Source organism: Sorangium sp. So ce1504 (assembly GCF_051521635.1).
In the GTDB taxonomy this organism is placed as follows: Bacteria; Myxococcota_A; Polyangia; order Polyangiales; family Polyangiaceae; genus Sorangium; species Sorangium cellulosum_B.
Genome location: NZ_CP150365.1, coordinates 7403279 through 7633964, shown reverse-complemented (window position 1 = coordinate 7633964; position 230686 = coordinate 7403279). Strand labels below are relative to the sequence as shown.

The following is a 230686-nucleotide window of genomic DNA, read 5'->3' as shown; positions in this document are numbered from 1 at the left end:
AGATATCCTCGCGGATCCGCTCGTCCGAGCGCTTGTACCCCTTGGGCGGGCGACCACGCGAGCCGCCGAGCCCGCCGCCCTGTCGAACGGTCTGGAGGAAGCTGCGGCCGCCTGGGGCCTGTCCGCCGGATCCCTGTCCGCCGTAGGGCTGAGGGGAAGGGCCTTGATCGCCGCCGAAGGACGACTCGTGGCCTTCGTACCCGCGTTGCTGTCCTGGCCGCTCGTTCCAGCCGCGCTCGTCGTCGGCCCACTGCCGGAGGCCGCCGCGGGCTCCGTATCCTTCGTGCTGGACTCCGCCCGGGCCTCCCTGGCGACCGAAGCCGCCCTGGCCGCCACCAGATCCACCCTGGCCACCGAATCCACCCTGGCCTCCGAGGCCGCCCTCACTGCCCTGGCCGCCGCCGAAGCGGCCCTGTCCGCCGAAGCCGCCCTGGCCAACCTGGCCGCCGAATCCACCCTGGCCACCGAAGTGGCCCTGACCGGCGCCATAACCGCCCTGGCTGCCGCCGAAGCCACCCTGTCCGCCGAAGTGGCCCTGTCCGCCGAAGCCACCCTGTTCGCCCAAGCGGCCCTGTCCGCCGAAGCGGCCCTGTCCGCCCTCATCGCCATAGACGCCCTGGCCACCGGCGAATCCGCCCTGGCCGCGGCCGAATCCCTCTCCGCCGTAGCCGCCGAAGTGGCCCTGTCCACCGAAGCCGCCCTGGCCGCCACCGAGGCCGCCCTGGCCGCCGCCGAATCCGCCCTGGCCGCCGCCGTAACCGCCTTGGCCGCCGCCGAAGCCGCCTTGGCCGCCGTAGCCGCCCTGGCCGCCGCCGAAGTGACCTTGGCCGCCGTGACCGCCCTGGCCGCCACCGAAGCTGCCCTGGCCGCCGCCGAAGCCGCCCTGGCCGCCGCCGTGGCCGCGCCTGGCGTCAAGATCGTCGCGACCTCCTCGCTGGAAGTCATCACGCTGGCCGCCCCAGTCCTTACGCTGGGCGTCCTCGCGCTGCCCCCAGCCGCGATCCTGTCGGCCCTCCCAGGCGCGTTCGCCGCCGTGGCCGCGCCAGCTCGGGTCGCCCTCGCCGCCGCGCTCGCCCTCGTAGCCGCGTCCGACAGACTCTCGCTGATCGGAGCGACCGCGGAGATCATCGTGACCTCCGCGGGAAGGGCGTCGATCGTCTCGCTGGAGGACTTGCTCGTAGTTGCCACGATGCCCGTAACTAGCATCCCCGCTCGCTCCACGCTCGCCACGATATCGCTCATCGCCTCGCTGACCCTGGGTTGGCCCAAACCGCTCGTCGTCGCGCCCCGGCCCATCGTTATGTTCCTCGTCGATCCATCCCTGACGATTCGGCATGACTCCTCCGCCTTTCTTGCGAGTCTTGCGAGAAGAGCGACACGGCAGCGAAACTGGGCCGCTCCTCTCCGGTGATCCAGCCGACGCTCGGTCCACATTTGGGCGACGCACGAGCGTGCGGGAGGACAGCCGTATCGGGCCGCCTGTCGTGCGTGCCTGTCCGGCGCCGCGTGGGCTGAAGATCCAGGGCCCCGACGCCCCGGCGCGATCCCACATCGCAAGGGGTGTTCCAGGACCGCGAGGGCGGTATTTCGCTCCGTTTTCAGGAAGATTTCGCCCCGTCAGGCCCCGCTGCGAGGTGCAATGCGCCCCATGCCGGAGCGACCAAAGCGTCTCACAGAGACGTTGTGCCACAGTGACGACATCATGAATTAGGGCTTCCCCTGAGGGTGACTCGGGAGCCGACGGACGATGTCACATGACTTTCCGTGTTGCGCGGCGGCGTTTCTCACCGAGATGTTGATTTCCGAGCACCCGAGCTCGACCATGGCTCTGCGGATGAGCCCGCCCTGTGGCCCCACGGACGAGCCCGCCTCATCGATTGCCGATGAGCTTCCTCGAACGCCGCACGCTCGCGGGCGCTCCCACGAGAGGCGCGAGAGACGAAGAGCGAGGACCGAAAAGCGGAGCGACGAGGGGCGAGCCGCGACATGAGCCGGGAGAAGAAAGAGCAGGGCGGAAGGCGAAAAATGTGACCATCGCGGCATACCGGCCGGACGCTCGGCAGGCCACGGCGAGATCCGCGGTTCGCGTGTTCGTGTGCGGGCGGGAGCCCGGCCCGCTCCTCACCGAAAATCCATGCGCGCGCCGCGCGGCCGCGATTACCCTCGCGCCTTCCTCGGAGCTCCCATGCCGGCCCAGCGAAGCGTGACGAAATGGCTCGAGCGAGCCCCTGCGCCGGTGTTCACGGCCTTCGCCGTGATCGCCGCGTTCTCGACCTACTTCTGCATGTACGCCTTCCGCAAGCCGTTCGCGGTCGGCTCCTACAAGGGGATGGTCGCGCTGCCGCTGCTGCCCGCGCTCGATCTGAAGAGCCTCTACATCATCGCCCAGGTGCTCGGGTACTGCGCCTCCAAGTTCCTTGGCATCAAGATCGTCTCCGAGATGCCGCCCGAGCGGCGCGCGCTCGCCATCCTCGCGTGCATCGCGGTGAGCGAGGTCGCGCTCGTCCTGTTCGGGCTCGCGCCGGCCCCGTACGCCGCCGCCTTCCTGGTGCTGAACGGCCTGCCCCTCGGCATGGTCTGGGGGCTCGTCTTCGGCTTCCTCGAGGGGCGCCGCGTGAGCGATCTGCTCGGCGCCGGCCTCTGCGCCAGCTTCATCGTCGCGAGCGGCTTCGTAAAGACCGTTGGCAAAATCACGCTCGGCTGGGGGGTCCCGGAGGTGTGGATGCCCGCGGTGACGGGGGCCCTCTTCTTCCCGCCGCTGCTCCTCTCGGTGTGGATGCTCGCGCAGATCCCGCCGCCCTCGGTGGACGACGAGGCGCTCCGGACCCGGCGCGCGCCCATGGACCGCGCCGCGCGGCGCGCGTTCGTCCTCGCGAACGCCGGCGGGCTCGCGACCCTCGTCCTCGGCTACGTCGTCCTCACCGCCTACCGCGATTTCCGGGACAACTTCGCCCGCGAGATCTGGGACGCCCTCGGCTACACCGACCAGCCGGCCATCCTGACGACGGCCGAGATCCCCGTGGCGATCGGCGCGCTCCTCTCGGTCGCGGTGATGATCGGCATCCGCAACAACCGCGCGGCGCTCGTCGCGATCCACGGCGTCATGGTCGCCGGGGCGGCGCTCGCGGGGCTGAGCACCGCGCTCTACCAGGCGGGCGTCATCGGCCCCGTCGCCTGGATGATCAGCGTCGGGCTCGGGCTCTACGTGGGGTACGTCCCGTACAACTGCGTCCTCTTCGACCGGCTCATCGCGGCCGTGGGCTCGGTGGCGACGGCGGGATTCCTGATCACCGCGGCCGACGCCTTCGGCTACCTCGGGAGCGTGGCGCTCCTGCTCTACAAGAGCTTTGGCCAGGCGAAGCGCTCGTGGCTCGAGTTCTTCGTCGGCTTCAGCTACGCGACCGCGTTCGTCTGCGGGGCCCTGTTCGCCGCATCCGCGGCGTACTTCTGGCTGCGCACCCGCGGCCCGTCCGCCGCGGTGCGGCCCGCGGCGCTCGACGCGTGAGCGCGCCACCAGCTGCCGGCCGAGCGGGCGAGCCATGGGGGCCCGTGGCGCGGGCGAGCGTGGGGGGAAGGGCTCAGTTGATCGGCGGGATCTCGGTCTTGCAGCCGACCTGGAGCTGGACTTGCCCGCCCGCCTGGAAGCGGGTGCAGGTCGCGGGGCACATCACGATCTTGGTCGGCGTGCCGCCGGTCGTGGGGTCGACGTCGTAGTACCAGCCGCCGGCGGTCGCGTCGCAGCGCGCCTCGCTGGCCACGTAGAAGATGGTCGACGGGTCGCTGCCCTCCGGCGGCGTGTGCTGCACGTTGAGCGTCCCGTAATCGAGCGTCTGCCCGGCGGACGGCGCCGGGACCTGGTACTCGCACGCGAGGCTCGTCCCGCGGATCTCGCTGAGCGCGTCGAGGAACGCCTGCGTGACGTCGGAGCTCGTGTCGATGAAGTAGGCGGACGTCGTCCCGCCGCCCTCGGCGATGCGGTTCATCGTGGCCTGGGCGCCCACGTCGTCCCCGTTGAAGACGCCGATGACGAAGGTCGAGATGCTCGGCGAGCCGCTCAGCCCCTCGGCCGCGATCTCCGCGATGCCGTCGGCGGACGTGGGATTGCACTCGGTGGGCATCCCGTCGGTGGCGAGCACGGTGACGACCCTGTGGGTCGGGTTCGCCTCGGCGTGGGCCCGGGCCTGGGCGATCGCGCCGGACAGGGCGCCGGCGGTGGGCGTGCCCCCGTCGGGAAATGTCTGGTCGATCGACCCGATGAGCTCGTCGGCCCAGGCGGCGTCGAGCGGCGCGATCGACACGGCGGGCGTCGCGTAGTCCTCGGTGATGCACGAGTAGGGGTGCGCGCAGGTGCTCCGGGACACCCGGTAGCACGTGCCCGCGCGGCCGTCGCAGCGCTCGCCGATCAGATCGCAGATCTCGCGGCTCTGGGAGCACACGCCGATGTCGATGCACTCGTCGCCGTCCGAGCAGTCCGCGTCCTCGACGCAGATCTGGATGCCCGTGGAGGTGGAGAACGAGCTGCGACAGGCCCGGAGCGCGCACGGCCCGCTGTCGCCGCACTGCTCGTGGGTCGTACAGCTCGCGGGCACGTCGGCGTTCATCAGAGGGAAGTACTGGAGCCCGACGCCGAGCCCCTCCGACTGAGGATCGGTGAAGAAGGCCTCGAGCGCGTCGGTCACCGCGCGCCATTTGGTGCCGCCCGTCGCGAGCCGCTCATCCATCGACCCCGACGCGTCGAGCATGATGTAGAGGTCGAGCGGCACGAGCTCCGCCGTCTTCGTCTCCCCCGCGCACGACGCCTCGCCGCCGGCGCCCTCTCCGGCGCCGCTGCTGGGCCCGGTGGTGATCTCTCCAGGCCCGTCGGTGCCATATCCGGTGCTCGTCTCCCCGCCTGTTCCCGGGCCATTCCCCGAGCCATTCCCCGGGCCTGTCCCCGTGCTGGCCCCGGCACCCGCTCCGCCGGCTCCGCCGGCGGAGACCGAGCCATCGGCCCCCCCGCACGCCGCGAAGATCACGCTGATCCCCGTCGCGGCGAGCGCCACCATCGTTGACCGGTTCCTCATGAGAAGAATCGAAACACCCTGGAAGCGCTTTGTCGAGCGCGTTGACTCGAACCCTCTGTCCGCGCTCTGGCTCGGTGTGGGGCGGGGTGAGACGCTTCAGGGGAGGTCAGGCGACAGCTGAGCTCACCGTGTGCTCGCGGGCACAGGATTGCTCCGAAGCACAGGATTGCTCCGGCCCGCAAGGTGCTTTGGAGCACACGTCTGCTCCGGAGCTTAGGGCTCCGCCGTAGCGCATGTGCTTTGGAGTACAGGGGGGCTCCTGCGCGTGGCGCTTTGCCGGAATGCAGGGGTCGGGAGCGCCGGGGGGCTCCGTAGGGCGGCGCGGCGCCGAGCTCAGGGGTGCTTCTTCGGACCGACGAGGCTGCGGAGGACGGCGCGGGCGACCTCGGCCCCCGTCGCGTCGCGCAGGCTCACCGGGATATCGTACTCCCTGCGCTCGCTGGTCTCCGGGAGCGGGCACTCGCAGACGGCACGGATCGTCCCGCGGGCCTTCTTCACGTACTCGATCGAGAGGCCCGCGACGATGAACCGGGCGTCATCGGGCAGCGCGTAGGACAGCGCCGTGTTGCCGGTGAGCTCGGCGAGGTTGACGAGCGCGACGGCGTGCACCGAGCGGAGGTGGTTGCGCAGCCCCGGCCGGTCGCGCATCGACACCTCCGCGCGGCCGCGCTCGAGGACCTCGACCTCGGCGCGGATCGTCCCCGTGTACGGGGCCATCGCGCCGATGAGCCGGCTGAACAGGCGCTTGCCCCCTGGCAGGAGGCTCAGCTTGTCCCAGACGTCGCGGATGGTGTTGCGGCGCGAGCTCGCCGCGATCGATGCGAGAGAGAAGTCGGTGAGCTTCATGCGCTGGATCCGCCGGGCGGGGGCGCCAGCCTGCCTCGAGTCGCGCGCGGACGCACCCGGAATCCCCGGCGAGCCGGTGCGTCCCGGCGCCTCCTCGCGCCGCAACCTGGGCGCAGCACGACTCATTCTCAGCATGAATTGTACTTCAGAATGATATTCGATAGTCGGATGGCTCCGGAGCGCCCTGGCGTCCCCGTTTTCGCGAGGATTCTGCGGCATTTCCGGGCTCCGGACGCCCGTGAGCAGCCGTCCGGGCCCCCCGTCCGTCGCGCGTGGCCTGCTTCGGGCGGCAATCTCCCGTCCGTGCCCGGAACTGGACTTGTGTATGACAAGACCTCGACGTCCGGGCCAAGGTGGCCCACCCGAGAAAGAGCGCGCTTTCGAGCTTCTCTTTCGTGAACAAACCTCCGCGCTCGTAGGGCGCTGGCTGACGGGCCTGGGGGTCCCGCTGCGCGATCGCAAGGACCTCGCGCAGGAGGTCCTGTTCGCGGCGTACCTCAGCTTCAACAAATACAATCCCGAGATCTCCCGGCCCGAGCGCTGGCTGAACAGGATCACGGTCCACACGGCCTCGCACTACCTGCAGCGGGCCCAGCACCGCTACGAAGAGCTCGTGCCCGACGATGAGCTCCCTCCCCTCGTCGACCCCTCCAAGACCTCGGAAGAGCTGCTGATCTCGGATCAGGAGCGGCTCGTCGTGCTGGAGCTCATGCAGCAGCTCGACGCCGACGCGCACTGGATCCTGGTCGGGCACGATCTCCACAGCACCCCGATGGCGGATCTCGCGCAGCAGCGCGGCATCCCGCTGTCCACCGCGTACAAGTGGCGCGCGCGCGCCATCCGCCTGTTCCACGACATCGTCGTGAAGCGCCGGCGCGAGGACCGGAAGAGGGAGGGCTTTCGCCTCGTGTTGCCCCTGGATCTGGCGGCGCTCCTCGCCACCGCGCGGATCTCGCCGCGCGTGCCCGACGACGTCCGGGTCTCGATCCTCCGCGGCGTGCAGGAGTCGGTGGGGGCGCTCAAGGCGGGCAGCGCCGGGAACGCCGCCGGGGGCGTCGGCCAGGCGCTGAGCGACGCCGCGGCGTGGCTCAAGGGCCTCGCGAAGCTCGTCCAGGTGCCGACCCTGGGCGTGGCCGCGCCCGTCGCGGCCACGGCGGCGGCGGCCACGGGGGCGGTATGGCTCGCGCTCCAGGCCCCGGAGCCGCCGCCTCTGCAGGAGGTGAGGCACGTCGTGCCCGCGCTCATCGCCGCCATGCCGCCGCGCCGGCCCGCCGAGCCGCCGGCGCCGCCCGTCGCGCCGCCGGCGGCCCCGGCGCCCGTCGAGGCGCCGCGGTCGAGCCCCCCGGCCCAGCGGCGCGCGCGCGTGCCGCCGCGCGACCGGGGGGAGCGCTCGCCGGCGCCGGTCGCCGCCGAGACGATCGAGAAGCTCAAGATCGAGATCGACGGGCCCGGCAGCAATCACGACATCGCCCTGTTCGACGCGGTCACCGAGGCGCTGCAGGCGCGCGATCCGGACCGGGCGACCGCGGCGCTCCAGCGCTACGAGCGCGAGATGCCGAACACCCTCTTCGCGTCGGAGCGCAAGGTGCTCTGGATCCGGGCGTTCGTGATCGCGAGGCGTTACCCGGAGGCGCGCGCCCTGCTCGAGGAGGTGCGGCTCGATACCGCGATCCAGCGGCAGGCGATCGAGGAGCTGGACATGATCCTGAACCCCCGGTGAGCGGGCGACCGGGCCGCCGCGCGCCCCGCGCCGCGGCGGCTCAGTCGCCGGCGTAGGTGCCGAAGCTCGCCCGGCCGCTCGTGGAGACCTGCGGGGCGGCCTGGCCCACCTGCACGACCGCGGACACGAACGCGGCGGGCTTGAGCCCCTCGTCGGGCCCGGCGTCGTTGGTGATGTACTCGAGCCCGAGCCCCGCCAGGAAGCCGAACGACGTGGTGTTGCCGCCCGAGCCGAGGATGGGGATCGTCGGCGCGACGCCGACGTAGCCGAGGAGGCCGACCCGCCCCTCGCCGAGCGTCTGCACGAAGCCGCCGAGCTGCGCCGCGATCGGGAAGGCCCGGCGCTCCACCGGGTCGTAGCGGTCGATCGCGAGCGCGACGCCGACGGCGCTGAGCACGCTCCGCGTGACGAGGGGCTTCTCCACCCACGGCGCGCGGGTGACCTGCAGCGTCGCCAGCATCGCCGGGACGGTGAGGTACGCGCGGAAGCAGGTCCCCGCGGCCTCGAGCGTCTGGAAGTTGTCCTCGCCGCACAGCGGGACCGAGTGGATCGCCACCGATCCCACGAGGCGCCGGGCGCGCTCCGGCTCGCCGGGCTCGTTCGAGCGCAGCGAGCTCGCGACGCGGCCCGCGTCGGAGACGAGCACCACCTTGCCCTGCGGGCTCAGCGGATCGCTGTAGACGGCCAGCCGGAGCCGCGCGTCCCCGTCGAAGTCCTCCGCGAGCGGCGGGAGCGCGAACTCCGCGCTGCTCGGCGTGACGATCCACGTGCCGTTCTGGAGGAGCTCGATCGGCGTGCCGCTCCGCATCTGATCGGTGCGCGTCAGCGAGACATGGAGCGCGAGCGGCGCCACGAGCCGGTGCTTGGCCTGGCCCGTCAGCCGGATCCGGCAGTTGCCCAGCCGGAGCGGCGCCGGCGAGATGACGACCGCGCCGTGCGCGAGCGGTTGTGGCCCGGGGCGCGATGGATCCACGTCGGGCGCCCGGCGTGGAGGCGGCAGCCCGGCCGGCGGCTGGGCCTGCGCCGGAGGCGGGGCCCGCTCCACCGCGCCGGGCTGCGCCGGCGGACCGGCCTGCGCCGCCGTCGGAGGCCGCCGGCCGGCGCCTGCGCCGCCCTGGAGCTGTCCATTCGCGCGCGCAGGTACCCGGCCCGCCGGCGGGGCAGGGGACGCCGCCCGCGGCCCGGGCGGACGGGCGCTCCCGGGCGGCGGGAGGCTCCCGGCATCCGCGCGGGGCGCGATCGGCGTGGGGCCGCAGTCGACCTTCAGGTCGTCGGCGAGCGGATCGGGGAAGAGGAGCCGCGCCGGGTTCGACTCGACGAGGTTCTCGAGCGGCGGGATGGTGACCCGGTACGTCGCGTTGACGACGTTGGCCGCCGCGGGCGCGTGGAGGTTGAAGGCGGTGACCCGGAGCCAGCCGCCGCCCGGGAAGACGCGGAGGACCTTGCCATCGGGGCGCCCGCAGCCGCCCGAGGCGACCTCGAGGACCGGCACGGTGAACGTGCGCTGGAACGGCTGCACCCGGGCGTTGCCGCAGCTGTCGACGATGGCGAGGTAGTGGAAATCGGCCATCTCCGACTGCTTCGGCCACTGCATGCCCAGCGTGAGCTCGCCCGCGTCGGCCGGCGGCGGCTCGGGCCGGCCGTCGCGGCAGACGTCCACGCGATCGGACGACAGCGGCGATAGCGGCGACAGCGGAGACGGCGCGGCGGGCGCGCCCACGGGAGACCGCGGGGCGTCGGCGACCGGGCGGTAGGCGCAGACGTGCCGGTACGAGCGGCGGCCGAGCAGCACCGGGTCGAAGTCGAGCAGGCGCTGGCCGTCCTCGGTGAGCCGCCCCCACACCGTGAGCGGCAGGGGCAGCGTCGGGGTCTGGAGCTTGATCGAGCGCAGCATCTGGTCGCCGATCGGGCTCTGCCCGGGATCGCCGGTCTGCGCGGCGCAGCCGCCGCCGCTGCACAGCCAGCGGCCGCCGCGGCGCGCGGCCTCGATCGGGACCGGATCGGTGTCGCGGACGCTCATCCAGACGCGGCGCGCGTCCGGGAAGATCTCCGGCCCGCCGGCCGACGAAGCGGCGCTGGCCGTGCCCGCCGGCGCGCGCACGACCTGCAGGCTGCCGCCGAAGTCGGCGGGGACGGCCATCGGCGCCGCGTCGGTCGGGCGCCTCAGGGAGGTGGCCGGCTCCGGCGTCTCCTCGTCCTCGGTCTCCCCGGTGTCCGTCTCGGGATCGTCCTGCGCCGGCGCGGTGGCGGGCGCGGCGATCGCGAGCGCGAGCGCCACGGCCGACAGGAACATGGCGGATCTGCGTGCGCTCACGGCGAGCCTCCCCCTCCGGCGCCCGGCTCAGGCTCCGGCTCAGTCTCCGTTTCGGCGTCCTCTTCCGGCTTTGGCTCCGGCGTGACGGTGATGGGCTCGGAGGAGCACTCCGGGCTCGCGAGCAGGCGGGGCGTCACACGGAGCGTCGTCGTCCCCGGCGCGACAGCGACGCCCTGGATGATCGTCGCCTCGCTGTCCTCGCCGCGCAGGGTCACGGACGCCTCGCCGAGCGCGATCACCTGGTCGTCGCCGACGGTCAGGTCGACGGGGACGGCGATGCGCACGCGCTCGGCGTTGTAGGCGCTCACCTCGAAGAGATCGCCGGGCGTCCCCGCGGCGACGACGCTCCGGAGGGCGCGCACGCGGAGCAGGCGCGGCTCGGGGTCGACGGTGAGCGAGGGGATCGGGTCGAGCGCCTTCTGCCCCGAGCTCACGGCGATCTTCACCTCGCCGCCGAGGTCGCTGAAGCACAGGATGAAGGGCGGGCTCTCCCCGGTCGCGCCGAGCAGCACGCGCAGGCGCGAGGTCCGCTCGAGGCAATCGGGGGTGAGCGAGAGGGCGGCCTCGCTGTGCAGCGACTCGATGATCACCGGCGCGTGCTCCACGACGCCCGGCGCGTCCAGGGGAGGCGACGCGCGGACGCGCGCCTCGCGCGCCCGGATCGCGCCCGGCCGCCAGGTGGCGCCGAGATCGTCCGGCAGGGGGCCGATCGTGCACATGAGGGGGACGTAGGTCGCGAGCACCCGGTCGCTGTCGCCGAGGCCCCCCGCGATGAGCGCGAAGTTGGTGGCGTCCTCCGGCAAGCCCGCGGGGAGGATCGTGATCGGGAGCTCCTCGGTGCGGTCGGCCCACGAGACGACGAGCCGCGCCTCGCCGGACCAGTCGCCCTCCGAGGCGGCGGTGAAGCGGGCGTAGCCCTGGGTTCCGGCGGTGCAGCGGAACGCGCCGTCCTTCACGCCGCACGAGGCCCCGTTTTCCTGGTCGCGTTCCACGGGGTGCAGCGTGAGCGCCTCGCTCGGGACGGCGCGGACCTCGACGTAGCCGCCGTACGCCGGCTCGTTCGCCTCGGTCAGCTTGAGCGAGACCGCGGTCCGCCAGGGGCTCTGGCGGGGCAGCACCGGCTTGCCCGCCTCGTCGAGCGTGTCGGCGGCGAACAGCGGCCCGGCGACGTCGGCACGGAGCTCGACCTGCCCGCTCCCGGCGAGGGGATAACCGCGCTCGATGCAGGCCGAGGCGAGCGAGCCGAGGAGGAGCGCGCCGGCGGCCGCCGCGAGGAGCGGCGCGCTCGGTCGGCGCAGGCGGCGCGGGCGAGCTTTCGCGTGGAGCGCGCGTGGAGCGGCGGGTGCGCGAGGCGCGCGAGGCGCGCGAGGCGCGCGCGGGCAGGAGCGGGGCACGGCCGGCCGGGGCGCGCTCACTTCTGGTAGATCTCGGTGTACTCGGTCCCGAGCGGGTGGCGGTGCCAGGCGTAGGCGCTCTGCGGGAACCCGCTCTCGTCGGTGTAGTCGCAAGGGCCGAGCTCCCACTCGGTGTGCCAGACGCTCGCGCCCGTCGCGGGGTCGACGGACATCCCGTGGGCGGTCACGTCGCTCTCCGGCTCGGCGGGGTCGTGCACGACGCGCGTGGCCTCGTCGAGGTAGCGCTCGAGGACCGCGACGGGGATGCGCGCCACGCGCTTGCCGGGCATCGGGATGAGGAACACGTCGCTCTTGTCATCGGTGCTGGTCATGGAGCTCTCTCCTGGCGAGCAGCGGGGGCGGCTTTCCGGGCCGCGGAGCGCCGGCGCCGTGGCCGCGGGTCGCGCCGGAGCGCGGGCTCTCGCTGGTGCTCGGCGCCATCCCTCCAACGCGGCGCCGAGCATACCTGCTTCCCGCAACGCGAGGGAGCGCTTCGCGCGGCGCGCGTCAGGGAGGCGATGTCTGCAGAGGCGTGCCGGGCGGCAGCTCCTTGACGTCGGTGACGAGCGACGTCGGGTAGCGCTCCCAGTCGACGACGAACGTGAACTCGATCGTGTCGTCGAGCGCCAGGCCATCGAGCGACACCTCTCGGGCGACGCCGAACGGCATCGCCATCGAGGCCATGCCCTTCTTGCGGCCGTCGCGGCTCACGAAGTCGGGGATCGGCTCGTGATGGATGAGCAAGACCCGCTGACCGTCCGGATACGCGATGTTGCGGAGCACGCCCCGGCTGTGATAGCGGGCGCCGTCCTCGCCTCCGCCGCGGCAGGCGAGGAGGGTCATCAGCGGGGCGAGCGCGAGCCTCGCGAGGGCGTATCGCGGCGGCGTCACGGGTGGGCCGGCGGCAGCTGGCTGACCTCGGCGGGCGCGCGGGGCGCGACGCCGATGCCGGGGCGCTTCTCTTGCGGGAGCATCCAGAGGATCTGCTCCAGCATGACGTCGGGGTTCGTCAGGCAGGGGCACGCGGCCCACTGCTGGTGGGCCACGTTCCCGTACAGGACCACGCCGATATGGGACGATGCGCTCCCGTCGATCTCCGGATCGGGGTCGACGAAGCCGAGCTTGCGCCGCACGAGATCGAGATCGCCGGCGCTCCCTGTCAGGAAGAGCCAGCCCGGCTTGACGCCGTGGGCCGCCGCGTACGTGCGCAGCACGTCGGGCGTGTCTTCTTCGGGCTTGAGGGTGAACGAGTACATGAAGACGTCGCGGCCGACCGCGTCCCCGAGCCTGTTTTGCACCCTGCGCAGGTTGGCGGTGGTGCCCGGGCAGATCCCCTCGCAGCGCGCATACATGAAGTTGATGACGACGACCTTGTCCTTGAGGAGGTCGTCATAGAGGCGAACCTCGTTTCCCTCGTGGGTGCGCAGCGTCACGTCGGGAAAGTAGTCGGCGCCGAAGCCGCCCGGGCTGGGCGCGAAGCGCGCCACCGTCCGCGGCTTCGCCGGGAGCCCCTCGCTGGCCATGACGTAGGCCGCCGGGGCGAGCGCGCACAGCGCGTACAGGCCCCAGCGGAGCATCCGGACACGGTTCGACATACGGCGTCTCCGGCTCCGGTCAGGGGATGATGTCCCAGCGGAGCATCATCGCGTGGTCCTCGTGGAGCGTGTTGTGACAGTGCATCACGTAGCGCCCGACATAATCGCGGAACCGCAGGAAGATCTGGATCTCTGAGCCCGTGAGCCGACCCACGTCGATGACGTCCTTCCGCCCGGCGAGGCGCGGCGGCGGCGGCGCGCCGTCGATGCTGAGGATCCGGAACTCTTCGTGGTGAATGTGGAGCGGGTGCGACCACCCGCCCGACGAGTTGTTCAAGGTCCAGATCTCGGCGGTGCCTCGGGTCGGGTTCGCCCGGACGACGTTCGGGTCGTAGAACTGGCCGTTGATGGCCCACGCGCCGTTCGTTCGCTCCAGCTCCCACGTGCGCGTCGCGACGACCTCGCTCAGGATGACAGGCGGCAGCTGGCGCAGGGTGGCGGGCACCTGGCTCGGGTCGGGGGCGTTTCGGTCGACCTCGAAGCGCAGGACGGCATTGCCCTGTCCTGCGGGCAGGATGTCTTCATCCGGCCCGCGCCCGTCGTCCTGGGCCTGGCGGTTCTCGAGGATGATGTTGCTGCCGATTGCCGCGTTCGTGAAATCGATGATGACGTCGACCCGCTCGGCCACGGCGAGCCGCACGCTCTGCGCGGTGATGGGCGCCGGCAGCAGGTTGCCGTCGCTCGAGATGATCGTGAAGTTGGCCCCGTTGCTCAGGTAGAACCGGTAGTAGCGCGACGGCCCGCCGTTGAGCAGGCGGAATCGGTACTTGCGCCGGGCGACCTTGAAGAATGGCTGGATCTTGCCATTGACGAGGAACTTGTCTCCCAGGATGCCGTCGAAGTTGAACATGTCGAAGTAGATCTGGCCGTCCTCGTCGAAGACCCGATCGGTGAACAGGAGCGGCACGTCGTACTCGCCGCTCGGGAGCCGGAGCGCCGTCGGGCTCGTGTCTCCCTCGTCGCCCGAGTCGACGTCGTCGAAGAGCAGATAGAAGCCGGCGAGGCCACGGTAGACGTTCTGCGACGTGAAATCGGCGCGGTGGTCGTGATACCAGAGCGTGCCGAGCGCCTCGCGCGGGTCGCCGAGCGGGAAGTACGCGGGCGTGTCGAAGCCGGCGTACGCGTTGATGTAATGGTGATCCTTGAACAGGCCCGTGGCGTAGAAATCGTTGGGGAAGCCGTCGCTCGGCGGCGCCGTGTGCAGGTTGTGCAGGTGGGTCGAGACCTCGGGCCGGCCGAAGCCCGCGTGCGCCGAGAGCGCCGGCAATTCGTTGTGAAAGCGCACGGAGATCGGCTCGCCATAACGCGCCATGATCGTCTTGCCCGGCAACGTGCCGCCCCAGCCCCACGCCGTGTTCGAGGGCAGCTCAGGGTGGTAGCTGTGCTGGAACACCTGGGCCCGGAGCTCGTACTTCTTCTGGGGCAAGAAGCGGGTCCAGAACGGGTGCGCCGCCCGCGGCGCTTCCCCGGTCACGGCGAGCTCCGCCGGCGCCGGCGTCAAGGTGACGGGGGAGGCAACGGGCGGAACGACCAGCGGCTGAGACCACGGCGTCGTGGGCGGGCTCTCGGGCTCGTCGCTGGCGCGCGCGCTCAGCCCGCTCTTGGTGACCAGGTACCCGCTGCCCGCCATGAGCCCCATCTTGACGAGATCGCGCCGGGTGAGGCCGGCCTGGATGAGCTCCTGTCGGTTCCTCCGGGCGGTGACGGCCAGCTTGCTAGGTTTGTATTTCAGCAGTCGCATCCATTTCTCCTGAGCGGATGACACGAGCGATTCACGCGCTGCCGCAGATCCCGGCCAGGCGCGGCGATGACCGGCCAGGAGCGCGCAACGACGCACGCCCGGCGGCCGAGCGCGTGCTCGCCAGCGTGCGAATGCGATCGCCCCGCCTCCTCGTGATTCGACGCCTTGAAGCGCACGCTTCCTATACCGCCAATCGATGCTCCTGGAGAAGTGTTATTCGCAATGTGATTGCAGATAACATTCAAGTGACACAGGCGTGCGGCGCCGGTGAATGACGCGATGCGTTGCCGTGGGACTTGCGCCGATCCGAAGGAGCGGCTTCGCCCAACCCGGGCTCCGTCGCGGAGACCACGTGAGAGCCCCGGGCGAACATGCCGAGCGGGAGCTCGGGCGCCGCTCTCTCTCCCGAGGACACCTCACGGTGGGACGGAAACCGCCGATGGCGGGGCGTCGGCGCCCCCTGTGGTAAGCTGCCGCCGCCGTGGCCCCTCCCGAGCTCGTCCCGGTCGCGGCCGCCTCATGCTCTCTCCGGATTGCCCGCTCGTTCTTGGTGGCCGTTACCGTCTCCTGAGCGAGATCGGCCGCGGTGGCGCGGGCGTTGTGTACATGGCCGACGACCTCGACGGAGGCGGTCAGGTCGCGGTGAAGGTCCTGCTCCGGACACACGCGGCCGGCACGGCGGCGGCCTCCCGGTTCGAGCGCGAGATCCGGGCCATGCGGCTCCTCGACGCGCCCGGGTTCGTGCGCATGCTCGACGCCGGCTTCGCCCGCGAGCTCGACGATGCCCCCTTCCTGGTGATGGAGCTGCTCCGGGGCCACGACCTGGAGCAGCTCGTCACCACCCAGGGCAGGCGCTCGCCCGGCGAGGTGCAGCGCTGGCTCGGCGAGGTCGCCGAGACCCTCGAGCTCGCCCACGCGCGGGGCCTCTCCCACCGCGATCTCAAGCCCGCGAACCTCTTCCTCGCGATCGGCGACGACGGGCGGGAGCGCGTGAAGATCCTCGACCTCGGTCTGGTCAAGGCGGTCGACCCGGGCGCGCTCGGCGCGTCGGGCGGGATCACCGCCACGGGCACGGCGATCGGCACGCCCATCTACATGGCCCCCGAGCAGGCGCGCGGGCGCTCGGACCAGATCGGCCCCGCGGCGGACGTGTGGGCGATCGGCCTCATCGCCGTCCGCCTCCTGACCGGCGACATCTACTGGACCGCGAACAGCATGGCCGAGCTGATGGCGGCGCTCCTCGTGATGCGGCTCTACCCGCCGTCGACGCGCTGGCGGTGGCTCCCGCCCGCGTTCGACGCGTGGTTCTTGCGGTCGTGCGACCGCGACCCGGCCGGGCGTTTCCCTTCGGTCCGCCAGCAGAGCCTCGCGCTGCGCGCAGCGCTCGAGGGCTCCTCGGCGGCCGCCGAGCCGCCCGGCGCCGGCCTGCCGGCGTCGCCCGGGGGCGGCGTGCCCGCGGACATGCTCAGCACCGACACCATCGAGCTCGCGGGCACGGTCGAGGCCCCGCCCCAGGCGCTCCCCGGCGGCGCGCACCGCGACTCGGACCGCTTCTTGCCGCCGCCCGGCCTCCACGGCACCTCGCCGCCCGGCCTCCACGGCGCTCCGCCGCTCGGCCCCCACGGCACCTTGCCGCCCGGCACCTCGCTGCCGCTCGGCTCCTATGGCACGCCGCCGCTCGGCACCTCGCCGCCGCCGCCCGGCTCCCACAGCACGCCGCCGCTCGGCCTGTTCGGCGCGCCGGAGGCCGAGCGGCCGCGCCACAACCTGCCGGTCCAGCGCACGCCGTTCGTGGGCCGCGCCCGCGAGCGCGCCGAGATCGCCGCGCTCCTGCTCGACCCCGAGGCCGGCCTGCTCACGCTCACCGGCGTCGGCGGCACCGGCAAGACCCGGCTCGCGCTCCAGGTCGCCGAGGAGCTCGTCCCCGTGTTCCCGGGCGGCGTCTGCTTCGTGCCCCTCGCGTCGCTGCGCGAGGCGGCGCTGGTGCCCTCGGCGATCGCGCAGGCGCTCTGCCTCGGCGAGGGCGGCGCGCGGCCGGATCTCGAGCGCGTGGTCCAGTTCCTCCGCGACCGCCGCCTGCTGCTCCTGCTCGACAACCTCGAGCACCTGACGGCCGCGGCGCCGGCGATCGCGCACCTCGCCGCGAGCTGCCCGCACCTCTCGCTCCTCGTGACGAGCCGCGCCGCGCTGAACCTCTCGGGCGAGCGGCGCTACGTCGTGCCGCCGCTGGAGGTGCCGGAGCCGCGCGACGTCACGGTCGACGCCGCGCTGGCGAGCTCGGCGGTGAGCCTGTTCTGCCGCAGGGCCGCCGCGATCAAGCCCGGCTTCCAGCTCGGCCCCGACAACGCCGCGGAGATCGTGGAGATCTGCGCGCGCCTCGACGGCTTGCCGCTCGCGATCGAGCTCGCCGCGTCGCGCCTCCGGGTCCTCACCCCCGCGGCGCTGCTCGCGCGCTTCGGCGACCGCGGGGCCGCCGGGCGCTCCTCCGCGCCCGCGGGCTCGTTCCGCCTGCTCACGGGCGGCGCGCGCGATCTGCCCGAGCGCCAGCAGACCATGCGCGCCGCCATCGACTGGAGCTACGGCCTCCTCGATCCGGAGGAGCAGCTCGCCTTCCGCACGCTCGCCGTGTTCGCGGGCGGCTTCTCGCTGGCCATGGCGGACCAGATGTGCGCCTCCCGCGATCCGGCGCTCGACACGCTCGGGATCCTCGAGTCGCTGATCGACAAGAGCCTCGTGCTCCAGGTCGCGGGCGAGGAGCCGCGGTTCCAGATGCTCACGATCCTCCGCGAGTACGGCCTCGATCGGCTCGCGGAGGAGGGCGCCGCCGAGGCGTGCAACCGGCGCTTCGTCGAGCTGTCGCTGGAGCTCGCCGATCGCGCGGCCGAGGCGCTCGGCGGGACCGAGCAGGCCGCGTGGCTCGCGGCGCTCGATCTCGAGCACGACAACCTCCGCCTCGCCCTGGAGCTCGCGCTCGCGGGCGCCGACGCGGGCGCCGCGGTGCGCCTCGCCGCGGCGCTCTCGCGGTTCTGGTACATCCACGGGCACTACCAGGAGGGCCGCGCGTGGCTCGGCCGGGCGCTCGCGGGCGCCGGGGGCGTCGCGCCCGAGCACGTGGCGTCGGCGCTCCGGGGCGCGGGGAGGCTCGCGCTCCTCCAGTGCGACTACCGCGAGGCGCGCGCGCTGCTCGAGCGGGGCGCGACGCTCTACCGCGAGCTCGGGGACGAGGGCGGGCTCGCGTCGGTGATCCAGATCCTCGGGAGCGTCGCCCGCGAGCAGGGCGACTACGCGCGCGCGCTCACGCTGCACGGCGAGAGCCTCGCGCTGGCCACGCGCCGCGGCGACACGCTCGAGGCGGCGCGCGCGCTCGGCTACTCGGGCTTCGCGGCGTGGCTCTCGGGCGACACCGCGCGCGCGGAGGGCGCGTGCCGCCTCGCCCTGCCGGAGCTCCGCCGCGCGGGCGATCGCGAGGGGACCGCGACGGCGCTGCTCTACCTCGGCTGCGCGGCGTTCTACCGCGGGGAGCTCGGCGAGGCGGTCCGCCTCTGCGAGGAGAGCGAGGGCCTGTCGCGGCAGGTCAAATTCAAGGAGGGGATCGCCTGGACGAGCAACATCCTGGGCCTCATCGCCATCGAGCGCGGCGATCTCGCCCTCGCGGAGCGGCGCCTGCGGGCGAGCCTGCGGCTGCACCGGGAGCTCGGCGATCTCTGGCGCTCCGCGAGCGTGCTGGAGGCGCTGGCGTGCGCGGCGGTGCGGGCGGGGAAGGCGGAGCGCGGCGCGCGCCTGCTCGGCGGCGCCGCGGCGCTCCGCGAGGCCATCGGCACGCCGGTGCCGCCCATCGAGCGGCCGGCGCTCGAGGCGTGCGTCGAGGCCGCGCGCGCGGCGCTGGGGGAGGCGGTCGACGATGCGCGCTTCCTCGAGGGCCGGGGCGCCGGGCTCGACGCGACGATCGCGGCGGCGCTCTCGGAGTGAGCCGGTCCGCGTCGCGTGAGGGGACAGGTCTTCAACATGGGTGAACGGGGCGGATCGAGCAGGATTTCGCGCCCTGGAAACAGTGCGGTTCGCTTCCGTTATCGAGCGCGCTGTGCTCGATGGTGGATATGAAGAGCGCACGATGGGTGTTCGCAGGGTTGATGGGGATGATGTTTGCCTTGCCCGCATGCTCGGATGACACGCAGGAAGGCCCGGGCGGCAGCACCGGAGAGGGCGGCGGGGCGGGGGGATTCGCGGTCACCGGACCGATCACGGGGGAGACGGCTCCAGAGGGCGCCGTGGTGGCCGCCGTCTGGATCGTGAGCTCGTCCAGCCCCGACTACGGCTTCAACTTCGGCGAGGGGAGCCTCTCCGGCGCGACGTTCACCGTCGGCTTCGGGTCGGCGCCGCCGCGCGAGGCGCTCAACAGCAACGGTGTCGGCATGGGCTTCGTCATGCTCCTCGCGCCGGGCACCCAGATGCCCGGGGGCGAGATCGACCCCGACGTGCTCGATACAGCGCTCCTCGGGGTGAGCTCGCGGCACGTCATCGTCTGGCGCGACGACTCCGGCCAGGGGTTCGGCTGGTCCGAGAGCTTCCCGGCCGGGTTCGGCTGCGGCAAGTGCGTCGCGGCGCCGCAGGGCGAGGGGTTCGACTCCTACGAGCCTGTCGACTGCTCTGAAGTGGAAGTCCAGGTCACATCGGACCCGGATTCGCTCGAGTTCTGCAACTGGACCTGACGTCGCGACCTGCTCACCGTGCGCGCTTCGGCGCCGGCAGATCCCACCTCTTCAGGATGCCTCTCGCCCGCGCAGGCGCGGCGTGGCGACTCCGGCCTTTCACCGCGCGCCTGGGCCTTCTCCCGCCGCCCCGCTCCGCCCCGCGGCCCGGCCGAGGCGCTCGGCCAGGCGGCGGAGCTGCTCGATGAGCTCCTCGGGCTCGTGCACCTCGAACTCGAACCCCATGAACCCGAGGTGGAACGCGAGCGCATCGAGGCTCCCGCCGCCGGTGTGGACCACGCAGCGGTCCGGCGAAAGCGCCTCGATGCGCCCCGCCACGCCCGAGAGCCGCTCCGAGACGGCCTGCGCGGGGGCGTGCACGGTCACGCGCGCGCGGATCGGGTAGGCGTCCGTGGAGACCGACCTCGACACGTAGGCGGCCACGTCCTCCGCGGGCAGCGGGCGCGGCTTGAAGCGGCCCGCGGCCTTCGGCCTGCCCTGGATGCGATCGACGCGGAACGTCCGCCAGGCGTCTCGCTGGAGATCGTACGCGAGAAGGTACCAGCGGCGGCTCGTGTGCACGAGCCGGTACGGCTCGACCGCGCGCGTGCTCGCGGCGCCGCTGTGGCTGCTGTAGTCGAAGCGCAGGACCTCGGCGTCGCGGCACGCGTTCGCCATGGCGGCGAGCGCGTCCGCGTCGACGGTGGGGCCGCTGTCGCCCAGCCGCACGCTCACGGCGCCCAGCGCGGTCACCTTGCGCCGGAGCCGCTTGGGGAGCACCTGCTCGAGCTTCCCGAGCGCGCGGACCGACGCCTCCTCCAGCCCCCTTACGGGTCCGGTCGCCGCCGCGCGCAGCCCCACGGCGACGGCGACGGCCTCGTCGTCCTCGAGCGGCAGCGGCGGCAGCTCCTTCCCGGCGCCGAGCTGGTATCCGCCGCCGATGCCGGTGGCCGCGTGGACGGGGTACCCGAGGCTCCGGAGCCTGTCCACGTCGCGCCGGACGCTGCGCTCGGTGATCGCGAGCTCGCGGGCCAGCTCGCCGCCCGTCCAGAAGCGCCGGGATTGCAGCAGCGACAAGAGCTTCAGCAGCCGCGCGGACGTCTGGACCATGTGTCGCCTGTCTCCTTGCGGACCGAATCTGTCCGCAATCCAGTCTAGCTTCCTCTCATCCCGCGGGCGAGGCGTCCGAAGGCGCGTCTCGACGAGCCCTACGGCCCCCGCCCCCCATCCCTGGAGCCACCGCCCATGAGCAACGCCGCTTCCGAGCACACAACGACCACCGCCGGCATCCGGACCTACAAGGGCAGCTGCGTTTGCCGCGCCGTCCGCTTCGAGGCCGACTTCGACCCGAGCGCCGGGACGACGCAGTGCAACTGCACGATCTGCACGAAGACGAGGTGGTGGGGCACCATCGTGAAGCCGAGCGCCTTCCGCCTGCTCGCCGGCGAGGAGGTCCTCGGCGACTATTCGCGGTTCGAGGCCGGCCATGCCCGGTTCTGCAAGACCTGCGGTATCCGCGTCTTCGGGCACGGAAACATCCCGGAGCTCGGCGGGGAGTTCTGCTCCGTGAACCTGAACTGCCTCGACGACGCAGACCTCACGGGCGTCCCGGTGGTGTACCTCGACGGGCGCCACGACACCTGGGCACAGATCGGCGCCACGACGTACGTGAATCCGTTCTCCGCCGCAAAGGTGGCTTGAGCCGGGGCGCGCCGCGGCTCGGCCTCGCCGCTGCGATGGCGACGGCGCTCTCGGCGTGAGCGGCTCTCAGCGCCCCCCGGCGTCGTCGGGGAGCCCGTCGAGCAGCGGGACGAGCACCCTGGCGTCGATCGGCTTGACGAGGTGCAGCCGGAAGCCCGCTGCGTCGCTGCTGCGCTTGTCGCTGTCCTGGCCGTAACCGCTGAGGGCGATCAGGATCGGCGGGGCGTCCTGGAGGCGCGTGTGGAGCTCGCGCCCGAGCGTGTAGCCGTCCATCACGGGCAAGCCGATGTCGAGGATGGCGATCTGGGGCCGGAAGGCGTCCACGAGCGACAGCGCGCGTGACGCGTCGTGAGCGATGCGCACCTCGTGGCCGCTCTTGCTCAACATCTCCGCGATCAGCTCGGCGCCGTCTCGGTTGTCGTCCACGACCAGGACGCGCCGGCGCCGCGTCTGCGGCGGCCGCGATTGAGGCGGGCGAGCCTCGGGCGCCGCCGAGGGCGGGGCCGCCGCCGCTGGAAGATGCACCGTGAACTCGCTGCCTCGACCGACGCCGGCGCTCTTCGCGCTCACGACGCCCCCGTGCATCATCGTCAGCGTTCGCACGAGGGACAGCCCGAGGCCGAGCCCGCCCAGGGCTCGGTCCGAGCCACGTTCCCCTTGCACGAACATCTCGAACACGTGGGGCAGCAGGCTCGAATCGATGCCCTCGCCGTCGTCCCGGACGCGCAGCACGACATCGCCGCCCTCGCGGCGGGCGGTCACCTCGATGTGGCCTCCGGGCGGGGTGTAGCGCGCGGCGTTCGTGAGCAGGTTGTTGACCACCTGGGTGAGGCGGACCTCGTCGCCCTCGATCGGGAGGCCCTCGGTCGGCACCGACAAGGTGAGCTTGTGCCTTCGCTGCGCCAGGAGAGGCTCTGTCGCCTCGACCGCCTGCTCCACGACCCTCGCCAGCTCGAGCCACTTCTTCGAGAGCGTGACCTTGCCGCGCGCCACCCGCGCGACGTCGAGCAGGTCGTCGACGAGCCGTATCAGGTGCTGCGCCTGGCGCGCGATCACCTCGCGTTCGCGCGGCGTCGCGACGTTGCCGCGCAGCTCCATCAGCTGGACCGCCGTGAGGATGGGGGCGAGCGGATTGCGGAGCTCGTGGGACAGGAGCGCCAGAAACTCGTCCTTCTGGCGCGCCACCTCGTGGAGCCGAGCCTCTGTCTCCTTGAGCCGCGTCACGTCGACGAGCGCGCTGATGGCGCCGCGCGGCTCGCCGCTCGGCTCGCGCAGCGTCACCGCCCCGCCGTACAGGTGGATCGAGCGCCCGTCCGGGAACTCGAGCACGATCTCGTGGGGCGTCACCTCGTCGCCGCGCGCCGCCCGCTGGAGGGGCAGCTCCCCCGGGGGCAGGTTCACGCCGTCGACCAGCACCTTGAAGCCGCGGTCGTCTCCCGCGTCGTCTCCCGCGCCCAGGGCCGTCCGTGCCAGGTTCTGCCCCGGATCGCTCCCGAGCAGCGCGTGCAAGGCGCGGTTGCCGTGCAGCTCCTGGCAGCCTGGGTCGCGGGCGACGAGCACCGCGGCCGGGACGGCATCCATCAGCACCGCGAGCTCATCTGCGCGCGCTCGCGCGAGCGCTTCGGCCTCCTTTTGATCATGCATGTCGAACACGGCGGCCACCCATCGCGTGACCTTGCCGTCGTCGCCCCGGATCGGCACCACCCGGCCGAGGTGGAAGCGATAGACACCCGCCCGGGTGCGGAGCCGGTATTCCATCTCGCAGGTGCTCGAGGTGGAGAGGGCCTCGGCGAAGCACCGCTGTACGTGCGCCCGATCGTCGGGGTGCACGGCGGCGAGCGCGCCCTTGTCCCGGAGCGACTCCTCGCGGCCGAGGCCGGTGAGCTCGGTCCATCGATCGTTGACCCAATCCAGGCGTCCCTCGGCGTCGCACGTCCAGATGATCTGAGGCAGCGCGTTGGCGAGCTTCCTGTAGTCCCCTTGATCGCCGTCGTCAGAGCTCATAGTCAGATCGCCTCCGACCAGGACAATCTCGTTCGTCCCGGGCGGCTCGATCGGCGCGCGGACGGGAATGGTAACGCCACTTATCATGTGTAGGGCTTACAGACAATCATTGCATCTTCGATGCTCCCCCCGGCGAAGGCGCGGGCGCGCGGGGGCTCGAATGCGTGCGCGCCGGAGGCGTCGGGTATGCGCACCTTGGGCGGATTCGCCGCGCCCGGCGTGCCAGCGGAGGACGGCGGCGGAGCGACGGACGGCGGCGGAGCGACGAGCCACCGCGAGCTCCGCGGGGCGCACGCGATCGCGACGGATCGCCGCCGCCCTTGGTTACGGGGAGGTCGCTTTGACGACGGCGTTGATGATCGCGTCCAGGTCCACCGCGTTCGCCATCGCCTGGTACCCGGCGTCGTTCGGGTGCAGCTTGTCCGCGTCGTAGGCCGGGAGCAGGCGGCTCGGATCGGCCGGATCGCGCAGGGCCTTGTCGAAGTCGATCACCCCGTCGAAGGCGCCGCTCGTGCGGATCCAGGTGTTCAGCTTCTGCCGCTCCTGCTCCCCCTTGGCGGTGCCGTAGTCGCCCTTGTAGGTGCCGTTCGAGCCGGCGAACGGCACCAGGGTGCCGCCGTAGATCTTGAGCCCGGCGGCGCGGGCAGACTGGATGATCTGCTGGATCGCCGGGATCAGATCCGCGGCCTTGGCGGAGCGGTCGCCGATGTCGTTGATGCCTGCGAGCAAGATGATCGCGCGGGCGCCCGGCTGGGTCAGCACGTCGCGCGCGAGGCGGGCAGGGACGGGGTACCCGAACTGGAGCTGGGGACGGACGGTGAGCAGCTCGTTCCCGATGATCCCGGCGTTCGCCACGGCGAGGGTCGGCCCCTTCCGGCTGGCGAGGCGCTGCGCGAGGTAATCGGGGTAGCGATGGTTGTCGTTCTTGGTCGACAGGTATCCATCCGTGATCGAATCGCCGAGCGTGATCAGGGTGCCGACGACGTCCGGCGAGGCCTTGACGTCGACGCCCGACACGGCCATCCAGCACGAGATCTTCCGTGTGAACTGCTTGTCGGCGCCGTTCCCTGTCTGGTTGCCCGAGGCGAGGAAGTTGTCCTGTGCTGCAAAGTAGTGTTGCGTGATCGGCCCGGTCTTGCCCGGAAGGTAGACGTTCACCGCCAGCGCCTGCAGCGGCTGGACCTTCAGCGCCACGGGGTCGCTCACCGCCTCACCGCCCGCGGCGATGACGATCGAGGTCTGACCTCCGAAGCGCAGCGGCAGTGAGCTCCCCGCGACCGTGGCGGCTCCACCGGCCGAGAGCGCGACCGACGCCGAGCCCACCTTGAGCGGCTCGCTGCCGCCGGCGTTGGAGATGCGCACGCGCACCGAGCTCCCGCCGGCGCTCACGCGGACGATGTTCCGGACCGTCTGGTCGGCGAGGCCGACGTCCGAGGGACAATCCTGCGAGTTGAACGTGCCGCCGGGCGTCGGGCTGCTGTGCCATCCAGCGACCCATCGCCCCTCAGGCGCCTTGTCCGCGGCCAGCGCGGGGCGCCCCGGCGCGCTGGTGATCAGCGCGACCACCGCGGCGACGAGGGAGACCCGCGATGAGCGACCGACCTTCGCTAGCAGCTCGAGCGAGGAGCGCCGGGCGTCGCGGCGCGCTGAGCTGACCCCGTGATGTCTCTGTCTATCTGCCATCGGCTCTCTCCCGGTTGTTGGCGTGGAGCGCGGAAGACCCCCTGGCTCGTCGGTCGCAACGCGCTCGCTTCGCCTGGATCCGCTCGGACTGTGTTGTCGGTTTCGCCATGAGCGCGCCCAGAGGGCGGGCTGCCGGCGCGGAGGAAGGAAATGCAAACGCGTCGGAGGCGTCAAGCCGCGGCGGGCGGCGCGCGGCGGTGCAGAGAGGCCGCCGAGGAATGCGCCCCAGCGCATTTGCGTTGAATTTGCCGTGGCGCGGTGCGGTAATCGCCCGAGGGGCCCCCCGGATGCTCGGGGAACGCGGCTCGCGGGATCACCATGGACAGGGACGCGTGACGGGCGGACGAGACAGCGGCGGGGACCTTCCGGCGGGCGAGAGCGTCCCGCCCGCGCCCGTCGAGGCGAGCGGCCCCGAGGGCGCGCCCGGGGCCGAGCTGCGGTCGGTCGCGGCGGGCGGCGCCACGCTCTGGCTCACGCAGGCGCCCGGGTTCTCGCTGTGGCGCGGCGAGGTGGCCGCGCCGGATCGGCTGCGGATCGAGGGGCGCGACGGCTACCTCCACGAGCTCCGGCTCGAGCCGGTCGGCGCGCTGCGGCTCGGCCGCGTGGAGCACGTGGGCGACGAGCGCAACGAGCTCGTCTACCCCGACGTGGCGTCGCGGCTCGCGGCCTCGCTGCGCCACGACGGCGTGCGCTGGTGGCTGCGCCGCCGCGAGGAGTGCAGCGTGCCCGTGCAGGTCGGCGCGCGGCACCTCGCGCGCGGGGAGGAGTCGCCGCTCGTGCACGGCACCTTCGTCTGCGTCGGCGGCATGCGCGCGACGTTCTTCGACCGCCGCTACGCCGCGCTGTCGGTCCCTGCCGGGGCGGTGGACCCGGCGACGGGCCTGCTCGCGCGCGCCGGGCTGGAGCAGGAGTGCGCGTCGCTGCTCGCGCGGAAGGGCCAGGGCGCGCTCGTCCTGCTGCGGCCGATCGAGGCGGGCGCGCCCTCGCGCGCGGCGGCCGCGCTGGTCGCGGTGCACCGGCTGTGGCCGGATCGGCCGGTCGGCGACGCGGACGGCACGGCGGTGGTGCTCGTGCGGGGCGGCGCCGCGGAGGCGGCCGCCGCGGCCCGGCAGGCCCTGGAGGCCGCGGAGGCGGCGGGGCTCGGGGCGTTCGCGTGCGGTTACTTCACGGTCGCCGGCGAGGCGGACGTCGCCGGCCGCGAGGTCGAGCTCGGCCTGCACGCGATCGCGTCGCTCGCGGCGGAGCGCGAGCGGGGCGCGTCGCTCGCGGCGGAGCGCGAGCGCGGCGCGGCGGGCGTGGACGGCGCGTCCGCCCCCGTGGTGGAGCTCCGCGACGGCGCGGCCAGCGCGCGTTTCGCCGCGCCGTTCGAGGTGATCGAGGCGTCGCGGAGCGGGCGCCGGGCGACGGTCCTGTTCGGCATCGAGGAGCAGAGCGCGCTCGGCGGCGTCGGGCCGCACGTCATCGGGGCGCTCGCGCAGGAGCTCGCGGCGGTCGTCGCGACCCACGCGGGCGCCGCCGCGCTGATCGCGCCGCTCGCGCCCGGCGTGGTCGCCGCGTGTGTGCCCCGCAAGGCGGATCCGGCGGTGATGGCGAGCGCGGTGCAGTGCGACTGGCACGGCCGGCCGCCCATCCTGGACGGGAGGGTCGAGCACGCGCGGACCCTGTCGTGGGAGCTCCTGCACGACGCCGACGCGGGCGCGCGGGCGGCGGAGATCTCGCGCGAGTGCGGCGATCCGCACGGGGTGCTCTCGGCGCTGAGCGGCGGCCTGCCCTATCCCATCGCGGGGCGGGTGCGGGCGGCGATCGGGGCGTCGAGCGCGATCGAGCGGGTGAAGATGCTGTTCGACGTGCTCGAGGGCACGTGGCGCTTCATCGCGACGGTGCTCGTCTCGGCCTTCTTCAGCGGCGGCAGCGCGCCCCCGACCTCGGCGCGCAGCGGCGTCGCGAGCGGGCCGGGCGCGGGCGGGGGGAGCGCGGGCGCGAGCGGTCCGGGCGCGGGCGGGGCGCCTCCCGGGTGGGGCGCGTTGCTCGACTTCCACGGCCGCACGCGCACGCGCGACGGCCTGGCGCTCGGCGCGTGGCGCGAGCTCGCGCGCACGGCCGCGCGGGCGTTCGGCGATCGCGACGATCCGATCGGCTCGATGGCGAGGGAGGTGCTCGACGTCAAGCTGTCGCACAACCAGACGTTCGAGACGCTCTCGAACCTGATGCAGGCCGAGCGCAACCAGTTCGCGCACGGCCACTACACCGAGGCGCGGGCGGCCGCGGATCTGCCCGACTTCGAGCAGATGACGCGCGCGCTCCTGCGGGCGCAGCGGCCGCTCTGCGCGTGGACGCTGGTGACGGTCGAGAAGACGGAGCCGGACCTCTACGGCGATCTCCAGACGGTGGAGTTCATCGATCACACGGGCCCGTACGCGTCCGGGACGCGGCGGCGCATCGGGCTGAACTCCCCTGTTCGCCTGTCGAACGTGGTCTATCTGGCCCGCTTCCGCGAGGGGCTGATGCTGCCGCTCGAGCCGATGGTGCGGCGGCTCGCGCCGGACGACCGGCTCGATCTCTACTGGATGGATCACCTGCCGCGGCCAGGGACGTGCCATATGAGCGCGGTCGTCGCGGGCCGGGCGGTGAAGGCGCCCTGCGATCCGCGGCGCACGCCGCCGCTCCTGCGGGCGATGCTGGAAGTCGCGGGCGGCTGAGGGGTTGAGCGCAGCGCGGTCGCGCAAGCGGGCTTGCTGTCTGCCGTCTCGTCTCCCGTGTGCGTGCTCGCCTCCCCGTCCACCTGCCAGCCGAGGGCGGGTGCAGCGCTAGGCGCGACGAGGAACCCTACTGAAGTAGGGCGACGAGGAACGACGCGATGCGCCCGTCCTCGGCTGCCTGGCGACGGGAGGTTTTAGAGAGGCGCCTCTTACTTCCGCGAGGCTTCGCCCAGCACCACGAAGCCCGGATCCGTACGAATCAAGCGAGCCGCGTTCCCCTGGCGTTCCAGGACGAAATCGTACGATTCTCTCGTCCCATCATCGATGGTGCAGACGGCGCTGCCGGTGCCGTCGTCTTCGACTTCATACGTACACGTGAACGTCTGTCGATCAATGCCCTCTTCGGAGCTGACCGTTCGCCTCCCCAAGGTGATGTTCCCAGTGCCGTCGGCGACGAAGAATCCCACGGACGCTACCGGAGTACCGCCCGCCTCTCCCTGGAGGGAGAACACATAGCGTCCTCGGACATCGGCCTCCGTGAACCCGAACCCCGGATGATCTCTGCCGCGGCCGGCGCTCGCCGTTGACGCGAAGACGAGAGCCCCCGCGACGAGAAGGATGCTCGTGATCGCCAGACGATGAGGTCCCGTCCTCTTCCATGAGTGTTGCTCCACGTTGTTCCTCCTTGTCCGTCCCACCTATTCGCGAACTTCGGAGCGCGCCGCCGTCCTGAGACGCGCATGGTAGCCAAGATTATCCTCGATGCAAGCCAATCCCCGTGCTGACTCTCCCCCTTCCGAGCGGCGGGTGGAGGGCCGATACAGCTCCTCGCACGGTCCGCAGTTCGTCCCTCTCCGTGCAGGTCACTTCGGTTCTCGCCGCATCCCGGGCGACGTCTATCGCGTCCTCCGCGAGAGGTGTGATGAAGCCGTGCGGAGCTTGAGGCCGCGCGCACTCCGGCGGCCTTCCGTCGCAGCACCATCGTCCAGCGGGCCGGCGTGCAAGGCGGATCGGGCGCGGCCCTCACGCGCGCGACGGTATGCATACTCGTCGTCTCATGACGGTGCCCGCAGATTTCATTGCCGCGAACATCAATTGTCTGTAGGCACGTGGTCGGCGATGCGGATTCGATCGTTCAAGCTGAGGTTCGCGGACGTGCATGTGCGCGTCGTGCCAGCGACGGACGCCGCGGGGTGCCCGTTCGCGGGGCCGGGCGTCGATCTGCGCGGTGCTTCTGCGGAGGAGGCGTTTCGCCTGGCTGCCCCGCTGCTGGCGAAGCTCGACGAACTCGAGCCCGGGATCTCGGTGCGCTCGATCGCTGTCGATCTGGAGAAGCCGTGGCTCACTGCGACGCTGCACGCGCAGGGCAGGCCGCGCGTGGTGCGCATCGACGCGGGGCCGACACTCCCGTGGCTCCTCCGCGAGATCGAGGCGGTGGTCGGCTATCTGAGCGATGCTGCGACGCGAGCGCTCGCGGCACGCGAAGGGTGAGGGACGCCTCTGCCCACCCACCACCGCACCGCAGACCACGGATCTCGGAATGCCGACAGCACCGCGCTGTGCTCGGGTGGGCACGATTCTCTCGATCCGCTCCGGAGCTCGACGGCGCCCCGAGGTGCGTTCCGTCGCCCGCCAGCCGCTGCCTCGGCCTGTCGATGCCGCAGCAGCGGCGGTCGTGGTATTCTCCGAGGCAGGCCATGTCAGCCGTAGAATCCGCGGCCCGCCCGCCCGCTGAAGCTCGTCCGATCGCCGCGCCCCGCCAGCGGATGGGGGCCCATGTCTACAGCCGCCCGCCCGAGCCGGTGTACTTCCCCGAGGCCGAAGAAGTGCCCGAGACGAACCGCCACCTGGAGCTCCGCACCGCGCTGTACCTGATCCTCAAGCGCGAGCTCGCGCACACGGCGACCCTCGGCTCCGACCAGTTCGTCTACTGGGACCCGAGGACCTCGAAGAAGCGCCTCGCCCCCGACGCGTTCGTCCGGCTGGGTATGCCTCATCGGACCTTCCGCACCTGGAAGATCTGGCTGCACGGGGCGCCCGACCTCGGGGTCGAGATCGTGAGCGACTCGGACGAGGGCGAGCCCGACTGGGACGAGAAGCTCGAGCGCTACCGCGCCGCGGGCATCCCGGAGGTCGTGCGCTTCGATCCCGAGGATCGAGAGCGACCGATCCGCGTCTGGGACGCCCTGGAGGGCGATCTCGTGGAGCGGGCGTCCGGCGACCCCGATCTGCGCGCTTGCGAGACGCTGGGCCTCTGGTGGACCGTCGTGCAAGACCAGTCGCTCGGCCCGATGCTCCGGCTGGCGCGCGACCGCGAAGGCCACGATCTGCTGCCGACGCCGGACGAGGCCGAGAGCAAGGCGCGCGAGGCCGAGAGCAAGGCGCGCGAGGCCGAGAGCAAGGCGCGCGAAGCGAACGACAAGCTGCAGGCCGAGGTGCAGGCGCTGCGGGCAGAGCTGGCGCAAGCCCGAGGGAAGCGGAAGACGCGGCGACGCTCCCCGGGATGAGGCGCCCGCTCGGCCGGAAGGCGTCCAGGACCATCTCGGAAGCTAGGTGGACTTCGCCGGAAGCGCCGGACCACGTTCCAGCTCGCCGTCCGCACTGCGCCGGAGGTGGCCGTCTGGCTCGGCTTCCGCGACCGGTGAGCCCTGCGGTCACTGGAGGTTCGGAGGCGTCCACGTCATCCACCGGCTCAGGTCGGCCTTCGCCCCGTCGCTCTCGAGCAGGTTGGTGTCGTCGGTGCCTCCCCCGACGAGGAACTTCTTCACGTACGCCTCGAGGATCGCCCTCTGCTGCGCGGGGAACTGGCAGTGCTCATGGCCGCCGAGCTGTGAGTAAGCCATCCTGTCGGGCACGCCTAGCCCCTCCCAGATCGCGTGGGCGATGGCCCCGGCCGTGAAGGTGCTGTCGATGCCGAGCCAATCGATTCGATTGTCGACGACGAGCAGCGCGCGCGGAGCGACGAGACCCATGACCATGTGATGATCGAACGGGAGCGTCGTCACCTTGTTGCCGAAGTTCGCGCCGAAGCTCTCACGGAACCATGGCTGCTCACCGGCCGCATGGGAGAGGGTCTGCACGTTCTCCCCGGCGTCCTTCGCCGCCTGTGAGACGCGCCAGCTCGCCGAGCCGCCGGCGCCCGACTCCTGCGGGATCGTCAGCACGATGCGCTCGTCGAACGCTCCTGCCGTGAGGGCCCCCTTTCCATCCCGCGAACAACCCGTCACGGCGATGCGCTTCGGATCGATGTTGGCCGCGGGGGTCTTCTCCAGCGCGTCGATGATCCGGCTGATGCCCCAGGCCCACGCGATCATCGAGCTGGCCGGGTGGTCCTTGCCGTAGAGGTCATAGAAGATCCCCGTCCCACGCGTGCCGCCGCCGCCCTGCGCGCCCATGTCGTTGTTGTTGAAGAGGGCCGTCGCGACGCCGTTCTGGCTGAACACGCCCGCGTCCAGGGTCACGCTGCCAAAGCCATAGAGACTGATGAGGAGCGGAATCGGAGCGGAGGGCGCCCCGGCAGGCCGGTTGATGTCGATGGAGAAGGAGACGCTCTTCGAGCCTTCGTTGACGCCGACCGTCAGCTTGTTCCCCGAGAACTCCCCCGTCACGTCGTCCTTGGACACCGCGGGCTTCGGTCCGGACTCGTACTCCTCGACCTGCGCCTTGATCTCGGCGCGTCGACATGCCCATTCCGACTTCTTCGTGATGCGCGATCCATCCAGCATCGTGAACGGATCTTGATGCGTTTCGTAGACAGGGAGAGACGCCGCGGCAGGCAACGTCGGCGCGGGGCAGCTCACGCCGCTGTCCTCGACGCCGCCTGGGTCGCCCGTACCGGTGGATCCACTCCCACCCCCTCCCGAGACCGACGAGCTACCGGAAGAGCCCGATCCGCCGCTGTTGTCCCCGCCGGTCGACGTCGTGGTGTCGGAGGGATCATCACCGCAGCCGGGGATCGACACGAACAGCAGAGCCAGAAGAATTTTTCTCATTGTCCTCGATGCCCGAAAGTTGGTTTGGTTCGCGACCGCTCGAATTGCTCAGCGGAGCAGCGCCGAGAGCGTGTCCGGCCGCTCCTGCGCAGGCGTGGTCCGGTTCGCGCGAAGAGCGCATTGGGTCGCGTGGCGCTGTCCGCTGTATGTCGATGTCCATGTGAGCGCTCACAATATCATGCCACTCTCATGCAATAATTGCTGTATCACAAGAGAAGTCGAAATTCTACTCACGCGCCTCGCCCCGGCGCCTTGCAAACCAGCGGATTTGCCGGGCGAAAGCAAACTTGCGCCAAGACGAAAATACGAGAAAACTCGTGATCTGCGACCCGCGACAAGGCATCCTGATGTCTGGGCGATGCTCGATGTGAGAGCCCCCTCGGATGAGGTGAGTTCTATGAACACGTGGGCGAGACGGTTCATCGTTCCTGTGCTGCTCACGGCGAGTTATGCAGCCATGGGCGGTTGCACCGCGATGATAGGCGGCGACGACCCGGAGGCGAGCAGCGGCTCTGGCGACGGGCCTGGGAGCGGCTCTGGCGACGGGCCTGGGAGCGGCTCTGGCAACGGGTCTGGCAGCGGAGACGGCGCCGGAGGGGACGGCTCGGCGGGGGGCGGCCCCGGCGTCGAGCCGACGGTGTGCGTGCCGGGCGTCCCGCGAACGTCGGCGCTGCCGCGTCTGACGAGGGCGCAATACGACAACACGATTCGCGATCTGGTCGGCATCGACAACCAGCCGTCGTCGATGCTCGCGCCGGACGGGGTCGGGAGCGTCGATCAGCGCGCGTGGGACGGGTACAAGACCGCCGCAGCGACGGTCGCGGCGGCGGTGATGGCAGAGCCCAGGGCGCGCGCCAAGACCATCCCGTGCACGCCGGCAGGCGACGGCACCGCGTGCGCGAACCAGCTCATCGATACGCTGGGGCGGCGCGCCTTCCGGCGGCCGCTCACCGAGGAGGAGAGGGGGCTCTTCCAGGCCCTCTACACCCGCCGCCAGGCGCTCACGCCGACCGGCTCGTTCGAGGACGGCGCCCAGCTGATCATCGAAGGGTTCTTGCTCTCGCCCTCCTTCCTGATGCGCGCCGAGATCAACGAGAAACCCGAGGGCGAGTACTTCGTGCTGAACAGCCACGAGGTGGCGTCGCGCCTCTCGTACCTGATCTGGGGAACCATGCCGGACGAGGAGCTGTTCGCCGCGGCAGACGAAGACGCGCTGCAGACGCCGGAGCAGATCCTCGCGCAGGCGCAGCGAATGCTCGCGGATCCCAAGAGCCGCGGGATGGTCAAGGCCTTCCACGAGCTCTACCTTCACATGGGCCCCGGCACGCGCTGGTCGGACATCCAGCGTGATCCGGCCGCTTTCCCGGACTTCAATGCGTCGATGATCCCGCTCCTGTCGGAGGAGACCGATCGCTTCATCGAGCACGTGGTCTTCGATCAGGCCGGGACGTTCCAGGATCTGGTCACCACGCCGGTGGGCTTCGTCAACGCCTCCCTGGCGCCGCTCTATGACCTGGATCCTGCGGAGTTCAACGGCGCGGAGCTCGTGCCGGTCGAGCTCGACCCGACGCAGCGCTCTGGCCTCTTCACCCGCCTGGGCTTCCTGGTGTCGCACTCGGGGTACGACCGGACGTCGCCCATCCTGCGCGGCGCGTTCTTGCAGAAGGAGGTCCTCTGCGCGGACATCCCGCCGCCGCCCCCGATGGTGGAGGGCACGCCGCTGCCCACGGACGCGAGCCTCACGACCAACCGTGCTCGGGTCGACGCGCAGACGGCGGGAGACTCCTGCGCGTTCTGCCATCACACGTACATCAACCCGGCGGGCTTCGCGCTCGAGGCGTACGACGCCGTGGGCGCCTTCCAGCAGACCGAATCGTTCTCGGGCGTGCCCATCGACACACGGGTGGACGTCGGCGTGGGCGAGGACCTCGTGGCGGTCGATGGCCCGGTGGCGCTCTCCGAGGCCATCGCGAGCTCCCCGGCAGCGCACAAGTGCTACGTGCGAAAGTGGGTCTCGTTCGCCTACCAGCGCGAGCTGAACAACGAGGACTCCTGCACCGTGGACGAGCTGACCGCCAAGCTCACCCAGGGCGGCTACACGGTGCTCGACCTCATCGCAGACCTCACACAGAGTCAATCGTTCCGAGTTCGTGCCCTGCAGGCGGAGGTGGAGCCGTGAACCGAAGACTGTTCCTGCGCGGAATTGGTGGCGCGGCGCTCGCCGTCCCCTTCTTGAATTCGCTCGGACGCTCCGCGCGAGCGCAGGAGGCGCCGTCGCCGCGCCGCCTGGTGATCTTCTACACCAACAACGGTTGCCTGACGAACCGGTGGTTCCCGACGGGGATCGAGAACGGGGCCGGGAACGTCACCGCGGCGTCCCTGGAGACGACGCAGGCGGACGGGAAGCCCCGGACCCTCGCCGCGCTCGCGCCCTTCGCGTCGAAGCTGCTCTTCCCGCGTGGGCTCGCGATGCCGCTGAACGGCTTCAACAACAAGGTGGACGGCACGGAATATTTCGATCCCCACGATCAGGGCATGGGCAGCAAGCTGACCTGCGCGCCCCTCGATCCCACCGGGGATCACTGGGCGCTGTCGCACTCGCTCGACCACGAGATCGCGCAGCGCTTCAACCCGGGCACCAACAAGGTCCCGCTCGTGCTCTCCGTCGGCAATGCCTTCACGAACGTCAAGGGCATCGTGTCGTACTCGGCGCCGAAGACGCCGTACGCGCCCGTGACCAACGCGCGCACGGTGTACAGCAGCCTGACCGGGCTCTTCGTGAGCGGCTCCGAGACGGAAGCGGATTATCGCGTGGCTCGCGGCGAGAGCATCATCGATCTGGTCAGCCGCGATCTGAACGCCTACAAGGCCCGCAAGATGAGCGGCGCCGATCGGAAGAAGATCGACGACTGGCTCTCCCTGCTCCGCGAGACCGAGCAGCGGGTCGTCCCCTCTGCTTGCACCGCGGAGTCAGCGACCGCGCTCGGCGTCACGGACGCCGCCCTCACGCAGGCGGGCTACCCGGCTCGCGGCGGCGGCTTCCCCAACAGCGAGACGGTGTACACGCTCGGCAGCGAGATGATGATCCGACTCATCGCTCTCACGATGATGTGCGACAACAACCGCTCCATCGTGCTCCAGTGGCCGGGCTTCGTGACGTTCAAGTGGGACGGCATCGCGCACACCCACGATCATCACGGGCTCTCGCACCGGAACGGGAGCGCCGCTGTCGGCGGCCAGTGCGTGAGCGGCGTCATCGAGCAGATTCACGAGATCGACCGCTGGTACGCGGGGCGGTACGCCAAGCTGGTCAAGACCCTCGACAGCATCGAGGAGGGGGGCGGCACCATGCTCGACAACTCCGCGGTCATGTGGCTGCCCGAGCTCGCCGACGGCAACGCGCACAACAACAACAACCTGCCCATCGTGATCGCCGGCAGCGCGGGCGGTTACCTCAAGCAGGGCGTCTCGGTGAACGTCGCGGGCGGGAAGCTCGAGGCAGGCAACAGCGAAGCCACCTGCTCGAGCGGCACGGAGGGCGAGAACAACAGCGGCAACACAGGCTCGTCGGGCGGAACCGTCCCGCTGAACAAGCTCTACACGACGTTGATCAACGCGCTCGGCGCCGGGACGCCCGACTGGACTCCGGTCGATCGCTTCGGCGTCTCGGATGCGGTCGCGGTTGGCTTCGGTGGCAGCGGCCCGTCGTTCACCACCGACGGCGCAGGCAAGGTCACCGACGGGCCTGGCATCAGCAAGCCGGGGGAGCTCGACGCCATCAAGGCGTGAGGCGACCGAAAGTCGCCGCAGTCCCGGGCCAGCACGTGCACGAGAGCGCCGTCGGCGCTCTCTGACTTTCACGATCGGTCTTGAGCGTGACCGCCCGACCCTCACCTCGCCGGCGGGCGCGCGCGGGCTGGCCCCGAGGACAGCGGCGCGCTCATCCCGGTCGACTGCCCGGCGCGGCGGAGCGCATAGGCGATGCCGCTCTGAAGGGTGCCCATGGTGACGATGGACTTCAGCTCGATGTCCAGGCCCACCATTGCCTGGGCGACCTCGGCGCGCGTGCCGGTGAGCACGGCCTCCGTGCCGAGCAGCCGCAGCGCGTTGGCGGTCCCCACGAGCGTCTGCGCGATCTGGGTATCGATGTGTTTCATCCCGGTGATGTCCAGGATCACGACGCGCGCCTCGTGGCGCTGGGCGCCGTCGAGCGCGACCTCCAGCACCTGAGCTGCCCGCGCGGCGTCCATGGTGCCGATGAGCGGCATCACCATGATATGGTCGGTGATCGGGATGAGCGGCGTCGAGAGCTCTGCCAGCCTCGACTGCTGCGCCTCGAACATCTGCCGCTGCAGCGCGGCCCGCTCCCGCTCCGCCTGCTCGCGCTGCGCGAGCTCGATCTGCAGGCGCTCGTTGCTCGCGCTGAGCTGCGTGTTGGAGCGCTGGAGCTCCTCGGTGCGCTGCGCGACCTCGGCCTCGAGCCGCCGGTTGGCGTTCTGGACCTGCTCCTTCACCTCCCGCATGCCCGAGAGGAGCAGCGCGTTCTCGATGGATATCGCGGCCTGGGACGACAGAAGGCCGAGCAGCTCGACGCGGCTCGCGTTGAACGCCCTGCTCGCGGCGTTGTTCTCCAGGTAAAGGACGCCGTTCATGCGGCTCTGGTGGAGCAGCGGAAGGCACAGGACGGATCGCGTGCCCTGCCCGAGGATGCAGGGATCGTCGGAGAACCTGGCATCGGCGCTGGCGTCGTCGAGCACCAGCGGCTCGCGGGTGCGAGCGACGAACAGCGCCACCTTGTGCGGCAGGTCGGGGCGCGTATCGAGCGGCTCGCTCGGCCCGAGCGCGAGCGTCCCGGGCTCGACCCCGAAGGTCGCCTCGACGAAGAGCCGCCCGTCCCGCTCCAGGACGAGCGCCCCCCGCTGCGCGCCGGAGTTCCCGAGCACGAGCGTCACCAGGCGTTCGATCACCCGCTCGAGCTCCGTCTCGCCGGCGATGCCCTGCACGGCGCGCACGATCAGCGCGGCATCCCGCAGGTTGCCGACCGTCGTCCGGCCGAGGATGGTCCCCGCGTGCGCCGGGCCCGACGTCGCCGAGGGGATGGAAGAGATCGGCACGCTGTCGCTCGAAGAGGGCAGCAGCGCGGCGTGATCGCGCGCGAGCGCGTCCGCCTTGGCCGTCGCTCCCCAGTGCCGGTAGCCGAGGTACGCGTCCGCCATGTACGCGCGCGCCACCTTCGTCCTGCCCTCGTGGAGGTGCAGCTTCGCGCACAGCTCGTTCGCGAGCGCCTCGTCGTGAGGAAACTCGTTCTCCCGGGCCAGGGAGATCGCCCGGTCGTAAAGGCCCATGGCCTCGAGCTGGTCGCCGGCGACGCGCGCCTCCTCGGCCTGGATGAGCAGCAGCAGGTGCTGGAAGTTCATGGGGGCGCTCGCGGCGAGGCCCGCGATCCGCTCCTTGTGGCGGGTGATGGTCTGCGCGCGGCGCTCCGCGTCTTCGGGCGACGCCGCGGCGGGCAGCGCGAGGAACGCCATGCAAGCGTAGAAATGCAGCTTCGTCGGTTGATACAGACCGAGCATGCCGGCGCCGTAGGCCTCGGCGTCCGCGGCGTGCGCCGCGGCCCTCTCGCAGTCGCCGTACAGATAGGGAAGCTGCAGCTTGAGCAGCGCGTAAAAGAAGAGGCCCGCGATCAAGTCCCTCTCTTTGAGGCGCGCGACGAACTCGTCCTCGTCGAAATGGTCGTCGCTCAGGCTGCCCGGGGCCCGCGTCCGCCCCTGCAGGCTCGCGATCGCCTGCCTCATGAGCGTCATCACGGCTGTGCCGCTGACGTCCCCGGTTCGCCGTAACACGACGAGGCCTCGCTCCACCTCCTCGCGTAGCTCCTCGAGCGGATAGCCCGCGGTGAACATGTTGCTGGTCACGCAGTTCCATACGTTGCTGAGATGGGCGAAGTCGCCCGATTCCAGCAGCCCTTGCCGCGCCTGCAGGAAGCGAGAAATCCCGTCGCGCACGTCGTGGAACAGGTGGGAATACGTGGCGAAGACGTAGTTCACCCTGGCGGCCAGGGCGGCGTTCGAGAACTTGTCGCTCAAGGTGATGGCGAGGCGGCCGAACGCGTGGCCGTCCGCGGGGCGCCCCTGCAAGACCGCGAGCAGGAATCCGTACGAGGTGTACGCGAGGGCGGACACGTCCGCGTGGCCGTACCGCAGGGAGATGTTGACCTGCTTGAGGACGAACAGCGGGTAAAGCTCCGGCCTCAGGCAGAAGACCGGCCCCATCATATCGCTGATGAGCTGGACGAGCGCCCTTTGCTCCGGGTTGTCCATCACCGGCGCGTCGATCAGGTCTTCTATGCGCCGGCCCGCCAGGTTCGCGTCCACCTCTGCAAGCTCGGCCCCGACGCGCGCCTGCAGCTCCGCCTCGCTGCTCGGCAGCGTGAAGCCGAGGATGCCGATGCCCTCGCCGCCCAGGCGCACCGCGTCCGCGAGGTTCCCCAGCGTCACGTGGAGCAGCACGCGGAGGCTGTAGATCTGCGCCCGCTCCACGTTCGACCGCGCCAGGGGCATGAGGGACGTGAAGAGCACCTCGGCCCGCTCGGGCGCGCCGCTCAGGTACACGCACTCCGCGTTCTCTCGGCTGAGCGCGAAGCAGAGCTCCTCGTGGCGCGCCCAGCGCGCGTCCCCGAGGAGCTCTAGCCCCGCGCTGAAGTGGTCTGCGGCCGCCCGATAGGCTGTCCTGATCTTGGCCGCCCTGCCCGCCCGCTGGTTGAGCCGGGCCAGGGCCAGCCGCCCGGCCTCGTCGGCGATGCCCCGCGCGCCCAGGTTCAGGTGGCGGACGATCTCGATCAGGTCCTCGTCCGGCGGCGGCTCGCCGGCCCGCGCCCAGAGCAGCCGGCCGATCGCCAGGTGCAGCGCTTCCCTGCGCGAAGGCTCGACAAGCGAGTAGGCCGCGTGGCGCACCCGGTCGTGCAGGAACCGGTACGATACCTTGATCTCCTGGGGGGCCGAGGGCTCGGTGTCCGCGCTCTCGTCGAAGAAGCGATAATCGCTGTCACGCGGCACGATCAGGCCCCCGCGCAGCGCGTCCCACAGGTCGGCGGCCGTCGCGGCGGGCGATTTCTCGTGGACGGCCGCCAGCGTGGTGAGATCGAACGTGTGGCCCAGGCACGCGGCGAGCTTCAGCGCGCGCTGCGTCGCCGGCGGGAGCCGGTGCAGCCTGTCGAGCATGAGGTCGACGACGTTGTCCGCGGCGACCGCCTCCCGGACGCGCGCCACGTCCCATGCCCAGGCCTCCGAGGGCGCGTCGAACCACAGCGCCCCCGCGTCGTGGAGCTCGCCGAGGAGCTGGCCCAGGAAGAACGGGTTGCCCTCGGTCTTCTCGAAGACCAGCGTCGCGAGCGGCGCGACCGCATGCGGCCGCGCGCTCAGCGTGTCGGCGACGATCTGTGTGACCGTCGGCATGTCGAGGGGCTTGAGCGTGAGCTCGGCGATCGCCACGCCCGACTTGCGAAGCTCACCCAGCGTCGCGTGCAGCGGGTGGGCGGCGTCCACCTCGTTGTCCCGATAGGCGCCGATGATCAGGAGATGGTTGCCCTCCACGTCCGTGAGGAGGCGCTCGAGGATCCTGAGCGACGCCGGATCGGCCCACTGCAGATCGTCGAGGAAGAGGGTCAGCGGGTGGGTCGGCGCAGCGAAGACCCGCAGGAAGCGCTGCACCAGGAGATCGAAGCGGTTCCGGGCCTCGGTCGGCCCGAGCTCCGGCACGGCCGGCTGAGGCCCGAGGATCAGCTCGAGCTCCGGGATCAGCTCGATGAGGAGCTGCCCGTTCGCGCCGACCGCGGCGAGCAGCTTGCGTCTCCACTCCTCGACGGCCGCCGCCGACTCCGTCAGGACCTGCCGGATGAGCTCGCGGAACGCCTGCGCCACCGACGCGAGCGAGACGTCCCGGTTGATCGGATCGAACTTTCCCTTCGCGAAATACCCTCCATGACGGGCGATGGGCTTGTGGATCTCGTTCACCAGCGTGGTCTTGCCGACGCCGGAGTAGCCCGAGATGAGCACCAGCCCGGCCGCGCCCCGGCGAGCCCGCTGAAAGGCGGACAGGAGCACGTTCACCTCGTGATCCCGGCCATAGAGCCGCTGGGGAACGCGCAGATCCAGCGGCCGGTCGTGCTGGCCCAGCGGGAACGGATCGGCGCGGCCCGTCGCCTCCCACCGCCGGAGGCACTCCTCCAGGTCGAGCTTGACCCCGCGGGCGCTCTGGTATCGATCCTCCGGCATCTTGGCCAGGAGCTTCACGATCACGTCCGACAGCGCGTGGGGCACCCCCGGCGCGCGCTCGTGCGGCGGCGTCGGCATGCGCGCCATGTGGCTGTGAATGAGCGCGGTGGGATCGCCCTCCTGGAACGGGAGGGCCCCTGTCAGCATCTCGTAGAGCGTGACGCCGAACGAGTAGAGATCGGCGCGCAGATCCACGCTCCGGTTCATGCGGCCAGTCTGCTCAGGGGCGATATACGACAAGGTGCCCTCGAGCGCGTCCGGCGGGAGCGTCTCGGGGGTCTCCCTCGAGAGGCGGGCCGCGATGCCGAAGTCGACGAGCCGCGGGCGCTGCGTCTTCTCGTCGATCAGGATATTGTGCGGCTTGATGTCCTTGTGAATGATCCGGAGTCCGTGGAGCGTGTCGAGGGTGCCCGCGAGCGCGATGGCGGTGCGGAGCGCCGTGCCCACGTCGAGCCTGCGCGCCTTCAGGACGGCGTGCAGCGAGGAGGGGCCGAGGTCCTCCATGATGAGCGCGAGGCCTCTGCCGCACTTCTCGATGGCGTGCGCCCTGACGACGCCGGCCACCTCGCCCGCGTCCCGCAGGATGGCGAACTCGCGCCGCAGCCGCGCGAGATCCCTGGCCGTCGGGAACTCGGACCGAGGCATCTTGACCGCGACCGGCGCGCCGTCCTCGTTCCGGCGGCCGCGGTACAGCACGGTCTCGGAGCCTTCATATACCCTCTCGAACAGCGTATGACCTGACAGATCGATCATTGCAGCAAGACCCCGTATTCCGCGTCAGCCATCCAAAGGAGCGTGACGCCCCCCACACATCGGCTCGAGCATCCGCCGTCCCCCCGTCGGGCAGAGACCCGCCCGCCGGCAGAATACGCGGCAAGGCATGGAAGTCCAGCCTAGCGGCGCTCAGCGCGCTCAGCGCTCCTCGCGACCTCGCGCGGCGTCCTCGGGGCGTCTCCCCGGGGCATTCCGTGCGGGAATGGAGCGAATTGGCGAACTTGGCGCCATGACGGTTTTCGTCCTGAACCGGGGCGACTCCCGCTACAGCGCTGGTGGACTGGTTCGATGCGGTGTCGCTGAAACCGCGGATTCAGAGGTTGGCGGCCGCGAGCACGCCCCGGTACACGTCGTCCACGCCGATCTCGCACCCCACCGACGACAGCGCAGCCCGAGCGCCGGGGCCATAGACCCGGAGCACCCAGCTCCCGTCGGCCTGGCGCGCGAACACCTCGATGCGAGGCGCCTTCTGTGACGCCAGGACGACCTCTCGGATCGACGCCACGGTCTGGTAATGCGCGAACTTGTCGCCGCGATCGTACGCCTCGCTCGAGTCGGAGAGCACCTCGATCACGAGGACCGGGTTCAGGAGGGTGTCGCGCCGCTCGTCCTCGAACTCGGGACGACCGCAGACGACCGAGCCGTCCGGGTAGACGTAGCGATCCGCGGCGGGGATCTTGATGCGCATGTCGGAGTTGAGCGCCACGCATCCGCGCTCGCCCAGCGCGTTGCCGAGCAGTCGGCCGATGTTCGCGGCGATGGCGCTGTGCTCGAACGTGCCGCCAGACATCGCGAAGAGCTCGCCGCCCGCGTACTCGTGCCTCGCCTCCGACGCGCGCTCGAGATCGAGGTATTCTTCCGGCGAGAGCTTCCGTCGCGGCGCCGCTTCTCCCATGTGCGGCAGTGTCGCGCGCCGGGCTTCCGATGTCCACGCGCAGCCGGGCGGACTGCCGCGGCGCCGGGGACTGCGGTGAGCGGGACCGTCCACCTCTCGCCGCGCCGGTGATACCGTCGTCTCGCGATGGACCGCACGCTCGTCGACGAGGGGAGCTCCTCCCGCGATCCGGGCCCGGTGCCCATGCCCGCGGGCGGGCTCGCGCACGCCCCCGGCGACGTGCTCGACCGCCGCTACCGGCTCCGCGTCCGCCTCGGCCGCGGCGGCTTCGGCGACGTGTGGCGCGCCGAGGAGCTCCTGCCCGACGGCGCGCCGTTCCGCGAGGTCGCCCTCAAGCTCCTCGTCTCGGACTTCGCTGACGCCGCCGACTGGGCCGACGAGGCCAAGCTCCTGGCCTCGTTCCGCCACCCGTCGCTCGTCACCATCTACGCCGCCGGCATCCTCCACGGCGCCCCGAAGACCCCGTTCGTCTCGATGGAGCTCCTCGAGGGCCGGAACCTCGCCGACCTGATCCGCTTCCGCCGCCGCATCCCCTGGCGCCGCGTCGTCGCCTGGGCCCGCGACGTCGCCGGCGCGCTCGACGTCATCCACGCGCGCAGCGTCGTCCACCTCGACCTCAAGCCCGCCAACCTGTTCCTCACCCAGGACGGCGCCCTCAAGGTCCTCGACTTCGGCATCTCGCGGCGCGCAGGCGCCCCCGTCTCCCGCGCCCCCGCCGTCGCCGTCGGCGGCGGCCATGACAGCGGCGGCGGCGACCTCGGCACGGCGGCCTTCCTCGCCGAGCGCGACGTCTACGCCTCCACGCGCCGCGCCTTCGCCGGCGCGGACAGCCCCGCCGCCGCGCGCAACGTCATCGGAACACCGGGCTTCATGGCGCCGGAGGTGCTCGAGATGGCCGAGCCGACCGCCGCCACCGACGCCTACGCGCTCGCCGTCTGCATCGCGCAGCTCGCCACCGGGCGCCTCCCGCACGCCGTGCCCGACGAGCCGGACGACTGCTCCGACCCCGCGAGCGTCTCCGCCTGGTGGACCGAGCTCCGCGCCGCGACCCTGCGCGGCACGATGCGCGACCTCGAGCGCGACCCCGCGCGGCTGCCGCGCGGCCTCGTCGCGCTCCTCCAGCGGCTCCTGTCCGTCGATCCAGCGCACCGGCGCGTCGCGCCAGGGAAGCTGACGCAGCTGATCGACGAGGTCTGGGAGCGGCCCCACGGCGTCCCCGAACGTCCGTACAGGGGCCTCGCGCCGCTCTCGTCCACCGACGAGGGGCTCCTGTTCGGGCGCGACGACGACACCGCGCGCCTCGGGCGCGAGCTCGAGTTCGAGCCGTGCGTCGTGCTCCAGGGGCCGCGCGGATCGGGCAAGAGCTCGCTCGCCTCCGCGGGGCTCGTGCCCCACCTCGCGCGCCGCCACGTCGACCAGAAGGACGACTGGATCGAGGCGCGCCTCACCCCGGGCGACCACCCCGACGGCGCCCTCGCCCGCGCGCTCGCCGCCGTCTCGCCGGAGCTCGAGGCCGCGGACCTCGACGCCCTCACCAGGTTCTGCATGGCGTCCCCCGTCGGCGTCGCGCTGATCGTCGACCCCGTCGCGCCCCTCGGCGACGGGCGCCTCGCCGCCCTCGTGGGCGCGCTCGCGACCGGCGAGCCGCGGCGAGGCCTCCGGCTCATCGGCGTGCTCGACGAGGCCGACGACCGCACCGCGGCCCTCCTCGCCACCCCGGCCGGCGAGGGCCTCCGGGCCGCGCTGCGCTACGTGGGGCTGCCCGCCGCCGCCGCCGTGAAGGACCTCGTCGCAGGCCCGGCGAAGCTCGCCGGCGCCGAGGTGCGCGGGCTCGCCCAGGTCGCGGCCGAGGCGCAGCGCGAGCTCCGGAGCGGCGGCGCGGCGCTCTCGTTCATCGCGCTCGCCCTCGCGGCGTGGTGGGAGCGCGCGCGCGACCGGCGCGGCGCGCTGAGCGGCGAGGCCTGGCAGGAGCTCGGCGGCGTGCGCGGCGCCCTCGCGCGGCACGCCGACGCCGCCCTCGCCGCCCTCGCCCCGGAGGACCGCGCGATCGCGGACGAGGCGCTGCTCCGGCTCGGCGCGATGGACGGGTCGCGCGTCCGCTGGGTCGAGGCAGAGCTCGCCGAGGCCGTCGCCGCGCCGCCCGACGATGTCGACCGCGTCCTCGGCGCCCTCGAGCGCGCGCGCCTCCTCGTCCGCCGCGACAGGTCCGTGGAGCTCGCCCACGAGTCGCTCGTCTCGAGCTGGCCGCACGCCGCCGCCACCCGCGCGCTGCACATGGAGCGGCTCATCCTGCTCGAGCGGCTCCGCGAGGCCGCCGACGTGTGGGATCGCTCCGGCGAGAGCCCCGATCTCCTCCTGCGCCGCGACCTGCTCGAGCAGGTGAGCAAGAGCGCGGCCTTCGCTTCGCGGCTGCCGCGGCGCGAGCAGGCGCTCGTGCGCGAGAGCCTCCGGCGCGCCCGCGCCCAGCGCGCCAAGAAGATCGGCGCGGCCCTGGCGCTCGGGCTCACCGTCGCCTCGGCGTTCATGGCCGAGCGGTGGACCGCGGCGCGCCAGGCGCAGACCGAGGCCAAGGCGCGCGAGGCCGAGGAGCGCGCCGAGCTCGCCGAGCTCATCGGCAAGGCGCGCCGCACGGAGGACCCGTACCACCGCGCCGCGTGGATCGCCGCGGCCCTCGCGCGGCGCGCGGATGACGCGGCGCTGCCGCTCGATCTCGCGTCGGCCGCGGTGGGGCTGCCGCGCGCGCGCTTCCTGACCGTCGACGGCGTGGTGGGGTCGGCGCTGCCGTGGGACGATCGGTGGGTCATCGCCGGCGGCCCCGGGGGCTCGTTGCTCGTCGCCGACCTGCGCCCGCCCGACCCGGAGGTCATCGACGACGTGGCGCTCGACGCCGACCCGGAGAGCATCGAGCGCGCCAAATCGCCGCGCGTCCTCGCGCTGCGGCCGCACGACGCCCCGCACGTGGAGCGCGTGCCGTTCGCGTTCGACACGGCGCTCGCGACGCGCTCGGTCACCGGCGAGGTCCGCGTCTTCCGGCTGCGGGAGGGCGGCACCGTCGCGCTGGCCGCGGTCGCGCCGGTGCGCTGCAGCAGCGCCGTCCACGCGGCCGAGGCGGCGCCCGTCCTCGCTTGCTCGACCGACGGCGGGATCGCGCGCTGGGACATGCGGCGCGGCGGCGGCGCCGAGGCGGTCGATCGGCACCCGTTCCGCGGCAACGTGCTCGGCGTCTCGCCCGACGGCGCGCGCGTGGCGGCGGTGCTCGGGCGCAGGGCGCTGCTCTGGGGGCCCGGCGGCGGCGCGGGCGCCGAGATCACCCTGGGCGCGCCCGCCGTGCTCGGTCGCTTCAGCCCGCGCGATCCCGTGATCGCGCTCGTGCAGCAGAGCAGGACGTCGATCTACGCCCTCGACCGGCCCGAGGCGCCGCTCTTCGAGCTCGACACGGATCCGGCGCCCGCGTCGGCGCGCTGGGACGCGGGCGGGCTCGATCTGGGCGTGTGCGGCAGCGGCGGCAGCGCCTGGCACTACCTCCGGAAGGGCGGTCGCGCCGCGGGCGATCCGCCGCCCGAGGGCTCGCCGTGCGAGGCGTCTCCGGGCAAGGGCGCGCCGCGGCCGCTGCGCGCGCGCGGCGAGATGGCCGACATCGCCGAGCGCGACGTCGGCCCGCACGCGCTCCTCGGCGGGTGGCGGCTGCCGGACCGGCGCGTGCTCACGCGCGACCTCGTCCTGTTCAGTCCGGGCGCGCCCGCCGCGGAGCGCCTCCTCGGGTTCGAGGGGCTCGACCCGGAGGGGAGCCCCGAGGTGCGCGGCGCGGCCGCCTCGGCCGCGGCCGCGCTGCGGCGCGGGGGCGTGGTCGCCTTCGAGATCGGCGGCGAGGTGCGCCTGTACGACGAGGGCTCGCGGCGCCGCGCGGCCGCGCGGCGGGGCCACCTGCTGCGCGCCTGCGACGACGGCCGGCTCATGGCGTACCGGCGGGACGAGGGGGTGTGGACGCTGTTCGACGCGACGACCGGCGCGACGGTGGAGGTGGTGCCGAGGGCGCCGGCGCTCGTGCTCGGCGTCGACGCCGCCTGCCGGACGCTGTTCACGCAGGAGCTCGACGGAAACGTCGTCGCGACGTCGCTCCGCGACCTGTCGTCCCGCACGATCGCGGTGACCGACGGCTATGTCTACGAGGCGCGCCCGAGCGCCGCGCGCGGCGACGTCGGCCCCGGGCTATGGCTCGCGTTCAGCTCGGGCGCGCTGGCGCGCATCGACGAGGCGCGGGGCGAGGTGCGGGTCCTCGGGTACGCCACGCCGCGCGCGACCGCGATCGCGGACGGCCCGCTGCCGGGAGACGCGGCCTTCGCGGACGCGACGGGCGTCGTCGTGATCCGCCGCGCCGGCCTCACGGAGCGGGTGCTCGAGGGCGTGAGCGGGGCGGAGTGGGAGGACATCGCCGCCGCGCCCGACGGCAAGACGTTGCTGCTCTCGTCGGCGGACCGGATCGCGGCGCTCGACCTGGAGCGGCACGAGATCGTCGGCGCCATGCCGTCCGACGGCCGCGAGCGGCTCGCGCCGTGGGACGCCGACGGCTCGGTGCTCTCATGGTCCTTCGGCCGCGTGGGCGGGGCGACCGGCCTCGTGGTCCCCCGGGGGCTGCCGCTCGCCCAGCGCGTGGGAGAAGCGGTGTCGAACCTGAGGGCCCAGGGCAAGCGGCTCGTCGCGCGGCCGTGAGGCCGCGCGCCAGTGAAGGAGCGCGGCCGTGAGGCCGCGCGCCAGTGAAGGAGCGCGGCCGTGAGGCCGCGCGCCAGTGAAGGAGCGCGGCCGTGAGGCCGCGCGCCAGTGAAGGAGCGCGGCCGTGAGGCCGCTGCCGACGCGCCAGGTCAAAGCCAAAGCCCGCCGTCGCGCCGTATTGTAGGGTCTGCCCTCACCCGCGCGCTCGCGCGAGAGCAGAAGGCGTTGGCTCCGCTGCGGGAACGACGTAGGCTGTGGCAATCGTGCCCGCGTCCGAACCGAACCTGAATGCATCACTGTTCCTGTGCATCACGTTCTTCCCGAGCGACCGCATGGCGACCGCGGTGCTGCGGCTCGTGTCCAGTTTCTGCGGGATGATCCTGGACGACGCGAATGTGAGCTCGCGGTTCTACATGGCCGCGCACGAGCTCGCCGAGAACATCACCAAGTATTCGACGGGCCCCAGGGTCAGCCTGGAGCTCGCGCTGGAGGAGACCGAGAGCTCCTGTATCCTGAAGATCCGCGCGCGAAACGAGGCCTCTCTCGAACGCCTACGGGAGGTGGAGAGGCGCCTGCTCGAGCTGAAGACGACGAGCGATCCGGTGAAGCACTACGACGAGCTTATCCATGAGACGGCGATGGTAGAAGGGGTGTCGGGGCTCGGCCTCGCGCGGGTGCGCGCGGAGGGCGGGCTCGACGTGGACTACAAGATCGAGGGGAACGAGCTGACGATCATCGCGCACGCGCCGGTTGGGAGATGGAGGGGAGATGAGCAGCTTAAGGGTTGAGTCCGTCGTCACGGACAGCTTCGGGATCGAGCCGACCCTGAGGGAGGACACCCTCAGCGTCAAGCTCACCGGCACGGGCGACATGGCGGCGGCCGCGCCGCTCGGCTCCTATTGCAAGGCCCTCCAGGCGGAGGTGGTGCGCCTCTCCGTGAGTGCCGTGGAGTTCGACGTAAGGTCTCTTTACTTTCTCAACTCAAGCTGCCTGAAGGCGTTCATCAGCTTCATTTGCGGTCTAGCCGCGCAGGGGCTGAAATGCAAGATACAGTTCGTCACGGACGCCAGGCTTGGGTGGCAACGGCGGAGCTTGACGGCGCTGGAGCGCATGTCCCCCGAGCTGGTCTCCATCGCCGACGCTTGAGCAGGAGCCGCAGGGATGAGCAAGAGACGCCGGACGATCGCCCTCCTGATGGACTACGTACGAGGTGAGTACCAGTCCGAGGTGCGTTTCGGCGTCGAGCGTGCCGCCGAGGCGCACGACGTCAACCTCGTCATCGCCTTCGGGGAGACGCTCGCCCTCCCCGGGGCCGCCAGCACGGCCCAGAACAGCATCTATCACCTCATCGGCGCGGAGACGGTCGACGGCATCATCGTCGCCTCGACGACGCTCTGCCACCACGTCGGCATCGAGGGGATGAAGCGGTTCTGCCGGTCCTACGCGCCGCTGCCGATCTGCAGCCTCGGGATGGCGATCGACGGCATCCCGAGCCTCGTGGTCGACAACGGCCTCGGGCTCGATCTCTCGGTCGGACACATCGTCGAAGACCACGGGTGCCAGCGCGTCGCGTACATCGGCGGGCCGCCGAGCAACGAGGAGGCGGAGGTCCGCGCCGACGCCTACCGGAGGGCGCTCGCGGACCGCTCGCTCCGCTTCGACGAGCGCCTCGTCGCGTTCGGCAGCTTCACGATCGACACCGGGCGCGCCGCGATGCGAGAGATCATCGGGCGCGGGGTCGCGTTCGACGCCGTGGTCGCCGCCAACGACAACATGGCGCTCGGGGCCGTCGAGGAGCTCAAGGCGCACGGCCTGAGCGTCCCGAAGGACCTCCCCGTGTGCGGCTTCGACGACGCCGTCATCGCGCGCTTCGCGAAGCCGTCGCTGTCCACCATCCGCCAGCCCATCAAGCGCATCGGCGCGCGCGCCGTGGACATGATCGTGCGCATGATCGAGGGCGAGCCGGTCCCCGAGTACAACCTGTTCCCGGTCGAGCTCACGCTGCGCGAGTCCTGCGGCTGCGGGTACCAGGTGGAGCCCGCGGGCGCGCCCTCGAGCAAGGCGTGGAGCGCGCCGCTCCCGTCCGCTGGCCAGCGGGACGATCTGGAGCGCCTGCTCGAGAAGAGCGTCGCGATCCCCGCCGGATCGCTCGACGGCTGGGCCGGCCTGCTCCTGTCGGCGCTGGAGGAGGAGCTCGAGGGGACCGAGGGCCGCTTCCTGCGCGCGGTCGAGTCGCTCCTCGACGCGGCGGGGCGCGAGGGCGCGATCCTCGAGCACTTCCAGGGCATGATCACGCTCCTGCGCGAGCAGTTCCGCCGGGGCCACGGGGCCCTCCGGGATGCGGTCCTCGACGAGGCGCTCGAGCGGATCTGGCACGCCTCGCGCATCGTCATCGGGAGCGCGTCCGTGCGCGCCGAGGGGCAGCAGCGGCTCAACGTGGAGCTCGCGTCGCTCTACCTGAGCTGGAGCGCGCGGAGCTTCTCGACCTGCCTGAGCCTGCCCATCCTGCGGCGCATGATGGCGTCGGAGCTGCCGCGGATGCAGTTCTCGCGGGTCGCGGTGTCGCTCTATGACACCGCGCACGACCCGCAGCGCACCACCATGAAGGCGCTCTTCCTGATGGAGGACGGGCGCGAGCTGGAGCCGCCGGCGGAGAGCTTCCCGGCGCGCCGCCTCGCGCCCGAAGGGTTCCTGGGAGGCCGGGAGCGCACGAGCATGATCGCGCTCCCGGTCGCGTTCGGCGACGAGGAGAAGTTCGGTGTCGCGGTGCTCAACAGCGGCGCGAACGAGATGGTCTATGACGCCCTCCGCCTCCAGATCGGCTCGGCGGTCAAGGCCGCGGCGCTGCACTGGGAGGTCGTGCGGCAGGTGGAGCTGCGCGAGCGGCTGGAGCAGGAGAAGGTCCGCCAGGAGAGCGTCGTCGCGGCGCGCATCCAGACGACGCTGGTGCCGACGCAGCTCTCGGTCGAAGGCCTCGAGCTCTCCGCCGTCATGAAGCCGGCCGCGGAGGTCGGCGGCGATTACTACGACGTGCTCGCGACGGACGAGGGCGGTTGGCTCGGGATCGGCGACGTCGCGGGGCACGGGCTCGCGGCGGGGCTCGTGATGCTGATGATCCAGAGCATGATCTCGGCCCTGACGCGCAACGACCCGCGCGCCAGCCCCGGGGACATCCTCTCTGCGGTGAATGGGGCGGTGTACGAGAACGTCCGCAGTCGGCTGAAGCGGGACGAGCACGCGACGCTGCTCCTCTTGCGGTACGAGCGGAGCGGGCGGGTGACGTTCGCGGGGGCGCACGACGACATCATCGTGTGCCGCGCGCGCACCCGCCGCTGCGTGTGCATCCCGAGCTCGGGCGTCTGGATCGGCGCGCTGCCCGCCATTGACGCGATGACGCGAGACGCCGAGTTCGTCCTGGAGGACGGGGACGTCCTCGTGCTCTACAGCGACGGCGTGACGGAGGCGCGCAACGCGCACCACGAGCAGTTCGGCCTCGAGCGGCTGTGCTCCACCATCGAGTCCTCCCAGAGCGCGCCCGCCGAGGCGATCCGGGACCGGATCCTCGGCGAGGTCGAGGGCTGGTGCCCGAGCCCCGATGACGACATCACGGTGGTCGTGGCGAGGTACAGCGCGCCTCGATAACTGTAACTGTGGCAACTGTGGCCCGAGGCCGCCCGCTTTCCTACATGAGCGCTATCGTCGGTGTCAGCAGAAGGGATTGGATCCGGGTTGAGAACCACGTACGCTGCGCCAATCGTGTCAGTGTCCGAACCGAGTCCGAACGGGTCACTGTTTCTATGCATCTCGTTCCACCCGAGCGAGCGTATGGCCAACAGCGTGCTTCGGCTGGTGTCCAGCTTCTGCAGCATGGTGCTGGACGACGCCAACGTGAGCTCGCGGTTCTACATGGCCGCGCACGAGCTCGCCGAGAACATCATCAAGTACTCCTCGGGCCCCAAGGTCAGCCTCGAGCTCGCGCTGGAGGAGCGCGAGAGTTCCTGGGTCATGAAGATCTCCGCGCGGAACGAGGCGTCGCCGGAGCGGCTGCGCGAGGTGGAGAGGCGGCTCTTCGAGCTGAAGGCGGCGAGCGATCCTGTGAAGCACTATGACGAACTCATCTGTGAGACGGCGATGGTAGAAGGGGTGTCGGGGCTCGGCCTCGCGCGGGTGCGCGCGGAGGGCGGGCTCGACGTGGACTATACGATCGAGGGCAACGAGCTGACGATCATCGCGCACGCGCCGGTGGGGAGGTGGAGGGTCGATGAGCAGCTTAAGGGTTGAGCCCGTCGTCACGGACAGCTTCGGGATCGAGCCGGCCCTGAGGGAGGACACCCTCATCGTCAAGCTCACCGGCACGGGCGACATGGCGGCTGTCGCGCCGCTCGGTTTGCTCCTCAAGGACCTCCACGCCGAGGCGGCGCGCCTCCGCGTGAGCGCCATCGAGTTCGACGTGAGGGCCCTTTACTTCCTGAACTCGAGCTGCCTGAAAGCGTTCATCAGCTTCATCGCCGGCCTCGCGAGCCAGGGGCCGAAGTGCAAGGTGGAGTTCCTCACCGACGCGAGGCTGGGCTGGCAACGGCGGAGCCTGACGGCCATCGAGCGCATGTCTCCGGAGCTGGTCTCCATCGCCGATACCTGACGCGAGAGCCGCGCGAGATGAGCGAGAAGCGCCGGACGATCGCCTTCCTGATGGACTACGTCGGGGGAGACTACCAGTCCGAGGTGCGCTTCGGCATCGAGCGCGCCGCGGAGGCCCACGACGTCAATCTCGTGATCGCCTTCGGAGAGACGCTCGCGCTGCCCGGCGAGGGGGGGGCGGCCCAGAACAGCGTTTATCAGCTCATCGGCCCGGAGACGGTCGACGGCATCATCGTCGCGTCGGCGACCCTCTGCCATCACATCGGCATCGAGGGGATGCGCGAGTTCTTCCGGGCTTACGCGCCGCTGCCCGTCTTCAGCATCGGGATGGCGATCGACGGTATCCCGAGCCTCATCGTGAACAACGGCCTCGGGATCGAGCTCTCGGTCGGGCACATGATCGACGTCCACGGGCGCCGGAACGTCGCGTACGTCGGCGGACCGGCCAACAACGAGGAGGCCAAGGCGCGCGCCGACGCCTACTGGGGGGCGCTCGCGGCGCGCGGCCTCCCGCTCGACGAGCGCCTCTTCGCGGTGGGCGCGTTCACGATCGACAGCGGCCGCGTCGCGGTACGCGACATCCTGGACCGCGGGGTCGAGGTCGACGCCGTGGTCGCCGCCAACGACAAGATGGCCCTCGGCGTGATCGAGCTGCTCGCGGAGCGGGGGCTCCGCGCCCCGCAGGACATCCTCGTGTCCGGCTTCGACGACGCCTTCATCGCGCGCTTCTCCAAGCCGTCGCTCACCACCGTTCGCCAGCCCATGAAGCGGCTCGGGGCCCAGGCGATGGACACGATGATGCGCATGCTCGACGGCGAGGTCGTAGAGGACGTGGCGCTCCTCGACGTCGAGCTCACGTGCCGTGAGTCGTGCGGCTGCAGGGTCCAGGCGAGCGCCTCGCTCGCGCCGTCGGCCTCGACGCCGCGCGACGGGGCGTCCCTGGTCGCGGCGCGGCGGGAGTCGCTGGAGACCGCGCTCAGGAGGAGCGTGGCCATCCCGACTGGCTCGCTCGATGGCTGGCCTGGCGAGCTCCTGTCGGCGCTGGAGGACGAGCTCGCGGGGCGGGAGGGCCGCTTCCGGCACGCGCTCGAGGCGCTCCTCGACGCGGCGGGGCGCGCGGGCGCGATCCTCGATCACTTCCAGGGCGTGATCGACGTGCTCCGGGAGCGGCTCGGCCGGCCGCCGTCGGGCGGCGGGGGCGTCGCTCTCTACGATGCCCTCGAGCGGCTCTGGCACGTGTCGCGCATGGTCATTTCGAGCGCGTCGATGCGCGTCGAGGGGGAGCGGCGGCTGACCGTGGAGCTCGCGGCGACGTACCTCAGCTGGAGCGCGCGGAGCTTCTCGACGTGCCTGAGCCTGCCCGGCCTGAAGCGCGTGCTCGCGTCGGAGCTGCCGGTCCTCGGGATATCGCGGGCCGCGGTGTCGCTTTATGACGACGCTCCCGAGGCGCAACGAGGTTTCATGAGGTCGCTCTTCCTGATGGAGGACGGCCGCGAGGTGGACCCGCCGGCGGCGAGCTTCCCGGTGCGGCGCTTCGCGCCCGAAGGGTTCCTGGGAGGCCGGGAGCGCACGACGATGATCGCGCTCCCCGTCGCGTTCGGCGACGAGGAGAAGTTTGGTGTCGCGGTGTTCAGCAGCGGCGCGCACGAGCTGATCTACGACGCGCTCCGCCTCCAGATCGGCTCCGCGACCAAGGCCGCAGCGCTGCACCGGGAGATGGTCCGTCAGGTGGAGGCGCGCGAGCGGCTGGAGCAGGAGAGGGTCCGCCAGGAGAGCGTCGTCGCGGCGCGCATCCAGACGACGCTGGTCCCGGAGCGGCTGTCGGTCGCGGGGCTCTCGCTCTGCGCCGTCATGAAGCCGGCCGCCGAGGTGGGCGGCGACTACTACGACGTGCTCGCGACCGCCGACGGCGGCTGGCTCGGGATCGGCGACGTGGCGGGGCACGGGCTCGCGGCGGGGCTCGTGATGCTGATGATCCAGAGCATGGTCTCGGCGCTGACGCGCAGGGACCCGAGGGCGAGCCCAGCCAGGGTGATCTCGGCCATCAACGCGGCGCTGTACGAGAACGTCCGCGGCCGCCTGAAGCGGGACGAGCACGCGACGCTGCTCCTGCTCCGGTACGAGCGGAGCGGGCGGGTGACGTTCGCCGGGGCGCACGACGACATCCTCGTGTGCCGCGCGAAGACGCGCCGCTGCGTGTGCATCCCGAGCTCGGGGGTCTGGATCGGCGCGCTGCCATCCATCAACGACATGACGCGAGACGCCGAGTTCGTCCTGGAGGACGGCGACGTCCTCGTGCTCTACAGCGATGGAGTGACCGAGGCGCGCGACGCCCACCATGAGCAGTTCGGCCTCGAGCGGCTCTGCACCACCATCGAGGCCGTCCAGACCGAATCCGTCGTGGTCATTCGTGACCGGATCCTCGGCGAGGTCGAGGGCTGGTGCCCGAGCCCCGACGACGACATCACGGTCGTCGTGGCGAGGTACCGCGCCCCCCGGCAGCCCTGACGCATCGGTCGAGGCGCGGCCAGCGCGCCCGGCGAAGCGGCGAGCGCGCGGTCGAGACGGACGCCGTGAACAGCGCGCCGGGGCGCTCGCGATCGTTCGCTCGCCTACATGGGCACACGGCCGACCAACGGGGATTGGATCCGGTGCAAGAATTACGTACGCTGCGTGAACCGTGTTAGCTTCCGGACTGAGCCAGGACGCTTCACCGTTCTTGTGCATCACGTTTTTCCCGAGTGAACGGATGGCTAGCGCGGTGTTACGGCTGGTGTCCAGCTTCTGTGGGATGGTGCTGGACGATGAGAGTGCGAGCTCGCGGTTCTACATGGCCGCGCACGAGCTCGTCGAGAACCTCATCAAGTACTCGTCCGGCCCGGAGGTCAGCATCGAGCTCGCGCTGGAGGAGGGCGAGGGCGCGCGGGTCCTCGTGATCCGCGCGCGGAACGAGGCGTCGCCGGAGCGGCTGCGCGAGGTGGAGCGGCGGCTCTCCGCGCTGAGGTCGGCGAGCGATCCTGTGAAGCACTATGACGAACTCATCTGTGAGACGGCGATGGTAGAAGGGGTATCCGGGCTCGGCCTCGCGCGGGTGCGCGCGGAGGGCGGGCTCGACGTGGACCACACGATCGAGGGGAGCAGGCTGACGATCATCGCGCAGGCGCCGGTTGCGGGATGGAGGGGAGATGAGCGGTTTAAGGGTTGAGCCTGTCGTCACGGACAGCTTCGGGATCGAGCCGACCCTGAGGGACGACACCCTCGGCGTCAAGCTCACCGGCACGGGCGACATGGCGGCGGCGGCGCCGCTCGGCCTTTGCCTCAAGGCCCTCCAGGGAGAGGTCATGCGCCTCTCCATCAGCGTGGTGCAGTTCGATATAAGGGCTCTTTACTTTCTCAACTCGAGCTGCCTGAAGGCGTTCATCAGCTTCATCTGCGGGCTCGCGGGCCAGGGGGTGAAGTGCAAGGTGCAGTTCCGCACGGACGCGCGGCTAGGATGGCAAAGACGGAGCCTGGCGGCGCTCGAGCGCATGTCTCCGGAGCTGGTCTCGATCGAGGACACCTGACCGGAGAGCCGCAGGACAAGATGAAGAAGCGCCGGACGATCGCCCTCGTGATGGACTATGTGCGCGGCGAGTACCAATCCGCGCTGCGGATCGGGGTCGAGCGCGCCGCCGAGGCGCACGACGTCAACCTCGTGATCGCCGTCGGGGAGACGCTCTCCGCCCACGGTCCCTCCGAGGCCGCCCAGAACAGCATCTACCGCCTCGTCAGCGCGGAGGCGGTCGACGGCATCGTGGTCGCGTCGGCGACGCTCTGCAATTTCGTCGGCGCCGAGGGGGTGCAGCGCTTCTGCCAGGACTACGCGCCGATGCCCCTGTGCAGCATCGGGATCCCGCTGGAGGGCATCCCGAGCATCCTCGTGGACAACGGCCTCGGGATCGAGATGGCGGCCGGCCACCTGCTCGACGATCACGCGTGCCGGCGCGTCGCGTACATCGGCGGGCCGGTCAACAACGGGGAGGCGAGGATCCGCGCCGACGCGTTCCGCAAGGCGCTGGCCGCGCGCGCGATCCCGTACGACGAGCGCCTCGTCGCGAGCGGCCAGTTCACGATCGACACGGGCCGCACCGCGATGGCCGAGATCCTGGACCGCGGGGTCGAGATCGACGCCGTGGTCGCGGCGAACGACAACATGGCCCTCGGCGCGATCGAGCTCTTGAAGGCGCGGGGCCTCCACGTGCCGAGGGACATCCTGGTGTGCGGCTTCGACGACGTGGGCGTGGCGCGCTACGCGAGGCCGTCCTTGACGACGGTCCGCCAGCCGATCAAGCGGCTCGGGGAGATCGCGCTCGAGACGGTCCTGCGCATGCTCGACGGCGAGGCCGTCCCGGATCGGAGCATGCAGCAGATCGAGCTCACGCGGCGCGAGTCCTGCGGCTGCGCGTACCAGGCGATCGCGATGCGGCCGCTCACGAACCCGCCGCGCCTCGGGGCGATGTCGCTCGGCGGCCGGCGCGACGAGCTGGAGCGGGCGCTCGAGCAGGCCGTGGGTATCCCGGCCGCGTCGCTCGGCGGCTGGGCCGGCGGGCTCGTGTCGGCGCTGGAAGAGGAGCTCGAGGGCCACGAGGGGTGCTTCCTGCACGTGCTGGAGCGCGTCCTCGACACGGCCGGGCGCGAGGGGGTGTTCCTCGATCTGTTCCAGGGCGTGGTGACGCTCCTGCGCGCGCGGCTCCGGCGGCCGGTCGAGGAGGGGGGCGATGCCGCCGTGAACGAGGCCCTGGAGCAGCTGTGGCATGCATGCCGCGTCCTCATCGGGAGCGCGTCCGTGCGCGTCGAGGGGCGGCAGCGCCTCGACGTCGAGGTCGCCTCGATCGACCTGAGCTGGAGCGGGCGGTGGTTCTCGACGTGCCTGAGCTTGCCCCTCTTCCAGCGCATGCTGGCCTCGGAGATGCCCAGGCTGCACTTCACGCGCGCCGCCGTCTCGCTCTACGACGACGCCCAGCGAGCCACCCTGAAGACGCTGTTCCTGATGGAGGACGGCCGCGCAGTGACGCCGCCCACCGAGAGCTTCCCGTCGCGCTCCCTGGCCCCTCCCGGGTTCCTGAGCTCGAGCGAGCGCACGAGCGTCGTCGTGATGCCGCTCACGTTCGGCGACACCGAGTATTTCGGGGTGATGGCGCTGAACAGCGGCATGAACGAGATGGTCTACGACGCGCTGCGGCTCCAGATCGGCTCCGCGGTGAAGACGGTGGCGCTGCACCGGGAGATGGTGCGTCAGGTGGAGCTGCGCGAGCGGCTGGAGCAGGAGAGCGAGCGGCAGGAGACGGCGCTCGCGGCGCGCCTCCAGACGACGCTGGTGCCGGAGCAGCTGCACATCGAGGGGCTGGAGCTCTCCGCGGCCATGACGCCGGCGGCCGAGGTGGGCGGCGACTACTACGACGTCATCGCGACGCCCGAGGGGGGGTGGCTCGGGATCGGCGACGTCGCGGGGCACGGGCTCGCTGCGGGGCTCGTGATGCTGATGATCCAGAGCATGGTGTCGGCGCTGACGAGCAGGGATCCGGGCGCGAGCCCGAGCGAGCTGCTCGCGGCGCTCAACAAGGCGCTCTACAAGAACGTGCGCAGCCGCCTGAAGCGTGACGAGCACGCGACGCTGCTCCTGCTCCGGTACGAGCGGGGCGGGCGGGTGACGTTCGCCGGGGCGCATGACGACATCATCGTGTGCTCGGCGCGCACGCGGCGGTGCGTGTGCATCCCGAGCTCGGGCGTCTGGATCGGCGTGTTGCCCGTCATCGACGAGGTGACACGGGACGCCCAGTTCGTCCTGGAGGACGGGGACGTCCTCGTGCTCTACAGCGACGGGGTGACGGAGTCGCGCAACGCGCACCGCGAGCAGTTCGGGCTGGAGCGGCTCTGCACCGCCATCGAGGCCGTGCAGGCCGCGCCGGTCGAGGCGATCCGCGACAGGATCCTGAGGGAGGTCGAGGGGTGGTGCCCGAGCCCGGACGACGACATCACGGTCGTCGTGGCGCGGTACCGCGCGCCGGCGTAGTAGCGCCCGAGGCTGCCCTTACCGTCGCGTCGCCTCGGCATGACGGCGCTCGATGACGCTGCTGTGGAGGAACGGAGACGTCCTGCCCTCGCCGGCGCTCTTCCGGCGTGGGGCGCTGGACTGGCCTTGCGCGCGGTGCTGGACTCGACTCATCGGCGCGCTGCAGCGGACGCGAGGGCCCGCGCGCCGGGGCCCGGAGGAGATCGCGCCATGGTTTATCCCGACCTGCAGGTTGTCGAGCGCGCCCTCGCCGCCGTCGAGGCGCTGCGGGCGAGCGCCATCGAGCACGAGCTGCGAAACCGGCACCTCGTCGATGCGGTGCACCCGAAGCACCGGGCGGGAGCGACGAACCTGCTGCATTACCTCGCTGTCCGGCAGCAGGACATCCGCGACCTGCAACGGCAGCTCGCCTCGCTCGGGCTGAGCTCGCTGGGGCGCCTGGAGCGCTGTGCGCTGGCCTCCCTCGACGCCGTGCGCGGCGCGCTCGACGCGCTCGCGCGGCGCCCCGAGGTGCGGCCGCCCGGCGAGTCGCCCACCACGTTCGCGTCGGGAGGCGCGCTGCTCGAGGAGCACGCGCGGGCGCTGCTCGGGGAGGGGCGCCAGGGGCGAACGACGCGGGTGATGGTGACGCTGCCCGGGGACGCGCGGAAGGGGGAGCTGAAGCGGCTGCTCGAGGGAGGGATGGACGTCGCGCGGATCAACTGCGCGAAGGAGGACGCGGGCGCGTGGGCCGGGCTCATCGAGCGGCTCCGGGAGGCGGGACGGGAGACCGGGGTGCGGTGCAAGGTCCTCTGCGACATCGCCGGGCCCAACCCGCGCGTGAGCAAGATCGACGGGGATCCGGCGCGCGTCACGCTGTCCGAGCGGGGTGAGCGGCCCTGGCTCTGGCTCTGCAAGGACGTGAAGCGGGCGCGCCCCTCGGCGGGCAGCACCGGCGCGGGGGAGGTGCTCGCGCTCGGGTGCACCATCCCGGAGATCGTCGACGACCTCCGGCCGGGGCACCGGGTGTTCTACGACGACGGGCGGCTCGGCGGCACGGTCAAGCTCGTGACCAAAGGCGCCGCGCTCGTGGAGGTGGATTTCGCGCGCCAGGGCTCCGTGAAGCTGAAGCCTGGAAAGGGCCTGAACTTTCCGGACACCGAGCTCGGGATCCCGTCGCTCACGCCGAAGGATCTCGAGGATCTCGACTTCATCGCGCGCCACGCGGACATGGTGGGGCTCTCGTTCGTTCGGTCTCCTTCCGATGTGGAGCGCCTCCAGGCGGAGCTCGCCGCGCGTGGGGCCGCTCACCTCGGGATCGTCCTCAAGATCGAGACGACACCTGCGTTCGCGCAGTTTCCGAGGCTCCTGCTCACGGCGATGCGCAGCGAGCAGGTGGGGGTGATGCTCGCGCGCGGCGATATGGCCGTCGAGATGGGGTTCATGCGGCTGGCGGAGGTCCAGGAGGAGCTCCTGTGGCTCTGCGAGGCCGGGCTGGTCCCCGCGATCTGGGCGACGCAGGTGCTCGAGAGCCTGAACAAGACCGGCGTGCCGACCCGCGGGGAGGTGACGGACGCGGCGATGAGCTCGCGCGCGGAGTGCGTGATGCTCAACCAGGGCGAGAACATCGTCGCGACGGTCGCGTTCGTGGTCGACGTCCTCCGCCGGATGCAGGAGCACCAGGACAAGAAACGGGCGCTCATGCGATCGCTCGGGGTCTCACGCCTCGACTGAGGCGACCCAACCCCGGTTGACCCGACCCGGGTTGAGGGAGGGCGAGACCCGGGTTGGGCGTCCAGGTTGGGCGCACCGACCCGGGTTCGCTTTCCGCTTTCAGCAGTCGCTTTCCGCTTTCAGCGGTCGGCAGTTGACCCCGGTTGACCCAACCTGGGTGGGTAGCCCCGACCCAACCTACCCAACCTGGGTCGGCGGCCCGGACGACCCAACCCGGGTGGGTAGCCGGGTGGGTAGCCACGGACGACCCAACCCGGATGACCCAACCCGGGTGGGTAGCCCCGGAGCCCCGGGGGGTAGCCCCGAGCCCGGGTCGGCGGTCTGCGGGCGGGGAGCCCGGAGTTGGCAGCCAGCACGCCCGCCGGATCCGCTGACTTAGCAGCCAGCACGCCCGCCGGATCCGCTCCGGCTCAGTCGACCGAAGGCACGGTGGCGTCGACCCGGGTTGGGAGCCCGCGGGCGCCTGCCGGCGCGCGGAACGCTGCGCCCGACAGCTCCCGCCGCATGCAGGTGGCCGCCTCGTCGTAGCGGGGGTCGGACGCACTCCCGATGATCGTCGGCACCACGATATAGCCCTCGGCGTCGACGTTGAACTCCACCCGGATGGCGTCAGGCGGCAGCAGGCTCCCGCCCGGGCCGCGGCAGCGCTGCACGAGGTCCCAGTAGAGCTGCGCCCGCGCCGCCTTCTCGATCGCCGGGCTCGACATGTTGGCCTGCACCATGGGCGCGCCGATCTCGACGCGCGAGCGGGGGGCAGGGGTGGGGGCGGGCGCCGGCTCCGGCGGGAGCGCGGAAGGCGCCGGGAGGCCGGTGCTCGTGCCGATCTTCGCGATGCTCACGCCATCGGCCGGCCTGGGGGCGACCTCCCGCGCGGCGGCGAGGATCTCCTCGAGCGCATCCGGCTCGACGGACCCCACCGCCGGCGCGCTGTCCGTCCGGAGGCGGGCGCCGCGGTCGTCCAGCGACGCGGCGCCGCCGCGCGCCCAGGGGGTGAGCGCCCCGGCGTCGGCCCTCGCCGGCGGCGTGGGCGGCGGGCGCTCGCAGGCCGCGAGCAGCGGGAGCAGGGCCACGAGCGCGGTGCGCACGAGGAGAGGGTCGATCGAATGCGCGTCGCGCGCAACGGCGTCGGCAGTGTACCGTGGCATCGCACGTCGATGCGCGCGCTCCTCGCGATCCTGCGGATCGGTCTTTGCTCGCTGCGCGAGGGGAGCGTGTCGCCCATGTCGTCATCGGGAGGCCTGCGAGGCGCCTCTTCCAGGGCCGCCGCGCGCCTCGCCCTCGTCGTGGCGCTGTCGTCGCTCGCGGGCGCGCTGTCCGGCCTGCTCCCGGCGATCGCCGGCGTGGCCCTCGGCGCCGTCTCCGGGCGCGAGGCGCCGCCCTCGGGCGGCATCGGCGGCGCGCTCGCCCGGCTGCTCGCCGGCGCACCGCCGGCGGCCGTGGTCCTCGCAGCGCTCGGCGCCACGCTCGTGTCCGCCTCCCTGGCGGTGCTCTCGGGCCGGAAGAGCTCGGAGCTCGGCGGCGACCTCACCGCCGCGCTCCGCGTCGCGCTCTTCCGCGCGGCGCTCTACGCCTCGCCTCGCGACGTGGACGCCGCCGGGCGCGCGCTCATCGCGGCGCAGGCGGCGGGGCCCGCGCCGCGGCCGCCGAGCGCCGGGCCCGCGCCGCCCGTCCGGGGCGCGGAGGTCGTGCGGCTCGCGATCGCGCGGGACGCCGGCCTCGTCGCCGATTTCGCGATCGCCGTCGCGACCGGCTTGCCCCAGGCGCTCGCGACGCTCGCGGTCCTGGCCGGGTCGCTGGTCTCGAGCGGCATGGCGCTCGTCCTCGCGGGCGGCGCGGCGCTGTTCGCGGCCTCGCGCCTCGCGGCGGACCGGGCCTCGGGCCGCGTGGCGCGCGCGATGCGGGAGATGCAGCACGCCGACACGGCCGTCTTCGGCGCGGTGGGCGAGGCGCTGGCGGGAGCGGAGGACCTCCGCCTGCTCGGCGCGCGCGCCCAGGCCGAGGGAGAGCTGGCCGGGGCCGCGCGCCGGGTCGCGGACGCGCGCCGCCGCTTCGGCCAGGCGCTCGCCGTCTCCGGCCAGATCAAGGGCACGCTCGCGGCGCTCTCGCCGCTCGTCATCGTCGCCGCGCTCGCGGCCTCTCGCGGGGTCGCCGGCGCGGGCGAGGTCGGAGAGCTCCTGCTCGTGGTGCCGCTGCTGATGGCGCGCCTCGAGGCGCTCGACGCCCTCCGCGCCGGCTTCATCGAGCGCGCCCCCCTGCTGCGCGCGACGCTCGCGCTGCTGCGCTTGCCCGAGCACCCGCCGCGCCCCTCCGGCGGCCTCGCGGTGCAGCTGGACGGCGAGGCGAGGCGCCCCCTGTCGATCGCCTTCGAGGGGGTCACGTTCACGCCGCCGGGCGCGAGCCGCCCCGTCCTCGATGGCGTGTCGCTCTCGATCCCCGCCGGAGCGGTGGTCGGCGTCTGCGGTCGCTCCGGCAGCGGCAAGTCGATGCTCCTGCGCCTGCTCCTGCGCCTCGACGAGCCGTCGTCGGGCGCGATCGCCGTGGGTGGCGTGGATCTGCGGCAGATCCCGCCCGAGGAGCTCCCGCGGCTGTTCGGCGTGGTGGGGCAATCGGCGCGGCTGTTCGAGCGGAGCATCGCGGACAACCTGGCGCTCGGCCTCGAGCCCGCGCCCACGGAGGAGCGCATGCGCGAGGCGCTCCTTCGAGTGGAGCTCGACGAGCTCGCAGGCGCGCCGCCGGCGGAGGGCGAGGCGCGGCCCGCGCGCGGCCTCGCGACGGAGGTGCGCGCCTCACCGCCGAGCCTGTCGGGGGGTGAGGCGCGGCGGCTGCTGCTCGCGCGGGTGCTGCTGCGCCAGCCGCGGGTCTTCGTGCTGGACGAGCCGGAGGCGGGCCTGCCGGGCGCCACCGCCGAGGCGATCCTCCGCACGGCGTGCGAGGTCGCCGCTGGGCGCACGGCCATCGTCGTGACCCACGCGCCGCACCTCCTCAGGTCGACGTTCAACGTGCTGCTCGACGGCGGTCGGGTCGCGGCGGTGGGCACGCACGAATCCCTCCGCGAGAGCTCGCCGCTCTATCGTTCGCTTCTGGCCGAGGCGCTGCAGCGATCCGCGAGGTCGGCGGCGGGCTGACGAAGAGGCGCGCGCGGTTACCCCGCTCGCGCGGAGGTCACGGATCGCAGGGACCGCCTGCCCGCGCGGCCTGGCGGGCGAGATGCTCGGCGTCGACGGCAGCGCCGCGCGCCTCTTCGGGCACGTCCGCCGAGATTCCCAGCGGGCGGCCCGCGAGCCCCCGCGCGAGCCAGACGAGGATGGATACGGCTCCCCAGGCGAGCGCGAAGGCGACGCCTGCGTCGACGATCGCGCGGTAGGGCGGGGGCATCTGCCGCACGAGCAGGATGAGCGCCACGATGCCTGCGACGAGCGCCCACGTCGCGATCAGCCGGCGGCGCGTCGCGTGGAGGAGCGCCATGCAGTAGAGCGGCGCCAGCGCCACGTGGAGGGGCCGCCCGTGCTCGGCGAGGTGGAGCGCGCGCGCGACGACCCGCGGCGAGAAGCGCTGCTGAAAGCCGCGGTACCCCTCGAAGTAGGCGATCGTGACCGTCCAGGCCGCGAGCAGGACCAGCTGGCCCGTCGTGAGCGTGTGCCCCGTCAGGATGCGAGCCGCCGTCGCGCCGAGACGACAGATGGCCTCGACCAGGACGGCCACGACACCAAGGACACCCCACAGGACGACGGCGAGGCGGCGCCGTCCCTCGCGGACGGGCGGGCTCATCGCGCCCGCGCCGGATCGAGGGGCCTCGCGGCCGTGGATCGCGCTCGATCGGCCGCGCGCTCGGACGAACGCTTCGGACGGTGCGCCGGACAGCCGAATCGCCGCATGTCGCTGCATGCTAGGAGAGGAGCTGGGCACGTCAACCGGATCCCACGGGTGTCATGGCGGTTCGCTCCGGCGCGGTCCGGCGGTAGCATCGTCGGCCCATGCCGCTCGCCGACCGCTCCGCGCCGGGTGTCCCGCCCGCCCCGGCGCGGGCCCTCCCGCCCCACCCGCACGCGCTGCGCTCGCCGCTCGCGCCCTTCACGGCGCGCCTCCGCGACCTGCTCTCGACCGTCGAGTCGGCGGCGCTCCTCGGCGCGGTGGAGGCGCGGGTGCGCGGGCTCGGGGAGCACCTGCGCTTCGCGTGCCTCGCGATGCCGTGCTCGGAGGCGCTCGTCGCGCTCGAGATGGAAACGCTCGGGCGGCTCACGGTCCCCGTCGTCGCTGACGTGGTCGGCTTCCGCGCCCCGGGCGCGGAGCTGCCGCCGAGCGGTACCCCGTTCGCGTACCTGCTCGGTGGCGGCGGCGGGCACGCGGTGGAGCTGTCCGACGGCGATCCGATGATCGCGCCGCTCCGGCCGCTCCTGGCCGCCGCGCCGGCGTCCGCGATCTTCGTGCCGATCCGCGTCGGCGCAGCGACCGTGGGCGGCGCCGCGCTGTTCTCGCACGAGGCGCCCCTCGGCGGGCGGGAGCTCGACCTGGCCGAGCGGCTGGCCGAGGTCCTCGCGCTCACCGTGGAGTCGTTCCGCACCGAGCGCGTCGTCTTCGAGCTCTTCGCGCGCGCGATGCCGGACCTGCTCGCGCAGGCGCCAGGCCAGCCGGCGGCGGGGCCGGGCGGGCGCGCAGCCTCGGGCGCGGAACCTCCCATCCCGGAAGGGGCGGCCCCGCCGCCGACCTCGCTCCGCGCCGCGCTGGAGCGGCACATCCACGCGCTGCGCCTCACGCCCGAGTACCGCCGCCGCCTGGAGCTCGCCGCGGTGGTGGGCAGGCTCGCCGAGCGCGGCGAGGCGGAGGCCCGCCTGGCCCTCGACCTCCTTGCGCGGATCGACGCCTACGCGAGCGGCGCCGGCGATGCAGGGGAGCCGGCCTCCGCGGGGGAGGGGAGCTCCGCGTGACCACGGCTTCTCCGGCAGGACCGGGCGGCGAGCCCCACGGCGCGCCACGCCCGGGCGCGCGGAGCGGCGCCGGCGTGCGCGTCGCGCTGATCGACTCCGGCGTCGATGCCTCGCACCCCGCGCTGCGCGCAGCGGTGCTGCGGCACGTCGCCCTGGTCCAGCGCGGCGCTGCCGGTGGCGCGTACGGGGTCGCGCCGTGCGCTCCGGGAGATCTCAGCGGGCACGGGACGGCGTGCGCGGGCATCGTCCACCGCATGGCGCCCGCGGCCGAGATCACGAGCGTCCGTGCGCTCGGCGATGACGGGCGGTGCTCGCGTGACGGGCTCGTCGCCGCGCTGCGCTTCTGCGTCCGCGAGCGATTCTCCGTGGTCAACCTGAGCCTCGGCATCGACATCCCGAAGAACGCGCCGCTCCGCCCGGGCGACTACCGCTCGCTGGTCGAGCTCTACGAGGTCGCGGACGCCGCCTACACCGCGGAGGTCGTGCTCGTGGCCGCCGGCCCGAACGCGGCGGCGTTCCGCACCTATCCAGGGCGCTTCAAGTCGCTGATCGGCGTCGGCAGAGGGGCCTTCCAGGACCCGGAGGCGCTCCGGAGCGAGCTCACGCTCGACCACGAGATCCTCGCGCCCGGTGACGACGTGCTCGCGCCCGCGCCCGGCGGCGGCGAGCGGCGCTGGACCGGTACGTCGTTCGCTGCGCCCCACGTGACCGCGCACGTCGCGCGCATCCGCGCCGCGTGGCCGGAGCTCTCGATCGAGGCGGTGAAGGCGGCGCTGCACGGGCTCGCGCGCGGAGCGCGCGGCGAGGCGGTGGAGGAGCGCGGTGCTCCCGCTTGATCCGATCGACAGCGTGTCGCCGCTGTCGCGGCTGCTGCGGAGCGCGCCGGGCGCAGAGGTCCGCGCCGAGCTCGACCGCGTCGAGGCGCTCCTCGGTGTCGGCCGCGATCCTGCGGCGGCGGTGCTTGATGGCGGGCCGCTCGTCGCGGCGGCGCTCGGCTTCGGGCGCGGCGCGCTCGCGTTGCGTGAGGGGGCGCTGGACGCGGCCGTGCTGCACCTCGAGGGCGCTGTCGCCGCGTTCGACCGAGGAGGGGCCGCCGAGGCCCGGGACCTCGCGCGGTGCGAGGCGGCGCTCGCGCGCTTGCGCCGCGACGTCCGAGCGGCCTGTGCGTCCGCCATCGAGGAGCTCGACGCCATCGCGGCCGCAGGCGATCCCGGACGCCGCGCCGCGGTCGTCGCCGTCCACTACCGCGGTACGGCCGAGCGGCTCCTCGGCGACGCGGCGGCTGCGCAGCGCACGCTGCTGTCGGCGCTGCGCCGCTCGGAGCCGTTCCTCGGCGAGCGCGCGCAGATCCTGAACTCGCTCGGCACGCTCTACGTGACCCTCGGCGCGCACGGCGCGGCCGAGGCGCTGCTCGAGCACGCGGCCGAGCTCCACCGCCGCCGGGGCGACTCCGTGGGCGAGGCGATCGCCTGCGGCCAGCTCGGCGCGGCGGCGCTCGGCCTCGGCGCCCTGGAGCGCGCCCGAGCCCCGCTCCAGCGACAGGAGTGGCTGTGCGCGCGCCTCGGCGACGCGTTCGGCCGCGCGCGCGCGCTCACGTTCCTCTCCGAGCTTGCGCTCGAGCTCGGCCGCGCCGACGACGCCCTCGCGCTCGCGACCTCCGCCCGCGAGATTGCCGAGCACACCGCGCCGCCACTCCGAACCTGGGTCGCTTACGCTTCGAGGGCGATCGGGCGCGCGCGGCGGGATCTCGGCGATCCGGGCGCGGCGGCGGCGCTGGATGAGGCGGGCGCGCTCTTCCGCGCGCTCGGCCTTCCGCTCGGAGAGGCGCTTGCCGCCTGGGATCGCGCCTCGACCGAGGCGCTCGCGCTCGCGGAGCCGGCGGACTGGTTCTCCGCTGCCTGGTCGCTCGGCTCCCTGGGTCTGTCCTCGCGGGTGGCGCAGCTCCTCCGGGAGCGTCTGGAAATCGAGGAATCCGCGCCGCTGCCAGAGAGGGGAGGGCCAACGTCGGACGGCGGGGCCCGCGAGCGGGCGCTTGCCGCGGCGGCGCAGACCTCGCCTCACGTGGCGATGCAGCGCGAGGTCGAGCTCGTTTACGATCGTCCCGACCACCTTGCCGCGATCGCCGCTCGCCGGATGGCGGCTCAGCGCAACCTCGGTCGGCTCGCGGCGTTGACGCTCGCCCGGCCGGGGCTCATCGTCGCCGCGATCGCGGCATCGCCCCTCGGTGCCCGTGGCCGCGCGCTCCCCCCCGAGCGCGCGATGGCGGTCTGCGTGGCCGACCTGCCCGGCCTCACGGTATGGATCTGGCCGGCGGCTGCCACGCCAGCCACCATCGGCAACGATCTAGCCGTGCTGCGCGCGACGCTGAGCGAGCCGCTGCGCGCAGCGCTGGCGTTCGCGCCGGCAGGGCGCGTGCTGTGTCCGCCGTTCGCGGGCGACACTGGCGCGGAGCTCGATGCGGTCGAGCTCGTTGGTCTGATGGCGCTGCCCGCCGTGCTCGCGCCGGGCGAGCTTCGCCTAGATCCGCAGCTCGGCTGGGACGGCGACGCTCGCGCGAGCGTGGAGGCACTGGGATTCGTCGTCACGAACAACCCGTGCCACCCAGGTTGATCCGCGAGCCGCGCGCGCTACCTCACCCAGGTTGTCCCTGCCCTTTTACCCTCGAAGTACCTACATCGTGAGCGCAACATCGGCCATATTGGCGCCGTGAAACGTGCACATCCACCACGTCCCTGCCGGGAATACCACGCTGCGCACGCCGGCACGCCACCGCTCGAGCGCCGCGCGGTACAAGGCGCGAAACCCGCGTACAGTGGCACGAGCCGCGCGCCACGCGTCACCCTGCTTGCGGCCGACAGCAAACGTCGGATTTCCAGCGCGCGACGCCTCGAGGCTCGTGATGCGCTCATGGGGCGAGACCTTGCCGACTTGTTCGGCGCCGAGGAAGCGGCGCCCTCGCTGCTTCACCTCCGCTTGCGCCTGCAATTCTTGCCTCTCGAGCTCGGCGGCGATGGCATGGCGAAAGTCCTCCGCGCTGTCATGCTCGATGGTCGGCGGCAGCGTGAGTGACAGCGTTGCTTCCTCCGGCCACTGTGGATTTTTGGGGTCGAAGTATGCGGCGGGACGCGCCGCGCACAACACGCCCCGGCCGATCTCGCCCACGTTCACCTTGGCGCCCGGCCACTCATGCGCATGCGGGACGAGTCCAGCGGCCACAGGGTTTGCGAGGACATAGGCGATCTTCTCCACGACCGCCGCGTGTGTCAGCAGCCGCACCACGCTCGTGGCCTCATGATCCCATACCGGCCCTTCCCACGCGCGGAGCACCTTCGTGCCGAGCGCGACGATGCGATGGAAGAACTGCAGGAAGCGCGGCAGAACGCCGTTCACGTCGGTCACGACGAGGTGCAGGTGCGTCGACATCGCGCAATGCGCATGGACCTCGATGCCGTAGCGGTGGGTCGAGACCGCGAGGGCGTAGACCAAGAGCTGAGTGATGGCTGCGTCGGGGCGGAAGAGGAGATGCCGGCGCAGGACGCGACGGGTGATCAGGTAGGTTGCGCCGGGCGCGATCTGGCGGGGCTGGCTCATGGTCGGGCAGAATTCCAAGAGCCGTGCCGGCGATCGTGGTGAACGATCTCAAGTACTTACCAAGTACTTACCCATGCCTGCAGGTGGCGGCGCCATGGCGGACCGTGCTCCGTCACCCGGCGGGTCGGGTCAACCTGGGTGGGTCGGGTTTCCCCTTCCGGTCAACCTGGGTTGGGTCCTGGTTGGGTCAGGTCAACCTGGTTGGGTCGCGCCCGCGCGGATCGCCTTGCTGAGCCAGGAGCGCAGCCAGCGATGGCCTGGATCGTCGTGCACGCGCTCGTGCCAGACAGCCGAAGATCGGTCCACGCCGAGCTCGACGGGGGGCCGGGCCGCGCGTAGGCCGAAGGGCGTCGACACCGCCGCGACCGTCGCTGGACACGTCACCACGAGGTCCGAGGCCGCGATCAGGAAAGGCACCGTCACGAAGTGCTGGACCTGCGCGACGATCCGCCGCCGCCGCCCACGAGCTTCCAGCGCGCGATCGACAAGGCTGCCCGGCATGCCGTGCGGAGCGATCAGCACGTGCCCGAGCTCCAGGTAGCGCTCCAGGGTCAGCCGCCGTGACGCTGCGGGGTGGTCCCTGCGCATCAGCGTCACGAATCCCTCCTCCGGCAAGCGCAGCTGTCGTGATGACGGGGGCACGAGGAACTCCGGGACGAACGCCAGATCCGCCGTTCCCCGCTCGAGCCGTCTCGCGAAGTCCGCTTCGGCGCGGTCGACCTGCACCGTGATGTACGGTGCCTCGCGCGCCAGCATGGGCAAGAGCCGCGGCAGCGCAACCGCCTCCAGCAGGTCGTTGCCGAGCAGCACGAAGCGGCGCTCGGACGTCGCTGGGTCGAACGGCGCGCCGGCCTGGACCGCCGCCCGCAAGCTCGCGAGCGCCTGTGCCAGCGGATCGGCGAGCGCCTCGGCGCGCGGCGTGAGGGCCAGCAGCGGCCGCCCCGGAGCGAGCAGCGCATCGCCGAAGAACTCGCGCAGCCGCCCGAGCCGCTGGCTCGCAGCAGACTGCGTGATGCCGAGCCGCTTCGCCGCGCGCGTTACGTGCCGCTCGCGCAGCAGCACGTCAAGCGCGAGCAGGAGATTCAGGTCGTCGGGGAGAGCCTCGAGCATTAGACATACTAATATACAATATTAGAGCGATATCCTGTACTAATCGTTCGTGCCGCCTCAATCTCTGCGCATGGCCGTCGCTCGCGGAGCCCGGTCTGACGTCCTCTGGAGGATGGAGCGCATCATGGAGAGGAAACTCAAGGTCTCGCGGCGGCGCCTGCTGGAAGGCGTCGCGACGCTCGCCGTGGCCGCGGGAGCGGGCTGGTACGCTGCCGGCCGGGGTGTGTTCGACGATCGGACGGGCGAGCCGTTCGCCCCTTGGACCGCGTTCCGCGGGCAGCGCGGCGGCGAGCTCGCCGAGCTCGTGCGCGCGGCGGTGCTCGCCGCGAGCCCGCACAACACGCAACCCTGGCTGTTCGAGGTCCACCCGGATCGCATCGACGTGTTCTCGGACAGGTCTCGATCGCTCGGCACCATGGATCCGTTCCTGCGCGAGATGCACATCGGGCTCGGTTGCGCGATAGAGAACCTGGCGCTCGCGGCGGGTTCGATGGGATGGGCGCCCCGCGTTGAGCTCGAAGCCGGCCCTCTGCCGGGCTCCGACCCGGAGGGATCTCGCGCTCTCGAGCGCGCGGCGCCGCGGGCGATCCGGGTGGCGAGCGTCCGTATCGAGCCAGGCGCAGCGGCGTCCCCGCTCGCGGAGGTCATCGCACGGCGACACACGAACCGCGGCCCGTACAAGGCGCAGCGCGTGCCTGTATCGGCGCTCCAGGAGCTCTCGCGCCTGAGCGAAGCGGGCTCCGATGGTGAGGTCGTCTGGCTGGAGCACCCCGATCAGCGCGAGAGCTTCGCCGCTCACACGCTGCGCGCCACCGAGACCATCGTCCGCGACGCGGCGATGGTGCGGGACAGCGACGCGTGGTTCCGGCTGGCGCCGGAGGCGGTACCGAGCCATAGGGACGGGCTGACCCTCGATGTGATGGGGCTCGGTCCGCTGCTCACCGCGGCGGTCAAGCTGCTGCCGCGCCCGTCGGCGGAACAGATGCACGACGACTGGCTCCGTGTCACCCGCGAGGTCCACCTCGCCGGCGATCCCGCCATCGGCGTCATCGCGGTCCGCGACCGCTATGACCTGGGCGCGACGCTCCGCGCCGGGCGCCTGTGGCAACGCATGCATCTCTGGGCGACCGCGCGCGGCATCGCGATGCACCCGCTGAACCAGGTGCCGGAGGTCATCGACCGGGAGCGTATGCTCGGACGAGCGCCGGCGATGGAGCGCTCGTTCACCGAGGCGCTGGGTCCAGGCGACCGGCAGCTCACCTTCGCGTTCCGGCTGGGCTTTCCGGAGCGAGAGGGCGTGTGCGGCCCGCGCCGCGCCGCGGAGGCGGTGATCCGCGCCGCGTGAGCGCCGCGCCCCGGCTGGCTTGCTGGCCGAGGGCGGCAAACCCTGGACGCCGAGGAACGACCGTCACCGCACGGCGATGCCCTGGGCGCCGCCGCCGGGCGTCAATCCACCCGCCTCCCCGCGTGGGATCAGGCCGCCGTCGCGGCTCACCTGGAATGCCGCGATCGTCCCGGTGCCCGCGTTGAGGGTGTACAGAAACCGGCCGTCGCGCGTCATCGTGAGGTCGATCGGCGCCGTTCCGGTGGGGAACGAGGCGGACACGCCGTCGTCGAGCAGCGTCAGCGCGCCCCGGGCGTCGACCTGGAACCCGGAGAGCGTATTGCTGCCCGTGTTGGCCGTGAAGACATAGCGGCTCCCAGGGGCGCCGGCAATCCAGCAGGTCGCCCGCTGGAAGGTGTCGACCGTGTCGCTGATGACAGCGAGGCTCCCGTCGGGCCCGATTTTATACGAGGACACCACGCTCGTGTCGCCGGTCGCGGGCACGCCGTCGCCGCCGACCTCCGCCACGACGAGATGGCCCCGACGATCGAAGGCGAAGTCGAACGGGACGAGGCCCCTGGAGATCGTCGTGACCGGCGCGTCGCTGGGCAGTCCGCGGCCGCTCATGGGGAACACGTGGAGCTGATTGGACCCCTTGCCCGCCACGACCAGCGCCTCGCCGTCGGGAGAGAAGCCGATCTGACCCGGCGTCGCGCCGAGCGACGGCGGCGTCGTGCCGCCGAGGCCGAGGCCGCGGTTCGATCCGTCGAGCGGGACGAGCTCGCCGCACGGGTTCACTTCAAAGCCGGCGATGTTGCCTTCGCCACCCACGTTGAGGACATAGAGCAGGTCGCCGTGCGAGGTGACGCTCACCGGGAAGTCGCCGCCCGAGTCGACCACGTCGAGCAGCGTCAGGCCGTGCGGGCCGACGCGGAACATCGACACCTCGCTGCTGCCCGCGTTCACGGCGAACAGGAGCTTTCCGTCCTCGCTGAGGACGAGCGAGCCCTGGGATCCGAGCGCGTTGATCGGCCGGGTCGGCGCGCCGAGCCCTCCGGTCGCGTACGTGCCGGCGTGCGAGAGTGAGCCGTCCGCCGCCCGGTCATACGCCATCACGGAGTTGCCGTCTCCGGCGTTGGTCATGACGAAGATCTGGCCGTGCCGGTGGACGCCGCTGCCGTGCGCGATGGCGTCGCCGGGCGCGCCCGCCGCGAAGAGACCGAAGCTCAGGGCCGTGATGCTCATCGTGCTGCGAAACATGAGAAAGCTCCTGGGGAATGGCGCCGCGAACCCAGCGGCGCGGGCTTGTCGGTGCGTCGATCGTCGAGGCGCATCTCCGTCGAGACGACGGGCACGGCGCGCCCCGAGCTCGCGGGCGCGCGGCTCTGCGCGCTCCGTCGGGCGGGTTCATCCGCTGCTACGCGGAAGCCCCTCCGCGGTTTCGCCGCCATCGACCGGTCCGCTCCGGCGCGCCTCAGCCCTTCACCCGGCCGCTGCGGCTGGCTGGATGCGCCGGACGGCCATCATCAGCAGGTAGCGGTCCGGGGCGCCAGGCAGGTAGCGCTCCAGGTGGAGCTCCCCGGGCCGGAAGCCGAGCCCATGCAGCAGGCGGAACACGCGGTGCGCGGCCTTCTCGTCGCGAACGGAGCACTCCAGGGTAGCGAACACCGTCGGCGGCACATCGTGGCGCCGCGCCCCCTGCGGCAGCCGACGCCCAGGTCGGATCCGGAACCCGACCTCTCCATGAAGATGGCCGTCCACGAGGTCCAGCGTGCGGACGTACCCGCTGGTCAGCACCGGAATGCGCCTGCGATCCAGCTCTCGCTTGCGCGCCGTCACGGCAGCGCGAAAGGCCAGCGGGCCCTCCGGCGCCGTCGCCGGGAACCAGACCAGCACCGAGGGCTCCTTCCAGTGCTCGAGGTGTATCGGGATCTGCGTCGACGTCACGCCGCGCAGGTACTGATCGGCGATCTGGAGCGAGAGGAGGCGGGCCGTCATGTCCTGCTGCCACGTCGCGAGCATCGCCTCCCGCGACCGGCCGCTCATGCGCAGGAACTCGCGGATCTCCGCGATGGGGAGCCCCGCCGCGCGCAGGCTGCTGATGAAGCGGGCCTCTTCGACCTGCCCTTCCGCGTACACGCGGTAGCCGTTCGCGCGCCGGCCGGCGGGCAGAAGGAGGCCCCTGCGTTGATAGAAGCGAAGCGCGCTCGGCGATAGCCCGCTGCGGTCCGCGAACTGGGAAATCGTGAGCATGCGGCGGATTTTTCCTTGAGCTTCAACCTGGTTCAAGGTGCAGGGTTCGGGCGTCGTCTCCAAGGAGAAGAGCGCATGAACGTTTCCGTCGTGAGCCAGGGCGAGCTCCGGATGGCCGGCATCAAGGTGGTAGGTCGTCGCAGTGAGCTCAGTCATCGCGTGCCCCTCGCATGGATCGAGCTCGTCGACCGCCTCGATTCCGTTCCCCTCCGGGTCGACCGGAGCGTGCTGTACGGTGCCTTCCCGGAGAGCGATCACCAGAGGGCGAGCAACGACGGCGTCTACACGTACTGGGTGTGCACCGAGGTGAGCGCGGGCGGGGCGCTTCCGGAGGGGTTGCAGCCGCTGGTGATCCCGGCGCGGACCTACGCGATGGCCCGGGTCGAGGGGACCGCGGAGGCCATCGAGGCGACCTACCTGGGGCTGGCGCGCTGGATCGAGGCGCAGGGCAAGCGCGTCGATGCGGGGGCCTGGTGCCTCGAGCGGTACGACGAGCGTCGGCAAAGGGTGACGCCCCCCTACGAGCGGTTCGACTACGAGGTGTGGAAACCGCTGGACGCATGACGCGCTGGACTGACGCGGCGCGCCGGATGGCTCAACCTCGGATGGGATTGCCCCAACCTGGGTCGGGTCGCTGCCCCAACCTGGGTCGGGTCGCTGCCCCAACCTGGGTCGGGTCGCTGCCCCCAACCTGGGTCGGGTCGCTGCCCCAACCTGGGTCGGGTCACTGGGGTCGGGTCGCTGCCCCAACCTGGGTCGGGTCGCTGCCCCAACCTGGGTCAGGTCGCTCCACCCCGGACGGGCGAGCCTGGCATTGCCGCTCGCAGGCGCCGGCTCCGCTTCTTGCGTACCTGAGCAACCGTTCGCTGGGCGCCACGGCACCCGCGCCCTCGGCGGCCCGGATCCAGCGCGAGGTGCCGCGGAAACCGCGCTTCTCCCAGGGCGATGACGCGTGGCATCGCCGATGCTTTGGACGCGATCGCGAAAGTCCATCCACGCTCCAAAGGGAGTTGAACCATGTCCGTCTCGAACGCCCCTCTCACTGGAACCCCCGAAGCTCGCCGGCCCGCCCGCGGCTACGAGCCCGACGCAGGCGCCAGTGTTCGGGACGAGTTCCTCATGCTCGCGTCGCACGAGCTCCTGACGCCGCTGACCTCGCTCAACTTGCAGGTGCAGCGGATGAAGCGGCTGAGCGAGCAACGGGCGGAGGACGGGTCAACGTGGGTCGCCTCGCTCGAGGTCGTCGGCCGGCAGGTCAACCGGCTCACCCGGCTCTGCGATGACATGCTCCAGGCGATCCGGCTCCGATCGGGTCCGCTCGATCCCGAGCGCGAGACCGTCGATCTCGGGGCGCTCGTCCGGGAGGTGATCGCCGAGCTCCCGGTGGAGCTCCGCTCCCCGTCCTCCACGATCTCCATCGACGCGCCGGAGGGCATCGTCGGCCGCTGGGATCGGGAGCAGATGGGACGCCTCGTGTTCCATCTCATCAAGAACGCCATCCAGTTCGGCGCCGGCCGGCCGATATCCATCGAGGTGAAGGCCTGTCCCGGCGGAGCCGAGCTCCTCGTCCGCGATCGAGGCGCGGGCATCGCGGAGGAGGACCAGGCCCGCATCTTCAGGTGCTTCGAGCGCGCGGGCGGCGTTGTGCACTTCGGCGGCCTCGGGCTCGGGCTCTACATCGCGCGCGAGATCGTGCGCGCTCACGGCGGAACCATCGGCGTGGAGAGCTCGCCGGGCTGCGGCTCGACGTTCATGGTCGAGCTCCCCCTCGAGCCCGAGCCCGCCAGTCGCGCCGCCATCTCGCTCGCTCCCTGACACCGTCGCTCCCTGCGACGCCCGCCCACACGCCGTCGCCCTCCCCATCCCCTCGTCGAGCGCGCGCCCACACCGCGAGGCGCCGCGCGTCCCCCACCATCGACGTGAGCTCACCGGTCACGCGCGGCGCGCCCGACGGCCGCCGCCACGCGAGGTCCGCCGCGCGAGGCAGCGCAGGCACGCGCCCGCGCGACTTGTCCGCTCGCCGCGAGATCTCGTGATCTCCGGCCTCGCAGAGGACGCCATCACCCGTCGACGACGGGGCGCGCCCTCCCTGGCACGCAATCCATTGCTCGATCGTGTAGCGGTCCGCGCGCTCATCCCCGCTCGCGCGGCCAGCGCGCCGATATCCCCGTGAATCTGCGTGAGCTCCGCCGGCACGAGGTGTGCTCTGGCTCACGTGAGGGCTAGGGCCAGATAGGCAATCCGCGTTCGACGAATGCTCGAACGAAGCGGCGCCGATCGATCGATGGGGCGTCGTCGTGGCGCCCGCGTCGCAGGGAGAACCATGAAGATCGAAGCGACCAGCGACCTCATCAGCATTGTGCTCGGCACAGGTCACCCCTCCATCGTCTCGGAGGCTGCGAAGAACACCGAGGCTCACGGCGCGCGTCATCCCACGAGCGCGCGACCCGCCGACCTCGCGGAGCTCGGCGGGGAGAGGAAGGCTTGCGGCGGCACCGCCGCCCCTCGCTACCAGAGCGCCGTGACCCAGCCGGCCGCCGGCCTCGCCAAGGCGCCGGAGCTCCTCGCCGCGAAGCAGCGCGTGCTGTCCGGCAGCAGGCTACCTGCGGCCTCGGTCCGCTTCGCCGGGCCTGCCGAGATCGACGTCTTCCTCGGCGAGCTCGATCAGGCGATCCGTCCTTTCGAGGACTGCTTGCGAAAGGCAGGGGCTCGACACAACGACAGGGCCGCCCAGCTCAAGGCCATCATCAAGAAGGCCTCGATCCAGACCAGCAAGACCCGGTTCGAGTGCCCCCGCGACATGGCCGAGTTCGACGCCAGGCTCGAGCGGATCGTGCGGACGGGTGAGCCCATCGTGCTGGCCATGCCGGAGGGCGGCGGCAAGGTGCCAGTACCGCTCAAGACAGGCAGGTTCGGCCGGGGGCCCGATTTCGCGGAGTTCCTCGGTATCAAGATGCGAGCGGCGCTGGCGCGCGTCCTGCGCGAGTTCCACCCTGGCGGCGCCCACGTGGTCGTCGTGCCGGATACGTGCCTTCACACCCGCGACATGGGCTTCTGCGCGGACGAGGTCCGGAGCCACCTCGAGCAGCTCTGGCGCGATCTGCCCCGCCTCGGCGTCCGTGACGAGGTGATCGTCGCCGATACCCTCGCGTACCTGCCCGCGGACTGGGGCAGCGTCGTCGAGCGCAGCGCCGCGGAGGTGGTCGCCTCGATCGCGGAGGATGAAGCGGTGAGGGAGGCGGCCGCCGCCCAGTCGAGATCGCTGATGTTCATCAAGGACTGCGGCCTCTCCGACGAGGACGAAGCGGTGCTGTTCTATGCCGCCGTGGCCGGGCACCCGGACGGGATCCCCACCGGGCTCGCTGCCCAGGCCAGGGCCTTCCAGGCGGCGACGGACGAGGTGACACCCCTCTACATGGCCATCAACCATCATGGCATCCGGGGCCTCGGCCTGATCGAGCGGGTGGTCGACGGGCTCGGCTTCTCGAGCGCCAGCTACCGCGAGCGTCCACGCCAAGCCCGGCTGTCCGCGGCCCGCCCTCAGCGTCTTCCATGCCATGGCCCCGGTCGCCCTCTTGCCGATGCACGCCCTCGGCGTGCGCGTGATCGACGAGACGCCTCGCTGGGGGCTCTCGTTCGATGTCGTCGGGCGGATGCGCGGCTGGCAGGCCGTCTGCGAGGCGACCACGGGGCGCTTCCTGTTCCATGAAACGACGCAGGAAGGTGTGGAGATGGGCGGCGCCTGTGCCGAGCGGGCAGCCGCGTGACAGCGCTGCGGAGGCCGGCGGGGCGCCGGCCTTACCCCCTGTCCAGGAACCGAGGAGGACGCGCGTGCAAGAGTTCGATACGATCGTGGTCGGCGCCGGCATCACCGGCCTCTACTGCAGCTTTCGCCTCGCCCGGCGGGACCCCGGCCGCACCGTCGGGCTCTTCGAAGCCTCGGAGCGGTTCGGGGGCCGGATCGAGACGGTCGACCTCGATGGTTTCCTCGCCGAGTGCGGCCCCATGCGTTTCGAGAAGCGCCGGCAGCGCCTGCTGATGGGGCTGCTCGACGAGCTCGGCCTGAAGACCAGGCCGTTCACCCCTTATGCGGCCGAGCCCGTCCAGGGGCCGCGGTTCTCCCTCGCCCCCGACGAGGCCGGACCCGCTCATCGCCCCCACACGACGCTCGAGCTGATGAAGCTCGGTATCCTGAGGATCTTGAAGGACACCCCGTGGGCGAGCCCCGGTAACCCGGGACGACCCCAGGGACGCGAAGCACCGGGAATGGCTGAGGCGCCTCGCGGAGGACGACTATGCCAGCATGCGCCGCGGCGCCAGGCTGGGAGGCGCCTTCCTCTACGAACAGGGGTTCTGGAACGCGCTGAGCGACGTCCTCAGCCACGGGGCCGTGCTCGCGATCCGGGATCATGGCACGTTCTTCCACCTGATTCCCGAGAACCCCAACGCCATGGACTGGATCGTCTTCTGGCTTCGCGCGCTGTCCAGCGAGGGGGAGGGGGACGCCTCGCTCGTCAGCATCGAAGGCGGCTCCCGGGCGCTACCCCTCGCCCTGGCGCGGGAGCTCGAGCGGCGCCCCGAGCAGGTCGCCATCCACCTTCGCCACGCGCTCACGTCGCTCGCGGCAGCGGAAGGAGGGAAGATCCGCCTGCGGTTCGCCCGCGGCGCGGAGACGGTGGAGGCCGTCGCGAAGCACGTGATCCTCGCCTTGCCCCGCAGCCCCCTGATGCGGCTCGCCGGCTGCTTCTCCCGGGAGATCCAGCGGGATCTCGACGCGGTCTTCGGGTTTCCGCCTCTCAAGTGCTTCCTGGTCACGGACGCGCCGTGGTGGACGGCGCGCACGCCGCCCCTGGGCCATCCGGGACTGGAGCCGGGAGCCCTACGGGGCGGGGGCCCATACCTGGCGGCCAGGCGTCAGGTCCTGGGAGGTCCTCGAGAGGCTGAGGGCGTTCGACCTCCCCGGCAGCGCCGCCCCTGTCGGCAGCGTTCATGTCTGTGGCGAGGCCTACTGCGATTATCAGGGGATCGAGGGCGCGCTCCGCTCGGCCGAGAGCGCGGTCCAGACCGTGCCCTGATCCCGCGCCCTACGGCTCCCGGGGGGACGCGTACCCGAGCCGCTTGATGCCGAGCGTCTTGAGCTTGTGCACAAGCGTGCGCAGCGGCATGCCGAGCGCGCGCGCCGCCTCCGTCTGGTTCCCGCTCGCCTTGCGGAGCGCCTCGACGATCAGCTCGGCCTCGCAGCGCTGCAGCCGCGTCTTCAGGTAGTCCCCGCCCGGGGGCGCGGCGGTGAGCTCTCCGACCTGGTACGGCAGCTCCCCCTCCGCCACCGGCTCCGAGGAGGGCGCCGCCCGGGCGCGCTCCGGCAGATCCTCCTCGGCGATCCACTCGCCCTCGGCGATGACCACGGCCCGCTCGATCGCGTTCCGCAGCTCTCGCGCGTTCCCCGGCCAGGAGTACGCCCGGAGCCGCGCGAGCGACTCGGCGTCGAAGCCGCGGATCGACCGGCCGTTCGCCTGGTTCGCCTGGTCGAGGAAGCGCAGCGCGAGCGGCTCGATGTCCTCCGGGCGCGCCCGGAGCGGCGGGATCGTCATCGTCATCGTGTTCAGGCGGTAGAACAGATCGCTGCGGAACGCGCCCGACGCGCACATCGCCTCGACGTCGCGGTGGGTCGCCGCGACGACGCGCGCGTCGACGTCGATCGGTTTGTTCGAGCCGACGCGGGTCACCTGCCGCGTCTCGAGGACGCGCAGGAGCGCGGCCTGCACCGCGGCCGGCAGCTCGCCGATCTCGTCGAGGAAGACCGTCCCGCCGTCCGCCGCCTCGAACACCCCTCGCTGCTGCTGCCACGCGCCGGTGAACGAGCCGCGCTCGTGGCCGAAGAGCGTGCTCTCGACGAGCTGCTGCGGGATCGCCCCGCAGTTGACGCACACCATCGGCTTGCCGCTCCGCGGGCCGCTGTCGTGGATCGCCCGCGCCACGACCTCCTTGCCCGTCCCCGTCTCGCCCAGCAAGAGGACCGGGATCGACGAGCGCGAGACCCGCTTGACGATCTCGAAGACGCGGCGCATCGCGGGGGCCACGACGACCGGCTCGGCGTGGCAAAGGCCCGGGCTGCTCTTCCAGGTCCCGCCCGGCGCCGAGCGCACCGGCTGCTCCACCGTCGCGCTGCGCACGGCGCTCCAGCACCGATCGAGCAGCTCCTCCGCCACGGTCCCCGCGTCGGGGAACGTCGCGAAGCCCGCGAGCACGACGGGCGACCCGCCCACGGGCGGCGCGGCGAGCGCGCGCGCCACGTCGAGCGCCACCTCGGCCCCGGCCTCGAGCAGCAGCGCCGCCACCACGTCCGAGCTGTAGAGCGCGATCCGGTCCACGGGGCGCAGCAGCGCCCGCACACGCGGGAACAGGTGGCTCACGTGGGCGCTGGGCTGGCGGGCGACCCGGGCCATCACGACGGCGAAGCTCCGCCCGAAGTACCGCGCGCGCTTCACCTCCTCCTCGAGGGCGACGCGGAGCTGCTCGTGGCTCATCAGCCCTGGCAGCTCGTCCTCGGCCGCCGTGATCGAGCGGACGGCGACCACCACCTTGCCGAGGATCACCTCCTCGCCCGGCTTCACCTCGCCTCGCGTGATGCGCTCGCCGCCGAGCCAGGTGCCGTTGGTCGAGCGCAGATCCTCGATGACGACCTTGTCGCCGGACTGGGTGAAGCGGGCGTGCTCGCGCGAGAGGCTGACGTCGCCGATCTGGACCTGCGACGGCGGCGCCCGGCCGATCACGACCGGCACGCCCGGGCTCAGCACGGCGCGCTCGGCGCCGTCGCGGTGGTAGACGAGCAGGGCGACGCGTCGATCGTCCTGCCTGACACCCTGGATCGCATCGATGAAGCTGCTGGACAGCGGCGTTGTCTCCGGGCCGATGTCCGTCTCGCGAATGACTGCCACGCTGCTCACCCCCTTCTCACACGACCTCGCCCCCGGGCTCGCGGGCGGCGCGTCGCGCGCGCTCCCGCGGCGTGCGCCGGCGAGCCCGCCCGCCCGCGCTCCAGGCAGGCGCTCGCTGACGCTGAATTGCGCACCAGCACGGGCGTCTCCGGCGGGCGGCGACGCACCAGCTTGTCCATCAGGGTCCGGTGTTCATGAAGCGCATCCCACGCACCCCGCGCCTCCAACGCGTCCAATGCACCCGCCGCACCTTGCAATTCAAGCACCACCTGGGCGTCGAGCTCGCTGGTGACAAGGAGACGATGTTCCTGATCGGCGAGCGTGAGCGCACCATGCTCCGCGGCCGTGACGTTCACCTCCTGGGGCCGCTCGCCCGGCTCACGCTCGTGTTCGGCTGTCATCACGACGCCCGCCTCGGCGTGCAGCGGGCGCCGACCGAGCTCAATCAGCTCTTCGATCCCCGCGTTCCCGCGCCGGCCCGCGGCTGGGACCGCGCCGACCTGGCCGGAGAGGCCTACCTGTTCCCCGACGACGGGGCCCTGGCGCGGGCGCTCGGCGATTACCCCGCCGTCCGGCGCGACGACCTGCGCGACGACGTGATGTATTTTTGCGACTTTGCGTCTTTGCGTTGAACTCTCTCTCCGGAACCCTGGCCGGATGTCTGACCTGCGGCACCAGATCAGAGGAGATGTCCCGTGCGCGACGGCTATCGCATCCTCGACGCGGATCGTCATGTGATCGAACCGCTCTCTCTGTGGAAGACCCACCTCGAGCCGGAGCTCCGCGCTCACGCCCCGTACCTCGCGTACGCCGGCGACGGCGAGCCCCTGGCCGACCGCGTGGCGCACCTCGGGCCGGAGGGGCTGCTCCGGCTCCCGCCGCAGCCGATGGTGGATGGCCGGCCGGTCCATCACCGGATGAGCGCGCGGACCTGGCGCGCGATCGCCGCCGCCGGCCGCCGGCGGCTCGGGGCGCTCGCGTCGCTCGGGCCGCTCGAGCAGCCGCGAGCGCAGCTCGACGACATGGATCGCGAGGGCATCGACGTGGCGTTCCTCTACCCGACGCTCGCGCTGGCGCTCCTCGGCATGACCCCGCTGGAGCCCGCGCTGGCGAGCGCGCTCGCCAGGGCGTACAATACGTGGTTACGGGGCTTCTGCGATCATGACCCCTCGCGCCTCCGTGGCGTGGCCTTGATGAGCCCGCACGATCCGGCGCAGATGGTGCCCGAGCTCGCGCGCGCGGCCGCGCTCGGCTTCCGCGCCGTCGTGCTCCGGCCGAACCCCGTCGCGGGGCGGACGCTGGGCGACCCTGCTTATGAGGCGTTCTGGGCCGAGTGCGAGCGGCGCTCGATCGCTGTCGCCATCCACGAAGGCACGCACGCCTCCTTGCCGGCGGCCGGCGCCGATCGCTTCCGCAGCCGCTTCGCCCTGCACGCCTGCTCGCACCCGATGGAGCAGATGATGGCCTTGCTCGCGCTGATCGAGGGCGGCGTGCTCGAGCGCCACCCCGGCCTGCGGGTGGCCTTCCTCGAGGCCGGCTGCGGGTGGCTGCCCTACTGGCTCTGGCGCCTCGACGAGATCGAGTACCGGGGCCTGGCCGAGGAGGTCGCGCCGCACGTCCGCCGCGAGCCGTCCGCGTACTTCCGCCGCCAGTGTTTCATCGAGATCGAGCCGGACGAGCCGTGCCTGGAGCAGGCGATCCCATGGCTCGGCGAGGACAGGGCGATCTTCGGGACGGACTTCCCCCACATCGATCACGACGCAGGCATGGTGGAGCGGGCGCTCGCGCTCCACCGCAGGCTCCCCGGAGAGAGCCTCCGCAAGATCCTCTGGGACAACGCCGCCAGCTTCTACGGCATCGACGGATGACTCAGCAAATGATGCAAGACGAGCCGGGGTCGCTCGTGAGCTCGGCCAGCGCGACGGGCTGATCCTCCAGCTCCGGCGCTGGTGGGATACAGAGCGTGATGGCGCCCGCCGAGGGGTCCCAGCCGCTGCGCTGCTCGCAGAGGCGCAGCGCGTCGCCGCCCGGCGAGCCTGGCTCCCGCGCCTCGCGGATGGTGAGGTCGATCCCCGGCGGCAACGCATAGCCGCAGCGAGCCATCAAGTACCCCCGCGGGTCGCTCTTCAACCGATCGCGCTGCGTCGGATCTTCCCAGCAGAGAGCGACGGCGCGCAACCAGGCTCCTTCCAGCCCCGAGAGCCCTTCCTCCATCGCTCCTCGCTCGTGCAGGAGGCGCGCCTCCTCGTCGAGATGCGCGGGAGCGCCGTCGGTTTCCGCGATCCTGGACATGTACTTGGATGATTGATGGGAAAACATGGCCACCTCCAATCGCCGGTGCCGCAGGCCCTGGCATGGGATATGGAGCTCATTGAACCGGCGCCGCGCGCCGTCGAGCCCTTCGCGCATCCAACGCAAACAAACGCAGCTGCAAATGCGCAGAAAGCGACCGAGGTGCCGCCGCGGCAGATCAATCGGTCACTTCCTGGAGCAGCGCTCGCGCCTCGGCAAAATCGGGAAGATCGGCGCACTCCACAGGCCAGTCGGTGATCTCCCTGAGCAGGCGGCGCGCCTCGTCGCGCCGGGCCTGCTGCACGAGCATCCGGCAGAGCGCCAGCGTCGAGCGCAGCTCGAACGTTCGCGCGCCCTGCTCCCGCGCGACAGCGATCGATCGCCGCAAGCACCGCTCGCTCTCCTGATCCGCGTCGGCGCCCAAGGCGTGAAGAGACAGCCCCTTCAGGCGGTAGAGCTCCGCGACGTAGTACACGTCCCCCGACTCCTCGGCGAGCAGCAGGCAGCCCGCGAGCTGCTCCACCGCGGCCTCGTGTTGCCCGCGCTCGGCCTCGAGCTCTGCCACGAGAGAGAGCCAGTACGGCAGGCCGCTCTGCTGGCCGCCGTCCCGGATCGTCTCGATGTGCTGTCTCAGCTGCTCGAGGTCTCGCTGCGTCCAGCAGCGCAGGGCCCAGCAGTGAGCCGTGACCCAGAGCTGATGATGCTCCGTCAGCTGGAGGAGGGAGTCGATCGTCGCGGAGACCTGCTCCCGTTCGCGGGCATAGTGGTAGACGCCGGCCAGGTGGAGCAGCGCCATCCCGAGGCTGTTCAGGTGATCGAGCTCGCGCGCCCACGCCACCGCGGCCTGCCCGTGGGCGAGCGCCTGGGCTGGACAGCCCATCAGGTAGAGCACCACCGCGAGCGTGTACTGGGCCCACACCTTGACATCGACGCCGGAGAAGAATGCGTGCTCCCGATGTGCCTGAGGGTCGTAGAGCGCGATGCCTCCATCGAGCTCTTGGCGGGCCTCTGAGAGCTTTCCTTCGAAAAACGAGCACTGTCCCAGCAGCACCATCGACGAGACCAGCTGCGCGGTGTCCTGCGACCGCCTGGCCAGGTCGAGCCACCGCTCTGCTGTCGCCCGCGCCTCGCGGCGATGGCTCCGCATGTGGTGGTACCAGAACATCGCCCACAGCGTCGGCAGGGTCATCGAGCTCTCCCCGAGCTCGTCGCTCAGCTCCTCGCAGCGGTGGACCGCCGCCTCGAGCTCCCTCGGCATGTACCCGCGCCGGCGTACGAGCGCCAGGATCAGCAGGCTGTTCAGGCGCAGCTCCGCCAGCGCGCGCTCCCGCGCGTCCGCGATCGCCGACAGCCAGCCGAGCGCCTGCGTCACATGGACGATCGCCTCGGTGTCATCGGCGTTCGCGGGCCGCTTCAGCGCGCGCTCCGCCGCGATCTCCGCGTACGCGATCGCCCGCTCCAGCTGCTCGGCCGCCGCGTGGTGGTGCGCGAGCAGGTGGGGCCGCGCCGCGACGATCTCGGGGAAGCGCGCCTCGAGCGTCCGGGCGATGATCGCGTGCACCTTCCGCCGGCTCCGCTTCGAGAGCGACTCGTAGGCCGCGTCCCGGATGAGCACGTGCTTGAACTGGTACGTCGGGTTGTTCAGCCGCCGCTTCCTGTGGATGAGATCCGCGGCCATCAGCCGATCGAGGTCCTCCTGGACCTGCTCCCCGTCGAGCGCGGACACGGCGCAGAGCACCTCCTGGCAGAACTCCCGGCCGAGCGCCGCGGCGATGCGGGCCGTCTCCTTGGCCCTGCCGAGCCGGTCGAGGCGCGCCACCAGGAGGCCCCGCAGCGTCGTGGGGATCGCGAGCGCCGAGAGCGGCTCGGCGAGGCGGTAGTGGTCCCCCTCCTCCACGAGCGCCCCGGACTCGAGCACCATCCGCGTCAGCTCCTCGACGTAGAGCGGGACGCCGTCGGTCCGGTCGACCACCTGCGCCAGCACGGGCCCAGGCAGGGCGCGGCCGCCGGCGAGGCGCGCCACCAGGTGCTCGACGTCCGACCGATCCAGGCGGCTCAGCTGGATCTGGAGCATGCTCGACATCGACCAGGGCGGCGAGAACTCGGGCCGCGCGGTGAAGACCGCCATCAGCCGCGCCGAGGGCACGTCGGCGATCATCACGCCCAGCCACTCGAGGGTCGTCGGATCGGCCCACTGCAGGTCCTCGACCATGAACAGGACGGGCTGCTCCTCGGCCATGTCGAAGAGCATCGTCACGAGCACGTTGAGCGTCCGCTCCTTCTGCCGCGGCGGCGGGTCCATCGGGGCGGCGTAGCGCTCGTCCAGGGGGATCGACAGCAGCGCCGCCAGCAGCGGCACCATCTCCGAAAGGTCGAAGCCGCGGCGCGAGAGGAGCGCCTCGAGCCGGGCGAGCCGGCGCCCCGGCGCGTCGTCCCGGCCCGTCTCGATCAACCGCTCCAGGAGCTCGATCAACGGGTAGAGCGCGCTGCTCCGCTGATCGGGCACGCAGCGGCACTCCAGGCAGCTGTGCCGCTCGCCGCGGAGCCGCCGGACGAGCTCCCCGGTGAGGCGCGACTTGCCGATCCCGGGGCCGCCGGTGACGAGGATGCTCTGCCCGGTGCCCTGCCGGACCTGGCCCCAGCGCTGGAGCAAGAGATCGAGCTCCTGGCTCCTCCCGATCAGCGGCTCGGTGTCGCGACCGGCGATGTCCTGGTCCTGGGCCGGGGGAGGGAGCTCCTGCCCCATGCGGTAGATCGCGAGCGGGCGCGCGACGGGCGAGAGATCGGGCGGCGCCATCGGCTCGAGCGCGAACCGGCTCCGGAGGAGCCTGAAGGCCTCGCCGCTGACCACGATCGTGCCCGGCGCCGCGGCCGCGCTCAGCCGGGCCGCGATCTGCGGTGTCGTCCCGAGGTGCTGCGTGTACCGATGGATCTGGCCGGCGACCACGAGGCCGGTGTGGAGCCCGATCCGGACCTCGAGCGCCACGCCCCGCGCCGCCGTGAGCTGCGCGCTGCGCGCCTCCACGTCCGCCACGACCTCCAGCGCCGCGCGGGCGGCGCGCCGGGCGTCGTCCTCCTGCGCGGAGGGATAGCCGAAGTGCAGCAGGACCTGATCCCCCAGCGCGCCCGCGAAGCGCCCCCGGTGGCGGCGGGCGATCTCGGCGCAGGCGTCCTGTTGCTCGTCGAGCAGGTCGTCGATCTCCTCGACGTCGGTGGTCTTCAGCCCCGGGCCCGAGGCCGTGAAGGTGCAGCAGACGACGGTGAGGGGCCGCCGCTCGCCGTCGGGTCGCTCCAGCGCCGGTGCCTCTGGCCCCGGCAGGGCCGGCGCGTCCACGCGCCGGGGCGTGGCCGGAGACGGCATCGTCTCGGCCGCCGCGTGGTCGCTCGGCAGCGCCCGGGGCTCCCGCGAGGGCGCGTCGAGCGGCGCCGTCTCGCTCGCGACGCGGCGCCACGGGCTCGCGTCCGCCGCGCCTCGGGTCGGGGCCGGGGGCGAGCGCGGCGCTCGCGCGGGCTCGACGAGGTCCTCGCGGCTCAGCGCGTCCACGTCGCAGGCCTCGAGCTCGCGCAGCAGGCTCGAGGCCGTGACGACGCGCGCGGCCATGTCCTTGAGGGTCGCGCGCCGGAGGAGGGCGCCGAGCGGGTGCCCGAGGAGCGCCGGGGGGATCGGGATCGGCTCGGGGCTGGCCTGCCGGAAGAGCACCTCTTGCAGCGACCTGCCGGTGATCGACGGCCTGCCGGTGAGGCACTCGAGGAAGACGAGCCCCCAGGCGTACAGGTCCGAACGCACGCTCACCGGCTGTCCGAGGAGCTGCTCCGGCGCCGCGTAGGCGGGCGTGCAGAGGATCTCGTTGCTCGGGGTGAGCTTGGGATCCACGCCCTCCATGGCCCCGGCGATGACCGCGCCGATGCCGAAGTCGAGCACCAGCGCGTTTCGCCGCGCCCCGGTCGAGACGATCATGATGTTGCTGGGCTTGAGGTCGCGGTGGACGACGTTCTGCCCGTGGGCGCAGCCGAGGGCGTCGAGGACCTGGAGCATCAGGTACCGCGCCTCGCGCGGATCGAGGGCGATCTCTTCGGCCAGCACCTCCGCCAGGTTCTGGCCGGGCACGAACTCGAAGATGATGTAGAGGGTGCCGTCGTCCATCTGTCCGGCGTCGATGAGCCGGACGATGTTGGGGTGGTGGAGCTGCGCGCAGAACCGCGCCTCCTGGTGGAAGCGGGCGCAGCGCCGCGCGACGTCGGCGGACTTGCTGCCCCGGATCGGGTGCATGACCTTGATGGCCACCGTCTGTCCGGTGGCGAGCTGACGCCCCTTGTAGACGTCGGCGAAGCCGCTCTCGCGCAGCGCGGAGACGATCTCGTAGCGCTCCTGGAACACGGCGCCCGTGGCGATGGCGCTGCGGCTCATCCCCTCTCCCTCCGCCGGGCGGCCCGGCGCGACCGGGGGAGCGGGCGTGATCCGGGAAGGGCGGCGCGCTGCGCCGGCCGGCCCGCCTCATCGATGAAGCGTCTGGACAGAGCGGCTGTCGATCTCGTCAGCACAGCTTGTCCACGGCCGACCTCGCTGCTCACGTTGGTTCATATAGGGTGGTACTCCGTCGACGTCCGTCGATGCCGACCGGGTTCCGGCGGATTCGGCGAAGAAACCCCGGAAGACGCTCGCGTCCGGTCGGCTCCGTGGGGATCGGCTTCAGGGATCCGGGCAGGCGTGCGCGGGCGCGACTCGCGCGGGACGGCGGCCGAGCTCCGCCTGCGTGTTCGATTCAGCTACAATCTTCTATCGTGACTGCTGTCGCGGCGACCGAGCAAGTCGCGGTGGAAAGCAGCGAGTTGACCTCTGGCACGGCCGGTGAGAGGGCGGTGACGCGGACTTCGCCGGCGCTCGGCGCGCGCGGGGAGCCGAGAGCGTTCCTTCGGCGGTGAGCGACGATTCAATGCTTTTCAATCCTTTGTGGAAGGAGCACGAAACATGCTGAGGCAACTGGCGACCCACATCGTTCTGCTCGCGCTCGCGGCGGCTGGTCCGGTCGCGTGCGCGGGCTCGGGTGACAGCCCGGCGGACGCCGGCAGCGTCGCCAGCGGGAGCGGCGGCGCCGCGGCTTCCGGCGGACACACCTCGGGAGGCGGCGCGACCGGCGGAGGCGGAGACGGTGGAACGGGCGGCAGCGCCTCGGGGAGCGGCGGCGCGGGCGCGGGCGAAGCGGGCACGGGCGGCGGCGGCGCGGGCGGCGGCGGCGCAGGCGACGGCGGCGCGGGCGCGGGCGAAGCGGGCACGGGCGGCGCGGGCGACGGCGGCGCGGGCGGCGCGGGCGCCGGCTGCCCGGGGACCGGGGGAATCACCTACACGCTCGCGAAGGTCGCCTCGCCGACGGCGGAGCAGCAGTCTGCGTACGACAACATCACGAGCGCGATGGATGAGGCGCTGTCGTACTACAACTGTCACACGAGCATCGAGAAGCGCCTGTCGGTGTCCTACGTGCCGTCGGTCGCGACGGCCGACGGCAACGTCAATGGGTCCATCCGGTTCGGCGCGACGAGCTCCATGAACTACATCACCGCGATGCACGAGATCGGTCACACCGTGGGGGTCGGCAGCCGCGAGTTCGGCGCGCTGGTGGTGGATGGCGTCTTCACGGGCGAGGCGGCGACGCGCCAGCTCAGGGCCATCACGGGCAACGAGAGCGACGTCGTGCACGCGGACACGCAGCACTTCTGGCCGTACGGTCTCAACTACACGACCGAGGTCAAGACGACGGACGATCTCGTGAACCACTGCAAGATCGTGGTCGCCATCCGCGAGGACATCGGGTTCTGACGGAGCGATTCCGCGGGGGCGAACTGTTGCGATCCGTCGGATCGCAAGAGCTCTCGCACCTGACGCATGAAGAGCGCGCCCCCGGCGCAAGCGCGGGCGGCTCAGTACGTGAGCGAGGGCGTCGTGCAGCCCAGGCCGAAGGCGCCGATGGCTCCGCCCTCGACGACGGTCTGAACGAGGTTCGCGACCTGGTCTGCACCGCAGAAGGTGTCCGGGAACTCGCTGCCGCCGTCGCCGCCCACGCCGTCCGGCCACGTGACGGGGCCGAGCTCGACGCGGAGATCGCCGGGAGGTCCCGTCACGAGGAGCGGCGCACAAGCGATGAAGAGGAGATCGAGGTACCTGCCAGACCAACCGCTGAAGCCCACCACCACCTCGTTCTCCGGGCACACCATCTCCCAGGACTCGGTGCCCTCGCTGCCCTGGAAAGGGGTCACGTCGCCGGGCATCATGGTGATGGTGTACGGGCCGTCTCCCGTGAGCTCCAGGTGGCCGCACTGCGCCTGGATCTTGGCATGGATGAGCGACTCCCCCAGCGGTCCCAGGGACCCTCGAAACCCGAGGAGCACCTGGCTCTCCGGGCACCGGTCCATGGCAGGGGTGGCCGTACCGGGGCTGCCGCGCAGCTCGGTATAGGTCTGCTCCACGACGTCGACGCCTGTCGGCGCCGGGCACGGCTCCCCGTCGCACTCGCCGCCGCCGCCGCCCGCGCCGCCCACCTCACCGCCGCCGCCGCCCGCGCCGCCCGCCTCACCGCCGCCGCCGCCCGCCTCACCGCCGCCGCCGCCCGGCCCGCCACCCCCATCGCCAGGCGGGGCGCCGCCTCCTCCGCTCGCGCCCACGCCGTCGAAGGTCAGGCTGCCGATACCCGAGATCGCATTGCATCCGGCGAGGACGAGACCGGAGATCAGCGCGGAGAGGCCGAGCAGATGGCGCGTCACCGAGATCAAGTACTCGATCCGCGGCCGGACCGGTAGCTGGTCGCCCGAACGCCGCTTCGTCCTCGATCGCGGTGGGCTCGGCCGCGACATCAACGCCTGTCGAGCCCCGATGGTCACCCCATGTGCGCGCGCCGGCTCGCACGTCCGAGAATGACGACCGATGGAGCGCTGAAAGGCAACGGATCCGAATAAGGTTCGGTTCGATGATCCGACAGGTCTTCGGGGCCACCCGCTTCAACGCGTCCGGCAGCTTCACTGGTCTCGATTTTTCTCCGGACTCCAGAGCGCTCGTGGCTCTCGTGACCGGCGAGAAGCGCACGAAGGTGCATCGCTTCGCCGTCGACGACGGTCGTGTCCTCGACGAGCAGACCGTGACCGGTCGCTTCACTGGCGTCTTCGCGTTGCCTGACGGCGACCTTCTCCTGTGGGCGCGTGGATCCATCGCGCGCCTCGGCCAGGACGGCGAGCTCTCGTGGAAGCTCGGAGAGAAGGCGACGAGGAAGTTCGCCTTCGCGACCGTGAGCGCCGACGGTGCGATCGTCGCGACCTATGGAGGAGACTCCGTCGCCAACGTCTTCGACGCGCGTACCGGCAAACGACTTCACGACCTGAGCGAGCCCGCAGGCGAGATCTTCGCGTTTGCCTTCTCACCCGACGGAGCGACGTTCGCGACCGGCGGACAGAAGGGCATCGTCCGCGTCTTCGATCGCAAGTCGAAGAAGGAGCTCGCCCAGCGAAAGAGCTCCAAGATCCTCGTACTCGCGTTCTCACCCGAGGGCAGCGTGCTCGCCGGCGGCCACGGACAAGGCGACGTCCACCTCTGGGACGGCGCATCGCTCGAGCCCGTGCGACTCCTGGGCTCCCATCGCTTCCAGGAAGATTATGGCTCGGGCGAGCAGGACGGGGGCCCGGCCGGTTGTCGCTGGCTCGCGTTCCTGGCCGACGGCGAGACGGTGGTCGCGTCGAACGTCGAGCTCTGGGACCGTGCGCGCGGCGTCCGCACCGCGACGCTCTCGCACGACGCCAAGGTGTCGGCCTGCACGTTCGGGTCCGACGACACCTGGGCCGTCTCGGTGTCCGACGCGGTCCGGATCTGGCGGCTCGACGATCCGGAGACACCCGTCCATGCGATCGAGCTGGAGAGCGGTGCGCCCGAGCGCTGCGGCGGCGTCGCCGTCTCGCGCGTCGGATGGATCGCCGTCAGCATCGATCGTGACATCAGCAATCATTCGTCGGACAGCGCGCTCGTCTTCATCGATCCGCGTTCGGGTGAGGTAACGGCTACCCTCTCCCATCCAGACAAGCGCCTCGGGCAGGTCGCGTTCGTCGACGATGTCCGCGCGGTCGTCGTCGACTCCGCGGGCCGTACGAGGATGGCCGACGCCGAGGAGGGCAAATGGCTCGACGAGCCCGAGGCTCCGGAGGACATCGAGTTCCACGGCTTCGAGATCCTCCCGCTCACCGCCTCCGAGGACGGAACCGAGATCGCGTACATCGACGGGCACGGCAACCTCGCCATCCGCGCGATCGAAGGCACGAAGAAGCGTGTCACTCCCTTCGAGCTCGGCTTCACCCCGCTGGCGGAGAAGAAGCCGCAAGGCATGTTCGAGGAGCGCCTCGCCGGGAGTTGCATTCTCTACGCAGGCAGATTCCAGAGCTCGGCGATGGATGTGCGCACGTCGCGCGAGTTCCGCGAAGACATGCTGCTCGAGCTGGGCGGCACGGTCGCGAAGAAGGCGAAGGACGCGACGCACTTCGTCGGCGCGCGTATTCCGTACGTGAAGCACGTCCCGTCGAAGGCGGAGACCGAGATCGACGCGCGCATCGCCAGGGGCGACAAAGTCATCAAGCTGAGCGAGAAGAAGCTCATCGAGATGCTGCTTCCTACGTTCGAAGAGTCGCGCGCGATGCTGCGAGGTGAGGTCAAAGACGGCATCGAGCGCTGGAACCGCTGGCGGTCGCGCTGGCGCACGTCGAGCGGCGGGTTCGTGCAGCTCTCGGGCATCGATCTCACGGGAGCCGACCTGCGCAAGGCAGACCTCATGGTGATCCCGTTCGAAGAGGCGAAGTTCTCGAACGCGCGCCTCGAGGGGGTCGATCTCTACGACTGCGTCTTCCGCCGCGCCGACCTCCGCGGGGCGGATCTCGAGGGCGCTCGCTGCGGCCGCGTCGTCTTCTCGAACGCCGACCTCCGCGAAGCGAAGTTGGCCGGCGCCGAGCTCACCGGCGCCGAGTTCGACGGCGCCGACCTCCGCGGCGCCGACCTCCGCGACGCGGACCTGCAGTACGTGAAGCTCACTGGCGCCAAGCTCGACGGCGCCAAGCTCCCGCAGGCCTCCAAACGCCCGTAGCGGCCTTTACCTCCGGCGGTACACGCCGGTGACGAAGGCGGGCACGACGAGCATTCGTGAGCTCTGGCCGGCGCGCGCCGGCGCGGATCACTCGAGGTACGCGGCCAGGCCGAGCTTCTGATCGCGGACGGCGCCGGCCATGACCTTCGCTATCTGCTCCGCGCCGGAGCGCGAGAAGTGCGTGTGATCATCGCAGAAGAACTCGCCTACGGGGCCGCTGGTCGTCGCGCTCACGTCGCCCCCGGGGACCGGGCAGAAGCCCAGGGCGTCGTAGAGCGCGACGCTGAGCTCGTGCAGGTCGATGACCGGCACGCCGTACTCCTCGCCCGCCTCGTGGGTCGCGGTCACGTAGCCGCCGCGCGTCCCCCGGGCCGTGCTCCCGCTGCAGGAGATCGCGCTCACGGGGGTCACGAACACGGGCTGGGCGCCTCGCTCCTCGGCGGCGCGGGCCATCATCCCGTAGCTCGACTTGAAGGCGTCGAGCCCCACGTGCCGATCGCACGTGCGCGAGCCGTCGTTGATGCCGAACTGGATGAACAGATAATCGCCCCGCTTCATGCCGTCGAGCATCTGGACCCACCTGGCCTGCAGCACGGGCTCGCCGCTCGAGTCGCGCGCGAGCTCGCACTCCCCCGCGCTATCCATGGTGGTCTGCACGTTGTAGAGCCACGTGCGCACGCTGCGGCCGCCGACGGCGCTGTTCACCACGGTGACCCGGTCGTCGAAGAGCGCCGCGAACTGGCCGCCCCAGCCCGCCGGGCAGGGGGTCTGCCCGTTGGCGACCGTGGAGTCCCCCGCGATCCAGATCGTGATGTCCGGCAGCGGCCCCGCGCCGCCCGCGCCGCCGTCGCCCGCGCCGCCGCTGCCGCTCGGCCCACCTGAAGATCCCGCCGAGCCTCCCGAGCCGGCGGGCGCGTCGCCCCCGACCCCTGCGCCGCCCGTGGAGCCGGCCGAGATCGCGGTGCTGCCCGCGCTCGCGCTCGAGCTGCTCCCTTCCGGTTGGGAGCTCCCGCCCGCGCCGCCCGCCCCCCCGCTTCCGCCGGCGCCGCCCGCGGCCGTCTCCGGATCAGGGGAGCAGGCGGCGGTGAGCAGCGCGAGACAGGACACCCGGGCAAGCATCCGGCCGCGCGCGCGCGCGGCCGATCGAACGTTCCAGTCCATGAACATGCCTTTCCTCCAGTCACGACACGAGCATCAGCCCATCCACGCCGGATGGCGCTGGCCCTTCGCCTCCCGGTCCCGCAGGCCGCCAGGGCACGCTCGGTCGAGGTGCCGGGCCGGCACCTCGACCGAGCGCGCACCGCTGCGGGCGCAGGGCGCGCCGCGAGCGGTAAGGCAACGCCGGCGAGGCGAGCGGCGGGGGTGACGGGGGGCGAGCACGGCTCGCGTCACTGTGTCGGGAACGGCTCCCAACCAATCACGGACAGGAGTTTTTTTTTCGGATCTGCGTGCCGGGGTGCGCTCCGGAGCACACCCATCGCAAATGTGAAGCAGTGGCAGAATCGAGGCCGACGCGAGCGCCGGCGCGAGCGCGCCCGCCTGTCCACCCGCCGCACCGACGCCACGCTCGTGGAGAGGAGACCCGCGGCGGTTCGTTCACGACACACGGCGATGTCCGGCGACGGATTGGCCAGTTGGCTGTGCGACCAGGGCAATCACGGTGATGCAGGGCAGGGCAGCGCAGCGCAAGAAGCATGAGGGCGGAAGGTGGACGGAAATCCGTTGAACGGAGATGTGCTGTGAAGGGCATTATTATGCCGTTGACTGACACAAACTTTGTCACGTATGTTTATCAAGGGTGACGCTGGTTGAGGGGTGGCGTCGCACCAGACGTGCAGACGTGTAGACGTGACCGATGACGCGGATCGTCCAGGCGTGCTCTTGTGCGCCCGCGACGCAGCGGTGCGAGGCTCGGGCGCGCGATGGCCCCAGGGAGACGGCGCTTGTGTCAGTGTTTTTAAGCACTCATTCCAAGCTCTCCCACGGTCGAGGCGACGGCGGCGTCGGCGCGATGGTGCAGAGAAGGGTTCGAGTGCTCCTCGCTGGCGGCGACGGGCGAGCCGCGCTGCGCGCGAGGGCCGAGGAGCGAGGATCGGCATGAACAGCTGGGATCCCCTGGGTGCGGCGGAGCAGGCCGCGGTCGCGGACGAGATCCTGTCCGTGCTGCGTCACGACCTGCGCAACCGCTTTGCGATCGTCCGGAATGCGTCGTTCTACATCAAGCGGAAGGTCGCGCGTGACGCGGCCTACGCGGCGGATCCGAGGATCGAGGAGTTCTTCGGGATCATCGACGAGGAGGTGGTCGCGGCGAGCGCGCGGCTCGAGGAGTCGGTCGACGCCGCGAGGCTCTTCACGCGCAGGAGCGTGTGCGTGAGCGCGGCGGGCTGCGTGCGCCGCGCGGCGGCGTGCGCGCGCATCGGCGCGTCCGGGGCCCGCATCGTCCTCTCGGCTCAGGACGGCGACGTCGAGGCGGACCCGATCGAGCTCGCCGTCGCGGTGCGGTGCCTGATCGAGAGCGCCGTGGAGTCGACGCCGGGGGACGGCGTGGTCACGGTTCGGGGCACCTCGAGCGCCGCGCGGTACTGCATCGAGGTCACGGACGCGGCGGCTGTCCCCTGCGAGGCGGACAGCGAGGCGATCCTGCGGCCGTTCTACACGACCAAGCCGGGTCACTCCGGCCTGGGGCTGAACATCGCGAGGCGGGTCGCCCGTCGCTACAGCGGGTCGCTCGCCGTCGAGCCTCGGGCGCACGGCTCGTCGGTCGTCATCGCGCTGCCGCTCGCCGCCGCGCCGGTGCTCCGCGACGCCGGATCGGAGCCGGCGCCGTGAGCGTGAGCGGTCCGCCCGCAGGGCGCGCGCCGGCGGCCCGGGAGCCGGCGGCCGTGCCGTTCGCGCGGCGGGCGCGCCCCCGGGCCTCGCTGGTCTCGCTGGTCTCGCTCCTGCTCGCGTCGACGGCGGCCGCGCCCGCGGAGCCGGAGCGGACGGAGGCAGAGGACGAGGCGGCGCGGCCGCCGATCGAGGAGCTATTCCTTGGCGAGACGGCCTTTCCGCAGGAGGCGCTCGAGCTGCAGATCACGAGCGCGCCGAGGTGGGAACGCGACGGGCGCCAGGTCGGCTTCCGCATCCCGCTGCTGCTGGAGCTCGGGATCACCGATCGTCTGCAGCTCGGGGGAGAGCTCCCCCTGGAGCTCGCGCGCCAGGACAGCGGCGTCGTGGCCGGGCTCGGCTCTGTCGAGCTGGAGGCCCTGTACAACCTCGTCAACGAGCGGGGGCTCGGGCTCGCGCTGTCCGCGGGGCTCGGGGCCGCGCTCCCCGCCGGCGCGCGCGAGCTCGGCGCGCCGGGTTACGCGCTGGAGCCGTTCGTGAGCCTCGACAAGGCGATCGGGCGCGTGCACGTGGGCATCTCCGCGTCGGCCGAGATCCGGCTCCCGGCCGCCGGGAGCGACGCCACGGAGCTCAGCCCCGGCGCCTCGCTGGGCGTGATCCTGCCGCTCGGCGACGTGGTGCCGACCCTCGAGCTCGCCGCCGAGATCGAAGACACGACGTCGCTGCTCCTCGCGCCCGGCGTGCTCTGGCACCCGGCGCCCGGCCTGGAGCTCGGCGCCGCGCTCGAGCTCGGCCTCGCGGGGGAGACGCCCGACGCCGGGCTCATGCTCCTCGTCACGAGGGAGTTCGAGCTCGCGGGCGACGGCGACGACCACGTGAAGCACGCAAGCAGGAGCCGCTCCCCATGAGCATTCGAGCCACACTGGCCGCCATCTTCGGCGTCGCGCTGGCGGCGGTCCTCGTCGCCGGCGGCGCCTTCTACTTCGCCATCGCGGAGATGCTCGTCTTTCAGCGGCGCGCCGAGGCGTCCTACGACGACCTGAAGCTGCACGTCACCCTCGCCAGCAACGCCAGCCGCTACATGAACGAGGCGGTCAAGTCGGTGCTCCACGGCAGCCTCAACGCGGAGCTCACGAGCGCGGCCGAGGCCACGTCGCGCGATCTCGACGCCATCGAGGCGCGCAAGAGGGCGATGATCGCCGACGAGGAGATCAGGGAGAGCGACGAGGAATCGACGGAGGAGATCGAGCACATCGGCCTCATGCGAGCGAGCTTTGCGCGGATCGTCGAAGGCGTGGCGGCCGCGACCCATGTCGAGCGCGAGCGCACGAACGAGCGGCACGAGATGCTCGTGCAGCTCGCCGACCGCGAGTACAAGTCGGAGTTCCTCCCGCACATCAGCGCGGCCGTGCACGACGCGGAGCGCGACGTGGCCAGGATCCTCGACGACGAGCGCCACCTCCGGGCGCGGGTGGCGTTGCTCGGCGCGGCGGCGACCGGCGGCGCGCTGCTCGTCCTCGTCGTGCTGCTCGGGCGGCTCCTCCGCTCGGTGGACCGCGGCTTCAACTCGCTGCTCGACGGCTCCCGGCGGATCGCCCAAGGGGATCTCGGGCTGCGCCTCTCGGTGCTCGATGAGCACGAGTTCGGTCGCATGAGCGCGGCGTTCAACGAGATGGCCTCCAGCCTCCGCGACGCCCAGGAGGCCAGGATGCGCATGGAGAAGCTCGCGGCGGTGGGGCAGCTCGCGGCGAGCGTCGGGCACGACCTGAGGAACCCGCTCGGCGCCGTCCGGAACGCGAACCATTACCTCAAGAAGCGGATTGTAGGGACCGAGCTCGGCGCGGAGCCCCGCGTGGCGCAGTTCCTCTCGATCATCGAGAAAGAGCTCGCGGCGTGCGCCAAGATCATCGACAACCTGCTCGACTTCGCGCGCGAGCGGCGGCCGCGCTTCGCGGCGTGCGCGCTGAGGCCCCTCGTGGACGACGCCATCTCGGTCGTCGAGATCCCGCCGCGCGTGCGCGTCGACAACGACGTACCGGACACGCTCCCTGTCGTGGAGATCGACAAGGACCAGTTCCGGCAGGTGCTCGTGAACCTGATCCAGAACGCGGCCGAGGCGATCCCGGCCGAGCGCGAGGGGCGCGTGCGCATCGCCGCGGAGCGGACGGGCGACGGGGTGACGCTCTCGGTCGTCGACGATGGGACGGGCATCTCCGAGGAGACGCTCGCGCGGATCTTCGAGCCGCTGTTCAGCACCAAGCTGAAGGGGACGGGCCTCGGCCTGGCGATCAGCGCCGGGATCGTGGAGCGGCACGGCGGCAAGATCGAGGCGACGAGCGCGCTCGGCAACGGCACGACCTTCGTCGTGCGGCTGCCGGTGCGCGAGGAGCCGGAGGCCGCGGAGCCAGCGCTGACGCCGACCGGAACTCAGGGCGTATGACGGGGGGACAAGCCATGCAGGTGCAGGAGGCCGCGCAGCGGGGCAAGCGGGTGCTCGTGATCGACGACGAGGAGGGCATGCGCATCACGCTCGCCGCCAGCCTCGAGCTCGAGGGCTACGAGGTGGTGGAGGCGAGGGACGGCATCCACGCGCTCGAGCTCGTCCGGCAGCAGGCGTTCACGCTGGTCATCAGCGACATCCGCATGCCCGGGCTCAACGGCGTCGAGACGTTCCGGGAGCTCAAGAGGATCCAGCCGGAGCTCACCGTCGTGCTGATGACCGCGTTCGCGCTCGAGAGGCTCATCGAGGAGGCGATCGCCGAGGGCGTGTACACGGTGATCCACAAGCCGTTCTCGATGGACCACCTCGCGCGCATCGTCGCTCGCGCGGTGGACTCGCCGGCCGTCCTCGTGGTGGACGACATCCCGAAGGTCGCCGACTCGATCGTGGCGGTGCTCCGGGCCGCGGGGCTGTCGGCCCTCGCCGTCCACGATGGGCGGGCCGCCGTCCAGTACGTCGTCGAGCGAGGCATCGACGTCTGCGTGCTCGATCTCGTCATGCCCGATCAGGACGGCGTGACGACGTGCGCGCAGATGCGGGGGCTGAAGAAGCGCGTCACGGTGATCGCCATGACCGGCCACGCGGTCCCGGAGATGGTCAGCGCGATCATGAGCAAGGGCGGGTACGCGTGCCTGCACAAGCCGTTCGACGCGCGCGAGCTCATCCACACGATCGCCCGCGCGCGCGGGGACGCGGCGCATCGATGACGGCGACGTCGCGCTGGCGTCGGCTCAGGTAGCGCTCGGCCAGCTGGCCAGCTCTGCCGCGCGCAGGTGCTGCTCCGCGGCGCGCGCGGGGTCGTCGCCCCGCGCGAAGTGGTCGGCCAGCACCATCGGATCCTGCTCGCCGGCCTCGAGCAGCCACTCGCCGGCGAGCCGGTGGCCGAGCGCCCGGTCGCGATCCGTCAGCATCGCGTAGGCCCCCTCCCGCAAGAGCGGGTGGCAGAAGGCGATCTCCTCCTCGCCCGCGAACCGGGAGCTCGGCCGGCGCTCGATGATCTCGCGCTCGACCAGCTCGGCCCACGCGTCACGCTCGCTCGTCCCCGACGTCCCGGCGCCGAGCAACGCGCGCACGCCGCCCACCCAGGCGACCTCCCCGAAGACGCTCGCCGCCCGCAGCTGCCGCCGCGCCTCGGGCCCGAGCGCCGCGAGGCGCGCCTCCGCCATGCCCAGCACCGTCTCCGGCAGCGCGCCGCCGCGCCCTTCCGAAAGGGCCCGGATGAGCTCCTCGAGATAGAAGGCGTTGCCACCGGCCCGCTGGATGAGCGCGGAGATCTCCCCGGGCGCGAGCTGCCTGCCCGCGCCGCCGAGCGCGCTTCGCACGAGCTGCTCGGCCGCGCGGGCGGGCAGCTCGCGCAACCGGAGCTCCGAGAGGCCCCGCTCGGCCCAGAGCCTCGGGAAGGCCGCGTGAACCTCGGGCCGGGCGAAGGCGAGCAGCGCGTACGGCCGGTCGCCGAGCTCCCGCAGCGCCCGGTCGAAGATCCCCATCGAGGGCGCGTCCCCCCAGTGGAGATCCTCGAGCACGACGAGCACGGGGCGCGCGGCCGTCACGGCGCGCGCGTAGTCGAGGTACGCGCGCTGGATCCCCTCGGCCATCAGCGCCGGATTGTGCCGCGCGGCCCGCAGCGCCGGCAGGTCCTCGTCGGGGAGGGGGGCGACGCCGAGCAGCTCGCCCAGGAACCCGCCCACCCGTAGCCCTTCCTCGCCCGAGAAGAGCGGCGCGAGGGCCTGCGCGAGCTTCCGTCGCCGCGCGTCGACGGCCTCGCCCGCGGCGATCCCGAGCGCGCCCCGCAGCGACCCGGCGAGCATCGCGAACGCGGCGCCCGTGCCGATGGAGTCGCCGCGGACGACGCTCAGGCTCACGTCGGGGTGGCGCTGGCGCAGCACCTCGACGGCCTCGTGGCGCAGGCGCGATTTGCCCATGCCCGCCGCGGCGGTCACCAGCGCCACCGCGGCGCGCCGCTCGGCGAAGCTCTCGTCGACGAGGTCGAGCAGGTGGCGCAGCTCCCGCTCGCGCCCGACGTGGGGGCTCGGCTTGCCCAGGAGCTTGCGCGGCCCCTCGCCGATCTCGCGCTCCGCCTTGAGCCAGGAGAGCCCGCCCCGCTCCACGACCTCGAAGCGCACGTCGAGCAGCGCGCGCGTCACCGCGTCGATGTGGACCCCCTCGCGCCGGCTCTCCGCGCGGCCGGTCGCGGCGGCCTCGTCGAGCAGGGCGGCCGCCCTGTCCAGCACCTCGCTGAGCGGCGATCGACCCGCCGGCTCGCCCCACCCCGTCACCAGCACGACCGCCGCGCCGGGGAGCTGCGCGCAGATCTCGAGCGCGCAGCGCGCCACGAGCGCCGCCTGGTCGGTCGCGTTGCCCGCGCTCGCCACGAGCGTCACCACGATCTCGTCGCCGAGCTCCTCCACCTGCGCGCTCAGCGGCATCGCCGCGCGGCGCACCACGGCGAGCGTGTTCGGCGGTGACGCGTGCAGATCGAGCGACTCTGTCGACTCGAAGAACGAGGCTTGCGCCGGCCGGACCGCCACCATCGAGACCAGGCGCTTCTCGCCCGTGGTGATGACCGCGCCGGGAAGGGGGGCCGAGGACACCTTGCTCCTCGTCCAGGCGCCGAGCGTGTCCAGGGTGCGCGCCACGGCCGCGCCGTCCTCGGGCCGCGCCGAGGGATCCTTGGCCAGCATCTGCGCGACGAGCTCGTCGAGCGCGTGGGGCACGTCGGGCCGCAGCTCCCTCGCCCTCGGCGGCTCCTCCAGGAGCAGCTTCCACACGAGCGCCATCGGGTGTTGCTTGCGGAACGCCGGCTTCCCGGTGAGGCACTCGTAGAGCACGCATCCGAGCGAGAAGATGTCCGCGCGCGCGTCCAGGCTGTCCCGCTCGCCCCGCGCCTGCTCCGGCGCCATGTAGCCCAGCGTGCCCAGCACCGCCGCCGTCCGCGTCAGCCGCTTCGAGGCGTCCGCCAGCTGCGCGATGCCGAAGTCGAGGAGCTTGACCCGATCGAGCGCGCCTTCGACCAGGAAGAGGTTGCTGGGCTTGATGTCGCGGTGCACGATCCCGCGCGCGTGCGCCGCGCCGAGCGCGTCTGCCACCGTCCTCACGAGGGCGATCGACTCGTCGATGCGCAGCTCCTGCCGCGCCAGCCGATCCGAGAGGCTCTCGCCGGAGAGCCACTCCATCGCGAGGTACAGCTCCCCCGTCGGCGCCATGCCGTGCGTCGCGTACCGCACGATGTGGGGGTGCTCCAGCCGGGAGAGCGTCTCTGCCTCGCGGAGAAAGCGCGCCTGCGCGCGCGCGTCCGCCGCCCTGCGCAGCAGCTTGACGGCGACCACCGTCCCGCTCGAGCGATCGAAGGCCCGGTAAACGGTGCCCATGCCTCCGGATCCGGCGATCTCCGCCAGCTCGAAGCGGCCGTCCAGCAGCCTGCCAGGCAGCATGCGCGTGAAGGATGCACTCTCACTGGAGCGTGAGGCAAGGCGGACGAACGGTGCGAATGTGCCGTGGCACCTGCGCGGGGCGCGATGGCGGACTCGGCCGGCGCGGACGCGCGTCGTGCGCGTCGCCCTGATTCCGAGCTCCGCGAGGATCCTGGCCCGATCTCGCTCCCTCGTTCACGACGCAGCCGGCCTGTCGGGAGGCTGGGTTGTCTCGATGCGTTATGTTTTCGGGTCGGCGCCCGATCCGCGCCGGAGCTGCTCCAGCAAGAGCGGCATCGCGCCGGTGCCGGCCGCGAGGAGGCGCTCGTCGAGCGTGGCCAGGCCGCAGCGGAACTCATAGACCCTGAGGTGCGCCTCGTTGTGGAAGTACCTGAGGTTCAGGCTGGCGCCCGTGGCGGCGTCGATATCCATGGCGACGATGCGGAACCCTGCTTTCAGCTTGGCGATGAGCACCGCGTTGTTGCCAGGGGCGTGCTCGCTGACCACGTAGTCGAAGCCGAGCTCTCGCGTGTAGGCGAGGACCCGGCGGAGGAACTCCCGGTACAGGCCGCGCCGGCGGTAGTCGGGGTGAACGGCCGAGTGCCACATGCGGTAGGTCTCTGCGTCCCTCTGGTGGCCCGAGAACATGGCCACGACCGCCTCGCCGTCGCGCACCGCCCAGAAGTCTGCGAGGCGGTCGGCTCCCTCCGACGCCGTGAGGCGGGCGCGGGCGCGCTCGCCCTCCTCGCCGGACAGCGCCCCGAGGTTGAAGAACACCTCGGGCGGGAAATGGCGGAGCAGCTCGGCTTTGTGCAGCGCCCAGTAGGCCTCGCCGTCGGCGAGGCGCTCGAGCGGGTAGAGGCCTCCGAGCGGCTCGCCGAAGTGCTTCTGTCGAATCGGAACGACCCAGTCCCACGCGGTGCTCATGGATCGAGCCCTATCATGGCGGCTCGCTCCACCCCAAGAAGGCCGTCCGCGGAGGCGCTCAGTCCGTTCAAAGGCCCGATCGCGGCGTGGACCGCGTTGGACAGGAGCCGTTACGAAGCGCTGTCGCCGCGATCGAGGTCGAGCCGCATGGCGCAGCGCTGCGTCGGGTCGAGGCCCTGGCGCGCCTCGTTCTCGAGGATCTCCGCGAGCCGCGGGGACGCCTCGGCCGGCGACAGCTCGCGGAAGCCCATCGAGGCGTAGAACGGCCCGTTCCAGGGGACGGTCCGGAAGGTGGTCAGGGTCATCGCCTTCAGCCTCGCGGCCCGCGCCCACGCGATGACGTGGGCGAGCAGGCGTCGCCCCAGCCCTCGCCCCTGGCGGTCGAGGACGACGTCGAGCTCGCGGATGTGGAGCTCCTCGCCGGCCGCCTCGGCGCCCAGGAACGCGATCGGCTCGCCGGCGCCGTCGTCCATCACCCAGAGCGTCCCGGCCCGGAGCGCGCCGCGCCAGCCCTCCGCCGGCGTCACGTTCGCCAGGGCCTCGACGTCGAGGTCCGTCCCCCGGAACGCGTCGCTCGCCGAGCGCTCGATCTCGGGCAGGTGAGGCAGGTCGGACTCGACGGCAGGTCGGATGAACGTCGATGTCATCGGGGCTGCGCAGGCTAGGCAGCCACGGGCGCCCCCGCAACCTCGGGGCGCGACGGGGCTCCGGGGGAGGGCGACCCCGGGGGGCCGTCGCGCCGCGCGCCGCGGCTGCTCGGGCCGCCGTGGGCGAAAGAGCAGCGTCGATTGAACGTTCCGCGAGCGTCCGGGAACTGAGGTCCATCCAGTCACGCCGCGGCGCCCCCACGGAGGGAGGCCCGAGGCGTGCTCGCAAGGAGCCACAGATGACGCTCGTCTCCTCGGCCCGCGCGGCGCGGAGCTCCGCGCCGCGATCCGCCCGGCGCCGGCTCGTGAAGCCGCTCCTCGGCCTCACGGTCTTCGCGGCGCTCTTCGTCGTGCTCGCGTGGCGGCTCGACAGGCCCTCTGTGGCCGCCGGGCCGCTCGACGCGGCGGCCGGGAACCCGCTCGGCCAGCTCTCCCGCGACGCCGCCGACCGGGCGCCCATCGCCGGCCTGGTCGAGGAGCGACTCCCGGCCGGCTCGTACACCTATGTCGCCGTGCGCACCGGCGAGAACCTCACATGGGCTGTCACCGTCGGCGACGCGCCGCCGCCCGGCACCCCGGTGCAGGTGCGGAGCATGGGCCGCAAGGCGAATTTCCACTCACGCCGCCTCGCGAGGACGTTCCCGGACCTCGTCTTCGGGATCGTCTCGCGCGCTGACTGAGCCTTCCGGCCACGGACAGAGTCCCCGACAACGGACAGAGGAGAGAGGACCATGATCATGACGACATGTGGATTCGACCAGATGCCGAGCGCGACGATCGAGCGCTCCTCGCGCGTGCTCGCCGCCGTCATCGCGGCGCTCGGCGCGATGACGGCGGGGTGCGGCTCCGATTCCGGCGCGAAGGCGGCCGACGCTCCCCTGCCCGAGTGCACGGGGGGCGTGCTCGAAGCCGATCTGGAGATGGACACGCTGAGCGGGCCCGGCGTCGATCCGGCGACCGGGAAGCTCCGGCCGCCTCCGGAGGGGTCGTCGTACGCGGTCAGCGCCACGTACGGGGTGACGCGGCCGGGCGACGCCGTGATGGAGCGATACGTGCCAATCTTCGAGGCAATCCATGCGCAGCTCGCGTCGCAGCCCGGCCTCCTGGCCATCCAGCTGGGCGGGTCGCCCTCCTGCGGCTCCGGGCGCACGCTGGCCGTGTGGGCCTCGACCGAGGCGATGTACGAGTTCGTCATGAGCCCGGCCCACCTCGCCGGGGTCGACGCCGCGGACGAGCTGCTCGAGCCCGGCTATGTAGTCACCCACTGGGAAACCGCCGAGATCGAGGGGATCACCGTCGAAGACTCGGTACGTCGCATCAAGGCGCTCGCCGCCGCGGCGCCATGAGCCGGTGCCGCGGCGGCCACGCGCACCGCGCGCCGAAGGGTCGACCCCGGGCTCAGCGGGCGGCCGCGCGCTGCGCGCTGAGGCGGCTCATCGCGTAGGCGAGCCCGCTCTGGAGCGTGCCTTGCGTGGTGATCCGGCCGAAGTCGATGCCCAGCCCGACCAGCGTCCTGGCGATCTCCGGGCCGATGCCCACCATCACGCTCCGGCAGCCGAGCAGCTCTGCCGCCTGCACGGCGCGCACCAGGTGGCGCGCCACGGCGGAGTCGATCACCGGCACGCCGGTGATGTCGAGGATCACGAACTCCGCGCGCCGCTGCCCGATGGCCGCGAGCAGGCTCTCCAGCGCCTGGGCCGCGCGCCGATCGCTCATCTCGCCGACCAGCGGGATGAGCAGGATCCCCTCCCAGACCTGGATGACCGGCATGGCCACCCGATCGAGCAGCTCCGCCTGCATCTGGATGATCGCGCGCTGCTCCCGGTTCTCGGCCGCCATCCGCTCGGCCTCCATGTGCCGCTGCTTCAGGTCGGTGATGTCCGTGATGAGCCCGCACAGGCCGACCACCTCCCCCTGAGCGTTCTTCATGGGGAACTTGCGCGTCCAGATCGTGCGCGCCACCCCGTCCGAGCCCGTGGCGCTCTCCTCGTTCTCGCTCGGCTCACCCGAGTTGAAGACGACGTCGTCGTAGCTCCAGAAGACCTCGGCCTGCTCCTTCGGCCAGTAGTCCGGGTCGCTGCGGCCTATCAGATCGTCGTAGCGCTGCCCGATCAACCTGCAGAAGCCCGGATTGCAGGCGATCCAGCGATGTTGCCGATCTTTGACGAAGATGGGATCCGGGATGGTGTCGATCACGAGCTGGAGCAGCCCGAAGGTCTTCCAGTCCGAGACGTCGATGCAGCGGAGTGTGAACGCCATTCAGCCAAGCCCATCTCCCCCGACCCCGACCAGCCTCCCTTTATCAGCCATCGTGGATGGCCATGCAAGGGCAGAAATGCGGCGGATCACCGCGGAGACCCGGAGACGTGTGCCCCGCTTCAGGGAGCGCCTGAGTGTCCCTCGCCTTGCTAACTACCGCTACATGACGACGCGAGGGTTCGACGGGAGGCGCGCGGCGGCCGGACAGCTCGCGATCGCGTGGGTGCTCGCGCGGCAGCCGGAGTTCGTCCCGTGATCGGGGCGAAGACCCGTGCGCAGCTCGACGATGCGTTCGCCGCGCTCAAGCGGCCGCTCTCGAGGGACGACCTGGCGTTGCTCGAGGCGCTGGCGGCGATCTCCGCCGATCGCTGCGGCGCGGAGCAGATGCGGCGCCTGGACAGCGAGCGGCGGTGAACCCGCAGCGCGGCTCAGGCGTGACAGCGCGGCGCGGCAGCGACCTCGGCGCGCCGCCCTCCCGGAGGTCCCCCGTGCCGTCGTCGACGAGATCGAGCTCTCCGTCCAGATTCGACCGCGAGGCGTGATCAGTCCGGCACGGTCCGGGAATTCATCGAGGCCGTTCGGCAAGCCTCTTTCCAAAGGAGGCCTCTACAGATAAAACTCGCCACCTCGCCGATCCATTCCCCGCGCTCTGCAAAAGGAAAGATCGAGCGATGGCGCCCGGGGGCAGGTGTCACTGCCCGGCGGGATGCCTTTGTCGAGGCACATTGGACCGCTGGGGGCCCCTGGAGTCCCGTCCTGCATGAGAATCGTCGATATCCGCGCCACCACCGTCACCGTGCCGCTGGAGGCGCCCTTGCGCCACGCCAACGGCTGTCACTGGGGCCGCTTCGTGCGCACGATCGTCGAGATCGAGGCGGATAACGGGCTGATCGGCCTCGGTGAGATGGGCGGCGGCGGCGAGTCGGCCGAGGCCGTGTTCCGGGCGATGAAGGGCTACCTCGTCGGCCACGATCCCGCCCGCCTCGAGGAGATGCGGTTCAAGATCGCGAACCCGACCGCCTCTCTTTACAACAACCGCACCCAGGTCCTCGCCGCGCTGGAGTTCGCGTGCCTCGACCTGCTCGGGCAGGCCTTCGGCGTGCCGGTCCACGATCTCCTCGGCGGCAAGCTGCAGGACGAGGTGCCGTTCGCGTCCTACCTCTTCTTCCGCTACCCGAACGCCGACGGGTCAGGCGAGGTGCGGACGCCAACGCAGCTCGTCGAGCAGGCGAAGGCGCTGAAGAAGACGTACGGGTTCACCTCGCACAAGCTCAAGGGCGGCGTGTTCCACCCGGACTACGAGCTCGAGTGTTACCGCGCGGTCGCCGCCGCCGTGGGCGAGGATCGCGTCCGCTTCGATCCGAACGCGGTCTGGTCGACGGAGCAGGGAATCCGCTTCGGGCAGGCGATCGAGGACCTGAACAACGACTACCTCGAGGACCCCGTCTTCGGCCTCCACGCGATGCGGCGCACCCGCGAGAAGGTGCGGATGCCGCTCGCGACGAACACCGTGGTCGTGGGCTTCGAGCAGCTCGCCGCGAACGTCCTCGACACGGCGGTGGACGTCATCCTGCTCGACACGACGTTCTGGGGCGGCATCCGGCCGTGCGTGAAGGCGGCGGGGATCTGCGAGACGTTCGGCCTCGGCGTCGCCGTCCACTCCTCGGGCGAGCTCGGCGTGCAGCTCGCGACGATGCTGCACCTCGGCGCCGTCATCCCGAACCTCTCGTTCGCCGCCGACGCGCACTATCACCACCTGCGCGACGACGTGATCCAGGGAGGCCCGCTCCCGTACCGGAATGGCCGCATCCGCGTCCCCGCCGGTCCCGGCCTGGGCGTCCGCCTCGATCGCGAGAAGCTCGCTCACTACGCCGAGGAGTACCGCCGGCTGGGCTCCTATCCCTACGACAAGGACCCGCTGCGGCCGGCCTGGTGCGCGACCGTGCCGAACGACCGCTGGGCCGATCCGAAGGACGACCGAACCCCCGAGGTGCCGAGATGACCCTCGCCGAGCGCGTGGCCGCGGCCGTCGACGCCGCGCCCATCATCGATCTTCACACCCACCTCTTCGCGCCCCAGTTCCCCGCGCTGAACCTCTGGGGCGTCGACGAGCTCCTGACGTACCATTACCTCGTCGCCGAGACGCTGCGCGCCGAGCCGAAGGTCACGCCCGAGGCGTTCTTCGCGCTCGACAGGAAGGCGCAGGCCGATCTCGTGTGGGCGTCGCTCTTCGTCCGCCGATCGCCGCTGTCCGAGGCCACCGCGGGCGTGGCGACGGTGCTCGCCGCGTTCGGGCTCGACCCCGCCGCGCCGGATCTGCGCGAGGCCCGCGCCTTCTTTGCCGAGCGCCGGGTCGAGGATCACCTGGAGGACGTGCTGCGGCTCGCGGGCGTGAGCGCGCTCGCGATGACGAACGATCCGACCGACCCGGTGGAGCGCGCGATTTGGGACTCGGGCGCCACGCCCGATCCGCGGTTTTACACCGCGCTGCGCCTCGATCGGCTCATCCACGCGGACGATCTCGCGCCCGAGCTCGAGCGGTGGATCACCCGCATGCGGCCGCGCTACCTGGCGATCTCGGTCAACGAGGTCTCGGCGCCGCCCCGGGCCGTGCTGGACGCGTGCCGCGATCACGGGCTGCCGTTCGCCATGATGATCGGCGTCCGGCGCGCGGTGAACCCCCGCCTCGGCGTGGCCGGCGACGGGGTGAGCACGGTCGACCTGACCCCGCTCGAGCGGCTCGCCGGGGAGAACCCCGACGTGCGCTTCCTCGTCACGACGCTCGCGCGCGAGAACACGCACCCCCTCTGCGTCGTGGCGCGCAAGTTCGCCAACGTCCTGCCGTTCGGCTGCTGGTGGTTCATGAACAACCCGAGCCTCATCGAGGAGACGACGATGATGCGCCTGGAGATGCTCGGGCCGACCTTCGTGCCGCAGCACTCCGACGCGCGCGTCCTCGATCAGCTGATCTACAAGTGGCGCCACTCGCGGCGGTCGATCGCTTCAGCGCTGGCCCGGCGCTACGGGGCGATGCCCGTCCCGCCGACCGACGCGCAGATCGAGCGCGACGCGCGGGCGCTCCTCGGGGGCATCGCGAAGGACTGGCTGGGAGCATGACGAACCGTTTCGACATCTCGGGCCGCACGGCCGTCGTGGTCGGTGGCACCTCCGGTATCGGGCGCGCGATCGCCCTCGGCCTCGCCGAGGCGGGCGCCCACACGGTCGCCACGGGCACCCGCGCGGACCGCGTGCAGGCGGTCGCCGCCGAGATCCGCGGGCGGGGCGTCCGCTCGATCGAGGCGGCGTGCGACGTCAGCGATCGCGCGACGCTCGACGCCCTGCGCGACCGCGTGGTCGAGGCGTTCGGCGGCGTCGACATCCTCGTCAACTGCGCCGGTCGGACCTTCCGGAAGCCCACCGCCGAGGTCGGAGAGGCCGAGTGGGGCAGCCTGCTCGACACGAACGTCACCGGCATGCTGCGCGCCTGCCAGGCCTTCCATGGCCCGTTGAAGGACAGCGGCCGGGGCCGCATCGTCAACATCGCCTCGCTGTCGAGCTTCGTCGCGTTCCACGAGGTCGCGGCCTACGGGGCGTCGAAGGCGGCTGTGCTGGCGCTCACCCGGAGCCTCGGCGCCGAGTGGGCGAAGCACGGTATCCGGACGAACGCGCTCGTGCCGGGCGTGTTCGTGACGGACCTCAACCGCGCCCTCCTCAACGGCACAGGGCGCGGGCAGGAGCTGCTCGCTCGCACGCCCCTCGGCCGCTTCGGCGACACGCAGGAGCTGGTCGGCGCGGCCCTCTTTCTCTGCTCCGACGCGGTGAGCTTCATCACCGGTACGAGCATCACAGTCGACGGTGGATTCCTCGCCTCCGGGGTGAACCAATGACCGCAGCGTCTCCCGTGGCCCCGGCGACCGCCGGCGTCATGTCCCGCACTCGCTGGACCATCTGCGCGCTCCTCTTCTTCGCGACGACGATCAACTACCTCGATCGGCAGCTGTTCTCCCTGCTGATACCGTTCTTCGAGAGCGAGCTGAAGCTCGGGCCGACGGACCTCGCGCTCATCAACGTGAGCTTCCTGCTCTCCTACGGCTTCGGCATGGTGTTCGTCGGTCGCTGGATCGACCGCGTCGGGCCGCGCAAGGGGCTCAGCGCGACGTTCCTGCTCTGGAACATCGCCTCGGCCGGCCACGCCATCGTCGGCAGCTTCGCCGGCTTCGCCGGTATCCGCTTCCTGCTCGGGGTCGGCGAGGCCGGCAACTTCCCGGCCGCCGTCCGCACCGTGGCCGAGTGGTTCCCCAAGAAGGAGAGGGCGCTCGCGACCGGGCTGTTCAACTGCGGCTCCAACGTCGGCGCCATCCTGGCCCCGCTCCTGGCGGTGCGCATCGCGGAGGCATACGGATGGCGGACCTGCTTCCTCATCCTGGGCGGCGTCGGCGTCGTGTGGATCTTCTTCTGGACGCGCCTCTACCGGCGGCCCGAGGAGCACCCGAAGGTATCGCCCGAGGAGCTCGCGCACATCCGCTCCGACGCGAAGGAGGCGACAGAGTCCCTCGGCGTCGGCGAGGTGTTCGGGATGCGGCCCGTCTACGCGGTCGCGGCGGCGAAGTTCTTCACCGACGCGCCGTGGTGGTTCTACCTCACCTGGCTGCCGAAGTTCCTTGTCAGCGAGTTCAACCTGAAGCCGACCTTCATGGCCTACGCCATCCCCGTCGTGTTCCTCGTGGCGGACGGCGGCGCGATCGGCGGCGGCTGGCTGTCCTCCAGGCTCATCGCGAGCGGCCGCTCGGTCGGCGCGGCGCGGAAGCTCGCGATGCTCGCGTGTGCGCTCTCCGCGGTGCCCGTCATGTCCGTCGGGCTCCTCGTCGATGTCCCGAGCGTCGCGGGCATCCCCACGATCTACGTCGCGGTCGCGATCCTGTCGCTCGCCGCGGCAGCGCACCAGGGCTGGAGCAGCAACCTCTACACGCTCGTCTCGGATGCCCTCCCGCGCCCCGCGATGGCCACGGTGGTCGGCGTCATGACCGCGTTCGGCGTCGTCGGCGGCGCGCTCTTCCAGATCTTCGTCGGCTGGGCGCTCACGTCCACGGGCTCGTACGTCCTGCCGTTCCTGCTCGCGGGCACGCTGTACCTCGTCGGCCTGCTGGCGCTGCACCTCATCCTGCCGCGCGTCGAGCCGGTCGCGCCGAAGCGGCGCGTGCCGAGCGCGGCGATCGTCGCTGGCGGCCTGGTGATGCTCGCCAGCATCGCGGGGCTGCAATTCGCCCTCAACCGTCCTGCGTATACCTCTGTCGACCAGTACCGGGCGACGCGGCCGGCCCAGCTGAAAGCGACGGGCGCGCCGGTCGAGGGCCCCGCCGCCCACGTGGGCTGGATGGACGCGCGCTGGTACCTCTGGCCGACGGCCGCGGGGACCAAGGCGGAGCTCGTCAAGTTCGACCGCGATGGGCGACCCATCGTCGAGGGGAAGGGCGCTGCCGCCAAGGGCTACACAGGCCCGTCCGCCGCAGAGGTCGAGTCGTCCCGCGCGCCAGGAGGCGATCGGTAATCACCGCCATCGGCGCGCCTCATCGCGATCTCCGCGATGGCGGTGGCCCCTTGAACCCTGCTTGTCCACCAGCTCTTCCGCCACGCGGCCTGCACCACTGCAAGGTATCCATGTCCTTCACGCTCCGTGATCCTTCCACCTGCCGCTGGGATCTCGTGTCCCTCGGCGAGGTCATGCTGCGCCTCGATCCCGGCGACGGGCGGATCTCCACCGCCCGCAGCTTCCACGCCTGGGAGGGAGGCGGCGAGTACAACGTCGCCCGCGGCCTGCGCCGCTGTTTCCGGCTCAGGTCGGCCATCGTGACCGCCCTCGCGGACAACCCCGTCGGCCGCCTGCTCGAGGATCTCATGATGCAGGGCGGCGTGGATCTCACGCACGTTCGCTGGGCGACGCACGACGGCGTGGGGCGCCTCGTGCGCAACGGCCTGAACTTCACCGAGCGGGGCTTCGGCATTCGCGGGGCGGTCGGCCTCTCGGACCGTGGCCACACGGCCGCGTCTCAGCTGAAGCCCGGCGAGATCGACTGGGATACGATCTTCGGCGCCGAGGGCGCGCGGTGGTTCCACACCGGCGGTATCTTCGCCGCGCTCTCCGAGACCACGCCTTCGGTGGCGAAGGAGGCGATGGAGGCGGCCAGGCGGCACGGCGTCGTCGTCTCCTACGATCTCAACTACCGTCCGTCGCTCTGGAAGTCGATCGGTGGTCAGGCCCGCGCGCAGGAGGTCAATCGAGCGCTCGCGCCGTACGTCGATGTGATGCTGGGCAACGAGGAGGATTTCACGGCTGCCCTGGGCTTCGAGGTCGAGGGCGTCGACGAGGGGCACGCCAACCTGCGCGTCGGCGCGTTCGAGAGCATGATCGAGCGCGTCCTCTCGGTGTTTCCGAACATCCGGGCGGTGGCGACGACGCTCCGCGTGGCGACCTCGGCGACGCGCAACGACTGGAGCGCGGTGCTGTACCAGGGCCGCCAGCTCTACAAGGCGCCCGAGCGCAAGGACCTGGAGATCTTCGATCGCGTGGGCGGCGGCGACTCGTTCGCCTCGGGGCTCATCTACGGCTTCCTGATGGGCAAGGGGCCGCAGTGGGCGGTCGATTGCGGCGCGGCGCACGGGGCGCTCGCGATGACGACGCCCGGCGACACGACGATGGCGACCCTCGACGAGGTGCTCAAGGCGATGAAGATGGGCACCGCCCGGGTGGACCGATGAACAAGCAATCCGTGCTCGAGTGGATCGCGCGCGGGCGCATCGTCCCTGTGGTGCGCGCCGGCTCGGCCGACGAGGCGCTGCAGGCGGTCGAGGCCCTCCTCGAGGGGGGGATCGACGTGCTCGAGATCACGATGACCGTGCCCGGCGCGGTCGAGGTCGTGCGCGAGGTCGCCGCGCGCCACGGCGATCGGGCGCTCGTGGGCGCCGGGACGGTGCTCGACGCCCGCGCCGCCGAGGCGTGCGTCGAGGCCGGGGCGCGCTTCGTGGTCAGCCCCGCGCTCGACGAGGCGACGGTGAGGGCGTGCGTCGCGATGAACGTCGTCCACGCTCCCGGCGCGCTCACGCCCACCGAGGTCGTGGCGGCGCACCGGGCGGGCGGAGATGTCGTGAAGGTGTTCCCCTGCGACGCCCTCGGCGGCGCCTCGTACCTCAAATCGCTCAAGGCGCCTCTGCCCCATATCCCGCTCATGCCCACGGGCGGCGTGACGCTGCAGAACGTGGGCACCTTCTTCGCGGCGGGCGCGGTGGCGGTCGGCGTCGGCGGCAACCTCGTGGATCTCAAGCTCCTGCGCGACGGGCGGCGCGACGAGCTCGTCGCCCGCGCCCGTGCGTTCTGCGACGCGGGCCGCGCATCTTGAGGAAGCGCGCAGGCGGCGCGAACGCCGTTTGCCGCCTCGACCCAGGCTGCTCCGCCGGGGAGACGGCTGCGGCGCCCAAGCCGCGAGCTGCGCGGTGCGACGTGAAACTTCGTTGAACTCACCATCTGCGGCGTTTGCAGGGGATTCCTGGCGCCATGGATAACCCAGGGGCTTCGAACATGAATCAATCGAAGGTTGCGAACCTAGTCGGTGCGTCGATTTTCTTCGTGGCGGCGGTCGCGCACGCCCAGACTCCCCCGCCGGCGCCGGACGCGGCCGCTCCGCAGGCCGCTGCGCCGGCCACGCCGGCGGACGCGCAGGCGCCGGCCACGCCGCCTGCGGACGTGGCTGCTCCGGCGGCGCCGCCGGCGGAGGCCGTCAAGCCGGCCTCCAAGGATCCTGTTCCCGTCACCGCCAAGTGGAAGGCCACGATTTATGGGATGGCGGAGTTCGACATCATGCACGACTCCACCCAGAGCTTCGGGGAGTCGGTCGGGGCCACGGTGATCCAGCGCGAGGACACCTACGCCGGCTCGCACGGCCGCACGCACTTCACGACGCGGAACTCCAGGTTCGGCGTCAAGGTGACCGCGCCCGAGGTGTCCGGGATCAAGACCACGGCCATGCTGGAGCTCGACTTCTTCGGCAATCAGCCGCCCACCGTCTCCGAGGCCTCGCTGGTGAGCAGCGGCACCTTCCGTTTGCGTCAGGCCAACATCAAGGTCGAAACGGACTACGTCGACCTGTTGATTGGACAGGGCTATCACCTGTTCGGGTGGCAGCCGTACTTCTTCCCGGCCACGACGTCCTTCTTCCCGGTGATGAACCAGGTGTTCGGGCGGATGCCGCAGCTGCGCGTCGGCCACAACTTCAAGTCGGACGCCGCCAACGTGGAGCTCGCCGCTGCCGTCCTCAAGCCGCCGCAGCGCGACTCCGAGGTGCCTGACATGCAGGCGGGGTTGCGCGTCGGCTTCAACGGCTGGAAGGGGATCCACACGCTCGGCGCCGCCGGGATGCTGCACGACCCGCTGACGCTCGGCGTCTCGGGCATCTTCCGCCGTTTCAGGGTCAACGAGCACTCCGCCGCCCCGGTCGAGTCGAGCTCGGCCAACGGCTACGGGATCTCGGTCGATGCGCTGCTCCCGATCATCCCGGCCAAGTCGCTGGAGGAATCCGGCAACGCGCTGACGTTGACCGGCTCGTTCTTCACGGGCACGGGCATCTCGGACATCGTCGGCGTCGCGAGCAACGTGCCGCACCCGCCGCTCCCTGACGCTGGAGCGACCTATACGCCGAACATCGACAACGGCCTCGCGGTGTACGACGCGAACAACAACCTGAAGACGATCGGCTGGACGGGGTTCATGGTCGGGCTCCAGTACTATCTGCCGCCCTCGGGGCGCTTCTCCATCTCCGGCAACTACACCCAGGGCTCGAACGACCGGGTGACCGAGGAGAACGGCTACGGCGCGCTCCGCACGGCCTACCACAAGTCGCGTTACATCGACGGCAACCTGTTCGCCGACATCACGCCGGCCATCCGCGCGGGCCTCTCGTTCCAGTACTCGGAGCAGACCTTCGCGGACGACGTGACCGCGACCAACGAGCGCATCAAGCTGTCCCTCTACAGCTTCTTCTGAGCGACGGCGGTGGGCGACCCGGGTCGCGTTTGATCCGCACGCTCTCGCGCGACGCCTTCGCGAGCCAGGTCGCGGAGGCAGTGCTCGCGCTGCTCGACCCCGATCGCGTCGCCTCGACGTCGCGCCACCGGCGCATAGCGACGCCGGAACGCCATTTGCTACGAATGGCTTGACTTCCGCGACATGGTGGCCGAAGGGGGAGGTGCATGAGTACTGTACATTTTGTGGGCGGCGAGAAAGGTGGCGTCGGCAAGAGCGTGGTCGCTCGGCTGCTGGCGCAGCTATTCATCGACCGAGCGCTTCCGTTCGCAGCACTCGATGCGGATCTGTCGCATGGCGCGCTCCGCCGTTACTACGCGGACTACACGCAGCGCGTGGATCTCGATCAGCTCGATAGCGCCGATCAGATCCTGGACAGCGCGCTCGGAGGCGATCGCGTGGTGCTCGTCGACCTGCCTGCGCAGAGCCATCGGGCTCTCGAGCGCTGGATCGAGTCGACCGACGTCCTCACCTGCGCGCGGGAAATGGGCGTCCAGCTCGTGTCCTGGCACGTCACCGACGGCGGCTTCGATTCGGTGTCCCACCTCGAGCGGGTCCTCGCGGCGCCGGGCGACGGGCTGCAGCATATCGTGGTGAAGAACCAAGGTCGCTCGAGGGACTTCAGCCAGCTCGACGCGTCACCCGCGTACCAACGCCTGCTCGAACGCGGCGGACAAGCCGTGACATTGCCGGAGCTCGACTCGTCGGTGATGTACAAGATCGACCGTTTCGGTTCGAGCTTCTGGGCCGCCATCAACACGAGCGAGGGGCCGCAAGCGCTGTCCGTCCTGGAGCGTCGCCGCGCCAAGCTCTGGTTGGAACGCGCGCAGGCTGCGCTGGAGGCAGCGGGCAACTGGCGGCCAGCGACGGAACGCGCATCTGCCGTGGTCGTGCCGCAACACCCCGAGTCGGCGCAACAGCAGCTCGAATCGGCCGCGAGCAACGAACGGGTCGCGACCTGACCAAGGCGCCGGGGGCGCTTGAGCAGGGCCTTGGGGGTGAGCCGCCCCCGTGGTCTCGGGTCGACCCCTGACCTCGACCCGGCCGCGCGGGAGCGCGCCTCGGCGCTCGCCGCCGACGAAGCGTCGCGCCACGGGCCCCTTGCTCCCGCTCGCGAGATTGCTTCGGATGGCACGCTCGGAAGCGGACCATCGGCTCCGACCCATCATGGACGCCGCCACCACGACGTACGAGATCTTCGCCGCTGCGCAGTGGGGTTGCCTGCGCGCGGCCACGCCGCTCACCCTCACCGAGGCCGACCTCGTGGTCTTGCGGGGCCTCAATGATCGGCTCTCGCTCGACGAGGTCGCGACGATTTACTTGCCGCTCTCGAGGCTGCTCAACCTGCACGTAGGCGCGGCGCAGCAGCTCCGCCGCGTGAAGGACACCTTCCTTGGCCGCCCCATCGCGCGGCGGCCTTTCGTGATCGGCATTGCCGGGTCGGTCGCGGTGGGCAAGAGCACGACCGCGCGCGTGCTGCAAGCGCTGCTCGCGCGATGGCCTGACCACCCGCGGGTGGACCTGGTGACCACGGACGGCTTCCTGTACCCCAACGCGGTGCTCGCCTCGCGCGGCGGCCTGCACCGCAAGGGGTTTCCCGAGAGCTACGATCTCGGGCGGCTGGTGAAGTTCCTCGCCGACCTCGAGGCGGGCGTCGAAGCGATCGACGTGCCGGTCTACTCGCACGCCACCTACGACGTGATCGCCGGGAAGGTGCAGACCGTGAGGCAGCCCGACGTCGTGATCCTCGAGGGCCTGAACGTGCTGCAGGGCGCCGACCGTGCCGCGGCGATCGCCGTCAGCGACTTCTTCGACATCGGGATCTATGTCCACGCGGACGAGGCCGACATCGAGCGCTGGTACATCGAGCGCTTCTTCGCGCTGCGGGCCACGGCGTTTCGTGACCCCTCCTCGTATTTCCACCGTTATGCGGCGATGGGGGACGACGAGGCGCGCGCCTTCGCGTTGCAGGTCTGGCGCACGATCAACGGTCCCAACCTGACCGAGAACATCCTGCCGACGCGGGCACGCGCCGACGTCGTGCTGGAGAAGGGGCCCGACCACGCCGTGCGCGCCGTGTGGCTCCGCCGGCTCTGATGTAGAGGTTCACGGCCGGCGCAGAGCGCCTGTCGTGTCCAGGTCCACGCGCTTTCCGTCGGTGGCGTCTTGACACCGCTGTCGACGACGACGGCGGTGAACTGTTGTATGCTGCTGTCATGGACTGGAAAGAGAGCTGTCGCTCCCGCCTCCGCGAGCACGTCGACCAGCACGGCGACATCGCTCCTCCATGGGAGCGCTTCCCCGACTACGAGCGCTACACGCTCGGCTGGCGAATGGGCTCCGGTGAAGACTGGTTGGGGATGTGGGGCGTCTTTCTCGAACAGCTCGCGCCGGACCGCGAAACACGCATCGCCTACCTGCGACGCCACCCTCCCGCGCCGATCACCTGGGCAGAGGCCGTTCACAAGGTCTTGCACCCGACGGATGAACGGGCAGATGACGAGGGCGGCGACGAGGAGGACGGCGACGACGAGGACCCGATCGCGGCGGCCTCGCGTCGATCGGCGCTCCTGGAGCAGGGGCTCATCGCGGTCGACGTCTCCTTCACCATATGGCTCAGCCAGCAGGACGGCGTGCGTTGGCCGTGGGAATCGTACGAGACGCCCGAGAAGGCGGCCCGCTACAACACCCGCGAACTCTGGTTCTGGTCGCGCCAGGTCGCCGAGCTCCGGAGAGGCGACGGGTGGATGCCTCCCGCCGTACCGGAGGGTTGGCGAGCGTGCGCGACCGCGCTCGCGAGCGGCGACGCAGCTCCGATCGAGCCTCGCGACGGGCTCCTTTCGCTGGCTCGACTGCTCTGCGCCGGGGACGTCAAGGCGCCCTGGCAGCTCGGCTTGGAGCTCGCCGACTTCGCCGATTCGTTTGAGGACGACATGGGTTATGTCGACGCGTTTCGCTTGTGGGGAATGTCCGCCTTCGACGACGCCCACCAGCTGCGTCGCTACCTTGAGGCCACCCGAGTGCCGCCGGGCTGGGAGGCCTGGATAGCGGAACAATTCCCGGTGGATTGAGCGGCGGAACCGGTCTGGCCGACTCGACCTGGGTCAGCCGACGCAACCTGGGTCGGGTGGCCACACCGGCAGCCGACGCAACCTGGGTCGGGTGGCCACACCGGCCGACGCAACCTGGGTCAGGTCGCCTCCTGGGCCGGGGGGGCGCCCAACCTGGGTCGGGTGGGCGCCCAACCTGGGTCGGGTCGGCGGCCGGCGGCGTGGCCGAGCGGGCCAACAACTTGGCCGCACGGGCAAAGGCTGGCGCCAGCCGCGGCGCGTAGCTTCCCGGCATGCTGCTCGCCGCTCATCGCACCTCGCGCTTCCTCCAGACCCGCGCCCTCGTGGCCGCTGCCCTGCTGGTCGGGCTCGTGGCCGCCGGCGGCTCGCTCGTAGTCCACGCCGCTGCGCATCCTGGGACGCACGCCGACCGGAACGTCGCGGGAGACGCGCCGCCCGGCAGCCCGCTCGGCGACCTATCGAGATCCCTCGGCGACCTCGCGCCCGTGGTCGGCATCGTCGAGGAGCGGCTCGCGGCAGGGAGTTACACCTACCTCGCCGTGCGGCCGGACGGCGGCAGCCCGATGTGGGCCGTGACCCTCGGCAGCGGACAGCCGGTGGGCGCGCGCGTCTCGGTCAGGAGCTTCGGCCGGCGCACGGAGTTCACGTCTCGCCGCCTGCAGCGGACCTTCCCCGTTCTCGTCTTCGGCGTGGTCTCGCCCGCGCGCGCGGACGAGCGCTGATTCGCACCCGACAACATCACCTTCTTTCCTGTCATGAGGTCCACCATGTCTCGAATTGACTTTTCCCTCTCTCGCGTCGCGCTTGTCCCGCTCCTCGTCGCGGTCGCCGCCTTCGTCCCGGCGTGCGGCGCGGACGATGGGACACCGAGCAACACGAGCGGCGGCTCGGGCACACAGACCGCCGCCTCCCAGTTCACGTGCACAGATGACGATCTGCAGAGCGCGCCGTTCGGCGGGCCCGGGTTCGCGGACGGCGCGCTCACGGGCGCCGCGCAGGACTCCTATGTTGTCTCGTCGACCCTGCTCTGGATGAAGCCCGACGAGGCGGCGCAGCGGAGGTTCGGCGAGCTGATGGGGCCCATCCTCGCCCAGCTGCCCGCGCAGGAAGGGCTGATCGGCTTCACGCTCGGAACGTCGGCGAAGTGCGGCTATGCGAGGACCATCACGGTGTGGAAGGACGAAGAGGCGATGGGGAAGTTCGTGATGTCGGACGCCCACCTCTCGGCGATGAGCGCGGCGAGCGCGGTCAGCGTCCACGGCGTCGTGACCCAGTGGACCGTCGGCGCGGGTGATCTCCCGATGTCGTGGGAAGCGGCGAGAGAGAAGGTCGCCGCCGCCGAGATATCGTACTGAGACCGGGCGCGCTGGATGGCCGCGGCCCGAGGCCCCGGGCCAGGCGGGCCATCGCCCCGGCGGTCAGCCGTCGTCCGCCGCGCGGTCCACGCCCGCTGCGACGCGGCGCCCCGGGGCGCCGCGCGCCTCCTCACGGAACCGGCCGGGCGTCCTCCCGGACCAGCGCTTGAAGGCCCGCGCGAAGGCCGTCACCTCCGAGAACCCCAGCAGAAAGGCGATCTCCGACATCGATGTGTCGCTCTCGCGGAGCAGCTCCTCGGCGGTCTGACGGCGCACCCCGCCGACGATCTGCCGCAGCGTCGTCCCCTCGTCCTCGAGGTGCCGCCGCAGCGTGCGCTCGCTCGTCCCGAGCCGCCGCGCGACGGCGGTCGCCGACGGCTCGCCCGAGGCGAGGAGGTGCGCGATGACGTCACGCACCCTATCGGACATGGCCGACGCGTCGGCGACGCGACGGCGGCGCAGCTCCTCCGCGTGCTGGTGGAAGAACGCGCTCAGGGCCGGGTTCGCGTCGCGAGGCACGAGGTCCAGCAACGACGGTGGGAAGGCAAAGCCATCGCGGGGCGCGTCGAACTCGACAGGGCAGCGGAAGAAGTCTCGGTGCGCGGCGAGATCGCGCGGCGCGGCGTGGCGGAAGCTGACCCGGAGCGGCGAGAACTCGACGCCAGCGCACTGGCGGAAGCAACGGATGTACACCGCAAGGCTGCACTCGGTCGCGACGCGCGCGCCCAGCGTGAAGCGGGGCGAGCGGTGCAGCTCCGCGAACGGAGCGTCCGGGTCCGTCGTGGTATCGGTCACCCAGCGCGGTGTATCCTGAAGGAGCACCATGTAGCGGTCGACACGGTCGAGCGACTCACGGGCGCTCGCGCTCGTCATGACCGCGAAGCCCATGACGTGCATCTCCTCCATGCGCGTCCGCGCGGCGAGGCGGATGGGCGCCCCGGGATCGTCGAGCGCGCGTACCATGTGCGCCCACAGGGCGTCGAACGACGTCACCGGTATGCGGCTGTCCGCGTCGGTCAGCGACTCGGCGGAGACGCCGGCGACCTCGAGAAGATCGCTGTGGCGGAGGCCGCGAGAGGCGGCATACGAGATCACCCGGCCGACGATGGCCATGGACACCGTGGGCCGCGACGGGGAAGACGGCATGCCCGAGCGAGTCTATCACCCGCCGTGGACCGCGAGACGAACGGGGTGAGCGGGGTGAGCTCAGCGCTCGCCGAGCGCCCGTGATACGGCACGACGGCGACGGGCTCGATGACTACGTCAAATTGTCGTTGTAGCCGGCAGCCAAGAAATTCATGGCGACGATTCGTCGTTAACCCGGTTCGAGCCCGCGCTCCGCCATCAAACGGCGCGCATCGAGCGACCAACAGAGGACATCGTCGCGTGGCACCGATGTTGCTCAGTATCCGATGTTGCTCGACATCCACGAGCATTCGATGGAGGTATGACGATGTCGTTCAGATCCGAGCGCGTCGCTGCGATCGACCGGCCGGGCCAGGGCCGCGAAGCGCCCCGGCCGCCCACCTCGCAGCCTGCTCCGGCGCGGCATCGGATTCCGGTGGCGTCGGCGCTCCGGCGCTGCCTTGGCGAGGGGTACGGCCTCGGGGATCTCCAGGCCGACCTCCTGGCAGGCACCGTCGTCGGCGTCGTGGCGCTCCCGCTCTCGATGGCCCTCGCGATCGCGGTGGGGGCTCCTCCTCAGCACGGGCTCTACACGACGATCGTGGCCGGCGCGCTGGTGGCGCTGCTGGGCGGCTGCAAGTTCCAGGTCACCGGCCCGACGGCGGCCTTCGTGGTGATCCTCGCGCCCATCGTGGCGGAGCACGGGCTGTCCGGGCTGATGACGGCGGGGCTCCTGGCCGGCGTGCTGCTCGTGATCATGGGGCTCGTGCGGCTCGGCCGGCTCATCGAATACATCCCGTATCCGGTGACCACGGGCTTCACCGCCGGGATCGCCACCGTGATCGCGACGCTCCAGGTGAAGGACGTCCTGGGCCTCCAGGCCGGGCCGCTCCCGGAGCACTACACCGCCAAGGTGGCGGCCTTGTGGGCCGCGCGCGGGACGGCCGACCTCTGCGAGCTCGCCGTCGCCGCCTCGACGCTCGCCCTGCTCTTGCTCGTCCCCCGCGTCATCAAGAAGGTGCCGGCACCCCTCATCGCCATCACCGTCGTGTCGCTCGCCGCGGCGGCCGTCGACGCGGTTTACCCCGCGTTCTCCGTGGCGACGATCGGCAGCCGCTTTCGCTCCACGGCCTTCGGCGTGGAGATCGCCGGGATCCCGTCGATCCTCCCGACGCCCTCGCTGCCGTGGGGCGATGGGCTCTCGCTCGAGCTCGTGAGGGAGCTGCTCCCCGCCGCCTTCGCGATCGCCATGCTCGGCGCCATCGAATCGCTGCTGTCGGCGGTCATCGCCGACGGCATGACAGGGACCAAGCACGATCCGGACTCCGAGCTCATCGGCCTCGGTATCGGGAACATCGTTGCGCCGATCTTCGGCGGTATCGCGGCGACCGGAGCGCTCGCGCGGACGGCCACGAACATCCGGGCTGGCGCGCGCTCTCCGATCGCGTCCGTGACCCACGCCGTGGTCGTCCTCCTGTCGATCCTCGTCTTCGCCCCGCTCGTGGCCTACGTCCCCATGGCGTCGCTGGCGGCGCTGCTGCTGCTCGTCGCGTGGAACATGTCCGAGCTCCACCATTTCGTCCGTATCGTGAGTCTCGCGCCGAGGAGCGATGTGTTCGTACTCCTGACCTGTTATGGGCTCACCGTCATCCTGGACATGGTGATCGCCGTGTCGGCCGGCGTGATCCTCGCCGCCATCCTCTTCATGCGCCGGATGGCCGAGCTGACAGGGAGCCGGACGGTGCTGGAGGCCGCCGGCGGTTCGAGCGAAGTCGAGCTCCCGAGGCGGGTCGCCCTCTACGAGATCAACGGCCCGCTGTTCTTCGGCGCCGCCCAGAAGGCGATGGCGGCGCTGCACGCCATCCGCGGGGACAGCTACGAGGTGATGATCCTCGACCTCGGCAAGGTGCCGTTCATCGACAGCACGGGGTTCGTCGCCCTCGAGAACGCGCTCGACGGGCTCGCGCGGCGCCAGAAGACGGTGATCCTCGCCGGTCCGTTGCCCAGGCCGCGCGAGATCTTCGACAAGGCGCGCGTCCAGGAGAGGTCGCCGCGCGTGTACGTCGCGGAGGATCTGGCGGCGGCGCTCCGCCTCGCCGGCGAGCTGGTGAACGGCTGAGCGCTCGCTGCCGGCAGGTCCGCGGTACCGCTCCTCTCTCGCCGGACACCTCTGCGGCCTCTGTGCGCCGCGCGGCTCGCTACTTCAGCGCGTCGCTCAGCCGGGCCGCCTGCGTCGTCAGGTAGTTCTGCTCCGGGATGCTCGTCGTGCGGCTGGCCGCGCGCCTGTAGTGCGCGATCGCCGCCTCGTGATCGCCGGCCCGCTCCAGGAGGTGCGCGCGGGCGGCGTCGAGGCGGTGATGACCCGAGAGGCGCGCGTCGGCGTCGAGCGCGTTCAGCAGATCGAGCCCCGCCCGAGGGCCGTGCACCATGGCCGTCGCGATCGCGTGGCTGAGCGCCACCATCGGGTTGTCGGACATCCGCATCAGCACGCCGTACAGCGCCAGGATCTGCGGCCAGTCCGTGTCCTCGGCCCGCGCTGCCTCGTCGTGCACCGCCGCGATCGCGGCTTGCAGCTGGTAGGCGCCGATCGAGCCCCTGGTGGACAGCGCCCCCGTGACGAGCGCGACGCCCTCGGCGATCGCGCGCTGATCCCACAGGCGCCGATCCTGCTCCGCGAGCGGGATCAGCTCGCCCAGAGGCCCGGTCCGCGCCGCCCGCCGCGCGTCGGTCAGGAGCATGAGCGCGAGGAGGCCCGCGACCTCGCCGTCGTCCGGGAGGAGCGCGTGCACGGCGCGCGTCAGGCGGATCGCCTCGCCCGACAGATCGTCGCGGTGCAGCGCGGGGCCGGAGCTCGAGGTGTAACCCTCGTTGAAGATCAGGTAGAGCACGTGCAGGACGGCGCCGAGGCGCGCTGTGCGCGCCTCGGACGTCGGCCGCTCGAACGGCACGCCGGACGCCTTGATGCTCTGCTTCGCCCGGCTGATCCGCTGCGCCATGGTCGCCTCCGGGACCAGGAACGCCCTTGCGATCTCGGCCGTCGTCAGGCCGCCGACGGCGCGCAGGGTCAGCGCGATCGCGGACGGCGCGGAGAGCGCGGGGTGGCAGCACATGAACAGCAAGGTGAGCGTGTCGTCCTCGAGCGCCGCCTCGTCGCTGTCGGCGGCGAGGGCGATCTGCAGCTCGGGCGGCACGAGGCTGACCACGATCGCCTCGCGGCGGCGGCGCGCCGCCTCGCTCCGGACGTGATCGGCGATGCGCCGCGACGCCACGTGGATCAGCCACGCGCGCGGCTCGTCAGGCACGCCCTCGCGCGGCCACTGCGTGGCCGCCGCGATCAGCGCCTCCTGGACCGCGTCCTCCGCGGCGCCGAAATCTCGGAATCGCCGCATGACGGCGCCGAGCACCTGCGGCGCGAGATCACGCAGCAGGCGCTCGGCCGTGGCGCCCTGGGACGGAGAGGTCACTAGAGATCGCTGGGCGGCGCGCTCATCACCTCTCGCACCTCGATCCCCATGTTGAGCGGCGCGCCGCCGGGGCCGGGCGCGGCGGACGCTTGCGCGGCGATCTCGTACGCGCGCTCGGGGCTCTCGACGTCCACGATCCAGTACCCGGCGAGGAACTCCTTGGTCTCCGGGAACACCCCGTCGGTGATCGGCGTGCCGTCCTTGCCAGCGCGCACGAGCTTGGCCTGGTCGGGCCCCGCCAGGCCCTCGGCCGCCACGAGCTCGCCCGACGCGCTGAGCTTCCTGTGGAAGCTCTTCATGAACGCGATGTGCGCCTGGAAGTCCTTCTGCTGCCAGTTGGCGACCTGGTACGGCCCCGCGCACGGGGTGTTCATCATCAGGATGTACTTCATGATCGGCTCCTTCTCTTCGCTGTCGCCCCGGGATCGGGCGCGCGTTCGTGGGGTTGTCGGAGCCGAGGGCGGGTCCTCGACATCCCGGGCGACGATAGCGAAGAAATCCGAACCCCGACACAAGGGACGGCCGCGTGTGGGCGCATGTGCGCTTGCTGCGCCAGCGGCAGGTGTGCAGGTAGGTCGTCGCGAGCGTGTGTCCTCCGCGGCGCGATGTGCTCTGTGGTCGCAGATGGTCGGCAGAGGAGGGGGAATGTGCGCCATCTTCGCAGGTCGCCGATCGCAGGGCGGCCCATCACGGGCGGATTCCGCGGATGACGTCCGGCGCGCCCCCACGCGACCTCTCTGCTGACGAAGCGCTCGGGCGTGGTGATTCCGCGCGTCGCCGGCCGTCGTGATCGGTGAGGCGCGCGCCGGCGGACCGCCCTGCGAGTCGACTCTTTGGCGCAGGCGCGGGACATGCACCCTCGCGCTCCGATTCTCACGGATGCATGAACCTGGAGGAGCGTCGATGGAGAAGCGTGTTCCGCAAGGGAAACTTGGACGCCGGCAATTCGCCGGCGGCGCGATGGCCACCGCGGGGGTCTCGCTGCTCGCCACACCGAGCCTCGCGCTGCCCGACAAGAGCTACGCGGTCTGCGAGTCGATCGGGCCCCTCGCCCTCCCGGCAGGGGCCGCCTACACGCCCGGCATCTCCGTGGACCAGCGCTCGAGGAAGCCGGTCTTCCTGCCCGGGCCGGGCGCCGGCTATGCAGCGCACGCCGTCTCGGAGGTCCTCTTCTGGACGGACCAGCTGATGGAACATGCGTTGTTCATCACGCTGCTCATGCCCGGCGATCACCTCCGCGGGCCTCGGGACGAGGCGCGGCAGTACCAGAACCTCTTTGCCAGGCACTTCCTCGCAGCGCGCGACCGGGGGTATGGCGATTACGGGATCTCCTCGCTCCTCGCCTCGACGCGGTCGAGCGTCCAGCGCTTCATCGAGTACAAGCGCCGCATGCAGCGCGCGCAGGAGAGCGGCTCGCTCCGGAGCCTCGTCTGGCCGCTCTTCTTCGACCACATCGCGCGGGAGGCCGAGCGCTTCGTCGCCCGGCTCGATCGGCTCGCGTACGGCGACATCTCGCTCCAGAGCGACGAGGTCTCGGCGTTCTGGACGACGATCATGGCAGATCACCTCGAGTTTATCGCGCACCTGCTCGACCCGCAGGAGCGCGCGCTCATCGATCAGGCGACCGCGCGCGCCGGGCAGCTGTACCAGGCGCACGCGTTCCGCGTCGACAACGCGCAGCTCGCGACGATGGCCGACGAGGTCATCGACTTCAAGTCGGCCGCGGAGCAGGGCATCGAGACGGGACAGATCAAGAGCATCATCGATCCCGCGCTCGCCGATCACGTGCTCCGCGAGGCGGTGAGGTTCTCCGACGAGGTCAGGCGCGCCCAGTGACGCCCTGGGCGTCGCGTGGCGGGGGCGAGCCCGGCCCCTCCTCCTGCTCGCCGCGCGATGCCTGTACAGCGGCCGCCCGCCGGGATTACCCTGGTCGCGGGTCGAGCGGAGCTCTCCGCCGAGCCCGCGGCGCAGAGGACGCGTCGGAGGGATGCCATGGATCTGACGGTGGTCGACGAGGGCGGTGTGCAGTTCGTGGAAGGGCCGCCGGACCACGGGCTCATGGAGAGCGTTCGCGACGTCGACCGGGTGATCGAGGCCTGTTTCTCGGGCGGCGTACGGTGTGCTCTTCTCCACCCGGCGAACCTGACGGCGGCCTTCTTCGACCTCAGCTCAGGGGAGGCCGGGGAGATCCTGCAGAAGCTGAGAAACTACTGGATCCGGCTCGCGGTGGTGTGCCCTCCGGGGGCCGCTGATTTCAGCAGCCGGTTCGGGGAGATGGTGGCCGAGGAGCGCCGCGGCCAGCATTTCGGCGTGTTCGAGACGCGTCACGCCGCGGTCGAGTGGCTCGGCCAGACGTAGCCATGGCGGCCTGGCCGACAGCGCATTTGGCGCCGTCGCCGCCTCCGGCGCAGGCAGACCTCGAGCTCGATCGCCCACCACGCACGCGGGATCACTTGCCGCGGCCGAGGAAGTCCATCAGCCAGGCCATGGCCGGCCGCATCGTGCCGTCCGGGTGCATGAGGCCCGTGTTGTCTAGCCAGGTACCGCCCGGTGCATCGTCGCCCCGGTCCACCCGGCCAGAGCAGCCGGAGACGGCCACGATTCCGAGCGCGATCCAGGCTGTGCCGTACAGCCATCGAGATGAACGGTTCTTGTTCATGGCGACCTGGAGCATCCCCTCGAAGTTTTCGGGAAAATTCACAGGGGGGCGGGGAGACGGGGAGAACCCCCCCACCATTCTCCCCGCCTCCCCGTCTCCCTGTTCAAATTCCCCTCAGCGAGGAGGCGGGGTGCAGGTGAAGCACCCGCCGCACTCGTAGTGCTGCGTCGTGGCGCCCCACGCGATCCGGTTGTTGCAGCAGTCGCGGCCGTACTGGCCGACGACGGTGGTGTAGCTCTCGTCGCTGTAAAAGGTGCAGTTTCCCCCGGGCGCCGCCGCGCTCGAAGGGACCAGCAGGGCAGTGGTGCCCAACATCGCTGCGCCTGCCGTCAGGGCAGCGAAGAAGTAACGAACTCGGGCAGCAGGGCTGAGACGACGCATGGACGCTCCTCTTGCAATGGGGACCTGTTTCGGCCTCCGAAGCTATGCGAGGCAGCTTAGACCGCTTGCTCGGCTCGAGCAAGCGCTCCGGCTGGAGTGGCCTTTGCTGAGCTCTGCAAAGTTTCATTCGGCGGTGGGAGGCGGCGAGCTCGTGAGCGCGGTTCACGAAGGCAAAAGAGGCATCGTGCTCCGAGGCCGGTGGAGTGATTGCGGTGTCAAGGAAATTCAGTCGCCCCGATCGGGCTGGGCCGGCGTATCGACGCGGTACGTATCGAGAGGGTCATTGAGACGAGCAGGCGACCGTACCCGGCGTGGCGGCGCCGAGGATGGCTGGACTCGGCCGTGGTAGAAAAGCAGGTGTTCGCCATGACGAGACTGCGCACCGGCCAGCGCGACCGCGTCGAGGAGCGGACCGGCGTGGGGCGCGTCGAGGAAGCGAGCGCCGGGGCTGGGCCGGATCCGGCCGGCGGCGCGCTCGCTGGCGGCGGCGAGATGGGGGCGCTGATACGCTCGATCGACTGGTCGCAGACGGCGCTGGGCCCGGTCGAGGCGTGGCCCCAGTCGCTGCGGACGGCGCTGTCCATCCTGCTCTCGTCCGAACATCCCATGTTCCTCTGGTGGGGTCGGGAGCTCATTCAGTTTTACAACGACGCCTACCGCCCGATCCTCGGATCCACGAAGCACCCGGCCGCCATGGGCCAGGCGGGCCGCGAGTGCTGGCAGGAGATCTGGGAGATCATCGAGCCGATGATCGAGAAGGTCTTCGCGGGAGGGGCCACCTACGTCCGCGATGGCCTGCTCGTCCTCGATCGGCACGGCTTCATGGAGGAGTGCTACTTCAGCTACGGTCAGAGCCCCATCCGGGACGAGAGCGGCGCTGTCGCGGGTATCCTCGTCGCGTGCTCCGAGAGCACAGGGTACATCCTTGGACAGCGACGGCTGCAGGTCCTCGGGGCGCTGGCGGCGAGGGCGGCTGACGCCAGGAGCGTTCAGGACGTCTGTCGGGTGATGATGGAGACCCTGGCAGAGGCCGGGCGCGACGTGCCTTTTGCCCTGATCTATCTCGTGGACGACGACGGCGCGCCCGCCCGACTCGCAGGGACCGTCGGGCTCGACCCGAGCCACGCGGCGGCGCCGGCGGCGGTGGAGCTCGGCGCGGCGGCCGGCGCGGTGTGGCCGCTGCGCCGCGCGCTGCGCGGGGACGTGGAGGTGGATCTGTCGGAGCTGCCCGCGGGCGTCGGCTCCCTCCCTGGAGGCCCATGGCCGGAGACCGCTCGCCAGGCGGTGGTGCTGCCGCTCCCCCGCGCCGGCGCTGGAGGCCGCCCGGCCGGATTCCTCGTCGCGGGCGCCAGCCCCCGGCTGGTGCTGGACGACGATTACCGCCGCTTCCTGCGGCTCCTGGCCGGCCACGGCGCGGCGGCCCTGCAGAACGCCCGGGCCAGCGAGGAGGAGCGGCGCAGGCTGGACGCGCTCGCCGAGCTCGACCGCGCCAAGACGGTGTTCTTCAGCAACATCAGCCACGAGTTCCGCACGCCGCTCACGCTGATCCTGGGCCCCGTCGAGGACGGCCTCTCGGACGCCGAGCACCCCTTGCCCGCGGCGCAGCGCGACCGCCTCGCGATCATCTACCGCAACAGCCTCCGGCTCCTCCGGCTCGTCAACACGCTGCTCGACTTCTCGCGCATCGAGGCGGGCCGCATCCGGGCCAGCTACCAGCCTACCGATCTCGGCTCCTTCACCGCGGAGCTCGCGAGCTCGTTCCGCTCGCTCATGGATCGGGCCGGCCTCGCCCTCACGGTGGAGTGCCCGCCCCTCTCCGAGCCGGCCTACGTCGACCGCGAGCTCTGGGAGAAGATCGTGCTCAACCTCATCTCGAACGCCTTCAAGTTCACCTTCTCGGGGGGCGTCCGGGTGACGCTGGAGGAGGCCGGGGGGCGGATCGTCCTGTCGGTCGAGGACACGGGCACCGGCATTCCGGAGGAGGAGCTGCCACGCGTGTTCGAGCGGTTCTACCGCGTCGAAGGGGCCAGGGGCCGCAGCTACGAGGGCAGCGGCATCGGCCTCGCGCTGGTGCGAGAGCTCGCGAAGCTCCACGGCGGCAGCGTCGCCGTGGAGAGCCGCCTCGGCGCGGGCAGCCGCTTCTCGGTCGCGATCCCGCTCGGGAAGGCGCACCTGCCCGCGGATCGCATCGACCTCGCCCCGGCGCCGGCCGCGGAGGGGTGCGGCGCGGCGCCCTTCCTCGACGAGGCCGCGCAGTGGGAACGCGACGTGCCAGCGCCGGATGCCGTGCCGGCGGAGGAGCGCCCGGCCCCGAAGCAGCCGGGGCGCATCCTCGTCGCGGACGACAACGCGGACATGCGCGATTACGTGCAGCGGCTGCTCCTCGCCGAGCGGTGGACGGTGGAGGCCGTGGCCGACGGTCAGGCCGCGCTGGAGAGCGCCCGCGCCCACGTCCCCGACCTCGTGCTCACCGACGTGATGATGCCGCGGCTCGACGGCTTCGGCCTGCTCAAGGCGCTGCGGGCCGACGAGCGCACCCGCGGCGTCGCCGTGATGATGCTCTCCGCGCGCGCGGGCGAGGAGGTGCGCCTCGACAGCCTCGGGGCCGGCGCCGACGACTTCCTCGTGAAGCCGTTCTCCGCGAGGGAGCTCCTCGCGCGGGTCCGCATCCACGTGGAGCTCGCGCGCCGGCGGCGGGAAGCCGAGGGGCAGCGCCAGTACCTGAACGACCTCTTCATGCAGGCCCCGGGGCCCATCGCGATCCTCCGCGGGCCGGAGCACGTCTTCGAGGTGGTCAATCCGCTCTACCAGCAGCTCGTCGGCGGACGAGCGCGCGTGGGGAAGCCCATCCTGGCCGCCCTGCCCGAGCTCGAGGGGCAATCCATCCCGGACCTCCTGGATACCGTGATCCGCACCGGCGAGCCCTTCGTGGGAAAGGAGCTCGCCGTGCGGCTCGATCGCAAGGGCAATGGCACGACGGAGGAGTGCTTCTTCAACGTCGTCTACCAGCCGATGCGCGACCGCGACGGTGCCGTGGAGGGCATCTTCGTGTTCGCCTTCGAGGTGACCGACCAGGTGAGCGCCCGCCGGCGCGTGGAGGCGCTCGTCAAGGCGCTGAGGCTCGCCGATCAGCGCAAGGACGAGTTCCTCGCGATGCTCGCGCACGAGCTCCGCAACCCCCTGGCCGCCATCAGCCTGTCGCTCACGCTGCTCGGCGATCTGGCGGGCGAGGCGCCCAGATCGGCGCGCTGCCGCGAGATCGCCCGGCGGCAGGTGGGCAACCTCGTGCGCCTGGTCGACGATCTCCTCGACGTGTCGCGCATCACGCGCGGCACGGTGGAGCTGCGCCTGGAGGACGTCGATCTCGCGGCGGCGGTGAGGAACGCCGCCGCCGCGGTGAGCCCGGCCGTCCAGGCGCGGCGCCACGCGCTCTCGGTCGAGGTCGGGCCGGGGGACTTCGGCATGCGGGCCGACGCCACGCGGCTGGAGCAGGTGGTCACGAACCTCCTGACGAACGCCGCGAAGTACACGCCGCCGGAGGGAGCCATCTCGGTGCGGCTGACCCGCGAGGCGGCGGGCGCCGCGCCCGAGGCCGTGCTGCGGGTGCGCGACACGGGCCGCGGCATCCCGGCGGCGATGCTCGAGAGGGTGTTCGATCTCTTCACGCAGGTCGATCAGACCATCGACCGCGGCACGGGCGGGCTGGGCCTCGGGCTCACGCTGGTGCGGCGGCTGGTGGCGATGCACGGCGGCAGCGTCGTCGCGGAGAGCGCCGGACCGGGCCAGGGCAGCGAGTTCATCGTGCGCCTTCCGCTCGGCCGGGGCGCGGCGCCGCCGCTCGCGCCCGGGGCGGCGCCGCCGCTGGCGCCCGGCGCCGAGCCGCCCGCCGCCCCGTCACCGGCGGAGGCCGCCGAGCGGCGCCGGGTGCTCGTCGTGGAGGACGTGGAGGACGTGCGCCGGGTGATGTGCGAGTTCATCGAGGCGCTGGGGCACGAGGTGACGGTCGCGGTGGACGGGCTGGACGGCGTGACGAAGCTCCTGGAGCTGCGCCCCGAGGTGGCCTTCATCGACATCGGTTTGCCGGGCATCGATGGCCACGAGGTCGCCCGCCGGGCGCGGGCCGCGCCCGGGGGCGACGCGCTCTACCTGGTGGCGATCTCGGGCTACGGTGGACCCGAGGACCAGGCCAGGTCGAGGCAGGCCGGCTTCGACCTGCACCTCACGAAGCCCGTGGGCGGCGCGACGCTGCGGCAGGTGCTCGCCGAGCGGCGCGCGTGAGCGAGCGCGGGCCGGCGGCGCCGCGCCCGCTCACCGCCGGCCGGTCAGCTCATCGCTGCTGCAGCTGCGCGACCAGATCTTCGAGGCGGTCGTAGCTGAGGCCCGCGCCCTTGGGCATCCCGGACGCGAGGACCATGTCGCGCACTTCCGTCGACGGATAGCGCACGGTGGCCGTGAGCCGCGTCTTTGTGCCCTCTTCCGTGTAGGTCGCCGTCACCACCGAGACGGTGTCCGGGAACTGCTCGAAGATCTCGGTGAACACGAGCCGGCTCGGCGGCGTGATCTCCTGGTTCTCGCCGTGGAAGGCGGCCTCGCCGCCCGGGTGGCGGTTCACGAAGCGCCACTTGCCGCCCGGCCGGAGGTCCATCTCGCAGACGGGCACCGAGTAGCCCTCGCCCAGACAGCCCCACCACCGCTTGATGTGCTCGGGCCTCGTCATCGCCTCGAACACGAGGTGCCTCGGCGCGTCGAACAGGCGCGTCATGCGGACCTCGTCCGCCGACGGCGTCGTGACCTGGAAGCTATCGCTGTTCGCTGTTTGGCTCTCGACCATGGCTCTCCTCCTTCTCCTTCGTCGAGGCGCCGGCTACGACTGGATCGCCGCGGGGTCCATCCAGACGACCTCCCAGTGGTGACCATCGACGTCGTAGAAGCTCCAGCCGTACATGAAGCCGTGATCCTGCGGATCCATGGCGTGCGACCCGCCCGCCGCGATCGCCTTCTTCACGATCTCGTCGACCTCGGCCCGGCTGCTGCACGAGAGCGCGAACATCCCCTCCGTGTGCGTGCTCGTGTTGCAGATCTCCCTCTTCGTGAAACCCTTGAAGAACGGCTCCGTGAGGAGCATCACGAAGGCTTCCTGGCTGACGATCATGCAGGCGGCGTTGTTGTCCGTGAACTGCGGGTTGAACTCGAAGCCGAGCTTCGCGAAGAACTCCATCGACCGCTTCAGGTCGCTGACGGCCAGGTTGACGAAGATCTTGCGGGCGCTGTTCGTTGTCATGGTCCTCTTCTCCTGTTCGAGCATGGATGCCGGGTGATGCCGGCCACGATCGCGGCCACGGGGGCCGTCGTGCCGGAGTTCACCCCATAGACCCGGGCGCCCGCTGGGACTCATCGGTCGACCGGAAAAAAATGATCGCCGCCCCGATCCGGCCGGGCGCGGTGGCTACGCGGGGAGCTCGAGAGGCAGGCCGAACCGCGGGAAGAGCGTCTCGGTGTCGAGGAAGGACGTCATGTTGGCGATGCGGTCCCCCGCGAGCTCGAGCACGATGAGCGCCCAGGCCCGGTGGCCGCCCTCCGGCGCGGGGCGGTACTGGCCGAACGCCGGCGAGCCGCAGGCGGCCGTCGGCACGAGCCGCGACCCGCGGCAGCCCGCGCCCCGGCCCAGCAGCCACGCGCGGATCGCGCCGGGGCCGCGGAGCCAGAGGGTGTACGGCGGCATCGACAGGGTCGCGTCCTCGTGCAGCAGCGCCGCGAGCCGGTCCACGTCGTACTGCTCGAAGGCGGTGACGTAGCGGTCGACCAGAGCGGACTCTGGCTCCGGCAGCGTGGCGCGCACGTCGCCGAGATCGCGGCTCGCGAGCGTCGCCCGAGCGCGCTGGAGCGCGCTGTTGATCGCGGCGACCGAGGTGCTGAGGCTGTCGGCGACCTCCGCGGCGGACCACCCGAGCACCTCCGTGAGCAGCAGCGCGGCGCGCTGCTTCGGCGGCAGGTGCTGGAGCGCCGCGACGAACGCGAGGCGGATGCTCTGGCGGAGCACCACCCGCTCCGCGGCGTCGATGTCCGCCGGGAGGGCGTGCGCGTCGGGGACGGGCTCCAGCCAGTGGGTGCGCGGGCGCGTCTGGAGCTCGTCGTCCACGGTGCCGACAGGGCCTTCCTCGAGCGGGCGCGCCCGGCGCGCGCGATCGGCCCGCGCGTCGAGGCAGACGTTCGTCGCGATGCGGTACAGCCAGGTGCGCAGCGACGATCGCCCGTCGAATTTATCGAGGCTCCGCCAGGCGCGCACCATGGTCTCCTGGACGGCGTCGTCGGCGTCGACCACGGAACCGAGCATCCGGTAGCAGTGCCCGGTGAGCGCCGCGCGGTGTTCCTCGAGCTGGTTCACGCTCCCCAACATCGCGGCGACGGTACCATCGGCCTCCCGGCAGATCCACGGTCACGCTCCCTCGCCGCGTGACACGCGCGCCTCGGGCAGGGCGCTGGTCTCGACTCGGGTACTCTTCGTCGGCCTGGTCGGCCTGCGGCCGCGCTCGGCCGGCGACACACCCGGGACGGCACGCCGAGCGTCGCGAGGTCACGTCGGCGTCGCGAGGTCACGACGCCACGGCCAATCGGCTAGGATGGGCGACGGTCAGGGCGGTGCTGGGGCGCCGCGAGGACTCCGTTCAGCAAATCAGCAACCCTGATACCGGATATGGACGACCAGGAACTGCAGCGCAGAGTCGGCACAGTGTTGTGCGGGAAGTGGACGATCGAGCGGCTGTTGGGCTCGGGCGGCATGGCCGCTGTCTACGTCGGCGTGCACAGGATCGGGCGGCGAGATGCCATCAAGATCCTCCACCCCGAGATCGCGCGCATGCCCGAGCTGCGTGCGCGGTTCGATCAGGAAGCGCAAGCCGTCAATCGATTCGTCCATCCCGGCGCGGTGGAAATACGCGATATCGACACGACAGCGGACGGCTGCCCGTTCCTCGTCATGGAGCTGCTCGATGGTGAGTCGCTCGCCGGGTACGCCAGGCGTCTGGGCAGGATGGACATGGCCGAGCTGCTGGCCATGGTGGACGGGCTGCTGGACGTGCTGGCAGCGGCCCATGCGCACGGCATCATCCACCGCGACATCAAGCCAGACAACCTGTTCCGCCTCCGCGACGGGCGCCTGAAAGTGCTCGACTTCGGCGTCGCCCGTGTCAGGCAGGCCGCGGCCGACTACGTTCGGACGCGCACAGGAACGACGCTCGGCACGGTCGCCTACATGCCACCGGAGCAAGTCAGAGGTGACGAGATCGATGCGCGTGCCGACCTGTTCGCGGTCGGAGCGACGATGTTTCGTCTGATCACGAAGCGGCGCATCCATGACGCGAGCTCTGACACCGATCTGGTCGTCAAGATGGCCACGCTGCCTGCGCCGCCGCTCGCGAGCGTCGCTCCGGAGACCCCGCAGTGGGTGTGTGCCGTCGTCGATCGCGCGCTCGCGTTCGACCGAGGCGAGCGCTACCCGAGCGCGACAGTCATGCAGCAGGACGTGCGCGCGGTCCTGGCCGGTCAACCGCCCGCTTTTGCTCTGCGGTTCGGCGCGGCCGGGGCCCCCGCGGCAGATCCGCTCAGCACCGCCACGACGGTGTGGATACCACAGGGGCTCGCCCCTTCATCGGCAGTATCGGTGCGCGCCGCGGGCGCCGGTGGTCTGCATCCCGCCCCGCCGCCGGCAGGTGACATGGGGAGTGTCATCCGCGATGTCTCCATGGTCAGCGTCCCGAATACGTCGAGCGCCCCGGGCGCCCCGGGCGCCCCGGGCGGCGGATCGGCCGTCGCTCCGGCTCGTGCCCCCGCACCGGCGGCATCGGCGTTCACCCAGGCGACGCAGTGGACGGCGACCACGGTACGTGGACGGAGGCTGCGATGGGCCGTGCTGGCGTTCCCGCTGCTCGCCGCAGGCGTGCTCGCCGCCGTGGTTCTGCGTGCGGTGAACGTCGAGCCCGACGCGAAATCGCCGGGGGCGACCGGCGCGCAGCGACCGGCGGCCTCACCGCCCGCCAAGGTTCCCGGCGGCCCGGCGGCGGATCGCCTCCTGGCAAAGGCTCCGGATCCCGGCCCCGAGAAGAAGGGCGATACGAGAGCTCGCCTCCCTGGCTCACCGAGCCGCGGCCCCGAGGAAGGGCGCGGCGCGTCGCAGCGGGCCAGCTGTATGCTGACAAACGACTGCGATCACGTGTGCGATGAAGCTTGCCAGATTGCTTGTCAGGACGGGAGCGTCTGCGACATCGGAGCGCGCCGAGACGCGCTGGTGAACTGCATGGGATCGGGGATGCACAAGATCTGGTGCGAAGGCGATTGCTCGGTCAATTGCATGACGAGCGCTCCATGTTTGGTGTACTGCCCGCGTGGCTCCGATTGCGTCATCGGCACGTGTCTCGGGCAGATAGAAGCCTGTCCTGGCAACGTCATGGCGTGCGGGGCCCCATGCCCCGACTGATCGTCGCGTCGCGCTCGTGCGCTGCTCTCATGGCGTCTGCGAGGAGGGCGCCGCGGCACGCGCGCGCAGCCCGCGCCGCGGAGGAGTTGGATGGATATGGACAGGTTCGGCCGTCGTGACGACCTCGCCTCCCCCGCGCAGCGCGGCGAGGATCCCCGCCGCGACGATGCGGAGGTGAAAGAGCCCCCGACACAGCTCTGGGTGCGCTCGCCGCAGGCCACCCCGCCGATCCCCGAAGAGAGGGCTGGCCAGGCCGGACCGGAGCGACAGACGCTGCCGTGGTCGCCGCCGCCCGGGGACGGCGCCGCGCGGTCGTCGCCGGCCGATGCCTCCGCCCAGCCGACCGTGCCAGGCGCGCTGCCGGCGCGGCGGCTCGCGAGGGCCGCTGGTCGGATCGCGTCGGCGCTAGGTGCTCTGGCGAGCGCGCTCGAGCGCGCCGTGGCGGTCCGCCGGGCGCGGGATCAAGGGCATCCGCGCTCGCGAAAAGTCCAGTGGAGACGACGCTTGCGGCGATGGGCGTGGCGCATCGCGATGGCCGCTTCGACGCTGCTGGGCCTCGGTCTGCTGATGTTTGCGGGGCTCATCTGGTACTACGGCCACGACCTGCCGCGGACCTCGGAGCTGAGGAGCTATCATCCGCCGGAGGTCACGCGCATCCTCGCGCGCGACGGGACACCGCTCGCGGAGCTCTTCGTCGAGCGACGCACCGTCGTTCCGATCTCGGCGGTGCCGACGAGCATGAAGCTCGCCGTTCTGGCCGCGGAGGACGCGAACTTCTACAAGCACGAGGGGCTGAACTACCTCGGCATCCTGCGGGCGCTTCTCGTGAACCTGCGATCCGCGCAGGCCCGCCAGGGAGGCAGCACGATCACCCAACAGGTGATCAAGAACGTGCTCCTCACGCCGGAGCGCACCTTCGCGCGCAAGATCCGTGAGCTCATCCTCGCGCGCCGCATCGAACAGGAGCTCACGAAGGACGAGATCCTGGAGCTCTATCTCAACGACATCTATTTCGGGCACGGGCGCTACGGCGTCGAGGAAGCCGCGCGGTACTACTTCGGGAAGAGCGTTCGAGACGTGCAGCTCGCCGAAGCGGCCCTGCTCGCAGGTCTGGTCAAGGGTCCCAGCGTCTACTCTCCGCGCGTGGATCTCGCCCGCGCCGAGGAGCGGCGCAGCTACGTGCTCCAGCAGCTGGGCGATAAAAAGTTCGTAGCCCGCGCCGACGTGGACGCCGCCGCTCGCCAGAAGATCGTCCTGGCCCCCCCGCCGGAACACGCTTCCGAGCTGGCGCCCGAGGTCGTCGCCGAGGTCGAGCGCGCGCTGATCGCCGCGGTCGGCCCGCAGGCCAACCGTGGTGGGTACACCGTGACGACCACGATCGATCCGCAGCTGCAGAGGGCCGCGAGAGCGGCGGTGCGCAGCAATCTCGATGCGTACGCCGCGCGGCGCGGGCTCATCGCTCCGCTGAAGCGTGGCAAGGGAGATCCGGCCCCCTTCGAAGGAACGCCCACGCAGGGCAGCGAGCGCGTCTACCACGGCGTGGTCACGAAGGCCGACGACGCGGCAGGCACGCTCACCGTGCGCGTGGGTACGGCGCAAGGCGTCGTGAAGCTGGAGCGAGCGGCGCGCTACAATCCACGCAACCTGCCCCCGAGCCAGTTCGCCGAGATCGGCAAGGTCGTTCGCGTCACCTTTGCCGGCGGCGACCCGCGCAGCGGACGGCTGGAGCTCGCGCTCGGGCCCCAGAGCGCGCTCGTCGCCCTCGACGTCCGGACGGCCGAGGTGCTCGCGATCGTCGGCGGATACGACGCGGCGCGCGGCGCCCTCAACCGGGCAAGGTCGGCGCGCCGCCAGCCCGCCTCGACGTTCAAGCCGATCGTGTACAGCTACGGGATCCAGACGCGGGCATTCACCGCGGCCTCCATCCTCGAGACCCATCCGTCCGCGCTCGGAGGGAAATACAGGCCCGACAACTACGACGAGAGCGACGGACAGGCGCCGCGCCGGCTGCGCGAAGCGCTCGCCCAGAGCGTCAATGTCGCCGCGGTATGGGTCCTCGATCGGCTCGGCCCGGCCAAGGTCGCCGAGTGGGCGCAATCGCTCGGAGTCACGTCGAAGCTCGGCGCGGATCTGTCGTTGGCGCTCGGCGCTTACGAGGTGACGCCGTTCGAGATGGTCGGTGCGTTCAACGTGTTCGCCGCGGGCGGCACGTACCGTGATCCAGCGATCATTCGCAGCATCATCGGCCCGGGCGGCCAGCCGCTGCCGCTGCCCAGCGCGGCGCCAGCGCGCCGGGTGATGGGCGAAGCCGAGGCGTACATCATGACGAGCCTCCTGCGTTCCGTCGTCGACTCGGGGACAGCCAAGCGCGCGCGAGCCATGAGCACGCCGGTCGCGGGCAAGACGGGCACCTCGAACGCCGCGAAGGACGCGTGGTTCGTGGGCTACTCGACCGACATCGCGTGCGCCGTCTGGACGGGCTACGATGACGCCTCTCCGCTCGGCCCCGGCGAGACGGGCGGCGCGACCTCCCTGCCGGCCTTCATCGCGTTCATGCAGGACGCGCACAAGGCGAGACCGCGCACCGACTTCGCCGCGCCGCCGGACGGGCTCGTGCGCGTGCTGATCGACGCCACGACCGGTCAACTCGCGCTGCCGGGCACCGCGGGGGCGACCGAGGAGGTGTTCCTTGCAGGCACGGAGCCGGCGGCGTACGCCGAGCTTCCGTCGAGCGGCGAGGTACCTCGCATCATGTGGCCATTTTGAGCCTCGGTCAGCTCGGGGGCTGCCTGCTACACCCCGTCTGTCGTGCACACCGCCCCGGGCTCGCAGTGGACCACGCAGTCTCCCGAGCCGGGGCACCGCACGTCGCAGTCGCCCCTGCAGACCACATCGCAGTCACCCGACCCGGTGCAGTCCACGGTCGAACCATCGCCGACCGTGAGCGTACAGGTGCCCGAGCCGGTGCAGGCGATGTCGCAGTCAGGGCCGCAGTCGAAGTCGCAGCTTCCGGAGCCGGCGCACTGGAGACCGCAATCGGCGGTGCAGAAGATCGCGCAGTCGCCGGACGAGGGGCAAACGCACTCAGCGCCGTTGCACTCGCACGTCGGGCCCTCGTTGGGATCGCCGATCGTGCAGTCGTCGGCGGGGTCATCGCCGCATGCAGCGATTCCGCCCCAGAGGAGGGCGAGGAGCGATAGAGCGACGACGTGGTGGGTACGAATGTGCTGGCGCATGGATCCTCCGATCGGCGTGGATGAATGCACGGACGGAACTGGCGGCGTCCGCCGAGCTTCGGTGGCGCGGCGAGTTCGTCGCGTCGTGTGGTCATCTGGAGTCATGGTCAACTCGGGGCCGCGGGCCGCGTTGCCGCGTTGCCGCGTTGCCGCGGTCAGTCGCACACGACGGGTGGCAGAGCCTCCAGCGGCGCGACACCGTAGTTGTCGAGCAGCGTCGCGTTGCTCGAGGGCACCACCGTCTCACCGCAAAATACGTTTCGTACGAACGCCCCCGCGTTGCCCGTGATGCTGACATTGCCCCGGACCAGCGAGAAGCTGATCCCGAAATTGTTGCCTCTCGAGGTGAGATCGCCCGTGATCGTCAGGCCTCGCAGCCGTACCTCCTCGCCTTCCGCCGTGATGCTGCCGTCGATGACCACCGCGCGATCGAGGAAGTCCTCGCCGTACAGGAGCGTGCCCTTGCCGGTGATCGTGATGCTGCCGGCGTACGTACCCGGACGCAGCACGACGACCCGATCGTCCTCGGCCAGGTGGCCCTCGAGCTCTGCCAGGGGCACCGATGGATCGAGGAAGATGGCGCCCGATGCCTCGCTGACAGCGTAACGGACGGGCGTGTTGTCGAAGAAGGCCGCAGCCGATCCGGAGAACGCGATAGGCGCATCCACGACATCGCCCTCTGCCCGGACTGTATGCGCGATGCTGGCTCCCGAGACATCGAGCTCGATGCCGCCGGGCGCGACGCCGACGACCGCGACGCCGTCCGCTGTGACGTCGCTGTCGCCCGGCGTGGCGGTCACCGTGAGCCCATCGCGCGCGTCCCCGAGCTCGTCGGGAACTCCCGTCGTGTGGGGCGTGTTCACCACCGGATTGACGATCGCCACGATCGCCGTGGCGCCGGCCGCGACGTCGACATCATCAGGAGTTCCCGTTGCGTCATCACCGCCGCAGCTGACGGAGCCGATGCACGCGAGCGCGAACAGGGCTCGTCGTGCAGAGAGGGCGCGCGACGGGATCGCGCCGCCGAAGCCAGCTTTCTCCTCACATGCGTCGTTTAGTCCAGTCATGGCGAGATGTCCCTCCGGGTGAAGACCTTCACTGCGTGAACGCGCGAACGTGGATCGTGAAGCGGGCCGCGGCGCGCTTTCATCATCACTTCAGCGCCATTTGCCCTTGCCCTTCCACTTGCCCTTTCCCTTGCGGACGACGATGACCCGGCGCCCGTCGTCGTCATCGTCGTCGTGCACCACCACGGTCGGCTTGACGTTGACCTTCACGGCCCACGTGGTGGCCACCAGGATGCCGATCACGGGCGCGCTCGGGCCGACCACGATCACCGCGCCTGGGTGGTAGTTGCAGAGGACCACGTGCGTGTGCCCGCCGTCCTTGAGCACCACCGTGATCTTGGTCGGGTTGACCTTCACCTTCAGCTTGCCCGTGAAGTAGAGCCGATCGGGGCTGGGCGCGAGCACGAGCACGTCCGGGCCCGACGCGGTCTGGATCGCGAGCTTGATCTCGCGCTGGCCGATCGGGACCGGCTTGAGGTCGAGATCCAGCACGTACACGCGCACGTCGCCCGTCGCCTTGTCAGCGACGATCTCCACGATGTCGTCCCCGACGGGTTGGAGCACGCCCCCGTTCGGGCCCTTCTTCCCGTCGACCTTGATCGCCTGGCTCTCCTTTGCGCTCTCCTGGAGCTCTCGGGTTCCGCCGCGCGGCACGTGCAGCGCCCCCTTGAACGGCTCGCCCTTGACCTTGAGCTCGTAGCTGACCTCCGTGAGCTCGTCCTCGAGCGGCGGGATCTTGGCGACCAGGACTCCCCCCGACTTTGGCTCCGGCACGAGCTCTGCCGTCGCGGGGGCTCCATCCTTGCCAGGCACCTTGACCGTGAGGTTGCCCGACACGCCCTCCTCGATGGGCTTGCCATCGCGGTTCTTGACGAGCGCCGTCACCTTCCCATCCTGGGCTACCGTCATGACGACCGAGCCGGGCTCGTGCTGCTCCGTCAGCGCCCAGTTGTCCTCGATGCTCTCCGCCGTGATCTGCGGCGACTTGCTGCAGGCAGGCGAGGCGAGCGCCGTGGAGGCGACCGCGAGCGAGAAGAGCACGGAGCGGAGACGACGTTGGATTCGCATACAACCCTCTCTGGCGACACCCTGAAGGCTTGATCGCCTCACGCCTGCTTGCGCGTCACGGACCAGATGAAACCGTCGTACCAGAAGTGCAGCAGGGCGACGCGGGAGGAGGATAAACGCCCGGTCATACCAGCGGCTGACGATGTACGCTTCGCTGCCCGGTGAGGCGAGGAGCGCAGGAGACGCGGGCTCGACTCGGGCGCTCATGCCGCACGCTCGACCGCCGCGGGCCGCGGCTCCGGAGCTGCCAAGGCGAGCAGCGCGACCTGCAGCCTGGCTCTGGCGAGGGTGATCTGCATCGACAAGGAACAGTTACACGACTGCGTGAGTCGCGGTCAATGTGCCTAGCACCGGTATTGCAGCGCAGGTGCGCCCATGGCGAACGAGCTCAAGCGCGCTCGCACGCCTTCGCGAGGCCATCAACGGCACAACGCCGCTTGCGCAAGAGCGACACCGTTGTTCGTCCTCACGGTAGCCGCTACCCCCGTCGTGCTGACCGCCGTCGTGGCCACGTATCCGGTCGCAAAGCACAACGTCAGGCACGCGGGCGGCAACACAAATCGCAGGGACATGAGCACACATTGCCCCCCCAACCAGGGATTGTCTGAAGGTGCAGTCGCATCGCCGCTCGTCGGCGGCTCAACAATCGGCAGCTCGGCAGCCGCCGGCGGCGTCGCAGGTCTCTTTCGTGAGCCGCAGATGCACGCTCGTGCGACGGCCTATCGCTGCTCTCAGCACGAAAGGGGAGTGTGATGCGTCTTGCGAATTGGCTCGCGCCGTCAGTGCTCGCAGGTGTGCTCGGCCTCGCTTTACACGCCGGATGCGGCGGTGACGCGGGAACGGGAAGCGGCGGGTCGAACGCTGGAGCGGGGCCAGGCACGGGGGGCGGGGGCGCGGGCTTACCGGGCGGAGGAGGCAGCGACGGTACGGGCGGTCTCGACGGGACCGCGGGCAGCGATAGCGGTCCGGGAGGCGGCGTCGCGTGTGCGCCTGCCGGTGCCGCGTGTGACGCAGCGATCGACTGCTGTTCGCTCAACTGCAGCGGCGGCCAGTGCGATCCGGCCGCGGGGTGCGGTCAGATCGATGAAGAGTGCACGGACAACTCCGACTGCTGCTCGAACCTGTGCGACGGCGGCACCTGCACGCAGGGCGGCGGCTGCCTCCAACCGGGCGAGGATTGCTCGATGGGCGGGGGCGAGTGTTGCAGCGGCGTCTGCGAGGACGCGCCTGTGGCCGGCGAGAGGTGGTGTGGTCAGCCGCTCGGCGGCTGCCATGTGGAGGGAGAGGTGTGCTCCAGCAACGCCGACTGCTGCAGCAACCTGTGCGAGGACGGGGGGAACGGCGTGCTCGTGTGCGTGCCGCAGGGGGCGTGCGACCCCGTCGGCGAGGCGTGCAACGGTCCATCGCAGTGCTGTTCGAACGCGTGCATCGAGATCGCGCCCGGGGCCGCGTTCTGCCAGTCCATCGGCGGCTGCAAGCCGATAGGCGAGCTCTGCACGGACGACGCGCAGTGCTGCACCGAGAACTGCCAGACGGAGCCGAACGGCGTGAAGAAGTGCGGGCAGCCGCCGAACTGCCGTCCGGCCGGTGAGATATGCGATTCGTCGTTCGGGGAGTGCTGCCCTGGCGTGCCGCAGGGCAAGCTGCTCTGCTTTGCGGGCTCGTTCGGCGTGCTCCGCTGCCAGGACCCGTGCTGCGCGCTCGCGGAGGCCGCCTGTGACTCCGACGACGACTGCTGCTCGCGGCGCTGCAACGTCGACGCGGGCCGGTGCGAGAACGGGTTCGCCTGCAAGGTCCACAGCGAGGACTGCGAGGCCGACGCGGATTGCTGCAGCGGCACGTGCTCGTCCGGCAAGTGCGCGGACTGCGCGTGCCGCGACGACGGCGAGCCGTGCCGGACGCCCGACGACTGCTGCGGCGGCGTCTGCGCGCCCGATCCGAGCAGCGGCGGCGAGCTCAGGTGCAACCCGAGCAGCGGCGGCGGCGATGGCGGTGGCGGCAGCGATGGAGCTGGCGGCAGCGATGGAGCTGGCGGCGGCGATGGAGCTGGCGGCGCCGGCGGAGCCGGTGACGGCACGGGCGGCGGAGCCGGCGGCGCTCCGCAGTGCGTGGAGGTCGGGGTCGGGTGTTTCAGCAACGCCGAGTGCTGCTCGGGGCTGTGCAGCGGTGGTGAGATCGCGGCCTGCCTGTCTTCGCCTTGCAAGTCGATCGGCGGGCGTTGCGCGGACTCCGGCGAGTGCTGCTCGGGGATGTCGTGCATCGACGGGGCCTGCTCGCTCTAGTCTCAACTTGGGCACAGCTGCCCGATGTCAGGCAGCTGTGGCCAACTCGAGGCTAGTACTAGTCTAGGCGGAATTCGACCAGGACGGCTAAGGTCGGCGTGCACAGCAGCTCGTCGGCCAGAGGTGGCGCCGGACGGTTCCGCTAGGCTCCGTCCCGTCGCGCCTGGTGAACGGGATGGTACCATCCGCCCGCTCGATGGACGACGAGGAGCTTGCGGCGCGGCGCATCGGCACCCAGATCGGGACCTGGACGGTGGAGCGCGTGCTCGGTGGCGGCGGGATGGCGAGCGTCTTCCTCGGCCGGCGTGCGGACGGCCAGGTCGCGGCGGTGAAGGTCCTGCACCCGTCGCTGAGCCAGATCGAGGAGCTCCGGAAGCGCTTCCTGCGCGAGGGCCCGATCGGCAGCGCCCTGGCGGCTGTCGGCCCGCTCTGCGAGGGGCTGCCGCTCGTGCTGGAGTCGGGCGTCGCGGACGACGGCGCCGCTTACCTTGCGATGGAGGTGCTCGAGGGCGAGACGGTCTTCGACCGCATGGCCCGCGTGGGGACGCTCGCGGTGGGCGAGGTGCTGGCGCTCGCCGAGCGGGTCCTCGATGTGCTGGTCGTGGCGCACGCGTACGGCGTCGTTCACCGGGACATCAAGCCTGAGAACCTGCATATCGGGAGCGATGGGCGGGTGAAGGTGCTCGATTTCGGGATCGCCCGCGTGCTCGATCCGCTTCCTTTCGGGATGGGGGAGCTGCCGGAGAAGACGGCCACGAAGACGGGCGTGGCGCTCGGCACGAGCGAGTACATGGCGCCAGAGCAGGCGAGGGGGATGGTCCGCGAGATCGACGGCCGGACCGACGTCTTCGGCCTGGGGGCCACGATGTTTCGGCTGCTCTCCGCTCGCGCGATCCACGGCCACGTGGCCGATGCGCGCCTGCTCATCGCCGCGGCGACGGCGCGGGCGCCGTCGCTCGCGCAGTGCGCGCCGGACGTGCCCTCGGAGGTGTGCGACGTCGTGGATCGCGCCCTCGCGTTCCACAAGATCGAGCGTTACCCCGACGCGGCGACGATGCGCGCCGACGTCCGCGCGGTGCGGGCGGGCCGCCTGCCGCCGTACGTCGTGGCCGTCGAGGAAGGGCGGATCCCGGCGGGGGACCCGCTTCCTCGTCGCTGAGGGAGCCTACCTCGTGGAGGGCGCCCTGCGCGGCCGTGGCGCGCGTCAGCGGCGGGGAGACCGAACCGAGGGGGCTCATGGAGCTGCCGTCGAGCGACGAGCCTGCTCCCTCGATGTGGCCTTTTTGAGTCTCTGTCAGCTGAGCAGGATGGCGATCAAGAGCGCGACGCTGAGCAAGAGCGATACGACGATGGACGCAATGAGCCACGGCCGCATCGCCGGCGAGGTCCACCTGGACGCGAGCGATGTCGCGCTCGTCTGGCGCCCCGGGGCACCGGGGTGCATCGCAACGGTCGGCTCGAGCTGCCTCGGCGCGCCCTCCATCGCCGCAATGGCCCCGTCGATGGCCGCGATCACGTTGGTAGCCGTCGGATAGCGTTGGATTGGGTCTCGCTGGACGAGCCGCATCACGAGCGCCTCCACTTCGGGGCGGATACCCAATCCCGGAGCACGCTGGCGGAGCGGGGGCGCATCCTCGAGGAGCCGCTGCCGGAAGGAAGATTGGCCGTCGCTCGCGTCGAACGGGCTTCTCCCGGACAGCATTTCGTACAAAATGATTCCAAGCGCATAAAGATCTGCGCGAGCATCGACGGCATCCATGCCGCGCACGGCCTCCGGCGCCAGATAACTGAGCGTGCCGAGGACCTGGTCGGCAGCGGTGAGGTCCTGGCCTTTGCGCGCGGCCTCGCGGCTCTCGGTGGACAGGAGCTCTACGTTCACCTTGGCGAGGCCGAAATCGATGAGCTTCACCTGATCACGGGCGCCGAGAAGGATGTTCTGCGGCTTCACATCGCGGTGCACGATCCCCTTCGCGTGCACCGCCTCCAGAGCAGACGCGATCTGCCTCGCGATGTGGAGCGCGCGTCGCGCGGGGAGCGGCGCCGAGGCGATCACGTCCTGGAGCGGGGTGCCCTCGACATACTCGAGGACGAGAAAATGCGACCGATCCGCGAGCTGACCGAAGTCGTTTGCCGAGACCACGTTCGGATGCTGGATATGCGCCCCCGCGATCGCCTCGCGCTCGAACCGCGCCACGATCTGGGGGAGGTTCCGGGCGCTCGGCTGGAGGACTTTGATCGCGACCTGCTTGCGGAGGTGCACCTGCTCGCCGCGGTACACGGCTCCCATGCCGCCCTCCCCGATGAGCTCGTGGACGCGGTACCGCTCCGAGATCAAGCTCCCGATCAGCGCTGGCGCGTTGTTGTCTGAGCGCACCAACGTGGGTGCGTCGTCCGACCACGGCCGCGCCGCAGTCTCGATTTCCTCCACCAGCGCCGAGCTTGTGAGCTCAACGACGGAGGCGTCGCGTTGTTTCCCGAGCATCAGCACCGTGACGTCGTCGGTGCTTGAGCGCCCCTTGGGTGGGATTGTCCCTGGCATGCCGGGGAGTGTACACGCACAAAGGTGCTGAGAGCCGAGGAACCGCACCGCCGTCCGAGTGGACATCATGCTCAATCCACCCTCCGCACGGAAGAGCTGTGCAGTTTCGCGATGTTCGTGGATCTGGTTCCGTGCGCCGACATCAGCCTACAAGGATGTCCACAGTGCATCGAGCCGTAGCTCGCTGGTCGCCGCCCGCATCGCCGGAACCTCCAGCCCCGTCCCGAAGGCGTGATGAAGACATCGGGGGCCAGCGATCGAAGAGTTGGGCGGCGGCGTGCTCTTCGGCATGCCGGGACGGTACAAGACAAGGCCGCCGCTCCTCACAAAGCGATTACCATTGAAGCTCGGAGGGGTGGTAAGCTTTGAGGCCGTCAATCGGAATGGGCCCGTCGGGGGTGCCGATGCACACTTTGACGCCCTCATCGTTCGTGCGTACTGGATAGGCATGCTTCAGTTTCGACGTGACGCAAAATGGATATTTGCCGTCTTTGACGAGGAGGCGATACTTGCCATTGGGGGCGGGCCGGCGCGTCGATGAGGGCCCAGTGGTCGAGGATGGGGTCGAGGATGGGGTCGAGGATGGCGTGCTGGTAGCGGAAGACGTGGCCATCGTGCGAGAGCTACCGCTCGCCTTGTCCTCTTGCGATGCCTCATCGTCCGCGCTCTCACGAGTGTCTTCGGCGGAGTCTTGCGAACGAACAACGAAGAAGACAGCGGCGAGGCAAACGGCGACAGCAAACGAGCCAATCACTGCAATCATCAAGAATGGCGAATTCGAGCTCGCTCGTGGGCTGGTTGCAGCAGATTGAGGCGGCGCGGATACGACCATCGGTGCCTGCATCGATTGGCCGGGAGCAGGAGCAGCCATCGTCGGGCCATCGACGCTGATTGGAGACGACACGTCGGTTCGGATCGACACCGGGGCTGGCGCGTGAGGGGTAGCATTGGCGCCCAGAACTCGCTCGATGTCTTCACGCATGGCGCGGGCCGTTGGATAGCGGCGCGATAGATCGAAAGCGAGCGCGCGATCGACGATGGCGCAAACCTCTGCGCTGACAGAGGGGGCAACGGTGCGCAGGGCCGGCGCAGGCTGCGTCGCCATCTTGATGAGGAGCTCGCTTTCCATGGAGCCCTCGTGCACATGGCGTTTTGCTAGGATTCGAAACATCGTCGCGCCAACGGCGAAGACGTCGGCCCGCCCATCGATCTGGCCACCAGCGATCTGTTCGGGCGACATGTAAGGTATAGTCCCGAGCATCGCGCCGATGCGTGTACGAACATTGGAGCCGCCCTGTTTCATCCGAGCGATCCCGAAGTCGAGGACTTTGACGCCGCCTGAAGAGGTCAAAAACAGATTGTCAGGCTTGATGTCTCGATGGACGATGCCGAGCCCGTGCGCGACTTCGAGCACTTCGAGCACGGTCGAGACAATGCGGAGCAGCTCGCGCTCCTCGATGCCGCCGGAGCCGCGGGCGCGCTTGCCGAGCGATTCGCCGTCGAGCAACTCCATCACCAAGAACGGCGAGCCATCTTCGCTCGTGTCAATGTCGAGGACATTGACGGCCGCGGGGTGACCGAGCTGGTTTACCGCGAGCGCCTCTTGCTCGAACCTGGCTCGAAGCTCCTTGGAGACCGCGATTTCCGGATGGAGGATTTTGATCGCGCAGCGCCGGCCGATCCTGTGTGTCGCCTCGTAAACCGCAGCCATCCCGCCGACGCCGATAAGCGAATCGATGCGCCATTTGCCCCGGAGGACCGTTCCGATTCGTGCTGTACAGTGTGCTAGCTGGGGATCATCATTCATTGAGGTTCAGGCTCCAATGTATACCGGATGCGAGGAGCTGAACAACATGCTCGGCGTGGCGACGGGGAGCGCCGGCGCACGCCCTCGCGCTTGCCTCCCCGGCACAGGCCTGCTCGTTGCCGACAACACGTTGCCGGAGGCCTCCGGGGCGCTTCGGCACACAACCACTGCGCATGGGCGATCTCAGCAGAGCCCGCGGGCGGGATCGCGACGGTTCGCCCCCGCAAAACCGTCCCTCCAGGGCTCGCTGGCACGCGGAGCCAGGCGCGCTCCTGATCCAGCCCCGGATCCGCGCCGGAGCCGCAAGCGCCCGTGCCGGCGGCTTCCCGCGCCCCGCGGTTCGCGCGAGCATGGGGCCATGAGCATCGACCGCGCCGTGCTGGAGCAGCTCGATCGGGTCGGCGCCCGCCTCTCCGAGGGCAAGGCGCTCCGGCTGCTCGAGGACATCGCCTGGCCTCGCGAGGTCGAGGAGCGCTTCTTCGCCGCCGGCGAGGATCGCCTCCCCGAGGTCGAGCGCCGCGTGGATCGCGACGGGCTCGCGCGGCGCATCGCCGAGCTGCGCGAGCTGCTCGGATCGATCGACGGCGACGCGCTCGCGCTCGACTGGCTGCGGGACAACGTCCGCGCGCAGATCCAGGCCGCGGAGCTGCTCGAGGCCGCGGGGACCCGCGAGTTCTCCGAGCGCTCGCGGGCGCTCTACGGCGGCGCGCGCTCGCGGTTCTTCGGCGGCGAAGTCCGCAACATCGACCTCGCCGAGCACCTCACCGCGCGCCTGCGCGTCCACGGCTGGGACGAGGCCAGCGATCCCGACGAGGAGCCGCTCGACGCCGGCGCGCTCCGGGAGCTGCTCGCCGCCCGCGTCGCAGCGCGGACGCCGACGCTCGACATCGAGATCGTGCTCGACCCGCGGATCACGGCCAAGGTGGTGGCGGGCATGAGCCGCGTCCGCATCCGCCCGGAGGCCACGTTCGCGTCCTGGGAGGCCGAGGGGCTGTGGCACCACGAGGTGGAGACGCACGCGCTCACCGCGCACAACGGCGCGGCGCAGCCGCGGTGCGCGTTCCTGCGGTCGGGCGGCCCCCGCACCACGCGCACGCAGGAGGGGCTCGCCATCTTCGCCGAGCTGTACAGCCGCTCGCTCTCCATCGGCCGCCTCACCCGGCTCGCCGAGCGGGTGCGGCTCGTGGACATGGCCGAGCAGGGCGCGAGCTTCCTCGATCTCTACAGGTACCTGCGCGAGCGCGGCGCCGGGCGCCGCGACGCCTATTTCGACGCCCAGCGCGTCTGCCGCGGCGGGCTCGTCGAGGGCGGCGCGCCCTTCACGAAGGACGCCTGTTACCTGGCCGGCCTGCTCGAGGTCTATGCCTTCCTGGCCGCGGTCCTGCGCGGCGGCCTGCGCGACGAGGTGGAGCTGCTCGTCTGCGGCCGGATCGCGCTCGACGACATCGCCGTGCTGGCGGAGCTGCGCGCGGCCGGCGTGCTGGAGCGGCCGCGCTACCTGCCGGGCTGGCTTCGCGCCTGGCAGACGCTGCTGCCCTATTTCGCGTTCACCTCGTTCATGGATGGCATCGACCTCGGCCCGGTGGAGCGGCACTTCCAGGAGCTGCTCCGCGTGGCCGCCGAGGCGCGGCCGGTCGGGGACGGGGAGGGGAGCAAGCGCCGCGGCCGGCCCCGGGAGGGGTGAGGGCGCCGCGATCGCGGGCGCAGGCCGGGCGAGCGGGACGCGGCAGATGTCCCTGCGCCACGGTTGAGGTATGCCGCTCGCTGATGGGACGAGTCCATTCCCGTTTCGCGCATCCCTCCGCGCCCCCGGCGCGCGCGTCCTCCACTTCTTCCGCGGCCGCGGTGCGCCGCCGCCTCGTCGCGTGGGCGCTCGCCCTTGCCGGCGCGGTGCTCGCGTCGAGCGCGGCCGCGCAGACGCCGCCCCCGCAGCTCGCGCCCTCCGCGCCCCCTGCCGCGCCGGCCGTGGCCGCGCCGGCCGTGGAGGAGCTCCCGCCGCAGGCCATGTGGGAGGCGACGGTCGCTGCGTACGAGGCGAGGATCGAGGCGCTCAAGTACGAGGCGGACGCCGTCCACGATTTTGTTGACTCCGAGGACATGCGAGACGCCCGAGGGCGCCAGATCGAGCTGGAGATCGAGGCGACGAAGAGAGAGCTCCGCAACTTCATGGAGCGGACGACCGAGCGGAACAGCACGGTCATGATGGTCTCGGGGATCGTCCTCGCGAGCCTCGGAGCAGCCGCCGTCGTCACCGGCGCCGTGCTGATCACCGCGAACCACGACGAGGCCGTCACGAAGCACCGCGACGGGTACACGGTGGCCGTGGCGACGGCGGCCGGGGGCGTGGCCGCCGTTGGCGCCGGCCTGCCGCTCTACGTGATCGGCAAGAAGCGGGTGCTGCGGAAAGGGCTCGATATGCGCGGGCTGGCCGCTGCGCGCCTCCTCGTCGGTCCGGGCGCCGTCGTCGCGTCGCCTGGAGCGGTCCCCCTTGGCCTGGGGCTGCGCATCGCGTTCTGAGCTGCGGCTCGGCGCCCAGGCGCGCCCGCGCGCTCCTGTGGCTCGTGAGGCGGAGAAGAAGCGGAAGCGGAAGCAAAAGGAGGACACGAACGCTCCGCGAGGACAGCGCGAGATCACCACGCGCACTGCTCTCCTCCACAGACGCAGAAAGTGCTGGGCGATCTCTGGCTCCGGTGCTAGCGTTGTTGTCGACGCGTCGCCCGCGTCAATCATGAACACTCCCTGCTGATACCACCGCTCCGTCACGCGGCCCCGAAGGGGAAGCGCCTGTTGCCCAGGTAGGCACGGCGACCCTCTGCCGCCGCGCGTGAGCAGCTACGACGGCCGCCCGCGGAATCCCCGCGCGGGCGTGGGTCGTGTGCTCGTGGGGACGGAGCGTGGTCCAACTGCGAACGAGTCCGATGCGCTGGAGGTCGTTGACCTCGCGGTCGCAGCCCCTCGCTCGCTGGCCGCTCGCGCGAAGCACCGAGCCGGATGGTTCGTGGCGCGGCGGGCCGACTCGCCATCTCTCCTGACGGCGAGGCGCTGAGGCGCCTTGCCAGGGGGCGTGTGGTGATGCGGACCGCCCTGCCCCGGCGATGCGTGGAGGTGCGTTCCATCGCGCGAGAGCGCCAGTCGAGAGGCCTTTGGGCGGCGTCCGGAGCCAGCGTCCGTCGCGGCATCGGTGTGCCTTCAATCCGGGGTCGTACGATGAATGGAGGGTGTATGAGAGCTGGTTCTTCGAAGGGTTCGTTCAGCCTTGGTGCTCTTTCTGCCGTGGTGATGAGTGATCGAATGGAGGATTCTATGACGGAGCGACCCGCGCATCTCCCCGAGCGCGCACTGCAGCTCGGTTCGGCCAAGACGCCCGAGCAGCGCCCGCCGCAGGCGGGGCATGCCCCGGCGCCGAAGCCCGCGCACAGGGAGCCCCGCCGGCCGAGCAAGCTCCCGAACCAGGATCGCTCCCGGCCGGCGCTGAACATCCCGCAGCGCCGCCGCATGGGCGTGCAGCGGTAGATCCGCTGCCGCTCCGGCGCCGGAGCGTCGCGAACGGCGGCGGTCCGGCCGTGCGCTCCGGCGGCGTGGAGCCGGAAGGCCTAGACTTCCGCGACTCCACGCCGTCCGGCAGCGCGCTGACGGCTCCGATCGTGATTGGGCCAGGGCGAGGGCTGCGGTAAGACCTCGCCACCCGCGCGGCCCAGCAGCCTGTGGCCCTGCAGAGGCCCGATCATGATCCAAGCCGAACCGTTCGAAGCCCGCCTCGTCGCCGTCCGGCCTCTCAGCCCCTTCGTGCGAGAGCTCTCGTTCGAGCGCGCTGACGGCAGGGAGTTCCTGTTCGAGGCCGGGCAATGGGTCAACCTCGTCCTCCCGCTCCCGGGCGGTGAGGTGAAGCGCGCCTACTCGATCGCCTCTGCCCCCGACGGCTCGCCTCGCTTCGATCTGGCGGTCACCCGCGTGGAGGGCGGGGCCGGCTCGGAGTACCTGCACCGGCTGGAGCCCGGCGCGACGCTCCGCGCCGTCGGCCCGCACGGGCTCTTCACGCGCGATCCCGAGAGCCCTGCGCCCTCGCTGTTCGTCGCCACCGGCACCGGCGTCACGCCGCTCCGGAGCATGCTGCACGCGTCGCTGCGCGCCGGGGTGGCCGCGCACCTGTGGATCCTGTTCGGCGCGCGCTTCGAGGAGGACATCATCTACCGCGACGAGCTCGAGGCGCTCGCGCGCGGCTCGGACCGGATCCGCTACGAGATCACGCTCTCGCGCGGCGGCCCGTCCTGGTCGGGCCGCCGCGGCTACGTGCAGGCGCACGTGCCCGAGCTCTACCGGGAGCTGGCCGGGGCGAGCGGGGATCCGGCCCCGCACGTCTTCATCTGCGGCCTCGATCGGATGGTCTCGCTCGTGCGCGAGCTCGCCCGTGGCGAGCTCGGCGTACCCCGCAAGCACGTCCACGTCGAGCGCTACGACTGAGCCGCCGTCCCGGCGAGCGCGTCCACGTCGAGCGCCGCGGCGGAGCCGCCGGCCTCTCCAAGGAAGGAGCCGCCGATCTCGGGCGGACGCGAGCGTGGATCGCCCTCCGGTGACGCGGCGCGCCTTGAGCGTTACCCTGGGTACGACGTAGGATGCGCGCCCCCGCGGGCGGTACCTGCGGGGTCAGTTCTGCAGGTGATCACGTGACGACCAAGAAGACGTTCCGCACCATCGATCCAGCGACGCTCCCGAAGCATTTCGACTCGCCCGTCGCCGAGCAGCGCCTGGCCGACGCGTGGGAGGCCGACGGGACGTACCGTTATGACCCCTCGCGCCCCCGCGAGGAGACCTTCGTGGTCGACACGCCTCCGCCGACCGCCTCGGGCTCGCTGCACATCGGCCACGTCTTCAGCTACACGCACACGGACGTCATCGTCCGGCAGCGCCGGATGCTCGGCTTCAACATCTTCTATCCCATGGGCTGGGACGACAACGGCCTGCCCACCGAGCGGCGCGTGCAGAACTATTTCCACGTCCGCACGGACGTGCGCACGCCGTACGAGCGCGGCCTCTCGCTGCCGCAGGCGGCGCCGGAGGCGCTCAAGAAGGAGCAGCCGCGCATCGTGTCGCGGCCGAACTTCATCGAGCTCTGCCACAAGGTCACGCGCGAGGACGAGCAGGTCTTCAAGGCGCTCTTCCGCCGGGTGGGCCTCTCGGTCGACTGGCAGTACGAGTATGCCACCATCGATGATCACTGCCGCAGGACGGCGCAGCTGTCGTTCCTGGATTTGCACGAGAAGGGCCACCTCTACTCGGTCTTCGCGCCCACGATGTGGGACGTCGATTTCCAGACCGCGGTCGCGCAGGCGGAGGTCGAGGATCGCCCGCAGTCCGGCGCGTTCCACGACATCGCGTTCGCCGTGGAGGGCACGGGCGAGCAGCTCGTCATCGCCACGACGCGCCCGGAGCTGCTGGCGGCCTGCGTGGGCGTGACGGCGCACCCCGAGGATCCGCGGTATCAGCACCTCTTCGGCAAGACGGCGCTCACGCCGATCTTCCGCGCGCCGGTGCCCATCTTCCCGAGCACGCTCGTGGATCGCGAGAAGGGCACGGGCATCCTGATGGTCTGCACCTTCGGCGACGCGACGGACGTGATCTGGTGGCGGGAGCAGAAGCTCCCTCTCCGGCAGATGCTCGGCAAGAACGGCCGACTCCTCCCGGTGACGTTCGGGGAGGGCGCCTTTGAGAGCCGCGATCCGGCCGCCGCGAACGCCGCGTATGCCCCGCTCCAGGGCAAGGGGGTGAAGCAGGCGCGCGCGGCCGTCGTCGAGCTCCTCCGCCGCGAGGAGCACGCGGCGGCGCCCGGCGCAGGCCCGGCGCTGCGGGGCGAGCCGAAGCCGATCGAGCGGGCGGTGAAGTTCTTCGAGAAGGGCGATCAGCCGCTCGAGTTCGTGCCCACGCGGCAGTGGTTCGTCCGGCTCGCCGACAAGAAGGAAAAGCTCCTCGAGTTCGGCGACAAGATCGAGTGGCACCCGGATTTCATGCGCCTCAGGTACCGCAACTGGACCGAGGGGCTCCAGGGCGACTGGTGCATCAGCCGCCAGCGGTATTTCGGCGTGCAGTTCCCGGTCTGGTATCCGCTCGACGCCGAGGGCAACCCGGATCACGGTAGGCCGCTGCTCGCGACGCGCGAGGTGCTCCCGGTCGATCCGACGGTCGACGTGCCGCCCGGGTACGACGCGTCTCAGCGGGACAAGCCGGGCGGCTTCACGGCGGAGTCCGACGTGTTCGACACGTGGTTCACGAGCTCGCTCACGCCGCAGATCAGCTCGCACTGGGGGCTCGACGAGGGGCGCCACGCGCGGCTGTTCCCGGCCGATCTGCGCCCGCAGGCGCACGACATCATCCGGACGTGGGCGTTCTACACGATCGCGAAGGCGATGCTGCACGAGGCGTCGGTGCCGTGGCGTCATATCGCGATCTCGGGGTGGATCCTCGACCCCGATCGCAAGAAGATGTCGAAGAGCAAGGGCAATGTCGTGACGCCGATGCACCTGCTCGACAACTACTCGTCGGACGCGGTCCGCTACTGGTCGGCGAGCGCGCGGCTCGGCACGGACACGGCGTTTGACGAGAAGGTGCTGAAGATCGGCAAGCGCCTCGTCACGAAGATCTGGAATGCGGGCAAGTACGTGCTCAGCCAGTCTGCGGAGGTCCATCCGGTCTCCGAGGAGCTGGATCGGGCGTTCTTGCACAAGCTGTCGGCGGTGGTGGCGGACGCGACGCGCTCGTTCGAGGCGCAGGAGTTCGCGGCGGCGCTCGAGCGGACGGAGGATTTCTTCTGGCGCTGGTTCACCGACGCTTACCTGGAGCTGGCCAAGGCGCGGGCGCGCGGCGAGGGCGGCGCTGGTGATGCGGCGCGGGGCTCGGCGGTGGCTGCGCTGCGGCTCGGGCTCTCGGTGCTGCTGCGGCTGTTCGCGCCGGTGCTCCCGTACATCACCGACGAGGTCTGGGCCTGGGTGTACGCGGAGGAGACGGGGCAGCGGTCGATCCACCGGGCGAAGTGGCCGGCGGCGGGGGATTTCGCGGAGGTCGCGGCGCCGGCGGACGCGGGGCTCCTGGAGCTGGCGGCTGCGGCGATGGCGGCGGTCAACAAGCGGAAGAGCGAGCTCGGCGCGAGCGTGGGGCGCGTGGTGACGGATCTGGCGCTGGGGGCGAACGCGGCGACGCTGGCGCGGCTGAAGCCGGCGCTGGGGGACGTGCTCGCGGCGGTGCGGGCGGGGGCGCACGAGCTCGTGGAGCGGGCGGAGCTGGCGGACGGCGAGGTCCAGGTGGTGCGCTGCGAGCTGGAGGTGACGGCTGCGGCTGCGGCCGGGACGGGGGAGGCTGCGGCGGCCACGGAGTAGCCCGGATCGAGGCTCCTGAACGACGAGCGCACTCAGGCGCGAATGACGACGACCTCGCGACCGGCGGGGGTCAACGCGAACTCGCGGCGCGTGCGCTCGGCGATGGGGGGCTGTCCCGAGCGCTGGTCGAAGAGGATGAGCCACCCGCGCTGGAGCCCCAGCCCGGCGAGGTACTCGTCCAGCTGGGCAAGCCCCTCGGCAAGGGGATCCGGGCGGCCGTCGCGCCAGACCTTGAGCTCGATCGCGAGCGTTTCGCCCGCATAACGGACGCAGAGATCCATCCTGCCCCGGCCGATGGCGTACTCGCGATCGATGGTGCCGCCGCCGTTCACGACGCGGTGGAGGAAGGCCATGACCACGAGGTGCGGGGCGATCTCGTGGTAGGGCGCCGCCCTGAGCAGCGGCTCACCGTGCTGGCGCCAGAAGGAGAGAAAGGCGTCGAGCAGGCGATCGGCGTCGAGGCGGCCGTCCTGAGTGAGCCAGGTCGCCGGGATGCGCGGCAGCGAGTCGCGCACCCCGCTCGCGAGCTCACGGACGATGATCTCGCGGTAGATGGGGTTGGCGATGACGAGACCGCCTTCCGCCGTTCGGCGCACGAGGCCCAGGTCGACCGCGAAGCGCCGGTCGTCTTCGGGCACATCGCCGAGGGTGGTGCCGGCGAGCATGGGCTCGATCACGGCGCGGATGCGCGGCTGGCGCAGCCGGTCCACCAGGCTGTCGAGGTGCGTGTCCTGCCGCTCGATGAGGATCTCCCTGGCGCGATCGACGTCCGCGGCCGTGATGGGCAGCGCGCGATCCTTGACCAGGACATCGACGAGCTGGCGGGCGAGCGCGTTCACGAGCCATGGCTGACCCTGGGTGAGCTCGAAGGCCCGGTCCACGGCGTCCGGACGGAAGACCTGGCCGGTTTCGGCCGTGTGCTGGGCGTAGAGCGCCGCGACCTCGTCGTGCGTGAAGTTGCGCAGGGTGAGGGACTCGACCTTGATGTTGAAGGGGCTCGACGTCCCGAGCCTGTCGCTGCCGCCGGACGTGACCTTGTAGTCGCGCACATCGCGCAGGCCGACGAGCGCGAGCGCGTGCGGGAAGTCACTCGGGCGATCGGGATAGCCGCTGCGGATCTGGCGCAGCAGGGAGACGAGCGTCGCGTCGCGCAGGGCGTCGGCCTCATCGAGGAAGACGACGAGCGGACGCGGCGCAGCCTTGGCCCAGGCGCGCAGGGCCGCTCCGATGCGCTGGCCGGGGGGGGCATCGGGGAACGGTGGCGGCCGCAGATCGGCCGGGAGCTGCGAGCCGGCGGTGCCGCGCCATTCGGCGAGCATCGCGAGCTCGGCTGCGCCAGGGTCGTCGGGGAAGGGAGCGCCGATCTCCGCCGAGACGAGGACCGCCACATAGCGCCCTTCGGCCGTGAGATGCCGGGCGAGCGTACGCAGCGAGGTCGTCTTGCCGATCTGCCGTGGCGCATGCAGGACGAAGTAAGCCTTGCGATCGACGAGGTCGCGCACCCCGGGCAGGCGCTCCTCTGGCGGGAGCATGTAGTGATCGGCCGGATTGCAGGGGCCTGCCGTGTTGAACCAGCGGTGCATCGCGGCGGTGAGCCTAAGGGCGGCGGCTCCGGGTGGCCAGCGCGGCGACGCCGGTCGCGCTCGCCCGGCGGCGTCGAACCTCGATGAGATAGGATGCGTGGCAATAAGGCGCCTCCGGCGGCGCGGCCCGAGGTGTTCGCGCCGGGGCCATGGAAGGGCGGCCAGGTCCAGCGCCTCCGTGTGCCGCTCAAGGATCACGAGCCCGGCGAGCACCGCGTCGAGGTCGAGCCTTGTCGGGCGGGAACGGCGTGCGGACACGAGCCTGCCTCGACATTCCGGATCCGACTCGGCGGTTGAGATCACGCCGCGCGCTGCCCTGCGCGGCGGGCCAGGAGCTCGGTGCCCGGGCACCGGAACGCGCTGTCGTCGCGAATGTCCCCGGGCGCCCGAGCACCAGAGCGCATTGTGATCGCTCTGCGATCCAGGTGCCCGAGATCGGCCACATGCAGGGGTGATCGTGGCGTAGATTACATTTGGCTCCTGACAGGGTACCGTGATCCAGCGGGTGAGGGCCGTCGCTGGAGGCCCGTGTGAACGACATCGCAGACGCAATGCGCGATTTGGACGTGGTCGAGGATCGGTTCGAGATCGAGCGGTTCGCCGGATCCGGCGGGATGGGGGAGGTCTATCGCGCGCGTGACCGGCGGTCGGGGGAGGCGGTCGCGCTCAAGGTGCTGCACAGCGCGAGCGCGGGCGATCTGCGCCGGTTCGCGCGGGAGGCGAAGGCGCTCGTCACGCTCCGGCTGCCAGGGGTCGTGCGGTACGTGGCGCACGGGACGACGGGCGCAGGACAGCCGTACCTGGCGATGGAGTGGCTGGAGGGCGTGACGCTGGAGCAGAGGCTCGCTCAAGGACCGCTCTCGATGGCGGAGAGCGTGACGCTGGCGGCGCAGGTGGCGACGACGCTGGGCGCGGTCCACCAGCAGGGCATCGTCCACCGCGACCTGAAGCCGAGCAACCTGATGCTGGTGGGCGGCGCGGTCGAGCGAGCGACGCTGCTCGACTTCGGCATCGCGCGCGAGCTCTGGCTCACGCAGAGCCTGACGGCGCCCGGAGCGATCCTTGGGACGCCCGGGTACATGGCCCCCGAGCAGGCGAGCGGCGAGGCGCCGGTGGACGCCCGCGCGGATGTGTTCGCGCTCGGGTGCATCCTGTTCGAGTGCCTCGCGGGGCGCCGGCCGTTCCTGGGCGACAACCTGCTGTCGCTCCTCGTGAAGGTCGTGCTGGAAGAGCCGCCGCGGCTCGGGGAGCTGCGCGACGGCATCCCCGAGCTGCTCGAGCGCCTCGTGGCCCGGATGCTGTCGAAGTCGGCGGAGCACCGGCCGCGCGACGGCGCCGCCGTCGCGGCGGAGCTGGCCGTCTTCGCCGGCGAGGGGCTCGCCGCGGGAGGGAGCGCGGTCGCGGCGCCACGCGCGCCCGGCGAGGAGATCACGACGTCGGAGCGGCGGGTCATGTGCGTCATCCTGGCCGCCCATGGCAGCGAGGAGACCGGCGCGACGCTGGCGGAGGCCGATGGGGTCGCGCAGGCCCAGGCGCTGCGGGACATCGCGGCGCGCCACGGTGGGAGGCTCGATTTTCTGCAGTCGAAGTGGCTGCTCGTCGCGCTGTCGGGGGCCGAGTCTCCGACGGACCTCGCGGTGCGAGCGGCCCATTGCGCGCTCGCGCTCCGGACCGTGGTTGGCGGCGCGCCCATGTCGGTCGCGACGGGGCTGGCGGAGATCGAGGGGAGGCTGCCTGTCGGTGAGCTGGTCGATCGGGTGGCCCAGCTGATCGTGGGGAGCGACGGCCCGCCGTCCGGGGGGATCCGGCTCGACAGCGCGACGGCGAGCCTGCTCGCGAGCCGCTTCGATACGGCGCGGGGGCCCGGAGGATGCTGGCTGCGCGGCCGGAAGGAGGAGCCGGACACGGTGCCGAGGCTGCTCGGGAAGCCGACGCCGTGCGTGGGGCGCGAGCGAGAGATCTCGCAGCTCGCGGCCGAGTGGCGCCATTGCCTGGACGAGCCCGCCGCGAGCGCGGTGGTCGTCGTTGGGGCCGCGGGCATGGGCAAGTCGCGCCTCGCCTGGGAGTTCCTGCGCGCCATCAAGGAGCAGCGCGAGGCCGCCGAGGTCTGGATCGGCAGGGCCGATCCAATGGCGGCCGGCTCGGCGTTCGGCTTGCTCGCCCAGGCGCTCCGCCGCGCCATGGGGCTGCTCGACGGCGAGGCGCTGGAGGTGCGGCGGAGCAAGGTGCTGGCGCGGGTAGAACGGCTCGACGGGCTCGGGAGCAAGGGGCCGCACGTGGCGGCGTTCCTCGGCGAGCTGGTGGGGGCGCCCTTCCCTGACGAGGGCGATGTGCAGCTGCAGGCGGCGCGCCAGAGCCCGTTGCTGATGGGCGACCGCATCCGCCAGGCGTTCGAGGACTTCGTTCGGGCCGAGTGCGAGCGGCAGCCGGTGCTGCTGGTGCTGGAGGATCTGCACTGGGGCGACCTGCCGACGGTGCGGCTGATCGACGCGGCGCTCCAGCACGCGAGGGACCTGCCGCTGCTGGTGCTGGCGCTGGCGCGCCCCGAGGTGGACGAGCTGTTTCCGGAGCTCTGGCGCCAGCGGGTCGGGCTTCGGCTGCGGCTCGCGGCGCTGCCCCGGCGCGCGAGCGAGCGGCTGGTGCGGGAGGTGCTGGGCGACGGCGTGAGCGCGGCGCAGGTGGACGAGCTGCTGGCGCGCGCCGAGGGCAACGCGTTCGTGCTGGAGGAGCAGATCCGCGCGGTGGCCGAGGGGCGGGGCGAGGGGATGCCGGAGACGGCGCTGGCGATGGTGCAGGCGCGGCTGGAAGCGCTGGGCGTGGAGGAGCGGCGGGTGCTGCGCGCGGCGAGCGTGTTCGGCGAGACGTCGTGGGAAGGTGCCATCGCGGCCTTGGTGGGCGGCGCGCCGGTGGCGCAGCCGCTCGCGGAGCTGGGGCGGCGGGAGCTGTTGGTGCGGCGGCGCGAGGCGCGGATCGCGGGCGAGGTGGAATACGAGTTCCGGCACGCGCTGGTGCGGGAGGCGGCCTACGGCATGCTGACCGAGCGCGACCGCCGCGTCGGGCACGGCCTTGCGGGCGACTGGCTGGCCCGCGCTGGCGGGGCGGACGCGACGGTGCTGGCGGAGCACTTCGAGCTCGGCGGCGCGCCGGCGCGGGCGGCGGAGGCGTACCTGCGCGCGGCGGAGGAGGCGCTCCGCGGCGGCGATCTCGACGCGGCGATCGCGCGGGCCGACCGGGGTCTCGGCTGCGGCGCGGCCGGGGACGCCGCCGGCAGGCTCCGCTGGGTCCAGGCGGAGGCTCATGTGTGGCGCGGCGATCTCGCGCTCTCCGCGGAGCGGGGGAGCGAGGCGCTGGGCCTGGTGGAGCGCGGCTCGGCCGCGTGGTTCTCGGCCATCATCCCCCTGGTATGGGCCACGTCCAAGCTGGGGCGGCTGGACGAGGTTGAACGCTGGACGACCGAGGCGGTGGGCGTGGCCGCCTCCGGCGACGCGCAGGACGCAAAGCACCGCTGCCTGTCCGCGGGCGCGAGCGCGCTGTCGCTGGGGGGGCGGTACGCCGAAGGCGCCGCGCTGCTCGATGTGGTCCAGCGCGCCCTCGCGAGCGCGGAGACGACGGATATCGAGGTGGTCGCGCACCTCCACGACGCGCGCGCGGCCCATGAGATGTGCAGAGGCGACCTGGGCTCCTGCGCCGCCAGCCAGGAAGCCGCGTTGCTCGCCTTCGAGCAGGCTGGCGATCGTCGCAACGCGCTCAGCGCCCGGGCGAGCCTGGGCTCCGTGTGCACGGAGCTCGGCGACTTCGAGATGGCCCAGTCGATGTTGCGGGCAGCCATGGAGGCGGCCGACCGGATGCACCTGGACGAGCTGAAGGTCTCTGTGCAGGCCAACCTCGCGCACGCGCTCGGGTACCGTGGTCAGCTCGCCGAGGGGCGGGCGCTCGCCGAGGAGGCGGTCGCGTCGAGCCAGGGGGCGGGCATGGTGCGCACGGAGCTCTTCGCTCGCTGCTACCTGGCGAAGATCGCCCTCGCCATGGGCGATTTCGAGGCCGCCGAGCGCGAGGCGCGCGCGGCCATCGCGCTCTTCGAGAGCGCGCCGACGCTCTGCGTGCAGGCCTTCTCCCTCCTCGCGCGCGCGCTGCTCGGGCTCGGGCGCACCGACGAGGCGATCCGGGCTGCCGCCGAGGCGAGCGCGCGGCTCTCGGAGTTCGGCACGCTGGAAGAGGGCGAGTCGCTCGTCCGCCTGGCGTATGTCGAGGCGCTCGCCGCGAGCGGGAGGCGCGCCGAGGCCGAGGTCGCGATCGCGTCGGCCAGGACGGCGCTGCTCGCGCGCGCCGAGCAGCTCAGCGAGCCGGCCTGGCGCGAGCGCTTCCTCCGCGACGTGCCGGACAACGCCCGCACGCTCGAGCTCGCGCGGCAGTGGCTCGGCGGCTGAGCCCGTGGTGCACGAAGCGGCACGCCGCTGTCGGCGCCACGGGCCCCTCGCTTGCCGGCGCTTACTTCGTGGCGAGCTTCGTCAGGTCGAGCATTTCGTCGACGTCCGGCATCACGATCAGGTCGCAGCGCCTGTTCTTCTGCTTGCCGGCCGGTGTGTTGTTGTTCGCTATCGGGTCCGTGTCCGCGAACCCTGCCGCGCTCCAGTGCCTCGTCGGCAGCTGGCCCTCCTTGCCGATCAGGAACAGCAGCACGGCCCGGGCGCGCATCAGCGACAGCCCCCAGTTGTCCTGGAACGGGCCGCTCTTGTACGGCTGGCTGTCGGTGTGCCCGGCGACCTGGTAGTCGCGGTCCACGAGCGACTTGTCGCCCCGGATGACGTCCGAGATCTTCTTCAGGATCTGCTGGCCCTCCTTGCTCAGCGTTTCCTTGCCCGAGTCGAACAGGACGTCTCCGGGCAGCGAGATGACCATCCGGTTCCTGCGGACCTGGACCTCCAGGCCGAGCTTGACGAGCTCCTCGAGCTTCTTCCGGAGCAGGTCGAACCGCGCCTGGATCGCCTCGAGCTGCTTCGCGCGTGCCTTGTACTCGGCCAGCGCCTTCTCGCGGTCCTCCAGCGTCGAGCTCATCTTCGAGATGTCGGCGCCCTGGTCCGCGAGCTTCTTCTCGAGCTCCTCGACGCGCTGCTTCGCGTCGGCGAGCTCCTTCTCGAGCTCGGCCTCCCTCTTCTGGCTCCGGTTCTGGAGCTGGTTGTACTTGTCGAGCTGCGACTTCCACTCCTGCTCGGAGTGGCCGCAGCCCGCGGCGAGCAGCGACGACAGCGCGAGGGGTAGTGCAATGAGTGTCCGGTTCATGAGCGCTTTCTCCATGGCTCCGTCGGCGGGAGCGGGATGCTGCGGGCGAGAGCGTCGCTCAGCTCGGGCGAGAGATCCAGAGGGGAGGACGGCGAGATCCGCCCGTCCGCGCGGCCGTGCGCTGCAGGTGAGGCGGGATCGGGGCTCCGGCGGCGCAGGTGAGAGCGGCGGCGGCGCGGCCGGCGACGGCGCTGGCGCGAGCGGGGACGCCGGCGGCGGCGCAGCCGCGGGCGTTGCTGGCGCGTCGTGGGGCTTCGTCAGCGCGTTGCCCACCCCCGACCGAGGTTGAGGCGGCCCCGACCGAGGTTGAGGTGGACCCGACCGAGGTTGAGGCGGACCCGACCGAGGTTGAGGTGGACCCGACCGAGGTTGAGGCGGACCCGACCGAGGTTGAGGCGGCCCCGACCGAGGTTGGGCGGACCCGCCAGCCGTCGCTGCCAGCCGACCGGGGTTGAGGTGGCCGGTGGCCCCTGCTCCGGTGCGTCCCGGGTGTGCATCCGTGACCGGGTTCCAGGGCCCGGGGCCGAGCGGTGCCTTGACCACACAGGCCGGGCGTGAGACATCGGCCCCCGGCCTCCGGGTCACCGAGAGCTCGGATCTTCAACCTCTTCCTGCGCGCGGGGCGAAAACGCGCGAACGAAACCAAGCAGATGCCCATCTCGTCGCGGTCTCCGGGTACGTCGTGCCGCCCTGGCACCCCTCGCCGTCGCCTCCGGTCGGGCCTCGCGCTCGCGCTCGTGCTGGGCGCGTCTTCCGCGTCCGCCCAGCCGGCACGCCGGCCGGCCCAGCCCGCCGCGCCGGCCCAGCCCGGCGCAGCGCAGCCCGGCGCAGCGCAGCCCGCCGCACCGGCCCAGCCCGCCGCGCCGGCCCAGCCCGGCGCAGCGCCGGCCGCCGCGCCGGCCCAGCCCGGCGCGACGCCCGCGCAGCCCGGCGCGGCGCCGGCCGGCGCCGAGACGCCCGAACCCCCGGCGGCGCGCCAGCCGCTCCTGCCGCCGGCCGACACGGCCGCCCCCTCCGCGCCGCAGCCGGCCACGCCGGCGGCCTCGGAGGCGCCCGCAGCCGCTGCGGCGGCCGAGCAGCCCGAGCGACAGGCGATCCAGGCGGAGATCGGCGCCCGGCCCAGCGAGGTCTACGCCGAGGACTGGTGGTCCCACGCGCGACCGACGTTCGAGTTCCACGGCTACTACCGGCTCCGTTGGGAGCTCTTCAACAGCTTCGCCCTCGGCCGCATCGACCCCCGCAATGAGGCGCTCTGGCCGCAGCCGGCCGACGACTCCTACAAGGGGAACGCGGTCTCGCTCTGCAACCCGAGCGAGACCACGAGCGGCGGCACCCGCTCGTTCGACTCGTGCACGAACGACACCCAGGCCGGCGCGAACATGCGGTTCCGTCTCAATCCCGAGCTGCACATCAGCGACAACCTGCGCATCCTCACTCAGGTCGATCTCCTCGACAACGTGGTGCTCGGCTCGACCCCGGACGGCTACGCGAACCAGCCGGCGGCGGGCGGCGGCTACCAGGTCGCCCGCCGGGGCGGCTACTCGCCGCTCGGGGCCTTCTCCAGCACCCAGTGGGCGCCCAGCGCCGGCATCAACTCGACGAAGGACTCGATCTCCGTCAAGCGGATCTGGGGAGAGTACATGACCCCCGTCGGTCTCCTCCGCTTCGGCCGCATGCCGAACCACTGGGGCCTCGGTATGGTGGCGAACAGCGGTGACGGGTACGACTCAGACTACCAGTCGACCGTCGACCGGCTGATGTTCGTCACCGGCATCAAGAAATACGACATCTACTTCGCCGGTGCGTGGGACTGGGCCAACGAGGGCGCGACGAGCGCGTCGATCCAGGACCTCGAGGGCCAGCCGTACGACCTCGCCCAGTCCGATGACGTCGATCAGTACGTGTTCGTCGCCGTCCGCCGCAAGAATCCCGAGCTCCAGAAGCTCGAGCTCGCCCGCGGCAACATGGTCATGAACGGCGGCGTCTACTTCGCTTACCGGCAGCAGACGCTGGCGAACGACAACACCGCCGGCGACACCACGGCCGACTTGTCGGCGTCGCTCGGCCAGAGCGCCGACAACGTCGCTTCGGGGTACGTGCATCGGGGTGCGGAGATGATCATCCCCGACGTGTGGTTCCAGCTCCTTTACAAGAAGTTCCGCTTCGAGCTCGAGGCGGCGATGATCTACGGATCCCTCGATCTGCGCGGGCAGGACGAGAGCGATTATGCGAACGTCATCTCGCCGAAGGACACCGGCTGGGGCGTCCGGCAGTTCGGGCTCGCCACGCAGGCCGAGCTCACCGAGATGGAGGGCCGGCTGCGCGTCCACTTCGGCTTCGGGTACGCGACCGGCGACGACGACGCGCCCGCCCTCGAGCCGCGGGGGACGCAGCTCGGGGCCATGGATCCCCAGAGCTCGACCGATCGCACGTACTCGACATTCCGCTTCCACCCCGATTACCGGGTCGACCAGATCCTCTTCAGGAACATCCTCTCTCGGGTCCAGGGCGCGTATTATTTCCGCCCTGGCGTCGACTGGGACTTCGCCCGCGACAAGAACGGCCAGCGCGCCGGCGTCGGCGCCGCGGCCATCTGGAGCCGCGCCTCCGAGTTCCTCCAGGCTCCCGGCAACTCCCGGGATCTCGGCATCGAGCTGAACGCGCAGCTGTACTTCCAGTCCAAGGACGGGACGCTCAACGACGACCCCGACAAGATGGGCGGCTTCTACACGGCGGTGCAGTACGGCGTGCTGTTTCCTCTCGGCGGGCTCGGCCAGCTCAGGGGTGAAGACGCGGTCCAGAAGATCGATCTCGAGACCGCACAGACGGTGCGCTGGTATCTCGGTATCCTCTTCTGAGCCGAACCCGCCCGACGCTCAGCCAGCCTCGCGCGTCGCCGCGTGTCTGGAAATGAGCGCTCGGGGCGGCGAAGCGGCGCGGAACCGTGCCAAACGGCGACGTCGTCGCTCTCGTCATGAGTCCTGCATGAGCCATCCGGGGCCAAACAGCCCTTGATCTCGCGACCGTCCTGGCCAAGGATAGGATTGTCTGGACGCCAGCGCGTCGCGATACTTCCCTGGTTCACCGAGGAGAACGGGTGGCGTGAGCCGCCGTTCTCCGGAGGGACGTGATGGTTCGTCGTCTCTTCATTGCGATGTTCTTGGCGGCGTCGATGGTGCTCGGGTCGACCGCCCTGTCCGTCGCCCAGGACGCAGACACGTCCGCTTTCCGCGACATCGCGGTCGGCAAGGACTATCGGCTCCGTGTCGCGGCGGCGCTGTCGCTCAGCAGGTCGAAGAGCCCCGGCGCGCGGCCCGCCCTCGAGAAGGCGCTCAGGGATCCGCACCCGGCGGTGCGCGCGTCGGCCGCGGCGGCGCTCGGCGCGCTGGGCAACCCCGCGGCGGTCCCGGCGCTCAAGGCGGCGCTCAACCTCGAGCCTGCCCCCAACCTGAAGCGCCCGATCGCGGCCGCCATCGAGAAGCTGTCGCGCTCGTCGTCCAGGGCGCGCTTCCTGGTCAGCCTGGGCAAGTTCGAGAACCGCTCCGGCGTGAAGGACGCGAAGCTCGGATCGCAGCTCAAGCAGCAGACGCGCAACCGCGTGGCGCAGTTCGCCGACATCGAGATCGTGGCCGACGGCACGGACTTGGCTGCGGAAGGCAAGAGCCGCAAGCTGCCGGCCTTCACGCTGGACGGCTCGGTCACGCACCTGAGCAAGCGCCATGGGGCGGACGGGGTCGGCTTCGCCGCCAAGGTCGAGTACGTGATCCGCGAGATGCCGAGCCAGACGCTGAAGGGCTCGATGACCGGCTCGGCCCAGGCGCTCGCCGAGGCGAAGCGCGTCCAGGGCCTGAGGGAGCTCGCCCAGCTGCAGAGCGACGCCGTCGCGGGCGCGATCGAGAGCGCGCTCCAGAGGGCGCCGCTCGCCCTCGAGGCCGCCTCCGGCAGCAGCGTCGTCGCCTCCGGCCGCTGACCCGGCGGTCCCGCCTCGCCGGCGTGGGCCGGCGCGCCCAGCGGGCCCGGCGCGGGCCGGCTCGCACGCCGGCCCGGCGCAAACCGGCCCGGCGCGCGCGTCTTCGGCGGCGGCGTCGCGGGCGCGCGTCGAGCAGGCGGAAGCCGCTCTCCGGTCGTGCTAGACCGCGCGTCCTCCTATGTCCATCGCAACGCCTGCCAGCTCTGACCTGCTCCGCCGCACATTCCTCGAGTTCTTCGCCCAGCGCGGGCACGAGATCGTCCCGAGCGCGCCGCTCGTGCCCCAGAACGATCCGACGCTGATGTTCGTGAACGCGGGCATGGTGCAGTTCAAGGACGTCTTCACGGGCAAGGACAGGCGCCCGTACCAGCGCGCCGCATCGAGCCAGAAGTGCATCCGGATCAGCGGCAAGCACAACGATCTCGAGAACGTCGGCGTCACCGCGCGCCACCAGACGTTCTTCGAGATGCTCGGCAACTTCAGCTTTGGCGACTACTTCAAGGAAGACGCGATCGCCTTCGCCTGGGAGCTCCTGACGAAGGTCTACGATATCTCGCCGTCGCGGCTCGTGGTCACCATCTACAACGGCGAGGGGGGCTTCCCGGCCGACGACGAGGCCGCGGCGATCTGGCGCAAGGTCACGGGCTTCGGCGACGACCGGATCCTCCGGCTCGGCCTGGCCGACAACTTCTGGACGATGGGTGACGTCGGCCCGTGCGGCCCCTGCTCGGAGATCCACTTCTTCCACGGGAAGGAGCCCGACGTCGCGCGCTTCGGCGAGGAGCCGCGCATCGACGGCACGGGCTGGACCGAGATCTGGAACAACGTGTTCATGCAGTACGAGCGCATCGAGAAGGACGGCCCGCTCGTGCCCCTGCCGGCGCCGAGCATCGACACCGGCATGGGCCTGGAGCGGCTCGCGAGCGTGCTCCAGGGCGTGACGTCGAACTACGACACGGACCTGCTCCGCGGGCTCGTCGACAAGGCCGCCGAGCTCAGCGGCAAGCCGTACACGGGGGGCAGCGCCGACGACGACGTGTCGATGCGGGTCATCGCGGATCACGCGCGGACGGCCGCGTTCCTGATGGCCGAGGGGGTGATGCCCGAGCGGCAGCGGCGCGAGTACGTACTCCGCCGGGTGATGCGCCGCGCGATCCGCCACGGGCACCGGCTCGGGATCGAGCGGCCGTTCCTTCACGAGGTCGCGCTCGAGGTGGTCCGCCGGATGGGCGAGACGTACCCCGAGCTCCGCGACCGGCGAGAGCTCATCGCCCGCGTCACCGAGGACGAGGAGGTCCGCTTCCGCTCCACGCTGAAGCGCGGGATGAAGATCCTCGACGAGCGCTTCGACGAGATGCGCTCGTCCGGCGAGCGGACGCTCCCGGCCGCCGCCGCGGCCGATCTCTACACCACCTATGGCTTTCCGCTCGATCTGACCCAGGTCATCTGCGCGGAGTCGAACTTCGGCGTCGACGTCCAGGGGGCCGAGGCGATCATCAAGGGCGCCGGCGAGGCGGACGGCCCGATCGATCCGACAGCCGCGGTGGACCCAGCGCACCGCGAGGCCCGCGCCAAGCTCGCGCAGCCGGTGGTGTTCACGGGTTACGAGCACGAGGAGGGCGACAGCGAGATCGTCGCGATCGTCCGGGTCGACGTCCAGGGCGAAGGCGACCGGGCGCGCAAGGTCCGTGCGCTGGTCGAGCGCGCGGAGGCGGGGGCGACGGTCGAGATCGTCGTGCGCGAGACGCCGTTCTACGCCGAGTCGGGCGGTCAGGTCGGCGACATCGGCGAGGTGACGGCGGACGGGGCGCGCGTCGAGGTGAAGGACACGCAGAAGCCGCTCGCCGGGCTGGTCGTGCACGAGGGCGTGGTCAGCGAGGGGGCGCTCGCCGTGGGGCAGCGCGTCCACCTGACGGTGGACCACGCGGCGCGGTCGGCGACGCGGCGCAACCACTCGGCCACCCACGTCCTGCACTGGGCGCTGCGCAAGGTGCTCGGTGAGCACGCGCAGCAGAAGGGCTCGCGGGTCGGCCCGGACGTCCTCCGCTTCGACTTCACGCACAACCGGCCCCTCACCCGTGAGGAGATCTCGCGGATCGAGGATCTGGTGAACGAGAAGATCCTGACGAACGCGAAGGTGACGACCGAGATCCTGCCGATGGACGAGGCGCGGCGGCGGGGCGCGATGGCGATCTTCGAGGAGAAGTACGGCGACACGGTGCGAATGCTCACGATGACGCCCGAGGTGGTGGAGCTCTGCGGCGGCACGCACGCGTGCGCGCTGGGGGACATCGGGCTGTTCAAGATCACGAGCGAGGGCGGCGTGGCCGCGGGCGTGCGGCGGATCCTCGCGTCGACGGGGCTGAACGCGCTCGCGTACGCGCGGGGCGTCGAGGCCGAGCTCGCCCGGGCGCGCCAGGTAGCGAAGGCGCAGGGCGGCGATCTCGCTGAGAAGATCGGGAAGATCGTGGCGCACGAGCGAGAGCTCGAGAAGAAGGTCGCCGAGCTCGAGCGACGGATCCTGGAGGGGGCGGGCCCTGCGCAGGGCGGCGGCGGCGGCGGCGGCATCGACGCGATGCTGGACGGCGCCCGGGACATCGCCGGGATCAAGGTGCTCGCGCGCCGGGTGCCGGACGGCACCAACCCGGGCGCGCTGCGCGATCTCGCGGAGAAGCTGCGCGACAAGCTCGGCGATCGCTCGGCGGTGCTGCTCGGCGCGGTCGTGGGCGACAAGGCGCAGCTCGCCGTGATGCTCTCGAAGTCCGCGACCGAGCGGCTCAAGGCCGGCGAGCTCATCAAGCCGATCGCCCGCATCGTGGGCGGCTCCGGCGGCGGCCGCCCGGACATGGCGCAGGCCGGCGGGACCGACGTGGCGCAGCTCGATGCGGCGATCGCGGCGCTCTACACCGAGGTCGAGCGGGCGCTCGCGCCGTAGCGCGCGTTGCCTGCGCCCTGCCGGGACAGTCGTTCAGGCGTCACGCCACTTGGTGCGGGCGAGCGGGAGCAGCTTCGGGGCCTTCCCGCCCCGCGCGGGGCGCGCCGGCAGCCGCGCTGGTTCGCCCGGCGCGGCCGCCCGGGGCCGCGCGCCGCGGGCATGAGCGCCGATGGTCGCGCGCACGATCGGCGGCAGGAACACGGACTCCAGATCGACGCGCGCGAGCGCGGCCGCGACCGTGGCGATACGATCCGGCAGCGACGCGTTGGCGTCGACCAGGATGATCCGCCGGCCGAGCACCGTGCAGAGCCCGCCCCGCGGATTGCGCGCGTCCGACAGGTGCGGATCGAACGCTTCCATCCTGACGGCGATGCCGACCTTGTCCGCCGCCAGGGTGAGCTCGTCGAGCAACCGCGAAAGCTCCACCCACATAGCGTAACCCTCCTGTCCGGCAGATGGCAAAGCGCAAAAGCGCTGTTGCCCGCGCCGCGCCGCGCCACCGCTGGCCGGGCGAGCCGCGGCCGTGACGACCGCGCGACGATCGGGGTGCGCCGTCCAGGAGCGCCCGTCCACGCCCGGTTACACGCGGTTGGGCGTGGTTGCGCACGGTTACGCTTGATTGCGCATGATTACGCGCGGTTACGCATGATCACGCGCGGTTGCGCATGATTGCGCGCGGTCATGTACGGTGATGCCCGGTCCGTCCGCCGCGCTCCGGCCAATCGCTTCCTCCATCATCGCATGGCGCTCCTCGGCCGCGCGGTGGTGGTGCGGTCGTGCGGCGATGCGGTGAGTTGAGGGAGAGCCTTCGACTCCTGGACTCCCGGACCTATCGACACACTCAACACCTCAACGGATCAACGCATCAACTCCTCTTCTCCCGTGGTCTTCTCCCGTGCTCCGGACTGGCGACATCCGCTCACGAGCCACATCGATGCTCGTCCAGGGGCCCGCGCGCGCCGTTGACTGCGCGCCGAGCGTTCATCCAGGCTGCCGTTGCCGGCCGCCGCGCGCTCGCCTCGGCGCGGCGCCCGGTCGATCCGGGCCTCGCGCCGCCCGGCCCCCGGTTCCGTGCCCTAGAGGTCGGTCAGCGGCTTCTCTTGAGCCGGATCGCGCGTCCCGTTGACCGCCGTTTCCGAGCATGCTACGAGCAGGCCGTTCCGCGCGTCGTGGTCGAGTGGGAGCGAATGTGCGTTTCCCGGCTGCGGTGGGGTATCCCGCGCGCTTCGTCAGCCACTTTGGACGGGGCGGCCGCGATGGGGACGACGAGGGCGCCCGCCGGGCGGCGCGCCCGAAGGGCGAACAAAGATGACGTTCACGGATGCAGCCGCCGAGGTGCTTCGCCTCATCGGTAGACCGCTTCACTATAAAGAGATCACCGATATCGCGATCGAGAAGAACCTCCTTAGCCACGTTGGAAAGAGCCCAGAGGTGACGATGGGCGCCCGCCTGGCGGCGACGTTGAAGAAGGACACGGCGGACAACCCCCTGGTGCGCGTGAAGCCGGGCGTGTTCGCGCTGCGCGAGTGGGACGAGAAGACCATCAAGTCCGGGCTCGACGGCAAGAAGGCGAAGCGCGGCGGAAAGCCCGAGGCGGCCAAGGCGCGCAAGGACGAGGAGCAGCCGACCCTGTTCGATGCGGGCGCCGACGACGACGCGGTGGAAGAGAGCGATCTTGGCGCTCCCGCGGAGCTCGAGGCGGAGCGCGGCGCGGTCGAGGTCGAGGGCAGAGCCGCCGCCGCGGCGGCGCAGGCTGCGCCTGCGATCGACGATGAGGACGAGGACGACGAGAAGGTCGCGGCCGGCGCGACGAGCGCGGCCGGGCTGAACGGCGTGGAGATCGCGGCAGCGCGCGAGCCCGTGCCGCCGCCGGCGCCGTCGTCCCCGCGCGCCGCGAGCACGTACATCGACGAGGAAGAGGGCGAGCTCGACGACGCGGAGCCGCCGGGCCCGGACGAGGCGATGCGGGCCGAGGCCGTCGCCGGCGCCGCGGAGCTCTTCGACGAAGAGGACGACGACGATCAGCCGATCCTCGGCGGCGAGGACCGCGCGACGCCCGGCTCGTCGGGCGAGCAGGGCGAGGGCCGCCGCCGCCGCCGCCGTCGCCGCCGCGGCCGCGGGACCGCGGAGGCCAACCCGAGCACCGGTGGGCTGCCTTCCTACGTCGCGACGCCGGTGTTCGAGGCGCGGCGCGAGAACGGCCGCGAGCCGCCGCGCTCCGACCGGACCGAGCGCTTCGATCGCCCCGAGCGAGGCGAGCGCACCGACCGGGTCGAGCGCACCGACCGGGTCGAGCGCACCGACCGGGTCGAGCGCACCGACCGAGCGGACCGCCCCGACAGCTTCGGCGCCGAGCCCGTCTACCGCGGTCCGCAGGTCATCGAGCTCACGGGCGGCGAAGGGCACGCGCTCGACGACCTCGCCGGCCGTGATCTCGCCGATGCGGTCGCCGGGATCCTCTCGACCTTCGATCGGAACGCGGGCGCGGTCTCGCTCCGGCAGATCGCCGAGACGGCGCAGCGCCGCGGCCGCCTCGCCGGCGACGTGCAGCTCGTGCAGTCCCAGGTCGCGGCCGCCGTGCGCGCCGACAACGCGCGCCGCATCGCCGCGGGGCAGCGGCCCCGCTTCCGCTTCGCCGGCGGCAGGATCGCGCTGACGGACTGGCTGCTGCCGGGCGACCTGGCGCGGCTGGAGCAGGAGGCGCTCGCCGCGGTGGAGCGCTACCGCGATGCCGCGCGGCGCGCCTTCGTGCGCAAGCTCTCCGAGCTCCCGGGCCATGCCTTCGTCGAGATCTGCGTCCTCGCCCTCGAGCGCATCGGCATCGGCCAGCTGCGCGCGGTGCGCCGCGCCGGGGCGCCGGGCGGCGAGAGCCACTTCTCCGGCGCGCTCCGCACGGCGGGTGATGAGATCAAGCTCGCGCTGGTCATCCGGCGGGACGGCCGCGAGGTCGGCCGCGAGCGGGTCACCGAGCTGCGCGGCTCGCTCCACCACTACGGCCCCGCGACCGCCGGCTGGATCCTGACTGCCGGTCAGATGCTCTCCGGTGCGCGCGAAGAGGCCGCGATCGTGGGGACCGCGCCCATCTCCCTCTTCGATGGGCTCGCGGTGGCTCGCCTCTGCGAGGACAACGACGTCGCCGTCCTCCGCGCCCGCCTCCCGATCGCGATCCCCGACGTCGATCTGCTCGAGGCGCTCCGGGCGTCCTGATCCCGCTCGCGCGCGTCCGGCCGGGGGCTCGCTCCGGGCCGGACGCGCGGCCGTCCTCGCCGCCGTCTTCCGGGCCTCGGCCCTCCCTCGACAACCCTCCTCCACGGCCACGCCCCTCGCGCCGCTCCGGCGGATGGGCCCGGCGCCGCTTCCGCGGTTGACGGGCTCGGCGATCCTTGCCAGCGTCCGCGCCCATGCGCCATCGCGCGATCGCCTGGGCCGCGCCCCTCGCCGTGCTCGTGACCGGCTGTGCCTCCGTGGATCCGCCCGCGTCCCGGTTCCCGAGCGCCGACGCGGCGCTCGACCGGATGAAGGCCTCCTATGCCTGCGTGAACGGCGTCCAGGGCACCGCCAAGGTCGACCATTTCTCGCGCCAGGGGCGGCTCCGCGGGGACATGTACATCCTCGCGGTCAATCCGGATCGGGTGCGCTTCGACGTGGTGAGCCCGTTCGGCGCGACGCTCTTCACGCTCACGTCGAATGGCACCCAGTTCCAGATGCTCGATGTCCGGGAGAAGCAGTTCCTGCACGGGCCCGCGAGCACGTGCAACCTGGCGCGGCTCACCCAGGTGCCCATCCCCGGGCACGCCCTCGTCTCGCTGCTCCGCGGCGAGGCGCCGGTGCTCGCTCACGAGCCGCACGGCGCCTCGATAGCCTGGGACGGCGACGGGTTCTACCGTGTGCTGATCCAGGGCTCCCGCGACGCGGTGGAGGAGATCCACCTCGAGCCGCACCCCCGCGACTTTCTCGCGCCGTGGAGCCAGCAGCGCCTGCGCGTCCGCGAGGTCCGTGTCGCGCAGCGCGGGACAGACCTCTATCACGTGGAGCTGAGCCATCACGAGGCCATCCGCACCGCGCCGCCGCGCGTCGATCCGGAGGGGATCGACGATCCGATCCCGCCGAGCGGCGGCGCGTGCATGGCCGAGATCCCCCGCTCGATCCGCATGCGGGTGCCCAACACCGAGGACGACATGATCTTTCAGTACAAGGAGGCGAAGTGGAATCCGCCCCTCATCTCGGGGGCGTTCACGCAGCCGGTCCCGGGCGGCGTCGTCCGCCGCCATGTCGATTGCCAGGACTAAGGTGCTCTGAGCAGGCGCGTTCAGGTGGCTCCTGAAAGGACAAAGGACATCACGGGCGGCGCAGGCTGGCTTATGGCAGCGCTCGCCTGATGGCGTGGACGCCGCCCGTTCGAACGTCTAGACAGACGCAATCCACCTCGCCGTGGCGGGAGGAGTCGGCGATGGACGTCGAGCCGGGAACGATCGTCGGCGATAAATACCGCCTGGAAGGGCCGCTCTCGCGGGGCGGGATGGGCTCGGTGTGGCTGGCCCGGCACCTCCAGCTGGGGGCGCCGGCGGCGATCAAGTTCATGGATCCGGAGCACGCGGCCTCGCCGGAGTTCCGCGCGCGCTTCTACCGCGAGGCGCGGACCGCGGCGAACCTCGGTAGCCCGCACGTCGTGAGCGTGCAGGACTACGGGATCTGGGGGACCGTCCCGTACCTCGTCATGGAGCTGCTCCGGGGCGAGGATCTCAGCCGTCGCCTGAGGCGGGTCCGCCGCCTCTCCCTCGCCGAGGCGGCGCGCATCGCGGTCCAGACCGGCAAGGCGCTGCGCCGCGCGCACGAGTGCGGGCTCGTCCACCGCGATCTCAAGCCCGGCAACCTGTTCCTCTCGCGCGTCGACGAGGACGAGGAGATCGTCAAGATCCTCGACTTCGGCATCGCCAAGCAGCTCACCGGCAAGCTCCTCACCGACGAGACCACGAGGACCGGCGAGCTCCTGGGCTCGCCGTTCTACATGAGCCCGGAGCAGGCGCGCGGCGACAGGAACCTCGACGCGCGGAGCGACCTGTGGTCGCTCGGGGTGATCCTCTTCCGCGCGGTCACGGGCAAGCTCCCGTTCGAGGGCGACGTGCTCGGCGCGGTCCTGTCGCGCATCCTCGTCGAGCCGATCCCGCTCGCGACGCACCTCGCGCCCGACGTGCCGGCCGATCTCGACGTCTTCTTCCTGCGCGCCCTCTCGCGCGACAGAGCCCAGCGGTTCCAGTCGGCGCAGGAGATGGTGCACGCCTTCGTCGTCGCGGCGGGCGATCCGGGCATCCCGCTGCCCGTGCCCTCGGCGCCGCAGCCGGCGCCCGTGACGTCGCGCACGGGGACGCTGCTCGGGCTGTCGCCGGGCGGCGCCGGCGCGCTGGAGGGCTCAGGGGAGCTCGCCCCGCTCTCCCGACCCGGGGACCAGGGCCCGCGCCCGCGGCAGGACACGCTCGCCTCGCTGGCCGATCCGTCCCAGCCCGGCACGCTGACGGCGGCAGCGGCCGGCGAGGTGCGCGCGGACCGCAGGCCTCACGCGAGCGCGACGCTCCGCTGGCTCGTGGCGTGCGGCGCGCTGTCCGCGATCAGCGCGACGGTCGCGGTCACGGCGCTGCGGCCCGTCGGCGTGGAGGGCGCCGCGCCCCACCACGTGATCGCGCCGATCGAGCCCGAGAGCGTGAGCCCGGCTGCGCCGTCTCTGGAGGTGGTCCGCGCATCGACCCCTGTGATGGCACGCTTGCCCTTGGCCGAGGACGTGCCCGCCGCGGACGCCGCGCTGCTCGCGGCCACGGCGGATCCGGCGGCGTCCGCCGAGCGAAAGGCCCCGCCGGCTCCGTCGGCCCCGCGCCGGGGCCCGCGCCGCTCGCGCGAGATCATCGACCCCTGGCAGCGAAGGTAGCGCGCGGCCGCGCCGGTCCGACGAAGCCGGCTACGCGAGCGCGTCGCGGATGCGGCGCGGCGCGTCGGTGATGAGCCCGTCGACGCCGAGCGCCGCGAGGTCCTGCGCTTCCCGCGGGTCGTTCACGGTCCACACGTTGATCACGCGGCCCTGCCGCTTCAGGAGCGCGATGCGCTCGGGGGACGCGATCGTCCGCTCGATGTGCGCGGCGAGCGCCCCGAGCGCCGGCGCGAGGCGCACGGCCGCGTCGTGGTAGCGGCTCCGGTGCACGAGGAGCGCGCGCGGGACGGCCGGCACCAGGGCGCCGAAGGAGGCGATCATGACCGGATCGAACGACGAGACGAGCAAGGCGTGGCGCGGATCCCAGGCGCGCACGAGCCGCGCGGTCGCGAGCACGACGGCGGTGCGATCGGGCACGTCCCGCTTCATCTCGATGTTGACGGCGAGCCGAAGGCCGCGCGCGAACGCGAGCACCTCGGACAGGAGCGGCACCCGGTCGCCGCGGAGGTCGACCCGCCGGAGCTCGTCCCAGGGGAGCGCCGCGGCGGCGCGCGGGTCCGCGCCCTCGGTCACCCGCGCGAGGTCCGGGTCGTGCAGCGCCACGAGCTCGCCCGAGCCGCACACCCGCACGTCGAGCTCGATCCCGTCGGCCCCCTGCGCCGCGGCTTCCTCGAAGGCGGCGAGGGTGTTCTCCGCGGGGGCGCCCTCGCCGCGCACGCCCCGGTGCCCGAAGAGGAGCGGCGCGCGCGTGGCCGCCGCGCGTGATGACGCTGCCCGCCCCGTCTCGCGCGCGCTCCTGCGGAAGCGCTGCTCGGCCCAGGTCACCGCGCGGGCTCCCCGTCGAGCTCCTCGGCGACGGCGCGGGCCGCCTCGCGCGCGCGCTCGAGCGCGGAGAGCGGGAAGGACGCCGCGCCGACAGCCGGGTGCCCGCCCCCCTCGTAGCGGCGGCAGATGGGGGCGATGTCGCGATCGCGGGGGACGCCGCACCAGGGGTTATAGCCGACCGAGAGCTTGTAGTGCTGCTTCTGCCGGGAGAGCGTGACCGAGTACACGCAGTCCGGGTACATCGCGTACGTCATGAACTTGCCGACCGCCTCGAGCGGCGCGTCGGAGAGGTCGACGAGCACCACGCGGCCGAGCTTCCGCGCGCCGCGCTCGATGCGCGTGACGAACGTCTGCCGCGAGACGGAGAGGGGACGCCAGAGATCCTGGATGTCCGCCTCGCGCGCCACCTCGCTCACCGGCCGCTCGACGAGCCGGGGCACCACGGAGGCGAGGAACGGCCCGTCCCCGTGGTGCTCCACCACGGAGGCGAGCTGCATGATCGGCTCCTCCCGGCTCACGGCGGCCTCGGCCGTGGGGAAGCGCGCGGTGTCGATGAGGTCGGCCCACCGGATGAGCTCATCGGCGCTGGACATCTCGACGCCGAAGTGATCGCGGGCGACGTCCGCGATGAGCTTCGTGCACGAGCCGTAGGCGGCGTCGTAGAAGACGTGAGGCGCGTCGCCCGCGACCTTCGCGCGCGACGCGCCGGCGAGCGCCGCGTCGCGCTCCTCGTCCGAGCCGAACCCGGTGACGTGGTGGTCGAAGTACCACGTCAGCCTCTTCGTCGGCGTGTAGCGGAAGTCGAGGATCGCGTTCTCGTCACCGTCGAGCCACGAAGGCGGGATCATCGTCATGCCCGGGCCGTAGCCGCAGGATCGGTACCGCAGCGCGAGCGGCTCGCCGGGGCGGAGCGCCTGCATCAGGCGGGTGAACAGCGCCGCGCTCGCCATGCCGTCGAAGCAGTGACCATGCGTCGCGACGACGATGTCCCTGGGTTTCATCGGGCGAGTGGGTAGCACGACCCACGGCCGGCCGCTCGCAGGCCGAGCGCGGCGCGGCGGTTCTGGTAGGCTCCGCGCGGTGCGGCGCGCTCTCGCTCTCGTCGAACTGCATCCGTTCGGGCCGGCGCGCCGCCTGCTCGCTACGTCGCTCGCGCTCGCCGCGTCGGCGTGCGGCGGAGGCCGCGCCGAGGTCCTGCGCCCTAGCCCGCCGCCTCCGCCGGCCTCCTCGCCCGCGCCCGACGCGCCGCGGAACCCGCCGCCTCCGCGCGACGCGCCCGAGCCGGACCCGGAGGCGTCGCGCCTGTTCCTGAGCCGCGCGGCGGAGCAGCGGCCCGCGGCCAGCGCGCCGGTGCCGCGCGTGACGGCGCTCGCGCTCGCCAACACCGCGCGCGGGGAGGCGAGGGGCATGGCGCCCCTCGGCGACGTCGTGTCGCTCGCGATCGCGGAAGGGGAGAGCGCCGCGATCCCCGTGCGTGTCCCGCGCGGTGTTGGCGAGTGCGCGGTGTTCATCGCGCAGGGCGGGCTCGGCGTGATCGAGGTCGACCTCTTCGTCACGAAGGGCGCGCCGCCCGCGCTCGAGATCGTCGCCCAGGACGCGGACCGCGGGCCGGTCGCGGTGATCGGCGGCCGGGGAGCGTGCCTCTCGGCCCCCGGCGCCGCGCCGCTCGCCGTGGAGCTCCACGCGCAGGTGCGGCGCGGCGCGGGCGTCGTGCTCGTCCAGGGCTTCCGGGGCGCGCGCCCGGCCCCGCCGCCCGGCGCCGCGCCGCCCGGCGCGACCCCGCCCGACACGGCGCCGCCGAGCGCCGCGCCTCGCGTGCCGCCCCGGTAGCGCGGCGACCGCGCCGGGAGCGGGCGGCCGCGCGCTCCTCGTGCCGCGGTCCTCATTTCGCGCAACTCGTCCCGGGCGTCGGTCGACACGCCGCGTATGGCGTCGATCGAGATCCAGCCCGCAGATCCCTCCTACCCCGCGCAGCTCTGGGCCCTCGTGACGGAGACCGAGGCCGCGCCGCCGACGCTCTATCTCCGCGGCGCGCTCCCGGCGTGCCCGGGCGTCGCGATCGTCGGGACGCGCGCCGCGAGCGACGAGGCGCTCCGGTTCACCCGCGCGCTCGCCGCGGCGCTCGGCGAGGCGGGCTTCTCGATCTGGTCGGGCGGCGCGCGCGGCGTCGACGCGGCCGCGCACGAGGGCGCGCTCGACGCGCGCGCGCCGACGGTCGTCGTCGGCGGCGGCGGCCACGCGCACCCGTACCCGCGCGAGCACGCGGCGCTGTTCGCGCGCGTCCTCGCCGCGGGCGGCGCGCTGCTCGCGCGCGTCCCCGACGACACGCCGCCGCTGCCGGCGCTGTTCCTCCAGCGCAACGCGGTCCTCGCCGCGCTCACGCTCGCGACCGTCGTGGTCGAGGCGGGGATCGAGAGCGGCGCCCGCTCCGCCGCCGCGGCGGCCCGCCGCCTCGGCCGTCACCTCTGCGTCGTCCCCCACGCCCCGTGGAGCCCGCGCGGCGTGGGCTGCGCGCTGGAGCTCGTCTCCGGCGCGCGCCCTATCACGCGCGCGGCCGACGTGATCGACGTTCTCGGCGGGCAGGCGCCTCCGCCCCGCCGGCGAGCGCGGCGCTCGGCGCGCAACAGGCCGCCCGGCGGGGGCACGCTGCCGCTCCCGGAGGCCGCCTTCGGGGCGCGGACGGGCGTTTCGCCCGAGGAAAATGGGCCACCTCCGTCGATGAGCGCGGCCGAACGCGCGGTCCTCGACGCCCTGGACGCCCGGCCGGCGCACGTGGATGAGGTCTGCGAGAGGACGGGGCTTCCGCCCAGACGCGCCGTGGAGGCACTCTTGACGTTGACGCTCCAGGCCGTAGTAGTAGAGGGGCCCGCCGGGTTGTTTCGGCGGGCTCTTCGTTGAAGGGGCGCGCCGGCTCACCCTGCCCAGTGCGGTTTCGGGTGGCCGCCTCCTCGCGGGGGGGCCTCCCTCGCACCGAAGGGCGCCCCTCAATCCTCACAAGCCCGATCTCGTTGCTCAGAAGGTGGTGATGGCCAAGACGCTCGTCATCGTGGAGTCGCCGGCGAAGGCGAAGACCATCAAGAAATATCTCGGCAACGGGTACGAGGTGTTCGCCTCGAAGGGGCACGTCAAGGACCTGCCCAAAAAGCAGAACGCCGTCGACGTGCAGAACGATTTTGCCGAGACTTACGAGGTCATCGAGGGCAAGGAGAAGGTCCTGGAGGAGCTGAAGTCCGCCGCGAAGAGGGCGGACGAGGTGCTGCTGGCGACCGACCCCGATCGCGAAGGGGAGGCGATCGCGTTCCACATCTCGGAGGAGATCAAGAACCCGAAGCTGAAGGTGGCGCGGGTCGAGTTCCACGAGATCACGAAGAAGGGGGTCGACCACGGCGTCCACAACCCCCGCAAGCTCGACGAGAACCTGTACGACGCGCAGCGGGCGCGGCGCGTGCTCGACCGCATCGTCGGCTACGACGTCTCGGCGCTCGTCTGGTCGAAGCTCGCGTTCGGCCTGTCGGCGGGGCGGGTGCAGTCGGTCGCGCTGCGGCTCATCGTGGACCGCGAGCGCGAGGTCGAGGCGTTCGTCCCGGAGGAGTACTGGAACATCGCGGTCGGCCTCGGCGCGGCGAGCCCGCCGCAGCGCGCCCCGTTCGTCGCGAAGCTCGCCTCCGCCGACGGCAAGAAGCTCGAGGTGACGAACGGCGAGGTCGCGGGGAAGGTGCGCGCCGACCTCGAGACCGCCCGCTACAAGGTGGCGAAGGTCGTGCGGCGCGAGCAGAAGCGCAACCCGCCCGCCCCGTACACCACCTCGAAGCTCCAGCAGGACGCGACGAACTACCTGCACTTCGGCGCCAAGCGGACGATGCAGATCGCCCAGGCGCTCTACGAGGGCATCGACCTCAAGCGCGACGGCGGTCCGGTCGGCCTCATCACGTACATGCGTACCGACTCGACGCGCGTCAGCGACGACGCGATCGCCGAGGTGCGCGGCGTGGTCGCGAAGCGGTACGGCAAGGAGTTCGTCCCCGAGCGCCCGAACGTCTACAAGTCGAAGAAGAACGCGCAGGACGCGCACGAGGCGATCCGGCCGACGAGCGTCGAGATCCACCCGGACTCGATCAAGAAGCACCTCAAGGACGAGCAGTACAAGCTGTACAAGCTCATCTGGAACCGCTTCGTCGCCTCGCAGATGACCCCGGCGGTGTACGACCGCACGACGGTCGAGATCGACGTCGCGCCGACGATCGCGGCGCCCGCGTACCGGAGCTACCTCGCCCGGGCGACCGGGCGGATCCTCAAGTTCGCCGGCTGGCTGCAGGTGACCGAGGGCCAGCAGGAGTTCGCCGGCGAGGACGAGAGCGCAGGCGGCGCCGCCGCGGACGGCGGCGCCGCCGCGCCGGCGCCCGAGGCGACCGCCGCCGAGGCGGAGCGCGCGGCGCCGGGGCCCTCGGCCGAGGAGGACTCGGAGGCGCTCCTGCCCGACATGAAGGAGGGCGAGGCGCTCGCCGTGTCGCCCCCGGGGGTCATCACCGACCAGAAGTTTACGCAGCCGCCGCCCCGCTACAACGAGGGCTCGCTCGTGCGCGAGCTGGAGAAGCGCGGCATCGGCCGCCCGTCGACGTACGCGGAGATCATCAGCAAGGTGCAGCAGCGCGCGTACGTCGAGAAGCGGGACGGCGGCGCGTTCCAGCCGACGCTCCTCGGGAAGTTCGTGGTCGACGGGCTCGTCCGGTCGAACCTCGACATCATGGATCCGAACTTCACGGCGCAGATGGAGGAGGAGCTCGACGCGGTCGGCGCCGGCAGCCTGAAGCGCGAGCAGCTGCTCAAGACCTTCTACAAGAAGTTCAGGGAGCAGCTCGACAAGTCGAAGAAGCTCGCGCCGTGGAAGCCCGAGGCAGAGAAGACCGACATCGTCTGCGACGAGTGCGGGTCGATGATGCTCAAGAAGTGGGGCAAGAACGGCTGGTTCTTGAGCTGCGAGCGCTACCCGAAGTGCAAGGCGACGCGCGACCTGTCCGACGCGCGGGGGACCGCCGCCGTCCGCGAGACCGACATCTCGTGCGACAAGTGCGGGAAGCCGATGATCATCAAGACGGGCCGCTTCGGCGACTTCCTGTCGTGCACCGGGTACCCGGCCTGCAAGAACACGCGCCCGGTGCCGCTCGGCGTCGCGTGCCCGAGCTGCGGCGGCGATCTCATCGAGATCCGGCCCCGCAAGAAGGGCGGGCGCACCTTCTACGGCTGCTCCAACTGGAACGCCGAGCAGAAGTGCGAGTTCAAGCTCTGGCAGAAGCCGGTGCCGGTCCCATGCCCGAAGTGCAGCGCGAAGTTCGTCACCCGCACCGCTGGCAAGAAGGCGATGCTCGTCTGCGCGACGAAGGACTGCGGCTTCAAGCAGGAGATCGTCGAGGGGGAAGGGGAGGACGGCGCCGCCGACGGCACCGCCACCCCGGACGCCGCGGCGGTCGTCGCGAGCGCCGCCCCGGCGCCGGCCGCACGGCCCGCGCCGGCGGAGCCCACGCCAGCCGGCCGGCCCGAGGCCGCGCCGCAGGGCGCTGGTGCGGCCCAGGGGGCCGCCGAAAAGCCCGCGCGGGCCGTGCGCGCCCGCCGCACGGCGAGCTAAGAAGCCCGCGAGACCCCCCACCCTGGTGAGCTGTATGAACGGAGCGGAGAGCCCGCACGACGTCGTCGTCGTCGGAGGCGGCCTGGCCGGTTGCGAGGCGGCGTACCAGCTCGCGCAGCGCGGGCTGCGCGTGCGCCTCGTCGAGATGAAACCTCACCGGCGCACGCCTGCGCAGACGAGCGATCGGCTGGCCGAGCTCGTGTGCTCGAACTCGCTGCGCGGCGCCGCGCTGAGCAACGCGGTGGGGCTCCTCAAGGAGGAGCTCCGGCGCGTGGGCTCGCTCGCCTTGCGGTGCGCCGACGAGACCTCGGTGCCGGCCGGAGGCGCGCTGGCGGTCGACCGCGAGCGGTTCGCCGAGGCGATGACGCGGGCGATCGAGGCCCACCCCCGGATCACCGTCGAGCACCGGGAGGTGACGGAGATCCCCGCCGAGCGGCCCGTGATCCTCGCGACGGGGCCGCTCACCTCCGACGCGCTCGCGGCGAGCCTCGCCGCGGCCGTCGGCGCCGAGCACCTCGCCTACTACGACGCGATCGCGCCGATCGTCAGCGCCGACTCGATCGACTGGTCGCGCGTGTGGAAGCAGTCGCGCTACGGCAAGGGGGGCGCGGTCCGCGGCGAGCGGAGCGCGCAGCTGGAGCGGGCCGCGCCGCCGGAGGACGCGGCCGAGCGCCGCGACGACGCCGAGGCCGGCGACGAGGCGTACGTGAACTGCCCCTTCGACGAGGCGCAGTACAAGGCGTTCGTCCAGGCCCTCGTCGCGTCGGAGAAGGTGGAGGCCCGCGCCTTCGAGGAGGTGCGCTACTTCGAGGGGTGCCTGCCCTGCGAGGTGATGGCTGTGCGCGGCGAGCAGACGCTCGCGTTCGGGCCGATGAAGCCGGTGGGGCTCACCGATCCGCGCACCGGCCGGCGCCCCTACGCGGTGCTCCAGCTGCGCCCGGAGGACGAGGCGGCGACGGCGTACAACCTGGTCGGCTTCCAGACGCGCATGAAGTACGCCGAGCAGCTGCGGGTGTTCCGGATGGTGCCCGGCCTCGAGGAGGCCGAGTTCCTCCGCATGGGCTCCGTGCACCGCAATACCTTCGTCGACGCTCCGGCGCTCCTCGGCCCCGCGATGGAGCTCCGCGCGCTGCCGGGCGTGCACCTGGCCGGCCAGATCTCGGGCGTCGAGGGCTACGTGGAGAGCGCCGCGGCGGGGTTCGTGTGCGCGATCCTCCTCGCGCAGCAGCTGCGGAACGAGCCGCTCCGGCCGCCGCCGCCTACGACGGCGCTCGGCGGCATCCTCACGCACCTCGGCCGGAAGCAGCCCACGTATCAGCCGTCCAACATCACCTGGGCGCACATCGCGCCGCTCGATCCAGCGCACGGCAAGCTGCGCAAGCGCGCCCGCTACGAGGTGATGGCCGAGCGCGCCCTCCGCGACCTCGACGCGTGGTGGGCCGCGGGCTGACGGCGGCTCGCCGGGCGGCGGGCGGCGCGCCAATCGTGCGCGGGCTGCCCGCCGCGCGCAGGCTTGGATAGCCTGGCGGTGGTGCGCCGCGCGCCGCCCGCGCGCTTCGAGAGCCCGCCCGCGCGGACCTGCGCCCATGGAGGTAGCCGATGAAACTTCGCTTGTTCGCGCTCCTTGCGCTCGCCGTTCCTTCCGTGACGCTCCTGTCGCCGCGCGAGGCGCTCGCCTGCGGCGGGTGCTTCGCCCCGCCCACCGAGACGACGGTCGTCAACGCGCACCGGATGGTGCTCTCCGTGTCGCCCGTCCAGTCGGTGCTCTGGGATCAGATCCAGTACTCCGGCGATCCGAGCGCGTTCGGGTGGGTGCTCCCGGTGAAGCGCGGGGCGATCCTCGAGGAAGGCTCGGATGCCTGGTTCGAGACGCTCGACGCGGCCACGTCGGTGCGCATCACCGCGCCGAGCTCCACCTGCGCCCGTAGCGGCGGGGGCTGCGGCGCGACCCTCGGCTCCGCGGATGCGGCGGGGAGGGCGTTCGGCGGCGATGACGTCGTGGTGCTTCACCGCGGCACCGTCGGTCCGTACGACACCGTGACGCTCGCGACCGACACGCCCGGCGTGCTGAACGCCTGGTTCGAGAAGAACGGCTTCAACGTCGACGAGTCGACGCAGCCGATCATCGACGCCTATGTCGACGAGGGCTTCGACTTCATCGCCATCAGGCTCCAGCCGGGCAAGGACGTGAAGGAGATGACGCCGGTGCGGGTCGTCACGCCGGGGGCGAACCCCGCGCTCCCGCTCCGGATGGTCGCCGCCGGGACGGGCGCGAACGTCGCGATCACCCTCTTCACCATCAGCGAGGCACGGCTCGCCCCTGAGGGGTTCGCGGCCGCGGCCGTCCCCATCGACCTCCTCGCGTGGGACTTCGCCTCGCAGGAGTCGAACTACGGCGTGCTCCGCGAGAAGGCGATCGCGGCGGCCGACGGCGGCCGCGCGTTCCTCACCCCCTACGCGCAGCAGGGCTCGCTGTTCTCGCCCGTGTCGAGCCCCGCGGCGCCGTTCGGCGTGCGCTACACAACGAGCGGCTCGACCACCCCGGTCGACACGATCGCCGCCGCGTTCGCCCAGCAGGGGCTCGCCAACGGCGAGACCGGCGAGGTCCAGGACTCCGCGTGCGCCGTGCGCTTCGCCGAGATCGCGACCGAGAGCCGCGCCGTGGCGAACCCGTGCCCGGCCGGCGTCCCGCTGTCGGATCCGAGCTGCGGGGAGGTCGCCTCCGACCAGATCGACGCGCGCGACCTCGCGTGCGGGTCGCTCGACGACCTCGCCATCGCGATGGTCGGCCTGCACCCGAAGGACGTCTGGCTGACCCGCCTGGAGGCGAACCTGCCGCGCGCCGCGCTCGACACGGACCTGGTCCTGAGCCCCGCGCCGCAGGAGCGGGTCGACAACTGGCTGCGCGCCCGCGTCAGCGTCCACGCCGACGTGCTCTGCGGCGCGGCGATCCCGGTCCTCGACGGCGATCGCCCCTCGCGGACCCGCGGGCAGGGCACGCTCGTGGGCATGACGCTCGGCGCCCTCGCCCTCGCGGCGGCGATCGCCCGACGCGGCGCGCGCCGCCTCGCCTCCCGCCCGGCCTGACCGGCGCTCAGACGCCTTCGTCCCGCGTCCTGGCCCGGGCGACGGGCAGGGCGTGGCCCTGCTCCGGGACGATGGTGAGAGCGCCGTCCGCCTCCAGGATGGCCCATCGCACCTGGGAGAGGTGCTCCAGCCCGCTCTTGTGCATCTCGGACAGGATCTCCTCCGGCTGGATCCGCTCGCGATTGCACGCCTCCTCCAGGATACGGCCCTTCGCGACCAGCACCGTGGGCGAGCCGTCGATGACCTTGGACGCCTTCGGGAAGAGGTGCGTCAGGAGGGACGTCAGGAACACGAGCACGAGGACGGTGGACACGCCCGCGAGCGCGTTCGCGAGCGACGCCTCGCGGACGAGGGCCTGAGAGACGATCTCGGGGATCAGCATGAGCGTGACGAGCTCGAACGGCGACATCGAGCTGAGCTCGCGCTTGCCGAGCACGCGGAACGCGGCGGCGAGGAACACATAAACGACGGCGACGCGGGCGACGGTCTCCATGGTGATCTCAGGGGAAGATGAACGTGCGGAGCGGCACGTGGACGCCGCGCTCCCCACCGCACGACAGGGTCGCGTTGCCCGACGCGAGCCAGCTGCGCTCGCCGCGGAGCTCGATGTCGATCCGGCGGCGCTCGCCGGGCGCGAGGTCGCCCAGCGCGAAGCGCCCGAACGCCGCCTCCGCAGGCGTGGTGTGGTGCTCCTCGAAGCTGTCCAGGTAAGCCTCGTCGAGCGTGAGGGCGGCCGCCCGGCAGGGTTCGCCCGCCGTGTTCTCCACGTCGAACGTGATCCGCTCCATGTCACGGAAGCGCATCCGCTCGGGGTAGGCGACGCGCAGGGTGAGCCCCTGCGCCGTCGCCTCGCGCGTCTCCAGCGCGTGCATGAACAAGGCGCTCGCGGCCACGCAGGCGAGCGCGAACGCGCCGATCGCGTGCAGGGGATGCAGGGCGAGCCGGCGCCCCAGGGGCGGCGCGGACGGCGGTGTGGGCTCGGGTTCGGACGGCGCCCGGCGCGACCTGGTGCGCGTCCGGGCGGGCCGAGGAGCGGAGAGCTCGCGAGCGGCGGGGATCATCGCACCCACGCTTTCAAGACTGGTGCCGCGGCCCGCTCGCGCACGCGCGGCCCGCTCGCGAGGACAGCCGCTGTGCCGGAGAGGCCGCTTGCCCCGCAGGCGCCGCGGACGGCGCCGTGAGCGTGGCGCTTTGCCACGTGGTGAGCCTCCTGTTGCTGACTTCCCTGCGCGATCGCGCCTTGGCGATGTGGCACACGGGCTGCTTGAGCCACGGCGGTGAGCGCGCGGGCCGCTGTGGCAATCGAGCTGCAGCCGCCCGGCGTTCGGGACTCGACATGACCTGCTCGGCGCCGACGTTTCCAGGCTCCAGGGCGGACTCCAGCACCGGTCGCGCTGCGGCAGGGGGCGCTCTCCACACGACGCGCCTCCTCCCCGGGATGAAATGGGTGCTCGAGTCGCTCCTCGATGACATCGCGCTCGCCCGGGAGCGGATATGGATCTCCACGTACATCTACCGCAACGATCTCATGGGTCGTCGCTTCGCCGACGCCTTCGCGAGCGCCGCGCGGCGAGGCGTGGATGTCCGGCTCCTGTACGACGCGCTCGGCAGCCACACGACGCCGGCGGCGTTCTTCGAGGACATGAGGGCTCGCGGCATCCGCGCCCGCGCCTACAGGCCGCTGGGCGCCGTCCTCCGCGGGGGCGCCCTGTTCCCGCGGGAGCACTCGCGCATCGTGGTGATCGACGGCGCCGGGTACGTCGGCGGCGCTGCGTGGGCCGACGAGTGGCTGCCGCGCGACGAGGGCGGCGACGGCTGGCACGAGGTCTGTAGCCGGGTGATGGGGCCCTGCGTGACCGACATGGCGCGGGCGTTCGAGTGCCGCTGGATGCTCGCCGACGAGGCCGCGGGGCGCTCCTTCGATTACTGGACGGGCGGCGTCTACGACGACGTGGAGTTCATCACCGACGCGCCCACGCCGCCCGCGGTCATCTACGAGCGCCACCTCGCGCGGGTGCGCGCGGCGAGGCGGCGGGTGTGGATCGAGAACGCGTACTTCTGTCCTCCGCGCGGGCTCGAGCGCGAGCTCATCGACGCCGCGCGCCGCGGGATCGACGTGAAGATCATCGTGCCGCGCGACTCCGACCTCCCGGCCATCCGCCACGCGAGCCTCGCGCGGTACACGTCATGGCTGGAGAACGGGCTCCAGATCCACGAGTTCCTCCCGTCGATGCTCCACGCGAAGTTCGCGGTGATCGACGACGACTGGGCGACGGTGGGGACCTTCAACGCGAACTCGACGAGCCTGAGGTGGGTGAGCGAGGCGAACCTCATCGTCAAGCAGCCCGCCTTCGTGAGGGACGCGGCCCGCCTGTTCGAGCAGGACCTCGGGCGGAGCGAGGCTGTACGCCTCGACAACCTGCCCAGGCAGGGCCCCTTCGCGCAGGTGCGCAACGCGCTGTGGAGCTTCGGCCTCGACCTGGTGGAGCCTCGCTATGCGGGCGCGCTCCCCGAGGCCGAGCGTGAGGGCGGGTTCCTGCAGGCGCTCGGCGTCTAGACCCGCCCGCCGGGCCGGCATCCGGGCCGCTACGGCGCCGCTGGAGCGCTCGAAGAGCCCTCCGCTGCGCCGGCATCCGCGGCCGGCGGCGCCTCCTCGGTGGTCGCCGGACGGCGGTGGACGCCCGGCTCCTTCTCGGTCGTCCCGGCGTCATCGTAGACCTCCACGGCGCTCGTCGACGCCTCGGCGGCCGGCGGGCAGGCCGCTTCCCCGCCTTCCCGGTCTCCGCCAGCCGGACAGGCGGCGCTCCCTGGCGCCTGCGCCGAGCCGGCGGCGACCGGCTGCGCCGTCGAGGCCGGCGCCTCCGGGCCCGCGCTGGGCCCGGACGACCCGGGCGGCGCGCTCGCCGCTGGCGCCGGCGGCTTCCCGGTCGCGGCTGGCGCGTTCGCCGCCGGCGCCGCGATCGCAGCCCGCGCGGCGGCCGTGGCTGGCGCCTGAGGCGCGGGGACCGCGGCCTTCAGCACGCGCGCCGGGCGCGGCGCCGTGGGTCCGACCGGCGGCGCCACGCTCCCGTGCGCCACGCCGGTCGGATGGGAGCTCACCTCGAGCGGTGGCTGCGCCGGAGACGGCGCCGCGGCGATCATCGCCACGGGCTGGACCGGCGGCGCCGGCGTCGACTCGCCTGCGCGACCCGCCGTGCCCAGCGCGACGCTCCACACCGCCGCTCCCGCCAGGGCCACGAGCCCGGCCGCCGCGACGCCGCGGAGCGGAAAGCGCTCCCGCCACGACGACCGCGGCGACGGAGACGCCGCCCCCGGCAGATTCACCATCGCGGTCGCCTCGGACCACGCGCGCTCCCCGCTCTCCTCGATCCCCTTGCGCTCCGCCGCCACCGGCGCGCTGTGACCCGCCGCAGCCGCCGCCCCCGGCGCCCTCTGCGCGGCCGTCACGGGCAGCTGCAGCTCCAGGGAGTCGTCCGCGCGGCGCGAGTGCAGCGTCGGCGCGGAGCTCACCGCATTCAGCCGCGGCGACGGCGACGGGATCTGGCTGGCCCGCTCGTCCAGCCATTGCGCGCGGAGCGACGCGCCGCACACGTCCTCCGAGACTCCCCTCGAGACAAGCCACGTCGCGAGCGCGCTGCCCAGCTCGCGCATGCTCCCCCAGCGATCCGCCGGATCCTTGCGCAGCCCGCGCTCGATGATCGACCACAGCGCCGGATCCGAGCCGCACCGCTCGACGAGCGAGCGCACCGGATCCTGGACGATCGCGCGCAGCGTCCCGAACCCGTGCTCCCCGGCATACGGCGTCTCACCCGCGATCGCCTCGTACAGCATCGTGCAGAGCGCCCAGATGTCCGCTCGATGATCGATGTGGCCTTGCCCGAGCGCCTGCTCCGGCGGCATGTACTGCGGAGTCCCGATCACGGCCGCGCCCGTCGATCCGGACTCGGGCTCGGTCCACGTCACCTTCGCGATCCCGAAATCGACGACCTTGGGCCTTATCCGCCCGTCGCCCTGATTCGCGAGCATCACGTTGTCCGGCTTGAGATCCCGGTGAACGACGCCCCGCTCGTGGGCCGCGTGCATCGCGCTCGCGACCGGCAGCAGGATCGCGAGCGCCACCTCGGGAGCGAGCCGGCGCTCGCGGCAGAGCACGTCCCGGAGGGCCTCGCCCTCCAGGAGCTCCATCACGATGTACGGGGTGCCGTCCGCGGTCTTGCCGAGATCGAAGACACGCACGATCCCGGGGTGGCTGAGCTTCGCCGCGGCCCGCGCCTCGCGCAGCAGGCGCTCGGCGATCGCGGGAGAGCGCATCTCCGGCCGCAGCACCTTGATGGCCACATTGGCCTCGAGCGCCGTGTTCGTGGCGACCCAGACAGACCCCATCGCGCCCTCTCCCGCTTTGCGGAGGAGCTGGTACTTCTCGCCCACCACCGTGTCGACCTCGAAGCATTCCCCTGAGGTGTGCTCGAACGCCTGGGTCATGTTGCTCGACATGCGCTCTCCTGCCGTCTGCTCCGGCCATCCGCCGCTCGCCACGCGACGAGTCTGGAGCATCGCGTGTGCCAGGCGAACCGCTCGGGGAGCTCCTGAAACCCTGCACGGGCGCGTCAGCGGCAGCGCGCCTCAGCGAGGCAAGTTGCCACGTGCCTTCCGCCTTCCCGCGACCGCTCAGATGAAGCTGTCGTAAGGACGCCGCTGCGAGCTCTCGCTCCGGACGTCCTCGGCGCCGGCATACTCGAGGATCAATTCCAGGATCTCTGCATCTCGCTCGGAGGAAGCATTTACGCCCACGAGGATCGCGCCTTGTCGTAGGCCGCTGTCGTAGATGCTCGCCCGGTGCTCCGGAATGCCGGCGCTGACGAGCGCGTCGACGAGCCCGCCGGCCGCGCCGCCCGCGCCAGCTCCGGCGAGCGCAGCCTCGATAGGCCCCGCCGCCACGAGCCCCAGGCCAGGGAACGCCGCGCCCGCGCCGAGCACCACGAGCGCGGTCGAGGCCGCCCCCGCCCCACCGACGTCCGCCGCCGCGCCCGCGGTTCCGTCCACGGCGCGATGGTCGCGCCCCGCACCGCTCATGACAAGGCTGATGGCGTCACGCGTGTATCCGCAGCTCATCACGCGCTCAACCGACCTCTCGGCGTCCGACCACGTCCTGACAAGACCGGTCACCAGCTTTGGCCTCACCTACAGCTCCTTTCCCGACGAACGTCCTCGCGCGCGCCCTGCCTGTATTCTGGAAACCCACATCGCCACAGCAGGCGACAGCAGGCGGCATGCCAAATGAAAATGCGGGAAATGCTCGGTACTCTGCGCGGTCGATCGCCCGTGTGCCGCGCAAGAGCTTGCGCAGGTGCGCCACACTGAGGCGTCGTTGCAGCGCAGACGAAACCGCCGGGCGTGCTCGGGGGCGATCGCAGGGCGTGGTGCGGAGAGCAGCGGTGACGGGAGATGAAGCGAGCTCAGCGATGCAGCCAGATGCGGAGCTGCGCCAGCAGCTGCTCCGTGTCGACCGGCTTCGAAATGTAGTCGGTCGCGCCCGCTTCCAGGCACTTCTCCCGGTCGCCTTTCATCGCCCTCGCCGTGACGGCGATGATCGGTAGCGTCTGGAATACCGGCTGTTTGCGGATTGCGCGGATCGTGTCGTATCCGTCCATCTCCGGCATCATGATGTCCATGAGCACGACGTCGATCCCGCTCGTGCTCCCCAGGAGCTCGATGGCGGCCTTCCCCGTGTCGGCGGTGAGGGTGGTCATCCCGTAGCTCTCGAGGACGGTCTTCAGCGCATAGATGTTGCGGAAATCGTCGTCGACGATCAGCGCACACTTGCCGGCGAGCGCGGCGGTCGACTCGTGGAGCTGCTCCACGATGAGCCGCGTCGGCTCCGGCAGATCCGAGAGCCGGCGGTGCAGCGCGAGCGTAATCTCGTCGAGCAGGCGCTCTCTCGACTGGACATGCTTCACGGGCAGCTTCTGCGCCAGCCGGGAGAGCTGCGCCTCGTCGTCCCCGGCGACGCCGGCCGGCGCGTACACGATGGCCGTGAGATCGGCGAAGCGCCCTGCGCGATCGAGGCGCTCGATGAGCTCGAGGCCGGGCATGTCCGGCAGGTGCAGGTCGATCACGATCGCGTCGAACGCCTCGCGATCGAGCGCGTCGAGCGCCTCCTGGGCCGTCGCTGCGCTGGCGACCGTGGCCTCCGCGTCCCCGAGCAGCTCGGTCACCGGGGCGAAGGCGGCCTCGTCCGGCGCGACGACGAGCAGCCGGCGCCGCGGCGAGCCGATCAGCCCGGCGAGCCGCGCGAACGCCTCGTCGAGCGCCGTCCTGCTGCTGAGCGGCTTGTTGAGCAGGCCCACCGCGCCCATCCGCCGCGCGCGGCTCCGCTCCTCCTCCGTCTCTGTCGTGATCACCTGGACAGGGATGTGCCGCGCCGAGAGATCGCGCTTCAGGCAGTCGAGCACGCGCCACCCGTCGACGTCGGGCATGTTGATGTCCAGCGTGATCGCCGCGGGCTGGATCTCTCGCACCAGCGCGAGCGCGGTCGCGCTGCGGAGCGCGACGACCGCCTTGAAGCCGTGCTCCCGCGCGACATCCACGAGGAAGCGGGCGAACACGGTGTCGTTCTCCACGATCAGGATCGCGCGGTCGCCGGGGCGGACGCTCTCGCTGTCGTCGATGATCTGGACGTCCGCGCTCGCGGACGTGCGATCCGACGGCCGGCTGCTGTGGACGGCATCATCGATGGACGGCGGCGCGTCGAGGACGTGAGTCGGCTGCCGCCGCGCCGCCCGCACGGGCCGGAAGGTGCGCGGCAGGTAGAGCGTGAACGTGCTGCCGCGGCCCGGCGCGCTGACCAGCGTGAGATCGCCGCCGAGCATCCCCGCGATCTCCCGGCTGATCGCGAGCCCGAGCCCGGTGCCGCCGTACTTGCGGCTCGTGCTGCCGTCCGCCTGCTGGAACGCCTCGAAGACGATCTGCTGCTTGTCCGGCGCAATCCCGATCCCTGTGTCATGGACGGAGAGGGCGATCACCACATCGGCCCGGCTGAGCACTTCGTTCTCACGGCTCCAGCCGCCGCGGGCCACTGTCACCTCCAGGACCACCTTGCCGCGCTCGGTGAACTTGAAGGCGTTGGAGAGCAGGTTCTTGATCACCTGCTGCAGCCGCTTCGCGTCGGTGAACATCGACGTCGGCAGCGTCGACGAGAAGGAGAGCTCGAAATCGAGCTTCTTCGCCTCGGCGACGTGCCGGAACGTGCGGCGCACGTAGTCCGAGAGGTCCGTGAAGCTGATCTCTCCGACGTCGACCACGACGGTGCCCGACTCGATCTTCGTGAGATCGAGGATGTCGTTGATGAGCCCCAGGAGATCGGTGCCTGAAGCGTGGATCGTCTTCGCGTACTCGACCTGCCTCGCGGTGAGGTTCTGGTCGTTGTTCCTGGAGAGCTGGTCCGACAGGATGAGGAGGCTGTTCAGCGGGGTCCTGAGCTCATGGGACATGTTGGCCATGAACTCCGACTTGTACTTGGACGTGAGGGCGAGCTGGCGCGCCTTCTCCTCCAGGGCCTGGCGGGCCTGCTCGACCTCGTGGTTCTTCCGCTCGACCTCCACGTTCTGCTCCGCCAGGAGGCGCGCCTTCTCGCCGAGCGCGGCGTTCGTCTCCTGGAGCTCCTCCTGCTGGCTCTGGAGCTCGCGCGCCAGCGACTGGGACTGCTTGAGCAGGTCCTCGGTGCGCATGTTGGCCTCGATCGTGTTGAGCACGATGCCGATCGACTCGGTGAGCTGGTCGAGGAACGCCTGGTGGGTCGGGCTGAAGCGCTCGAGCGACGCGAGCTCGATGACGGCCTTCACCTGCCCCTCGAAGAGCACCGGCATCACGATGATGTTCACCGGGGGCGCGTCGCCGAGGCCGCTCGTGATCGTGATGTAGTCGTGGGGCGCGTTGACGAGGAGGATCTTCTCCTTCTCGAGCGCGCACTGCCCGACGAGCCCCTCGCCCAGCTTGAACTGGTTGTCGACGTGCTTGCGCTCCTTGAACGCGTAGCTCGCGAGCAGCTTCAGGACGGGCTCCTCGCGGGCGGCATCCATGATGTAAAAGACGCCCTGCTGCGCCGTGACGACGGTGGCCAGCTCGGACAGGATCCTCCGGCCGACGGTGAGGAGATCCTTCTGCCCCTGGAGCATGCGCGAGAACTTGGCGAGGTTGCTCTTGAGCCAGTCCGTCTCGCTGTTCTTCAGCGTCGTGTCCTTGAGGTTCCGGATCATCTCGTTGATGTTGTCCTTCAGCGCGGCGACCTCGCCCTGCGCCTCGACCTTGATGGACCGGGTGAGATCGCCCTTGGTCACGGCGGTGGCGACCTCGGCGATCGCGCGCACCTGCGTGGTGAGGTTCGCCGCGAGCTGATTCACGTTGTCGGTGAGGTCCTTCCACGTGCCGGCCGCGCCGGGCACGCTCGCCTGCCCGCCGAGCTTGCCCTCGACGCCGACCTCGCGCGCCACCGTCGTCACCTGATCCGCGAACGTCGCGAGCGTCTCGATCATGCCGTTGATCGTGTCCGCGAGCGCGGCGATCTCCCCCTTGGCGTCGACGACCAGCTTGCGCTTGAGATCGCCGTTGGCGACCGCGGTCACGACCTTGGCGATGCCGCGCACCTGGTTCGTCAGGTTGCCCGCCATCGAGTTCACGTTGTCGGTGAGATCCTTCCAGGTGCCGGCGACGCCGCGGACGTCGGCCTGCCCGCCGAGCTTGCCCTCGGTGCCGACCTCGCGGGCGACGCGGGTGACCTCGGAGGCGAAGGAGCGGAGCTGATCGACCATCGTGTTGATGGTGTTCTTGAGCTCCAGGATCTCTCCCTTCACGTCGACCGTGATCTTCTCGGAGAGGTCGCCGTTGGCGACGGCGGTGGTGACGGCGGCGATGTTGCGCACCTGGGAGGTGAGGTTGCCGGCCATCGAGTTGACGGAGTCGGTGAGATCCTTCCAGGTGCCGGCGACGCCGCGGACGTCGGCCTGCCCGCCGAGCTTGCCCTCGGTGCCGACCTCGCGGGCGACGCGGGTGACCTCGGAGGCGAAGGAGTTGAGCTGGTCGACCATCGTGTTGATGGTGTTCTTGAGCTCCAGGATCTCTCCCTTCACGTCGACCGTGATCTTCTTCGAGAGATCGCCCTTGGCGACGGCGGTGGTGACGGTCGCGATGTTGCGCACCTGGGCCGTCAGGTTCGACGCCATCGAGTTGACGGAGTCGGTGAGGTCCTTCCAGGTGCCGGCGACGCCGCGGACGTCGGCCTGCCCGCCGAGCTTGCCCTCGGTGCCGACCTCGCGGGCGACGCGGGTGACCTCGGAGGCGAAGGAGTTGAGCTGGTCGACCATCGTGTTGATGGTGTTCTTGAGCTCCAGGATCTCGCCCTTGACGTCGACGGTGATCTTCTTCGAGAGATCGCCGTTGGCGACGGCGGTGGTGACGGCGGCGATGTTGCGCACCTGGGAGGTGAGGTTGCCGGCCATCGAGTTGACGGAGTCGGTGAGATCCTTCCAGGTGCCGGCGACGCCGCGGACGTCGGCCTGCCCGCCGAGCTTGCCCTCGGTGCCGACCTCGCGCGCGACGCGGGTGACCTCGGAGGCGAAGGAGCGGAGCTGATCGACCATCGTGTTGATGGTGTCCTTGAGCTCGAGGATCTCGCCCTTGACGTCGACGGTGATCTTCTTCGAGAGATCGCCTGTGGCGACGGCGGTGGTGACGGCGGCGATGTTGCGCACCTGGGAGGTGAGGTTGCCGGCCATCGAGTTGACGGAGTCGGTGAGGTCCTTCCAGCTGCCGGCGACGCCGCGGACGTCGGCCTGCCCGCCGAGCTTGCCCTCGGTGCCGACCTCGCGGGCGACGCGGATGACCTCGGAGGCGAAGGAGCCGAGCTGCTCGACCATCGTGTTGACGGTCTTGGCGGTCCGGAGGAACTCGCCGTCGAGCGGCCTGCCGTCCACCTCGAGGGCCATCGTCTGCGAGAGATCGCCCTTGGCCACGGCGCCGATGACGCGCGCCGTCTCGGCGGTGGGGTGGACGAGATCGCCGATCAGCGCGTTGATGCACGCGATCTCGTCGGCCCATGCGCCGCTCACCTCGCCGATGAAGGCGCGCTGGGAGAGCTTGCCCTCCTTGCCCACCGCGCGGCTCAGGCGGGCGAGCTCCTTCGCGAGCTTCTCGTTGCGCTCGACGACATCGTTGAACGTATCGGCGATCTTCCCGTCGAGCCCGAGCCAGTGGACGGGCAGCCGCACCGAGAAATCGCCCTTCTTCAGGCCCGTCAGCGACATCAGCAGCGTCCGCCGGTCGAGCTCGTCGCTCTCGAGCGGCGCGGCGGCGTGGGGGCGCTCGGCCGGGCGGGCCTTCGTCGCGCGCGCGGCGCCGTGCTGCAGCCCATCCCCGGACGCGGCCTTCTTGCTCTTGCCATTGCCGGCTCTCGCCTTGCGGGCCGCCTTGTCGAGGTCGCTTCGCTGCTCCATGCCGCTGTTCTCCTGGTCCCGCCTGCGGGCAGCACCGATCGGTCAATAAGAAGGGAAATGAGCGCGCGCCCCGGGCGCGGAGGGGCCCAGGGGCGCTGGAGGCCGTCGGACCCGGTGCCCCGGCGTGAGCCCAGGGCGCCGCGCGACAGGACGGCAGGAGGACAGGCCCCCTCGCCTGGACGGCGGCGTCATCGATCGAGGCTGCGCTCGGGCTCCGCGCGACGCTTCCCGCCGCCGAGGAGCGGGGCCCTCGCTGAAAGGCCGCGAGGCGGCCGTCGGGGTCCCCTCGGGTTCAGGCTTCATGGCACGTCGGCCATGCGCTTCTGCTCCCACCGCGCAGCAGCATGGGCTCGTATTACTAGCAGGCGCTCAGCCGGGCAAGCTTCGCGCCACGCGCAGCACGCAGCACGCGCGTACGGCGCGCAAGGCGCGCGCGTCCGCGGCGCGCCGTCGGCCGAGCGCGCGCGTGAAGCCGCGGCGGGACACCGGCGGAAGCGGCCCCCGCGCCGGCGCTGCGGCCCTCCGAGCCGGCGCCTCAGGCCACGTCGGACTTGGGCGAGCGGCGCTTCGTCGGGAGATCGCTCGGCTTGTTGCGCGGCGTGATGATGCTGTAACGCCCTGCCTCTCCCACCCTCTCATGGACGCCCGACTCCATGGCATCTCTCGCAGTCCTGAGCGGCGGCAGCCATCGCGACACGTTCGCGAGGCACGAGGTGCGCTCGGGAAAGGGAGAGTGACGGGGGGGCGGCCTCTCCGTCGCTCCGCGGAGCGGCCGCTCCGACGCCGCGTCGTGCGTCCGCTCTTCGGCGGCGTCATACGGCCGCTCCGGTGGCCCGTCATACGGCCGTTCCGCGGCGGTGTCATACGGCCGCTCCGCGGCGGCGTCGCACGGCCGCTCCGGGGTCGCGTTGTGCGTCCGCTCCGAGGGGGACCCGTGCGGCGGTGCGCACGGGGCGGCGCTCTGCGCAGGGAGCGTGCCGGAGGACGCGCGCCGCTTCGCGGTCGTCGCGGCGATCCGGTGCCGGAGATCCTCGACGTGCTTCGCGAGCCGCTCGGTCTCCTGCGTGAGCCGCGTGAAATCCTCCTCGGTGAGCCGAGTGAAATCATCGACCTGGCTTCTGCGCTCTGACATAAACGATCCTTTGCCGCGTCTCTTCAGCCGATCTCGACGCCCCGTCGGCTCCGCTGCTCATCCCGTGTGCACACCTCGTGTGCACACCGCATGCCGCGCCGCTCGGGTCGGTCGCACGCACCCGGCGGGGGTCGAGCGACGCTGGCGCGGATCGCCGCAACGGGGCGCGCCTGCCTCCATCCGTCCTCGCGAGCTCTGGTCGGCGAGCGGCGGGGATCTGGCTGGACACGCGGGGGAGGGGGCCGCGGCACGCCCTGTGCCGTGGGGACGCCGCACACATGATGGATGAGCCCGGCGCGCCTCGCTCGGTCACAGCCCTCTCCGCCGCTCTCCAGAGCGCGGCGGGGAGGCCCGTGTCCCTGGGGCTCCAGGCCACGGAGGCGCGCGCGGCGCTGGTGCGCTGGTGAAGGAGTGGACGCATGCAGAACTCGAACTTTGAATCGCTCGGCGCCCGGCTGGGGATCCCGGGGGATGGCGTGTGGCCGTGGGTGATCGTCGCGGCGAGCGTTCCGGTCGGCTTCGGGCTCGCTCGGATCGCCGCGGGCGTCTTCCGGCGCGCCGGTTCGGTCGTCGCGCGACGGACCGCGACGCCGTGGGACGAAAAGACACTCGACGCGGCAATCGGCCCCGTGACCCTTTGTCTCGGGGTCGTCCTGACAGCGGGACTCGCCAAGCTCACGCGGCTCGGTCAGGGCCTCGTGACCGATCTGCGGTCGCTCCTCTCGGCGCTGTTCATCGGCGGGGTGGCGTGGCTCCTTCTGCGCATCGTGGGGATCCTCACGGAGGTGCTGGACGCGCGCGCCCTGCGTCACCTCGAGGAGGGGAGCGAGTCGTCCCGCGGGCTCCGCACCCAGGCGCGCGTGCTCGAGCGGGTCGCGCGGGTGCTCATCGTGATCGTGGCGAGCGCGCTCGTGCTCCTGAACTTCGAGGCGGTGAGGAACGTCGGCGTCTCGTTGCTGGCGTCGGCGGGCATCGCGGGCGTCGTGCTCGGCCTCGCGGCGCAGAAGCCGGTCGGCGCGATCCTGTCGGGCCTCCACATCCTGTTCACCCGCCCCATCGACCTCGGCGACAAGGTCGTGGTGGACGGCGAGTTCGGGACGATCGAGGAGATCCGGCTGACCCACGTGGTCGTGAAGATCTGGGACGAGCGGCGGCTCATCGTCCCGACGGCGAGGCTCCTGGACCAGTCGTTTCAGAACTGGACGAAGCACGGGGCGGAGAAGCTGGGCACCGTCGAGATCTACGTGGATTACCGGACCCCCGTGGACGCGCTGCGGCGGCATTTCGAGTCGATCCTCCCGAGCAGCGAGCTCTGGGACGAGCGCGTGAAGGCCGTTCAGGTCACGAATGTGACAGAGCGCACGATCGAGGTGCGTCTCCTCGTCTCGGCGCGCGATCCTGGGCAGCTGTTCGATCTGCGGTGCTGGCTTCGCGAGGAGATGCTCCGCTGGGTCCAGGAGCTGGAGGGCGGCGCGTACCTGCCGCAGGAGCGTTTGACCCGGAGCGCCTCTCTCTCGGAAGTCGCAGAGGGTCGTGGTCCGGCCTCGGGCCGCACGCGCCGGGCTGGAGCGGGCGACGGGCTGCCCGATGTGGCGCCGTGACGGCGTGCGCCCACCATGTAGCGGAACGCCACACCGCGGCATTCAGGCGAAGTGCGATGAGCCCGGCATCCGCCGCGTCCCTCGGGGGTCTCACAGGCCGGTCCAGGCCCTGCCACAGGGGCTCCGACGCGATGACGACACGATGACGACCGGCGCCGCGGAACAGCCCTTCAGGTCAGTCGCGCCCTCCCTGACCGCCAGGAAGGGCTCCGCGCGCCGCTCCCTCGCAGGTGAGGCGCAGGAAATCGGCACGTGATTTGCAGTAAAGTCAGAAAGATCTGGGACAAGTGCCCGTCAGCCGAGCCGTCGATCGCGCGACGAGGTGTGCGCCACGCCCCGGGGGAGGAGGCAGTGGCACGTCGGAACTGCGTGCAGGTGCCTGCGGGAACCCAGGAGCAAGACACCATGAAGTCGGTCATCAGGATCACGCGGCTCGGCGGTGTTGATGTGTTTGCGCATGCGGCGTTCGGCCTGCTGCTCCCGATCGGGGCGCTCCAGTGGGGGGCGCGGCACGGCTGGAGCGGCGCGCTCTTCGGCTGCGCGCTGGGCGCGGCGCTGCTCGGGTGCGTGGCGCTGCAGGCGCTCGTGCGCGGGATCGTGGCGAGGCAGCTCGGGCTGAGGCTGCGCGAGATCCAGCTCTCGCCGCTCGGCCCGATCGTCAGCCGCTCGCGTCCCGCGGCCGGGTGGGCGCAGGGCGGCGCGCTCGGCCTTGCGGCGAACGTGGCCCTCGCGGTGCTCTTCGCGCTGGCCGTCGAGGCCCCGCGCGGGTTGGGTGAGCTCGGGTGGATGTCGGTCCTTCAGGCCGCCGAAGCGCCCTCGCGCGAGGCTGCGATCGTGTGGATCGCCAGCGCGAACCTGGGGATCGCCCTGCTCGGCCTGCTGCCGGCGTTGCCGCTCGAGGGGGGGCGCGCGCTGCGCGAGGCGCTCTCGCCGCTCACCGGTGCCTGGCTCGCGACGTCGATGACGGCGGCGCTCGGGCAAGCGGCGGCGGCGGTGCTGTTTTTCATGGGCCTGTTCGGTGGTCAGCTCGTCATGGCCGCGCTATCGGCGCTCCTCTTCGTGGAGGCGCGGCGGGAGTGGAGCGCGGCGCAGGCGGTGATGGCGCCCGTGGCGCCGCCCGAAGAGCCTCCGAGCGAGGGCAGGGCGGTCCAGCTGTGGCCTGGCGAGCTCGTGGGCGACGCCGCGCGGCGGATCCTCGCGAGCCAGGAGCCGGACTTCCCGGTCGTCTACGAGGACCGCGTGATCGGGGTCGTGACGCGCACGGACGTCATGCGCGCGCTGGCCGCCGGCCAGGAGGGGTCGTTCATCGCGTGGATCATGCGCTGCGACGTGCCCCGGGTGGCGGCGGACGTGTCGCTCGACGAGGTGGGGCGGCAGATGATCGAGAAGAACACGCCGGTGGTCGCCGTCTTCGACGGAGAGAGCTACCTCGGGCTCGTCAAGCACTCGGACATCGCGGGCGCGCTCACGCGCGGGCGCGGGGGTCGGCTCGGGAGGATTCACCTGGCTCCTCAGGTGGGTTAGCGCGTCGGCATAGGCGTTAACCAAGCCTCGCGCAGCGTGGTTCCGGACACAACGACGCTCGAGCAAAGCGCCCCGCCAACCCGGAGAGGGGGCGGGGCGCTCGTCGGGAACCGCGAAGCTCAATCGCCTCGAACGAAATTGAGCTTGAAGGAGACCACGAGCACGAGCGCGTCCTGACTGATGCGGCGCTTGCCCCAGGCGACCCCGATGTGCAGCCCCTCGATCGGATCGAGGTTGGAGGGGAGCCCCACGGTGTGCGTGAGCGTCTTCGTGAAGTTCCACTCAGGCCGCTTGTTCGCGAGCGCCGCGTTGACCGCCTTCATGACGGTGTGGTCGAGGATCGAGGGGATGCCGCGGATGTCCGCCTCCTCGAGCTCGACGTTGAACGCCAGGACGTTCCCCTTGTTCCTCTCGATGATCTCGGGGCAAATCAGCACCTTGAGCTCATCGAGCCGGATGGTGGGGTTGACGCCCGCGATGGACCACTGGAGCTCCGCCGGGCAGGTGACCCGCAAGCCCAGGTCGTCGGCCAGGGCAATCTCGGTCGCCTTGCCCAGGTACAGCCAGCGATCGGTCGTCTCGTCGTCGTCCAGGTGGATCTTCACCGGGAGGAACTCGCCCAGGATCTGCGCGAGATCCTCCCGCGTGATGATGGCTTCGAGCCACACGGCCAGCGCCTCAGCTCAGGTGATGGCCGCTCTCGCCGCCGTGGGACAGCCCAGCTCCCTCGATGCCGTAATGCGAGTTCGCGGAGCTCGCGTCGGACGGCGCGACCGCGCCCTTCACCGCGTCGACCGCGCTGCCGACCTTGTCCTGGACCTTGCGCTCGGCCTGCTCGACCCCGCGGGTCGCCTGGCGCTTCAGGCCGTCGAGGCGGGTCAGGAGCTCGCTGCGCAGCGCCTCGCCCGACGTCGGCGAGAGCAGCAGGGCCACGCCCGCGCCCACCGCGAGGCCGGCGCCGAAGAGGCCGAGCGCCGTGAGCGGGCTCCGCTTGCGCGAGAGCCCGACCCAGCCGAGCACGTCGTCGAAGCCGAGCGCCCCGACCGTGGCGGCGACGCCGGCGACCGCCTTCGCGACGTCGAACGCCGTCGTCCTGGCCGCCGTCGCGGCGACGCCCGCGCCGGTAGCCGCCGACTCAACCACACCCTTCGCAGTCCCCACCGCGTTGTTCATTCGGTTCGTCATGGCTCTTGTCTCCTCGTGACGGACACGACATCCGCCGGTTCGTGTCGGGAAACCATTGCAGGGCCCGGACCAACCGAGAGCTTGTGCCCAGAGCGCCTGGCCCCGGGGCCGCGGAGCGCCGCCGTGGCGCTTGCGTGACGAAACGCCACAGCTGTCGTGACGCGCCTCGGGCGCAACACGCGCCGTGAGACGAGCGCCGGTGAACCAAGGGCCGCGGCGCGCGGCGCCGTCGCCAACGGAAGAGGTTGGATTGGGGGAGGAGTGCCGCCCTGCCGAGAGGGAGAGCCAGCTGCAGCGCCGCTCCGGCAGGGCTCCGAGCCGCGTCCGTCGAGCGGGCGAGCGGGCGAGCGGGCGAGCGCGCGCGTCACCGAGGGGCATGGGCGACGCCGATCAGCGCGACGTCGACCCTGCGATCATAGCCATAGGAATACATCGGTTGAGCTCCGACCGCCTCGGCGGCGCCCGTCGCGCGCGTCGTGATGCGATCCGCGGGGATGCCCTCCTTCACGAGGATCTCCTTCACCCGCGCGGCGCGGCGGAGCGAGAGATCCTGGTTGTACGCCGGGGTGCCGCGCGGATCGGCGCGGCCGACGAGCTCTATCCTCGCGCCCTGGAGGCTCGATGAGAGCAGGCAGTCGACGAGCGCCCGGAGCTCCACGTGATCCTGCGGGAGCGGCTCGGCGGAGTCGAAGGCGAAGCTCGTCTTGGGCAGGCGGCAGACGTCGGCGATGTCGGCCCCGAGGGTGAGGCCGATGAACCGATCTTCGCCTTCCCTGAGATCGGGCCATTCGACCTTGTAGACTCCATCCGGGCCCGGGTTGGGTAACCTCGGCTCAGGCCGAGCCTGCTCCGGGGGTGGTGCCGCGGCGCACGCGGTGAACAGCGAGAGCGCAAGCGCGCCCAGGCAGAGCCTGGGCAGGTTGGACATCGACAGCATGTGGACCCTCCTTTCGAGGTCGGCCGCGATAAGCCGCCTCGTGTTCCGAGGAGGTCGTTCAAGCTCCGTGCCTGTCCGGCGATCGAGGCGTGTCGCCGCGCGCCACGCCCCGCGCTCAAGGCGGGCTCATGAGGGGGATGAAGGCTCTCTGGCCTCTCTGGCCTCGATCTTGGGCCAGGTGAAACGGAAGGTGGCGCCGGCGCCGACGGCGGACTCGACCCAGGCGCGCCCGCCCTTGCTCTGGACGATCTTCTGCACGACCGACAGGCCGATGCCGGTGCCCTCGACCTTGTCGCGCGCCTTCAGCGTCTGAAAGATGCCCCAGATGCGGTCGTGGTATTCGGGCGCGATGCCCGCCCCGTTGTCGGAGACCGAGAACTCCCAGAACGGCCCGGCGTCGCGCGCGCTGATCCGGACCTCCGGATCGGTGCCGCCGGCGTGCTTCAGCGCGTTGCCGATCAGGTTCAGGAACGTCTGCTGGAGCGGAGCGCGCTCCGTGACGAGGACGGGCATGTCGGGGGCGATCTCCACGAGCGTCTCCGGCGGGGGCGCGAGCAGCTCGATGACCTCCCGGAGGAGCTTGCCGACGTCGATCGCCTCGGGCTTCTCGCGGGCGCGGCCCGCCCGCGAGTAGCTCAGGATCCCGTCGATGAGGTTCTCGAGCCGGTGGACGCGCCCGCGCAGCAGATCGAGCTGCTTGCGGCTCTCGGCCGTCATCTTGTCGTTCAGGTCCTCCTCGATCCACTGCGAGAGGTTGGCGATGCCCCTGAGCGGCGCCTTGAGGTCGTGGCTCGTGACGTACGCGAACTGATCGAGCTCCTTGTTGCTGCGCTCCAGCGCCTGGACGAGCCGCTGCCGCTCCTCCTCGGCGCGCTTCTGATCGTCGATGTCCGTGTACGTGCCGAACCAGCGGACGATGCGGCCCGACCCGTCGCGCGCGGCGACCGCCCGGCCGATGAACCAGCGGTACACGCCGTCCGCGCGCCGGAGCCGGCACTGGCTCTCGTACGGCTCGCCCGTGCGGAGCGCCTCCCGGAAGGCCTCGATCGCCCGCTCGTGCTCGTCGGCGTGGATGATCCGGCTCCAGCCCTCGCCGCCGGTGTCCTCCGCGGTGAGCCCCGTGTAGTCGTACCAGCGCCGGTTGAAGTACTCGTGGTGGCCGTCCGGGCGGTTCGTCCACACGAGCTGCGGCATCGTCTCGGCGAGCAGCCGGAACTGCGCCTCGCTGTGCTTCAGCTCCTCCGCGAGCGTCTCGACCTCCTTGCGCACGGTGACCTCGCGCTCGAAGAGGAGGGCGTTGTCGACGCTGAGGGCGGCGCGCCGGGCGAGCTCCTCGGCGAACTGCACGTCGACCTTCGTGTAGTGCCGGCCCGACTCGGCGTGCGCGAGCGTGATCGCGCCGAGGACGCGGCCGCGCGCCGCCAGCGGCACGACCAGGTACGACCGGAGGCCGAGCTCGCGCGCCATCCGGAGGTGCTCCTCGTCCCGCGCGTTCTCGACGAGCAGGGAGTCCGGGATCTCGGATGCCCACTCGGCCTCGCCCGTCCGGAGCACCTTCGGCACACCGCGGCTCGCCGCGGGATCGACAGGATAGCTCTGCTCGATCTGGCGGACGAGCTCCACCTTCTGCGGGTCGGTGTGCTGGACGGCGACGCGCTGGATCGCGCCGTCCTGGCCCTGGATGTCCACGGCGCACCAGTCGGCGAGCAGCGGGACGACGAGCCGGGCGAGCTGCCCGAGCGTCTCGCGGAAGTCGAGCGAGGACGAGAGGATCTCGCCCGCGCCGGCGAGGAGGCTGACGTTGGCCTCGGCGCGCTTGCGCTCGCTGATGTCGAGCACGTAGGTGAGGTTGCGCCGCTGCGTCTCGATGCGGGCGGACCCGACGAGGACCGCCACGCGCTTGCCGTCCTTGCGGATGTACTCCTTCTCGAACTGCCTCGTGACGCCGTGGAGGCTCAGCTCGGTGATCGCGTCGTGGTGGACGTGCTCGTACTCCGGCGGGGAGAGCTCCTGCCAGCTGAGCAGCCCCGCTTTGAGGTCCTCACGGGTGTAGCCGATCATCGACAGGAAGCAGTCGTTCGCCTCGATGACGCGCCCCTCGTAGTCGCTGAAGAGCAGGCCCATCATGCTGGTGTCCATGATGCGCCGGAACACCTCGTCGCTCGCCTGGCGCTCCAGCTGGCGGAGCGCGGCCTCCTGCCGCTTGATCTGCTCGGCCCTCCGGTGCAGCTCGACGAAGACCGCCACCTTGGCGCGGAGGATGTCGGGATTGAACGGCTTGACGACATAGTCGACCGCGCCCTCGCGGTAGCCGCGATACCGTCGGTCCTCGTCCTCCGGCAGCCCCGAGATGAAGATAATCGGCGTGTGCCTCGCCCGATCGAGCCCCCTCACGCGGGCGGCCGTCTCGAAGCCGTCGATTCCGCGCATCTTCACGTCCATGAGGATCAGCGCGAACTCCTCGCGGTGGAGGTGCTCCAGCGCCTCCTCGCCGGATTGCGCGGTGACGAGCCGCTGGCGCAGCGGATCGAGCACGGCCTCGAGGGCGAGGAGGTTCGCGCGGTGATCGTCGACGAGCAGGATGCTCGCCACGGGCTCGGACGGAGCGGACGGGAGGGGAGCGCCCGGCTGGACCGAGGACTTCACCTGAAGCGGGCTCAGCCCTGGCTTTCGGTCGGGCATGACGAAGACGGTTAACGGCGCCCGGACCTTCTGGCAAGCGAAAGCGGCGCGCGCGCGGCGAGGGCCATTGTCCTGCTCGAAGCGGACATCTCCGGCTCGCCGCGGCACCTCCAGCGCGCAGCGACAAGGCCGCGCGGGATCGGGCTCCGCGCGCCACGCTGTGGCGATCCGTCACGCGCGCCGAACGGAGCGGACCGTCGTGGATGCGGCGCCGCGACGCCGCGGCCGGCAGCGCGTGGCTGGCATGGGGCCTGCTGGACGTGCCGCAGAGGGAGCGCGTATGCGATTCGGACTCAAGCTGGCTTCATTCGTGGGAGCGCTCGCGGGCGCGCTGCTGCCGTCGCCGGCGGCGGCGGACGACGGAGCGGGGCTCTTCGCGCTCCCGCCGAGCCGGCTCGACGCGGCGGAGGTCGCGGGGATGCCGACCTCCGAGCCGCCTGCGATGTCCGGAGCGACGTTCGTCGATCTGATGGCGCGCGCGGTGATGGCCGTGCTGTCGCCGCCTCCGTCGGAGCTCCGCGTGGCGCCGCTCGTGGGCCGAGGTGGCGGCGGAGGGCTCCGCCTCGTCCTGCCCGTGTGCGAGGACGGCTGTTCGCGTTACGCGTCCCGCGCCGTCCTCCTCGTCGCGCAGAGCGCGCCCGACTCGCCGTTTGCGTGGCTCGCCGCGGTGACCAACCGCGGCGGGCGATCGCCCGAGGGGCCGCCCGGCCTCGCGGCCGTCCGGGAAGAGGCCCGCCGCGCGCGCGCGAAGGTGCCTCAGGAGGAGGCGAACGCGCTGCCCGAGTAGGCGCGCCGGGAGACCGCCTGTGTCCTCCGTGGCCGCCGCTGAGCTGGCCTGAAGCGGAAGAGCCGAGTCGGCGCAGGACGAATGTCGCGCGGGGCGGCGGCGGTGGGCTGGACCTTCGTCTCAGGGGATCGGCGTCGGCGCGCGTTCGCCGCTCACCGCGTGGCCCGGGTCGACGTGACCGCCTCGTGGAGGGCGCGGAACATCGCCGCGAGCCTGTCCGGCTGGTAGCTGGCGTTGAGCCCGCTGGGGTTCGGCAGCACCCAGAGCCGCGTTGCGCCGAGCGTCTCTGTCTGGGGGCCGGGCACGGCGCGGGGCCTGCCGAAGGCGCCTCGATAGGCGCCAATTCCGAGCACGGCGAGGAAGCGAGGGCGGTAGCGTCGCACCGTGGTCTCGAGCCGCCGCCCGCCCGCGGCGAGCTCCTCGGCGGACAGCTCGTCCGCCGACGCGGTCGCGCGCTCGACCACGTTGGTGATCCCAACCCCCAGCTCGAGCAGCGCGCGCTCCTCGGACGGGGAGAGCACGCGATCGGTGAATCCGCCGGCGTGCAGCGCCGGCCAGAACCGGTTGCCGGGGCGGGCGAAGTTGTGCCCGACGGCGGCGGTGTAGAGGCCCGGGTTGATGCCGCAGAAGAGGACGTCGAGGTCCGGGGCGATGACGTCCGGCACCGTCTTGCCGGCGGCGGCGAGGAGCTCGTCGCGGGTGGGTCGTCGGAGGCGGGGAGGGGAGTGCACAGGCTTTCCGGGCGGGCGCAGGGCGCCGCGGCTGCAGCTTACGACGCCGCTGCGCGAAGGAGCGCGGGCGCCGAGGGCGAGGAGCGCGGGAGCCGGGGACGACGGGCGCGGCCGCAGGGGACGACGGGCGCGGCCGCCGGGGGTGACGTCGTGGGGGGGGCGAGGACGTGGATCGACGCTGGACGGGGGCGCGACAACGGATACCGTCGTGCTTTCCCCCAGATGCTGGTGCGCTCGCTCGGTCTGATCTCGGCTCTCCTCGCGGCCGCCTGCGCGCGTGCGCCCGAGCCGAGCCCGGCGACCGGCGCGGGGGCTCGGGTCGCGCGTGCGTCGGGCGCGACCGGCTCCGCCAGCGCTGCCCCGGCGGGGGCGCGCTATTTCCAGGCGCTCTCCGAGGGCGTGTTCCGGGCGACGCACGACGGACCGGCCGCGGCCGTCGCGGCGCGCGTCGTCACGGAGGGCGCGCGGATCGAGCTCGGCGGAGACGGGCGCGTCGCCGCGGCGGCGTGGGAGGCCGATCTGTGGGCGTCCGGCGAGCCGGTCGTCGGATCGCTCGCGATCGCGCCCCACCTCGGCGGGGGCTTCCTGCACTGGACCCGGCGCAGGGCGTTCCGCTCGCGCGGCTTCACGGGGCCGCTCGCGGAGGTGGCGCTCGGCGGCGGCGGCGCGGTGCGGGGCGCCCGCAACGGCCTGCGAGGCGTCGTGGTCTTCATGGAGCAGGGGCCGCGGGAGCTCCTGCCGGGCGAGGATCGGGGCCGGGCGCTCGACATGCCGGCCATCCACGATCTGGCCGCGCTGGACGCCGCGCGCGCGGCACGCCTCGACGTCTTCGGCCGCGCCGCGACGACGGCGGACGGCGGCAGGACGTGGATCGACGTCGGCCAGCGGCTCGGGATCGCCGTGCGCGCCCTGAGCGTCGCCCCGGACGCGCTCTCGCTCGACACGGCGCTCGGGCGCGTGGCCGTCCTCCCGGACGGCTCGCTCGGCCGGCCCGACGGCGATCCCCGCGCGATCTGGCAGCCGAGCGGGTCGTTCCAGCTGCTCTTCGCAGGCGCCCAGGCCGCCTCCCGCGACGCCCCCGTCCTCGACGATCTCGCGCCGCTCGCGGCGGCCATCTCCGCGGGCGCGCTCTTGCCCGACGGGACCGCGCTCGGGGTGTTCGAGGGCGGCGTCGCGCGGATCGACGTGAGCACGGGCGCGGTGCGCGAGCGGTTCTCCGGCTGGCTCCCGGACGGGCTGGGCTGCGCGCCGGTGCCGGCGAAGGACGGGCCGCTCTTCCTCTGCGTGTGGGACGATTACGACGGCTACGGCAGCTACGTCCTGCGCTCCGAGCGCGGCGAGGCGCCGCGGATGGAGCGCTCCTTCAGCGACGACGGGTTCTTCGTGGCCGACGACGGCGGCGCGCTCGGCTACGTCGGCGGCTGCGCGGCGTCGCCGCGGGTCGCCAGCGACGAGGAGCGAGATCGCCGCTACGGCGAGGTCGTGATCCACCCGAGGATCTGCGTGCGGCGCGGCCCGGACGACTGGGTCGAGCATGCGGTCGAGCTCGGCGAGTCGCAGACGCTGGTCGGCTGGGCGCCGCGCCGGGACGGGAGCGCGATCGCGCTGCTGAGGGGCGAGCGCGACGCGCGGCTGCCGCCGCCCGCCGGGGCGCCGCGGGGCCGCGACGAGGGGGGCGCGCGGGTCGTGGAGCTCCGCGGGCACCTCCCCGGCTGGTACTGGACGCCGCCCCTGCGCGACGGGACACGGGCGCTCGTCGACAGGCGCTTTCGCGCGCGCGAGGACGGCGGGGTCGACGGGTGGCTGTCGTCGGTCGAGTGGCCCGATCCCGTCGGGCAGGGGAGCCTGGGCGTCACGATCGCGGATGACGGGACGGTCTCGCCGCACGCCCTGCCGCCGGATCCGGCGGGGATGGTGGTGACCGGCGACCACGGCGTGCTCGTCACGGCCGGCACAGAGCTCTACGAGACGCTCGATCACGGCCGCACGTGGCGCGCCGCCGGGCGCTCGCCGGTGCCCCCGCCGTTGTTCCAGGGCGGGTGCTCCGCGCTCGGCTGTGCGTTGAGCGGCGTGGTGCGGCTCGGCTGGGGCGCGGGCGAGCCGTCGCCGGCCATCGCCGCCGCGCCGGGTCCCGGCTGCGGGGCGGCGGATGCCAGCCGCGCGGGCGCCGCCGGGGCGGACGCGGCGGCTTGCGTGGGCGGCGTCGGCCGGATCGACGAGCCGCCGGCGGCGCTGCCGTCGCTCTCCTGCGCGCCGGTCGAGCTGCCGGCGCTGCGCCCGCGCGCCGCGCCCGAGGCTGGTTCGGAGCGATGGACCGTGCCGACGTTGTATGGCGAGACGCTCGATGTCGTCGCCGACGCGCCGCCGCCTGGGCGCGCCGCGCAGCCAGCCGAGGAGGCGCCGCCCGCCGAGGAGGCCGCGCCCGAGGAGGCGCCGCCCAGCGGCGTGGCGTCGGGCAAGGGCGGCGCGGCGCCGGGAAAGGGAGGCCCGAAGGTCGCGGCGGTCCGGACGCACAGCGTGCTCTACCTCCCGCCGTTCGATCTGCGCGGCGAGGCGCTCCGGCTGAACGCGACCGAGCTCGCGCCGAGCGGCGGGCACGGCGGGAAGCGCAGCGCGTCGATGCCGCTGCTCGCTGCGAGCGGCGAGGTCGGGCTGCTCGTCCTCGCCGAGGCGGGCGAGCTGCTGCTCGGCCCGCAGGGCGCGCGGGCGCTCCCGGCGTTCGAGCCGCGCCGAGGTTACGCGGACACCGCGCCGGGGCGGGCCCCGGGTCTCCTGCTCGGTCCTGGCCGCGCGCTCGTGCTCGGCGAGCTCCGGCGCCGCGTGGCCGTCGAGGAGCACACGCCGGAGCCCCGGCGGCCTGCGCGCCTCCTGGCGCTCGACCGCGAGGAGCTCCGGGGCCGGCCGATGACCCTCGCGTGGCGCGACGATGGGGAGGCCGGCGTGCTGGTGCTCGACGGCTCGGCCCTCGAGATCGCGGGCGCGGCGGTGCTGGACCGCATGGGGGGGACCGCGGGCGAGGTGGTCGCGCTCGCGCCCTGGGCGACGCTGACCGCCGCCAGCGACGCGCGCTGCCGCGCCCAGAGGGGCGCGTGGCGCGCGCTCGTGGCGCTCGATCCGGAGCGCGCGCTGCGCCTCGATCGGAGGGCGCTGCCCGCGATCGCGCTCGGGAACCAGGGCCTCGCGCAGGTGCGCTGGGGGCGCGAGCGCGTCTGCCTCGAAGCGCTGCACCTCGCGGCCTCCGACTCGAGGCGGCGCGGTGAGCGCGCGGAGGACGCGGCGCTGATCGCGCGGTGGACGGCCGCGCGGGGGCAGGGGAGCGGCGCAGGACAAGGCGCGCTGCGAGCGCAGGCGACGACGCAGCGCCTCGTGTGCTCCGTGGGCGCGCGGCCCGAGGACGGCTGAGGCGCGGCGTGGATGTGGGGCAGCCGCTCCGAAGACCCCTCCGCGAGCACGATCGGCTCGGACGAATGATACGCCCGGCGGACGGATAGGTTGGTACCATCACCATTCCCAATGCACGGCGACGGGACAGAACGGTCGAAGGACATCGATAGTACAGCGTCAATGCAATTTCGTGCTCCATTCTCCCGGCAGACCAGCGCCGGGGCGGGGCTCGTGTTGCTCTACGCCGACAACTACGAGCAATTCCGTCCTGCGTACCCCGTGCTCGAGCAAGGCTCGGTCCTCGGCCGCGATCCGACCGCGGATGTGTCCGTGCCGACGCGGAGCGCTTCGCGCCATCATGCTCGGATCGAGCGGCGGGGCGGTGTCTGGCGGCTGACCGACCTCGGCGGCCGCAACGGCACGCTCTGCAACGGCGAGTTCGTCACGGAGGCGCCCATCGCGCACCTCGACCAGGTCCGGGTCGGCGACGCCATCTTCAAGTTCGTCGAGCGCGACGTCGAGAGCTACGCCCGCTACCGCATCGACGGGGCCTACGTCGAGCCTTCGGGCTCGCAGGAGGGGCCGCCGAGCTTCTCGATGGGGCGGATCGTGGGCGGCTACCAGACCCGAACCCTCGCCCGCAGCCTGTACGAGATCGCGCGCAGCGAGCTCTCGGTGCTGATCCGCGGTGAGAGCGGGACGGGAAAGGAGATCTTCGCCCAGCAGCTCCACGACTGGAGCGGCCGGCGCGGCCCGTTCCTGGCCGTCAACTGCGCCGCCATCCCCGCCGCCCTCGTCGAGGGGGAGCTCTTCGGGCACCGGCGCGGCGCGTTCTCGGGCGCCGACCGCGACAGGGCGGGCATCCTCCGCGCGGCCCACGAGGGCACGCTCTTCCTCGACGAGATCGGGGACATGCCGGCGGAAGCCCAGGCGAAGCTCCTCCGGGTGATCCAGTCGAAGGAGTTCACGCCGCTCGGCGGGACGCAGGCCGAGCGGATCGACGTGCGGATCGTCGCCGCCACGCACCGCGATCTCGACAAGCTCCAGCAGACGGGCGCCTTCCGCGCCGATCTGTTCGGCCGCCTGAACGAGCACAGCGTGACCCTGCCCCCCCTCCGCGAACGCAAGGAAGACATGTTCTTGCTCTGCACCGCGCTCGCGGCGCGCCACGGCCGGTCCGAGATCCGGCCCAGCATGGTCTCCATGACGGCCCTGCTCCACCACGATTTCCCCTACAATGTGCGGGAGCTCGAGGCGCTCCTGAAGCGCTGGGCCGCCGCAGATCGCGGCGCCGAGTTCGGCATCCAGGATCTCAGCGACAGCATCCGCGATCGGATGAAGACGTACGGGGCCCGGGGCGCTGCCCTCGCGAGCCCGCTCGTGGAGGATTCCCGCGCCACGGTCTACCCGCAGTACGACGAGGAGCCCGCGGAGGACGGAGCGTCCGCGCCGGGCGGGCCGCTGCCGCCGAGGACCACCCCGGAGGAGGGCGTGCTTCGGGATCTCCTGGCGAGGCACCAGGGGAACGTCGCCGCCGTGGCGCGCGTGCTGGGGAGGGATCGCGTGCAGGTGCACCGCTGGATGAGGCGGTACAACCTCAAGGCCGACACGTTTCGCGGGTAGCATCGCGCTCGGCGCCGCGCAGAGCGGCACCACTCGCGCCCGCCGAGGCCCGCACCCGCATGACCGCCGAAGATGTCGTGGCTCCTCTCCTCGCCGCGCTCGCGCTCGCGGCGTGCGGCGCGGCCGAGCCGGCGGCCGCGCCTCCCGGCGCGCTCGAACCGCCTCCCCGCGCCACCTCGACCGTCGCGCTCGGCCCGGCCCGGTACGTCGCGCAGGCCGACCTCGGCCTGGTCGAACGCGTGGTCATCGACGGCCGGGAGGTCGACAGGGCGATCGTCAACGGCCAGCGCGCCGAGCTGCACGGCCTCGATCGGCTCGAGCCGCTGGGCGCGGACCGCGTGGTGCTTGCCGGCGGCGCGGCGTTCCCCGCGTGGGCCCGGCCCGGCGCGCGCGCCGTCGGCGCCGCGCGCTACCTGTTCTGGAGCGGCGGCGACCTCTACGCCGCCGAGAGCTTCGGCGGGGAGCTCCGCAAGCTCGCGACCCTGCCGGGCGACGTCGCCAGCGCGTTCCCATGGCTCGACGGCATCGGGCTGCTCACCGCGGCCGGGAGCTTCGTCGTCCAGGGCGCGAGCGGCGCGCTGCGGCCGCTCGGCTCGCCGTCCCTCGTCGCGGCCGCGGCGGCCAGCGAGCGCCGCGCGCTCGTCCTGACGGTCTTCGGGCGCGCGCTCCTCACGCTGGACGCGGGCGCTTCGTACCGCGACGTGACGGCGGAGCTCGGCGATGCGATCGCGCTCGACGTCCGCGGCGAGGAGATCGTCGCCTCGCTGGCCTTCGGCCTCGAGCGCGCCGTCGAGCCGAGCGGTCGCCTCGGCGAGCCCCGCGCGCGGCGCGCGCCGCCGGCGGCCGGCGTCGATCCCGGGTGGCTCGGCCGCGCGCCCTTCCAGCAGCTCGCGGACGCCGTCGCGTCGGGCCTGCCGCTCGCCGACGGCGGGGCCGCGCTCGCCGTGGACGGACTCATCGGCCGCGTCGACCTCGCCACCGGCCGCGCCTCGTCCGTCGCGCCGCTCCCGCCCGGCAGCGGCGAGTGCGCGCCGTTCCGCGCGAGCGACGCGCTGCTCGCGGTCTGCGCCGGCCCGGAGCGCGCGAGCGTCGTCGACCTCTCCAGCGACGCGCGCGCGCTCCGCGTCGAGCGCTCGTTCGAGCTCCTGCCCGAGCCGGCGCGGGAGACCGATCGCTTCGTCGGCGTCGACGGCGAGGCGCTCGGTTACGTGGGGCCATGCGAGGGGCGGCCGAGGCCGCGGATCGATCTCCGCGCGCTCTCTCAAGGGGCGCTCGGCGGCGACGCGACGCAACAGAGCGCGGTGTTCTGCGTGCGGCGCGGGCCGGGGGACTGGGTCGAGCACCGCCTCGACGCGGCGGACGCGAGCGACGTCCTCGCCTGGATCCCGCGCCGCGGCGGGGGCGCGGTCGCGCTCATCGCGCGCCCCGGCACGTTCCTGCCGGACGGCGAGCGCGTCGAGGTGCGCGGCGCGCTGCGCGTCGTGCGGCTCGCGCGGGGCGAGCCGCCGCTCCTCTGGCCTCCGTATGGCGAGGAGCGGGCGGAGCTGCTCTCGCGCGCGCTCGCCGCGCGCGCGGACGGCGCCATCGAGGGCTGGCTCCCCGTGCACGGCTACGCGGCCGATCCCGCGCCGATCACGATCGACCCCGCCGGCCGGCTGCGCCGCCACGCCGTGCCGGCGCGCGCGCGCTCGATCGCGGCGTCGGGCCCCTTCGCGCTCGCCGAGACCGAGGACGGCGGGCTCTTCGAGACGATCGATCGAGGGCAGCGGTGGGCGCCCGTCGCGCCGCCGCCGGGCGGCGGGGCCGCGCGCCTCAACGCCTGCTCGGCGGTGGGCTGCAGCCTCGGCACGTTCCTCCGGCTCGGGTGGGCGTCGGCCCCGCGCTCCGGCGGCGGCAGCGTCGGAGGCCGCGCCGCGTCGCCGCCCGGCGCGGTCCTGGCGGAGCCGCCCCCTGCGCGGCCCGCGCCGGATCGCGACAGAGCGGCGCGGCCTCCGGCGCCGCCGCCCCTCGCGTGGCTCGCCTGCAGCTTCGCGGGGCCGCTCGACGCCGCGCGCGTGCCGGAGTCGTCCGGGTTCGGCGCCGTCGCCGCGCCGCCCTCGCGCATGGCGGGTACGCTGCGGCTCGGCACCCTCGGGATGCTGACGCTGCCGTCGTTCAACGTTGGCCAGTCGGGCAGCGTCGGCCTGTCGGGCCCCTCCTTTGCCGATGCGGAGCTCGCGTGGATCGCGCCGCTCGACCTGCGCGCCGAGATCCACCGCGCCACCGTTCCGGTCGCGAGCGCCGGGCTGCTCCAGCTCGCGTACCGGCCCTACGAGGCGCCGATCGGGCTCGTCATCGATCGCGACGGTCGCGTGGCCCCGGTCGCGGCCGGCCCGGCGGAGGCGTGCCTCGCCGGCCTGCTGGACGCCGCGCGCGTCACGCGGCCGGTCGGCGGCTGCGCCCCCCAGCCCGCGATCGGCGTCGATCTCGGCGATCGCGCGGTGTTCCTGAGCCCGCGGCACGACGGCCTCGCGGTGAGCTCGGTCGACCTCCGCGGCGCGCGCGGCGAGGCTCCTCTCGCGCGGCTCGCGGGCGGCGGGCCGCCTCCGGCGATCCGGGAGCTCCACGTGCAGCGCACCGCGCGCGCGACGGCGGCGCAGCGGGCGCGCTTCGCCTTCGGCGCAGGCGCGCGCGCGGGCGCGCCCGTCTTCGTGGCGGTGGCAGGAGACGGCGGCGCGGTGCTCTCACCGGTCGACCCCGTGCTCGGCACCCTGGGCCACGAGGAAGCCCTCGCCCCGCTCGGAGCGCTCGGCGCGGGCGGGAACCCCGCCTGCGCGCCGCGCGGCGGAGAGGCGCGCGTGGTCCTGTCGTTCGATACGGAGATCGGCCTCGTGCCCGGCGCGCTGCCGGGGATCACCGCGGCCGGGACGGCCGGCGTCGCGGTGATCCGGTGGTCGCGCGAGCGCGCGTGCCTCGACGCCGTGGAGCTCGTCGTGCGCGACGAGCGCTACGAGGGCGGCCTCGGCTTCTACGAGCCGCCCGGCGTCGTGAAGAAGCTCATCGCGCGCTTCGCTGGGCCGCCGCCCGCGGCGCCGCTCGGCGCGTACGCGAAGGGCGGGCGCGGCGGGCCGAGCCCCGCGCCCGCGCGGCGGAGCGAGCCGGCGCAGGGCGCCGGCGGAGGCACGCTCGCCCTCGTCATGTACGGCCAGGAGAGCCGACAGCCGGTGCAGTGCAAGGCGGTCGTGAGGGTGCGCTGAGGCGCGTGTGCCAGCGGCGAGCGCGACGAGGTCCTCGGCGAAACCTCCGAAGAGCCAGCCGACGAAGCCGGGGTCGGGCGCTGCGGTAGCCGTGAGCGTGGAGCGCGACGGCGCGCCGCTCGCGCCCCCCTCGGAGGCGAGTGCCCCGGCCGCGCAGAGCGGTCCGCGCACCCGCCTCGGCACCGGCGTCACGAAGCCAGTCGATGCGCGCATCGACTGGGCGAGCCAGCTTCGCGGGGCCGCGCAAATGGGTCTCGCGGCGAATGCGGCTCGCGCCCGCCGCCGTCACCCCGGGCTGTCGTCGATGCGGGGCAGCGCCGCGATCGCCTCGTCGATGCGATCGAGCGTCCCGGCGAACACGAGGGACGGCCTGTGGTCGCGGGCTCTCAGGTCGCTCGCCTCGTGCGCCGGCTCGGGCGCGAGATACGGGCCTTCGATCGCGATCGAGAGCACCTCGCCGGTCGCGCGCAGGCGCGTGAGCGTGAAACGCTCGCTGGGAAACGCGTGCGGCGGCGGCATCCCATTCCACCACGCGGCGAAGGGATCCTCGTCGTCGTTGTCATCGCGATCATCGGCGGCGGTCGTCGGCCAGCCATCGCGGCCGTAGACCTCCGGCTCCGCGACTGGCTGCCCATAGAGGAGCAGGAGCTGGCCTTCGCCGAGGTCCAGCACGACCGCCGGTGACAGCGCGCTGTGGCCAGCGTCGAGCTCCACCGCGCGGCTCGTCTCCACGCGCAGCTCCTCGACCTCGGCGGCGCGGAGGTCCTCGTCCCAGCGCGCCCGCGCTTCCCGGGATGCGGCGCGGTAGCCGAGGAGCGCGAGCGCGCCGAGCACCGCGCCGAGTCCCAGCCCGACGACGGGGCCGATCGTCCGCCAATGCCCGTCGATCCGCAACGCCAGCAAGGCCGCGAGCAGCGCGCACCCGAACACGACGCACCCGAGCAGCACGAGCGCGACCCGCGACTCGCCCCGCGTCGGCCGGCGCAGCCGCGCCAGCGCTCGCGCGCGCTCCAGCTCGTCGGGGCGCATCGGCCGTCGGAGGAGGACGTGCTTGCTCAAGCTGCCCTCATAACAAACCGGGCGCGCCCTGATAAGCCCGGTGACCGGGCAAGCGGGTGTCTGATGCGCCAAAACAAAAACAGCTCGCCAGGCGCCGTCCCCGCGGGGCTTGACACGGGCGAAAGTTCTACGGTTTCCTATCCGCTCGAGGGCTTCCGGCTGGGGCAGGTCGCGACGACGCCGGCGCCGCGCCCCTCGAGGGAGGGGCGCGCTCGCCTCGTTACGCTGTCATTGTGTACCGCGACCTACCGAATTGCTTCTCGACATCGTAGTGCCGTGTTACGGCTGTCGCGACGCATGCGGTACCCGATCAACTGGGTCATCGGCTTCATCCTCCTCCTGGTCGCCGGCGGCGTGGTGGGCGGCGTCATGGTCTTCGTCTTCGGGCTGAAGGTGGTCCGTCGACTCACGTGGAGCCGTGAACGGGAGCTGAGGCGGCGACTTCGAGAGGCATCGGCCGTCGTCGAGAGCTGTTCCCGCATCACGGAGGCGGGGCATTGCGCGCTCGTCCTCTCCTTCTCGCCGACCGAAGCCGAGACGTACCGCGACGCGCAGACCCTCACGCTCCGCGGAATGACCGTGCTCCATCCCTTGGCCATCGAGCGGGCCGAGTCGGCGCGTACGCTCCCCATTCGATTCGATCCCGTCTCGCCGTCGACTATCGTGGTCGATACTGCGAGCATCGTCGCCGAAGGGGCGGAGTCCTTCGAGCGCGAGGCCTACATCGAATACGGTCGCGGGGGCTGGAAGGCCGCCTAGTGCCGCCGGCCCGAAGTCTGGGCAGACTTCGGGCCGGCGGCACTACACCACGCTGGGGGGAGCGGGAGTGTCAGGGACCGCTATTCTCGCGCGCGCGGCGCCCATGACATAGCTGAGCGCGGCGCCCGTCGTCGCGGTAGAATCTCTCGCTGTGCGCCGCCTCCCCCTCCGCTATGCGTGCGATCTCTCCTGGGAGGAGATGACGGGAACCGAGCGCGCTCGCCATTGCGCGGTGTGCGCTCGAACCGTCCATAACCTCTCGACCATGACCGAGGCGAAGGCCATGGCTACCCTGCTCGTGTTCGGCGCAAGCGGGATCTGCGTCCGCTTCGATCACGACGCTTCGGGGGAAATCCTCCATGCGAAGGCTCCTCCACCTGCGCCGCCTCCGCGGCCCGCCGCGGTTGTCTCCTCGGGGCTCTTGGCCGCTGCGATCAGCGTCGCCGCGTGCGGCCCTGCGGTTCCTGCCGCGCCGTCGCCGGAGACAGCTCCGCGGGACGCGCCTCCCACCGCCGCTGGATTTGATCCGCGGGCTGCTCCGGTGAGCGGACCCGAGCAGCAGAGAGAGCCCGTCGCGCCTCTCGCCGCAACGGTGGGGCCCGGGGAGGGCGGCCGCGCGACGGAGCCCTCACCCGCGCGCACGGATAGCGACGACGACGGCATTCCGGATCCGGGTGACGCATGCCCGTCCGTCTCTGGAGCGCCGTCGGACGATCCTACGAAAAATGGCTGCCCCAGAATGGTCGTTGTGACCACGCTAGGAATTCCGATCGTCCCCCTCTTGCAGTTTGACTTCGGCAAATACGCGATCCAACCTGCCAACCGTTCAACCATCGAAGAGATCGCGAAGGTGATGAGCGAGCACCCCGAGATCATTCGCGTCGCCGTTCGGGGGCACACCGACGCCAAGGAGCCGCGTCCAGGGAAGCTTGCGACGGCGAGGGCGAACGCGGTGGTCGACGCGCTCGTCAAGCTGAAGGTCGACAGGGCACGCCTTGTGGTTGAAGCCCCCGGCGCCGAAGAGCCTCTCGACACCAACAACACCGATCAAGGCCGAGCGCGTAACCGTCGCGTCGACTTCAAAATCCGCGAGCAGACGAGCTGCCCGAGCCCAAGCGCCACGTCGAGCGTGGCGGACCCCAATTGAAGAGGTCGAAGCGACCAGGCGGTTATTCTATTGGAATCCTCACGGCGCGCGGCGGCGCCACGACGCAAAGGACGACTGGGAGAAGCCATGCACGCGAAGACATGGCTGCCGCGGCTCGCCCCGCTGGTCGTCGCCGCGGGGATATCGCCGGTAGCTCACGGTGGTGACTTCGCTCACAACAAGGTTATCTAACCTCTTAATTTTTCTGGGATTTCCTCACGGGAGCGAGATCGCACAGGAGAGGTGATGTCCACTCGACTCGCCCAAAGTCTGGAAAGACTGAAGTTTTCTGACATCCACAAAAGCGCTTGGACTTCCTACCCGCACATCTCGGCCTCGGAGCGGCGGTACACGATCGCCACGTCGACCCCGAGCAGCGCCAGCTCGTGCGCGACGTCGAGCGCCGTGTTGCCGCCGCCGACGACGGCCGCGCGCCGGACGCCCGCGAGATCGAGGTGCGGATCGGCCTTGAGCCGCTCGATGAACGCGGTCGCGCCCACCACGCCCTCGCCGTCCTCCCCGGGGACGCCGAGGCGCGCGTCGGCGCCGAGGCCGAGCCCCAGGAAGACCGCGTCGTAGCCCGCGAGCAGGTCGCTCGCCGAGATCTCCCCCGGCGCGGTCGCCCGCTCGACGACCGCGACGCCCGTGCGGAGCTCGACGTCCCCGAGCGACAGCACCCACTCGAGCTCGCGGAGCGCCTCGTGCCCCTTCATCTTGTAGGGCGCGATCCCGAGCGTGTTCAGGCCGCCGGGGATCGACCGCTGCTCGAAGATCACGGCGCGGTGCCCCTCGAGGGCGAGGTAGCCCGCCGCGGCGATCGATGCGGGCCCCGCGCCCACGAGCGCGACGCTCCTGCCCACGTCGTGGTTGCGGAGGGGGGCTTCACGCGCGCCGACGATACCGGCGTCACCTTTCACGAGGAGCGCGCCCCCTCGCGCGAGGAGGTCGCTGGCATCGCCGCGCGCGTCGCGAAGCGCATGACGCGGTGGCGAAGGCGGCGCGGTCTCGTCGACGAGCGCCCCGCGGCCTCGGAGGCGAGTGCCCCGGCCGCGCAGAGCGGTCCGCGCACCCGCCTCGGCACCGGCGTCACGAAGCCAGTCGGTGCGCGCATCGACTGGGCGAGCCTGCGCCGTAGGGTGTACCTCGAGGACGTGTTGGCCTGCCCGTGTGGCGGGCGGCGGAGGCTCGTGGCCGACATCTCCGAGCGCGAGGTCATCGTCGCCCTCCTCAAGCATCTCGGGCTCCCGAGCGAGGCGCCTCCCATCGCGCGTGCGCGGAGCCCGAGCTGCGAAGCGGCGTGAGCGCCGCAGGCGAAGCCCCCTGGCGCCCGCAACGCCGGCGTCGAGGCCGACGTGCGCCCGCGGCGCTGCCCGCGCCACAGGTTCGGGGCAAACGCGCTCGGTCGCGCAGCGCCGACCGACCCGAGGCGCCCCGACAACCGGCGACTGGGCGGTAGAAGGGGCATTCGCCACGAGGAGCGTGGCCTGTGGTGGGTGCTCGCGCAGGTCTTTGCGCAGATTCGGCGCAACCCTGGACCGAGGCCATGGACGACCATCAGCATGGGCACGACAGTCCACATGGGCATCGCGGCCACCTCGGCGAGCGGATCGCTCACCGCGACCGCTCAGGTCGACGATGTGGCGGTATCGGGAACCATTGTGCCGTGAAGGCAGCATGATCGCGCGGGAGCACGGGCAGCTCCGCCATGAGCTCTCCCGTGCTCCTGCGCATCGCTCAGCGTCCCCCTGGGTTCCCCTTCAGCCGGGCCAGCCGCCGCCCGCGGCGACGCTGGCCCGTTCACGGGAAGCGCACCCAAAGTTCACGCGGTCGTGGCGCGAGCTCGGCAGGCGCACGGTAACAGCCGTGCGGTCAGCAGGCACGCCACGCTCGTGGCTGCCCGAAAGGAGCCACATATCGATGAGAGCCGCTCGATTCGTCGTATTATTCGTTTGGGCGCTGCCCATGCCCCTCGGGTGCTCGCAGCACCTGAACGAACAGGTGAACGCGCTGAGCCAAGCGACCTCTGGGTCGCCGGTGATCGAGGCGCGCGTCGAGACAGCGGCGCTGCACGCCTATGACGACGCGCCCCGCGCGCCCGACGCGGACGACCCGGCGATCTGGGTGAACCCCAGCGACTCGGGCGAAGGCCTCGTCATCGGCGTGCTGAAGGACGCCGGGCTCCAGGTCTACGACCTGGAGGGGAACGTCGTGCAGACGATCCTCCCCCCGTACCGGCCGGCGGTCACCGCGCAGGACCCGCCCGTGCCCGGCACGAAGCCCGAGAGCGGAACGAGCGCGTGCCCCGAGAGCGGATCCGGTGAGACCTACAGCCGCTTCAACAACGTCGATGTGCAGTACGGCTTCGAGCTGATCAAGGCGAACGGCTCGGAAGAGGAGGTCGACATCGCCGTGGTCACCGATCGGGGCTGCGACCGGCTCCGGATCTACGCCATCAAGCCGAACAGCTCGAGCGGGCCTCTCATCGACATCACCGCGTCGAGCGCGCCGCGCGTCTTTCCGAGCCAGTTCGTTCAGCCGTCCTCGCTCCAGCCGACCGGCGAGCCGTCCGGGGTCCGCGACAATGACCTGGATGACCAGAACACCGCCTACGGCCTCGCGCTCCGCCGCCTCGAGGACGACGACGAGTACCGCGCCTTCGTGACGCAGCGGAACCGCAGCGTCGTCGCCGAGCTCGAGCTGTACGCTGCCGGAAGCGGCAAGGTCTCCTACGCCAGGGTGCGCGAGTTCCGGTTTAACCCGGTCTTCACCGTCCCAGGGAGCCCTTCGATCCAGTGGACGCCCTGCCGCGAGGAGCCCGAGAGCGATCCGCAGTTCGAGGGTCTGGTCGTCGACCAGCAAGAGGGTGTGCTCTTCGCCGCGCAGGAGGTGGTCGGCGTCTGGCGCGTGCCGCTCAGCGACGCGCTCCCGGCGACCGTCAATGTGCCGGCGAGCCGGCTGATCGAGAAGGCCCGCTCGTTCGGGGAGCCGTGGTGGGCTGTCCCCGACGACGGCGAGTACGCCTGCGAGAGCTCGGCGCCCGGAACCCCGGTCGCCGGGACGATCGCGGCGCCCGGCAACCCCTCGGCGGGAGGCCTGCACCTGGAGAGGGACGTCGAGGGGCTGGCGATCTATTACGGCGAGGACGAAGACGGGTATCTGCTCGTGTCGAGCCAGGGCAACGATACGTTTCACGTGTACGACCGGGAAACCCCGACAGACCATATCGCCACGTTCCGGGTCGAGGGCACCGGCGAGACCGATGGGCACGACGTCGTGAACGTGCCGGCAGGCAGCGACTTCCCGTACGGCCTCTTCGTCGTCCAGAACGGCCAGGCGAGCGGGCCCTCCTCCGAGGACCCGATCAACGGATTCGAGTACGACGGCTCGACGCAGTTCAAGCTCCTCGGCTGGGAGGACATCGCGGGCGAGCTGGATCTCGATGTCGAGGAGGACGAGTTCGATCCCCGCGATCCGCACGACGACTGACGCGCCCCGCTCGGCTCCCGGCGCGGCGAGCCTCCGCGGCGCCGGATCAGCCCTCTGCGGCTCGGCGCATGCCCCTTGCTGGTCCAGCTGGCGCACCACGCGGCACGGGTTGCCGACGGCGAACACGCCGCGCGGCGCACAGCTGCGGATCGCGAAAGTCGTACGGCTCGCCCGCCAGCATCTTTTCCTTCTCGGTCTTCGGCATCACCTCTCCACGTCGTGGTTGCGGACGGGGTCTTCACGCGCGCCGACGATACCGGCGTCACCTTTCACGAGGAGCGCGCCCCCTCGCGCGAGGAGGTCGCTGGCATCGCCGCGCGCGTCGCGAAGCGCATGACGCGGTGGCGAAGGCGGCGCGGTCTCGTCGACGAGCGCCCCGCGGCCTCGGAGGCGAGTGCCCCGGCCGCGCAGAGCGGTGCGCGCACCCGCCTCGGCACCGGCGTCACGAAGCCAGTCGGTGCGCGCATCGACTGGGCGAGCCTGCTCGGTAGGGTGTACCTCGAGGACGTGTTGGCCTGCCCGTGTGGCGGGCGGCGGAGGCTCGTGGCCGACATCTCCGAGCGCGAGGTCATCGTCGCCCTCCTCAAGCATCTCGGGCTCCCGAGCGAGGCGCCTGCCATCGCGCGTGCGCGGAGCCCGAACTGCGAAGCGGCGTGAGCGCCGCAAGCGAAGCCCCATGGCGCCCGCAACGCCGGCGTCCACGCCGACGTGCGCCCGCGGCGCTGCCCGCGCCACAGGTTCGGGGCAAACGCGCTCGGTCGCGCAGCGCCGATCGACCCGAGGCGCCCCGACAACCGGCGACTGGGCGGTAGAAGGGGGCATTCGAAGTCCTAGCCTCTAAAAATGCTCGCGCGCTGGTTTTCTGCTTGGTACTCTAGTTGGCCGTATGCCGCTGAATTCAGCGTCTTCTCCGCCGTGGAGTGCCCTCGCTTCGGTGGTCGCGATGAGCGCGGGTCGAGATGTGGATCGATGAGGTGGCCATCGACACGCAGAGGATTGGGTGCGTTCTATGAGCAGGGACAATTTTCTGAAGCAATGGGCTCCGAGGACGGCGCTGATAAGCGCCCTGCTGCTGCCCGCCGGCTGCACCGGCACTTCCGCCTCCCCCGAGGGACGCGGCGGCGGTGACGGCGGCCAGATCGATCCCCTGGCTGCCGCGCCGGCGCAGTTCAGCTGCGACACTGCGGCGGTCCCGGCGGAGCTGCCCCTGCCGAGGCTCTCCCGCACGCAGCTTCAGGGGACGCTGCAGTTCGCGATCGAGCTGGCCGCGCCCACCGAGGCCGCCGCGATCTGGAACGAGGTCAGCGCGACGTTCGCGCAGTACCCGGCGGATTCGGTGACCCCGGCTCCGGGGGACTTGAGGGGCGGCTACGCGCGGACCGACCAGGGGATTCAGCAGACGCAGATCGACGCGATGTACACCACCGGCGTGGCGATCGGTCAGCAGCTCACGTCCACCGACGCGCGGATGGCGGCGATGCTGGGCGCCTGCGCGACCGATTCGTCGACCACCAACGACCGCACCTGCCTGGAGAGCTTCATCGGCACGTGGGGCTCGCGGGTGCTGCGCTACGCGCTCAGCCAGGCGGACGTGACCTTCTACGCCGACATCGCCGGCGACACGCCGGTGGACAAGGCCGCGGTGGCGGACGTGATCGCCGCGCTGCTCAACGCGCCGCAGACGCTCTACCGGGTGGAGCACGGCACCGACGACGCCGCGGCGGCGGTGAGCCCGCTGTCGGCGTACGAGCTCGCTTCGCGGCTGTCGCTCGAGTACTGGCAGGTCCCGCCGGACGACGCGCTGTGGGCCGCGGCGGCGGATGGATCGCTGTTGAACGACGCCACCTATGAAGCGCAGCTCGAGCGCTTGGTGAAGAGCCCGTCCTCGCAGAGCTCGCTGGACGAGTTCGTCACGCAGTGGCTGCGCCTCGACGAGCTGCCGCGGCTGGACGCGCTCAACGCCGACCCGAAGTTCAAGGCCTTCGCCGGCGCGCAGCTTCCGACGAGCACCGCGCGCGACGCGTTCATCGCCGACGTGCTCGCCTCCGCCCGGGCCACCGTGGGCGGCGGCCAGTCGGTGAGCGACTTCCTCAACGACAAGCACGCCTATGCCACCGATGACTACCTCGCCGGCATCTACCAGGTACCCACCTGGACCGGCTCCGGCGAGGCGCCGCTGTTCGGCTCCAGCGAGCGGGTTGGCCTGCTCACCCGCGCCGCGCTGCTCGCCACCGGCACGGTCACCACTCGGCCCATTCACAAGGGCTACCTGGTGCGCAACGCGCTGCTCTGCCAGCAGATGGGGGCGCCGCCGGCGAGCGCCAACACCCAGCCGCCCACCTCCACCGCGAGCATGACCACGCGGGAGAGCGTGACCGAACGCACCGCCGGCGGAGTCTGCGGCGGCTGCCACACCAACATCATCAACCCGCCCGGCTTCATCACCGAGAACTTCGATGCGCTGGGACGCGAACGCACCGAAGAGCAGGTGTTCGACGCTACCGGCGCGCTCCTCACCTCGCTGCCCGTGGACACGCTGTCGGTGCCCCAGGTGCAGAGCGGTGACTCCCGCGAGATGTCGGATGCGGCGGAGCTGACCCGGGCGATCGACGACTCCAGGCTGTTCCACTCCTGCCTGGCACGGCAGTACTTCCGCTTCAGCCAGAGCCGGATCGAAGCGCCCGCTCAGGATGGCTGTCTGCTCGAGGCGCTGGAGAGCAAGGCGCGCAGCGGAGCGTCTTTCGCGGACGTGCTGAAGACGCCCGCCCAATTCACCACGTTCAAGGCGAGGAGGTTCTAGATGAGCCACGACAAGCAGATGAACCGGCGGCTCTTTCTGCGCGGCGCGGGTGGCGCGATGCTGGCGCTGCCGCTCTTGCCTTCGCTGTTCGTCTCCAGCAAAGCGCTGGCGGCGGTGCCCCCCCCCAAGGTCTTCGTCCACATGCGCACGGGGCACGGCGGGGTCACCCTGGCGAACATGTACCCGGCCGACGCCACGCTTACCCAGACGCTGACATACACGCACCCGGTTCGGCGCGGCGCGCTGGCTGCGACAGTGAACGGAGCCACCGCGTCGTTGAGCCCGGTGTTGTCCGCACCGTCCAGCATGCTCACCCCGTCGTTGGTGGCGAAGATGAACGTGCTGCGCGGGCTAGACATCCCGACGATGATGGCCCACAACTTTGGCGGGGCGCTCGGGTACTACGACGACGACAAGGGGGTTCCGTCGAAGCCGCGCGCGACGATCGATCAGATCATGGCGTATTCGCCCGCGTTCTACCCGGATCTCTCCTCGGTCAGAAAACGCAGCGTGATAATCGAAGGTTCGAACAGCGGCAGCCACGGATACAACACCCCGGGAGACCCGACCTCCGGCGTCGACACCAACGCGATCGGCGGGACCGAGAGCGCGCAGGGGCTATTCGACTCGCTGCTGGCCGGCATCTCCAGCGGGCCCGCCACCCGCCCGCCCTTGGTGGACCGGTTGCTGGAGAGCTACAAGCGGCTGCGAAACAGCAACAAGCGGCTGTCCCAGGAGGACAAGCTGCGGCTGGACCAGCACATCGACAAGGTGGCGGAGCTGCAGCGGCGCCTGGGCACCAGCCTGCCCGCGGGCTGCACGGTGCCCACCCGGCCCTCGACCAACAACCTGAGCCTCCGGCCGATGGACGGCGATCCGGCGAAGAACGTGCAGTTCTTCCAGATGCTGAACGACGTGCTCGCGGTGGCCGCCAACTGCGGGGTGACGCGCATCATCACGCTGGCCATCGACGAGAACAACCAGGCGCTCACCTTCACCAACCGCGCGGCGCAGGGAGAGGACTGGCACAACAACGTGGCGCACGCGGCGCACACGGATCCCGCGATGCAGGAGTTGGTGAAGCAGTCCCATCAGGTCTTCTTCCAGGGCGTGTACCTGGACCTGGTGAGTAAGCTGAACAGCTACGGCGACGGCCAGGGCGGCACGCTGCTGGACCATTCGCTGGTGGCGTGGGGACAGGAGAGCGGCAACATCACCCACTATGCGTTCTCCATGCCGGTGGTCACCGCGGGCGGCGCCGGCGGCAAGATCAAGACCGGCAGCTACTGCGACTACCGCAACCTGACGATGCACCTCGGGAATCCGTCCAGCAGCACCGAAGACGACAAGCTGTGGCCCGGGCTCACCTACAACCAGTGGCTGGGCACGGCGCTGCAGGCGATGGACATCCCGCCCTCCGAATGGGCGACCGAGACGGACCACCCGGGCTACGGCGCGCGGGTCACCTATACATCGCAGTACGCCTACTTCTTCACCAACAAGGGCTTCACCGCGGACGAGGCGTATTCGGACGCGGTGTGGGCGAAGTCGGCGGAGATTCTGCCATTCCTGGGGTGAGGCTGCGGCGGCGCCGTTGCCGCCCCGAATCGGCCCGCTCGCACCGCCTTGGCGGCGACCGCCGCGCGAACTCCTCGATCCCCCGGGTGATGGCGTGCAGGCGCTGCACCGGGCAGTCGACGTCGACGCCCGCGAGCGCAGCGGTGGAGACCGCGGGCGGGCACCGATGGGCTCAGCTCCCTACGACCGCAGCTCGATAAACCACCGCAGATCGCTGTCCTGCTTCCAATTACCGACGAGGACGACTCCTCCATCGTCGCATTTGTACAGCCGAGCATCGACGTGGCCGCTCTGCTGGGTCTCGCGGCAGCGCCATCTCCCCTTCCACATCGATCCGTTTGCTGGCTCCAGAGTTACCGAGTAGTGCTCCCCATCCGCTTCCACGTCGAAGGCGATGTGCCCAGGGTCGACGATCGCGCCACGTACGGGAAAGCATTCATCAGGAGAGGGCCAGCAGATTGTTCCATTGGCCATTACATGCGCCTCCGGAACGGCATCGTACCCGATTTCGCCTCTGATGCAGAGGGGCGCGCGGGCGCCCGTCGGGGGGGAAGCTGCTTCGGGAGCCTCCCTCGAAGAGCCGCCCGGAGAAACAGCGGCCTCCGTGGTCCCGGTGAGGCGGTCTTTGTGCCCGCGTTGAGGACAGACGCCCACGTCGTTTAGAATGCGTCGGCAATGCCGGCGCTCGGAGCAGCGAGCTTCAATGGCACGCTTGGCAGCTTCGTGCACTTCCACGTCGTGGTTGCGGACGGGGTCTTCACGCGCGCCGACGATACCGGCGTCACCTTTCACGAGGAGCGCGCCCCCCCTCGCGCGAGGAGGTCGCCGGCATCGCCGCGCGCGTCGCGAAGCGCATGACGCGGTGGCGAAGGCGGCGCGGTCTCGTCGACGAGCGCCCCGCGGAGGACCGCTCCAACGAGGAGCGGAGGCGGCCCCGCTCTATGCAGCGGGCGGCGGCCTGTCGGGCCAGCATCGTCGCCACCACGCCGTCGAGCAGGTCCAGCTGCCCTGTCGCCTCAGGTGTCTCGTGCCCGTCGCGCCGGCCCGCGCTCGACGGGCAGGTGCTCGCGGCGGCTCCAGTCGACGTACGAGCCGTCGTACATCTTTGTCGGGTAGCCCAAGTGGCGGGATACGAAATAGGCGAATGACGACTGCATGCCGGTGCGGCAATAGACGACCACGGTCCGATCGTCGCGCGCCCCGACCCGCTCGAACATCGCGCGCAGCTCGCCGGCGGGGCGCATGCGGCGCGCGTCGCGATCGACGAAAAAGTCGCGCCAGAAGAGGTTCTGGGCCGTCGGGATGTGACCGCGGCGCGCGACGTCCCCGTTCCCTGCGTCGCCGCGGAACTCGTCCGGCGGGCGCGCGTCCACGAGCACCACGCCGGGATCGTCGAGATGCGCATCTACCCATTCCGCGTCGACGACGCGCTCGGGTTGAGGCTTGCTCGTCAGCGTGCCCAGCCGGGGCTCCGCGGCCTCCGACGAGATGGGATAGCCTTCGGCTCGCCATGCACCGAGGCTCCCGTCGAGCAGGGCGGTCCGATGGCCGTGCCCGATGACGTCGAGCGCAAAGAACGCGCGGGCGGGCGCGAGGCCGTCCATCCCGCCGTACAGCACCACCTGGGAGCCATCGAAGACGCCGGCGCGCTCGAAGGCGGCCTTCACGTCCGCGAGCGGAGGCAGCTCGTTGGGGACGTCCCGCTCGATCGCGAGGGCGTCGACGGACAGGAAGCGCGCGCCGGGGATGTGCTCCCGGTCGTACGTGCGGCGATCGCGATCAACGTGGATCACGACGACGCTCGGATCATCCAGGTGCGCCGCGACCCAGGCCGGCGACCGGAGGAGGCTCGCTTCTGGCTGGGGCTCCCTGGTCTCCACGGCCTCGGCGCGGTTCACGCAACCGGGCAGCGCCAGGGCAGCCGCGAGCAGGGTGGCTCGTAGCGGTGCACTCTTCATGGCGGCTCCGCGGAAAGCAACCGGCATTCCGCCCGCGCCGGCGCGGGATCCGGACTCCCATGATCCCGGGACTCCGCACCTTCTTGAGATGCCCGGCGCCCGCCCGGCGGCCGAGTCCAAGAGCGCGGGACAGCACAGGTCTTGGCGACCCGGCGACGCGAGGCGCTGCTGCTCCGGCTGTAGCCCGATCGCGACGCCTCGCGGCCCCATGCTCCGGACAGCGGCAACTCCACGGGTTGGTAGGACACCCTGGGCTGGTAGGACACAGCCATGGGGTGGTCGCGGCAAGGTCGTGAGCCCTCGCGAGCCCGCAATGCGGCGGTCGCGGTGAGGTGGCGGACCTCCGCGAGACCGCCATGCGGCGGTCGCGGCAAGGCGGCGTACCTCCGCGAGACCGCCGTGCGGTGGTCGCGGCAAGGCGGCGTACCTCCGCGAGACCACCGTGCGGTGGTCCCGGCAAGGTGGTGGACCCTCGCGAGACCGCCGTGCGGCGGTCGCCGCGGCGCCGTCCGCCCTCGCTCGGCTGCGCCGGGCGATGCACGCGATGCGGTGTGCGCAGGCTGAAGGCGCGCCCTGGCTGCTCGCACGGAACCTCTTCCCGGTCCCCTCGCCCAGCGCGTACTTTACAGTCGAGGACGCCCACCCAGCGAGGAGATGCGATGCCGAGAGCACCCGCAAAGAAGAAGCCCGCCGGCAAGAACAACGACAAGAACAACCAGAAGGCACCCGCCACGGCGCCTGACCGCGCCGACGGCGCGCCCGCGCTCCCGGGCTCGGCCGAGGCAGCCGCCGAGTTCATGGAAGAAGCGCGGCGCCTCCCCGCGCGCGAGATCCGCCCGCTCCGCGCGGACGTCGCGCTCGTCCACCACAACATCCGCGCGGGGCTCGACGCCGTGGGGCCGCACGAGGCCGAGCTCCTGAAGCTGCCCGCTCCCTTCGACCTCGGCGCGATGAAGTCGCTCGGCCGGCTCGCCCTCGGCCTGGTCTATGCCGCGGCGCAGGTGGACCGCTCGTCGCCGGGCACCACGAAGAAGCTCCTCCAGCGCGCGCACGAGCTCCGCGATCTCCTGCTCAGCGCGGCGGTGGCCCTCATGAAGGCGGGCGTCCTGCCGGCCCAGCGGGTGAAGAAGATCATGGCAGGCAGCGGCGCGCGCGACATGGTGCAGGACTGCGTGGATCTCGCCCAGCTCTTCCGCGATCACGCCGCGGAGGTCAAAGGCAAGACCGCGATCACCAGGGCGCAGATCGACGAGACCGCGGCCATCGGCGATCAGCTCCTCTCGCTCCTCAAGCCCAAGGGGGCCAAGGCCAAGGCGCCGGAGCCCGTGAAGAGCGCGGTGGAGGCGCGCGATCGGCTCTGGACGCTCCTCAGCCGGCGTCACGAAGCGCAGCTCCGCCGCGCCGGCATGTGGCTGTGGATCGGCGAGGTCGACGCGCACGTGCCGCCGCTGCTCGCGCGCACCGCGCGCAAGGCGAAGAAGCCGAACGGCAGCGGCGCGTCCGGCAGCGACCGAGGCGGCGCGCTGGACGAGGGCTGATCCCGGTGCGGGCCAGGAAGTGACGCCCCGCGCGCTCCTCGCTGTCCTCGCCGCCGTCCTCGCCGCGTGCAGCGCCGCCCCGGAGCGCCCTCCGCGGCCCGCGCAGCCGCGGGCCGCCGCGCCCGCAGACCCGCTGCCGCTCTCTCCTGCGCGCTACGTCCTCACCGAGGACATCGGCGTGCTCCTCGACGCCGCCGCCGGGGCCGGCGAACGCGCGCCCGCGCCCCGCCCGGAGCCCGCGCTCTTCGAAGGGCGCCGCGTTCGCCTCGATGGGGGCGTCGTGCTCGCCGATGCCCCCGCGGCCGAGCTGCTCCGCGGGTTCCGGTCGATCCCGGCGCGCCTCGGGGGCGGGTTCCTCCTGTGGTCCGAGGGCCGCGTCTACCGCGCCGCCGACTTCCTCGGCGAGCTCGCGCCCATCGCCGACGTCGGCGCTCCCGGCGGCGCGCGGCCGTACCTCGACGCGATCCTCCTGCGCAGCGATCGGGGGCTCCTCGAGATCGATCCCTCCACGCTCGCCGTTCGCCGCTTCGGCGCCGCGGGCGTGGTCGACGCGGTGGCCGTCGACGCGCGCCGCGCGGCGCGCCTCGACCTGTTCGGCCGCGCCTCGGTCACCCTGGACGGGGGCGCCACCTGGATCGACGTGCTCGAGACGCGCGGGCTCGCCACGTCGCTCCTCGAGGAGCAGGACGGCGGCAGAGCGGTCGCGCTCCTGGGTCCGCTGGGCGGCGCCACGCTCCACGTGAACGCCGCCGGCCTCGTACCCGCGGTGCCCCCTCCGCCGCGGGCCGGGCCGAGCGCCTCGCTCTCTCTCCCGCCAGCGCGGGACCCCACGCTCGGCGCCTCCTCGGTCCGCGCGCTCGCTCCAGCGGGGGTCGCGCTGGCCGCGGCCACCGGCGCGCTCCTCCCTGGCGGCCGGTTGCTCGTCGCTCGCGACGGCGGCCTCGCCGTGTTCGCGGCGGCGACCGCCCAGCCCCTCGCGGAGGCGGAGATCGAGAGCCTCGACCCGAGCTATGCGCGCTGCCAGCCGTTCCGGTCGGGCGACGACGTCTTGCTCGCGTGCGCGCACGAGGCCGCCCAGGTGCTCCGGCTCGAGACGACGCTCTCCGCGCCGCGGCTGGAGGCCACGTTCCCGCCCCGCGGCCGAGGCCCCGACCCGATCGCGAGCTCGCAAGGCGCGTTCGTCGGCGACGATCGCGGTCGCCTCGCCTTCATCGGCCGGTGCGGCAGCGTCCCCCCTGGGCTCCACGACTTTCCGGAGAGCCCGGGAGACGCCGGCCCGACCGACGACGAGGCGCCATGGCCCCGGCGCTTCGCGCGGCTGGCGCCCGACGAGCCGCAAGGGGACGCCGCGAGCCGCGAGCCCGTAGAGGAAGGCGTTGCGCGCGTGTGCGTGCGCGTCGGCGGCGGCCGCTGGGTCGAGCGCCGGATCGAGGGCGAGGACGCCCACCGCCTCTACCGCTGGATCGTCGGCGAGCGCGGGACCGTCACCGCGCTCGTGCTGGAGGCGCCGAGCGGTCCGCGGCCGCGGCCCTCCGAGGAGGACGAGGAGGAAGGGCGCCGGACCTCCGAGGGCGAGGAGGAGGACGGCGCGCCGCGGAGATCGCCTCCCGGCCCCCCCGTGCGCGGGCGCGAACGTCGTCCTGCGGGCCCGCCCGAGGGCGTCCGCGTGGTCCGCGTGCGCGATCGCGACCCGGCGCTCACGGGCGGCGCCTTCCCGGCGCTCGCGGGCGGCATCTTCCCGGGGTCCGCCGACGCCGTATCGCCGCCGCGCCTCATCGACACCGATTTCTGGGAGGACGAGGACGGCCTCGTGCGCGGCTGGCTGCACCTGCCCGAGGAGGCCGGCGGCGTCTCGCCCGCCCGCGAGGCGCTGCCGGAGGCGGGCTCTCCCGCGCGCGCCCATCGAGCGGAGCGGCTGCTCTCGGGCCGCCGCGGCGGCCGCATCGCCGGCCTGCGCATCGACGCGCGCGGCGGCGTCACCGTCTTTCCCCTCCCGGCCGGCGTCCAGAACGTCGTCGTCGGCGGGCGGTTCGCGCTCGCCGCCACCGGCGACGACCCGCCGGCCTTCTTCGAGTCGACCGACGGCGGCCGCTCGTGGCGCCCGGCCGAGGGCCCGCCCGCACGCCAGATCGAGCCTCCCTTCGACGAGGGCGCCCCCTTCGCGTGCTCCCCGATCGGCTGCGCGATGGGTGAGCACGGCCTCGTCCGCCTCGGCTGGGGCGGCCCTCCGCCCTCGCCGCGCGGCGCGCCGCCGCCCTTCGCTCCCGCGGTGAACCCAGCGCTCCGCGCCGCGCCTCCGCCGCTCGTCTCCTGCCGCCTCGACGACGACCCCTCGTCCTTCCCGCCGCCGTCGGCCGCCCCGGCGCCGCCCCCCTCGGGTCGCCGCGCTCCCCGGGGCACGCTCGCGGCAGGGGGCGTGCCCGCGACGGCCCGTCCGACCGGCGGCGCGCCCCCTCTCGTCTCGCTGTCGACCGCGCCGTCCTCCCCCCTGGGCGCGCTCCGCGACGGCACCTTCACCGCGAGCGTGCTCCTGCCGTTCGCGCGCGCCGGAGCGCCGCGCCGCCTGTCGCTCCGCGACGGCTCGCTCGGCGCGGCGTCCGGCGACACCGTCCCCGTGCTGCTCGCGCCCGGCGCCAGGGCGCCCGCGGATCTGCTGCTGCTGTTCGACGCGAGCGGCCCGCACGGGCGGCGCGGCCTCCGCGTGCGCGCGGGCGCCGAGCCCCCGGCGCTCCTGCCGTTCGACCACGCCGGCGCGATCGCCGCCGCGGTCGAGCTGCCGGGCGGCGAGCTGCTCGCCCTCGACGCCGGGAGGCGCAGCTTCGTCGTCGCCGTGCGGCAGGGCACCTTACCGGCCTTCGGGCTCGCGCGTGTCCCCGAGCTCGCGGGCGCCCGCCTCACCCTGGGCCGCCGGCTCGACGCCCCTGGCGTGGCCCTCATCGGCTACTCCGTCGCTTCCGGCGAGGTGGTCGCGGGGCCGATCGACGTCGCCCGTGGCCAGGTCGGTCCGCTCGAGCCGCTCGGGCCCCTCGCGTCGCTCGCGGAGATGGGCGCCAGCGGCTGCGGCGGCGCGCGGCCGTCGCACCGGTTCATCGCCGAGCTGCCCGCCACGCTGCGGGTGGCTTCGAGGAACGGGGCGCCGCTGTTCGAGGGGGACGCCCCCGCGTCCGCGCTGCTCTCCGGCGGCCGCGGCGCCCTGTGCGTCGAGGCGATCGAGGTCCGCGCCGCGGCCCGGGGCGGGCTGGACCTCGGTGTGGTCTTCGGCCCCGACGGCGCCGCCGCCCCCCGCGGCGGCGGCGTGCGACTTCGCTGCGAGCTTCTGCCAAACCGGCCATGAGGGGCGGCGAGCATCCGGAGATTCCGCGTCGGCGGACCTCTCGTGCTAGGGTCCGCCAATGCCCGCCCTTCGATCCTTGGCCCTGCCGATCGCGGTGGCCGCGTCGATGCTCGCGCTGAACGCATGCTCTGAGCGGCCCACCAGCTTCCCCGATCGCGACGGTGTCATCGCGGCCCAGGCCGAGTGGTGCTCCGCGCTCGCCAAGCTCCAGCGCGCCGGTGCATCCTGGGAGCACCTCAACGCGTGCAAGGCCGCCTACCCGACCTCGTCGCCCACGTACCTCCGCGCGATGACGAGCTGCTTCTCCCGCCGCATGGAGGCCGCCACCGAGAGCTCGCCGGACCGGAGCCAGATCATCCTGGAGTGCAACGACGAGGTGGCCGTCAAGCTGAACCCGGACGAGCCCACGGCGGCGCCGGTCATCGAGTCCCGCTGCGCGCGCATGGCCCGCTGCGAGAGGGTGCCCGTCCCCGCGTGCAAGAGCGCGTTCAGCAAGCTCGAGGGGGCCCAGCGCGCGATGTTCACCACCATCTACAACGCCGCCGGCCGCTACGAGATCATCGACTGCCTCGACAACGCGAGCTGCACCGACAACGAGGAGGCGGGCCGCCAGGCCTGTTACAAGCCCACCTCCGACGCGCTGCTCTGGTTCCCGGACTGAGCCCCGCGCGCTGGCGGTCATCGTCTCGTTCACGCTGGCGGTGATCTTCTCGTCCACGCTGCCAGCCCTCTTCTCGTCCGCGCCGCCCGCCCTCTCGTCCGCGTCTCGTTGCCACGAAATCCCTGGTAGCGTGCCGCGCATGCGAACCGCCCGACCTCGAACCGATCCCCTGTCTCAGCTCGGCGCGCGGCGTCCGCGCGCCGAGCGTCCTCACGCCCGCCCCGGAGCGACCCAGCCCGGCGCGGCGCGCCGCCTCTTCCTTGCGCGCGTCGTCGCTGCCGCGCTCGCGCTGATCGGGGCGTGGCTGCCCGCGAGCGCCGCGCACGCGGCGGGCACCGTCACCATCGTCGACCGCTCGCCCAAGGAGGACAGCGGCCGATGGAAGCTGAAGATGACGATGAACTACGGAGGGATGCCGCACCTCGGGCACATCCCGATGCTGTTCTCGTTCACGCCGACCGTGCACTACGAGCGAGCGCTCACCGACAAGTCGCCCGAGACCCCGATCCTCGTCCGCATCCCGCTCCAGAACCAGCAGTCAATCAACGAGAGCATGGACGTCGGCTTCTCCGACAGCAGCGGCAAGGTCTTTGCGATCACCAAGTTCGACTTCGTCCTCCGGCGCGATCGAGGCTTCGAGGCCGGCGAGTACGAGCTCGTGATCAAGCGGGTGAGCGACGGCGTGCAGATGGGGCCGAAGCAGAAGATCACCCTGCAGGGCGACAACCCCGTCATCGATCGCCGCGCGATCGTCTTCAGCGGCGAGAAGAAAAAGAAGGACGAGAAGGCGGACAAGGCCGAGGCCGAGAAGAGCGACGAGCCCGCCAAGGAAGAGGCCTCCGAGGGCGCGCCCGCGGAGGACGCCGCCGAGGCGGAGGCGCCCGTCGACGACGCGCCGCCGGCCGAGGCGCCGCCGCCGGTGGAGCCCAAGCAGGGCGGCTGCGGCTGCCGGCTCTCGCCCGACGAGGCCGCGACGCCCCTCGCCCTGCCGCTCGTCGCCCTCGGCGCGGCCGCCGCGCTCGCGCGAAGGCGCCGCGCGCGCCGCGCCTGACGGCGCCCGCGCCGCGAGCGCCCGGGATCGAGCGAGACGGCCTCTGTGCTGGACGTTGCGCGCGCGGCCTCGGCCCGCCGCGCCTGCAGCACATCGTGATCGCCCTTGCAGGGACCACCCGAGCCCGCAGACAATCCCCCGCCGGCGCCCGCTGTCCGCGACTCCCTCGCGGGCCCGCCGTCCCCAATCCAATCGATGAGCTCCCTAGTCCCTGCCCACCAGCACCCCCTGCTGTACGCGATCTTCGTGCGTGTCTGGCTCCATGAGCTCTCGCGCGCCGCCAAGGCCAGGGTGACGCTCGCCAGCGTGCCCGACGCGGCGCTCGACCGGCTCGCCGCGCTCGGGGTCGACTACGTGCACCTGATGGGCGTCTGGACGCTCGGCGAGGAGGGCCCGCGCCGCTCGCTCACGGATCCCGACCTGCGCGCCGAGTACGACCGCGTGCTGCCGGACTGGACCGAGGCCGACGTGGCTGGCTCCCCGTTCGCGGTCGCGCGCTACGAGGTGAACCCCGCGTTCGGCGGCGACGCCGGCCTCGCGGATCTGCGCCGGCGCCTCGCGGCGCGGGGCATCGGGGTCATCCTCGACTTCGTGCCCAACCACGTCGCGCGCGATCACCACTGGGTGAAGGAGAAGCCCGAGCTCTTCGTCGCCGGCGACGACGGCGCCCCGCTCAGCGGGCGCGATCCCTACATCCCGCCGTGGCCCGACACGGCCCAGCTCGACTACCGCCTCGCGGCGACGCGCGCCGCGTCCGTCGAGGCGCTCCGCAGCGTCGCGTCGCGCTGCGACGGTGTCCGCTGCGACATGGCGATGCTGGTGCTCGACGACGTCTTCCGGCGCACGTGGTCCAAGCGCCCGTCGACGGAGCGAAAGGGCGAGGCCACCGGCGAATTCTGGGCCGAGGCCATCGACGCCGTCCGCCGCGACCACCCGAGCTTCGTCTTCATCGCCGAGGCCTTCTGGGACCTCGAGTGGCGCCTGCAGATGCTCGGGTTCGACTACACCTTCGACAAGAGCCTTTACGATCGGCTGAGCCACGCCTCCGCGTCGTCGGTCCGCGGCCACCTCGCGGCGACGCCCGACTACCAGCGGCGGAGCGTCCGCTTCATCGAGCACCACGACGAGCCGCGCATCGCCGCCGTGCTCCCCCCGGATCGGCGCCGGGCCGCCGAGTTCATCGCGGCGACGGTGCCCGGGATGCGGTTCATC

The 230686-nt window shown here is 71.8% G+C and carries 165 protein-coding genes and 1 pseudogene (2 of these 166 cut by a window edge); 101 read left to right on the top strand and 65 right to left on the bottom strand.

Annotated elements, in window-relative coordinates; translation table 11 throughout:
- On the bottom strand, window positions 1-16 hold the 5' portion of the coding sequence (locus tag WMF39_RS28665) for a BON domain-containing protein (RefSeq protein WP_437748044.1). It extends 338 nt beyond the left edge of the window; 16 of the gene's 354 nt are visible here — the first part of the coding sequence; the start codon lies at window positions 14-16; its stop codon lies off the left edge, out of view.
- Window positions 17-163: 147 nt separating this feature from the next.
- Here WMF39_RS28665 and WMF39_RS28660 point away from each other — a divergent pair, with 147 nt between their 5' ends.
- The gene (locus WMF39_RS28660) at window positions 164-1411 is read left to right on the top strand and encodes a hypothetical protein (RefSeq protein WP_437748150.1); all 1248 of its coding nucleotides are present in this window, start codon (window positions 164-166) and stop codon (window positions 1409-1411) included.
- 774 nt (window positions 1412-2185) lie between these two features.
- Window positions 2186-3505: a DUF5690 family protein gene (locus WMF39_RS28655; RefSeq protein ID WP_437739664.1), complete on the top strand. Its 1320-nt coding sequence runs from the start codon at window positions 2186-2188 to the stop codon at window positions 3503-3505.
- A 73-nt stretch (window positions 3506-3578) separates the two neighbouring features.
- Here the strand turns inward: WMF39_RS28655 and WMF39_RS28650 are convergent, their stop codons facing one another.
- Window positions 3579-5063 (bottom strand): hypothetical protein, encoded by a 1485-nt coding sequence (locus WMF39_RS28650; RefSeq protein ID WP_437739663.1) that lies wholly within the window; start codon window positions 5061-5063, stop codon window positions 3579-3581.
- Between the two features lie 333 nt (window positions 5064-5396).
- Entirely contained in the window at window positions 5397-5909 is a 513-nt protein-coding gene (locus tag WMF39_RS28645; RefSeq protein WP_437739662.1) for a hotdog fold domain-containing protein, read from the bottom strand.
- Window positions 5910-6234: 325 nt separating this feature from the next.
- Here WMF39_RS28645 and WMF39_RS28640 point away from each other — a divergent pair, with 325 nt between their 5' ends.
- Window positions 6235-7629, top strand: coding sequence for an RNA polymerase sigma factor (locus WMF39_RS28640; protein ID WP_437739661.1), 1395 nt, complete (start codon window positions 6235-6237; stop codon window positions 7627-7629).
- A 40-nt stretch (window positions 7630-7669) separates the two neighbouring features.
- On the opposite strand, the gene WMF39_RS28635 is transcribed toward WMF39_RS28640, so the two are convergent.
- The 6 genes from WMF39_RS28635 to WMF39_RS28610 all read right to left on the bottom strand — a co-directional run bounded on the left by WMF39_RS28635 (window position 7670) and on the right by WMF39_RS28610 (window position 14673).
- Window positions 7670-9943 (bottom strand): hypothetical protein, encoded by a 2274-nt coding sequence (locus WMF39_RS28635; protein WP_437739660.1) that lies wholly within the window; start codon window positions 9941-9943, stop codon window positions 7670-7672.
- Window positions 9940-11337, bottom strand: a complete 1398-nt coding sequence (locus WMF39_RS28630) for a hypothetical protein (RefSeq protein ID WP_437739659.1) — start codon at window positions 11335-11337, stop codon at window positions 9940-9942. The genes WMF39_RS28635 and WMF39_RS28630 overlap by 4 nt, the downstream gene beginning before the upstream one ends.
- 17 nt (window positions 11338-11354) lie before the next feature.
- Entirely contained in the window at window positions 11355-11669 is a 315-nt protein-coding gene (locus WMF39_RS28625) for a hypothetical protein (protein ID WP_437739658.1), read from the bottom strand.
- Window positions 11670-11844: 175 nt separating this feature from the next.
- Window positions 11845-12228, bottom strand: a complete 384-nt coding sequence (locus WMF39_RS28620) for a hypothetical protein (RefSeq protein ID WP_437739657.1) — start codon at window positions 12226-12228, stop codon at window positions 11845-11847.
- Window positions 12225-12932, bottom strand: a complete 708-nt coding sequence (locus tag WMF39_RS28615; RefSeq protein WP_437739656.1) for an SCO family protein — start codon at window positions 12930-12932, stop codon at window positions 12225-12227. The genes WMF39_RS28620 and WMF39_RS28615 overlap by 4 nt, the downstream gene beginning before the upstream one ends.
- Window positions 12933-12951: 19 nt before the next feature.
- A complete protein-coding gene (locus WMF39_RS28610; RefSeq protein WP_437739655.1) occupies window positions 12952-14673 on the bottom strand; it encodes a multicopper oxidase family protein in 1722 nt (573 codons plus the stop codon).
- A gap of 519 nt (window positions 14674-15192) precedes the next feature.
- Here WMF39_RS28610 and WMF39_RS28605 point away from each other — a divergent pair.
- A complete protein-coding gene (locus WMF39_RS28605; RefSeq protein WP_437739654.1) occupies window positions 15193-18642 on the top strand; it encodes a protein kinase domain-containing protein in 3450 nt (1149 codons plus the stop codon).
- Between the two features lie 128 nt (window positions 18643-18770).
- Window positions 18771-19382 (top strand): hypothetical protein, encoded by a 612-nt coding sequence (locus tag WMF39_RS28600; RefSeq protein ID WP_437739653.1) that lies wholly within the window; start codon window positions 18771-18773, stop codon window positions 19380-19382.
- 99 nt (window positions 19383-19481) lie between these two features.
- On the opposite strand, the gene WMF39_RS28595 is transcribed toward WMF39_RS28600, so the two are convergent.
- Window positions 19482-20471 (bottom strand): helix-turn-helix transcriptional regulator, encoded by a 990-nt coding sequence (locus tag WMF39_RS28595; protein WP_437739652.1) that lies wholly within the window; start codon window positions 20469-20471, stop codon window positions 19482-19484.
- 135 nt (window positions 20472-20606) lie between these two features.
- Between WMF39_RS28595 and WMF39_RS28590 the strand changes: the two genes are divergently transcribed.
- Window positions 20607-21062, top strand: a complete 456-nt coding sequence (locus WMF39_RS28590; RefSeq protein ID WP_437739651.1) for a GFA family protein — start codon at window positions 20607-20609, stop codon at window positions 21060-21062.
- A 66-nt stretch (window positions 21063-21128) separates the two neighbouring features.
- On the opposite strand, the gene WMF39_RS28585 is transcribed toward WMF39_RS28590, so the two are convergent.
- Window positions 21129-23066: a PAS domain-containing hybrid sensor histidine kinase/response regulator gene (locus WMF39_RS28585; protein WP_437739650.1), complete on the bottom strand. Its 1938-nt coding sequence runs from the start codon at window positions 23064-23066 to the stop codon at window positions 21129-21131.
- A gap of 324 nt (window positions 23067-23390) precedes the next feature.
- Window positions 23391-24749, bottom strand: a complete 1359-nt coding sequence (locus WMF39_RS28580; RefSeq protein ID WP_437739649.1) for an SGNH/GDSL hydrolase family protein — start codon at window positions 24747-24749, stop codon at window positions 23391-23393.
- Between the two features lie 332 nt (window positions 24750-25081).
- Between WMF39_RS28580 and WMF39_RS28575 the strand changes: the two genes are divergently transcribed.
- Window positions 25082-27448, top strand: a complete 2367-nt coding sequence (locus WMF39_RS28575; RefSeq protein WP_437739648.1) for a hypothetical protein — start codon at window positions 25082-25084, stop codon at window positions 27446-27448.
- Window positions 27449-27657: 209 nt separating this feature from the next.
- Here the strand turns inward: WMF39_RS28575 and WMF39_RS28570 are convergent, their stop codons facing one another.
- Window positions 27658-28122 carry a hypothetical protein gene (locus WMF39_RS28570; protein ID WP_437739647.1) on the bottom strand — a complete coding sequence of 155 codons (465 nt, stop codon included), beginning with the start codon at window positions 28120-28122 and terminating at the stop codon, window positions 27658-27660.
- Window positions 28123-28567: 445 nt separating this feature from the next.
- On the opposite strand from WMF39_RS28570, the gene WMF39_RS28565 reads away from it, so the two are divergent.
- The gene (locus WMF39_RS28565) at window positions 28568-28939 is read left to right on the top strand and encodes a hypothetical protein (RefSeq protein WP_437739646.1); all 372 of its coding nucleotides are present in this window, start codon (window positions 28568-28570) and stop codon (window positions 28937-28939) included.
- Between the two features lie 206 nt (window positions 28940-29145).
- Window positions 29146-29955, top strand: a complete 810-nt coding sequence (locus WMF39_RS28560) for a Uma2 family endonuclease (protein WP_437739645.1) — start codon at window positions 29146-29148, stop codon at window positions 29953-29955.
- A 147-nt stretch (window positions 29956-30102) separates the two neighbouring features.
- Here the strand turns inward: WMF39_RS28560 and WMF39_RS28555 are convergent, their stop codons facing one another.
- The gene (locus WMF39_RS28555; RefSeq protein ID WP_437739644.1) at window positions 30103-31440 is read right to left on the bottom strand and encodes a glucuronyl esterase domain-containing protein; all 1338 of its coding nucleotides are present in this window, start codon (window positions 31438-31440) and stop codon (window positions 30103-30105) included.
- A 397-nt stretch (window positions 31441-31837) separates the two neighbouring features.
- On the opposite strand from WMF39_RS28555, the gene WMF39_RS28550 reads away from it, so the two are divergent.
- Both WMF39_RS28550 and WMF39_RS28545 read left to right on the top strand, forming a co-directional pair.
- Window positions 31838-33619, top strand: coding sequence for a DUF1592 domain-containing protein (locus tag WMF39_RS28550; protein ID WP_437739643.1), 1782 nt, complete (start codon window positions 31838-31840; stop codon window positions 33617-33619).
- On the top strand, window positions 33616-35229 hold the full coding sequence (locus tag WMF39_RS28545) for a DUF1552 domain-containing protein (RefSeq protein ID WP_437739642.1): 1614 nt from the start codon (window positions 33616-33618) through the stop codon (window positions 35227-35229). The genes WMF39_RS28550 and WMF39_RS28545 overlap by 4 nt, the downstream gene beginning before the upstream one ends.
- Window positions 35230-35330: 101 nt before the next feature.
- On the opposite strand, the gene WMF39_RS28540 is transcribed toward WMF39_RS28545, so the two are convergent.
- Window positions 35331-40466, bottom strand: coding sequence for an AAA family ATPase (locus tag WMF39_RS28540; RefSeq protein WP_437739641.1), 5136 nt, complete (start codon window positions 40464-40466; stop codon window positions 35331-35333).
- A 334-nt stretch (window positions 40467-40800) separates the two neighbouring features.
- Complete coding sequence (locus WMF39_RS28535; protein ID WP_437739640.1) at window positions 40801-41382, bottom strand: Uma2 family endonuclease; 582 nt, start codon at window positions 41380-41382, stop codon at window positions 40801-40803.
- 126 nt (window positions 41383-41508) lie between these two features.
- Here WMF39_RS28535 and WMF39_RS28530 point away from each other — a divergent pair, with 126 nt between their 5' ends.
- From WMF39_RS28530 to WMF39_RS28480, 11 genes are all read left to right on the top strand, one after another.
- A complete protein-coding gene (locus WMF39_RS28530; protein WP_437739639.1) occupies window positions 41509-46092 on the top strand; it encodes an nSTAND1 domain-containing NTPase in 4584 nt (1527 codons plus the stop codon).
- Between the two features lie 254 nt (window positions 46093-46346).
- Entirely contained in the window at window positions 46347-46880 is a 534-nt protein-coding gene (locus WMF39_RS28525; RefSeq protein ID WP_437739638.1) for a hypothetical protein, read from the top strand.
- Complete coding sequence (locus WMF39_RS28520) at window positions 46861-47238, top strand: hypothetical protein (RefSeq protein ID WP_437739637.1); 378 nt, start codon at window positions 46861-46863, stop codon at window positions 47236-47238. Before WMF39_RS28525 ends, WMF39_RS28520 begins: the two co-directional genes overlap by 20 nt.
- 15 nt (window positions 47239-47253) lie before the next feature.
- On the top strand, window positions 47254-49734 hold the full coding sequence (locus WMF39_RS28515) for a SpoIIE family protein phosphatase (protein WP_437739636.1): 2481 nt from the start codon (window positions 47254-47256) through the stop codon (window positions 49732-49734).
- A gap of 183 nt (window positions 49735-49917) precedes the next feature.
- Window positions 49918-50373: a hypothetical protein gene (locus WMF39_RS28510; RefSeq protein WP_437739635.1), complete on the top strand. Its 456-nt coding sequence runs from the start codon at window positions 49918-49920 to the stop codon at window positions 50371-50373.
- Window positions 50354-50731: a hypothetical protein gene (locus WMF39_RS28505; RefSeq protein ID WP_437739634.1), complete on the top strand. Its 378-nt coding sequence runs from the start codon at window positions 50354-50356 to the stop codon at window positions 50729-50731. Before WMF39_RS28510 ends, WMF39_RS28505 begins: the two co-directional genes overlap by 20 nt.
- Window positions 50732-50748: 17 nt before the next feature.
- On the top strand, window positions 50749-53238 hold the full coding sequence (locus tag WMF39_RS28500; RefSeq protein WP_437739633.1) for a SpoIIE family protein phosphatase: 2490 nt from the start codon (window positions 50749-50751) through the stop codon (window positions 53236-53238).
- A 283-nt stretch (window positions 53239-53521) separates the two neighbouring features.
- A complete protein-coding gene (locus WMF39_RS28495; RefSeq protein WP_437739632.1) occupies window positions 53522-53935 on the top strand; it encodes a hypothetical protein in 414 nt (137 codons plus the stop codon).
- Window positions 53916-54293 (top strand): hypothetical protein, encoded by a 378-nt coding sequence (locus WMF39_RS28490; protein ID WP_437739631.1) that lies wholly within the window; start codon window positions 53916-53918, stop codon window positions 54291-54293. The genes WMF39_RS28495 and WMF39_RS28490 overlap by 20 nt, the downstream gene beginning before the upstream one ends.
- A gap of 20 nt (window positions 54294-54313) precedes the next feature.
- Window positions 54314-56782 (top strand): SpoIIE family protein phosphatase, encoded by a 2469-nt coding sequence (locus WMF39_RS28485; RefSeq protein WP_437739630.1) that lies wholly within the window; start codon window positions 54314-54316, stop codon window positions 56780-56782.
- A gap of 210 nt (window positions 56783-56992) precedes the next feature.
- Window positions 56993-58495: a pyruvate kinase gene (locus tag WMF39_RS28480; protein WP_437739629.1), complete on the top strand. Its 1503-nt coding sequence runs from the start codon at window positions 56993-56995 to the stop codon at window positions 58493-58495.
- A 410-nt stretch (window positions 58496-58905) separates the two neighbouring features.
- Here WMF39_RS28480 and WMF39_RS28475 read toward each other — a convergent pair whose 3' ends face one another.
- Window positions 58906-59580, bottom strand: coding sequence for a hypothetical protein (locus WMF39_RS28475; protein ID WP_437739628.1), 675 nt, complete (start codon window positions 59578-59580; stop codon window positions 58906-58908).
- 69 nt (window positions 59581-59649) lie between these two features.
- Here WMF39_RS28475 and WMF39_RS28470 point away from each other — a divergent pair, with 69 nt between their 5' ends.
- Window positions 59650-61620, top strand: coding sequence for an ATP-binding cassette domain-containing protein (locus WMF39_RS28470; RefSeq protein ID WP_437739627.1), 1971 nt, complete (start codon window positions 59650-59652; stop codon window positions 61618-61620).
- Between the two features lie 37 nt (window positions 61621-61657).
- Here the strand turns inward: WMF39_RS28470 and WMF39_RS28465 are convergent, their stop codons facing one another.
- Window positions 61658-62263, bottom strand: coding sequence for a hypothetical protein (locus WMF39_RS28465; RefSeq protein ID WP_437739626.1), 606 nt, complete (start codon window positions 62261-62263; stop codon window positions 61658-61660).
- 206 nt (window positions 62264-62469) lie between these two features.
- On the opposite strand from WMF39_RS28465, the gene WMF39_RS28460 reads away from it, so the two are divergent.
- Genes WMF39_RS28460 through WMF39_RS28450 form a run of 3 tightly spaced genes read left to right on the top strand, consistent with a single transcriptional unit; the run spans window position 62470 to window position 66030 of the window.
- A complete protein-coding gene (locus WMF39_RS28460) occupies window positions 62470-63420 on the top strand; it encodes a hypothetical protein (RefSeq protein ID WP_437739625.1) in 951 nt (316 codons plus the stop codon).
- The gene (locus WMF39_RS28455) at window positions 63417-64256 is read left to right on the top strand and encodes a S8 family peptidase (RefSeq protein ID WP_437739624.1); all 840 of its coding nucleotides are present in this window, start codon (window positions 63417-63419) and stop codon (window positions 64254-64256) included. The genes WMF39_RS28460 and WMF39_RS28455 overlap by 4 nt, the downstream gene beginning before the upstream one ends.
- Window positions 64243-66030 carry a hypothetical protein gene (locus tag WMF39_RS28450; protein WP_437739623.1) on the top strand — a complete coding sequence of 596 codons (1788 nt, stop codon included), beginning with the start codon at window positions 64243-64245 and terminating at the stop codon, window positions 66028-66030. Before WMF39_RS28455 ends, WMF39_RS28450 begins: the two co-directional genes overlap by 14 nt.
- Window positions 66031-66090: 60 nt before the next feature.
- Here WMF39_RS28450 and WMF39_RS28445 read toward each other — a convergent pair whose 3' ends face one another.
- Window positions 66091-67011 carry a transposase gene (locus WMF39_RS28445; protein ID WP_437739622.1) on the bottom strand — a complete coding sequence of 307 codons (921 nt, stop codon included), beginning with the start codon at window positions 67009-67011 and terminating at the stop codon, window positions 66091-66093.
- Window positions 67012-67203: 192 nt separating this feature from the next.
- Window positions 67204-68121 carry a LysR family transcriptional regulator gene (locus WMF39_RS28440; protein ID WP_437739621.1) on the bottom strand — a complete coding sequence of 306 codons (918 nt, stop codon included), beginning with the start codon at window positions 68119-68121 and terminating at the stop codon, window positions 67204-67206.
- 124 nt (window positions 68122-68245) lie between these two features.
- Between WMF39_RS28440 and WMF39_RS28435 the strand changes: the two genes are divergently transcribed.
- A complete protein-coding gene (locus tag WMF39_RS28435) occupies window positions 68246-69466 on the top strand; it encodes an Acg family FMN-binding oxidoreductase (RefSeq protein ID WP_437739620.1) in 1221 nt (406 codons plus the stop codon).
- Window positions 69467-69529: 63 nt separating this feature from the next.
- On the opposite strand, the gene WMF39_RS28430 is transcribed toward WMF39_RS28435, so the two are convergent.
- Together WMF39_RS28430 and WMF39_RS28425 are read right to left on the bottom strand one after the other, a co-directional pair.
- Window positions 69530-70705, bottom strand: a complete 1176-nt coding sequence (locus WMF39_RS28430) for a lactonase family protein (RefSeq protein WP_437739619.1) — start codon at window positions 70703-70705, stop codon at window positions 69530-69532.
- Window positions 70706-70927: 222 nt separating this feature from the next.
- Entirely contained in the window at window positions 70928-71698 is a 771-nt protein-coding gene (locus tag WMF39_RS28425) for a MerR family transcriptional regulator (protein ID WP_437739618.1), read from the bottom strand.
- 75 nt (window positions 71699-71773) lie between these two features.
- Here WMF39_RS28425 and WMF39_RS28420 point away from each other — a divergent pair, with 75 nt between their 5' ends.
- The 4 genes and pseudogenes from WMF39_RS28420 to WMF39_RS28405 all read left to right on the top strand — a co-directional run.
- Complete coding sequence (locus tag WMF39_RS28420) at window positions 71774-72262, top strand: GyrI-like domain-containing protein (protein ID WP_437739617.1); 489 nt, start codon at window positions 71774-71776, stop codon at window positions 72260-72262.
- Between the two features lie 453 nt (window positions 72263-72715).
- Window positions 72716-73513 (top strand): sensor histidine kinase, encoded by a 798-nt coding sequence (locus WMF39_RS28415; RefSeq protein ID WP_437739616.1) that lies wholly within the window; start codon window positions 72716-72718, stop codon window positions 73511-73513.
- A gap of 508 nt (window positions 73514-74021) precedes the next feature.
- A complete protein-coding gene (locus tag WMF39_RS28410) occupies window positions 74022-75407 on the top strand; it encodes a hypothetical protein (RefSeq protein ID WP_437739615.1) in 1386 nt (461 codons plus the stop codon).
- A pseudogene (locus tag WMF39_RS28405) lies at window positions 75338-75781 on the top strand (NAD(P)-binding protein); the annotation flags it as partial. The gene WMF39_RS28410 and the pseudogene WMF39_RS28405, both read left to right, overlap by 70 nt.
- A 457-nt stretch (window positions 75782-76238) precedes the next feature.
- On the opposite strand, the gene WMF39_RS28400 reads toward WMF39_RS28405, so the two are convergent.
- Together WMF39_RS28400 and WMF39_RS28395 are read right to left on the bottom strand one after the other, a co-directional pair.
- The gene (locus WMF39_RS28400; protein ID WP_437748149.1) at window positions 76239-76394 is read right to left on the bottom strand and encodes a hypothetical protein; all 156 of its coding nucleotides are present in this window, start codon (window positions 76392-76394) and stop codon (window positions 76239-76241) included.
- Window positions 76395-76782: 388 nt separating this feature from the next.
- Window positions 76783-78636: a sigma 54-interacting transcriptional regulator gene (locus WMF39_RS28395; RefSeq protein ID WP_437739614.1), complete on the bottom strand. Its 1854-nt coding sequence runs from the start codon at window positions 78634-78636 to the stop codon at window positions 76783-76785.
- Window positions 78637-78887: 251 nt separating this feature from the next.
- Here WMF39_RS28395 and WMF39_RS28390 point away from each other — a divergent pair, with 251 nt between their 5' ends.
- The gene (locus WMF39_RS28390; protein WP_437739613.1) at window positions 78888-79268 is read left to right on the top strand and encodes a hypothetical protein; all 381 of its coding nucleotides are present in this window, start codon (window positions 78888-78890) and stop codon (window positions 79266-79268) included.
- Between the two features lie 63 nt (window positions 79269-79331).
- Window positions 79332-80504 (top strand): amidohydrolase family protein, encoded by a 1173-nt coding sequence (locus WMF39_RS28385; protein WP_437739612.1) that lies wholly within the window; start codon window positions 79332-79334, stop codon window positions 80502-80504.
- A 1-nt stretch (window position 80505) separates the two neighbouring features.
- Here the strand turns inward: WMF39_RS28385 and WMF39_RS28380 are convergent, their stop codons facing one another.
- A complete protein-coding gene (locus tag WMF39_RS28380; protein ID WP_437739611.1) occupies window positions 80506-80955 on the bottom strand; it encodes a BMA_0021/BMA_0022 family TOMM bacteriocin in 450 nt (149 codons plus the stop codon).
- A gap of 151 nt (window positions 80956-81106) precedes the next feature.
- Window positions 81107-85336 (bottom strand): TOMM system kinase/cyclase fusion protein, encoded by a 4230-nt coding sequence (locus WMF39_RS28375; RefSeq protein ID WP_437739610.1) that lies wholly within the window; start codon window positions 85334-85336, stop codon window positions 81107-81109.
- Between the two features lie 561 nt (window positions 85337-85897).
- On the opposite strand from WMF39_RS28375, the gene WMF39_RS28370 reads away from it, so the two are divergent.
- On the top strand, window positions 85898-86743 hold the full coding sequence (locus WMF39_RS28370; protein WP_437739609.1) for a hypothetical protein: 846 nt from the start codon (window positions 85898-85900) through the stop codon (window positions 86741-86743).
- Between the two features lie 101 nt (window positions 86744-86844).
- Here the strand turns inward: WMF39_RS28370 and WMF39_RS28365 are convergent, their stop codons facing one another.
- On the bottom strand, window positions 86845-87684 hold the full coding sequence (locus WMF39_RS28365; RefSeq protein WP_437739608.1) for a hypothetical protein: 840 nt from the start codon (window positions 87682-87684) through the stop codon (window positions 86845-86847).
- Window positions 87685-87887: 203 nt separating this feature from the next.
- Between WMF39_RS28365 and WMF39_RS28360 the strand changes: the two genes are divergently transcribed.
- Complete coding sequence (locus WMF39_RS28360) at window positions 87888-90035, top strand: pentapeptide repeat-containing protein (protein WP_437739607.1); 2148 nt, start codon at window positions 87888-87890, stop codon at window positions 90033-90035.
- Window positions 90036-90122: 87 nt separating this feature from the next.
- Here WMF39_RS28360 and WMF39_RS28355 read toward each other — a convergent pair whose 3' ends face one another.
- Entirely contained in the window at window positions 90123-91196 is a 1074-nt protein-coding gene (locus tag WMF39_RS28355) for a GDSL-type esterase/lipase family protein (protein ID WP_437739606.1), read from the bottom strand.
- Window positions 91197-92132: 936 nt separating this feature from the next.
- On the opposite strand from WMF39_RS28355, the gene WMF39_RS28350 reads away from it, so the two are divergent.
- Genes WMF39_RS28350 through WMF39_RS28335 form a run of 4 tightly spaced genes read left to right on the top strand, consistent with a single transcriptional unit; the run spans window position 92133 to window position 96068 of the window.
- The gene (locus WMF39_RS28350) at window positions 92133-92864 is read left to right on the top strand and encodes a sensor histidine kinase (protein WP_437739605.1); all 732 of its coding nucleotides are present in this window, start codon (window positions 92133-92135) and stop codon (window positions 92862-92864) included.
- On the top strand, window positions 92861-93769 hold the full coding sequence (locus WMF39_RS28345) for a hypothetical protein (RefSeq protein ID WP_437739604.1): 909 nt from the start codon (window positions 92861-92863) through the stop codon (window positions 93767-93769). Before WMF39_RS28350 ends, WMF39_RS28345 begins: the two co-directional genes overlap by 4 nt.
- The gene (locus WMF39_RS28340; protein ID WP_437739603.1) at window positions 93766-95301 is read left to right on the top strand and encodes a sensor histidine kinase; all 1536 of its coding nucleotides are present in this window, start codon (window positions 93766-93768) and stop codon (window positions 95299-95301) included. Before WMF39_RS28345 ends, WMF39_RS28340 begins: the two co-directional genes overlap by 4 nt.
- Before the next feature lie 14 nt (window positions 95302-95315).
- Window positions 95316-96068: a response regulator gene (locus tag WMF39_RS28335; RefSeq protein WP_437739602.1), complete on the top strand. Its 753-nt coding sequence runs from the start codon at window positions 95316-95318 to the stop codon at window positions 96066-96068.
- A gap of 24 nt (window positions 96069-96092) precedes the next feature.
- Here WMF39_RS28335 and WMF39_RS28330 read toward each other — a convergent pair whose 3' ends face one another.
- The 3 genes from WMF39_RS28330 to WMF39_RS28320 all read right to left on the bottom strand — a co-directional run bounded on the left by WMF39_RS28330 (window position 96093) and on the right by WMF39_RS28320 (window position 100345).
- Complete coding sequence (locus WMF39_RS28330) at window positions 96093-98792, bottom strand: protein kinase domain-containing protein (RefSeq protein ID WP_437739601.1); 2700 nt, start codon at window positions 98790-98792, stop codon at window positions 96093-96095.
- Between the two features lie 219 nt (window positions 98793-99011).
- Window positions 99012-99698: a GNAT family N-acetyltransferase gene (locus WMF39_RS28325; protein WP_437739600.1), complete on the bottom strand. Its 687-nt coding sequence runs from the start codon at window positions 99696-99698 to the stop codon at window positions 99012-99014.
- Between the two features lie 110 nt (window positions 99699-99808).
- Window positions 99809-100345 (bottom strand): GNAT family N-acetyltransferase, encoded by a 537-nt coding sequence (locus WMF39_RS28320; RefSeq protein WP_437739599.1) that lies wholly within the window; start codon window positions 100343-100345, stop codon window positions 99809-99811.
- Between the two features lie 239 nt (window positions 100346-100584).
- On the opposite strand from WMF39_RS28320, the gene WMF39_RS28315 reads away from it, so the two are divergent.
- Window positions 100585-101025, top strand: coding sequence for a hypothetical protein (locus WMF39_RS28315; RefSeq protein ID WP_437739598.1), 441 nt, complete (start codon window positions 100585-100587; stop codon window positions 101023-101025).
- 51 nt (window positions 101026-101076) lie between these two features.
- Entirely contained in the window at window positions 101077-101691 is a 615-nt protein-coding gene (locus WMF39_RS28310) for an antibiotic biosynthesis monooxygenase family protein (RefSeq protein ID WP_437739597.1), read from the top strand.
- Between the two features lie 52 nt (window positions 101692-101743).
- Here the strand turns inward: WMF39_RS28310 and WMF39_RS28305 are convergent, their stop codons facing one another.
- Window positions 101744-102604, bottom strand: coding sequence for a PAS domain-containing protein (locus WMF39_RS28305; protein ID WP_437293066.1), 861 nt, complete (start codon window positions 102602-102604; stop codon window positions 101744-101746).
- Window positions 102605-102856: 252 nt separating this feature from the next.
- On the opposite strand from WMF39_RS28305, the gene WMF39_RS28300 reads away from it, so the two are divergent.
- The 14 genes from WMF39_RS28300 (at window position 102857) to WMF39_RS28235 (ending at window position 116103) form a co-directional block, all read left to right on the top strand.
- On the top strand, window positions 102857-103018 hold the full coding sequence (locus WMF39_RS28300; protein ID WP_437739596.1) for a hypothetical protein: 162 nt from the start codon (window positions 102857-102859) through the stop codon (window positions 103016-103018).
- A gap of 346 nt (window positions 103019-103364) precedes the next feature.
- On the top strand, window positions 103365-104606 hold the full coding sequence (locus tag WMF39_RS28295; protein WP_437739595.1) for an enolase C-terminal domain-like protein: 1242 nt from the start codon (window positions 103365-103367) through the stop codon (window positions 104604-104606).
- The gene (locus WMF39_RS28290; RefSeq protein ID WP_437739594.1) at window positions 104603-105721 is read left to right on the top strand and encodes a hypothetical protein; all 1119 of its coding nucleotides are present in this window, start codon (window positions 104603-104605) and stop codon (window positions 105719-105721) included. Before WMF39_RS28295 ends, WMF39_RS28290 begins: the two co-directional genes overlap by 4 nt.
- Entirely contained in the window at window positions 105718-106491 is a 774-nt protein-coding gene (locus WMF39_RS28285; RefSeq protein WP_437739593.1) for an SDR family NAD(P)-dependent oxidoreductase, read from the top strand. The genes WMF39_RS28290 and WMF39_RS28285 overlap by 4 nt, the downstream gene beginning before the upstream one ends.
- A 38-nt stretch (window positions 106492-106529) precedes the next feature.
- The gene (locus WMF39_RS28280; RefSeq protein ID WP_437739592.1) at window positions 106530-108152 is read left to right on the top strand and encodes an MFS transporter; all 1623 of its coding nucleotides are present in this window, start codon (window positions 106530-106532) and stop codon (window positions 108150-108152) included.
- Between the two features lie 110 nt (window positions 108153-108262).
- Window positions 108263-109360 carry a PfkB family carbohydrate kinase gene (locus WMF39_RS28275; protein WP_437739591.1) on the top strand — a complete coding sequence of 366 codons (1098 nt, stop codon included), beginning with the start codon at window positions 108263-108265 and terminating at the stop codon, window positions 109358-109360.
- Window positions 109357-109998 (top strand): bifunctional 4-hydroxy-2-oxoglutarate aldolase/2-dehydro-3-deoxy-phosphogluconate aldolase, encoded by a 642-nt coding sequence (locus WMF39_RS28270; protein ID WP_437739590.1) that lies wholly within the window; start codon window positions 109357-109359, stop codon window positions 109996-109998. The genes WMF39_RS28275 and WMF39_RS28270 overlap by 4 nt, the downstream gene beginning before the upstream one ends.
- 179 nt (window positions 109999-110177) lie before the next feature.
- Window positions 110178-111638, top strand: coding sequence for a hypothetical protein (locus WMF39_RS28265; RefSeq protein ID WP_437739589.1), 1461 nt, complete (start codon window positions 110178-110180; stop codon window positions 111636-111638).
- Window positions 111639-111667: 29 nt separating this feature from the next.
- Window positions 111668-111811 carry a hypothetical protein gene (locus WMF39_RS28260; RefSeq protein ID WP_437739588.1) on the top strand — a complete coding sequence of 48 codons (144 nt, stop codon included), beginning with the start codon at window positions 111668-111670 and terminating at the stop codon, window positions 111809-111811.
- A gap of 51 nt (window positions 111812-111862) precedes the next feature.
- The gene (locus WMF39_RS28255) at window positions 111863-112639 is read left to right on the top strand and encodes a mobilization protein (protein ID WP_437739587.1); all 777 of its coding nucleotides are present in this window, start codon (window positions 111863-111865) and stop codon (window positions 112637-112639) included.
- A gap of 205 nt (window positions 112640-112844) precedes the next feature.
- A complete protein-coding gene (gene coaA / locus WMF39_RS28250) occupies window positions 112845-113774 on the top strand; it encodes a type I pantothenate kinase (RefSeq protein ID WP_437739586.1) in 930 nt (309 codons plus the stop codon).
- Between the two features lie 119 nt (window positions 113775-113893).
- Window positions 113894-114748, top strand: a complete 855-nt coding sequence (locus tag WMF39_RS28245) for a hypothetical protein (RefSeq protein WP_437739585.1) — start codon at window positions 113894-113896, stop codon at window positions 114746-114748.
- Between the two features lie 272 nt (window positions 114749-115020).
- A complete protein-coding gene (locus WMF39_RS28240) occupies window positions 115021-115470 on the top strand; it encodes a hypothetical protein (protein ID WP_437739584.1) in 450 nt (149 codons plus the stop codon).
- A 45-nt stretch (window positions 115471-115515) separates the two neighbouring features.
- The gene (locus tag WMF39_RS28235; RefSeq protein ID WP_437739583.1) at window positions 115516-116103 is read left to right on the top strand and encodes a hypothetical protein; all 588 of its coding nucleotides are present in this window, start codon (window positions 115516-115518) and stop codon (window positions 116101-116103) included.
- A 63-nt stretch (window positions 116104-116166) separates the two neighbouring features.
- Here the strand turns inward: WMF39_RS28235 and WMF39_RS28230 are convergent, their stop codons facing one another.
- Window positions 116167-117249, bottom strand: a complete 1083-nt coding sequence (locus tag WMF39_RS28230) for an AraC family transcriptional regulator (protein ID WP_437739582.1) — start codon at window positions 117247-117249, stop codon at window positions 116167-116169.
- A 307-nt stretch (window positions 117250-117556) separates the two neighbouring features.
- On the opposite strand from WMF39_RS28230, the gene dauA reads away from it, so the two are divergent.
- A complete protein-coding gene (dauA, locus tag WMF39_RS28225) occupies window positions 117557-119347 on the top strand; it encodes a C4-dicarboxylic acid transporter DauA (protein ID WP_437739581.1) in 1791 nt (596 codons plus the stop codon).
- A gap of 79 nt (window positions 119348-119426) precedes the next feature.
- Here the strand turns inward: dauA and WMF39_RS28220 are convergent, their stop codons facing one another.
- Together WMF39_RS28220 and WMF39_RS28215 are read right to left on the bottom strand one after the other, a co-directional pair.
- Window positions 119427-120692 carry an RNA polymerase sigma factor gene (locus WMF39_RS28220; RefSeq protein ID WP_437739580.1) on the bottom strand — a complete coding sequence of 422 codons (1266 nt, stop codon included), beginning with the start codon at window positions 120690-120692 and terminating at the stop codon, window positions 119427-119429.
- A complete protein-coding gene (locus WMF39_RS28215; RefSeq protein ID WP_437739579.1) occupies window positions 120692-121084 on the bottom strand; it encodes a YciI family protein in 393 nt (130 codons plus the stop codon). The genes WMF39_RS28220 and WMF39_RS28215 overlap by 1 nt, the downstream gene beginning before the upstream one ends.
- A gap of 511 nt (window positions 121085-121595) precedes the next feature.
- Here WMF39_RS28215 and WMF39_RS28210 point away from each other — a divergent pair.
- Both WMF39_RS28210 and WMF39_RS28205 read left to right on the top strand, forming a co-directional pair.
- The gene (locus WMF39_RS28210) at window positions 121596-122528 is read left to right on the top strand and encodes a DUF2935 domain-containing protein (RefSeq protein ID WP_437739578.1); all 933 of its coding nucleotides are present in this window, start codon (window positions 121596-121598) and stop codon (window positions 122526-122528) included.
- A 156-nt stretch (window positions 122529-122684) separates the two neighbouring features.
- On the top strand, window positions 122685-123050 hold the full coding sequence (locus tag WMF39_RS28205) for a DUF4180 domain-containing protein (RefSeq protein ID WP_437739577.1): 366 nt from the start codon (window positions 122685-122687) through the stop codon (window positions 123048-123050).
- Between the two features lie 91 nt (window positions 123051-123141).
- On the opposite strand, the gene WMF39_RS28200 is transcribed toward WMF39_RS28205, so the two are convergent.
- Together WMF39_RS28200 and WMF39_RS28195 are read right to left on the bottom strand one after the other, a co-directional pair.
- The gene (locus WMF39_RS28200) at window positions 123142-123351 is read right to left on the bottom strand and encodes a hypothetical protein (RefSeq protein ID WP_437739576.1); all 210 of its coding nucleotides are present in this window, start codon (window positions 123349-123351) and stop codon (window positions 123142-123144) included.
- Window positions 123352-123465: 114 nt separating this feature from the next.
- Complete coding sequence (locus WMF39_RS28195; RefSeq protein ID WP_437739575.1) at window positions 123466-123666, bottom strand: DUF6289 family protein; 201 nt, start codon at window positions 123664-123666, stop codon at window positions 123466-123468.
- A 432-nt stretch (window positions 123667-124098) separates the two neighbouring features.
- Here WMF39_RS28195 and WMF39_RS28190 point away from each other — a divergent pair, with 432 nt between their 5' ends.
- Complete coding sequence (locus tag WMF39_RS28190; protein WP_437739574.1) at window positions 124099-128010, top strand: ATP-binding protein; 3912 nt, start codon at window positions 124099-124101, stop codon at window positions 128008-128010.
- A gap of 49 nt (window positions 128011-128059) precedes the next feature.
- Here the strand turns inward: WMF39_RS28190 and WMF39_RS28185 are convergent, their stop codons facing one another.
- The 3 genes from WMF39_RS28185 to WMF39_RS28175 all read right to left on the bottom strand — a co-directional run bounded on the left by WMF39_RS28185 (window position 128060) and on the right by WMF39_RS28175 (window position 130129).
- Window positions 128060-128563, bottom strand: coding sequence for an SRPBCC family protein (locus WMF39_RS28185; protein WP_437739573.1), 504 nt, complete (start codon window positions 128561-128563; stop codon window positions 128060-128062).
- A 33-nt stretch (window positions 128564-128596) separates the two neighbouring features.
- Window positions 128597-129013: a VOC family protein gene (locus WMF39_RS28180; RefSeq protein ID WP_437739572.1), complete on the bottom strand. Its 417-nt coding sequence runs from the start codon at window positions 129011-129013 to the stop codon at window positions 128597-128599.
- A gap of 165 nt (window positions 129014-129178) precedes the next feature.
- Window positions 129179-130129 (bottom strand): sigma-70 family RNA polymerase sigma factor, encoded by a 951-nt coding sequence (locus WMF39_RS28175; protein ID WP_437739571.1) that lies wholly within the window; start codon window positions 130127-130129, stop codon window positions 129179-129181.
- A gap of 297 nt (window positions 130130-130426) precedes the next feature.
- Between WMF39_RS28175 and WMF39_RS28170 the strand changes: the two genes are divergently transcribed.
- Both WMF39_RS28170 and WMF39_RS28165 read left to right on the top strand, forming a co-directional pair.
- Window positions 130427-132205, top strand: a complete 1779-nt coding sequence (locus WMF39_RS28170; protein WP_437739570.1) for a serine/threonine protein kinase — start codon at window positions 130427-130429, stop codon at window positions 132203-132205.
- 90 nt (window positions 132206-132295) lie between these two features.
- A complete protein-coding gene (locus tag WMF39_RS28165) occupies window positions 132296-134971 on the top strand; it encodes a penicillin-binding protein 1A (RefSeq protein WP_437739569.1) in 2676 nt (891 codons plus the stop codon).
- A gap of 26 nt (window positions 134972-134997) precedes the next feature.
- On the opposite strand, the gene WMF39_RS28160 is transcribed toward WMF39_RS28165, so the two are convergent.
- From WMF39_RS28160 to WMF39_RS28150, 3 genes are all read right to left on the bottom strand, one after another.
- Window positions 134998-135441 carry a hypothetical protein gene (locus tag WMF39_RS28160; RefSeq protein WP_437739568.1) on the bottom strand — a complete coding sequence of 148 codons (444 nt, stop codon included), beginning with the start codon at window positions 135439-135441 and terminating at the stop codon, window positions 134998-135000.
- Window positions 135442-135596: 155 nt separating this feature from the next.
- Window positions 135597-136508, bottom strand: a complete 912-nt coding sequence (locus tag WMF39_RS28155; protein ID WP_437739567.1) for a hypothetical protein — start codon at window positions 136506-136508, stop codon at window positions 135597-135599.
- Window positions 136509-136598: 90 nt separating this feature from the next.
- On the bottom strand, window positions 136599-137576 hold the full coding sequence (locus tag WMF39_RS28150; protein WP_437739566.1) for a hypothetical protein: 978 nt from the start codon (window positions 137574-137576) through the stop codon (window positions 136599-136601).
- Window positions 137577-138328: 752 nt separating this feature from the next.
- On the opposite strand from WMF39_RS28150, the gene WMF39_RS28145 reads away from it, so the two are divergent.
- Both WMF39_RS28145 and WMF39_RS28140 read left to right on the top strand, forming a co-directional pair.
- Entirely contained in the window at window positions 138329-139858 is a 1530-nt protein-coding gene (locus WMF39_RS28145; protein WP_437739565.1) for a hypothetical protein, read from the top strand.
- 175 nt (window positions 139859-140033) lie between these two features.
- The gene (locus WMF39_RS28140; RefSeq protein WP_437739564.1) at window positions 140034-141017 is read left to right on the top strand and encodes a serine/threonine-protein kinase; all 984 of its coding nucleotides are present in this window, start codon (window positions 140034-140036) and stop codon (window positions 141015-141017) included.
- Window positions 141018-141152: 135 nt separating this feature from the next.
- Here WMF39_RS28140 and WMF39_RS28135 read toward each other — a convergent pair whose 3' ends face one another.
- Both WMF39_RS28135 and WMF39_RS28130 read right to left on the bottom strand, forming a co-directional pair.
- The gene (locus WMF39_RS28135; protein ID WP_437748043.1) at window positions 141153-142232 is read right to left on the bottom strand and encodes a serine/threonine-protein kinase; all 1080 of its coding nucleotides are present in this window, start codon (window positions 142230-142232) and stop codon (window positions 141153-141155) included.
- A 499-nt stretch (window positions 142233-142731) separates the two neighbouring features.
- Entirely contained in the window at window positions 142732-144204 is a 1473-nt protein-coding gene (locus WMF39_RS28130; RefSeq protein WP_437739563.1) for a serine/threonine protein kinase, read from the bottom strand.
- A 358-nt stretch (window positions 144205-144562) separates the two neighbouring features.
- Between WMF39_RS28130 and WMF39_RS28125 the strand changes: the two genes are divergently transcribed.
- The 5 genes from WMF39_RS28125 (at window position 144563) to valS (ending at window position 151571) form a co-directional block, all read left to right on the top strand.
- Window positions 144563-145888, top strand: coding sequence for a flavohemoglobin expression-modulating QEGLA motif protein (locus WMF39_RS28125; protein ID WP_437739562.1), 1326 nt, complete (start codon window positions 144563-144565; stop codon window positions 145886-145888).
- Between the two features lie 161 nt (window positions 145889-146049).
- Entirely contained in the window at window positions 146050-146721 is a 672-nt protein-coding gene (locus WMF39_RS28120; protein ID WP_437739561.1) for a hypothetical protein, read from the top strand.
- Window positions 146722-147507: 786 nt separating this feature from the next.
- Window positions 147508-147717: a hypothetical protein gene (locus tag WMF39_RS28115; RefSeq protein ID WP_437739560.1), complete on the top strand. Its 210-nt coding sequence runs from the start codon at window positions 147508-147510 to the stop codon at window positions 147715-147717.
- A 213-nt stretch (window positions 147718-147930) separates the two neighbouring features.
- Complete coding sequence (locus WMF39_RS28110) at window positions 147931-148665, top strand: ferredoxin--NADP reductase (protein ID WP_437739559.1); 735 nt, start codon at window positions 147931-147933, stop codon at window positions 148663-148665.
- Between the two features lie 203 nt (window positions 148666-148868).
- Window positions 148869-151571, top strand: a complete 2703-nt coding sequence (gene valS / locus WMF39_RS28105) for a valine--tRNA ligase (protein WP_437739558.1) — start codon at window positions 148869-148871, stop codon at window positions 151569-151571.
- A 32-nt stretch (window positions 151572-151603) separates the two neighbouring features.
- Here the strand turns inward: valS and WMF39_RS28100 are convergent, their stop codons facing one another.
- Window positions 151604-153154, bottom strand: coding sequence for an ATP-binding protein (locus WMF39_RS28100; protein WP_437739557.1), 1551 nt, complete (start codon window positions 153152-153154; stop codon window positions 151604-151606).
- A 93-nt stretch (window positions 153155-153247) separates the two neighbouring features.
- On the opposite strand from WMF39_RS28100, the gene WMF39_RS28095 reads away from it, so the two are divergent.
- Window positions 153248-153451 carry a hypothetical protein gene (locus WMF39_RS28095; protein ID WP_437739556.1) on the top strand — a complete coding sequence of 68 codons (204 nt, stop codon included), beginning with the start codon at window positions 153248-153250 and terminating at the stop codon, window positions 153449-153451.
- 254 nt (window positions 153452-153705) lie between these two features.
- Window positions 153706-157581, top strand: coding sequence for a protein kinase domain-containing protein (locus tag WMF39_RS28090; RefSeq protein ID WP_437739555.1), 3876 nt, complete (start codon window positions 153706-153708; stop codon window positions 157579-157581).
- A 61-nt stretch (window positions 157582-157642) separates the two neighbouring features.
- Here WMF39_RS28090 and WMF39_RS28085 read toward each other — a convergent pair whose 3' ends face one another.
- Window positions 157643-158434, bottom strand: a complete 792-nt coding sequence (locus tag WMF39_RS28085) for an OmpA family protein (protein WP_437739554.1) — start codon at window positions 158432-158434, stop codon at window positions 157643-157645.
- 311 nt (window positions 158435-158745) lie between these two features.
- Between WMF39_RS28085 and WMF39_RS28080 the strand changes: the two genes are divergently transcribed.
- The 4 genes from WMF39_RS28080 (at window position 158746) to alaS (ending at window position 165339) form a co-directional block, all read left to right on the top strand.
- Window positions 158746-158889 (top strand): hypothetical protein, encoded by a 144-nt coding sequence (locus WMF39_RS28080; protein ID WP_437739553.1) that lies wholly within the window; start codon window positions 158746-158748, stop codon window positions 158887-158889.
- Between the two features lie 195 nt (window positions 158890-159084).
- Window positions 159085-161292 (top strand): TIGR04551 family protein, encoded by a 2208-nt coding sequence (locus tag WMF39_RS28075; RefSeq protein WP_437739552.1) that lies wholly within the window; start codon window positions 159085-159087, stop codon window positions 161290-161292.
- Window positions 161293-161564: 272 nt separating this feature from the next.
- Window positions 161565-162404, top strand: coding sequence for a HEAT repeat domain-containing protein (locus tag WMF39_RS28070; protein WP_437739551.1), 840 nt, complete (start codon window positions 161565-161567; stop codon window positions 162402-162404).
- Between the two features lie 178 nt (window positions 162405-162582).
- Window positions 162583-165339, top strand: a complete 2757-nt coding sequence (gene alaS, locus WMF39_RS28065; protein WP_437739550.1) for an alanine--tRNA ligase — start codon at window positions 162583-162585, stop codon at window positions 165337-165339.
- Window positions 165340-165372: 33 nt separating this feature from the next.
- On the opposite strand, the gene WMF39_RS28060 is transcribed toward alaS, so the two are convergent.
- Entirely contained in the window at window positions 165373-165771 is a 399-nt protein-coding gene (locus WMF39_RS28060) for a hypothetical protein (RefSeq protein ID WP_437739549.1), read from the bottom strand.
- Between the two features lie 876 nt (window positions 165772-166647).
- Between WMF39_RS28060 and WMF39_RS28055 the strand changes: the two genes are divergently transcribed.
- The 3 genes from WMF39_RS28055 to WMF39_RS28045 all read left to right on the top strand — a co-directional run bounded on the left by WMF39_RS28055 (window position 166648) and on the right by WMF39_RS28045 (window position 171259).
- On the top strand, window positions 166648-168546 hold the full coding sequence (locus tag WMF39_RS28055; protein WP_437739548.1) for an HTH domain-containing protein: 1899 nt from the start codon (window positions 166648-166650) through the stop codon (window positions 168544-168546).
- A 194-nt stretch (window positions 168547-168740) separates the two neighbouring features.
- A complete protein-coding gene (locus WMF39_RS28050) occupies window positions 168741-169628 on the top strand; it encodes a LolA family protein (RefSeq protein ID WP_437739547.1) in 888 nt (295 codons plus the stop codon).
- Window positions 169629-169789: 161 nt separating this feature from the next.
- Complete coding sequence (locus WMF39_RS28045) at window positions 169790-171259, top strand: protein kinase domain-containing protein (protein ID WP_437739546.1); 1470 nt, start codon at window positions 169790-169792, stop codon at window positions 171257-171259.
- Window positions 171260-171289: 30 nt separating this feature from the next.
- On the opposite strand, the gene WMF39_RS28040 is transcribed toward WMF39_RS28045, so the two are convergent.
- Window positions 171290-172084 (bottom strand): glycerophosphodiester phosphodiesterase, encoded by a 795-nt coding sequence (locus tag WMF39_RS28040; protein WP_437739545.1) that lies wholly within the window; start codon window positions 172082-172084, stop codon window positions 171290-171292.
- Window positions 172081-173085: a hypothetical protein gene (locus WMF39_RS28035; protein ID WP_437739544.1), complete on the bottom strand. Its 1005-nt coding sequence runs from the start codon at window positions 173083-173085 to the stop codon at window positions 172081-172083. Before WMF39_RS28035 ends, WMF39_RS28040 begins: the two co-directional genes overlap by 4 nt.
- Window positions 173086-173164: 79 nt before the next feature.
- On the opposite strand from WMF39_RS28035, the gene WMF39_RS28030 reads away from it, so the two are divergent.
- From WMF39_RS28030 to WMF39_RS28010, 5 genes are all read left to right on the top strand, one after another.
- Window positions 173165-173914, top strand: coding sequence for a hypothetical protein (locus WMF39_RS28030; RefSeq protein ID WP_437739543.1), 750 nt, complete (start codon window positions 173165-173167; stop codon window positions 173912-173914).
- Window positions 173915-174010: 96 nt separating this feature from the next.
- Window positions 174011-174982, top strand: coding sequence for a DNA-processing protein DprA (locus WMF39_RS28025; RefSeq protein WP_437739542.1), 972 nt, complete (start codon window positions 174011-174013; stop codon window positions 174980-174982).
- A gap of 127 nt (window positions 174983-175109) precedes the next feature.
- A complete protein-coding gene (gene topA / locus WMF39_RS28020) occupies window positions 175110-177707 on the top strand; it encodes a type I DNA topoisomerase (RefSeq protein ID WP_437739541.1) in 2598 nt (865 codons plus the stop codon).
- 34 nt (window positions 177708-177741) lie between these two features.
- Window positions 177742-179157: a methylenetetrahydrofolate--tRNA-(uracil(54)-C(5))-methyltransferase (FADH(2)-oxidizing) TrmFO gene (trmFO, locus tag WMF39_RS28015; protein WP_437739540.1), complete on the top strand. Its 1416-nt coding sequence runs from the start codon at window positions 177742-177744 to the stop codon at window positions 179155-179157.
- 149 nt (window positions 179158-179306) lie between these two features.
- Window positions 179307-180794 (top strand): DUF2330 domain-containing protein, encoded by a 1488-nt coding sequence (locus WMF39_RS28010; protein WP_437739539.1) that lies wholly within the window; start codon window positions 179307-179309, stop codon window positions 180792-180794.
- Window positions 180795-180801: 7 nt separating this feature from the next.
- On the opposite strand, the gene WMF39_RS28005 is transcribed toward WMF39_RS28010, so the two are convergent.
- Window positions 180802-181287 (bottom strand): DUF421 domain-containing protein, encoded by a 486-nt coding sequence (locus WMF39_RS28005; RefSeq protein WP_437739538.1) that lies wholly within the window; start codon window positions 181285-181287, stop codon window positions 180802-180804.
- Between the two features lie 7 nt (window positions 181288-181294).
- Window positions 181295-181855 (bottom strand): hypothetical protein, encoded by a 561-nt coding sequence (locus tag WMF39_RS28000; RefSeq protein WP_437739537.1) that lies wholly within the window; start codon window positions 181853-181855, stop codon window positions 181295-181297.
- Between the two features lie 377 nt (window positions 181856-182232).
- Here WMF39_RS28000 and WMF39_RS27995 point away from each other — a divergent pair, with 377 nt between their 5' ends.
- A complete protein-coding gene (locus WMF39_RS27995) occupies window positions 182233-183351 on the top strand; it encodes a phospholipase D-like domain-containing protein (protein ID WP_437739536.1) in 1119 nt (372 codons plus the stop codon).
- A gap of 29 nt (window positions 183352-183380) precedes the next feature.
- Here the strand turns inward: WMF39_RS27995 and WMF39_RS27990 are convergent, their stop codons facing one another.
- From WMF39_RS27990 to WMF39_RS27975, 4 genes are all read right to left on the bottom strand, one after another.
- Entirely contained in the window at window positions 183381-185348 is a 1968-nt protein-coding gene (locus tag WMF39_RS27990; protein ID WP_437739535.1) for a serine/threonine-protein kinase, read from the bottom strand.
- 114 nt (window positions 185349-185462) lie between these two features.
- A complete protein-coding gene (locus tag WMF39_RS27985; RefSeq protein ID WP_437739534.1) occupies window positions 185463-185975 on the bottom strand; it encodes a hypothetical protein in 513 nt (170 codons plus the stop codon).
- Window positions 185976-186250: 275 nt separating this feature from the next.
- Entirely contained in the window at window positions 186251-191281 is a 5031-nt protein-coding gene (locus WMF39_RS27980) for a HAMP domain-containing protein (RefSeq protein WP_437739533.1), read from the bottom strand.
- A 535-nt stretch (window positions 191282-191816) separates the two neighbouring features.
- Window positions 191817-192413, bottom strand: a complete 597-nt coding sequence (locus tag WMF39_RS27975; RefSeq protein ID WP_437739532.1) for a hypothetical protein — start codon at window positions 192411-192413, stop codon at window positions 191817-191819.
- Between the two features lie 419 nt (window positions 192414-192832).
- On the opposite strand from WMF39_RS27975, the gene WMF39_RS27970 reads away from it, so the two are divergent.
- Window positions 192833-194014 (top strand): mechanosensitive ion channel family protein, encoded by a 1182-nt coding sequence (locus tag WMF39_RS27970; protein ID WP_437739531.1) that lies wholly within the window; start codon window positions 192833-192835, stop codon window positions 194012-194014.
- 405 nt (window positions 194015-194419) lie between these two features.
- Window positions 194420-195538 (top strand): CBS domain-containing protein, encoded by a 1119-nt coding sequence (locus WMF39_RS27965; RefSeq protein WP_437739530.1) that lies wholly within the window; start codon window positions 194420-194422, stop codon window positions 195536-195538.
- Window positions 195539-195657: 119 nt separating this feature from the next.
- Here WMF39_RS27965 and WMF39_RS27960 read toward each other — a convergent pair whose 3' ends face one another.
- The 4 genes from WMF39_RS27960 to WMF39_RS27945 form a co-directional block, all read right to left on the bottom strand.
- On the bottom strand, window positions 195658-196206 hold the full coding sequence (locus tag WMF39_RS27960; protein ID WP_437739529.1) for a hypothetical protein: 549 nt from the start codon (window positions 196204-196206) through the stop codon (window positions 195658-195660).
- 10 nt (window positions 196207-196216) lie between these two features.
- A complete protein-coding gene (locus tag WMF39_RS27955) occupies window positions 196217-196723 on the bottom strand; it encodes a YtxH domain-containing protein (protein ID WP_437739528.1) in 507 nt (168 codons plus the stop codon).
- A 364-nt stretch (window positions 196724-197087) separates the two neighbouring features.
- Window positions 197088-197660 (bottom strand): OmpA family protein, encoded by a 573-nt coding sequence (locus tag WMF39_RS27950; protein ID WP_437739527.1) that lies wholly within the window; start codon window positions 197658-197660, stop codon window positions 197088-197090.
- 126 nt (window positions 197661-197786) lie between these two features.
- A complete protein-coding gene (locus WMF39_RS27945; protein ID WP_437739526.1) occupies window positions 197787-200342 on the bottom strand; it encodes a PAS domain S-box protein in 2556 nt (851 codons plus the stop codon).
- A gap of 280 nt (window positions 200343-200622) precedes the next feature.
- Here WMF39_RS27945 and WMF39_RS27940 point away from each other — a divergent pair, with 280 nt between their 5' ends.
- Complete coding sequence (locus tag WMF39_RS27940) at window positions 200623-201129, top strand: hypothetical protein (RefSeq protein ID WP_437739525.1); 507 nt, start codon at window positions 200623-200625, stop codon at window positions 201127-201129.
- A 152-nt stretch (window positions 201130-201281) separates the two neighbouring features.
- On the opposite strand, the gene mug is transcribed toward WMF39_RS27940, so the two are convergent.
- The gene (mug, locus tag WMF39_RS27935; RefSeq protein ID WP_437748042.1) at window positions 201282-201794 is read right to left on the bottom strand and encodes a G/U mismatch-specific DNA glycosylase; all 513 of its coding nucleotides are present in this window, start codon (window positions 201792-201794) and stop codon (window positions 201282-201284) included.
- A 60-nt stretch (window positions 201795-201854) separates the two neighbouring features.
- On the opposite strand from mug, the gene WMF39_RS27930 reads away from it, so the two are divergent.
- From WMF39_RS27930 to WMF39_RS27920, 3 genes are all read left to right on the top strand, one after another.
- The gene (locus tag WMF39_RS27930; RefSeq protein ID WP_437739524.1) at window positions 201855-205262 is read left to right on the top strand and encodes a hypothetical protein; all 3408 of its coding nucleotides are present in this window, start codon (window positions 201855-201857) and stop codon (window positions 205260-205262) included.
- Window positions 205263-205424: 162 nt separating this feature from the next.
- The gene (locus WMF39_RS27925) at window positions 205425-206867 is read left to right on the top strand and encodes a sigma 54-interacting transcriptional regulator (protein WP_437739523.1); all 1443 of its coding nucleotides are present in this window, start codon (window positions 205425-205427) and stop codon (window positions 206865-206867) included.
- A 59-nt stretch (window positions 206868-206926) separates the two neighbouring features.
- Window positions 206927-210103: a hypothetical protein gene (locus WMF39_RS27920; protein ID WP_437739522.1), complete on the top strand. Its 3177-nt coding sequence runs from the start codon at window positions 206927-206929 to the stop codon at window positions 210101-210103.
- Window positions 210104-210388: 285 nt separating this feature from the next.
- On the opposite strand, the gene WMF39_RS27915 is transcribed toward WMF39_RS27920, so the two are convergent.
- Window positions 210389-211162, bottom strand: a complete 774-nt coding sequence (locus WMF39_RS27915) for a hypothetical protein (protein ID WP_437739521.1) — start codon at window positions 211160-211162, stop codon at window positions 210389-210391.
- A 297-nt stretch (window positions 211163-211459) separates the two neighbouring features.
- Here WMF39_RS27915 and WMF39_RS27910 point away from each other — a divergent pair, with 297 nt between their 5' ends.
- Both WMF39_RS27910 and WMF39_RS27905 read left to right on the top strand, forming a co-directional pair.
- Window positions 211460-211921: a hypothetical protein gene (locus WMF39_RS27910; protein ID WP_437739520.1), complete on the top strand. Its 462-nt coding sequence runs from the start codon at window positions 211460-211462 to the stop codon at window positions 211919-211921.
- A 265-nt stretch (window positions 211922-212186) separates the two neighbouring features.
- Entirely contained in the window at window positions 212187-213068 is an 882-nt protein-coding gene (locus WMF39_RS27905) for an OmpA family protein (RefSeq protein WP_437739519.1), read from the top strand.
- A 317-nt stretch (window positions 213069-213385) separates the two neighbouring features.
- Here the strand turns inward: WMF39_RS27905 and WMF39_RS27900 are convergent, their stop codons facing one another.
- The gene (locus tag WMF39_RS27900) at window positions 213386-213928 is read right to left on the bottom strand and encodes an FAD-dependent oxidoreductase (RefSeq protein WP_437739518.1); all 543 of its coding nucleotides are present in this window, start codon (window positions 213926-213928) and stop codon (window positions 213386-213388) included.
- A gap of 3 nt (window positions 213929-213931) precedes the next feature.
- Here WMF39_RS27900 and WMF39_RS27895 point away from each other — a divergent pair, with 3 nt between their 5' ends.
- Both WMF39_RS27895 and WMF39_RS27890 read left to right on the top strand, forming a co-directional pair.
- Complete coding sequence (locus WMF39_RS27895; protein ID WP_437739517.1) at window positions 213932-214369, top strand: hypothetical protein; 438 nt, start codon at window positions 213932-213934, stop codon at window positions 214367-214369.
- A gap of 661 nt (window positions 214370-215030) precedes the next feature.
- Window positions 215031-216554: a phytase gene (locus WMF39_RS27890; RefSeq protein ID WP_437739516.1), complete on the top strand. Its 1524-nt coding sequence runs from the start codon at window positions 215031-215033 to the stop codon at window positions 216552-216554.
- 46 nt (window positions 216555-216600) lie between these two features.
- On the opposite strand, the gene WMF39_RS27885 is transcribed toward WMF39_RS27890, so the two are convergent.
- Window positions 216601-216735 carry a maltose acetyltransferase domain-containing protein gene (locus tag WMF39_RS27885; RefSeq protein WP_437748041.1) on the bottom strand — a complete coding sequence of 45 codons (135 nt, stop codon included), beginning with the start codon at window positions 216733-216735 and terminating at the stop codon, window positions 216601-216603.
- Window positions 216736-216773: 38 nt separating this feature from the next.
- Between WMF39_RS27885 and WMF39_RS27880 the strand changes: the two genes are divergently transcribed.
- The 3 genes from WMF39_RS27880 (at window position 216774) to WMF39_RS27870 (ending at window position 220932) form a co-directional block, all read left to right on the top strand.
- A complete protein-coding gene (locus tag WMF39_RS27880) occupies window positions 216774-217211 on the top strand; it encodes a hypothetical protein (protein WP_437739515.1) in 438 nt (145 codons plus the stop codon).
- A gap of 352 nt (window positions 217212-217563) precedes the next feature.
- Window positions 217564-219354, top strand: coding sequence for a DUF1588 domain-containing protein (locus WMF39_RS27875; protein WP_437739514.1), 1791 nt, complete (start codon window positions 217564-217566; stop codon window positions 219352-219354).
- A complete protein-coding gene (locus WMF39_RS27870; RefSeq protein ID WP_437739513.1) occupies window positions 219355-220932 on the top strand; it encodes a DUF1552 domain-containing protein in 1578 nt (525 codons plus the stop codon).
- Window positions 220933-221948: 1016 nt separating this feature from the next.
- On the opposite strand, the gene WMF39_RS27865 is transcribed toward WMF39_RS27870, so the two are convergent.
- Window positions 221949-222890 (bottom strand): sulfurtransferase, encoded by a 942-nt coding sequence (locus WMF39_RS27865; protein WP_437739512.1) that lies wholly within the window; start codon window positions 222888-222890, stop codon window positions 221949-221951.
- Window positions 222891-223549: 659 nt separating this feature from the next.
- On the opposite strand from WMF39_RS27865, the gene WMF39_RS27860 reads away from it, so the two are divergent.
- The 5 genes from WMF39_RS27860 to WMF39_RS27840 form a co-directional block, all read left to right on the top strand.
- Window positions 223550-224428: a hypothetical protein gene (locus WMF39_RS27860; protein WP_437739511.1), complete on the top strand. Its 879-nt coding sequence runs from the start codon at window positions 223550-223552 to the stop codon at window positions 224426-224428.
- A 19-nt stretch (window positions 224429-224447) separates the two neighbouring features.
- Window positions 224448-227762: a hypothetical protein gene (locus tag WMF39_RS27855; protein ID WP_437739510.1), complete on the top strand. Its 3315-nt coding sequence runs from the start codon at window positions 224448-224450 to the stop codon at window positions 227760-227762.
- A gap of 58 nt (window positions 227763-227820) precedes the next feature.
- Window positions 227821-228423 carry a hypothetical protein gene (locus WMF39_RS27850; protein ID WP_437739509.1) on the top strand — a complete coding sequence of 201 codons (603 nt, stop codon included), beginning with the start codon at window positions 227821-227823 and terminating at the stop codon, window positions 228421-228423.
- Between the two features lie 139 nt (window positions 228424-228562).
- A complete protein-coding gene (locus WMF39_RS27845) occupies window positions 228563-229474 on the top strand; it encodes an MYXO-CTERM sorting domain-containing protein (protein ID WP_437739508.1) in 912 nt (303 codons plus the stop codon).
- Window positions 229475-229669: 195 nt separating this feature from the next.
- Window positions 229670-230686: the 5' portion of an alpha-amylase family glycosyl hydrolase gene (locus WMF39_RS27840; RefSeq protein ID WP_437739507.1), read on the top strand. The gene runs 453 nt beyond the window's last position; only the first 1017 of its 1470 coding nucleotides appear in the window; its start codon is at window positions 229670-229672; its stop codon lies off the right edge, out of view.

Excerpts from the sequence above, each read along its gene's own strand:
- WMF39_RS27885 (WP_437748041.1), bottom strand. The coding sequence starts at position 216,735 with ATGCTGGCGGGCGAGCCGTACGACTTTCGCGATCCGCAGCTGTGCGCC.
- WMF39_RS28130 (WP_437739563.1), bottom strand. The coding sequence starts at position 144,204 with ATGAATGATGATCCCCAGCTAGCACACTGTACAGCACGAATCGGAACG.
- alaS (WP_437739550.1), top strand. The coding sequence starts at position 162,583 with ATGTCCATCGCAACGCCTGCCAGCTCTGACCTGCTCCGCCGCACATTC.
- WMF39_RS28245 (WP_437739585.1), top strand. The coding sequence starts at position 113,894 with ATGGACTGGAAAGAGAGCTGTCGCTCCCGCCTCCGCGAGCACGTCGAC.
- WMF39_RS28275 (WP_437739591.1), top strand. The coding sequence starts at position 108,263 with ATGTCCTTCACGCTCCGTGATCCTTCCACCTGCCGCTGGGATCTCGTG.
- WMF39_RS28330 (WP_437739601.1), bottom strand. The coding sequence starts at position 98,792 with ATGCTGCCTGGCAGGCTGCTGGACGGCCGCTTCGAGCTGGCGGAGATC.
- WMF39_RS28000 (WP_437739537.1), bottom strand. The coding sequence starts at position 181,855 with ATGATCCCCGCCGCTCGCGAGCTCTCCGCTCCTCGGCCCGCCCGGACG.
- WMF39_RS28540 (WP_437739641.1), bottom strand. The coding sequence starts at position 40,466 with ATGATCGATCTGTCAGGTCATACGCTGTTCGAGAGGGTATATGAAGGC.
- WMF39_RS28310 (WP_437739597.1), top strand. The coding sequence starts at position 101,077 with ATGATCATGACGACATGTGGATTCGACCAGATGCCGAGCGCGACGATC.
- WMF39_RS27890 (WP_437739516.1), top strand. The coding sequence starts at position 215,031 with ATGCCCCTCGGGTGCTCGCAGCACCTGAACGAACAGGTGAACGCGCTG.
- WMF39_RS28145 (WP_437739565.1), top strand. The coding sequence starts at position 138,329 with ATGCGTCTTGCGAATTGGCTCGCGCCGTCAGTGCTCGCAGGTGTGCTC.
- WMF39_RS28290 (WP_437739594.1), top strand. The coding sequence starts at position 104,603 with ATGACCCTCGCCGAGCGCGTGGCCGCGGCCGTCGACGCCGCGCCCATC.
- WMF39_RS28440 (WP_437739621.1), bottom strand. The coding sequence starts at position 68,121 with ATGCTCGAGGCTCTCCCCGACGACCTGAATCTCCTGCTCGCGCTTGAC.
- WMF39_RS27870 (WP_437739513.1), top strand. The coding sequence starts at position 219,355 with ATGAGCCACGACAAGCAGATGAACCGGCGGCTCTTTCTGCGCGGCGCG.
- WMF39_RS28565 (WP_437739646.1), top strand. The coding sequence starts at position 28,568 with ATGCGGATTCGATCGTTCAAGCTGAGGTTCGCGGACGTGCATGTGCGC.
- WMF39_RS28210 (WP_437739578.1), top strand. The coding sequence starts at position 121,596 with ATGGAGAAGCGTGTTCCGCAAGGGAAACTTGGACGCCGGCAATTCGCC.
- WMF39_RS28370 (WP_437739609.1), top strand. The coding sequence starts at position 85,898 with ATGCTGAGGCAACTGGCGACCCACATCGTTCTGCTCGCGCTCGCGGCG.
- WMF39_RS28655 (WP_437739664.1), top strand. The coding sequence starts at position 2,186 with ATGCCGGCCCAGCGAAGCGTGACGAAATGGCTCGAGCGAGCCCCTGCG.
- trmFO (WP_437739540.1), top strand. The coding sequence starts at position 177,742 with ATGAACGGAGCGGAGAGCCCGCACGACGTCGTCGTCGTCGGAGGCGGC.
- WMF39_RS28005 (WP_437739538.1), bottom strand. The coding sequence starts at position 181,287 with ATGGAGACCGTCGCCCGCGTCGCCGTCGTTTATGTGTTCCTCGCCGCC.
- WMF39_RS28340 (WP_437739603.1), top strand. The coding sequence starts at position 93,766 with ATGAGCATTCGAGCCACACTGGCCGCCATCTTCGGCGTCGCGCTGGCG.
- WMF39_RS28235 (WP_437739583.1), top strand. The coding sequence starts at position 115,516 with ATGTCTCGAATTGACTTTTCCCTCTCTCGCGTCGCGCTTGTCCCGCTC.
- WMF39_RS28435 (WP_437739620.1), top strand. The coding sequence starts at position 68,246 with ATGGAGAGGAAACTCAAGGTCTCGCGGCGGCGCCTGCTGGAAGGCGTC.
- WMF39_RS28055 (WP_437739548.1), top strand. The coding sequence starts at position 166,648 with ATGACGTTCACGGATGCAGCCGCCGAGGTGCTTCGCCTCATCGGTAGA.
- WMF39_RS28305 (WP_437293066.1), bottom strand. The coding sequence starts at position 102,604 with ATGGCGTTCACACTCCGCTGCATCGACGTCTCGGACTGGAAGACCTTC.
- WMF39_RS28505 (WP_437739634.1), top strand. The coding sequence starts at position 50,354 with ATGAGCAGCTTAAGGGTTGAGCCCGTCGTCACGGACAGCTTCGGGATC.
- WMF39_RS28165 (WP_437739569.1), top strand. The coding sequence starts at position 132,296 with ATGGATATGGACAGGTTCGGCCGTCGTGACGACCTCGCCTCCCCCGCG.
- coaA (WP_437739586.1), top strand. The coding sequence starts at position 112,845 with ATGGACGCCGCCACCACGACGTACGAGATCTTCGCCGCTGCGCAGTGG.
- WMF39_RS28485 (WP_437739630.1), top strand. The coding sequence starts at position 54,314 with ATGAAGAAGCGCCGGACGATCGCCCTCGTGATGGACTATGTGCGCGGC.
- WMF39_RS28115 (WP_437739560.1), top strand. The coding sequence starts at position 147,508 with ATGACGGAGCGACCCGCGCATCTCCCCGAGCGCGCACTGCAGCTCGGT.
- WMF39_RS28560 (WP_437739645.1), top strand. The coding sequence starts at position 29,146 with ATGTCAGCCGTAGAATCCGCGGCCCGCCCGCCCGCTGAAGCTCGTCCG.
- WMF39_RS28595 (WP_437739652.1), bottom strand. The coding sequence starts at position 20,471 with ATGGTCCAGACGTCCGCGCGGCTGCTGAAGCTCTTGTCGCTGCTGCAA.
- WMF39_RS28215 (WP_437739579.1), bottom strand. The coding sequence starts at position 121,084 with ATGAAGTACATCCTGATGATGAACACCCCGTGCGCGGGGCCGTACCAG.
- dauA (WP_437739581.1), top strand. The coding sequence starts at position 117,557 with ATGTCGTTCAGATCCGAGCGCGTCGCTGCGATCGACCGGCCGGGCCAG.
- WMF39_RS28045 (WP_437739546.1), top strand. The coding sequence starts at position 169,790 with ATGGACGTCGAGCCGGGAACGATCGTCGGCGATAAATACCGCCTGGAA.
- WMF39_RS28650 (WP_437739663.1), bottom strand. The coding sequence starts at position 5,063 with ATGAGGAACCGGTCAACGATGGTGGCGCTCGCCGCGACGGGGATCAGC.
- WMF39_RS28265 (WP_437739589.1), top strand. The coding sequence starts at position 110,178 with ATGAATCAATCGAAGGTTGCGAACCTAGTCGGTGCGTCGATTTTCTTC.
- WMF39_RS28150 (WP_437739566.1), bottom strand. The coding sequence starts at position 137,576 with ATGCGAATCCAACGTCGTCTCCGCTCCGTGCTCTTCTCGCTCGCGGTC.
- WMF39_RS27950 (WP_437739527.1), bottom strand. The coding sequence starts at position 197,660 with ATGCTGTCGATGTCCAACCTGCCCAGGCTCTGCCTGGGCGCGCTTGCG.
- WMF39_RS27955 (WP_437739528.1), bottom strand. The coding sequence starts at position 196,723 with ATGACGAACCGAATGAACAACGCGGTGGGGACTGCGAAGGGTGTGGTT.
- WMF39_RS28295 (WP_437739595.1), top strand. The coding sequence starts at position 103,365 with ATGAGAATCGTCGATATCCGCGCCACCACCGTCACCGTGCCGCTGGAG.
- WMF39_RS28430 (WP_437739619.1), bottom strand. The coding sequence starts at position 70,705 with ATGTTTCGCAGCACGATGAGCATCACGGCCCTGAGCTTCGGTCTCTTC.
- WMF39_RS27945 (WP_437739526.1), bottom strand. The coding sequence starts at position 200,342 with ATGCCCGACCGAAAGCCAGGGCTGAGCCCGCTTCAGGTGAAGTCCTCG.
- WMF39_RS28170 (WP_437739570.1), top strand. The coding sequence starts at position 130,427 with ATGGACGACCAGGAACTGCAGCGCAGAGTCGGCACAGTGTTGTGCGGG.
- WMF39_RS28060 (WP_437739549.1), bottom strand. The coding sequence starts at position 165,771 with ATGTGGGTGGAGCTTTCGCGGTTGCTCGACGAGCTCACCCTGGCGGCG.
- WMF39_RS27990 (WP_437739535.1), bottom strand. The coding sequence starts at position 185,348 with ATGCTCCAGACTCGTCGCGTGGCGAGCGGCGGATGGCCGGAGCAGACG.
- WMF39_RS28445 (WP_437739622.1), bottom strand. The coding sequence starts at position 67,011 with ATGAGCCAGCCCCGCCAGATCGCGCCCGGCGCAACCTACCTGATCACC.
- WMF39_RS28010 (WP_437739539.1), top strand. The coding sequence starts at position 179,307 with ATGAAACTTCGCTTGTTCGCGCTCCTTGCGCTCGCCGTTCCTTCCGTG.
- WMF39_RS28070 (WP_437739551.1), top strand. The coding sequence starts at position 161,565 with ATGGTTCGTCGTCTCTTCATTGCGATGTTCTTGGCGGCGTCGATGGTG.
- WMF39_RS28320 (WP_437739599.1), bottom strand. The coding sequence starts at position 100,345 with ATGACATCGACGTTCATCCGACCTGCCGTCGAGTCCGACCTGCCTCAC.
- WMF39_RS27920 (WP_437739522.1), top strand. The coding sequence starts at position 206,927 with ATGACCGCCGAAGATGTCGTGGCTCCTCTCCTCGCCGCGCTCGCGCTC.
- WMF39_RS28160 (WP_437739568.1), bottom strand. The coding sequence starts at position 135,441 with ATGCGCCAGCACATTCGTACCCACCACGTCGTCGCTCTATCGCTCCTC.
- WMF39_RS28095 (WP_437739556.1), top strand. The coding sequence starts at position 153,248 with ATGCGTGGCAATAAGGCGCCTCCGGCGGCGCGGCCCGAGGTGTTCGCG.
- WMF39_RS28350 (WP_437739605.1), top strand. The coding sequence starts at position 92,133 with ATGAACAGCTGGGATCCCCTGGGTGCGGCGGAGCAGGCCGCGGTCGCG.
- WMF39_RS28325 (WP_437739600.1), bottom strand. The coding sequence starts at position 99,698 with ATGAGCACCGCGTGGGACTGGGTCGTTCCGATTCGACAGAAGCACTTC.
- WMF39_RS28355 (WP_437739606.1), bottom strand. The coding sequence starts at position 91,196 with ATGGACTGGAACGTTCGATCGGCCGCGCGCGCGCGCGGCCGGATGCTT.
- WMF39_RS28500 (WP_437739633.1), top strand. The coding sequence starts at position 50,749 with ATGAGCGAGAAGCGCCGGACGATCGCCTTCCTGATGGACTACGTCGGG.
- WMF39_RS27845 (WP_437739508.1), top strand. The coding sequence starts at position 228,563 with ATGCGAACCGCCCGACCTCGAACCGATCCCCTGTCTCAGCTCGGCGCG.
- WMF39_RS28480 (WP_437739629.1), top strand. The coding sequence starts at position 56,993 with ATGGTTTATCCCGACCTGCAGGTTGTCGAGCGCGCCCTCGCCGCCGTC.
- WMF39_RS27860 (WP_437739511.1), top strand. The coding sequence starts at position 223,550 with ATGCCGAGAGCACCCGCAAAGAAGAAGCCCGCCGGCAAGAACAACGAC.
- WMF39_RS28585 (WP_437739650.1), bottom strand. The coding sequence starts at position 23,066 with ATGAGCTCTGACGACGGCGATCAAGGGGACTACAGGAAGCTCGCCAAC.
- WMF39_RS28175 (WP_437739571.1), bottom strand. The coding sequence starts at position 130,129 with ATGTTGGGGAGCGTGAACCAGCTCGAGGAACACCGCGCGGCGCTCACC.
- WMF39_RS28110 (WP_437739559.1), top strand. The coding sequence starts at position 147,931 with ATGATCCAAGCCGAACCGTTCGAAGCCCGCCTCGTCGCCGTCCGGCCT.
- WMF39_RS27850 (WP_437739509.1), top strand. The coding sequence starts at position 227,821 with ATGCCCGCCCTTCGATCCTTGGCCCTGCCGATCGCGGTGGCCGCGTCG.
- WMF39_RS28205 (WP_437739577.1), top strand. The coding sequence starts at position 122,685 with ATGGATCTGACGGTGGTCGACGAGGGCGGTGTGCAGTTCGTGGAAGGG.
- WMF39_RS28125 (WP_437739562.1), top strand. The coding sequence starts at position 144,563 with ATGAGCATCGACCGCGCCGTGCTGGAGCAGCTCGATCGGGTCGGCGCC.
- WMF39_RS28550 (WP_437739643.1), top strand. The coding sequence starts at position 31,838 with ATGAACACGTGGGCGAGACGGTTCATCGTTCCTGTGCTGCTCACGGCG.
- WMF39_RS28645 (WP_437739662.1), bottom strand. The coding sequence starts at position 5,909 with ATGAAGCTCACCGACTTCTCTCTCGCATCGATCGCGGCGAGCTCGCGC.
- WMF39_RS28495 (WP_437739632.1), top strand. The coding sequence starts at position 53,522 with ATGGTGCTGGACGATGAGAGTGCGAGCTCGCGGTTCTACATGGCCGCG.
- WMF39_RS28180 (WP_437739572.1), bottom strand. The coding sequence starts at position 129,013 with ATGACAACGAACAGCGCCCGCAAGATCTTCGTCAACCTGGCCGTCAGC.
- WMF39_RS27980 (WP_437739533.1), bottom strand. The coding sequence starts at position 191,281 with ATGGAGCAGCGAAGCGACCTCGACAAGGCGGCCCGCAAGGCGAGAGCC.
- WMF39_RS28610 (WP_437739655.1), bottom strand. The coding sequence starts at position 14,673 with ATGCGACTGCTGAAATACAAACCTAGCAAGCTGGCCGTCACCGCCCGG.
- WMF39_RS28555 (WP_437739644.1), bottom strand. The coding sequence starts at position 31,440 with ATGAGAAAAATTCTTCTGGCTCTGCTGTTCGTGTCGATCCCCGGCTGC.
- WMF39_RS28420 (WP_437739617.1), top strand. The coding sequence starts at position 71,774 with ATGAACGTTTCCGTCGTGAGCCAGGGCGAGCTCCGGATGGCCGGCATC.
- WMF39_RS28090 (WP_437739555.1), top strand. The coding sequence starts at position 153,706 with ATGCGCGATTTGGACGTGGTCGAGGATCGGTTCGAGATCGAGCGGTTC.
- WMF39_RS28075 (WP_437739552.1), top strand. The coding sequence starts at position 159,085 with ATGCCCATCTCGTCGCGGTCTCCGGGTACGTCGTGCCGCCCTGGCACC.
- WMF39_RS27905 (WP_437739519.1), top strand. The coding sequence starts at position 212,187 with ATGACCGAGGCGAAGGCCATGGCTACCCTGCTCGTGTTCGGCGCAAGC.
- WMF39_RS27865 (WP_437739512.1), bottom strand. The coding sequence starts at position 222,890 with ATGAAGAGTGCACCGCTACGAGCCACCCTGCTCGCGGCTGCCCTGGCG.
- WMF39_RS28590 (WP_437739651.1), top strand. The coding sequence starts at position 20,607 with ATGAGCAACGCCGCTTCCGAGCACACAACGACCACCGCCGGCATCCGG.
- WMF39_RS27940 (WP_437739525.1), top strand. The coding sequence starts at position 200,623 with ATGCGATTCGGACTCAAGCTGGCTTCATTCGTGGGAGCGCTCGCGGGC.
- WMF39_RS28460 (WP_437739625.1), top strand. The coding sequence starts at position 62,470 with ATGCCGCTCGCCGACCGCTCCGCGCCGGGTGTCCCGCCCGCCCCGGCG.
- WMF39_RS28535 (WP_437739640.1), bottom strand. The coding sequence starts at position 41,382 with ATGGGAGAAGCGGCGCCGCGACGGAAGCTCTCGCCGGAAGAATACCTC.
- WMF39_RS28025 (WP_437739542.1), top strand. The coding sequence starts at position 174,011 with ATGGCGTCGATCGAGATCCAGCCCGCAGATCCCTCCTACCCCGCGCAG.
- WMF39_RS28605 (WP_437739654.1), top strand. The coding sequence starts at position 15,193 with ATGCTCTCTCCGGATTGCCCGCTCGTTCTTGGTGGCCGTTACCGTCTC.
- WMF39_RS28190 (WP_437739574.1), top strand. The coding sequence starts at position 124,099 with ATGACGAGACTGCGCACCGGCCAGCGCGACCGCGTCGAGGAGCGGACC.
- WMF39_RS28200 (WP_437739576.1), bottom strand. The coding sequence starts at position 123,351 with ATGAACAAGAACCGTTCATCTCGATGGCTGTACGGCACAGCCTGGATC.
- WMF39_RS28410 (WP_437739615.1), top strand. The coding sequence starts at position 74,022 with ATGAAGATCGAAGCGACCAGCGACCTCATCAGCATTGTGCTCGGCACA.
- WMF39_RS28335 (WP_437739602.1), top strand. The coding sequence starts at position 95,316 with ATGCAGGTGCAGGAGGCCGCGCAGCGGGGCAAGCGGGTGCTCGTGATC.
- WMF39_RS28360 (WP_437739607.1), top strand. The coding sequence starts at position 87,888 with ATGATCCGACAGGTCTTCGGGGCCACCCGCTTCAACGCGTCCGGCAGC.
- WMF39_RS28470 (WP_437739627.1), top strand. The coding sequence starts at position 59,650 with ATGCGCGCGCTCCTCGCGATCCTGCGGATCGGTCTTTGCTCGCTGCGC.
- WMF39_RS28640 (WP_437739661.1), top strand. The coding sequence starts at position 6,235 with ATGACAAGACCTCGACGTCCGGGCCAAGGTGGCCCACCCGAGAAAGAG.
- WMF39_RS28510 (WP_437739635.1), top strand. The coding sequence starts at position 49,918 with ATGGCCAACAGCGTGCTTCGGCTGGTGTCCAGCTTCTGCAGCATGGTG.
- WMF39_RS28230 (WP_437739582.1), bottom strand. The coding sequence starts at position 117,249 with ATGCCGTCTTCCCCGTCGCGGCCCACGGTGTCCATGGCCATCGTCGGC.
- WMF39_RS28580 (WP_437739649.1), bottom strand. The coding sequence starts at position 24,749 with ATGGCAGATAGACAGAGACATCACGGGGTCAGCTCAGCGCGCCGCGAC.
- WMF39_RS28380 (WP_437739611.1), bottom strand. The coding sequence starts at position 80,955 with ATGTTTTCCCATCAATCATCCAAGTACATGTCCAGGATCGCGGAAACC.
- WMF39_RS28140 (WP_437739564.1), top strand. The coding sequence starts at position 140,034 with ATGGTACCATCCGCCCGCTCGATGGACGACGAGGAGCTTGCGGCGCGG.
- WMF39_RS28315 (WP_437739598.1), top strand. The coding sequence starts at position 100,585 with ATGACGCTCGTCTCCTCGGCCCGCGCGGCGCGGAGCTCCGCGCCGCGA.
- WMF39_RS28195 (WP_437739575.1), bottom strand. The coding sequence starts at position 123,666 with ATGTTGGGCACCACTGCCCTGCTGGTCCCTTCGAGCGCGGCGGCGCCC.
- WMF39_RS28280 (WP_437739592.1), top strand. The coding sequence starts at position 106,530 with ATGTCCCGCACTCGCTGGACCATCTGCGCGCTCCTCTTCTTCGCGACG.
- WMF39_RS28100 (WP_437739557.1), bottom strand. The coding sequence starts at position 153,154 with ATGCACCGCTGGTTCAACACGGCAGGCCCCTGCAATCCGGCCGATCAC.
- WMF39_RS28185 (WP_437739573.1), bottom strand. The coding sequence starts at position 128,563 with ATGGTCGAGAGCCAAACAGCGAACAGCGATAGCTTCCAGGTCACGACG.
- WMF39_RS28515 (WP_437739636.1), top strand. The coding sequence starts at position 47,254 with ATGAGCAAGAGACGCCGGACGATCGCCCTCCTGATGGACTACGTACGA.
- WMF39_RS28155 (WP_437739567.1), bottom strand. The coding sequence starts at position 136,508 with ATGACTGGACTAAACGACGCATGTGAGGAGAAAGCTGGCTTCGGCGGC.
- WMF39_RS27995 (WP_437739536.1), top strand. The coding sequence starts at position 182,233 with ATGAAATGGGTGCTCGAGTCGCTCCTCGATGACATCGCGCTCGCCCGG.
- WMF39_RS28240 (WP_437739584.1), top strand. The coding sequence starts at position 115,021 with ATGCTGCTCGCCGCTCATCGCACCTCGCGCTTCCTCCAGACCCGCGCC.
- WMF39_RS28625 (WP_437739658.1), bottom strand. The coding sequence starts at position 11,669 with ATGACCAGCACCGATGACAAGAGCGACGTGTTCCTCATCCCGATGCCC.
- WMF39_RS28085 (WP_437739554.1), bottom strand. The coding sequence starts at position 158,434 with ATGAACCGGACACTCATTGCACTACCCCTCGCGCTGTCGTCGCTGCTC.
- WMF39_RS28490 (WP_437739631.1), top strand. The coding sequence starts at position 53,916 with ATGAGCGGTTTAAGGGTTGAGCCTGTCGTCACGGACAGCTTCGGGATC.
- WMF39_RS27965 (WP_437739530.1), top strand. The coding sequence starts at position 194,420 with ATGAAGTCGGTCATCAGGATCACGCGGCTCGGCGGTGTTGATGTGTTT.
- WMF39_RS28520 (WP_437739637.1), top strand. The coding sequence starts at position 46,861 with ATGAGCAGCTTAAGGGTTGAGTCCGTCGTCACGGACAGCTTCGGGATC.
- WMF39_RS28270 (WP_437739590.1), top strand. The coding sequence starts at position 109,357 with ATGAACAAGCAATCCGTGCTCGAGTGGATCGCGCGCGGGCGCATCGTC.
- WMF39_RS28035 (WP_437739544.1), bottom strand. The coding sequence starts at position 173,085 with ATGAAACCCAGGGACATCGTCGTCGCGACGCATGGTCACTGCTTCGAC.
- WMF39_RS27875 (WP_437739514.1), top strand. The coding sequence starts at position 217,564 with ATGAGCAGGGACAATTTTCTGAAGCAATGGGCTCCGAGGACGGCGCTG.
- WMF39_RS28375 (WP_437739610.1), bottom strand. The coding sequence starts at position 85,336 with ATGAGCCGCAGCGCCATCGCCACGGGCGCCGTGTTCCAGGAGCGCTAC.
- WMF39_RS28615 (WP_437739656.1), bottom strand. The coding sequence starts at position 12,932 with ATGTCGAACCGTGTCCGGATGCTCCGCTGGGGCCTGTACGCGCTGTGC.
- WMF39_RS27910 (WP_437739520.1), top strand. The coding sequence starts at position 211,460 with ATGCGGTACCCGATCAACTGGGTCATCGGCTTCATCCTCCTCCTGGTC.
- WMF39_RS28465 (WP_437739626.1), bottom strand. The coding sequence starts at position 62,263 with ATGAGCCCGCCCGTCCGCGAGGGACGGCGCCGCCTCGCCGTCGTCCTG.
- WMF39_RS28050 (WP_437739547.1), top strand. The coding sequence starts at position 168,741 with ATGCGCCATCGCGCGATCGCCTGGGCCGCGCCCCTCGCCGTGCTCGTG.
- WMF39_RS28425 (WP_437739618.1), bottom strand. The coding sequence starts at position 71,698 with ATGCTCACGATTTCCCAGTTCGCGGACCGCAGCGGGCTATCGCCGAGC.
- WMF39_RS28285 (WP_437739593.1), top strand. The coding sequence starts at position 105,718 with ATGACGAACCGTTTCGACATCTCGGGCCGCACGGCCGTCGTGGTCGGT.
- WMF39_RS28415 (WP_437739616.1), top strand. The coding sequence starts at position 72,716 with ATGTCCGTCTCGAACGCCCCTCTCACTGGAACCCCCGAAGCTCGCCGG.
- WMF39_RS27975 (WP_437739532.1), bottom strand. The coding sequence starts at position 192,413 with ATGTCAGAGCGCAGAAGCCAGGTCGATGATTTCACTCGGCTCACCGAG.
- topA (WP_437739541.1), top strand. The coding sequence starts at position 175,110 with ATGGCCAAGACGCTCGTCATCGTGGAGTCGCCGGCGAAGGCGAAGACC.
- WMF39_RS28600 (WP_437739653.1), top strand. The coding sequence starts at position 18,771 with ATGAAGAGCGCACGATGGGTGTTCGCAGGGTTGATGGGGATGATGTTT.
- WMF39_RS27970 (WP_437739531.1), top strand. The coding sequence starts at position 192,833 with ATGCAGAACTCGAACTTTGAATCGCTCGGCGCCCGGCTGGGGATCCCG.
- WMF39_RS27925 (WP_437739523.1), top strand. The coding sequence starts at position 205,425 with ATGCAATTTCGTGCTCCATTCTCCCGGCAGACCAGCGCCGGGGCGGGG.
- WMF39_RS28530 (WP_437739639.1), top strand. The coding sequence starts at position 41,509 with ATGGACCGCACGCTCGTCGACGAGGGGAGCTCCTCCCGCGATCCGGGC.